Genomic DNA, 216,540 nt, shown 5'->3' on the forward strand with positions numbered 1-216,540 from the left:
ATGGAAGATGGTTTACGGTTTGCAATTCGTGAAGGTGGTCGTACCGTAGGTGCGGGCGTCGTTGCGAAAATTACTGAGTAATGACAATGACAACGACAGCAGCAGTTAAAAATCAGCGCATTAGAATTCGGTTAAAGGCATTTGATCATCGTTTGATCGATGTCTCTACCAAAGAAATTGTTGATACGGCAAAAAGAACGGGTGCTCGAATCAAGGGCCCAATTCCTTTGCCTACTGATTTGGAGAAATTCACGATTCTTATTTCTCCATTCAAGCACAAAGATGCGCGTGATCAGTACGAAATTCGTACGCATAAGCGCTTAATCGATATCATCGATCCAACAGATAAGACTGTCGATGCATTGATGAAGCTAGATTTGGCAGCTGGTGTCGATGTTGAGATCAGCGTTGATTAAGAGGTTATAACAATGGCAGTTGGTATTGTCGGAAAAAAAGTAGGTATGACTCGCTGCTTTACAGAAGAAGGCGGAGCAGTTCCTGTAACTGTAGTCTATGTAGAGCCAAATCGAGTTACGCAAGTAAAGACGGTGGAAACCGACGGCTATAACGGCATTCAGGTTGTGGCGGGTTTGCGACGTGCGAATCTTGTCAGTAAGCCTAAAGCTGGGCATTTTGCTAAAGCGGGTGTAGAGCCTGGTGATATGCTGTGTGAATTTCGTATTCACGAAGGAGAAACTTCCTCCCTGAACGTGGGTGATCAGGTTAAAGTGGATCACTTTAGTGCAGGTCAGATGGTCGATATTCGGGGTACCTCAAAAGGTAAAGGTTATGCAGGTGTTATCAAACGTTATAATTTTAAACAACAGCCTGTAAGTCATGGTAACTCCCTAACCACACGTGCTCCCGGATCAATTGGTCAAAACCAAACCCCTGGTAAAGTATATAAAGGTCGTAAAATGGCAGGTCATATGGGTAATGCCCGCGTGACTGTGCAAGGGCATAAAGTTTTTCGCGTTGATACCGCAACTAATGTGATTTTAATTAAGGGTTCAGTGCCTGGCGCACCTGGAAGTTACGTAGTGATTTTGCCTAGTGTAAAAGCCAAGAAGAAGGAGGCTAACTAATGGCCATTAATTTAAATCTTACTGGTGCATCAGGTAGTAAGTCAGTTGAACTGAATGAAGCTGTATTTGGTCAAGCTTATAACGAACCTCTTATTCATCAAGTGCTCACTGCTTATTTTGCAGGGGCACGTGCTGGTACTAAGGCACAAAAAACACGTGCTGAAGTGAGAGGCGGTGGTAAAAAACCTTGGAAACAAAAAGGTACAGGCCGTGCACGTGCTGGTTCATCTCGAAGCCCAATTTGGCGTTCAGGTGGTACAACTTTCGCTGCTAAGCCACGTGATTACAGTCAAAAAGTGAATCGTAAAATGTATCGTAGTGCGATTTGTTCGATTTTATCTGAGCTGGTTCGAAGTGAACGAATAATTGGTATTGAATCGTTATCATTAAATGCGCCAAAGACCAAAGAGTTGATGGGTAAATTAAAAGACCTCGATTGCAATCATGTTTTGATCGTAATTAATGATCATGATACCAATGTACTGTTGGCAGCTCGAAATCTACCGAATATTGATGTCTGTACAGCGGCCGATATTGATCCGGTCGGTTTGATTGCTTACGACAAAATTATTATGACTGTCGACGCCCTCAAACATATCGAGGAGAAATTACAATGATTGATGAACGCTCATATAAAGTATTGCTTGCTCCTCATATTTCTGAAAAAGCGTCAATTGTTGGTGATCGACATCGACAATATGTTTTTAAAGTGATAAAAGATGCTAATAAGCAAGAGATTAAAAAGGCCGTTGAACAGCTGTTCAAGGTTAATGTGGATCACGTTCGTATTGTGAACAAGAAACCAACCATAGTCCGCAATAAAATTGGCATTGGGCGACGAAGCGGTTGGAAGAAGGCCTATGTGAAAGTCGCAGCAGGTCAGTCAATTGATTTTTCCGGCTTGGTATAGGAGTTGAGTGAAGATGGCTATTAAAAAAGCTAAACCAACATCACCGGGACGCCGTTTTGTTGTTGCACCTTCGAAAGAGGGATTGCATAAAGGACGTCCTTTAGCAGCATTAACTGTTGCGAAGGGTTCTTTAAAACCCGGCAAACGAGGCGATGGCCGCAATAACCAAGGCCGCATTACGACTCGTCATCGCGGTGGTGGTCATAAGCAGTTATATAGAATTATAGATTTTAAGCGAGATAAAGACGGTATTACTGGACTTATTGAACGAGTTGAGTATGATCCTAACCGTAGCGCAAGTATTGCATTAATACTCTATGGTGATGGTGAGCGTCGATACATAGTCGCTCCTAAAGGCATGGCTCAAGGTGATAAAGTGATTTCTGGTCCTAACTCACCCATTGCAGTAGGTAATTGTTTGCCCTTGGCGAATATTCCAGTGGGTTCTACGGTTCATTGCGTAGAGATGAAACCCGCTAAAGGGGCGCAGATTGCACGTAGTGCTGGAACTTCGGTTCAATTTGTTGCGAAAGAAGGCGAGTTTGCTTCTATCAGAATGCGTTCTGGTGAATTGCGTCGTGTGCCTATTCAATGTCGTGCGACAATGGGTGAGGTATCCAATTCTGAGCATAACTTACGCTCTTTAGGTAAAGCCGGTGCGAAACGATGGCGCGGTATTCGACCTACAGTGCGTGGTGTGGCGATGAACCCAGTTGATCACCCACATGGTGGTGGTGAAGGTCGTACCTCAGGTGGTCGTCATCCAGTTAGTCCTACGGGTAAACCGACTAAAGGGGCTAAGACGCGTAAGAATAAGCGTACGAATAAGAATATCATCCGTGGCCGTGGTCGCGGACGTGGTAGTAAAGGTTAGGAGGATAGTAAGTGGCAGTACGTTCGAGTAAAAAAGGTCCGTTTGTAGACTACCATCTGCTAGCGAAAGTGGTTAAAGCGACCAAAAGTAATGATCGTAAACCGATTAAAACATGGTCACGTCGATCAACAATCATACCTGAAATGATTGGTGTGAATGTGGCTATCCATAATGGTCGCCAACATGTCCCTGTGTATATCACAGAAAACATGGTTGGGCATAAGCTCGGTGAATTTGCGCCTACTCGTACATTTAAGGGGCATTCAGCGGATAAAAAAGTTAAGGGTAAAGAGGATTAATCGTGGAAGTTGCAGCAATATATCGTTATGCACGTAGCTCAGCCCAAAAGGTTCGGCTCGTTGCTGATCAGATTCGTAATAAGCCCGTTGCTCGAGCGCTAGAAATTCTGGCATTCAGCAAGAAAGGCGCCGCTGAAATGGTTAAGAAAACTTTGGATTCAGCGATAGCTAACGCCGAAAATAATAAGGGTGCAGATATCGATGAACTGAAAGTTTCTGCGATCTTTGTTGATGATGGCCCAACGTTGAAACGTGTTAAACCACGTGCTCGTGGTCGTGCGGACCGTGTTTTAAAACGGATGTGTCATATCACTGTAAAAGTGTCAGATGAATAAGAGAGTGAGAATTTAGTATGGGACAAAAAGTTAACCCAATTGGTATGCGTCTTGGTATCACTCAAGAGTGGACCTCTACTTGGTATGCTGACCGTGGCAATTACGCTGCTTTTCTGCATGAAGACATTGCTACACGGAAGTATCTTCGCAAAGAACTTGCTCAAGCTGCAGTAAGTCGTATCGATATCGAACGTCCTGCAAAAACTGCGCGAGTCACTATTCATACGGCACGACCTGGTGTGATTATTGGTAAAAAAGGCGGTGATGTTGAGCGTCTACGGGTTAAAGTTAGTGAAATTATGGGCATACCCGCTCACGTGAATATTAAAGAAATTAAAAAGCCTGAATTGGATGCAACATTAGTAGCTGAAAGTATTGCGCAGCAATTAGAACGTCGTGTGATGTTTCGTCGTGCGATGAAGCGTGCAGTGCAAAATGCATTGCGTGCTGGTGCAGAGGGTATTCGAGTTGCGGTTGCTGGGCGATTGGGTGGAGCAGAAATTGCACGTACCGAATGGTATCGTGAAGGCCGTGTGCCTCTTCATACCTTGCGAGCCGATATTGATTACGGTACAGCAAGAGCAAACACCACATATGGTGTTATTGGTGTGAAAGTGTGGATTTTCAAAGGCGAAGTGTTTGAAGGCAAAGCCGCGAACACAGAAGCTGCTGAAGAACAACGAGATAAAAATTAAGGGGTAATGGCTATGATGCAGCCGAAGCGACAAAAATACCGAAAGATGCATAAAGGGCGTAATCGTGGATGCGCTACTGTAGGCAATCGTGTATCCTTCGGAGAATATGGACTCAAGTGTGTTGGGCGTGGGCGACTGACTCAGCGTCAGCTTGAGGCAGCTCGTCGAGTTATAGCTCGTATCACGAAGCGTGCTGGTAAAATGTGGGTTAGAGTATTTCCTGATAAACCGATTACGCAAAAGCCTCTTGAAGTTCGTATGGGTAAAGGTAAAGGTAATGTGGAATACTTTGTTGCTCTCATGCAGCCAGGCCGCATGGTGTTTGAATTAGATGGTGTTACCGAAGAAGTTGCGCGAGATGCTTTCGAGAAAGCAGCTGCTAAACTCGGTCTCCCTATGGTCTTTGTAAAACGAACGGTGATGTAATGAACGCGAAAGATTTACGATCGAAATCGACTCAGGAACTGCTAGACGAAATTAAGTCACTATTACGTGAGCAGTTTAATTTACGGATGCAGAAAGGATTGAGCGAAGGACTGAAAACGCATCAGTTCAAACTAGTCCGACGAGCTGTAGCTCGTGTGAAAACAATTTTAGCAGAGAGAGAGCGTGAAAATGGTTGAAGTAACAAAGACAGCGCGGTCACTGATTGGAGTGGTCACGAGTGATAAGATGAATAAATCAATCATTGTGACTGTTGTAAATCACGTTAAGCACCCTCTTTATGGTAAGTATCTTAGACGTGAAAAGAAAATGGTTGCACATGATGAACAGAATTCATGTAAAGTTGGCGATACTGTTCAGATTAGAGAGACCCGCCCGATCTCTAAAACAAAAAGTTGGGTTTTAGACAAGATAATTGAGCGGGCCGCTTAATTTTTGGAGTATTAGTAGGATGATTCAAACACAAACAATGCTGACTGTCGCGGACAACAGCGGCGCACGAAGAGTGATGTGTATCAAGGTGCTTGGGGGATCACATCGTCGTTACGCCAATATTGGTGATGTCATTAAAGTGACCATCAAAGAAGCGATTCCGCGCGGTAAAGTGAAGAAAGGCGATGTTATGTTTGCATTGGTGGTTCGTACGAAGCATGGTGTACGTCGTGATGACGGATCCGTTATTCGTTTTGACAGTAATGCAGCGGTATTGCTCAACGCTAATAAACAACCGATTGGCACACGGATTTTTGGGCCAGTAACGCGTGAATTGCGATCTGAGCAGTTTATGAAGATTGTATCATTAGCACCTGAAGTGCTGTAAGTGAATAGGTGATTGCGATGGGACAGAAGATTAAAACAGGTGATCAAGTGAAAGTGCTAGCAGGGCGCGATAGAGGTCGCACGGGCACTGTATTACGTATGGTAAGCGATGATTATGTCTTAGTTGAAGGCATCAATATTGTGAAAAAGCATACGCGTGGAAATCCACAGGCTGGTACACAGGGTGGCATTATTGAAAGAGAGGCAAAGATCCACAGATCTAATTTGTCACTCATTCATCCTGTAACCAATAAAGCAGGTCGGATTGGGTTTAAAACGCTTGAGAATGGACGTAAAGTACGAGTCTTTAAGTCCGATGGCGAAGTGCTGGAAGAATAGGTGTATAAACAATGACTAGTCGATTTCAACAACGTTATCGTGAAAAGATGGTTCCAGAGCTTAAAGTAAAGCTTGGATGTAAATCTGTGATGGAAGTTCCAAGGTTATTAAAAATTACCTTGAACATGGGTGTAGGCGAAGCTATTGCTGACAAGAAAATTGTCGATAATGCTATTCGTGATTTGACTCAGATTGCTGGTCAGAAGGCGGTTAAAACAATCGCTCGAAAATCAATCGCAGGTTTTAAAATTCGAGAAGGTATGCCGATTGGTGCGCGTGTCACACTTCGTGGCAGCCGCATGTATGATTTCTTAGAGCGATTGGTATGTATTACAATCCCTCGAATTCGCGATTTTCGTGGTGTTAACGCGAAGTTTGATGGGCGTGGCAATTTCAATATGGGTATTCGTGAACAAATCGTGTTTCCCGAAATTGAGTACGATAAAATAGATGCAATCCGTGGGTTAGATATTGCAATCACAACAAGTGCAACGACCAACGAACAAGGTCGAGCGTTGTTGGATGCATTTAATTTCCCATTTAAGGATAAGGAGTAGGGCGCATGGCAAAAGTATGTATGGTGAACCGTGATAAATATAGAGCGCAACTCAGTGCTAAAGCTAAAGTTGGTCGTGAAGCTCTTAAAAAAGTGATCAAAGATCCTGATGTTGATTATGATGAGAAAATTACGGCGATTAATAAACTGACACAACGGCCTCGTGACGAAAGTCCATGCCGACTTCGTCTACGATGTAAGTGTTGCGGACGTCCACGTGGTGTGTTGCGTAAATTTAAAATGTGCAGAATTTGTTTGCGAAACTTGGCAATGACTGGGAATGTTCCTGGTATTGTTAAGTCGAGCTGGTAAAGCGATTTATTGATAGGATAGAAACTATGACTATGCAAGACCCAATTGCTGATATGTTGACAAGAATTCGAAACGGCCAAGCTCGTTCGAAGCCTACTGTCACCATACCACATTCAAAATTGAAAGAAGCGATAGCTAAGGTGCTACAAGATTCTGGTTTCATTACCAAAGTCGATGTTCTTGAAGGCGCGAAAAAGTCCTTAGCGGTCACATTAAAATATCACCGTGGTGAAGGTGTCATTACGAGCATTGATCGTAAAAGTCGACCCGGTTTACGTGTTTATCGAGGTAAAGATAAGTTACCGCAAGTGATGAGCGGTTTAGGTATTGCCATTTTATCAACTCCACAAGGCGTGATGACTGAAAAGCAGGCGCGTGTGAAAGGAGTGGGTGGTGAATTATTGTGTACAGTGTGCTAGGAGTCGGTAATGTCTAGAGTAGCAAAAAATCCAATTCCAGTACCGGCTAATGTTCAAGTGAATATTAGTAAGGATCAAGTGCATGTGAAAGGCCCCAAGGGTGAGCAGTTTCTAACTCTTCATCGAAGTGTGGGTGTTGTACAAGAAGCTGGCGTGTTAAATATCATCGTGAAAGACGTAGAAGATGGTGGTGATGCACAGGGCGGCACTGCACGCGCTATTTTGAATAATATGGTCACTGGTGTGAGCAATGAGTTTGTTAAACAGTTAGAGTTAGTGGGGGTCGGTTATCGGGCCCAAATGCAAGGTGTTAACTTGAAACTGAACTTAGGCTTTTCTCATGACATTATTTTTCCAGTGCCTGCCGGAATTCACATCGAGACACCAAGCCTAACGGAAATTACTGTTCGAGGTGTTAGTAAGCATTTAGTGGGCCAGGTGGCTGCTAATATTCGCAATTATAGACCACCTGAGCCTTATAAAGGCAAAGGTATTCGCTATAAAGGCGAAGTGATTATTAAGAAAGAGGGTAAGAAGCAATGATAAATAAACGAACTGCGCGACAACGACGTGCGAAACCATTGCGAGCAATATCTAAACGATTGTTAAAGACACGTTTGAGTGTTCATCGTACTCCTCAACATATATATGCTCAAATTATTTTACCTGACGGTAAGGTGGTAACAGCGGCATCAACTGTTGAAAAAGAGTTGCGTGCGCAGTGTAAAAACGGTGGAAATGTAGAAGCAGCAAAATTAATAGGTAAAGCTGTGGCTGAGCGAGCTTTGAAAGCGAATGTGAAAACCGTCGCTTTTGATCGTTCTGGATTCGCCTATCATGGGCGCATCAAGGCACTTGCCGATGCGGCGCGTGAAGCTGGATTAGAGTTTTAACGACGAAGGGTTTTGAAATGGTCGAAAATGAATTAGCCTCCGATGGTTATATTGAAAAGATGGTCTACGTTGGACGAGTGTCCAAAACTACCAGTGGTGGCCGCAAGATGAGCTTTGTTGCTCTGATTGTAGTTGGCGATGGAAAAGGCAAAGTGGGTTATGGTTTGGGTAAAGCTGCTGAAGTTCCGGCTGCTATGAAGAAAGCCAGTGCTGAAGGCCGTCGTAGCATGCGTAGTATCGACCTAAATGGTAAAACGATATGGCATGAAATTAACCAACGTTTCGGCGCTACAAAAGTATTTATGAAACCAGCTTCTCCAGGTACTGGCGTTATTGCGGGTCATGCGATGAAGGCGGTGTTCACCGTGATTGGGATTGAAGATGTGCTTTCAAAAGTGGTAAATGCCTCAAACCCGATTAATGTAGTGCGTGCAACAATTAATGCGTTGACTGGAATGCGGTCACCTGAATTGATTGCTTCACGTCGTGGTAAAACAGTTAAAGCTGTGGTGGAGGGTTAATATGGCTACTTCAAAAGAACTCAAAATCACGTTGATTCGAAGCCTGTGCAAGCGATTAAAGAAACATCAAGCTTGTGTTAGAGGCCTCGGTCTGAAAAAGATGCATCAAACGATTGTGGTTCAGGATACACCTGAAAATCGTGGCATGATTAATAAAGTTGCTTATATGTTGAATGTTGAGGAAAGTTAATTATGACCATGCGATTAAATACATTAAAGCCAGCCCCAGGCGCTAAACGTGAAGGTGTTCGTCTTGGACGCGGTATAGGATCTGGAAAAGGTAAAACGGGTGGTCGAGGACACAAAGGGCAGACTTCGCGTACGGGTTCTTCTATACCTGTAGGATTCGAGGGTGGTCAGATGCCTATCGCTCGACGTATGCCTAAATTTGGTTTCTCATCAAAAATCGGTCGTGCAACGGCTGAAGTTCGTTTGAATGAGTTAAATAAAATTGAAGGCGATACCGTTAATTTAGAAACGCTTCTTGCCGCAGACGTTATTAAAGCCGGTATTACCCGCGTTAAAATCTTTCTGAGTGGCGAACTGAAAAAAGCAGTGACCGTGAAAGGTGTTGGTGTTACTAAAGGTGCAAAAGCTGCTATAGAGAAAGCTGGCGGAAAGGTTGAAGTGTAGATGGCAACTCCGAATCTAGGTAGCGCATTATCCCAAGGAGGATTGGCTGAGCTTAAGAGGCGATTGCTATTTGTATTAATGGCTATTATCGTTTTTCGCATCGGCTCGCATGTTCCTGTACCTGGTCTTGATCCAGAACGATTGGCGCATTTATTTAGCCAAAGCCAAGGCGGCATATTCGGCATGTTCAATATGTTTTCTGGCGGCGCTTTTCAACGAGCAACTGTATTAGCTTTGGGGGTTATGCCTTATATTTCGTCCTCCATTATTATGCAATTATTTACAGCAGTTGTGCCAAAACTTGAACAGCTGAAAAAAGAAGGTGAATCTGGACGGCGAGTAATTAATCAATATACTCGATATGGCACAGTGATTTTATCATTCTTCCAAGCAGTGGGAATGAGCAAGTGGTTAGCAAGTAATGGAATTCCTTTAGAACTCGGATTTAGTTTTTATTTTATTGCGACTATTAGTATGGTAACTGGTACTATGTTCTTGATGTGGCTCGGCGAGCAGATGACGGAACGTGGTGTAGGTAATGGTATTTCTTTGTTGATTTTTGCTGGTATTGTGTCACGCTTTCCTGAAGCGATTGCTCAAGTGTTTACACAAGTGAAGCAAGGGCAAATGCAAGGAATCAGTTTGTTGCTATTGCTAGTTTTGGTGCTTTTAGTAACGGGATTTGTGGTTTTTGTTGAGCGTGCTCAACGACGTATTACGGTGAATTATGCGAAACGTCAGCAAGGCCGCCGTGTATATGCTGCTCAAAAGAGCCATTTACCGTTTAAGATTAATATGGCAGGGGTTATCCCACCGATTTTTGCATCAAGTTTGATATTTTTCCCGTCGACAATTGCGGGATTTTTCGCGGATATGCCGAGCATGCATTGGCTGCAAAGTGTGAGTATAGCATTGAGTCCTGGGCAACCACTGTATTTAGCTGCGTTTACCGCTGCGATATTTTTCTTCTGTTTCTTTTATACGGCGATGGTTTTTAATCCGAATGAAACAGCTGAGAATTTGAAAAAATCGGGTGCATTTATTCCGGGAATTCGACCGGGGGAGCAAACAGCTCGTTATATTGATTCTGTAATGACGCGATTGACTTTTGTAGGGGCTATTTATTTAACAGCCGTTGCGTTAATGCCAGAATTTTTGATTTTGAAATGGCACGTGCCTTTTCATTTTGGAGGTACTTCATTGTTAATTACAGTGGTTGTACTGATGGATTTTTGGGCGCAATTACAAGCGCATTTAATGTCGCACCAATACGAATCGTTGATGAAAAAGGCGAATCTAAAGGGTGGTCATTTTGGCTTGTCGCGTTGAAAGCGGAGAGTAAGTTATGAAAGTGCGCGCGTCAGTAAAACGAATTTGTCGTAATTGCAAAGTTGTTCGACGTAATGGCGGGGTTAGAGTTATCTGTAAAGATGCCAGACATAAGCAGCGTCAAGGCTAGCTTTGGTGTCGGGATACTTAAATCCTAATTATAAAGTGCGGAATTGATTGATTGTTCGATTGTTTCGCGCTATGATATTCGACTTTTTGGAGAATAGTGAATGGCTCGTATAGCCGGTGTACACATACCAGACGATAAACACGTACGTATTGCTCTACGTAGCATTTATGGAATCGGTCCTACTCGCTCAGAAAAAATTTGCGCATTAGCGAAAGTGGCGCCTGAGTCCAAAGTGAGGGACCTCACTGAGGTTGATTTAGATAAGCTTCGTACTGAAGTTGATAAATTCACGACAGAGGGTGATTTACGACGAGAAGTTAGTACGAACATTAAACGATTGAAAGATATAGGCAGTTATCGTGGGATACGACATCGACGTGGGTTGCCTGTACGTGGTCAACGTACGAATACTAATGCTCGTACGCGCAAAGGCCCTAAAAAACCAATTCGTAAATAGGAAAGTGAGAGATTATGGCAAAAGCTAAAGCAACAACACGTGTACGTAAGAAAGTAAAACGTACGGTGTCACAAGGGATCGCTCATATTCGAGCCTCCTTTAATAACACGATTATTACAATTACCGATATGCAAGGTAATTCATTGGCGAGTGATAGTTCTGGACGTAAAGGGTTTAAGGGTTCTCGAAAAAGTACACCTTTTGCTGCCCAGGTTGCTTCAGAAGCTGTTGGTAAGTTAGTGAAAGAAATGGGACTTAGAGATGTTCACGTCCGAGTCCGAGGTGTGGGGTCAGGACGTGAGTCTGCGATTCGAGCACTCCATTCGGCGGGTTTAAATATTAGATCAATTTCAGATGTGACACCCATTCCACACAACGGTTGCCGTCCGCCTAAAAAGCGACGAATTTAGGAGTTAGCAGAGATGGCTAGATATACAGGTCCAAAATGTAAATTAATGCGTCGTGAAGGCACTGACATTGGTCTGAAGAGCTCATTACGTGATATCGATACCAAATGTAATATGAAACAGGTCCCTGGTCAGCATGGGGCTCGTCGAAGTCGATTAACAGACTTCGGTGTTCAGATGCGTATGAAGCAAATGATTCGTCGTTATTATGGATTGCTGGAAAAGCAATTTCGTCGATATTACGAAATGGCGGATCGTCAAAAGGGTTCAACCGGTGACAACTTATTACTCTTTTTAGAAAGTCGTTTAGATAACGTCGTTTATCGAATGGGTTTTGCAAGTACACGTGCCGAAGCGCGACAGTTAGTCAATCATAGTTCAGTTTTGTTGAATGATGAGGTATGTAATATTCCATCACGATTGTTGGTTCCAGGTGATGTGGTTGAAATTCGTGAACGATGTAAAGGTCAGTTACGTATTAAAGCTGCTCTAGAATTAGCTCAACAATCACCCCAGCACGACTGGCTTGATGTTGATGCAACAAAAATGATGGGAACGTATAAGGCACAGCCTAAAGTGGCGGATTTGCCTCCAGAATTTAAGGTTAATTTGGTTGTAGAGTTGTACTCGAAATAGAGGTGATTAGTATTATGTTGCAGGATATTTACTCCAGTTTTTTAACTCCACAGAATATTAGGGTGGAAAGTATTACACCTACGCATTCTCGTATTACGCTTGAGCCTCTGGAAAGGGGTTTTGGCTATACCTTAGGAAATGCGATGCGTCGTATTTTACTATCATCCATGTCTGGTGCTGCCATTATTTCTGTTGAATTTGATGGTGGTGTAGTACTCCATGAATTCAGCACAATTGATGGTGTGCAAGAAGACGTGATCGATATTTTATTGAACTTAAAAGGCGTTGCATTAAAAATGCATGGTCGTGATGAAGTCAATTTGAAACTTGTTAAGAAAGGTAAAGGTCCTGTAACAGCTGCTGATATTCAGTTAGAGCATGATGTTGAAGTAGTTAATCCTAACCATGTAATTGCTAATCTTACAAAGAATACAGAGCTCAAAATGACGCTAACGGTAAAAACTGGGCGTGGTTATTTGCCTGCGGCTCAGCGATTTACGGGTGAAGAAGCTCGATCAGTGGGCGTGTTGCATCTTGATGCATCATTTAGTCCAGTACGTCGAGTGGCCTATGAAGTTGAAAATGCGCGGGTTGAAAAGCGCACAGACCTTGATAAGCTCGTCATTGATATAGAGACGAATGGTACGTTGAATCCTGAAGAAGCGATTCGTAGAACGGCTACTATTTTGCAACATCAATTAGCGGCTTTTGTTGATTTACAAGCAGAGCCTGCTCAAAAAATACAATCTTTAGGTTCGGAAGTGAACCCAATGTTGTTACGTCCTGTAGATGATTTAGAGCTCACCGTGCGTGCTGCAAACTGTTTGAAAGCAGAAAACATTTTTTATATTGGTGACCTAGTTCAGCGCACAGAAAATGATTTGCTCAAAACACCTAATCTCGGTAAGAAATCGTTGACTGAGATCAAGAGTGTGTTGAGTTCACGTGGATTATCTCTGGGTATGGCAATTGATAATTGGCCGCCTAAAGAATTAGCAGATAAATAGGAAAAGTCATGAGACATCGTCATAGTGGTAGAAAATTAAACCGTAATAGCTCTCATCGCAAAGCGATGTTTAAGAATATGGCGGCTTCGCTCATCGAACATGAGCTCATTAAAACAACGCTCGCAAAAGCCAAAGAATTGCGTGGTATTGTAGAACCCATGATCACAGCAGCTAAATCAGATAGCGTTGCTGGTCGTCGGTTAGCATTTAGTCGCTTACGTGATCAAGCTGCTGTGGGTAAATTATTCACGGTTCTAGGTCCGCGTTATAAAGAGCGTCCAGGTGGCTATTTACGCATCATCAAATGTGGCTATCGTAACGGAGATTGTGCTCCAGTCGCTCTCGTCGAATTAGTGGATCGTGAAGGCGCCCCTGCTGAATAAGTTATAGAGTTCCAGTGTGGAAGGGGGGCAATTTATTGCCCCTTTTTTTTTGGGCCAAATAATAGTTAAAAGGTAGGCCCTCTAACCGCCATTAGCAAAGACTATTCCTCCTTGTATTTTATGCTTAAATATGGTATAAAATGGGATTATGCAACTAAGAAAGAATAATCCTAAGATAGATAGAGCGCTATGATCAATATTACACAATTGCTGGATAAATGCTGTAGCGAAAATAGGCGGTTTGTGCTGCCGAGTATTCGAAGGCACAGCGAGGTCAAGTTACAGGACCTTGTTTGCACTATGCTCCCCTATATTGGCCAGATGGTCCTGTTCGAGGGAGAGCCTGTTAAGTTATCATGGGAACATATTCATTCTTATTTACATTTACGTAGTCTAAATAGCAATGCATTTTGCAGTGATTTGTATATGCAACTATTGGCAGTTTTTAAGAAGATATCAACTGTACGGAAGTTGGCTGCGAATAATTTGTTGGTATTCAAATTCAAAGACCACCAAACAGCAATCGCTTTTTTCGATTTTACCTATGCAATTTTACCCATCAGAAATACGGAATATCCCAAAATCAACAACAATGAATGTATTCTGACGGATGATCAATATTCTTGTTGTCAATTTTATGCTGCGCAAAGAAGTGGGGAGCTTTCCCCAGAAATGCTTGGTGATCAATATTTTTTGAAAACGTTAAGAGCCGATACGCTTGATTATAGTTATGCCTTTATTTTGGGGATTATGCCAGGTAATGCTGAGACTAAACGACAAAATCTGCGCTTTGTGAATCGTGGTCACTTTACTGTTGATCCTAAGGGTAATGCGACGACTAGAATTAATAAAAATCCCATGTATACTCCCGAGCAGAAAAAAGGATTTTCTCAAATTCAGTCATGCACATTCATTGATAGTAAAATAATCAGTCCCGCTTTTGGTTTTACGAAAGAACGAAATCGTAAGTTATATGGCTTGATGACTCATTGGAATGATGCGCGAGTCAATCGTATGCTGGTTGATGATGGGGGAACTGTCGGACATGTTTTTGACGCCACTGATAGTATTGAAGCACGACGCAACCGGTTTTCTGCTTATGAAATTACTGAGGAAAAAAACGGCTCGTTGACTCAGAAAAAAAGGTCCAAGAAAAGATGTTACTCTCCGGTTGAGCTGAATGAATTTAAAGCACACAATCTCGAAGCAAGGCCCGATAATTGGAAAACAAATGAATGCTTGGTGCGCTTGCGTTTTAATCCTTACCGAAGCGTTGTGAGCATTTGTTCTGATACCTTAGAATCTCGATTATTAGCTTATGATTTCGCGCAAGAGCTATTAGAATATTACGCAGATTATGCTAAAAAAAATGGCCTCGAATTAAACAAGAATTTTAGAATCCCTATAGTTTTTTATTTGAGAAAAACGCCTACTTTTATGGGTGTATCTGCACATGAAAATTTCACAGTGGGGCATTTTAAGCACGATTTGCGATTTTATACTGAAGATATGCACCTAGAAGATCAAAAGAAAGCATGTGCAATTTATAATGATTCAGCGCAGAGGCATTCTCATTTTCTAGCGAATGATTATGAATTTTTGTTGGGGTTAGAGACAATCACGCCCGAGATGTTATTAGAAGAAGATGGTTATGGAATTCCGTTAGCCTGCGCCATGATAAGAACGGGTTATGTGCGTATGTTGGGGCGATTATTGAGAAAAGATAACGAAAAGAAAAATCTACTTGTGGTAGTGCTTGCAGAGCTAATAAAGCGGAATTTTTTCGTTAAGAATGATCGCATGATTTCTCAACTCATTATGGCTGAAGCATTTAATATCGCTGAAATTCTTATTCAAGAGACGAATTCTGAAAAGTATGCATTACTTGTTGGCGATAAGAAATTATCAACACATCTCATCAATTACGGTAACCCGCGACAATTAAATTACATGGGATTTGATAAGATTTTGATAATGGCCGCTGAAAGAGGTGCGTGGGTTACTATTGTGCTGTGCGTCAAAGAATATCCTAATATGGATAAGGGATTATTAGGGCAATTATTGTGTTATGCGTGTCAACGCAGCCAATATAAAGAAGCTGAATTATTATTGAAAATGGGCGCGTATAGGTCCTCAGAAGTTTCAGGATTAAGAGCGATTCAGCACACTGTGGAGAATAAAGATTGGGCCATGGTGGGAATATTTTCTCAGTTTCCTGCAGATGAACATGATTTGTCCTATTATGGTTTTGCTTTATTAAAGGCGCTCCAACATCAGCAGCGAGGAATTGCTAAATTATTATTGTTAGCGGGTGCAAAACCTTATTGGCGGAGTTACATTAAAAACCATGAAATGGAGTCTACGTTGTACTATGCTGTGGAGCATGATTATAATGAATTATTGCCAGATTTAATTAAGCATGAAGCCCAGTGTCAAGGTTCTCTTGCTACATCTCGCCAATGGCTTGCCGCAGATCTTGCCGTTCTGAAAAAAAATGAGTGGGCTATAGAGCTGCTTTCTGAATTTCGTATTTCAGATTCTTTTTTTATGAATCAACCCGATTTAGTCTGTCGTTTAGTTGTGGAAGCATTAGCCATTGGGAGTCGGGAGATGGCTATTTACCGCTTAAAAAAATATTTAAACACTAGCGATTTAGAATCTGTTGATGGTGATATTATCATGAACGGTTTTCGAATCATAAAAGATTCTCTACAGTGGTCATGTTCCTATTTTCCATTGCACTATAAAAAGGTTGTGTTAAAAAATATTATTGAAATTCTGTTGGCAAATAAAGAGTTGTTGTTGCTGACGAACTTAGTTGCTCATTTTAGATCGCAAAAAGATTATAGCACACACATTGATGAGCTTTTTTTTGAGGTCATATCAAGGAAGGTATCTTCTCATAACCTCGGTTTCATTAAGGATTTAATTAAGGAAATGGTGAGGAACGCAGCGCAACAACAGTGCTGGCAGTTGGCCATTAATGAGGCGCTGTATGACTCTGTGAAGAGCGCTGCGATGCATATGCCTTATTTGTTATTGGAGCTCGGTGCTGAGCCGGATTATAATGTAGGAGGTGGACGCGCAATTGTTGAAAAGGTCGCCTATCTTGATAATGAAATCCTTCTTAAGCATTTATTAGAGAACTATAGCTTTAGTCTATCAATTAAGATGCAGTTATTAACTGCAGCAATCAATATTAGAGGATTGAAATGGCTAGTTTTTGAGTTAATTGAAAAATATAAAACAGAAATACATCCTAAACATATTGAGCTGTCAGCGAGGATATCCGGAGAGGATGTATTGTTACCATTGCTCGACGCTGTTGATAAAAATCATTATTACGATCATTCGTTTCGATTTGCTTTCTTTAGTGCTTGGATCTATGGTAGCAAAGCAAAAAGTAATGATGTATGTAAAAAATTAATGGCCATGTTAAGGCCTGCTTATATAAAGCATTTAACATTGCAATATCTCTTGGTCGCATATAGGGTATCGCTATCTGATTGGGAGTTGACGCGTTATCTATTTCCTAATTTAAATGTGATATTAAATTCAGAGTATCTCTCTGTGGTTGAAAAGAATCTTCCTAAGATAAAGTTGAGTGCTTTTCACGAAACTAATCTTCGTATGCTCAATAATTATTTTCACCAAATTCATTCGCTGCCAACGGACGATGTAATACTCAGCACCTATGAAACAATGTTGAGTCAATTTAAACAAGTTACTCCTAAAACAAGTTCTGGTTTTTTTAGTGATGTTTTTGATAGTGCTGGTTTCGAAAGTTCGATGTATAGCTATTTGGTGAGGGTCGACTTGAATTTAGCTAAGTTTGTACCTGAACCTGCTCTAAAGTTGTCTAAATCTAGCTCTAACACTAACTCTCTTTTATAAGAGCAGATATTGCTGGCCAAAAAAGCATTAGACATCTCGAATTACGCTAAAAAATTATTGGTGTCAGTGTGGGAATTAGCTATAATTGTAGTTGGAGTAGTAATATGACACATAAAACGTTACCTGGCAGGTTGGTTAAAGCGTCTGCTGTAGAAAATCAAACCTACAAGGTTTTTCCCAACGATTTGAATTCGATGGGGAAGGTCTTTGGTGGTTTGATCATGTCAATTATTGATCGCACAGCTTTAGTAGTCGCTGAGCGGCATAGCGGATCACCTTGTGTGACGGTTTCTGTCGATTCAATTCATTTTTTAGCGCCGGCAACGCGCGGAGATACCTTGCTGTTTAGTGCGTCAGTAAATCGCAGCTGGACTAGTTCGATGGAAATAGGGGTTCGTGTTACTATCGAAAATTATCGAACGCGCGAGACCCATCATATTTTGTCAGCCTATCTGACATTTGTGGCGCTGGACGATGATGGAAAACCGACACGCGTTCCACCGGTGATTCCCGAATCTTTTATCGAAAAAAGGCGATATGCTGAAGCAGATGAGCGACGAAAACTTCGTCGTGAAGAAATGGAAAAAAGACGTAACGATCGTGAAAAAAATTGAATGTGAGTTAGAAGATAAAGAGTTAGAGATACAGTGTAATATCTGAAGGGTCAGGTTGTATGTGAGTTTCTGGGTTATTGTTGCTGGGACTTTGGTTGAAGATTTGGTCTGTTTCGCTCACTATTTTGTAAAAGTCAGAAATAATATCTTTTTCTTCCTGCTTCCTAAAAAAGCTTAGTGAGGAGCGGGATATTGTGCTTTCAAAATGTGCTAGTAGATTTTTATAGATGTTGAGTAATAATTGCTCGCAGGGAAGTGACTCAATTGTTGTGAGTGCAGATAAATAATCGTCAAGAAGTTTTAGTACAGTTTCAAACATGATTGATGAATTATTGTAAGATGCTATAGTTTGGCTTTTAAGGTCATTAATGATTTTTCTCGTTGGCTCAGAGTCAAGTGGTTTGTTGAGATAGAAGTATGACGAGAATATGTGTTGATTTTCAAAGAGTTTACAAAGCACTAAGATGATATAGAGCAATGAATAGTGTCTGGTGCGAAGTGGGCCAAGTTTGCAGGCGAGGGCATCGGATTGTTCTTTTGGACGTAAAATCATGTCAAATTTAAATATTCTCCATAGTTCATAGTATTCCCAAAAGTTATCTGGATTCTGAATATCACACTCATCAATTGATTCTAGTAATGGAATTATTTGCCATTGATTTTTGTGATAGAGTGCAAGTTGGATGTGCTTTGCCTTCACTTTAATCGGGTGATCTTCCAGAAGTTGTCGAAGGTATTGTGAGTGAAGATGTAGAGAGCGGATTGATGGCGATTTGACAATATTTTCAATCATATAATTTAGTGTTTCGTTGTATGATTTTTCGATGATGAACGGAGTAGATAATATCGCATGAAGCGTTTTAAAGTGATTGGTTTTATAGGCAAGGAGTAGTGCGATATTAACTTCATTTTTTATATCAATAAATGATCGAATGTCATCGTCAATATAGGTGGTTTTATAGCTATTAATACAGTCTAATGCGAAGATGAAAAGCTCAAATAATTCTTCAAGTTCGAGCGTGTTGTAATCAATCAAAGCATGGTGAAATTTAATGGTGTATTTCTCATCGATTATTTTAGTTAATGTTTCAGTCAATGCTAATAGCCAGATATGTAAATGATTAGATTGTGAGATGACTCTTTTTAGCGGCTTTATAAACATTGGGAAATTAGAGCTAATTGGGTTAAGAGAATCTATCAGTTTAGTAGCAATCGCTTTTTCAGTGGGAAGGTCAGCTGGCTTTAGTCTGGAATTAATGAGTTCTCGAAGTGATAGATATAGATCGGTATCTTTATAGTATAGAAAAATTTCAGCGGCCAATTTATGTGCATGATTACTAGAATCAAAATGAAGAAAGGGTAGTGCTCTTTCAAATGAGGTTAGGAGTAATTTGAATCCATAAGTGAATTTTTTATCGCCATCATTGGGTATGATATTAATTTCACGGCCGTAATGGAATAGTCGCCATTCGGCAAGTTTTTTTTCACCTAAAATATAGGCTTCAAATACTAGTATGCAAACACTTTTGATCGGATCTTGAGGGTCTATGAAAGGGTTTGAGCTCACTTTATCTTGAAGTGAGATAATGCCGTCATTATTTGCAGTTCTTGGTTTTTCAAGTAGGATAGTTTCGCTGTGTTGACCTTGTTTGAATGCTTCTAAGAATAGGTATTCTAATAAGATACTATCAATTTCTTTAATCTCTTTAAGGCAAAGCCGAATAGTAACCCAGTATTTTTTCACTGCAGCCATTGTCAACATCTCGCTGAGGCCCATAAACTTGATTTGACGAGGATTGCCTTTTTCTGCTAGATAATCGACTAAGTCGAAGATTCGAAATTTTAATTTATTTTTCTCCGAATTAGTTGCTTTTATGAGTATATCGGCCAATTCAAAGGCTTCTATCCTGATAAGCTCAGCAATAATAGGGTCATTTTTTTGAATAAGATTTCTATCTAGAAGATTTTTAAATATTATATGAAGTAAATTTGGATCTGTGTATTCCAGTTTTTTAAGTCGCAAGGGCCTCAAAACACGCACTAACGCACGAGCATAACCCTTCTGTAACATATAAAGAGCTAGTGGAGTGCCTTCAACTTCTTCTAGAAAAATATTTAGAGTTAATTTGTTGAGCCCTAGGAGGAAATCAAAATTATGTTTTTTATAGTCATTGAGCCTTTTTGTTTTGTCATTAAAGATACTATCGCACTGTTGAAGATCTCTTATACGCATTTCTGAAGTATATAAAGAAATCTCATGTTGTTTATTGGGTGCGTTAAACCTATCTAAAAATGATTTAGATTTTTCTGCGGGCTTATTGTAAAAAACAACTGGAAGTTTGAAACTCTGATTGAGTAAAACGCCGTTGTTTTGTTCAACAGATTCTAAAAGTTCTTGTGCAAAATCATAAGCTAGTAAACGAGAACTTAGAGTGTTTGAGCATATTGCCACAAAGCTTTTATGTGGATTGAACCTCATTCGGGCTAAAACTTCATTAGTTTTAGAATCTATTAATCTTTCATTGACAACAGCACGCTTAAATTCGGATAATTGATTTTCAGAGAAGTGGCGGTCTTTTTGATTTAATAGTCTGAGTTGCTGACCAGCAGTGAATGGGCTATCGGTTTCAAAAGGTCTGCCGATAGTGCCGCCATCTGTTTTTAGAAGACGACTAATTCTTACATCGCTGTGATGTGTCACAAGTCCGTATAATGTATCCCTGCGTAAATGTCCGAAGGCAGGGCTTAAGAGCCAGTCATCAATGAGCGTTAAGGATTGAATTTGCGTGAATCCATTCTTATTCACTCCATTGTTCGATACTCTCTTATGTCTATGTAGAAGAGTGCCATCAGGATGAATAATGTAGGCACCTCGATTGACTGGTCGTAAATTTTGAAGTGCTCGATTATCTTTATGGGTATTAAAAAGAGTTGTCAAAAATGTGCTTGTAAAATCCATTGTATCTGCTCGCAGTGTTTTTAAAAAGCAATCTTTGAAAAACTCTGCGGGTAAAGACTCTGCTCTAAGCATTGACAACCTATTTATAAAATGAAATTGATCAGAAGTGATAGTTAGTTGTTTTTCTTTTAATCTAGGGAAGTCGGGATTTTTTATGGGTAATATATGAAGTAAAAATTGATTATATGCGCGAGCATGTTGTGGAGCATCAAAAAAGATTAGGGCATGAGCACTACGATGCTGAATATTTCTGACATGTCGATACAGTGTAACTACGATGTGAGTGTGCAAAAAATCGTGTAATGGGCCAGCCTTTGATATAGTTGAATCTATGTATTTTTCTAAATGGGGCCAATCTAAGGAAATAGTATTGTCATTTAAAAGTACTTCATGGCCAATTAAAGGAGTTGTCTTTTCAATAAGCGTGCGCAACTGATCAAGCGAAATAGTAATTTTAAGGCCGCCTTCATTTTCTGGGATTCCCAGGCAATCATTCCAGATGTTTATTATGTCAGCCATAGTTAATTCTCTCTCAGTTTGCAGAAATTCTTTGATAATTGAATCTTTCTTCTATTTCTACACGAGTGTAGTCTATCTCATCAGTGGTTAATTGATAAGGTTCAACGTTGTTTTGTCTAATTAAGATGTCGATATTTTGTAAATAGTGATAAGTTTCATAATTAAAAAGACCTCTTTTTGATCGATTAAAGAAGGGGATGCGCGGTGCAGGAGGGAGGGCTTGCTGTAAGATCTCCATTACTTCTTGATAGGTATCATTGATGAGGACTTCATCAGGTATTTTGTCAGTGCTGCCAAAATAGTCATTGAGAGTTTTAAGAAGTTTTGGATGATGATCGCAGTTTTCTAGTGTGATTTTAGATTTATCATTATAAATAAGAGTCTCATCAGTCCCTTTCTTTACTCGCTCACAGCACAGAAGACTCTGGAGATTCGGCCAAAAAGAGCCCATGTAGGCTTTATAGCGATTGTTAAAAAGAACGACAAGTGTTATCAGTGTAAAATGTCTTATTATGTGAGGTTCTAATAAAGGTAACCATAATTTTCGATTGTCCGTTGACTTTCCCTCGTAATAATCGTCATAAACGGTGCTAATTTGCCATAAATTAAAGTAATCCCACGCAGAAAATTTATTCTTATATTTTTCTTTTTGTAACTCTTGAAGGATAAGGATTATTTTATAATAAGAATGCGGCGATGATTTCAAAGATAAATGTTTGTGTGTTAGGGTGAAATTGTAATGACTCATTAGATAAAGAAAATAACGTGATTCTGAATAAGATATCGCTACTGTAAATAGCTTTTCTCTTTGTGATTCTGATAGTGACATATCTTGCAATATTATACCTGTTAGTATAGTGTTTTTTGAGCATATAGCATGTTCGAATACATCTTCGAGCATTTGGTCGTCTAACTTGAGATTTGAATCGTGCTGTCTGATAGTAAGAATGAGTGTATAAATTAAAGCCGAATTTTTACCGTAAAGTCGATATTTCATCGAAAACTTTTGAATTTTATCAAGTATGTGGGGATGCCATAGATCAAGTCTTGTCGAAGTAAAGATCATCGACTGTATTATTTCAATATTATTGGGAGATATTTTCTTCAGTGATGATGTTATAATAATTTCTTCGGTTTTTATTATACTGATTCCCAGTTTATTCAGCAATATTATTTGTACTGTTCTTAGAAAAGAAATATCTTTATATTTGAAGCTTAATTCGACTAGACTTTCAAAAAATGCATTAACATAAGTTGGGTCAGAATGATAAAGTAGGAAGCCGAAGTGTGTCAGCGTCGCTTCAGTATCATCTAAAAATAGATGCATTGTGGTAATAGTATTTCTGTGGTTGGCTGGTAGTAATTGGTATTGATGTCCGTAGTGATTTAGTCTGTACTCAGCAATAGCTGACTGGTTTGCGAATAACGCTTCAAAAATTAAATAGCAGATGCTTAGCTTGGTGTTGTTTGGGTCAATGAGACTGCGTGTTGAGTCAGCAGCACTGAGAGCAGTGAGTGCCTGAGAGTTTTTTCGTATTCGAGCTAAATCTACTGCGAGCCAAAACCGGGTTTCCGTATACCCGTCAAGATGTTCGCGCTCAAGCTCCCATAATTGTGGTATAAGAGCGTTATAGTCATGCTGAATACCAAAAAATAAAGCTGACGTTAAAAAGTATTTTTGACCATATAAAAATCGCCATCCAGGGTCCATGTGTTTGCTTAATATTAAATTGGCGAGTTTATGTTGTTTGTTTCGAAGAGCTTCTATTAAGACTATGCTCAATTCAAAAATTTCGATATTTTGATAATGAGTAATGAGTAGTTCAATGATACCCCATCGTTTTTTAGTTAAGGCATTTTGAAATACCTCTTTGGCATGTTTAGCACTGATACTTTTTCTTCTTAGTAAAAAAACAATATCGGAGTCATCGCTTGAGTCGTGTCTTTGGTTGCAGGCTGTAGAGAATAGACTATGTATGGTCTCTTGGCTAATTTGTGGAAATTCTTTAAGGCAGAGTCTTACAGTTACCCAATAGTGATGTTGAGCGGCCTTTTTGAGTGTTTCATCGAGTCCTAAATACTCAAAATGCCTGGGGTTGCCTTTTCTAATAATGTAGATAGTTAACCTGTACGTTAATATTTTTCCATTTGATTCTTCTTTTATCTCGAGGTCATCAATTCTTGATTCAGTTGCATCAATGACTTTAGTGGCAAGCTCAAATGCTTCTGCGACGATCAGATGTGAAATGATGGAGTCATTCTTTTTAAAATAGCGTTCGGAGATAAGTGAGTTGAATACGAGATCAGTCAGTGGTTGAGTGTCTGTAGATGGGCAAATAAGATGTTGTCTTCCTGGTCGCAGTAACCGTAATAGCATTCGTATGTGATTTGTTCTTATTATTTCCATGGCTAATGGTGTGTCAAAACGAATTGGCTCTAATAGTACTTCGGCTGTTATACTTTTTAATCCTAAAAGAAATTCAAAATTCATCGCTGCTACTTTTTCATTTTTAGCATCTTTACTGTTGCTTATTTCATCAGATTGAGATAAATCATTTTTTCTCATTTCACGGGTATAAATAAATATGTTATGTAGAGGGTTTTCGGCAACTAAATTCGTTACTCTTTTTGTATAAACCCATGTGGTATTTTTTAAGTAGAAAATTATGGGTATTCTAAATTTTTGATTAAGTGTCCAGCCATTTCTTTTTGCATACTCGGCGTAATGTTCCAAGGTTTCTTCTGCAAAGTCAAAGGCGAGCAGTCGTGCTTCTAGATTATCTGCGCAGATACATATCATGCTTCTGAAAGGATCAAAACGTATCCTGGCTAGTACCTCATTAGTCTTATCTCTAAAATACAGCTGTTTGATTTTAGCCTTTTTAAATTGTTCTAATTCTTCGGGTGAATATAATCGTCCGTAATGTGGATTTCTCATTTCAGTAGATAGATTTGTAGCTGCTTTTTCCGTGTCAGAATCAAAGGGCCTACATACTGTTCCACCATCTGTAAGTAATAAACGATTGGGTTTTACATCCTTTCTATAGGACAATATTCCGTAGAGTTTAGGATTACGATCTCTATCAAAACCAAAAGCGGGCGTTAGTGCTTTAGAGTCTAGGAGAGTACAAGATTGAATTTGACTAAAGCTTTTTTTATCTGTGACTATCGATGTCGCCTTTTCTATTCTTGATTCAACAGCCCCGTTGCCCGCAACGGTAAATTTCAAACGGTTTAAAGACCGTAAATTTTGTAACCTTCGAGTATCATTGGGGCCTGGAATTATACCTTTTATAAATCGATCGCTGTAATCGAATTCATCAGCTCTCAGAGTCTTTAAATAATAATCTGATAAAGTATCGGCTGAAAGTAGTCCTGTTTTTAGCTTTGCTGCGCGTCGGCAGAAAAAAAGCTGCTCTTCAGTTAAAATAATCTCTATATTGTCGATTTTAGGATATTCTGAATTAATTACTGGAAATGTATGTTGAGTAAAAGCAAGAAATGCTTGGGCTGATTGGGTATTCTTAAAGGTTAGTTTAGTCAGGTCTGAATCAAGAGATTCTTCAGATTTTTCCAAATCTTGAAAGTGGGCAAATATGATTGCATGCAGATTATCAAAACGTTCGTCATCCTTAGGAATTTTAGAGGCTAAATAGGATTCGAAGTGATCCCACGATACTTCAGTCCCAATCCTGGTTATTGTGATCTGAATGAGGCTATTGAGGGTGTCTTGGTCCATGCTGCCCTTTATAGTCTCATCAAGATGTAGTGTGTAGTCTTTAGCCATCTCTACTCGCTGTTTTTACTGTGTATTTGTACGATATATTATCGTAATAATCTATAAATTAATTAAAAAATCAGAGGGTTTTATGCGCTCCTGAGACATCGGTATCTGGCTCTACACTTTTATCGTGTAGCTGAGTGTTGTCAGGCTCAGGTTGTATGATCAATTGATGAATATCTTTTACTTGTTGGTATAATTTTGATATTTCTTTAAGTTTCGTTGAGCTAAAAAAATTGAATGAGGAACTACGTTCAAATTGTTGTGATTCATATAATTCTATTACAGCCTCCACTGATCTTGATGTCGAATCAGGATTGATCACATTGCTCAAATAGCGTGCCTTATTCTGATTAATTTGCTCAAGAACAAAGAGAACGATTTCTAAAAGACCGATCATTAGATCTAGTTCATTATTTTTTCTGCTCTCACGCAAAGCACTAAAGACCTCTTTTGATGTCAATGTATCTAACCAGCGGTCTAAGTGATTTGAATTTTTAATAAACGCCATTAGAGCCTGTCTTTTTTCTAGCGGTGTTGCTAGTATTAGAGTACCGGCAATGTTTCTTTCGGCACAGCACGAACACACTTTTATTGTAGAAAATGATTTTTCACGCATAATTATGCATGGTGTAGCATTGCCATAGTATAGAAATACATTTTCAATACACTTAAAGGGTTCATTTTCAGATGAATAAGGTAGATAGGGTAAAGCTCTTTCATAGGCACTTAATAATATTGTTAATCCTTCAGTGATGTTGGTGCAACCAGGCGCAATAAATCCAAATTGATGACCATAATGAAATAATCGCCATTCCGCCAATGCTCTTTCACCTATAAAATACGCTTCAAAGACTAATAGACAAACACTTTTAAGAGGGTCTGTTAGATCTAATAGTGGATTTTGAGCAACTTTGGGTTCTAAGTAGTCTATAGCAGATTTATGTTTTAACAATTTAGCGAGATCCAGAGCGAGTCTTAGTCGTCTTTTAGAGTTGTCATGATAACTGATAATTTCGTGTTGGTAAGAAACTTCCATTAGATCTTTTAACTGGTATTTCACGACATAAAATATTGTCGATAGTAATTGATACTCATGGCCTATTTCTCGCCATTTGTCTGATTTAACGACAGGAAATAACTTGCGAGCTAATCCGATTTCTCTGTCACGCATTGCAAGTAGAAGAGCGCAACCGAATTGTGAATAATTTTCAGGATTTTGGATAGACGAGAGATAGGATGATATCGTGTCCCATTTAGGGGGTTTTTCTCTTACAGCACACCACAATTCATGGTTTATTGCCTTGCTAAATGCCCTCGGCTTCCAGTGGAGTCTAAGCTCGTCTCTTAGAGAGGGTTCAATTCCTACTGATAAGAGCGTTTTTATTGTCTCCAGATAAATTTCATCGGATTCTGAGAGGTAAAATCTTACACCACTCCAATTTTTTGTTTCGGCGGCTTTAACAACCCTTTCATTAACAAAATCATTAATATTGCGAGAGTAGAGTTTTTTAAATCGTAAAAATGTAGCTCTTTCAATTTCTACGCTTTGTTCACCTGCTAATAATAAAACTCCATGAAACATCTCCGAATCAATCTTTTCAATTTCTGAGAGATAAAGCTGAGCTAAATCCCATTTTTTAGCGAATAAGACTCTGTCTAATCTATTTTCAAGATATCTAGTGATATTCTCATCGTCGGTATCTCCGTAATCTACAAGTTCTGAATATAAATCATTTTCTTTTATATCGATAATAATAGTGAATAAAATATCGGTGGCTTTATAGGATACATATTTAGGATAAAAGAAATTTTTGATTAGTTCTCTTTTCCAGTAGCCTATATAATTTGAAGATAGAACTAACGCACGAATACTACTTATATTACTTTCCGATAGTTTTGATAGAGCTAATTTAATTATTAATTGTTCTGTTTTGCTTTCGGTAATATTGAGGTTTTTGAAAAATAACTGTTGTAAGTGTCTGACAGTTGAAATATTGTAATCTGGCAGACATAAATCGAGAAGGCTTCCAAAAAATGCATTAATATATGAGTCGTTGTGCTCAGATACAAAATCATTAAACAGTAATAAAGCGGTTTCAAATTCATCTGAGTAAGCTTCTAGGGCTGCTACAGTCGTTAAGCTTGCACTCGTTGAAAGCCTGAATTGCGCAACCTCGGGTTGATTTGCAAAAAGAGCTTCGAAAACCCTATAACAGCTACTTAGTTTAATATTGTAAGGATCAATCTGTGTAGGGTTTTTGTAGTCCACATGTAAAATATCAAGAGCTGAGTTGTTATCTCGAACTCGAGCCAAATCTACCGCGAGCCAATAACGTGCTTCAGTGTATTGATCAGGATACTTGTTTTCGTACTCAACTAGCTGTGAAAGAAGGTCATTAAACCCGTATCGAATCCCATATAATAAAGTCGAAGTTAATGCATAGGGTAAAGATAAAGCTGGTCTAGGGTGTGTATGGATGCCTATTCGTAAAATTAATAAAGCAGGTTTAGATTCCGCAATTTTAAGGGCTGCTAACAATAAGAAATAGGTTTCAAAGTTTTTAATGATAAGTTCTAAGAGCTCATGATCAGCTTTCTGCAAAGCACGTTCCAATACTTTTTGAATTGCAACGATACTAACCTTTTTCTGTTTGAGTAAAAAAATTATATCTGTATCATTTGCACTATCTTTTTTATCACAGGCAGCGATTAAGAGATGGTCAAGTGTTTCTTGTGTGATGCCAGAGTACTCCTTCAAGAAAAATCTCACGGTAGTCCAGTGGCCATAATCTGCAGCCGATTTTACCTTTTTTTCAATCCCAATAGAGCCAAAATCTTGAGTAATTTCTCTAACAATAGTTGTATCTGAATTGTCTTGACTGCACTTTAAGTTTTCATGATAGGTTAAGATGATTTCTGAGAGCTTGAAATCTGATTTATCTAAAGTGTTTTTCAACGCTAGTTTAATGGTTTTAAGGCTAACTTTTCTCTTTTTCAGTAAAAAAACGATATCTGGTGTACTTGATCCTCTTTTATTGTTGCATGCTAAAATAAAAAGATAGTCGACTGTTTCTTGGCTAATGTTTAAATATTCTTTTAAGCAGAGACGAACTATGACCCAATGACCAAGTTCTGCAGCTAGCCTTAAATTTTTTTCAAGTCCAAAATAATTAAGGTGTCTAGGATTGACGGCCCCAAAATGTTGGACAGCGGGAAATAAGACTAATTGTAAATTTGTTGAGTTAATTATTTTTGTGGCTACATCAAAAGCTTCTGCTCGTATAAGATATGAGACGAGAATGTGGTTGTTTAGCAAGCTTCTATTTTTTTTGATCAATGTGTCGAATACTGTTGTACTCAATGTACTTTGCTCATGTGGAACTTGTCCGTGTGTTTGTCTGGAGGGCCTGATTAATCGCAATAACATGCGGACATGGCCACATTGCATCATATTAATCGCTAATGGAGTGCGGTCCAGACGTGAAGTTGAATCAGTTAGCATTTTAGCCGTAATATTTTCTAAGCCTAATAAAAACTCAAAGTTATTACTGCTAATAAGCTCAGTTCTAGACACTCTACTATCGTAAATTTGCGTTGCAGTTTTTCTGTCATGGAATCGCATTAATCTTGTATAAAGATGAATGCGATGCTGTGGCTCGTTATTATGTTCATTACACTTTGGATTTTGAGTGTAAAAAATAACGCGGAGTTTAAATTTTGGGTTGAGCTTAATACCGTTACTTCTAGCATAGTCAGAGAAAGCTTCGAGGATTTCTTCTGCGAAATCATTTGCTAGAAGTCTAGCTTCTAGGTTATCTGCACAAATACAAATCATGGCTCTAAAAACATTAAATCTTAATCTGGCGAGTACTTCATTGGTATTATTTTGGTGTTTTCTAATCTTGGCATTTTCTGAAATGAAGCTAGTAAATTCTTGTGGGGCATAGAGTTTTATATTATTGTTACTTTTTAGACTTTTAGCTTTGTATTCAGCGGCTACTTTAGATGTGGCATCAAAGGGCCTAGCAATCGTTCCCCCATCGTTAATTAACAAACGATTGATTTTTAAGTCATTTCTGTGAGTGAGTATTCCATAGAGTTTTGCTTCTCGGCTTTTATCAAATCCAAAAGCTGGGGTTAAAGCATCAGCTCCTAAGTATGTGCAAGATTGATTCTGCGTAAAGTTTTTATGGTCAGGTTTTTCTAAAATGGCGTGGGCTTCTCTAGATCGAACAGATCCATCTCCCAATATAGTGAAATTATGACGTTCGATTGGGCGTAGATTTTGCAAGCGACGAGTACCCTCTGGGGTTGGGATTATTCCTTTTATAAATTTATCGCTGTAGTCATCTATATCAGCTCGCAGTGTTTTAAGAAAGTAGTCTGTTAATGTATCGGATGGTAAATCACCGCAATGAAGTTTGGCTCTTAGACGACAGAAGAAGAGTTGATCATCCGTCAAGAGTATCTCGTTATTATTGATTTTAGGGAATTCTGAATTAATGATGGGAAAAGTATGTTGGGTGAAAGCGAAGAATGCCTGTGCTGTTTGTGAGTCAGTGAATGTCAATTGGCATAAACCATTATCCAACGACTCTTTTGAGGTTTCAGATTCCTGAAAGGCTGAAAATATCAGTGCGTCTAAATTGTCGAATAATGCATCTTCGGCAGGAATTTTTGAGGCTAAATAAGCTTCAAAGTGGTCCCACGTCACTTCTGGGCCAATACTCGCAATGCTTATTTGGATGAGTTGGTTAAGCGTTTCTTCACATAAGCTACCCTTAAAGGACTCATCAAGTTGTAATGTATAATCTTTAGTCATATGTGCTCGCTATTTTAACCTAAATCAAAGATAAAGTACGATATCTGCAGGATCAGGTTCTTTTGTGGGCTTTTGAGTATTGCTGTCCTCAATTTTGATAAGTAATTCATTGGCTTCAGATAGTAACTTATGAAGCTCAGAGGTCAACTCTTTTCCTTTCCACAGTTTAAAGAAATCAAAGGAGAAAGTGAGGGTGACACTATTTAAAACCCAAAGTAAATTGTTGTATGTGGAAACTAACGTTTTCTCATTGGTTAAAGTATCAAAACCTGAAAAATGAGAAAAATAATTGTCTAGAATTGTTAGTACCCTTTTTTGTATAGCCCAATACCTTTCATCGATGGTATCGCAGAAAACTACTGTAGTTTTAATATTATCTGTAATGGTTCTAAAAGGATAGGAGATATTTAAGCGCGAAAGATCTTGGAATGACCATGGGCCAGGAAACTGTTTAAAAGTACTTTCGAGTATTATCACAATATAAAGCAGGGTATAGTGCGCGTTGAGATTAGGGCCTAACCTTTTTATCAGGGTCTCGACGCAATTATTTGGATTGGCCAATATAGTTAACCTCGTTGCTAGCCAAATTTCAAAGAAATCCCAAAAATTCTCTGGGTTTTGTGTCTCTTTATCATCCATGGCGTTGAGTAATGGTGTGATTTTCCAATATTGCCCTTCTTTGATTGCGAGTTGAACATGTCCTTTCTTTACAGAGAAAGAGTATTTCTTTATAAAATGATTAAATTCTTTATATCCAAATCCATTTGATTGAATAGGTTTTTCAATCATGGTGCTTAATAAAACATTGCCTATATTATTAATTAATATTGAATTCGATAATATCGCGTGAATTGCTTTTTGATGTTTTAACTCGAAGACTATTTTAAAAATTGAGCATATCGAGTTATAATGTGAGCTATTCAGACTGATTATATCAAGAATGTAAATAATAAGCTCTATATGGGCATCGATTCGTAGTTTTTCATTTTCGCGATCTAAGGTGGATTTGTAATATTCTTGTGGAAATATTCTCCCTAATGTTCGAGATAGATTAAAAAGCCAGGTTGATAAATTAGTCGATTCTTTGATGATATCTTTTAAGCCCTGTAGTTGATCGAGTGAAAACTCATCCAGTAATTTTAGTGAAAGTACTGATTCAGTATCATTTCCATTAGTTTCGATGGAGGTTTCTGTAATTTGTCGTAGTGATTTATATAGCTCGTGATTGTAGTAATACAAGTAGATATTTGCGATGCATAGAAATGGGTCAGTGACTAATTTGTTCTTGCAAATAGTGGGTAGTACTTTACCATATGAAACTAATAGGACCTTTAATCCCTCCAAGACATCATGGCAACCTTCAGGTAAAACATTATACTGATGGCCGTAATAGAAAAGACGCCATTCAGCTAGTTCTTTCTCACCTAAAAAATAGGCTTCAAAAACCAACCTACATACCCTGGTTGACATATTTTTTGGGTCTATCAATGTTACAGAGGTCATTTTTGTTTGCAGAAACTCAATAGCGGTGATGTTGTTTAGAGCTCTGGCTAGGTCAAAGGCCAGCCAGAGTCGTGTTGTGGACTCATCGTCTTCATGGCTCATTTCATGTTGATATGATTGCTCAAGAAGATCATTTAGACTGAATTTTACGACATAAAATAATGTCGATTGAAATTGGTATTTTTCCCTGCCGAATTCTCTCCAATTTTGAGACCTGACAATTTTGAATAATTCACGTGCCAGTTTGAATTTCTTATTACGAAGCGCTAGAATGAGCGCCCGGCCAAATTCAGGAACATTTTCAGAATATTTGTAGTATCTGATAAATAATTCAATCAAAAGCCAGTCTATTTTTTTCATTGTCGTATTAAAAATCGCTGAATTTACTATCGCATCGTTTCCAGCTCCTCGTTTTAAGAGAAGAACAATTTCGTTGTATTGACCTTGCTGTATGGCTTTTGATAGTAGCTCGTCTAGAATTGATTTATCTATTTGTTTGATTTCTTTAAGGCAGAGCCTCACTGTAATCCAATGTTTATTTGAAGCTGCTTCAAGAAGAAGATCGTTAAGACCCACAAAGATTATTTGACGTGGGTTTCCATTTTTTATTAGAAAATCTTTGAGAGAGACTTCTCGGAATTCTAATTCCATTATTTTTGTATTCGTAGCATCAATAAGTTTTTTGGCTAGTTCGAAGGCCTCTATCCTGATTAGCTCAGAGATGATTTTGTCATTTTTAACGATGAGTCCTTGTTGTAGTAATTTGTCAAAAACAATATTAGATAAATTAGGGTCAGTGGAAGACATATTTTTTAGTCGAGCTGGTCTTAATAGTCGCATAAGCATTCGCGCATAGCCTGTTTCTAACATAAAAAGTGCAAGCGGATAGCAATCAATTCTGTCAAGGAAAACTTCGGGGATTAGTTCGTCGAGTCCCAAGAGAAATTCAAAATCATGTTTTTTATAGTGTTCGTACCGTTTGGCTTTATCTTTGTATAGTCTATGGCAGTGGTCATGGTCTTGTTGACGCATCTCTTTGGAGTATAGCGATAGTTCATGTCCTTCCTTAATAGGGAGGACTTTCTTGTATAGTTGCTTTTTTGTCGGATCTGGTTTCAGGTATATTACAATAGGCAGTGTAAATTTCTGATTAACAACGTGACCTTTATCTAACATAGAAGTCGTAAAACGTTCTAAAAGCTCCTCAGCAAAGTCAAATGCTAATAATCTTGAGTTAAGGCTATTGGCGCAAATACTCACATAACTTCTGTGGGGATTAAATCTTAATCGAGCTAATACCTCGTTTGTTCTTGAATCTAGAGCTCTTGCGAGCATGTTAGCTTTTTCGAATTCATCCAGCTGATCTGCATGAAATTGGTTTCTGATACCAATAAACTTCTTAAAGTTTATTGCTTGTCTATGTGCTGATGCAAGATCATCAGTTTCAAAAGGTCTGGAAATGGTTCCGGCGTCATATTTCAAGAAGCGTTGAACTATCATATCTTCTTGGTGAGTCATAAGACCATATAGTTTTTCTCTACGACTATACCCAAATGCTGAGCTTAAGTGCATATCATCAATGAAGGTTACCGATTGAATCTGAGTGAACCCTTGTTTACGCTCGATGTGATTTGGTTTTTTCTCGAGTCTTGAAATAATCTTTCCCTCTGCGTCTATGATATAGGCGCCACGATTTTTGGGTCTTAAGTTTTGAAGAGCTCGCTGTTCCTCATCAGCATTGAATAGAGTCGTTAAAAAAGTGCTAGTGAAATCAAACGTATCAGCTCGTAATGTCTTAAGATAGAAATTTCGTGAGAAACCCGATGTTAGTCCATTTCTTCCAAGCACGAGGGTTCTCGTTATAAAAAAATGCTGATCTAAATTGACTGATATTGTCTGATCCTTAATTGAAGGGTAATCGGGGTATTTGATAGGTAAAATGTGTTGTAAAAAATAATACAACGCTAAAGTGGATTGAGGGCAATCTAATGTAATTTTGACCTCACTTGGATATTTTGTTTCGTTTTTTGCATGTTGAATTAATGCGATTAAAATATGAGGGTGTACAAAATCGTTTAAGGGATCTGCGAGGTCTAGCTTAGATAATACGTAGTCCTCAAAATGACCCCAGTCTAATGTGACAGTTTCTCCGTTCGCTAAAATTTTTTGGCCGATGAACTGAATTGTTTGATCAGCGAGTTCTCTTACATGATCCGAGTTTATGTTAACTGTAGATGAATGCACGACTTCTTGTGAGCCTAGGCAATTGTTCCAATGTTCTATAATGTCGATCATCGTTTGGTGCTCTTGTTCATCGTATGGATATTTTTTGATCAGAGAATATAACGTCAATATTTCTATGAAGCGCTTGTCTATCTGCTGAATCATGTTTTAGTGGAACGGTTTGTTGCTGAGTAAGAAAATCATCAACTCCTTTTAAGTAGCAATAGAGAGCACCAGTGAATCCAGCATAAATAGGGCTTGGGAAAAAATACGAAAGCCACGGTTTAGTAATGGCTGTTTTTAAAATCCCTAGAACTAGTTGATACGTCTGGTTTACAATATCGCATTCTGGAATTTTATCTGTGCCATCAAAATAGTTATTGAAAGTATCAAGTAGTGCTTGATGATAATCCATGTTTTTTTCTTCGTTAGACCATATGCCTTCTCCACTAATGTGTTTAACAAAAACTTTTACGGATTTATTATCTAAAATAGCTTGAATATTCGGCCAAGAATCAGTGAGATAAATCTCTCTATAGCGATTTGTGAAGTATGCCAACAGGGTTAATAAAGTAAAATGTCTGATTACATTATGATCTAGAATGAGTGCAAATAGCTTACGAGAGGACTTGAAATCAGAGTTCAATAGTTCCGTAGAAGAGCATTCAGCCCACAACGAAAAATAATCCCAGTGTGAAAATGTGTTGTTATACTTATTTTTAGTGAGTTCTTGTAGTGTGACAATCGCCTTCCAGTATGATCGATTTTGGATATTGGATAAAGTTATTTGCTCTTGATTTATAGTGAATTGATAATTTTTCATGAGGTAACTGAAGAATCTTGTAGAAGAATATTGAAATGCAATCGAAAATAATTCGTCTTTCAACAAAACAGTAAGCTTGGTGTCATTTAAAAGATAGTGGGTCAGTGTGGTATTGGTTGTGCCTACAGCGTGTTTGAATGCTGTCCTTAATATTGTGGTATCTAATAAGCAGACATTACGCATTTTTTGAATCGCAAGAATGAGGTGTAGTAATAAAGCTGAATGTTCATTATAGTCATGCTTGCTGACATGTGTGGCTGTTGCGGACTTAAACTTTTCAAGAATAGTGTCTTTCCATTCATCAGGAAAAATTGAAGTTTGAATGAGTGATAGGATTGTTTCAATATATTTTGATGATATTATTTTAAGTGATGATTCGATAATAATCCTCTCAATCTCTTCTTTATCGATGCCAAAGTTTTCATGTATTATTGTTTGTAAGGTTCTTAATAAGAAGATGTTATGATATTTTAAACTCAATTTGACTACACAATCGAAGAATGAATTTATGTAGTTAATTCTTTTAAAATGATGGCCACCGACCGAATAGGGTACAAAATAATTGATTAAATCTTTGAAATTATTAAGTGCAGGCTGAAATGATTCAGAAAAGAACGTCAATGTTTGTATAATGTTTTTAAAGTTAGCAATAGAGAGGTCACATTGTTTCATGAGGCTTTTTAATCGATATTCGGCAATTTCAGGTTGATTTGCAAAAAACGCTTCAAAAATATAATGACAGATACTGAGATTGACATCGTTAAGTAAAATGAATTCATCTGGTTTTCTACTGTTATGAAAAAGGTCTATGGCGACGTTGTTCTTCTTAATGGTAGCCATATCTATGGCAAGAGCTCGCCGTGCATCGGTATATTGGTCTTGATAACTTTCTTCATAATCGATTAATTGTTGAAGAATATCATCGAATTCATATTCGATTGCATAAAGAACAGCTGAATTAAGGTAATAATTTTTACCCTCTGTTTTACGCCAAATATTAGTAGGTTCCTTTGTTAATATTAATGCGGCAAGCTTTGGTTTTTTTTGTTGCACTGCTAAAAATAGGCCCATTCCAAAATCAATTTGATGACTTAGCTCATCGTAATACGTAATGATCAGTTCTATTAGGGTCCATTTATTTGTCATAATCGCTTTTTTAAGTTCAGCTTCAATGCAATTAATACTTACATTTTTTCTTTTCAGCAGAAATACAATATCGGGTTCATTAAAATCTGAATATTGTCCTTTACAGGCTTCGGAAAATAATAAATCTATTGTTGCGCTGCTAATATTGTCGAATTCCTTGAGGCACAGTCTTATAGCGACCCAATTTTTGGCCCTTACGGCCTTGCTTAGCATGAAATCAAGGCCCAGGTAGTGAAAATGCCGAGGATTTCCTCTGGCTAAAACATAATCAATTAGTGAGATATTATCGTATTTAAGATCCTCTACCTTTAATTTTGTGGCATTAAGTAGTTTATCTGCCAGTTTGAATGCTTCAGCTAGAATCAGTTGGGGAATGATTTCGTCATTTTTTGTGAAAGCTCTTTTGGCTAACAGTGAGTCGAACAAAATTTCAGAAAAAGTGGCTGAGCCATGTATAGATTTTGGAGTTTGCTTTCTGGTTGGACGGACTAATCGTAATAACATACGGGTGTAGCCTTTTTCCATCATTTCTGCGGCTAATGGAATATTGTTTTCTGTATTTTCTAAAAGTAATTCCAGTGTTATTGTTTCTAGTCCAAGAAGGAATTCATAATCATTGTTTCTGTATTTTTCCATTCGATTAAAATTAAAATTATTGAAAACATTTGCTAGGTACAAATCACCGCGACGCATTTTAAGAGTCTGTTTGAAAATCTTGTGTATGGCCTCATTCCCAGTAAGCTTCTTTTTAATATTTGATGCAAAGTTTGTTTCGGGATGTTTTAAATAAAAAATAATAGGTAATTTGAATCTTGGATTGATTTGACCGCCAGTATTTTTTGCATGCTCGGTGTAATATTCAAGAATTTCCTCTGAAAAATCATATGAAAGTAATCGTGCTTCAAGATCATCAGCGCAAATACAAATCATGCTTCTAAAAATATTAAATCGTATTCTTGCCAAAGTTTCATTAGTCTTTTGTTTTTTTCTTCTTGCTTTAATGTTTTCTGTTTTAAAATCCTCGTATTCATTGGGATGAAATAGGTGTGGTTTATTTCGATTTCTAAATTGTGATGCTCGTTGTTCCCCGGGTTGAGTTGCTTCTGCTTCAAAAGGGCGACATACTGTTCCCCCGTCGTTAAGTAACAATCGACTCATTATTAAATCATTACGATGAGTGAGTATGCCATAGAGTTTAGGATTTCTTTCTTTGTCAAACCCAAAAGCAGGAGTCAGTCCTTTAGCGTCTAATAGGGTGCAAGATTGAATTTGGGTAAAACCCTCTTTAAAGGCAGTCTTGGATGCGGCTCTGGATGTTCTTGAAATAACGCTTCCATCACCAGCAATTGTATAGGGTAATCTTCTGAAAGGACGTAAATTTTGAAGTTGTCGTGAGCCATTAGAGCTTGGTATTAAACCTTTAATAAAGCGGTCACTGAAATCATGTTCATCAGCCCGTAACGTTTTTAAAAAATGCTCTGATAAAAAATCCGAGGGTAAGTCGCCTGTCTTCAGTTTGGCTCCACGTCTGCAGAAAAATAATTGGTCCTCCGTTAAAAGTGTTTCTGTGTTATCAATTTTGGGATATTCTGAGTTTATGATAGGAAACACGTGTTGAGTAAAATCGAAAAATGCTTGGGCTGTTTGTGGATTATTGAATGTCAATTTAACGAAATTGTTACCATGCATCTCTTGAGATATTTCTGATTCTTGGAAGACAGAAAAAATATAAGCCTGTAAGTTATCAAATAATTCATCGTCAGCAGGAATTTTGGATGCTAAATAAGCTTCGAAGTGATCCCACGTCACTTCGGGTCCAACGCTCTCAATCGTTATCAGTATTGTTTGGATCAGTGTTTTCTCACATACGCTACCAATAAAGAGCTCATCGAGTTGTTGTGTATAGTCTTTAGTCATTTTTCATCCTGTGAGTTATCGTTGATTTATACCATAAATAGGTGTAATAATCAATCTTTTGCTACTTTTGATGAAATAGCCCGCCATCTTAGGTCATATTTTTGGCCTATAAACTATTTAAATTTAATGAGTTTTTGATGACTAATAAAGAGAATATTCCTTTAGCCCTTTATATCCATTTGCCCTGGTGTGTTCGCAAATGTCCGTACTGTGACTTTAACTCACATGAGTTGAAACAGGATTTGCCTGAGGTCGCCTATGTTGAAAGGCTCCTCAAAGATCTCAGTCAGGATGTAGCTTTAGTCCAAGGCAGGGTTTTGTCATCGATTTTCATTGGCGGGGGTACTCCGAGCTTATTTTCCCCAAGTGCCATAGAGCGTTTGTTGGGTGGGGTAGAGCAGCTCATTCCTTGGGCTTCTAACATTGAGATCACGATGGAGGCCAATCCGGGTACGGTTGAGCAAGGAAGATTTACGGGATTTCGCGGAGCAGGCGTTAATCGTTTATCGATTGGAGTTCAAAGCTTTAATGATCGTCAATTGGAGCGTTTGGGTCGAATTCATGACAGTGCGACCGCTGAACGTGCGATTGATTCAGCGCGGGCGTCTGGGTTTGATAATTTCAACATCGATTTAATGTTTGGCTTGCCAGAACAAACTCAGGAAGAGGCTTTATCTGATATTGCTCGTGCTATTGAACATCAGCCCAAGCATGTGTCGTGGTATCAATTGACAATTGAGCCTAATACTGTGTTTCATCATCGGCCTCCTACATTGCCTGTTGACGAAGCAATTTGGAGTATGCAAGAGTCTGGGCAAGCTCTGTTATCTGAAAACGGCTATATTCAGTATGAGATTTCGGCGTATAGCCAACCTGATTTTCAATGTAGGCACAATCGAAATTATTGGGAATTTGGAGATTATTTAGGCATTGGTGCAGGTGCGCACGCGAAAATTACAGATTTTAAAACGGGAGATGTCGCACGATTATGGAAAACGCGACATCCTAAAGCCTATTTAGATTCGAGTATAGATTTTATTCAGGGTCGCCAAGTGCTGAATAAAAATGATTTAATCGTTGAGTTTATGTTGAATGCGCTGCGATTATACGAGTCCACCGATTTGAAATTATTGAGTGAAAGAACAGGGATCTCAGCGAGTGACATTGGTCACTTACTGGTGAAAGCACAAGAAAAAGGTTTGTTGAAAATCACCGATAATACAATTGAAACGACTTTATTAGGAAAACACCATCTGAATGAGTTGTTACTGATATTTAGTTGATGTTATGAATGGGATATATTCATCATGGCAAATTACATTTTAATTCATGGTGCTTGGCACGGAAGTTGGTGCTGGAAAAAAGTTTCAACCATTTTATCCGAGCAAGGCCATCGAGTTTTTTCGCCCGATTTACCTGGGCATGGCGAAAATAAAAAGCCTCATTCTGAAGTGAGATTCGAAGATTATCTTGAATGTATAATGAATGTAGTTTCGAATTGTGATGAACCACCCATTTTGGTGGGGCACAGTTTCGCAGGAATTATCCTCACTCAACTCGCAGCAAATTTTCCAGGTCAATTTAAAAAGTTAATTTATGTTGCAGGGTATGTGCCTGTTTCCGGAGATTCATTATTAAGTATGTCGAATCAATTTAGTGTTACCGGTTTATCACCAGAGCTGGTCGTTGATAAAAAAAGTGGCAATATCGTTTTAAAAACAACACGTTTACCCGAATTATTATATCATTGTGCAACGCCTGAAGATCAAATTTTGGCCATGAATAATATTGCTCCAGAACCATTAATGCCCTTAGCAACACCTGTGAATTACTCCGGTTTTAATTACGCCGACATTGAGAGCCTGTATATTTATTGTGAGGGAGATAGAGCAATAACATTGCCTGATCAAAAATGGATGAGCGAAAGAGCTCAAGGAGAAACGGTGAGTATTCAGTCCGATCATTCTCCGTTTCTTGGGATGCCCAATGAATTAGCTTCATTTCTCGTGTAATGTTCATTAATATTCAGGATAATGTGTATTTTGAGGAGGCGTATATGAAAAGTTATAAGGTTTCACCTAGTATGCTTTCAGGGTGTATTACTGCGTCTCCGTCCAAATCTCAAACCATGAGAGCCGTATTATTTGCGAGCATGGCTACCGAAAAGAGCATCATTCGAAATGGTTTAGCATCACCTGATGTTGATGCCATGATCGAAGCGTGTAGAAAATTAGGTGCTGAAATTACGCGATCAGAAAATATTCTCGAAATTAGTGGGGTTTCTGGAAAGCCCAAAATTCCAGATGATGTCATTGATGCAGGAAATTCAGGACAAGTGCTTCGTTTTGTGGGGGCCATTGCAGCCTTAACAGCCGGCTATACCGTTATCACGGGTGATCACTCGGTACGATTTAACCGTCCCGTAAAACCACTGATGGAAGGATTAAGTCATTTAGGTGCTGAATGTTTTAGTACAAAATGTGATGATCATGCGCCTATTATTATTAAAGGACCTATTAGTGCCGGCTCTACGTATTTGGATGGCGCTGATTCTCAACCTGTCTCTGCGCTGTTAATGGCTGCAGTATTTATGCCGGGAATAACAGAAATAATAGTAAAAAATCCGGGTGAAAAACCGTGGGTAAATTTAACGCTGAATTGGCTTGATCGATTGGGTGTTCATTACTCGAATGAAAATTATGAACGATTAATAGTGACAGGGAATCCGACAATTTTAGGATTTGAATATACGGTTCCGGGAGATTTTAGCTCCGTGGCGTATCCTATTGTTGCAGCATTGATTACTGGATCTGAAATAACAATCAATAATATTGATATGAACGATGTGCAAGGAGATAAAAAAGTTATTGAGGCATTATGTAAGATGGGTGCAGTAATTGAAGTGTTTGAAAATACCATTATAGTGAAAGGTGAGGGAAGATTGCTTGGTTGCGACTTCGATGTGAATGATTATATCGATGCAGTAACGATATTGGCTGTGGCCGGATGTTATGCCGAAGGCACTACAACATTAACTAACGCGTTTATTGCACGAAAAAAGGAAAGCGATCGTTTATCGACTATTACTCGTGAATTGAAAAAGATGGGGGCGGATATTATAGAGACTGAAGATAGCTTAATTGTGCGAGGAAGTAAAATTAAGGGGGCACATTGCATTTCGCATAATGACCATCGAATAGCAATGTCCTGTGCGGTGGCAGCCTTAGGTGCTGAAGGTGAGTCAATCATTTCAGAGATTGATTGTGTGAGAAAAAGTTATCCGAGTTTTCTAAATGACATGAATATTCTAGGGTGCAATATCGAGGTATCTTCATGAATATCGTATTGTGCGGATATCAATGTTGCGGAAAAACTACTGTAGGTGAAGCATTTTCTAAAGCCTATGATTTTACATTCATCGATACAGATAATCTTATAAGCGAAGAAATGGCTTCAAAACAAAAGATTCAATATACGGTAAGAGAAATTCATCGGCTTCTGGGAGAAGAAAAGTTTAGGCAGCTTGAAAAAGAAGTGGTTAGATCTATTCAGTGTGATGATAATACGGTCATTGCGACGGGGGGCGGTGTTTTTTTGAATGCTGAAAATGTGAGCTATCTAAAAACGATAGCAAAGATTGTCTATTTAAAAGTAGATCCTTCAGTATTATATGAGCGCATGATGCAGCAAAAAACGCTGCCAATTTTTATTGGTGAATCGTCGGTTCAAGAAGATTTTGATCGTTATATTCAGAGTAGAAATCAACTTTATGAATCCTGCGCTGATAAAACGCTGGAAATGGCAGGGTTGTCAATTTTAGAATGTGTACAATTACTTAATCGATATAGGTGTGAAAATGGCCAGTAATTCTTTTGGAAATATTTTTAGAATAACAACCTGGGGGGAGTCTCATGGCAAAGCAGTTGGGGTAGTGATTGATGGTTGTCCTGCGGGTGTGGAGCTTAATGAGTCGGATATTAATACTGCTTTAGCGCTGCGGGCTCCGGGAAATAATGCCTATACATCGCCACGAAAAGAACCCGATATCGCTGAAATCTATTCGGGGATTTTTGAAGGAAAAACAACAGGAACGCCGATTTCAATTATCATCATGAACAAAGATGCTGATTCGAGTAAATACGAACCCATTAAACATTTATTGCGGCCTGGTCATGCCAATTATACGTACACTGAAAAATATGGTTGTTTCGATTATCGAGGTGGCGGAAGAGCGTCTGCTCGAGAAACGGCTTGTAGAGTTGCTGCTGGTGCAGTCGCTTCAAAAATATTACAGCAACATAATATTCAAGTGATTTCCTACATCAAAAGCATTGGTGATATTGAAATGTCTTTGGACACGATTAATGTTGATACTTTAAAGCATGATGCTCAAAAAAGCCCTTTGTTTTGTCCCGATATTATTTGTGAAAAAAATATGATGGAGGCTATTGAATCTGCAAAAATCGTTGGGGATTCGTTAGGTGGTGTGGTGGAATTTGTGGTGCTCAATATGCCGGTAGGTTTAGGGGATCCAATCTATGAAAAACTTGAAGCCAATTTAGCGAAAGCAATGATGTCATTACCTGCAAGCAAAGGTATTGAGCTTGGCGAAGGTTTTCAGTCAACGCGGATGAAGGGATCTGAACACAATGATGAATTTTCCTCGGGAGATTCTATTACTAGCACAAACCATGCGGGGGGAACATTAGCAGGAATTTCAACAGGTATGCCGCTTGTTGGAAGAGTAGCGTTCAAACCGACGTCGAGTATCAAGAAACCTCAAAATACGATTGATTCTGAAGGTGTTGAACAAAAATTTGTACTACCAGAAGGTTCTCGACACGATCCGTGTGTTGCGATACGTGCGGTTCCTATTGTTGAGGCGATGTGTGCATTAGTATTAATGGATGCACTGTTGATGAATAAAGGAAGCAGAATATAAGATGTCAAACACGTGTCCTATTTATATCAACAATGATTTGTTAATCAGTGAACATTTAATTGATTGCTGTTTGAAAGAGGCTAAACAGCTGGCTATTATCACAGATGACAATGTGCGCTCATTGTATGCCCTGTCATTAATTCAACAATTTAAGAATTTTAATATTCATCCTCCTCTCATATCAATTCCTGCTGGAGAATTATCAAAAACACGAGAGATGGCCACCTTTATTCAAGATCAATTATTTGAATTAGGTTTTGGTCGAGATACTTGTATTATTGCTTTAGGTGGAGGGGTTGTTACCGATTTAGCAGGTTATGTCGCGGCGACGTATTGTAGAGGAATCCCCGTAATATATTTGCCGACGACACTGATGGCGATGGTCGATGCCTCAGTCGGCGGGAAAACGGGCGTTAACACGCCATTCGGAAAAAACTTAGTTGGCGTTTTTTCGCAACCAAAAGCTATTTTTTCCGATATTAAAACCTTAGATTCATTGCCTGAATCCGAATACATCAGTGCTTTTTCAGAAGTCATTAAGCACGCGTTAATTTATGATGCGGGGTTTTTTGAATTTTTATTTGAAAATGCGGAGAAATTAAAAAAACGAGAAACTTCACTTCTGAAGACTGTGATAGAAAAAAGCTGTTCTATTAAATCAGCAATCGTTAATCAAGATGAAAAAGAATCGGGACTTCGAGCGATCTGTAATTTTGGGCATACCATTGGACATGCTTTGGAGAAAGTGTCAGATTATTCATTATCTCACGGAAATGCCATTGCGATTGGATTGCTGGTTGAATCTTATCTTTCTGTAAATTTGGGGATACTAACCATTTCCGATTTCAAAAAGAGTCGAGATATCTTGGAGCGCTTTGGTCTCCCTCTAAAATTACCGGATTTTTTAGAGGTTAGCGATATTAAAAATGCTTTGATTCTCGATAAGAAATCGCGAAATAAAACACCGATGTTTGTCGCTTTAAAACGTATTGGGGAGACAGTTTCTCACGATTCAAAATACACGATCAAAATTGAGGATGCTATTTTAGATAAAGGATTGGCTTATTTGATCGAAGAATTTGTGGAGTAAGGTATGCTCGTATCAGTTGTTTCTGAAAAAAATACTGATGATGTCATTCGTCGAGTGAGTGGAATCAGTCCAGACAGCGATAGTATTGAAGTCGGCTTTGATAAGTTTCATTCTATCGATATTGATGCTATCAAATTAATGCGAGAAAAAATTAATCGCCCAGTTATTTTTACACTTCGCTCTGCAAATCAAGGAGGCGTGTATCAGGGGGAAGAAGCAAAGAGATTGAGTGAATTAATGGAATTGGGTAGCGCGAATCCGGATTATATAGATTTTGAATATACGATAGACGATAGCTTTATTAAAGATTTTCACGCTAAATACCCCAACGTAAAAATTATTCGTTCTTATCATGATTTTGAGTGTACGCCCTTCAATTTGAAGGCGATTTTATCAGTGATGATACACCCAGATTGTACATACTATAAAATTGTCACGATGGCTACGAGTAGTGTTGATAATTTACGCATGTTGCATTTTGTCAATGAAACAGCAAAATCGCAAAAAATTATCGGACATTGTATGGGAGAGTTGGGTATTCCTTCGCGAATTTCTGCGCCTATTCTTGGAAGTAATTTTCAATATGTCAGTTTGAGTGAGTCTGAAACGCCAGCTCCAGGAATTTTATCGCTGCAGACCTCTGTTGAGATTTATCGTGCCAAAGAAAATAACGCGCATACCAAAATTTACGCTGTACTCGGTGATCCCATTGCTCAAAGCCAAGGACATTTATTTCATAATGTTTATTTCAGAAAGCACGGTATAAATGCGGTCTATGTGAAATTTAAAATAACAAAAGAAGAGCTCGCCGCATTTTTTGAGAATCTAAAAGGCCTGCCTTTTCACGGTTTTAGCGTCACTATGCCACTAAAAAAAGACGTTCTACAATTTGTAAATCATTTTGAAGGCTCATCTGACAAGATCGGCGCGATTAATACACTTCGTAGAGATGAATCAAGTTTTTCAGGTTTAAATACTGATGGAATCGGTGCGCTAGAAGCTGTTGAAAAAATAGAATCTGTCAACGGAAAAAAAGTACTAATACTCGGAGCAGGAGGTTCTGCGCGAGCCATTGCTTTCGAAGCCAAGAAGCGTGGAGCTGCTGCTATAACAGTCATCAATCGAACTTTAAGAAGTTGTGACGATCTTATTAGCGAATTAAATTGTGACTGTTATGATTTTAATTCCGCTGAAAATGCGACTGAAGCGTTTTTTGATTTCGCATTTAATACTCTTCCAGCCAATGCTGAACTTAACGAATCATTGATAGCAACCATTAAAACATTTTTGAGTGCTCAAACGGTTGTGATGGATATTAATTATCATTCGTCTCAAAGCCACCTGATAAGTGCAGCCAAGCAATGTGAATCACAGGTGATTGATGGTTATGACATGTTTGTTGAACAAGCCTTGATGCAGCAAAACTATTGGTTAGCCTGAGTATTGCATACCCAGTTTAAAGCCCGCAATTGCATTTTCAAGTAAAGTAGCTATAGTGGTATCCTTAGTTTAAGTCAGATGGCGGTGTTTTTGGATGGCGCTGCTTAAATTAAAAGTCGTTTGTGTTCTCCTTCATTAGGAAAACACAAAAACACTATTAAATCCTTTATTGCGAGGTTTCTATGTTGAAAACAAAAATTTTATCCGGTCTTAAAACCATTCTTCCAGTTGCTGTGATTACTTTGTCTGGCTGCGCTACCGTATTTACCGGCACGACACAAAGTATTCAAGTACAAGCTGTGGATAGTGGCACTCATAACTTAATTTCTGGAGCACGATGTACTGTGATTGATGGTCAAGGTGCGGAGTTTGTAGTGGGTACTAATCCAGGCTCTGTTATTTTAACCAAAGGTAAAGGTGCATTAAATGTACGTTGTGTTAGACCTGGTTATGTCCAAAAGCAAGTTGGTGTTGGTCAAAGTTTCAACGCATGGACCATCGTTAACGTTCTATTCTGGCCGGGCGTTCTTGTTGACGCAGTAACGGGTGCAATTCAACAATACCCATCGCACATCACTGTGTTAATGGAACCTGCTCATCGTAAACACTAAGATAAAGATTTAGAAGATATAAAAAAGGCGCCTAGTTAACTCAGGCGCCTTTTTTTATTAAAGCGATTTTTAAAAAGGAATATCGTCGTCGAATTGACCAGCACCGATAGTTTCGAGAGGTGGAGAAATCGGCGCATTTGCTGAACCTTGAGTTACTGTAACCGCACCTTCATCACTGAAATTTCCACGTTCCTGACCACCGCTTCGGCTATCAAGAATATGCATTTCATTTGCGATGATTTCTGTTGTGTATCGATCGATACCATTTTTATCTTGCCACTTGCGAGTTCGCAGTGTGCCTTCAATATAAATCTTTGAACCTTTACGTAAGTATTCACCAACAATTTCTGCTAAGCGATTAAAAAATACAACTCGATGCCATTCGGTGCGATCTTGTAATTCGCCTGTTTGCTTATCACGCCAAGTTTCACTGGTTGCCAAATTTACGTTAGCTACTGCGCTACCGCTGGGGGTATATCGTACCTCTGGGTCGTTACCTAAGTTACCTATTAAAATAACTTTATTTACACCTCTAGCCATTGTTTCGTCTCCTCTCTATCCAATCAGTTGTAATATTCTGTCCACTTACCATATCCTCCGAACAACAACACAGATTGTTGTTAATCTCGAATGAAAGCCCGCATCGTATTCATGAGCAGAGGCTTGTCCAGTATTGTATTGTCTACTTTGAGATATGCAATACCGTGTTCTAGTAAAATTGTAACCTCAACGACCCCCGGAATTATATTTAATTTTTGGGAGAGATCCTTTACCTCTGCGGGTTTTAAGCCTTTTAGCGGGATAAGTTCCGTTTTTAGGTGCAAAGGCTTACACATAAATAGTGCAATGAGTAACCAAGAAGCAGTCAATATCGCACAATAAATGAACATGGTATCAGCTTGCCAAATGCTTTGTACTATGCCCGCGGTCGTTCCTCCGAAAAATATGCCCAGAAATTGGCTGGAGGAATAAATGCCGAGAGCAGCGCCTTTGCTATGCGTGGGGGCTAGTTTAGATACGAGAGAGGGCAGCATGGCTTCGAGTAATGAAAAGGCGATGAAAAAAGCAATCAAAGCCGTAGTGAAGTGCCATAGTTGCATGTGCCAGAAATAAAGTGAGCATTGGCTCATTAAAAGAGTGGCGATGGCGAACAGTAAAATGGGCTTTTGTTGTTGATAACGGTCGGCGACGATCATAAAGGGGACCATGCCGAAAAATGCAACGATGAGGATTGGCAAGTAGAATTGCCATTGATGGGTCAATTCCATTCCTGCGGCCTGTAACATTGAGGGTAGCACCGCAAACTGCGCGGTGAGTAAGGCGTGATTGATGAAAATACCGTAATCTAAACGAAGTAGTTCTTTATTGCGTAAGGTTGTCTGAAGTTGATGGAGCAAAGATTTGGGTGGCTGAAAACTCTGATGGCGGGGTAGTGTGGGTATTGCAACTAAGACGATAATAATGCCTAGAAGAGCCAAGGCAGCGGTAAGATAGAAAATTCCCGAAAGCCCTATGACCTGATAAAACACTGGACCGCTAACTAGGGCAAGACTCAAGGAAATGCCAATGGTCATGCCGATTGTCGCCATGGCTTTTGTTCGGTTTTCGACTTTGGTCAGGTCTGAAAGCGTGGCCATAATAGTGCTGCCAATGGCTCCTGAGCCCTGTAAAACACGGCCAATTATGAGGCCGTAAAGACTACTAGCAAGGCCTCCTATGATGCTCCCAAGCGCAAATAACGTTAGCCCAGCGATAAGGATAGGCTTTCGACCCAATCGGTCTGAAAGTACGCCGAAAGGGATTTGTAGTGTGGCTTGTGATAAGCCGTATGCCCCTAAGGCAAACCCAATCAGGCGCGGAGAAGCTCCGGTATAGCCCTGCGCTGCGATCGCGAAAATCGGCAAAATCATAAATAATCCGAGCATGCGAAAAGCGAAAATCGACGCTAAGGATAATGTAGATCGTAGTTCATGTTGTAATGGATGTTTTTGCATGGTGTGATGCTAGCATTATTAGGCATTTTTAAACAGAGTTACTCGATACTTTAGCTATGTTCTTTACATGACTACACATTTTTTACTTTGTGGTTCAAGTTTCTCTAAAAGGGGTTGTAGTTGCGTATTATTTTGACAAATTTGATGCAAGCACCGCTGTAGTGCCCCATTGGATTCTAGCTCCTTTCTTAAGGCGCCGACCCCTTTTGGTTCATGTTGAGTTTTTTCATCGAAAGCATGTGTGAAAATTTTTAGAAAAAAATGTGAATCATTAGAAACGGCTTGAGTAAGTAATGCGTAGATTTCTTGCTCTGTTTTATTACCGTTTGGAAATGCTAATTGTAAAAGAAGATTATGACAGGAAATTAGCTTGATGATTGATTTCTTTCTGCTCTTTTCAGCTGCCAGACGTGTATTATCTTCAGAAAACTCACAAAACTTAAGAAATGCAGCGTGTGTTGCAATTTTATACTCACCACCCCAAATGCTGTAGTGGAGCATATTGAAATTATACGATGTGTCATATACAAGTTCTTTTTCGTCTGAGACACTTTTATGATGGAATTCAATCATTTTTTTTTGGTTTTGATAGAATGCGAAAAGATAGGGTATTGCTCCTGATTTATTTGGTCTGCATAAGGAATCGTAGTCTTTAATTTTTGAAGCACAGGCGAAAAAAAAATCGGCGTCTCCGGCTAAACAGAAAAAGAATGAGATTGAATTATTATAAGTATCTAGGACATTGTAATGAGTGACTATAGTTTCAATAACTACATCGTTGTAGGCAGGTTTTGATTCATATTCAGTTTGGCTGAGTATTCCCGTTTTAAAAGATAATAAAATAAATATATGTATGGGGTGCGTAATTTCAAGCTCAATTGCGCCATAGTTAATCATTGTAAGAACAATATAGAGACGTTTAACTAGGAAAGGATCGAGTATTGCTGTATCGAGTAATTCTGTACTGAGATTGAAATCTTTAACTAATTTGTATCGCCAAAAAGTTTGATCTGGTGCGATGTTCCATTGTCTGCAGACGAGGAAGCTATTGAGTAATTCCACTCCTGTTAGATTACTTAATATCAAATTAACAACAGGCCTGGGGAACGGGCCTGATGATACATCAGGTTGGATCGAGTTATTTGCTGGAGTGCTTATAGCGCGTGTTTTAGTACCCTGAAAAAACTTTTTCATAGATGACCTATAGGGTGTCGGTGAGTTTAGTTGGTTTCGCTAAAATTTGGGAGATAATAACACAAGACTGTACTATAATCAATAGTATAAGTTGTTTGGAGGTGGGTTATGAGAAAGACCGAGGTTCCCATACATAAAGGTATGGGGGGGTATGAGCGTTGCCCTCCAAGCGAGCTTTGGCGTTTAGAACTCGATCGTAATCGCCAAATAGGTGTCAATCCAACACCCAGTAGACTGGTTAAGCCTAATACATTTGATCAGCGGGATGCGGGATATTTGCGGGGCTGTTTTAGTGGGTTTGAATTTGTACTAACAGCCATCCAACAAGAAGAACCATTAAAACTTGGTAGTGCATTTCTGCAGAATCTTCATAAAGCGTGTGTCTCAGGTGTCACTCGAGATGTTGCTGTTGAGATTGAAGGCTCGATGACAGTTCAAGCTGTACCCATTAACTCTGAATTTAGATCAGTCACAGGCAGTGGATATTCCATATTACTTGATCCAAGCAAAATAGATCAAAATGCGACAGAAGAAGGGGTCAGAGAACTCATTGAAGAGTTTCGTCGAACTCCATTAAATTCATTTGTGCAAGTAGAGAAGGTCTTCGATGAAAAACAAGGGCGAGAAGTGCCCAAAGTCTTAGAATTAAGGACTTATGAAGATATAATTGCTACGATTCAATCGGGGAAAGCGGTCGCAATTCAATCTCGAGAGCGAAAGGGGGAATCACCCCAATCAATACGAAAAGAGGTAACCCAAAGTATTGATGAATTATTCCATCGATATGGAGTGCATATTAAACAGGCAGATAATGATCCTGATAAAATTTTGCACGCAATTGCGACATTGATTAGAGATATTGAAGTTATACATCCGTTTGAAGATGGAAATTGTCGAGTGTTGAATAAGCTCATGAATATATTGTTGATCAAAAATCATCTTCACCCCGCAGTATTAACTAACCCTAATCGAATAGATGGATTTTCAGCTAATCAATTGGTAGGTGAAATTAAACAAGGTATGAAAAATTTCGATAATATTTGTAATGGTCAAAGTGATAATGAGATTCAAGGCAAAGCTCAGCCTTATTCAAGAGTCGATGAAGAGGTGTTTAACATGCGTTGCTGTTATGTTCAGAATAATCCTAATGTAACGATGGTGGTAGCGATAAATATTGTAAAATCTGCCATGAGTACTGTAATGATACCACCACAAGAGCGTAAGAAGGTCTTCAATCAACATTTGGAAGAAACAATGCAGTTGTTGAGAGGGAAACCTGTGTTTACGGGAAAAGAACTTCGTTACATACAGTCTGATCTATTGGCAAAATTACAGAGTGCTACTCAGCGAAGTGTCGTTCTTCCTCGTTGGGTTGAAAAGGATGGGGCTGATAAAACGTCTAATATGACAGCAAGTATCGCTGGTTCTCAGTCTAAAAAATAAAAAATATTTTTAATAACTTTTTTTTGAAAATTGTGGAATTTCTGTATCGACTGGCGTTTTTGATAATGAATTTTTTTTAGATTTTGAAGAGATGATACACGAAGGAATAATTGGTTTACATAAAACAGAAAATTTTCTTTTGAGTTTATTTAATTCCAAAGATGACCAGCTATCTTGTTCTGAGAGTACAGAGGTTAGATAATTCAGGAGCTTTTCTTGTTTTTTTCTTGGTGCCTTTTTAAAGCCCTCAATCTCATTAAGGATAAATTTAGACACGATGCCGCATAATGTTGGTTTTTTCCCTATAGGGCAAGATTTGATACTAAGGAAGGAATTATTAATTAATGAATAGTCGCTATTGTTTTCGGTGATTTGATTTTTAATATTAGAATAAATCAGAAAGCCCTGTTGAATTTCGTGGACTAATTCCTCTAGTGAAAATCCGTCAATTCGATCATTATTAGATATAACACTTGGAGGGAGATGATTTATTGCTAGTAAATATTGCCTTAGTAGGTTCATGGTTCGACAATTTGCGTCCTTGAATGGATGGAAAACTTCGAGAGTTCGAATTGTTTTAGCTATGGCATAGAGCTTTTGTTCTTCTGTTTCTTTTGGTAAACGATGATGTTCTTCGAATACAAGGTTTACATAACTTATAACTGATTGTCGAATTTCGTCAGGTGTTAAATTTGGAAGGGGCCTAGACTCAATGCTAACAATATGTCCATTTTCTAGAGCTGTTAATACCTCTTCAGTAGTTGATAGTTCCATTTTTTTACCATCAATTCTAACAAATCTACTGTATCCATTTTTAAATTCATTTATTAATTCATTGATCCCAGCAGGAGTTGCATTTTGACCTGGGTTATTAGGGTCGATATTAATTTTAAAACCCGCGCCTGTAATGTTCCTATAATTTTGGTCCAGCGGGATAAACTTGGTATCCAGTTCATTCTCAATGGGCACTTCTTCAAACACATTTGCTGTGGTGTGGGAATGAAGGGCAAGTAAAAAATCAGCATCAAGTATTGTTGGCTCAGAAGAAGACAGGCTTTGGAGAATGAACTCAAGACCTGAAAATGCGCCTTGAAGGTAGCCTGGTTCTAGTATGTCCTGACTTAAAGGGCCTTTCGCGCTTATATTTTTTGAAACACCTGCCTGTCGATTTCGCGATACCAAGCATCGCCATAATTCACAAGGTGGGCATTCTGAGAAGGATTCAATGCCGTATGCTATTTTCTCATCAATAATTTGCATGTGTCACCACTTAAATAGTATATATATTTAAATGTATCATGTATTTAATTAAAAATAAAGCAAAAATTTTTGGCTTTCTTATGGTTCTAAGGTTCTGATAGGCGTTGCCCAAAATTTCCAGACATATTATGTGCTATCCATTGGAGGATTGGTAAAATAGCTAGCTAAATAGTGGTAAGACGGATAAAATGCCCCATTTGGTGGTCGTTTAGGTTGGATGATGGACAAAATTACGATTCGTGGTGCGCGTACACATAATTTAAAAAATATTGATCTCACTCTTCCTCGGGATCAGTTGATAGTGATTACTGGTCTTTCTGGATCTGGGAAATCATCGTTAGCATTCGACACTTTGTATGCTGAAGGTCAGCGACGCTATGTTGAATCTTTATCAGCGTATGCACGACAATTTTTATCAATGATGCAAAAACCAGATGTTGATCATATTGAGGGTTTATCTCCCGCAATTTCTATTGAACAAAAAGCAACTTCACATAATCCACGTTCAACAGTGGGCACCATAACCGAAATTTATGATTATCTACGATTGTTATTTGCACGTGCAGGGCAAGCACAATGTCCGGAACACGGTACAATTTTAGAAGCACAGACAATTAGTCAAATGGTAGATACGGTATTGTCTCTTCCTGAAGAAACAAAGGTGATGTTATTGGCGCCTGTTGTTAAAGATCGAAAAGGTGTGCATCAAAATATTATAGCTGATTTACGACGTAAAGGATTCGTTCGAGCTCGAATCAATGGTGAAATTGTCGATTTGGATAAAGCACCAGAATTATCGTTAAGAAAAAAACATACAATTGAAATTGTTGTTGATCGACTAAAAGTGCGTGCTGATTTAACTCAACGATTGGCTGAATCTTTTGAAACAGCAATAGATCTTACTGGTGGTATAGCGAGTATTGCTTTTATCGATGAAAAACGTCCTGATGTTCAGTTTTCTGCAAAGATGGCATGTTCACAATGTGGATACAGTCTTACAGAATTGGAGCCCCGTTTATTTTCTTTTAATAATCCTGTCGGAGCTTGTCCAACCTGTAATGGTTTGGGTGTGAATCAAACGTTTGATCCAGAAAAAATTATTTCCGATGAAGAAATAAGTTTGGCAGGTGGCGCGATTAGGGGCTGGGATAGACGCAACTTTTATTATTTTCAAATGTTGCAATCATTGGCCAAGCATTTCCGTTTTGATGTGGAAGCTCCTTTCAACAAACTTTCAAAGAAAATTCAAGATATTTTGTTGTATGGCAGTGGTGATGAAGAAATTATATTTCGGTTTATGTCGGCGCGCGGAAAAGTATTTGAAAAAACACATCCTTTCGAGGGTGTTTTAATGAACATGGAACGCCGATATTCTGAAACTGAATCTATGGCTGTTCGGGAAGATTTGGCGAAATTTTTAACAACGAGTCCGTGCAAAACCTGTGAAGGTCAGCGATTACGGCTAGAGGCACGCCATGTTTTTGTGCAAGATCACTCGATACCTCATATCGTCAATATGCCTATAGGAAAAGCACAGGAGTTTTTTGAAAAAGTTTCTCTGCCAGGAAAAAGAGGCGAAATAGCCAAGAAAATATTAATTGAGATCACAGCGCGTCTTGGATTTTTAGTCAGTGTTGGCTTAAATTATTTGACTTTATCTCGAAGCGCAGAAACACTTTCGGGTGGAGAGGCTCAACGTATTCGTTTAGCAAGCCAAATTGGATCAGGATTAGTGGGGGTCATGTATATTCTTGATGAGCCCTCAATAGGATTGCATCAACGTGATAACGATCGATTACTCAAGACACTAAAACACTTACGTGATTTAGGCAATACGGTTATCGTTGTTGAGCATGATGAAGATGCTATTCGTGCGGCTGATCATGTAGTGGATATAGGTCCTGGTGCGGGTGTGCATGGTGGGTACGTAATGGCTGAAGGAACACCTGCTGATATTGAAGCTCACGATAAATCGTTGACGGGAAAATATCTTTCGGGAAAATTAAAAGTGTGGGCTGCTGCAGTCCGAATTCAACGCAATCCTAAGCAATTGTTACATATTCAAGGTGCATCATTAAATAATTTAAAAAATATTGATGTCACAATTCCTGTTGGATTAATTACCTGTATAACGGGTGTTTCTGGTTCAGGAAAATCAAGTTTAATTAACGACACGCTTTATCCAATCGCTGCAAAAGAATTTAATGGTGCAACATTAGTGACGCCCGGTCCGTATAAATCAATCGCAGGATTAGGTCATTTTGACAAAGTGGTAGGAATTGATCAAAGTCCAATAGGACGTACTCCACGTTCAAATCCCGCAACATACACTGGGTTATTCACGCCGATTCGCGATTTATTTGCAGGGATTCCTGAATCAAGAGCGCGCGGTTATCAGGCGGGTAGGTTCAGCTTTAATGTGAAAGGTGGGCGGTGTGAAGCGTGCGAAGGTGATGGTGTTATTAAAGTTGAAATGCATTTTTTAGCCGATGTTTATGTAGAGTGCGATGTATGTAAAGGAAAACGCTATAATCGTGAGACTCTAGAAGTTCGTTACAAAGGAAAAAATATACACGAAATTTTAGAGATGAATGTTGAAGATGCGCGTGAATTTTTTGATGCTGTTCCGGTGCTAGCGAAAAAACTACAAACTTTAATTGATGTGGGCTTGTCGTATATTCACTTGGGACAAAGTGCAACGACATTATCAGGCGGAGAAGCGCAGCGAGTTAAATTGGCGAAAGAACTATCAAAGCGAGATACCGCTAAAACGCTTTATATTCTAGATGAACCTACAACCGGTTTGCATTTTCACGACATTAAACAATTATTAGAAGTTTTGCATCGCTTGCGTGATAAAGGAAATACGATTATCGTGATCGAGCACAATTTAGATGTCATTTGGGCAGCTGATTGGGTAATCGATTTGGGCCCAGAAGGCGGGGATGGGGGTGGCCGTGTTGTGGCTACTGGTACACCGGAAGAAGTGATGAATATTTCCGCTTCTTATACTGGTCAATATTTATTGAAGCATGTGAGGCGCAATGAGTAGTTTATATCAGAACAAAACGTTTGGTGGGATTTTGTTGGTTGCGGGAACATCCATTGGAGCTGGAATGTTGGCATTGCCAATTACTACCGGAGTGGGTGGATTTTATTCAGCTATCGGATTGTTTTTGATTTGTTTTGCGTACATGTTGATGACTTTATTTTTATTATTAGAATCGAATCTTTATGAGCCCAGCATGGAAGCTAATATTATTTCAATGGCGCGCCGACGTTTAGGTGTGCTTGGACAAATAGCTAGCTGGACATCATTTTTGTTGTTGTATTATGCTGTTGCTGCTGCTTATATGTCTGCTGGCGGTTCTTTAATTGGAAATTTATTGGCTTCTGGCGGTGAATTATCTCTTATAAAAACAAACATGACAATTATTGGATTTGCAGCAGTGGGTGGCTTGTTGGTATTTTTTGGCGCCTGGTTGGTGGATCACATTAATCGATTTTTTATGTACGGTTTGATTTTATCGTATTTCGCTCTTGTTTTTTTTGTGACGCCCCATGTGAAAATGGTTACATTGAACGCTGGCGATTCTAAATATTTATTGGTCGCAATTCCCATTGTGATTCTATCCTTTACTTCTCATGTGATTGTTCCCAGCTTACGTATGTATATGCAGAATAATGTGAATCAATTAAAAAAATCTCTCCTTTTTGGATCTTTAGTCCCATTGATTTTCTATATTGTATGGGAATTTTTAATTGTCGGCGTTCTTCCCTCTACAGGTGAATATAGTTTAACAGCGATTGCTGCACGGCCTCATCCTGTTGCAGGTGTTACTCAAGCTTTGCATTCCTATTTGGGATTGAGTTGGATTGCGGCTGCTGTGGGTGTTTTTTCTTTTTGCGCATTAGTAACTTCCTTTTTAGCCGTAATTTTAAGCCTCATCGATTTCTTATCCGATGGTTTTCAAATTAAAAAAGACGTGTGGGGTCGTTTGAGATTATTGTTTTTCACTCTAGTTCCGCCTTTATTATTTGCGCTGTATTTTCCTTCTGGATTTGTATTGGCGCTGAGTTATGCGGGCGTCTTTGTTGCTATTTTATACGGTATATTACCCCCGCTCATGATTTGGAAAGCTCGATATCATGAGAATTTAGATTGTGGATTTAGAGTTATTGGCGGTAAACCCCTTTTGGTGTTTTGTATCATTGGCGCTATCCTTGTTATTTTATTTCAAGTGTTGAGTACGTTGAATCTTCTCCCGGTGCCTCAATAAACAAGGCTAGATTTCTGTCGATTAAATTCAGCTGATAACAGTGAAGGCGTCTCTTGTCGAGCCGCTTCCTGTTTGAGTTTCCAGGCTCCCATTTACGATTGGGCACCCACCTACTTCCCCTTGGTTTACACTTGGGCTCCTTACATCGCAAGAATTTGCGTCGCATTTGCGTCGCATTTGCGACGCAAATTTATTGACATTTCTACTGGTTACTACTAGAATGTGCCCTATGAGTGCTATAACCGACATATCTTTGATCCTGAGTGAAGGCGAAAGCTACAAGGTTGAGTTTAAGGAGCAGAAAGCAAAACTCGATCGTGAAATTGTTGCGTTTGCCAATGCATCTGGTGGCTCCATCTATTTGGGGGTAAACGACCAATCCGAAGTCGTAGGGATTGAAATATCAAATAAATTGATGAGTGAGATTCATGATATCGCGCGTAACTGCGATCCCAGCATTCGTATTAGTTTAGTACAGCATAAAGCTAAGGTTTTAGAAGTACAGGTTGAGGAAGGAATTGATAAGCCTTATCGATGTCACGATGGCTTCTTTTTACGTGTTGGCCCTAGTGCCCAAAAGCTTCGAAGAGATGAGATAGTTGAGCTACTTAACAATTCAGGCAAAATTCGTTTTGATGAAAGTATTAATACAAAATTTGACTATAAAAATGATTTCTCGAAAAATCGATTAAAAGAATATCTAAAAATCTGCGAAGTCAAAACAAGTGCAAAAACAAAAGATATATTACAAAGTTTCAGTGTCGCTGAATATAAAAAAAATGAACTGAAATTTACGAACGCTTGTGTTTTGTTTTTTTCACTGAACCCACAACGATTTTTCCCTGAGAGTTATATTACTTGTGTCCGCTATCAATCGAATGATCGATTTTCAATAATAGATAAAGCTGAGATACTTGGTTCTCCAATAGAGCAAATCGAGGAGGCCATGCTGTTTATTCTTCGCAATATTTCGGTAAAAACTGTTGTGAGCTCAAAAATAAAACCACTAATAGGGCAAAGTACTAAAGTTTATGACTATCCTATAAATGCTTTACGTGAAGCTGTTGTAAATGCAGTAACACACCGAGATTATGGTTATGATAGTTCTCACGTATATATTCATATTTACCCAGATCATATTGACATAGAGAATCCGGGTGGGTTATATCATGGCCTCACAATTGATAATTTAGGAAAACGCAGTGTCCGCAGGAACAGATTGATTGCAGATCTTTTATATCGAGCTAACTATATTGAAAAAGCAGGAACAGGTTTTGACAGGATGCATGAAGCACTCAAGAACAACAACAATCCACCACTTGATGTAAGTGTGACTAATTTTTTTAATATACGTTTCTATAAAAGAGTAGAATCTGAGAATGAGCTCAACTTAACTGCTCGACAACAGTTGCTTTATGCTATGTTGAAAGAAAAGATAGTGATTAAAAAACAAGAAGCTGCGCTCTATCTAGGTATCAGCAATGATACCGCTCTACGAGAGCTCAAAGTACTGGAAAAACAAAAATTAATTGTCCGAACTGGAACAGGGAAATCAACCGCTTACAGGATCAAAATAAGTTGAATTGAAGTCGAAAGTTAGAGCTTATCGAAGATTGCAATCAGATATTGCAGTCAGTTTTTCGTAATTAAGTCTCGTTTGAAATCAATATGAAGCTAGGTTATCTCGTATCAATAAAATTTTTTGCACTCTGAATAAAAATTTCATGAGCTTCGTCTTCACTATGGCAAACCCAATTGTCATCGGGTATTTCATTAAGTGGCAGTTTTATTACATTAATATCCTCTCCTGTAATATAGGTAATGAATCCATTAGGGCTAAAAGTACCCGGAGGATCTCTTAACGTTCTAGGCGATGATCCTATCTTATATCCTTTGTAGATAATTTCTTTCTTAGACACGGCATCTCTCCTTACTTAACTTTGATTTCAATTAGTATCAATTATAGCTCATTTTTCGTGTGTGAGCCTGTCAGTGTTGAATTCTGGATGAGAAGTGTTAGAGAAGTATGAGCTACCAAGCCAATCGTCACTGCGAACCTGAAAGTGTTTGTTAATCATAACGATTCTTCTTGTTGATTTTGGATAAATTTTTCTAGTTCCACATAATACGAGTTGTTATCTGTTTCAGTGCGCCGCTCGGTAATAAATAGCTTGAATACCTGATAATAGAACTTAATTGATGGTCCTGATAGTAACTTTAAGTCATCCTGTCCAATGGCATTATTATTAGCAAAAAATGAGATGGTTTCTAGACATTCTAGAAAATTCATTAAATAAATGAAATCTCTCATTTCATATTTCTTTGTGCTTGTTCTCATCAAAGCGACTTTTCTTGCAGTTTCGGTTATTCTATATTGTCTCGAAATTGAGTCTGGCCCAATTTCCCGGTATATTTTATGTATTATCGCTCTTGCTTTAATTGATTGTAGGCTTGAGTACTGTTGATCAATCCTCATTATGAAGTCATTCTTAGAGATTTTATTGGCATTATAAATTTGACGCCAACTTCCAAGGAGAATTGCAATTGTCAAAATAAGAATTACCGCAGCATGAAATTTTACGGGATCTTTACTGTCAGGGCTGTGTTTATAATCTAATAGATTATTGACTAGATCAAAATCAAAAAAAATGTCAATAACTACAGCTAAACAGAAGAAAACCATAGTAATCGACAAAATAAAGAGAATGATCTCAAATAATTGACTTTTCATGCTGATAAATTTTTTTATCAGAGGTCTGAATAGAATCATAAAACACCACCTTGCTAATTTTCCTTAATATATTTTCATTTAAGTTAATAGATAAAACAATATATTGATGAGTCTATGTAAAATGTAAAGCTAACATCAGATTGTTTTAATATGTTAAAACTCAGTGTCATAACTTGAATTACTTCTTGGTTGTGTGTTTGGTTGATTACTCCTAGAATCAGATCCATAGTTTGGGTTTGCTTTAGAACCTTCTTGCCCAGTATAAGGATTTACGTTTGGTTTTGTGGACCAGTTATCATTGAAATTTCCATTTGGGTCTGATCTATAATGTGGTGCAACGTATGTGCCATCAGACTTTGTATATCCACGGACAGAAACATCTCCCATTGATGATGTTATCCAAACTAGTAATACGCAACCAAGTATATATTTAGCCATGATTATTCCTCCAGTTACTCACGTATTAAGTATAGTGCAGAACGAGCATTTTTTCCGGTTGATAGGCTGCGACCCTTAAAACCCAGGGGTTAAAATACGTTCATTGGCATACTTGAAGATCCAAATGTCAGAAGGGATTTGAGTAAAGGAAGGCCAATATTTGCTGTAAAGAAAGAGCATACTGCCCGAGTTCTAGTGCATAAGCCTATGACCCCGGGCAATAGATGAAAATTATTTAACTTCAATTCGTAATGGTTGAGCGATTGATTGTTTAGGAACACGAATATCCAAAACACCATTTTCATAAGTTGCGGTCATTTTTTCGCAATCAACTATATCAGGGAAGCTGAAATTGCGACAAAATGAACCGCTGCTGCGTTCAATGCTTTTAAATTTATTTTCATTTTCTTGCTTTATGGTTTCGCGCTGGCCCTTAATTGTTAATCGTCCTTGATGAAATGAAATTTCAATATTTTCTTTCTCAAAACCAGGCAAATCCATGTGTATATTATAAGAATCATCATTTTCAATAACATCTGCTGGTGTTAATAATGTTGAAGTATTAGCCTTTTTTAAACGCTGTGCTTGCACAAGAGGATGCTCAAATAATGATAAAATATCTGTAAATTGTTCATAGGGGGAAGCTGTTAATAAAGTCATAATAGTCTCCTTTAATTTAAATGTTGAACGTATTTCCAAGATAGGGACATTCAAAAAATTTCAAGGGTGCGAATCTAACTTGATTATTAATGTGACTAAAAGAAGTGTGCCCACCATATGGTTTTTTGCAACGACACAGTAGGATAGGGAAAGCACTATTAAGCGAAGACTTGACCCGGACTCTTTTGCTACGTACAGTGGGGAAGCTTGCACTTCCCAAGGGAATGGTTTTTTTAAGCGTTAAACAGGAGGTTTTATGTCTTTAGGTACTATATTGATTGTTGTGCTGCTGCTTATGTTGGTGGGAGCAATCCCTACTTGGCCTCATAGTAGAAGCTGGGGTTACCGCCCAACAGGAATCTTAGGAACTATACTGATTATTGTATTAGTTTTATTCTTGCTCGGTAGAATATAAAGCAAACATCAAGGAAAAAGTTATGACACTCATTACAGTTGTTCTTGTTCTAATTGTTATCGGTATTTTACTCGGGTTAATCAATCGATTCATTCCAATGGCGAGCTCCATCAAAAGCATCATTAATGCAGTGGTTGTTATCGCTGTGATTTTGTGGCTCTTGACTGTCTTTGGTGTTATTCACGGCGGAGATTATCTTAGATTGAGCTAACTTTTCCATTATTGTCACTTCGCGAAGGTTCATAGTTGAACCTTCGCGCATGTTGATGCAAATCTTTTTACTTTCTTCCGACAACCACCAAAACAAGACCCGCCACAATGCATAATCCGCCCAAAATCGGTGGAAAATAAACTGTTTTTGGATGTTCAGCAGTTATAGTGACGTCTCCAATCTGAGCCACTTTCTCTTGTTTAGTATAGGTAAAGCCTTGGTAGGTCAGCGTTACGATGCCAGCAAGGAGCAAAACAACTCCTAAAATACTGAGAATGCCTTTCATAAATAGATCCCTCTTTAAATAGACTCCATCGAGAAAATAGCATGGATGACAGTAAGAGTATAGTCAATGTGCTCAAACGATTAAAACTTCTTTTGATAAATATGGCAGTAGGGTAATTCGCCTTTTTTTTCGTAGTATTTTTGGTGATGGGTATCTTGTTCAGGATAAAAAATAGTGAGGGGAAGAATTTCAGTGGCGACATTAATACCTTGATTTATGAGAATATCACGATATTTTTCTGCAATGATTTTTTGATCCGTAGAATTATAAAAAATAGCAGAACGGTATTGGTGACCAATATCAGGTCCTTGTCCGTTTCGCTGGCTGGGATCGTGAGTTTCAAAAAATAATTTAACAAGATCTTCGTAATTGGTTGTTTTAGGATTAAATATCACGCGAATAGATTCAGCATGTCCAGTATCGCCAGCGCAGACTTGTCGGTAAGTCGGATTTTCGATATTACCACCCGCATAACCTACGCGTGTTGAAATGACACCTTCTGCTTTATTAAACCAATATTCAGTTCCCCAAAAACACCCCGAAGCAAAAACAGCAGAGTCATAATCTTCTTGAAATTGTTTTTGTGGGATAAATTTTAATGATAATGAATTGACGCAATGACGAGAATTTTTGGGAGTATAGTGTTCGCCTGTAAATACATGCCCTAGATGACCATTACAATTTGCACACAAGATTTCTGTTCGAGGGTCGTTGGTGTGATAAACACGAAGTACGTTGCCCGGTATTTCGATGTCAAAGCTAGGCCACCCACAATGAGCTGAGAATTTTGAGCGGGATTCATATAGGGGGTTAAGGCATTGTCTGCAGACGTAAACTCCTGATTCCGTATGGTCATTATATTCACCGCTAAAAGGGGGCTCTGTGCCTTTATCCAACAGAATATAGGCTTCTTCAGGGGTCAATTTGCTGTATTTACTCATCATCCACCTCTTTTTTCAAAATGAGCTATACTTAAACTAAGTACAATAAGGCTCACGGATATGTTAGCACATTGTATGAGATTTCTTTGCGATACATAGCCTTTTATGTATCTATTTTTTGTGTCAGCTGTAAGGAGACCCTTGTATGAAAACTTTATTAACCAGTGTTATTGGACTTTCAATGATTTTAGCATTAAATGGTTGCGCTGTTGGTGGACATTTTGGTCATCATCATCGACACCATCAACAACATCACAAAGTTCATGGTGTAACACATGAACGTCATCATGTTGTACGTCATCATGATGGCAAGGTAGTTAAAGAAGTGAAAGTTGAAAAAACTGAAAAAGTTGAAAAAGCAAATTAAGATTTTAAAAGAATCCACTAGGAAATTTAAATCTTTGTATATTATTGCAACTAGTAGAAAGTAGGTTATTTCCTACTTTCTACTTTAGTTAGGGAATAATTAGTTGTATATGAATGGAGGTACCATCATGAATAAATTACTTATGAGCGCATTAGGAATATTGATGACATTATCATTAATGGGATGTGTTGTAGATCCTTATGGCTATAGTGTTTATGATTACGACACCCCTGCTGTAAGTACAGTTGGTGTCTATTACGATAATGATTATTATTACCCAGGTTATTATCCATCCTTATACTATTATGGAAATTATGGTTACGGTGGAAATAATTGGCGTTGGCACGATCATCATGGTTGGGGCGGCGGTCATGGTGGCCATGGCTGGAGCGGCGGTCACGGCGGTGGTCATGGTTGGGGCGGCGGTCACAGCGGTGGTCATGGTTGGGGCGGCGGACACGGTGGTCAAGGAGGTCATGGTGGACGCGGACATCACTAGACTTTAGAAAAAATCAAAAGGTGAGCCATTATAGCTCACCTTTTTTTTATGCAGTTGCATTATCGATTTGAATATCTCTTGAAAAACTTCTTTTGCGTCTTTTTGATAGTTGTAAAAATATTTTTACTCTATGGATTATAGGTTGTTCTAAAAATAAAAATAAAGGTATAGACACCATATAAGTGATTACGATTAGATATAACCCATATTTAAAATAGGATTCAGGTGTTACATTTTGATGAGTCGAAAAATAAATCATAAAGCCAAATATCATCACAAATGGATGCATCATATAAGTGCTATACGATAATCTTCCCATAGGACGTAATAAAGTAGATTTAAGTACTGTAATGAGTGATTTCATGATAATTCCCTTTGGGCTGTCTGCTAACAGAATAATCAGAGCAATAATCAGTGCAAAAATATTGCGTTGAATGAGAATGACCCAATAGGTGCTGGTTTGCCACACTGTGTGTGATTGGTTAAAAAACCAAACAGGATCATTCATCAGCACAAAGCATAGTAATCCCAGCAAGGTTAAGGAAATGAGATTGGAGACAGATGTGGGCAATCGTTGTATAATTTTGTGAAGTTGATCACGATGATAGATGAAAATATACGCGGTAATAATACCATATAAGATTGAGTCAGTTCGCACATAGAGCTTGTCAATTCCGATATTAAAATATAACCACGCTTCTGGTGTTGTGAGATAATACGAATTTTGAGTGATGTGGTAATAATGGTGCGAGTGAATAACATAAGGAATTATTATAAATGGTGCTGTTAGAAATATTGCTGCTAATGCAACACAGGTTTTTTTCCCTATGATTCTTTTTGTTAATAACCACATAATGAGTGCAAAAATCACGTAGAATTGGAAGTCAATGGCAATTGACCACGTCCAAACGGCAAATTGATCTGGCATGGCAAGAAAATTATTGACTTGCAATATATTTGCCCAGATATTTTGTAAGTTCATAGGTAGAAACAAAGCACATGTTATCATGACAAATAAATATAAGGGGAAAATACGAGCACCGCGTCGAATAAAAAAATCGTATAAATCAATTTTCCCAGTGCGCTTATAGGCTTTGATTAAAGAGTGGCCAATGACAAATCCACTGATCACAAAGAAAACATCCAAAGATACACTTGGGGCTAATGCATATTTAAAAAAAGGATGCTCAAGAATTTTGAGATATTGTGAAGGCGCCCAAAAAAATGCACCAAATAATGCTAAGTGATGGACCATGACTCGCAATGCAGCAAGGGCTCTCAGACCCTCAATATGACCGTATTGATCAGAGTCTTGTCTGTATAATTTATAAAGATATTTTGGTTTTTCCAAAAACGTCCATCCTGGGTTTCTGAGTTGACTAGGCCATGAAAACCAAATGTTAGCTCTTTGTCAAGAGAGATGGGTTCAGCAGCAATGAATATATAGTAATGAGTGAGCTAAACAACTAAAATCTCTTAATCGGGAGATGCTGGGACTTTGCCTTGAGGTTTGGTACCATGTTGTTCATCAGGGGTTGTCCCCTCTCTATAGAAGGTTGAGATATGCGTGATCATCGATTATTGAAAGCATTAAGGCGTGAGCCAGTTGATAGGACCCCTGTTTGGCTAATGAGGCAAGCAGGACGATATTTGCCGGAATATCGTGCTTTGAGAGAAAATATAAAAGACTTTATGACATGCTGTAAAACACCAGATATCGCTTGTGAAATTACCTTGCAACCATTAAAACGTTTTAATTTAGATGCGGCGATATTATTTTCAGATATTTTGACAATCCCCGATGCAATGGGCTTGGGGTTATATTTTGATAAAGGAGAGGGGCCGCGTTTTGAGCGCCCTATACAGTCTCGCGAAGCATTTGAAAAACTGGTTTTGCCAGACGTAGAAGAAAAGCTTGGTTATGTGATGGATGCCATTCGTTTAGTTTCTCGAGAATTATCGGGTACATTACCTTTGCTCGGTTTTAGTGGTAGCCCTTGGACATTGGCAACTTATATGGTTGAGGGTGGTTCCACAAAAAATTTCTCGAAAATAAAAAAAATGATGTTTACCGACCCGGCATTGTTGAAATCGTTGCTCGATCTGTTAACCGAATCAGTTATTGAATATTTAAAAGCACAAATTGCTGCTGGAGTTTCAGCTGTGATGATTTTTGATACGTGGGGTGGGGTGCTGTCCACACGAGAATATCACGAATATTCTTTATCGAATTTGCAAAAAATAGTCAGTGCATTAAAAAAATCTCCGATTACTTCTAGTACTCCGGTCATTTTATTTACTAAGAATGGCGGTGCATGGTTGGAAAATATTGCGGCTACGGGTTGTGATGCTGTTGGCGTTGATTGGAGTGTCAATATGGGTGATGCTCGATCTCGAATTGGTAAAGCGGTTGCTTTGCAAGGTAACATGGATCCTGGTGTATTATATGCTTCTCCACAATTTATTCGTGATGAGGTCGCATCAATTTTATCGCAATTTGGTCACGGTGAAGGTCATATTTTTAATTTAGGTCATGGTATATTTCCAGATGTACCTCCTGAGCATGTCGGTGTTTTTGTTGATGCGGTTCACGAATTGAGTGAGCAATATCACAAATAACAGCGAAAATTATTATTAGAGGAATATATGAACGGTGGTTTGGTCATTATTGGTTCTGGTTTAGCAGGGTACATGGTCGCCAAAGAATGGCGAAAACATGATACAACGACACCATTAACAATTATTACTCAAGGTAAGGGGGATTTTTATTCAAAACCTCTTTTATCGACTGCATTAACGCATAAACGCACACCAGAAGTTTTGCCCACTTCATCGGCAACTCAAATGGCAGAACAATTAAATGCAAATATTATTACTCAGACGCAAGTGAATGCAATTCAACCTGAGAATAAAACAATCATTTATAATGACGAAAAATTAACCTACGACAAATTGGTATTAGCTGTAGGTGCTGATACGATTAAGCCTGTTATTATGGGTAATGCTGCAGACAAGTTAATTTCTGTTAACAGCTTAGAAGAGTATTCGGTATTTAGAAATAAATTACATTCAGATGCGCGCATTACCATTTTGGGAGCTGGTTTAGTAGGGTGTGAGTTTGCAAATGATTTAGCTAATGTAGGACATCCTGTTGATGTTGTTGCATTATGTCCGTATCCATTAGATCGATTAGTGACTCCTGAGATGGGAGAGGTTGTTAAAGCTTCGTTAGAACAAAGTGGAATTAGTTGGCATTTGTCTCAATCAGTAGAACGTATAGATCAGGATGGTGATTCATTTGTATTGACGCTTAATAATGGTAAGCATTTAAACTCTGATGTCGTTTTATCAGCAGTGGGATTACGACCTCATATCGATTTAGCTAAAGCAGCGGGCTTACGTGTAGACCGGGGAATTTTAGTCGATAAATTTTTAGCAACCAGTGCTGAATCAGTCTACGCCTTAGGTGATTGTGCTGAAGTATGTGGTTGTATCTTACAGTATGTAGCCCCATTATTAGCGTGTTCTCGCGCATTAGCTAAAACCTTGGCGGGTGAGCCAACAGAAGTGATTTATCCTGCCATGCCTGTAGTATTGAAAACGCCAGCCTGTCCTTTAGTCGTGTCTCCACCCCCTCAAGATGTAGAAGGCGAGTGGATAATGAGTGGAACACAATTTGACCGCCGTGCGTTATTTTATGATACTGATCAGCAGTTAAGAGGATTTGCATTAACGGGGACGATGGTAAAAGAGAGAGCAGAATTGCAAAAGTTGCTTCCTCCTATTTTTTCCTGAATTGAGGATTGATAATGACATTTTACAAAGCAGCGTTAACACTGATTCTAGTTATGGATCCGCTTGGAAATATTCCAGTAGTGATATCTTTGTTGAAAGGACTTAGTCCTCAACGATTTACACTTGTGATTGTTCGAGAGACATTTATTGCGAGTTTAGTTTTAGCGGTATTTTTATACTTTGGCGCATCTTTGTTGGAAGGGTTTAATATCTCTCAACCGGCTTTGCAAATTGGGGGAGGTATTATTCTTTTTCTTATTGCGATTAAGATGATATTTCCTGAAAAAGATTCTCGTGCTGTTGATGATATAGAAGGTGAGCCCTTTGTTGTTCCTTTGGCGATCCCCTTAATCGCAGGGCCTTCTGCATTAGCCACGGTTATTTTGTTTTCAACAGCTAAGCCCGAAATGATGCCTACATGGTTGTTAGCAGTATTTGTAGCGTCTTTTGTGTGCTTGATAATATTATTATGTGCACGCTTTTTGATTGGTTTGTTTGGGCCTCGTGGTGTGATAGCGATTGAAAGACTTATGGGTATGATACTAACGACTATTTCAGTGCAAATGTTTTTGGATGGCGCAAAATTGTTTTTCTCGAGTTAAACGGGTAACTTTCCCCATTTACGAATCATGTGACTAATTTGTTCTTGTCGAAAAGGTTTGAGTAAAACATCGTTCATTCCAGCAGTAATAAAACTATGTAATTCATCTTCAAAAGAATAGGCTGTGGTAGCGATAATCGGCGTATATATTCCTGCCTCGCGAAGTTTTTGTGTCACTTCTATGCCATTGAGATCTGGAAGTTGAATATCCATAAAAATAAGATCATAAGTGTTTTTTTGTGCAAGTTCTAAAGCTGAGGCGCCGGTATTAGCAGAATCATATCGACATCCAAGGTTGTCCAACATAAATTGAACCACTTTTTGATTAATGGGTTCATCTTCAACAAGAAGTATATTTAATGTGGGTTCCATATCAGCCATATCCTATAGTCCTTATACATTCGAAAGATGTCTCATTATAACAGATCTTGAGGAATTTTTCACCCCTAATCTTCAGCAGCTTTCGCTTAAGCACTAATTCCTTCTTTATTATTGAAACTGAATGGAAAAAAGAGTATATGTTTAAAAAGTATATGATATGTGAGAGTGGGGTGAGTAATGACTAATATTTCTACGATTTCTAAAACAAACATTAATCAGCCATTGGCGGCAAGACTTCGACCTGAAAACATCGCGGAGTACGTGGGGCAATCTCATCTTTTGGGATCTGGTAAGCCCTTGCGGCAGGTTGTAGATAAAAAAGCCATTCACTCTATGATTTTTTGGGGGCCTCCAGGAAGCGGAAAAACAACTTTAGCTCGATTATTAGCGATCAATGCAGATGCTCTTGTCGAACAATTATCTGCAGTTTTGGCTGGTGTTAAAGAAATACGAGAAGTCGTTGCTAAAGCGGCTCTTCATACTCAACGAACGGTACTTTTTGTTGACGAAGTTCATCGGTTTAATAAAGCTCAACAAGATGCATTTCTGCCTTTTGTAGAAGATGGAACTATAACATTAATTGGAGCTACGACTGAAAATCCCTCATTTGCTCTCAATAATGCTTTGTTGTCTCGTTGTCGAGTGTATGTACTAAAACCGTTACAAACAAAAGAAATAATTGAAATTTTAACGCATGCGTTGAGTGACCGTGAAAGAGGATTAGGTAAATTTAATTTACACGTTTCTGCCGATATTTTAAATCAAATAGCAGAATATTCAGATGGAGATGCGCGTCAAGCTCTCACTTATTTAGAAATTGCCTCAGATTTTGCTCAAGAAAAAGAAGGTCATTTCGAAATTACCCATGATATTTTAACATCGCTTTTACAGGGTAGACCGCAACGATTTGATAATCATGGTGAAGCCTTTTACGATCAAATTTCTGCTTTGCATAAATCGGTTCGAGGTTCAGATCCCGATGCATCATTGTATTGGTTGTCGAGGATGTTAATTGGTGGCTGCGATCCACATTATATTGCGCGTCGAATAGTGCGTATGGCGAGTGAAGATATTGGTAATGCTGACCCGCGTGCGTTAGAGTTAGCATTAAATGCGTGGCAAGTTTATGAACGAGTGGGAAGTCCAGAAGGAGAAATCGCATTTGCACAAGCTATTGTCTATATGGCTTGCTGCGCAAAAAGCAATGCGATTTATACTGCATTTAACGCTGCTTGGGATGATGCAACGTCTTATGGTAGTTTAGATGTGCCTCTTCATTTACGTAATGCTCCAACGCGATTGATGAAAGAATTAGGCTACGGAAAAAATTATCGTTATGCTCACGATGAGGCGAATGCTTTTGCAACGGGAGAAAATTATTTTCCAGAAGGTATGCCTAAAAAGATCTATTATCAACCTGTTGATCGAGGTCTTGAAATTAAAATCGCTGAAAAGTTGAGGCATCTTCGTGAAGCAAAAACCGTAATCAATGAATAATGTATATCGCACAGATTTATTGCTAATAAATAGCAAATCATGGTAAGTTTTTGTTCTTCTGTGTTGTGTTGCTTTATTTCCGCTTGTTTATGGCGTGGTTAATCTAGGCTTAACTGGGCGATAATTCATTTGTTGACTATACTGATAGTTACGGAAGTGAAAGGAATCTAGGATCCTTCTATCTTAGTATTATTAGGGAGAAGTTAGCATGCAAAATCCAGTGGAAACACCAACCAAGGAAGAGCAACCAAAATTTGAAATGGAAGTTTCACGTCAACTTCCAGATTGGTTGGTTGAGCAAAAATGTAGTTTATTATTTACAACGTATCAAGCGGGTAAATTATTTTTAATTGGTGTTCAAAAAGATAAAAAATTATCTGTTTATGAGCGTACATTTCCACGTTGTATGGGATTGTGTGTTGACGGAAAAAGTTTGTACATGAGTTCGCTTTACCAAATCTGGCGATTTGAAGATGCTTTATTAGATAATCAAGCCTATCAAAATTATGATGCGGTTTATGTTCCAAAAATGTGTTATGTCACTGGCGATTTGGATGTGCATGATGTAGCTGTAAATAAAAAGGGTGAAGTCATATTTGTTAATACATTATTTAGTTGTTTATCCAAAGTAAGTTCTACGCATAGTTTTAAACCTTTTTGGAAGCCTCCATTTATTAGTAAACTTGCAGCAGAAGATCGCTGTCATTTAAACGGATTGGCCATGGAAAAAGGTGAGCCTCGTTATGTTACTTGCGTAGCTCAGGCTGATGTACATGAAGGATGGCGTGAACATCGCACTGATGGTGGTTCCGTAATCGATGTGAAGACAAATGAAATTGTGTGCGCTGGGTTATCGATGCCGCATTCGCCAAGATTGTATCAAGGAAAATTATGGTTATTAGAATCAGGTACTGGCTATTTAGGGTATGTCGATTTGAAAAAAGGAAAATTTGAGCGAGTGACATTTATTCCTGGATATACTCGCGGATTAAGTTTTGTTAATGATTTTGCTGTCGTGGGCACGTCAAAATGTCGACAAAATGGCACTTTTTCCGGACTCGAACTTGATAAATCATTAGATGAGAAAAAAGTCGAAGCGCGATCAGGGTTACATATTATTGATTTGCGAACAGGTGATATCGTTCACTATTTGCGCATGGAAGGTGTAGTTGAAGAACTCTACGATGTCGTGGTACTAGAAAACCATATATTGCCTATGGCAATTGGGTTCAAGACAGATGAAATTCGTCGCATGATTTCTGTTGAAGATAATCCAGATTTAAAATGAAGAGCTTCCTTTCGCGATGAGGGGTTTTAGTCCCCCTCTCTCCTGGCTGACAGTCTCCCATACCTAGTGTATTATACAGACCAAATTAAGTGGGGTTTTAGAGATTGTTAGACGTTAGGGGGATAGAACATGGCAGGTCATAGTAAATGGGCCAACATTAAACATCGCAAATCCAAACAGGACGCAGCGAAAGCGAAGCATTTTACTAAGCATATCCGCGAGATTACGACAGCCGCAAAAATGGGTGGAGGGGACGTTGCTGCTAACCCTCGATTGAGATTGGCAGTTGAAAAGGCGCGCGGGGATGATATGCCCAATGACACGATCAAACGGGCGATTGCGCGTGGTGCTGGTGGTGGGGATACAGAACAACTCGATGAAATTGTCTACGAAGGCTATGGTCCGAACGGTGTTGCAGTGATGGTGAAATGTTTGACAGACAATCGAAATCGAACGGTGGCTGAAGTGAGACATGCGTTTACCAAAACGGGTGGTAATTTAGGGACAAGTGGTTCAGTAGGTTACTTGTTCAAAGAACAAGGGTTGATACTATTTCCTTCTGGCTTAGATGAAAATAAAATTTTAGAAATCGCAATGGAATCGGGTGCCGAGGACATTATTACCTGTGATGATTCTTCAATCGAAGTGTATTCGTCCCCTGAAAATTTCCAGCAGATTAAAGATGCTATGGAAAAAGCAAATTTACAACCTAGCAGTGCCGAAGTAACAATGATTGCAGCTAATTCAGTAAAAGTTGAAGGAGAAGAAGCAGAGAAAATGATGAAGCTGATAGATATGCTGGAAGATCTTGATGATGTACAAAACGTTCATTCCAATGCAGAATTTTCAGATGAATTTTTAAATTCTTTGTCATAGCGACATGAAAAAAACAATTATTTTAGGAATCGATCCCGGTAGTCGAACGACAGGATATGGTGTGATTACAACAACAGGTAGTCGTCATACCTACTTAACGTGCGGAATTATTAAAACGACGGGTGATGATATGGCTGTACGATTACATCAAATTTATCAGGGTCTTTGTGAGATCATTAAGACCTATCAACCCGATGAAGCAAGTATTGAGCAAGTATTTATGAAAAAAAATGTAAGTTCTGCTTTGAAATTAGGTCAAGCACGAGGTGCGGCTTTGGTTGCTTTGGCGAGCTTTGGAATTTCGGTCGCTGAATATTCAGCGCGACACATTAAACAGGCCATTGTTGGTTATGGTGGGGCAGAAAAAAGGCAAGTACAGCATATGATCAAAGTGTTACTGAATTTAGATAAAGCACCTCAAACTGATGCGGCTGATGCTCTGGGAATTGCATTATGTCATGCAAATTCTCGTGGTAGTATTTCACGGTTAAAACTGTTGGAGTCTGAAAATGATTGGTAGTTTGCGAGGAAAAATTCTAAAAAAAAATCCACCTCAAATTTTAGTTGAAGTTAATGGCATCGGTTATGAAATAGAAACGCCAATGTCAACATTTTATCATTTGCCCGCTGATGAAAAAGAAATTTTTCTTTATACTCATTTAGTAGTTCGTGAAGATGCTCATTTATTATTTGGTTTTTATCAAGAACGAGATCGAGTTTTATTTCGTCATTTAATTAAAGTGAGTGGAATCGGTCCTAAAGTGGCATTAGCTATTTTATCCGGCATGGATTCAGATAGTTTCATGCGATCTATATTAGATAATGATACGGGAAGTTTGACACGAATACCGGGAGTAGGCAAAAAGACGGCCGAACGATTGGTCATCGAAATGCGTGATAAATTAGCCGCTTTTGGAGAAATAAACTTATCGACTGGAATTTTACTTAACAATGGAGAGCCTGCGGGTAGCGAAATCGCAGACGCTATCAGCGCTTTAGTCTCTTTGGGATACAAGCCTGAGCAAGCCAGGCGGGCAGTAACTAATGCACCCGCTGGTTGTGTATCGAGCGAAGCAATTATAAGATATGCCTTGAAAGCGATGGCCTAATATTCACTTGGGAATAACGATGATAACAGAAGATAGGATAATAGACCCCACAACCAAAGGTGATGATGAATCCTTTGACAGAGCCATTCGGCCTAAAACATTAACGGATTATATTGGTCAGCCTGCTGTGCGTGAGCAAATGGAAATCTTTATTAGTGCAGCACGTGCACGAAACGAAGCCCTGGATCATGTTTTATTATTCGGGCCTCCAGGTTTAGGTAAAACAACATTAGCGAATATTATTGCGACAGAAATGGGCGTGAATTTACGTCAAACATCAGGTCCTGTTATTGATAAGGCTGGTGATTTGGCCGCATTATTAACGAATTTAGAGCCTCATGACGTTCTTTTTATTGATGAAATACATCGTTTAAGTCCCGCTATTGAGGAAGTATTGTATCCAGCAATGGAAGATTATCAGCTGGATATCATGATTGGTGAGGGGCCTTCTGCGCGATCCATCAAAGTGGACCTGCCTCCCTTTACTTTATTGGGGGCAACAACGCGCGCTGGTCTTCTTACTTCACCTTTGAGAGATCGTTTTGGGATTGTGCAACGGTTAGAATTTTACAACGTTGATGATTTGACGAAAATTGTGACACGTTCTGCACGATTACTACGTGTAGCAATAGATCCTGCAGGTGCAGTCGAAATTGCACGCCGAGCACGAGGAACGCCTCGAATTGTGAATCGATTACTTCGTAGAGCACGTGATTTTGCTCAAATAAAAGGTAATGGTGAAATCAGTGAGGACATTGCGCATAAAGCATTAAATTTACTGGAAGTCGATGATCGTGGTTTTGATATGATGGATAGAAAATTATTGTTAGCTGTGATAGAGAAATTTCAAGGAGGTCCTGTTGGATTAGATAGTTTGGCTGCAGCAATTGGAGAAGAACGAGGCACAATTGAAGATATTTTAGAGCCCTATTTAATACAGCAGGGTTTTTTACATCGAACATCACGTGGGCGTGTGGCAACCCGTTTTGCTTATGAACATTTTGGAATGACTTATCTTCAAACAGAAGATATTTTGTAATTTTATCGACTAGGAGTTTTTTTATGAGTGAAAATGCGAGTTTATTAACATTTATTTTTGACGCAGGTCCATTAGTAAAATTTGTGATGATGATATTAATTTTGGCATCGATAGTCTCATGGGCATTTATCATTCAGCGTGCGTTTTTTTTCAGAGACACGCGTCGACAGTCACAACATTTTGAAGATCAGTTTTGGTCGGGTGGTGATTTAAATGAGTTATTTGAAAAACTAAAACGACATCCACAAGAATTATCAGGATTACAAGGATTGTTTTTTGCCGGTTTTGAAGCATTTTTACGTATCCGACAAAAAACTAATGTTTCTCCTCAGGCAATTATGGAGGGCGTGCAACGTGCCATGCGAATTGCAGATGCGCGTGAGCAAGATAAATTAGAGAAACATTTACCTTTTTTAGCGACAGTAGGATCTACAAGTCCTTATGTGGGATTATTTGGGACTGTCTGGGGAATTATGACTTCATTCCAAGCATTGGCTGGACAATCTCAGCAAGCCACTATTGCAATGGTCGCTCCAGGAATTTCAGAAGCCTTGATTGCTACGGCAATGGGCTTATTTGCAGCTATTCCTGCAGTAATTGCGTATAATCGATTCAACAGTGATTTTGAGCGGATCAGTAATACTTATAATACTTTTCAGGAAGAATTTATTGCATTGCTGAGTCGACAAATTTCTCATTAACCGGTATTTCGAATTTATTTTGTGAGGATGGAAAATGCGTAAACGTCGTGGCCGAATGGCAGAAATTAATGTAGTTCCGTACATTGACGTTATGTTAGTGTTGCTCGTTATTTTTATGATAACCGCGCCACTGTTGAATCAAGGGGTGCAAGTTGAATTACCCAAGGCTGCATCGCAACCTTTAACGTCAGCTGAAAAAGAACCCTTAATCGTGAGTGTGAATTCACAAGGTCAATATTTTTTAAATATTTCAAGCGCCCCCAGTTCACCTATTACTGAAGATGATTTGATGCGAGATGTGGCTGCAGAATTAGCTAAGGCAAAGCAAGAAAATCGAGAACAACAAGTGTTTGTGAAAGGTGATCATCATGTTAATTATGGCAGTGTGGTGCATGCGATGGTCATTCTACAAAAAGCGGGTGCACCTCGGGTTGGGTTGTTGACTCAGCCTAGTTTGGATTAACCTGGATATTGCATATGGCGGATTCAAATCAACAATCGACATTACCTTGGCGTTATCTACTAACGTCTTTGGCGCTGCACATCTTGTTGTTTTTGGGGTTAATTGTTACTTTGCCTAGCTCGCAGGTTCAGTTGGCCCAGTCTTCAGTCAAAATAGTTCAAGCTGTTGCAATAGATGAAAGAACGCTTCCTACGCAAATTAATCAGATTCCTGAGTCTCCTGGCGCTGAAACCGAGCCTGTACAGACTAAGCCGACTGAAGAAGTCGCTGTTAATCAAGTTGAACCTGCGCCTGTCCCTGTGCAAGAAAATATCGAAAAAGATAGAATTAAAGAACAGAAAGTAAAAGAGCAGCAAAAAGAGTTGGAGAAAATTCGTGCTGAAGCAGACAAGGAAAGAGTAGAAAAAAAACAGCAGGAAGCAGAAAAGCTTCATCAGGAAAAATTATTAGCTGATGCAGAAAAGAAACATGAAGAAGATTTAAAAGCAATAGCTGAAAAACAACAGCTTGAAAAAGCACTTGCTGAAACTGAAAAAAAACACCAAGAAGAGCTTCGTGTTGAAGAAGAAAAGCAACAGGCAAAGCAATTAAAAATGGCAGAAGCAAAAAAGAAAAAAGAACTCGCTAAATTAGCCAAGCAACGTGAAACTGAAATGGCTAAAGCTTTAGATGAACAACTCAAAAAAGAACAGCAACAGCTTCAGGCACAATCGCAAGACAAAAAAGCGTTGGAGAAAAAACGAGCTTTAGCGAAATTGGCCAAAGAGAAACAGCTAGCGATGGCAAAAGCATTAAATGATCAATTACAAGACGAGCAACAGCAATTGGCTAATGATGAAAACACGCGCGCGATGCAGGGCGAATTAGATAAATATAAAGCTGCGATTCTAAGTTCAATTGGTCATCATTGGCTTGTGCCACCCGGTAGCAATAAAGAAGCGTCTTGTCAGTTGCTCATTCATTTGGCGCCGGGTGGCGTAGTTTTAGATGTGACCACAGTAAAATCCAGTGGCGATGAAGCGTTAGATCATTCAGCGCAAACAGCTGTTATGAAAGCTTCTCCTTTGCCGGTTCCTAGTGAGCCAACAAAATTTAATCATTTCCGGGAATTGCGATTGACAGTAAGACCCGAGCAAGTCACAGTAAGGTAGGGCCTTTATCCCATGCCCCCTGCAACAAGAGAGGAAAAGCCAATGAAAAAATTGATTATGATTGCTAGTGTTGCGACGACGATATTTGCAACGCTTTCATCGTTTGGAGCCCTAGATTTAGAATTGACTCAAGGCTTCGATGGCGCCATTCCGATTGCTATCGTTCCTTTTGCGGGTGATTCCAATGATGAAAATGCCCTATCTAATGTGATTATTTCTGATTTGTCGTATTGTGGTCGTTTTAGAGTCATGCAAAAAGATAAAATGACACAATTACCTCATGCAGTTGAGTCAGTGAATAAATCGTCATGGCAGCAATTAGGAATGGATAATATTGTTGTTGGTAAAGTCGAACGAAATGGAAATAAAATTCATGTGGTTTATCAACTGATCGATATCTATGGTAAAGAAGGTGTGTTGCTTGATCGCACTTTTGCTGCGGAAGAAAAAAATCAACGTTCGCTAGCACATCATATTAGTGATCAAATCTACGAACAATTAATTGGAAAAAAAGGAGTTTTCTCTACACACATCGCGTACGTCCTAATTCAAGACGACGGAGGCTCACTCAAACGTTATAATCTCGTTGTAGCGGATGCTGATGGATATAATCCTCAAAAACTTTTAGTTTCGAAAGAACCTATCATGTCGCCTCGATGGTCTTCGGATGGCAAACAAATTGCGTATGTTTCATTTGAAGGACAAAAAGCCTCAATTTATGTTCAAAATGTGACTACAGGTGCGCGTCATATTGTTGCAGCATTTCCTGGGATTAATGGTGCACCTGCTTGGTCTCCGGATAATTCAAAATTAGCGATGGTTCTTTCAAAAAGCGGAGTCCCTAAAATTTATGTGATGAATTTAGCGACTAATCAGCTGACTCAAGTGACTGATGGATTTTCGATTGATACAGAGCCACGGTGGTCACCTGATGGAAAATCACTCATTTTTACCTCTAATCGTAGTGGTAGCGGACCTCAAATTTATCAAGTGAGCGCATTGGGCGGTGCCATTAAGCGTTTAACATTTAATGGAAACTACAATGCGAGCGGTAATTTTACACCGGATGGAAAATCCATTGTCTTATTGCATCAAGAAGATGGCGTGTTCTCAATTGGACGAATTGATTTAGCGAATAATCATTTTGAAAGGCTGACGGATACGACGCGAGATCAATCACCTAGTGTTGCGCCCAACGGTGATATGTTGCTTTACGCAACTCGACATAATGGACGGCAGGTCTTGGGAATGGTTTCTATTGATGGTAGAATACAATTACGCTTACCAGCACAAGAAGGTGATGTGCGAGAGCCAGCGTGGTCAACCCTATAGACGGGGAAACGTTGGGCAATGTTAATTTAATTTAAGGAGAACGTTATGAGAAAAGGTCATTGGCTAGTTATTGGGATGGTGGCAGGTGCATTGGTGTTAAGTGCCTGTTCAACCACTAAGAAAAAGGGCCCTGGTGTAGACGATCAAGTGTTTAGTCAAGAAGAAGGGCGTACAGGTCGTATGGCAGGTGATACCAGCATCGAAATTGGCAGTCCTGAATGGCTGAAATTACGCAAACAGGCTGAAAGAAATAAGTGCGAAATGATTGCCGCAGTCGGTGGTGTTCAGCAACATATCTTCTTTGAATTCGATAAAAGTGATGTGCCCGATGAATCGCTGGAAGGCATTCATGCTCAGTCACAATATTTACTCTCGCATGCTGGTACAAAAGTACGGGTCGAAGGTAATGCCGATGATCGCGGAAGCCGAGAATATAATGTGGCTCTAGGTATGCGTCGTGCCAATACGGTTGTCGCTATATTAAAAGAAGATGGTGTACCTGCTCGTCAAATTGAAGCGTTAAGTTATGGCGCTGAAAAACCAATGACTAAGGGTGATGAAGAATCATCATATCGATGCAACCGACGTGTTGATATCGTATTTTTAAAGTAGGATGAGATGATGAAAAAATGTTTGATTTCTGTTGGATTGGCTTTAGTATTGAATCCATTGGTATCATTAGCTGTTGCGCAGGTCGAAGATTACAGTGAATCCGCGACTGATACACAAGAAGAGGGCATTTCTTTTTCAAGACCCTCATCTGTGAGCGCTTCTAGATCTTTGCCGGATCGATTGCGAGTTTTAGAATCGAAGGTGGATAATTTATCTCAAGCCAATCTCACTGCGCGCATTGAAGAATTGCAACAAACAATTGCAGAGCTTCGCGGGCAGTTGGAAAAGCAATCACATGAATTGGAGCAATTAACGACCAATCAGAAATCATTCTATCAAGATATCAATAGTCGTCTTGGACAATCTTCTACAGCACCAGCAGCTTCTGCCTCAACAGCGGATGCTGCTGCGCCTGTTGCAGCAGATGTGCCACCAGCAAAACCGGCTATTGAAAATACTTCAATATCTGCACGTATAAAAGCCAGCTCTTTAGGAAATGTTAAAACGACTTCTTCAGCAAATCCTGAAGTGGCTGATGCCAGTGATCGACCTTCTGTTGCAAAGTCTTCTATAACAGATGTTCCTGTTGCAAAAGCGTCGGCTACTATTTCCAAAGCGAGTGATACTCCTGTCACAGGAGAGCAAGGGCTTTATCAGCAAGCGTTTGGTTTGTTGAAAAGCAAACAATACGATCGTGCATTAACACAATTTAAAGAGTATGTGACTAAATATCCTAAAGGAAATTACGCAGTTAATGCGCATTTCTGGATGGGTGAAATTAGTTATTTGCAAGGTAAGCATTCTGCAGCAAAAAAATCTTTTGAAACAGTGGTGAAAAATTATCCCAAAGATAAAAAAATTCCTGATGCGATGTTGAAATTAGCAGTTATTGCAACGGATACAGGGCATAAATCGCAAGCAGAAGAAATGTTAGCTCAAATTCAAAAACAATACCCTGGCACTACAGCGGCTCGTTTAGCAATGATTCGTGCTCAGGAGTTGCGTCTCTCTACACATTAGATCATTGATAATTATGCCTCGGTTACGAATTACAGAAATATTTTATTCCTTACAAGGTGAAACAAAAACCGTTGGGTTGCCAACGGTTTTTGTGCGTTTAACAGGTTGTCCTTTACGTTGCCAATATTGTGATTCAGCGTATGCATTTACCGGCGGAACTTATTTCACTGTGCCTGAAATTTTGGATCAAGTTGCTCAGTATCAAGCTCAATATGTCACAGTAACTGGCGGCGAACCGCTGGCACAAAAAGAGTGTCATGACCTACTGACGGCATTATGTAATGAAGGTTATGAAGTGTCTTTGGAAACCAGTGGTCATATACCTTTAGATGGTGTGGACCATCGTGTTGTCAAAGTGATGGATATCAAAACGCCTGGATCAAATGAGTGTGATAGAAATCATTGGATGAATTTAAATTATTTGCAATCACACGATCAAATTAAATTTGTGATTTGTCATCGTGAAGATTATGAGTGGGCAAAACAGATTTTGTCACAGCATCAATTAAACGACACCTGCGAAGTTTTATTTTCGCCTAGTTATGGTCAGCAAGATCAGCAAGTGCTCGCTAATTGGATTTTAGAAGATCGATTGCCGGTGCGATTTCAAATTCAGTTGCATAAAACATTGTGGGGCGATGTGCCTGGGAAGTAGATGAGGGAGCAATGAAATCAAATTGGACAATAAAAAATCATGTGGCACTTCTCGGTGTATTGATTTTTTGTTTGCTGAATTCATCTATTTACGCAAGTTCTCAAGAATCGCTTCATAGACAACTTTTACCCGTAATAGAACATGTGATGCCTAGAGCAGCGATAGGTATTACTGTGGCTGATGCCACCACAGGCCACATCCTCTATGAATATAATGGTTTTCAAGCTTTTAATCCCGCCAGTTGTGCGAAATTATTTTCGACATCGGCTGCATTATATGGTTTAGGGCCGGATTTTCGATTTAAGACCCAAACTTTGTACGACAAATTTCAATTAGAAAATGGCACATTGAAAGGAAATTTATGGTTGCATTTTTCAGGTGATCCTTCGCTCAGTCTGGATAAACTGAAAAAGTTAGTGAGTGGAATTCGGGCTGCGGGTGTAAATCACATTTCAGGTAATTTAGTGCTCGATAATACGGCATTTGAATCACCCTGGTATGGTCCCGGTTGGGGGCAAGATGATTTAAATTGGTATTTTGCTGCGCCCATTACCAGTATTGTTTTGCATGATAATGCGGTTGGTGTGAATATCATATCTAATACTTCTTTAAATAAACCTGCTTCATTAAGCCTGGAAGAAGGGCCGTTAAAACCTTATTTTCAGCTAAATCATCAGGTGAATACAGTTACCTACGAAGAGTCAATGAAAGCCTGTGAAATAGTTTTGGATGTGGACTCAGATAATCATATTTCTTTTAAGGGTTGTTGGCCTTTTTCGTCTAATTCTGAGCGGCTCAATGTAGCGATTAAAAATCCCGAATTACTTGCCAAAACTGTGTTAGCGCAGTATTTAATAGAACAAAATATACAGTTAGACGGAAATATTGTGATAGGGAAAGCTCCCGAAAAACTTTCTGCGTTAACATCTATAGAATCTTCTCCGCTTAAATCATTAATTACTGTCGTATTGAAAGATTCTAATAATGTTTATGCTGAATGTATTACTAAAGCACTCGGTCGTCAGCTTTATCATCAAGGAACATTTTTAGCGGGCAGTCGAGCCATCAAGACTATTCTGAAAAAACAAGCCGATATTAATTTTGATCAAGCTGTGTTGGTGGATGGTTCAGGGCAATCACGTTATGATTTAATTACACCCCGACAATTCGTACGATTACTGTATGTTATGAGAAATGATAAAGTCTTATCTGATATTTTTATCAACGCACTGCCAGAGTCGGGCACCGATGGCACCTTGAAAAATCGATTTCAATCTTCTGATCTTGTTCATCATATTCACGCCAAAACAGGAACACTTCAAGGTGTATCAACATTATCCGGTTATATGACAACCAAAAGTGGAAAACCTTTGATTTTTTCTATTCTGCTAAATCATGTCGTCGGTGATACAAAGCAATCACATGATTTACAATCTCAAATTACACAAATACTCTATAGCTCATTATAATTTTCGAATAGGCTGTAACCCTTTCCCTTATTGGCTTTCAGGCCATATTGGGCTAGATATGCTATAATTAAAAAGACTAATAGATGAGAAGGAGGGAGTATGGCTGACGATGATATTGTACGGAATGCCTCAGGTGCAAAGCAGGTAATATGGGATAAAAAAAAATCGATAAGAGAGAACATCGAGGACAATCTTAATTTGATTTCAGAGGGTGAGATATTACCCGCAGGATTTTCAAAAGGAACACGTTCATCTGCAGTAGAAGGATTGATGCAACTAAGACAGGCACTCAACGAACAGAAGGATGAGGTAAGATTTAATACTTATTCTCTCTCGGGTGATGACAGTGTGGTGCAAAAACTCTTAGATGATCTTCCGAGTCATTATAAGGGTTCTCCTTCATATTTATATGCCGTATTAGTGAGGGCCCAGCAAGAATATACTGAACAAGAAGAAAATAAAAAAAATTCAGCATCTTCAGCATATAGCTCAACCCAGGAAAAAATAGAAAAAGAAAGAAAAGAATTAGAAGATAAAATCGAAGTCCGTAAAAAAGAGTTTTCTGAGACTATATTGTCACTAAGAACGACAAATGATGAGACTGAAAGTCAGTTAACACAGTTGAAAAATGAAGATCTTCAATTAAATAAAGAAATAAGAAAAAAGGAAAGAGAAATATTGTCCGAAAAAAAAGACATTAGATTGTTGAATGGTGAAATGGGTAGGCTAGACAGCGCCATAAAAGTTGTTGAAAAAAATATCGCTTCAGGGCAAAAGCGTAATAAACAATATCAAGAGATGAAAGGTCTAAGTGGTTCTTCAGATACAAAACAGCTTAGGCAACATAGTCGTTCTTTCCGCGAAAAGTTTTCTAAAATGCTTGATGATCTCCTAAGCCGCACAAATGAACAGGTTGTTTCACTGTCGAGTCATTATACTAATACAGTAAGGCCGATGGTCGTTGAAGAAGACAAACGAAGTAAAAAATTACAACAAACCGCAACTGAAATGCAAAGACTAATAGGCTCTATTAAGGAACTACAAAAAAATAAGAGTGAGAAAAATGAGGGAGTTCGAACTGTAGCTCTTAATCGGAGTAGTCTCAGCACTAAATCAGTCATTCGAGAACCTGAACATGTGGCAGTCATCAGAAGAGTGTCGACTGCTGGAGATCCGAAGGAATTTGAATGGCATGATCATCTAAACGTTTGCACGAATATGGAGCGGTTACTGAATAACTATATCAATTCCCCAGGGCATTCTCCTGGAAGAGTCAAATCTGCTAAGGCCGTATTAGTAAAAGTGCGAGAGTTAGTAAATGGTGAAGTAGAAGATGCTGATCGTCAGCTATTAAATTATATTCGCGATCAAAATATTTCATCTCGTGGTTTTAATAAAGAAAAATCTTTACTTCATGCAATCTATCGCGAATCAGAAAGAGCCTACAGATCGTCCGTAGTTCAGGATAGAATGCGCATGGAACGAGATCAAGTGCGTCTGGAAAAGCAATGGGTAAAAACTAAAGAGAAGTTAGCACTAGAGATGGACGCACCTGATCCAGAACTGGACGCTGAAAGTCGGAGAAGTGAAGATTTATCTGAAAGGCATGATCGATTGAAAGGTAAAATTAGCCGCGATCGTTCTAGACTGGAAAAGCTAGAGAAAGAAAAAGAAAAGCTATCTGCAGAAAAAGAAGCATTACAACATGTGATAGTGGCACAGAAATTAGACCTAAAAGAGAAATCCGAAGCATTATTACGGGTTCGTAAAGATACTATTACTCTAGGTATGGAAGCTCATTCAAGCCATCAAATGGAAGACAGGCAAGTAGAGGAAAGATTTGTTCACGATCATGTCGCTGTAATTGATGCTGTAGGTGCAATGGATTTAAGAATAGAAGAGTTGCATGAGACCTCCGATCTAGAAGAAAAGAAAGTGCAGGAAATGAAAGCAGAGAGTGATGGGCAAGAATTGAGTGTTCGCGATGCTTTTCTCAGAATTGCAAGTAAGAATCGAGAGATGGGATATGTTCCAGAGAGAATTGCAACGGCTAGCGTAGATTCTTTGCTGGGCAGGGTGGCGCGTTTTGAAGAAAAACTCCGTACCGGAGAGGTTCAGTCTACTCCCGCATCAGAAGCAACAAAAAGTACGCCTCATGCGCCTCAAAAAGAAAGTGATCATGATGAGGTGGATCACCCAGAAGAGCGAAGTGGGCCTAAAAACAATTAGATCATTTCGAATTAAGAATTATCTTGTGGCCGCATATGCGGAAACAAAATCACATCTCGAATTGAGGGTGAGTCGGTAAAGAGCATCACCAACCGATCAATACCGATACCTTCACCTGCAGTAGGCGGTAAACCATACTCCAGTGCTTGAATATAATCTGCATCGTAAGGCATGGCTTCAAGATCGCCCGCTTGCATTTCGCGCACTTGTTGTTCAAAACGTTCGGCTTGATCTTCGGGGTCATTTAATTCTGAAAATCCATTAGCGACTTCTTGTCCTGCAACGTAAAATTCAAACCGATCTGTAATAAAAGGATTCGTATCATTTTTTCGTGCGAGCGGTGACACTTCAGTGGGGTATTCTGTAATAAATGTGGGTTGAATTAATTTTTTCTCGACGGTTTTGTCAAAAATTTCCAATTGAATTTTACCGAGGCCGTGATTTTCTTGAACAGAAATATCCAAACGGGCAGCGATTTTTTTAGCTGATTCATAATCCGTAATTTCAGCCAAAGAAATATCAGGATTATAACGCAATATTGCATCTTGCATTGTCAAACGTTCGAACGGTTTGTTGAGATCAAATTCATGACCTTGATAGCTCAAGGATGTTTTAGATAATATTTTTTGTGCGAGGGTACGTATCAAATTTTCAGTGAGGTCCATTAAATCAGAATAGACAGCGTAGGCTTGATAAAATTCCACCATCGTGAATTCAGGATTGTGTCGAGTTGATAAGCCTTCGTTTCTAAAGTTACGATTTAATTCAAATACTTTCTCAAATCCACCGACCACAAGCCGTTTTAAATATAATTCAGGTGCAATACGTAAGACCATATCCATGTCTAATGAATTATGGTGAGTATAAAAAGGCCGTGCTGCAGCGCCGCCTGCTTGAGTTTGCAACATAGGTGTCTCAACTTCAATATAACCTTGCGCCATTAGAAATTCACGTATACCGGCCACAACTTGTGAGCGAATTTCAAAAACACGTCGAGTGGGCAGATTCACCATCAAATCTAAATAGCGTTGTCTGTAACGTGTTTCGTGATCAGTGAGTCCGTGAAATTTATCAGGAAGAGGTCGTAGTGCTTTAGACAATAATGTAATGTGAGTCACTTTAAGCGTGAGCTCGTTCGTTTTGGTTTTAAATAATGTGCCTTCTGCGCCAACAATATCACCCAGGTCCCAATTTTTGAACGCATCGTAAGTTTCTTCAGAAACATCTTCACGGCGTAAATACAATTGTATTCGTGAACTCATGTCTTGTAATGTAATAAAGCTTGCTTTGCCCATAAGACGTCGAGTCATCATTCTACCAGCAATAGTCGCCTGTATATTTTGGCTTTCAAGAGCGTCGTGATCCAATTTTTCATATTGAGCGTGTAAATCACTCGCTAAATCTTTTCGTTTAAAAGTATTGGGGTAGGCGAGGCCTTGTTGGCGCCATTCTTTTAATTTTTGTTTGCGCTGTGCAATTAATTCATTTTCATCAACGATTGGTTCGATTTGTTCATCGGTCATTTCAATAGCGCTCATTTTACACCCCCTCTTTAAGGCTTGCTTCAATAAAAAAATCCAATTCGCCATCTAAAACGGCTTGCGTGTTTCGAGTCTCTACGCCAGTGCGTAAATCTTTCACACGCGAATCATCTAAAATATACGATCTAATTTGACTTCCCCATGTAATGTCGGCTTTGTTTTCTTCCATTTTTTGTTGGTCGGCTGTTTGTTTTTGCATTTCAAATTCGTACAATTTTGCGCGTAATTGTTTCATCGCTTGTGCACGGTTTTTGTGCTGTGAGCGGTCATTTTGACACTGTACCACGATTCCCGTCGGAATGTGAGTGATTCGAATCGCCGAATCCGTGGTATTCACGTGTTGTCCGCCTGCGCCACTCGAGCGATAAGTGTCCGTTCGGATATCGGCCGGATTAATGTCGATGTCTATATTGTCATCGATTTCCGGGGATACGAAAACCGAAGCAAAAGAGGTATGTCGACGATTTCCTGAATCAAAGGGTGATTTACGCACTAATCGATGTACGCCGATTTCAGTTCGAAGCCACCCGAAGGCATATTCACCTTCATAACGCACAGTGGCTGATTTGATACCAGCCACTTCACCAGGCATAACGTTCAGGATCTCAGTTTTAAAGCCTTTTTTGTCGCCCCAACGCAAATACATCCGCAGTAACATGTTTGCCCAGTCTTGCGCTTCTGTACCGCCTGAGCCAGATTGGATGTCCACATAGGCATTGTTAGGGTCCATTTTGTTGGTGAACATGCGTTGAAATTCGAGTCTATCAACCCTATGGCTGTATTTTTCCACGTCCTGGGTAATATCATTTAGGGCTTCTGTATCATTTTCGCTCACGGCGATTTCAACGAGCTCTTCGCAGTCAGCAAGTGCGGTTGTCAGTTCATGAAATTGATTGACGAGTTTTTCGAGATTAGTGCGTTCTCGACCTAGGTCTTGAGCGCGTTGTTGATCAGACCAAATTGTGGGGTCTTCTAGGGTGATGACGACTTCTTTGAGGCGCTCTTCTTTACTTTCAAGGTCAAAGATACCCCCGGAGCGTAGCGACGCGTTCACGAAGCTCGGAGATCGTGTGTTTAAGGGTGTTGATTTCTTCCATTGCAGTACTCGTTATAACCGTCTAAAAGGCTCAAAATACGTACAAATCAGCTAATTGTCAAATAATATGGGGTAAAGTGCGAGCAGTCAGTGCCCCCTTTCTTCCCATTTTCTTTTTTCCCCGTGTTAGATCATACACCTTAACGTTATGCGTACTTATTTTATTGGCAACTTGGAATTAGGCTATAAAGTGATTTGACTTGACTTTTGTAAGAAATAGTGCTACTTTTTATTACAAGGAGAACCCTATGTCTGTTCCTATTGCACTGAAGAAAAAAATTGCCCAAATGAGCGTTGGCGCTGTATTCTGCGCAAACGACTTTTTTGATTTAGCTAATAGAGGAACCATTGATGTGGTATTACACCGCCTCGCTAAATCAGGGGTTATTCGCAGGCTTGGTGTTGGTCTTTATGACAAGCCCCGGAAGAGCGCTCTCTTAGGAAACTTAACTCCCGATGTTGTACATATTATAAAAGCCTATGCGAGAAGAACTGGCCAAACGATTACTCTGGATCCAAATAGCGCTGCAAATGCTCTGGGCCTAACAACACAAGTTCCTGCTCAGATAGTATTTCTTACAGATGGAAAATCCCATGTCATCCAGGTTAGTGGGGTATCTATTAGACTCATTCACGCATCGCCTAAAAAACTAGCTGGGGCAAATACCTCTGTCGGTATAATAATCCAGGCATTACGTTATTATGGTGCAGATAAGATGCCGATACGGTATTTAAAAACTCTTGCAAATAGTTTATCTAGAAAAGATATTCATACTTTAAAGGCATTGCGAAATAAAACGCTGAGACAACTTACACCTCAAATTGATAAGGTATTATCTTATGCAGCAATTCACTAGTTTTTTTAATGGGGTCAGGCATGCAAGTTTGCATGTTTTGATTACTATCAGTGTATACTGCAAGAGGAATTGTTTATATTGTTCTTAAAGATGAAAAAAAGAATAATCTGATTTGTAGCTATACCATTGAGTGTTAGATTGCTGATTTAGATTGACTAAAGAATAGAAAATTCTAGTGGGTAGAATGCAGATATGCATGCTTGACCCCAAATTCCCCTCAGGTGGTTTCTTAGTTCTAAATCAACCCGGACATAATCCGGACATTCCGTGCTTTAGATATCATGATCCTAGAATGTCTTAGCCTGGATATTGTATGAATAATCGTAGTGAGAAGCGCTCTTGTCCGCTGTAGTAGGTTCTTTATGCAGTATTCTGGCTAGGCTTCAACAAGCTAGCTGATCGCTTGTTCGGTATTTTTGGTATGAGATGGGAGCATGGGTGCAATGTGGATTTATAGGCGGTAATCGAAACGCAGGAGGTGGCAATGCTGCTGATTCCCTATCATTGTTTTTTCTTCTCAATTGCGAGTTCTAGTTTTGGATCATGCGTTGTGTTAAATATTTGAGCGGCGTAGTGTGCGTAATTTCCAGCATCCTCGAACCGACAAAACTGAAGCACTCAATAGAGCAAGAAACATGAGTATCCATCCGACGTTTGTGTTTTGTACACCACTTACAATTGCCCCTACCTTAATAGCAAGTTCTAGAGAAAACCATATAGCGACGATGATTGATGCCCATAATGGTTGCCGTACCCAAATACGCCATGTAAGAAACGCGGCAAACATGATTGTAATAACAGCTGCAATTAGCAATGTAGTTGGCCCCGGATTGCCAAATGTATCTTTGCCGGTTCCGTAGATAAAGGCGACTTGGATAACATAACTTAACGTGATATAAATACCTACGACAACTCCAGATTTAGCTGCGTCGAGAGCTTCTTTTTCTCCGTCAAGCTTCTGGAATGGGTTCCAGTTTTTACTTTTTTTTACAGTTTTTACCTCATTGGTGTTAATGTTTTCGCTCAACCCTTGATTTTTGCCCGCTCCACTTTTTTTCATTGTCAAATCTCCATATCTCCAACGTTAAACTATGTAACAATTCCAAAATTATCACCTTAATGAAATAATTTGGTGATAATTATTAATTGGGAAAATATTTTATTTTTTCCCAACTTATGAATAGTATCCACCTATTGTGATCAATAAAAATAAGTTTAAGAAAACCCAAACTGTAATAAATGAAAAAGTTTGTTTATCCTTACCTAATTTTCTTCTAATTATGGTGGAGATAAAATTATAAATAACGGCCAAAATAATTGAGCCAAAGAAAGGAACTATTGCTCCTCCGAGAATTACAAATATAGTTGAAGTATTAAAATTTCTAGTTAGTTCAAGTATCCCACCTTCAGGGCGAGCTGTGCTCAGAATACCCATTATAATCGAAACGAAAAAGATCAAGAAAAGATTTAGTGAATTAGCTTGTTTTACATTCATAACATAGTCCTTAACTTGATTTTAAGTTACCCAACCTTGCTAAAAAATATTTTAGTAAGTCTTTTGCACCACGCAGCTCTACCTTCGAATCTAGTTCGTTAGCGTAGAAATTTCGTGATTTATTTAACACTTTGTCTCTGACAAGTATAGCACATCTTTGAGGTTGTCAAGAACGTTGGAATTCGATTAGATGAAAACTGATAATCACTCGTTTATGCTATAATAAAAACAACCGTATTGACGATATAGGGGGTGTGGTATGCATAAGATTATTGAAACAGATAATTTTAATGACGGTTATAAAAAGCTCGTTAATGAGGTAATTAATAAAGGTAGTTTTGTAATTTCAAGAGGCGCTGCGACTTTGGAGCTCGTTAATTACACTATTGTTCTAACGAACATCGAAAAGTGTCGATTAGATTTTACTCGAACTGAAGGATATGATAGGCAGAAGAAATATGATGATTATGCAAAAAATGAAATTGAATGGTATGAATCTGGATGTCTCGTTGCATCACATGCTCCGTCTAAAAAGTGGAAAAATATAGCTAATCTTGATGGTGTAATACAATCAAATTATGGGTATATAATTCTCAAGAAAAAACTTCCATATTCAAATCCATTTATTACGTCATACAATAATGTGCTGAGATTGCTGAAAGCAGACAAATTTTCAAGACAAGCTATTCTTCACTATAACTTGCCTGAAAATTATGACTCTGATACTCAAGATATCCCATGTACAGTCTCAGTTCAGGTTTTGATCCGAGATGGTAAAATTCATTTTATTGTTTTTCAGAGATCTTCAGATTTATTCTATGGATTACCATATGATATCCTTTGGCATTGTCATTTAATGAAGAAAATGATTTTGGATTTGCATTCTGATGAGATTCAAGTTGAGCCTGGATCAATTAGTATTGTGATGGGTAGTGTGCACATTTATAATAAAGATGTAGATTGGTTTAAGTCTAAATTTCTAATGGACAGAGATTATGAAGCTGATAAAAAATAAAATATATACTAGCCAATATCTTAAAGATATGTACGGCGGAAACTTTAGATGCTCTATGCCGCTTGTCAATGGAATAGTTGAGTATTGTAAGTTTGATCCTAAAATAAATCTGAATTTTCCCGCTGAGGCATGGATAGAAGTTGGGCCTCTCAGGAGAAAATCAGCGGTATCACTTTTAAGAAGTAAAATTAAAATACCAATATTTGAAAAAATATCTACAAATCAATGGAAATTCATTGGTAAGGCGAGAATCTCTGATGGTACAACTAATGAAGCTTTAAAGTATATAAATAAAAATCCGCCACGTGAAGAAGTGCAATTTATTCTAAAGTTTTCAATTTAAATAGAATTTTTTTAAGAAAAATAGGCTAGCTCTCTATTGGTGATTTTATCTTTTGGCTTCTTGACAGTGTGTTTTGCAACAGCTCATCATGATGAATTATTCTGCACCAAAGTTATGATATTGAATTTAGTGAATCGCTACTAGTATTCCAGACCTTCTGATTATCGTGTTAAATTGGCAGTCGAAATTCGCAATATCAATATCCACGATTTCAGGAGGGGTAATGGAAGAAAATACGACTATTCCTGCTAGCTACGCTGACGTGCATAATAGCATTGTTAAACTTATTGAAGCGGCTCGTTATACAGCCGCACGCAATGTGAATGCACTGATGACTGCCAGTTATTGGGAGATTGGTCGATATATTGTTGAGTTTGAGCAAAAGGGTGAAGAACGCGCGTTTTATGGGGCCGAACTGATTAAGGGTCTTTCAATTGATCTCACAGCACGTTTCGGGCGAGGTTTTTCTCAACGTAACCTTGAGCAAATGAGGCTTTTTTATCAATGCTGGCCATTTCCGCAGACATTGTCTGCGGAATCTTCCGCCTATCCTAGTGGCAGTGAGTCGCTAAGCTTTTCTGGTACAACTGATCTCATGGCATTGGGTAGTCGTTTTCCCCTGCCTTGGTCAGCCTATGTTCGTCTTCTCTCTGTAAAGAATTCTGCGGGCAGGAATTTTTATGAAACTGAAGCCGTACATTGCGGGTGGTCTGTCCGTCAACTAGATAGACAAATAAATAGCCAGCTCTATGAATGAATAGTGCTCTCAAAAAACAAGGTCTCTATGTTGTCTCAAAATGAACAGGCGCACTCAGAAGACACCATGACCTTCGAGGAAGTTATTAGAGATCCTTTTATCCTCGAGTTTCTTAATCTGAAAGACCAATATTCCGAATCTGACTTAGAAGAAGCATTAATAGAAAATCTTGCAGATTTTTTACTGGAGTTAGGAGATGATTTTGCATTTGTAGGCCGTCAACGTCGTTTACGGTTAGATGATAAATGGTTTCGTATTGACTTATTGTTTTTCCATCGTCAACTTAAATGCCTTCTGATCATCGATCTAAAAATCGGTAAGTTCAGCTACGAAGATGCAGGTCAGATGCATCTCTACCTTAACTATGCTCGTGAGCACTGGATAAAACCTGGTGAAAATCCTCCTGTCGGTCTGATTCTTTGCACAAACAAAGGAAAGGCAGAGGCACATTACGCATTAGATAATTTGCCTAATAAGGTATTGGCAGCTGAATACCAAACAGTTCTTCCAAATGAGAGTTTACTGGTGAAGGAATTAGAACGATCAAGAAGGAACTTGGAACACAGACAATTAAGTTCAGGGAGAACTTTAAAAAAAGCTTAAGATGTAGAAACATGCAATATCTAGGATAGGCTTAAGAATAAGGAAGACTGACATATTTTTTCTGAATATTGTATTCGGAGTGTAGGGAAACATTATAGTTCACGTTGTGAGAATATGAAGTGGATGGCTTGAAATCACGATGATATTTTGTGGGCCGTGTGCGAATCGAACGCACGACCAAAGGATTAAAAGTCCTCTGCTCTACCGGCTGAGCTAACGGCCCAAAGCGGGTTAATATACCGCATCTGGGGGAAATATCAACTGTCACAGGTGGACTCAGTAGTATATTTCCACAGAAAGACTAATTCGCTAAAGTAGCCAAATCGGGTTTAAAGATGCAAATTTGGCGATTTATGGTCAATAAAGTAGCCAAATCTGCATTTTTTACTGACATTTGGCTGGTTATCGGGGGTAAAGTAGCCAAATCTGCCTCGGTGATATTCATTTGAGATTGAAGGAATTTATTTTTAGAGCTCAGAATCCTGGTCGAATTCATTGGTAAAATTGGTTGATAGAGGTACCGCTGTGCCGTCTATTGTGACCGTTTTTTCATCTGAGGGGTCTTGTTTTAATACTGCGAGTAGTAGCGTTGTGTTATTAGGTAGAGTGATGGAGTTGACGATATTTCCAATCAATTGTTGATGATTGTCAAAGATTTCTGCGTTGGGAGAAAAATTTTGTGCTGTTGTCGTTGATGCCCAAAATAAACCACCTTTTTGTTTTCCAAGGTATTGTGTGCGTGCGACGATTTCCTGACCTAAATAACAGCCCTTTGTAAAGCTGACAGCGTTGAGTCTAATTAACCCTAATTTGTGTGCAGTGAATTCCCCAGACGTGGTTACGGTTAAATTAGGGATTCCTGCAAGAATATTGTGAGCTTCCCAATTTTCTGCAGAGTGTGGTGGGGTAGGTGATTCTCTATTGTGTTTTAAAATTTCCCAGCGCGGCTGTGCGCCAGGAATTCTGATAATTGTTTGCCCATTTTGTGTGATCACTTCATCGATATTTTCAGGAAAATGCCCAGATTGCTTTTCCATTACGCCAATATGAGCAGAAAATGGATTGGCTTTATCAAGCGTCACGCGAGAAAAAACAGCGTATTTACCGAGAATTTTTGCGGTTTTATCAACTAAATTTTTATTGAGAATGAGATGGTATTTATTGTCGATTTGAATAATGCGAAATACAGCAATGACTCGGCCTTTGATATCGCAATAAGCGCCGAGTCTAGATTGAGTAGGTGTAATTTCGTCGAGATTACAGGTGAGCTGACCTTGCAGAAACTTTTTTGCTTCATCACCTGTGACAGTGATGATGCCATAATCTGAAAGATCAAAAAACTCTTTACTGTAAAGCATTCGATGAAATATTTATTCGGTTTCTTTTGCTTCTTTAACTTTGGCTTCTTTAGGCGATTTATCTTTAGGTTCTGCCTTCACGCCTGAAAGTTTTTCTTTGATTCTTGCTTTCTTACCAGAGAGATCACGTAGGTAGTAAATTTTCGCGCGACGTACATCACCGCGACGAACTAAAGTGATACTTTCAATTTGTGGGCTGTAGAGTTGGAATGCTCGTTCAACACCTTCACCATGAGAAATTTTTCGAACGGTAAATGCGGAATTCATGCCACGATTACGTCGAGCAATAACTACACCTTCGTAAGCCTGTACACGTGTGCGAGTACCTTCTTTAACGAAGACGTTAACGATAACAGTATCGCCTGTTTTGAATGCTGGATGCTTTTTATCGCCTATTTGTTCAGCTTCAATTGCGTGAATTAATTTCTTCATTGTCAGTACCTCTTTTAGCCTCAACTTCCTCAATAAATTCAGCCAATAACTGTTGTTCGGCTGGCGTAAGCTGGCGTTTTGCCAGTAAATCCGGTCGGCGCAACCAGGTGCGGCCAAGGGATTGTTTCAATCGCCATTGATGTATAGCGAAATGATCCCCCTTCAATAACATATCTGGTACTTGGAGTCCAGCAATTTCTTCGGGTCGAGTGTAATGGGGATAGTCCAAAAGCCCTTCGGCAAAGGAGTCTTCGGCGGCTGAGTCCTCATGTCCGAGTACGCCTGGGATTAATCGAGCAATGGAATCAATCACAGCCATGGCAGGAATCTCACCGCCAGAAAGGACATAATCACCGATCGACCACTCTTCATCAATCGCGGTTTCAATAATTCTTTCGTCAATTCCTTCATAGCGACCTGCCACTAAAATAAGATGCTCTAGATCGACGCTTTCTTTTGCTTTATCTGAAGAAAAGGGTTCGCCTTGAGGACTTAAATAGACTACTTTAGATTTTCCATGATGAGAATTTCGGACATGACTAATTGCTGCGATTAGCGGCTCTACCTTCATCACCATGCCTGGACCGCCTCCGTAGGGTCTGTCATCTACGGTGTGATGTTTATCGGTTGTGAATTCGCGTAATTGCCAATGTTTGAGGGTGAGGAGATTTTTGTCTACGGCGCGTTGTGGGATTCCAAAAGTTAGTGCTGCAAACATATCCGGAAAAACGCTGATGGTACTGATATGAATCAATCGAGCGGTTCCCAATCAACAGTGATTTGATTGGCTTCTAAATCAACTTTGAGTACGGTCTCTTTTGTATAAGGCACTAAATGTTCTGTAGCACCTTTAACCACCAAAACGTCATTGGCGCCTGTTTCAAGGATTTCGATGACCTCGCCGAGTGATGCCCCTTTTTGGTCAACGACATTTAAGCCTATAAGCTGAGACCAATAAAATTCTTCGGACTCTAATTTTGGGAGAGCTTCGATGGGAACGGCGATTTCTTCATTTGTGTGAAGTTTTGCGATATCACGATCATCCCAGCCCTGGATATGAACAATGATGCTATGATCATTGGCTTTGTTCGATGTGATCGTTAAAGGTTGCCATGAGCCTTTTTTCAAGGTGAGCCAGGGTTGATAATTGAGGATATTGGATGGAGGTTCGGTGAATGAGATGACATAAATGTCACCTCGAACCCCATGTGCTCGGCCGAATCGGCCTACTACAACTTGTTTTGACATCGAAGAGGCTTATTTGCCTGATTCGGTGTCTGATGATGTGGTCTCAGAAGTAGCGGCTTTGATTTCTTCTGCTTTAGGTGCTTCTGCGGCTGTTTCAGCTGGTTTGCTTTCAGATTTTGCAGGTGTCGCTTCTGGAGCTTTCTTAGCTGCAGCAGGAGCTTTTGCAGGTTTCTTTGATTTGCCAAGGCCTTGTTCAGCAGCGCCGACAGACTTGATTTTTCCGCTTGTGAACGCTTTTATAAGGTGAGCTACACGATCGGATGGCTGTGCGCCTTTTTGAGTCCAATACTCAATGCGGTCTACTTGAAGAAGTAATGGTATTTCTTTACCGGTAGCGATCGGGTTATAGTACCCTAAACGCTCAATATAGCGTCCGTCACGTGCTCTACGGCTATCTGCCGCCACGATGTGATAGAAAGGTCGCTTCTTCGCGCCGCCGCGAGTTAATCGTATTACTACTGCCATTGCTGTCCTCTTATAATGCTAGCAAACGCGTGATTGTATAGGGTTTCTTGGTCCTTGTGAAGGGGTAAGCCCAACTAAATTCATGCATTATACGGGCGAGAGGGGTAGAATAGAACGCTTATGTGGTTTGAAGGGGTACTTAATGAGAATTCTCTTAACAATGGTTTTTTGTATAATCAGCTGCACTACGTTTGCTAACATTCACAATACTATCTATGTTTATTCTGACCACGGCGTTAGTTCTGAATCCTTGACTCATACATTACATACGCTGCACGGACTTTTTGATTCGAAATATTCTATTAAAAAACTTAAAGCGCAGGATGTCATGCGCGGTGATTGGCGCAAAAATGCAGCGCTATTTATTATGCCTGGTGGTGCAGATCTTCCGTATGTTAAAGCACTTAATGGAAAAGGAAATCAACAAATCAGAGATTATGTTGAGCGAGGTGGGAAATATTTAGGAATTTGTGCGGGTGGGTATTACGCTAGTCGTGAAGTTCAATTTGCAGTAGGGACGCCACTCGAAGTTGTTGGGCCGCGTGAATTAGCATTTTTTCCCGGTGTTGCAAAAGGTCCTGCATTAGCGCCATATTATTATCACAGCAATCGAGGTGCGCGTGCGGCGCGAATTAAAATCTCAAATGATAAACTGCAACATGCAACGGTTTTTTTTAATGGAGGTGGAGAATTTATTCCAGATCAAAATCAAAAAAATTTCGACGTTATTGCGCGTTACGAAGATTTACCTCAGCACCCTGCTGCTATTGTTAAAATAAAAATAGGATCGGGGACTGCAATTTTGACTGGTGTTCATTTCGAATATGATCCCGCTCTTTTAGATTCATCAGATGCATATCTATCGCCGATTATTTCAGCATTAAATAAACATCAACGAGAGCGCATGGAGCTGCTGAAGAAAATATTTGGAGACGGAATCGGAATACTTACTTCTTAACAGCGGCTCGCGTCTTGAGTCCTGAAGACTTTAGAGGATTTCACAATAATTCGTGATTAATTTGTATGAGTCTACAACACCTGGTGCGACTTTGGGAATTCTGAATCTACTTTTAACGACACTGATGTAACAGTTTACACGCCAGCGACAAAAGAGATAAAATCCCAAGTCCGATAAGTGCGATTCAAATTTTAGGGTCAAGCACTAACCTAGGCGTGAAGTCACAGGTTTTAATCACTTCACGCAATGCAATACTCATCTAAGATGCTAAAGGCTTCCGATAATCATAAATAGAATCCCCACGCCAATGAGCACACCACCTGCGGTGGGTGAAAGATAAACAGATTTTTTCAGACTTGCTGTTACTTTCAGATCACCTACCTGTGCAATTTTTTCATCTTTCTTATAGGTAAACCCGTGGTAAGCTATAATCAAAGCGCCTGCTACAATTGCAATGATTCCGAGTGTGATAAACATATTCAATCTCCTTGTGTAAAATTTACTAAAAAACAGAGCGATAAGAGAAACTATCAGTAGTGCTAAGAAAATAAAGGAAATAATTTTTGCTATAACTGAGGTACCAATTCTTAATCACAATATCAAGCCTAGCATAATTTAGTGCCTCCTATTGTCGGAGAATATAAGCTCGTATTGCAATTATAGCACATTTTGACGATTTAAGACGCGACATCGTTGCATTTGATATTAAATTGATGATTACTCTACCGTAGGTAGTTTGAAATAAAATAAACCACAATTAATATGCTTACAGGAACTCCAAGCAACCACGCAAGAATATATCTATTACGAACCCCAGCCAAATAAGCGATAATGTATTTCTTCATTGCACTCTCCCTAATGTACGAATTTACATTATAAATTATTCTTACTGAAATGTCACTCTAAAAGAAAAAGAGATTAGGTCTAGGATTGGTATCTGCTTAAGGTAGAAAAAGTAGCAATCGCGGGCTCGATACCTTTTACCTAATATCATAAAAATTCTTAGCATCTTGAAGCAGAATATCGAATTTCTCAAAGCCATTCATTTTGTAGAAAGACCAAATATTTCTCGATACTAAATAGCTGTGCCGAGTAGATAAAAAGGTGCTATCCATATAAAAACAATGCATAGAAGTAGCAGCGAAATATGTTTCATCATTGCCAGTAGTGCTATAGCGATGCCAGGAAGAATGATCGCCAAAAGCATAATGAGGATAAACAGAGGTATGTGAAAAAAATCATTAGAAGAAGCTAGCAATCTTAGACTTGACCCTTTAGTTAAATGATACTCGGCGCACTTTGCCTTTATTTTCATCACTTGCATTGATATTAGGTGTCTCAAGAATGCAATCGCGAGGATCTCTCGCTCGTTTGTTTGTCTCTGGATCAACTAAACACACTTTGGGGTCGGAGCGCTTTTTAGCTAAAAAGAATCGAGGCGCAGCTGCTGGCCGAGGTGTGCTTTGACTACGATCAAGTGGAAAATCATCGCCAAAAAGTTTCTTTCTCATCAACTTTGTTTTAGTGGCAACAGGAATTAACGAAATTTCGTTCCAATTAGCAGAGAACGCACGATCAATTTCACAAAGTGTTGATATATTGGATTTTAAAAACGTCAACAATGGTAATTGCGCTGGTGCGGTCAATAAAGTAAAGAGATCACTACTGCTATATTCTCTAACTAATAATTTTACAGCACGTAAATATTCAGGTTTAACGCCTCGCGTTACTGTACTGAGATTATAACTAAATTGACTCAGTTGCTGTTTAACCTCAGGGTTTGAATTAATCCAGCTGTGAAAGCATTGACGTATTTTTTGAGCCTTATCGGAATCTGCGACAGGCTGCAGGGGTTTTGTATTTTCGGCCAGAAGAAGTAAGCGCCGTATACTAAAAAATTGTGCAATCATATCACCACTATTAGCGGCGCAAGCTAATAATTGTTCAGCATACGTTTTCGTATAGCGTTCTATCCCAATGATTTTTTTTACTACTTGATGCATTTTATCGGTTATCGAAAATAAAGGTGATTTGTTATTGAGTAAACGATAGATCAATAATGCTTGTTCACGTTGACAAACGGCTTTGATTTCTGGGTTGTCAGTGTAATGAATTGCTAATGACAACATATCCCAGGTTTTTTTTATTAACCCTAGAACATGCAGATCAAGTTGATATTGCTGTTGACGTTCTTGAATTTCATCTATCGGGTCGTCACCAAACTTTCCTAAAACAGGAGTTGCAGGCGCTTCTTGTTCAAAAACGGGATAGATTAATTGTACGGCGGCATTAAGTAATTGTTCAGGATTAGTCTGATCAATTAAATCACTTTCTTCCATAAGTTGACGAATCGTTTCTGCTTCCAATCTCATAAGCCTCTCCTTGATTGTCGTATCTAGTACGTATCAAACAATATTGCTTCAATAAAGTCAATCTAAGGCTAGAGAAGGAGAGGGGGGGTAAATCTAAGACTTGACCCCATACCCGTCGTTAACGAGGAGGCATCATGCCCTGCATGCGTCGCATCATTTGAGACATGCCACCGCCTTTAAGTTTTTTCATCATTCTTTGCATTTCCATGTGCTTTTTGAGGAGGCGATTGATGTCGGGAACTTCGGTGCCGGAGCCTTGGGCGATTCGGCGTTTGTGAGAACCTTTGATGATAGCGGGGAAGCGTCGCTCTTTCTTGGTCATGGAGTTAATTATGGCTTCCATTTTGATGAAGGTTTTATCATCGATGGCACTTTTGGCCGCATTCACGTTGGCCATGCCAGGTAATTTAGCGAGGAGTGAGGTGATGCCGCCCATTTTTCGCATTTCTCGAAGCTGGTTGGCGAAATCTTCAAGGTCAAAGCCGTGGCCTTTTTTAATTTTCTTGGCGACTTTCTCCACTTCTTTTTGATCAATTTTACGATGAGCTTCTTCGACGAGCGAGAGAATATCGCCCATACCGAGGATACGGGAGGCGATTCGATCGGGATGGAAGGCTTCAAGCGCATCTATTTTTTCACCGATACCAATGAATTTGATTGGTTTGCCCGTAATGCTACGTACGGATAGTGCAGCACCGCCACGTGAGTCACCGTCCGTCTTGGTTAGAATGATTCCGGTTAGAGGTAAGGCATCATTGAAGGCTTTGGCAGTATTGGCCGCATCTTGCCCGGTCATACTGTCAACAACAAATAAAGTTTCAACAGGTTTAGCCGCTGCATGGATAGCCTTAATTTCGGCCATCATTTCAGCGTCGATGTGAAGTCGACCAGCGGTATCGATGATAACGACATCGGCAGCACTGCGTTTGGCTTCGGCTATGGCATTTTGAGCGATTGTGACAGGGTTTTGATCGCTGGAGCTAGGGAAGTAGAGGGCGCCGATACTTTCGGCCAGTGTTTTTAATTGTTCGATAGCGGCAGGTCTGTAAATGTCTGCACTGGTCAACAGCACTTTCTTTTGATGGTGGTCTTTGAGGAGTTTGGCTAGTTTTGCCGCCGTTGTGGTTTTACCAGAGCCTTGTAGTCCCGCCATCAGTATGACCGCAGGAGGTGTGGCTGCAAGGTTCAGAGACGCATTCATTTGGCCCATTACATCGACCAGCTCGTCATACACAATTTTAACCAGCAGATCACCCGGCTTAAGGCTTTCGAGTACGTCTTGACCCAGAGCTTTACCTCGAACGTCATCAATGAAACGAGTCACAACGGGTAAAGCGACGTCGGCATCTATGAGCGCTTTACGGACCTCGTCAAGGGTCTCTTGGATATTGGCTTCAGTCAGACGGCCACGGCCGGTGAGGTTTTTAATCGTCTTATTCAAACGTGAGGATAAGCTTTCAAACATAAATTGGGTTCCGTATCTCGAGTAATCAAGTTATACTATATCATTCGAATAGTGGTGACAATCCTGAGTGGAGAGGCTATGCCTACTGGGCTTTTGCATATTTTTTTAGCGGTCCTGACAACAGCTGTTTTTGCCTTTGCTGGAGTACAAGCGCTATTGCTTGCTCTGCAAGATCGTCAACTACATCAAAAAATGCAGATCAATTGGCTTGATAAATTACCTCCTTTAGAAAGAATGGAGGCATTATTATTTCAAATGATTTGGGGCGGATTTTTACTGCTGACAGCATTACTGATCAGTAGTATTTATTATTATCATGATTCCGTTTGGTCCCATTTTTTTTCTAAGACAATTTTAGCCTGCGTATCCTGGATTATTTTTGTCATTTTAATTTTAGGGCGAAAACTTTTAGGGTGGCGCGGAAGAAAAGCCCTATATTGTACCGCGATGGGTATCGGGCTAGTTTTATTGTTATATTTCGGCGCTTATTTATCTCGATTCTGAGGTTCAGTTTTTAATTTATATGGAAATTCTCATTGATGTTTTGGTATTTCGTTATCTTAGTTATATTATTGCTATTAGCAGCATTTTTTTCAGCAGCAGAAACCAGCATGATGTCAATTAATCGTTATCGATTAAGACACCGAGCTGTTGCCGGAGACATAGTTGCCCAGCGCGTTTTTAATTTGTTAAAAAGGCCGGATCGTTTATTGGGCGTGATACTGATAGGCGCTACATTTACGAACGTATTTATTTCTTCCATCGCTGCAGTGATAGCCGTGAGTTATTTTGGTGATATCGGCGTTGCTGTTGGTGGCGTGATCATTGCATTTATTATTTTGATTTACGGTGAAGTTATGCCTAAAACGTTGGCGGCACTTCGTCCTGAATTTGTTTCATACCGACTCTCATTACTGTTGAAATGCTTGTTAACAGCACTTTATCCTTTTGTTTGGGGAGCGAATACAATTGCCAATGCGACCTTAGGATTATTTAATATTACAGTCAAAGGTAAACCCATTGAAAATTTAACGCACGAAGAATTACGTACATTAATTGGGGAAGCTATAGGAAAATCTGCGCACGATTATCAAGGAATGCTGTTGGGGATTCTGGATTTAGGTGATGTGACCGTTGAAGATATTATGGTGCCTCGTAGCGAAATTGTAGGCATTGACTTAGAACAACCGTGGGAAGTGATTCTCAAGCAATTAGAATCGAGTGAGCATACACGATTGGTTTTGTATAAAGACTCTATCGATAATTCATTAGGGCTTTTGCACGTGCGCAAAGCGCTTCATTTATTTGCAAAAGAAACGATCAATGTAGAAACATTAACGCAAGTTGCAGAAGAAATTTATTTTATCCCAGAAGCAACGCCACTGATTAATTTATTAGTGAGCTTTAGAAAGCAAAAATGTCGCATTGGATTAGTGGTTGATGAATACGGCGATATTTTAGGATTGGCAACACTTGAAGATATTTTAGAAGAAATTGTTGGGGAATTTACAACGGATTTTGCTAAGACGATTCCTGACGTTTGGCCACAAAAAGATGGCAGTTTCATTATTGATGGTAGTGCGAGTATTCGTGAATTAAATCGAAGTTTTGGTTGGAGCTTGCCTGTTGAAGGTCCTAAAACAATCAGCGGACTTATAGTAGAGCAATTAGAATTTATTCCAGAAACTTGTTTGTGTTTGCGAATTGCAGGCTATCCCATTGAAGTGATCAAAATCGAATCGAATATGATAGATCAGGTGCGGATATTGCCTGAGCTCTATAGAAAGCCCGATTAATAAATAATTCGTGTGGCGAAGTTATTTTTTTCCGGGTGGTTCAGGGGCTTGTCTTCCTTTTATGCTTAAAGCTTGCTGGCATTGTTTTTCTAATTTTGTTAGTTCTGCGCTGATAACTGACGTAGATTCGGGTTTGTTTAAAATGCCGCTCTCTTCTAAGAATTGCTCGTATTTATTAATCTTGTCCAATAGCTTTTCATTCCCTTCTGCAGCTACTTTCATTTTGTCAATTCGTTCTTGGAATTCTTCCTTTTTTACTTCGAGAGTGTGTCTTCTAAACATTGGGGGTTCATTTGCTTCCTGCAAGACTTGTGCAAATAAATCAGAATCATGGTCGCTTAGTGTATAATCATGAGCATAGGTTGAGTCCCGTCTTTCATTTGATTGGCTAGACACACGCTCATTTCTTAGTCCATGTTGATCTGACGGACTGTTTATTTGCATTGCTACCTTGGCAAGCGTACCAGCAAACATTCGGTTTGCGACAGCTAGTTGCTCTAAGCTCATATTGTTTTCATTTTGGATGATTTTTTTTCCTAGGCTGATCTTACTTTCTAATACATTTAGATGCTGAGTTTTAGCTGTATTTTTGAGTTTTTCTAGTTCGGCAAGCATAGTGTTAATGCCAGATATTAAGTCAATGCGTTGACGTTTTTCTTTTCTTTCGATTAATACTTGGCTGAGGTTCTCATCATGTTTCGATTTTTTGGGTGTTCGTTTTAAACTAATAGGAAAACTGCGTTTCTTTGTGGTCTCCTTTGCCTTTTCTACTGGTGTGCTATCGTCAGAGGCCTCGATTTTTTTTCCTTTAATTAGAATGTCATCTAAATGATCATGGATAAAACCACTTTTTGGGGATGTTACCTCTTTTGCTTTTGCGCCGGTACCGCTAATGAATGCTATGGCGTCATCAAGGTCTGATCTAGTGAATCCATTCTCTTTTTCAAATTTGATATATAAATTCGTATTTGAACCGTCATTTTCTATTTTTCCTTGGACAATGATTCTCACCCCTTTCTCTGTTGTTATGCTTTGCTGATAATTTCCACTAGCCCATCTCCAGTCTTTTCTAAATTTATCACTTAAAGTCATTGGGCCATTTTCCAGGTTAATTACTAAAAGATTCGTTGCATTTTTTCTGGATTTACGCATTTAATTACTCCTTCTTACTGACTTACACTGTAATTATAGCAGGTCAAATGAAATCCGTTGGACATAGGCCTGAGGAGTCACTGAAAACCATTAATCGCTTGGGTTTGGGTGGGGGCTTTTTATCGCGTAGTTGGCAGTGGATTTGAGGTTATCGGCTAATTCATGACGGGCAGTGCTTATAAATCCGGCAATATATTTTGTGCCGTCATTGTCAGCTTCGACTTGTAATTTATCAAAGCCAAGCCCGAGTATTTCACCTAGGGGGCCTTGCATTACTGTACCTGTACCTAATGAAGTACGAGTTGACCCAAGATAATCAACTCTAAGTCCCATCGTAATTTCTTTTAATGCATTAATTTGATTTTGAACTTTGTTGCCGCCATCTGATTTTAGATTTTTTTGATTTGACTCAAGCTGTTTAATTATTTTTTCAACTCCCGTATGCACTTGTTCAGGGTTAGAAGGGTCTTTGATGTTTGTAATAGATTCGTTCAAAGATTGAGTTAAGGCTAATTTTTTGTTTTTTTCTAATTCAGGTATTTGATCCAACTGTGTGGTGACTACAGCGACAATGCTTGAAGCTTCTAGTGCTCGTTTTGCAATATTGATTTTGTGGAGTCTTTCTCGTAATTCCTCATTATAACGATCAATTTTATCGATAAAATGATCTTCATCTCTTTTATTGAGCTCAAGTAAAAATTCTGCTAATGCTTCTTCTGATATTCGTCCGTATTCGTAATCTTCAAGCGCTTCTTGAATTTTCTGGTGAACAGTGTGGGCATTCCACTGATCCAGTGGAGTGATATTATCAGGGCCTCGTAGTGGTGAGTTAGGATCGCTCATGATGTTGGTCCTGTTGCTTCTGGGTAAAAAATGTAAACCATGAATAAAAGTTTAGATCATGAATACAACCTGTCAAGTTGACATCATTTGGACGAATATTTCTATTTATTATTGTTTCCATCATCGCCTCGGCTATATTTAGGGGTTGGAGGAGGTGGTGATTCAGGATCTTTTGCGGCCGGTCTTTTTTCCCCTGCTTTTTCTTCTGAAGAGACACTATCAGCAACGTTATCGCTTTTTTCGTTTCCGGATATTTCACCTGGTTGTGGTGCTGTAGTCTGATCTGAAGGAGTTGGCTCTTTTAGCGAAGAGAAAAGACTTGCGGTACTTTGACTGTTATTCGAGACTTCTTGAGGCTCTAGTTTAGGGGTTGGAGTAGTGCTTCGTAAGGCTCTGAGTTCGTTTTCCAATTGTTCAATTCGTTCTCGTTGAGCTCTTTCCAACTGAAATTGAGACCGACGAATAAGGCTATCCGTTGGAACCGTTTGCTGTGGTATTGAGGCGGGTTGAGGGGCTGGTCTATTTTGTAATTCGTTGTTGAGTTCTTTTGCTTTGGCCGTTGCTTTTTGAGTAAGATCAGTGGTCTCGTTCGTTTCTTTGTTAAAGCTCTTCGAGTAACTTCTTGTGTATCGTTGGACGAGATAGGCTATTGTAAAACCTACCACTGCACTAGCAAGTGCCGCAATGAGAATAATTAATCCTACTCCTGAAGTAGCAATGCCAACACCTACAAATGCAGCGATACCCGTAACGATACCAAATCCAGTTAAGCTACCAGAGAAAGCATAGAAAAGATCTTGCAAGTAAGTAAAGGGTCTAAAAAATACCGACGAATAGTCAGCATCGAATTCTTTTTTTGCTTTTAAAAGATTTTCCATCAACATCGGTTTCTTTTCTAATGCGGCTTTTGTGTTGGGGTGATTTAAGGCTATTTCTTTGAACTTAGTTGCGGATCTTTCAAATGGGCTTGTATTAAAGATTGCGTCTAACTTTTGGTCATAATCATCACCCTCGATTAGCAATAACATTTTTTTGAATTCTTTAGTTAATCTTATCATTTCAAGATTTTCAGGTGTTATATCCCTGCTCTTCAATAGGACGATTTGCATATAAGTGTTTTCAGCCATTTTTTTTATGACTCTATTGAGATGTCGTATATTTTCGAATTTTACAGGTATTTCATTCAATAAAAAGGGTTCTTTTTCTTTGATCTTCTTGATGAGTTCGTCCATGTTTGTGCTATATTTTGGGTCAACACTATAGAGAGATGCTATCTTTTCTTTAAGATTATCGCCAGGAAGCTCGATAATTGTTTCGATAAATTGGCTGATTTTTGCTCTGTTGTATTCGAACTTTTCTTTACCTTCGGAATCTACTTTTCTTCGATTTAAAATCAACGCTAACTCTTTTTTTACTTTTTGAATGTGCTCATTATAAATGATATTCGTTCTCGTAATATTATCGATAATGCCATCGGGTACATTTCTCCATTCTGTTTTATTTCCGGTTAGAAGCTCTATTATTTTGACTCCAAGCAAGTGTTGTGGTGTAGGGAGGCCTTGTGGAACTTGAAATTTTCCGCCCATACTGTCCATGGAGCGGTTGTATTCAACGTCAAAGAGGTTGCAGAGTTTTTCTGTTATATTCTCTCCCTCAATACCATGTAATACAAATAAAAGCTCTCCCAGTTTGTTTTGGTCTAGCTTGTTTGCATTTGAGATAAGTTTGGCAAGTTCCAATTTTAATTGATGATCTTTGCCGGTTTCGTTTTCTGAGCCAACGATTTCTTTAAGTTTTTCGGTATTTCTCGAATGTTCATTGGCTAAGCCCATAATTCCGACAGTAATAGCTACTAGACCTACAAAGCCTCCTACAATACCGACAATTAAGGACCCTGTTGTTGTAAGAGCAGTGGTCGTACCAATGGCAACTGCAGTCGCTAAACCAGCTAGACGAACCGCTGTTCGACCAGCATCTAGTCCTATGCTCACCGAGCTTATCATGTGATAGGGTAAAGTAATAAGATGTCTTATAAACGAGACTTTTTTCAGGGTGCGAAGTCTTTTAAAACTGACCATGTAATTTCCCCATAATCACAAAATTTATCCTAAAATCCTACATAGCTTAATTATAGCTGCTAACTGCTGGATTTTCCTGTGGTCACGGGAAAATAAAGTCAGGATAAAGGGCGAGGTCAAGGTTGTGCGTTGTCCACAAGTATGCAGAACGGTAGTTGTCACTGTGAGTGTAAGGAAGCAATCCAGGCAAAGGGAGAGTTTTCTGTATTCATTTTTAGATCTGACCCCCTTATGTTTTTAAGGTCTCAATGAAAGCGCTGAATCGTTCAACCATATGATCAAAATCAGGATTGTAGCTGAGTCGTTGCATCGTATAGTGCAGTAAATTGTTTGCTGTGATGGCGCCAATGCGGACCACTTTGTTTTCTTGTTTTTGCTTATGGTAGTGTGAGAAATCCAGTAATTTACCATGTTCACCGAGGTAAGGATTGTTGGGCGAAATAGCGAGACAGGTATGTGAGAAATCAATAATATTTCGTTCGGGATAAATACTGGTACGCTGTTCTATATTGTTTGAATCTCCGATGGAAGGATTTTTGCAGTAATTAATCATGGCATTGTGCGGATTGGATTGTTGTTTAAAATACTCGATAACGAAATCAGTGTCGATAGTTTCATCGTCTTCTGAGGCTACAAAAAATAGTGGAATATTAATTTTAATTTTTGAAGCCGCTTTCATTATTTCAGAAGCTTGGTAAGAGGGATTGTATGAATGCGAATTATATTTGGTATAGTTGATTTGATTCGAGATTTGATACCATTTGGCTTTTTTTGAAATCCAAGTAAAAAGACGTATTATTTTTAAAAATTGCGCTTTACGGTTTCGCGGTTTTAATCCTGGTGCTATCAGCATCATTGCGCGACAATTTTTCGCCAGTTGATGTAATAATAAACTTAAAGCACCGCCCATCGAATAGCCGCAGATATAAAAATCGTCAACAATTTGAGACGTTGAATTAATGGCGTTTGCGACAGTATCGAGCCAGTCTTTTCGATGAATGGTTAACAAATCGCCGGGAACGGTCCCGTGACCAGGTAGTAAAACGGCGCGTACCAAGTAGCCTTGCTTAAGAAAATGCGCCCCGATATCGCGAACACTGAAAGGACTGTCGTATAGCCCATGAATTAGTAATATTCCACGTTCGTAGCGCTCACTTGGATACGGTCTCCATTCGAAGGGAGCATTGGCTTCTATTATCTTTGACGCTTGATCGCTGTCTAAATCCGCTCGATGCTCGGTGATTAGCTTTCGAGCCTCATCAATGTACTTGTCGAAGGGTGTATTAGATTTCAGCAGATTGTGTTCCGCCCCGGTTGGTTCGTGAATACGTCCGATCATAGTCCTTTTCCACTTGTTTCTGCCAGTGGAATCACTATAATCGAAATTTGTTGCTAAATCACACGGTTTTTTGAGATATGAAACGAGCTTTATATTTTTTTACCTGTTTATGGTTTTCTTGCTGTAATGAGAGTGTTTTTGCAGCGGGGCGGCCAGGTCCTAGTTATGGTGAAATTGCTGATAATATGTTGGGTCCTCTTACAGGAATAATATCCATTGTTAGAGCTATTAGTATCATCGCGGGTATCTGTTTAATATTATCATGCTTCGTGAAATTTGGTGATTATCGTCGTAATCATCATGAGATTTCTCTCGCAGTAGTTATTACTCAATTAATTGCAGGAGTGTGTCTAGTTATCGTCGGATTCATTCCATTCAGGGGTCTCTAGCATTCAATAGAAAAAAGTGAGTAATCAATTTATGGTGAAACGAATTATTTTACTGGGTGCTCCAGGATCAGGTAAGGGCACACAAGCGCAAAAGCTTTGTAAGCACTATCACATCGTGCAAGTTTCTTCTGGAGATATGCTGCGTGCAGCAGTGAAGGCCAGCGAAAATCCAGAATCAAATTCTACGTTGGCTCAGTTGGGTCACAAAGTAAAAGCTGTTATGGCATCAGGAGAATTAGTCGCTGATGATATTATAATCGATCTCGTGAAAGAACGATTAAATCACCCCGATTGTCAAAACGGTTTTATTCTTGATGGATTTCCACGCACACTCGATCAAGCTAAAGCATTGCTTGATGCAGGGATTAAAATTGATTACGTTGTTGAGATTGCAGTAGATGATGAAGAAATCGTTCATCGATTGAGTGGTCGTCGCGTACATCAAAGTTCGGGTAGAGTTTATCATATCGACTACAATCCACCAAAAATACCAGATGTCGATGATATTACTGGTGAAGAGTTAATTCAGCGAGGTGATGATAAAGAAGAGACCGTTCGTAATCGATTAAAGGTGTATCATGACCAGACTAAGCCGCTCATTAACTTCTACCAGACTTTAGCGCAAACAAATAGTGACGGTCCTCATTATCATGCTGTTACTGGTATTGGTTCTATTGATGAGATTTATGAGCGAATTCGTGCGGCTACTGCCTGATTCAGTCTACACTAAGGAGAATATATGTCATCTGTCGTTGAAGTTACTAGTCAGAATTTTGATCAGTTGGTTTCAGAGAATAAATTAATCATATTGGATTTTTGGGCGGAGTGGTGTGGTCCGTGTAAGAATTTCAGCCCTGTATTTACAGAGCAAGCACAACAACATCCTGAGATTTTATTTGGTTCAGTGAACGTAGAAGAACAGAGTGAATTGGCTCAAGAGTTTGATATTCGTTCAATTCCGTTTTTAATGATTCTAAAAGAGAACACCCTGATCTATGGAGAGGCTGGTGCGTTATCGGGTGTGGCATTTGAAGAGTTGATTCAAAAAGCGCTTTCAGTTGATGTAAATCAATAGTAGTCAAGTAAAGATCTTATCTAGAGATTTTAGTTCCCAAAAACAAAACCGCCGACTCTTGGTCGGCGGTCTTTATCAAAGCTAATAAATTACTTAGCTTTACGTGGACGTCCACGTTTACCAGCTTTTTTAGCAGGTGCTTTTTTAGCAGCTACTTTTTTAGCAGGTCTACCAGCTTTTTTAACTGCTTTTTTCGCAGCTGCTGGTTTAGCTTTACGGCCTCGCTTCTTAGCAGCAGGTCTTCCAGCTTTGCTAGCCTTGCTAACTTTCTTAGCTTTTTTAGGCTTCTTAGCAGTTTTTGCTTTCTTAGATTTAGAAGTCACTTTTTTAGTGGCTTTTACTTTCTTAGCAGTAGCTTTTTTAGCAGCTTTTGCTTTCTTAGCAGTCGCTTTTTTCGCAGCCTTTGCTTTCTTAGCAGCTTTGAGTTTAGCGATGCGTTCATTTGCTTTCTTCTTAGCAGCTTCTTTAGCAGCCGCTATCTTAGCTTTGGCTACAGCCTTAGCTTTTGCAAGTTTCTTCGCAGCAGCAGCTAGTTTTTTCTCTAACGCTTTGCTAGAAACCGATCCTTTACCTGCAGATGAACTTGTCACCTTCTTTCGACCAGGTTTTCTTCCTCTAGGCATTTCAAATCTCCTTGAAAATTGCAATCAATTAAAGTTAAGCAACTAACAAATGTTAGTCAACAATGTAAAAATAGAATAAAAATATCAACTTGTCAAATATTATTTCAGTAGTTCGTATTAAATCGCAGTCAGTTATGACTGAATAATTCGTTTTATAGCATTTTCTAAGGGGTAAATTTTATCCTTTGGAAAGGAATATCCTAACTTCGTTCGTCGCCATAAAATGTCTTCAGCAGTTCTTGCCCATTCATTTTTAACGAGGTAATCCACTTCAATATGATAAAGGTCGAAGCCATAGTTTTCCCCTAGAATTATAGGGTTATTTGTGTTTTTCAGTAATGAATGAATCCGAGTGCCAAATTGATGAGCGTATCGCGAAATAAGATTTTGATCAAAGTTAGAATACTCTTCATAAAGGTTTTGGACAAAGTTTTCAAAGTCATTATTCAGGATATCACCACCAGGCAATGGAAAGTTTTCAGTCCATGATTTTTTTATCCATGGAAAGTATTTTTTAAGTTTGGTCAATGCCTGTTCTGCCAATACTCTATGGGTTGTGATTTTTCCTCCGAAAACGGAAAGAATAGGTAATCTACCGAAATTATCACTGATTTGGAGGGTGAAATCTCGCGTCAAAGTAGCCAATTTATCGTTGTTTATACTAGCTAAAGCTCGCACTCCTGCATATGAATGTATGATGTCTGTTGTGTGCAATGGTGTTTTAAGATAGCGATTCACACTGTCTAATAGATATGAAATTTCAAAATCATCGATTTGAACATTTCTGAGATCACTGTGATATTCGACGTCAGTGGTGCCTATTAAACTATATTGATTGAGATAGGGAATGATAAAGATAATGCGCTTATCGGTGTTTTGAAGTATGAAAGCATTCTGAGTGGTGCTGATTTGAGGAACAATGATATGGCTACCTTTTACCCAAGTAATATGGCGTTCTTGAGTTATCGCGAGTGAATTATTTAAGATTTCATCAACCCATGGTCCGGCTGCATTAACGATTGCTTTGCTTGTAACGATTTGATCCACATTAGTATCAGTGTTGGTTAACGTTATCTTCCAACGATCATTTTTTTGGATTCCTGAACTAAATAGCGTGCGTGTTTTAATGATGGCGCCTTTTTCATGTGCGCATATTGCGTTGAGAACCACAAGGCGTGCATCATCAGTCCAGCAATCTGAATATCCGAAAGCAGTAGAAAACTCGTTTTTGAATAGGGCTCCGCCTTCAAATTCTTTCAAATTGATGGTATTTGATCCAGACAATTTTCGTCGAGCACCTAAATGATCATATAAAAATAAGCCTAGACGAATGAGCCAAGGCGATCGAATGGAAGCATCATTTGGCATGACGAAGTGCAATGGTCTTATGTTATGAGGTGCTTTTTTTAAAAGAATTTCCCTTTCATTTAATGCTTCACGTACTAATTGAAATTGGAATTGTTCAAGATAACGCAAGCCCCCATGAATTAATTTGCTACTGGCGGAAGAAGTTCCGCAAGCAAGATCATTCGCTTCACATAATAATACGCTTAAACCACGCCCTGCAGCATCAGCAGCGATCGCTGTGCCGTTAATGCCGCCACCGATAACGACAATGTCATAATCTTCACTCATTTTTTGGCCTTGATGATATTTACTAGCCTGAATATTGCATAAACAATAGATAAATTTATTATAGTCGATAAGGCATTGAGTGACAAAAAACACCCAAAATCCTTAATCGGGAGATGCTGTGCTAAGTGATAGAAGTCTGGATAGATGATCGAAACTGATTTATACTGACCCGATATTCTATATGGTGATTGAACATGGCCGCTAACGAAATTGTCTTAACACTGTTTTTTATTTTTGCAGGCGCTGCAGTGCTTTCTACAGTTGCATTGTTTACGCGGCAATCTTTGTTAGTTGCTTACATGTTGTTAGGTGTCTTATTAGGTCCTTGGGGACTTGGTGCTTGGGGTTTGAGTCCAGTCGGTGATCAAGAGGCTGTTCAAAAAGTTGGTGAAGTTGGTATTGTCTTTTTAATGTTTTTGTTGGGACTCCATTTACAGCCTCAAAATCTATACCATATGTTGAAAAAAACCTTGTGGGTATCATTAGTAAGCTCGGTCGTTTTTCTAGCAATCGGTTATGCGGTCGGACAATTATTTGGTTATAATATGATGGAGAGTCTTGTCATAGGATTATCTATGATGTTCTCGAGTACTATTATAGGACTAAAATTATTACCAACGACAGTGTTGCATCATCAACATACCGGTGAGGTAATGATTAGTGTGCTTTTGATGCAAGATTTGATCGCCATCTTGGTATTATTATTGATGCATGGTGCGAGTGCTGGTACTTTTAGATGGCATGATTTGACTATTACTGCATTGGCTTTGCCCGCGTTTGTGATATTTGGGTTTCTTTTTGAGCGTTTTATTCTAATTAGATTATTTGCAAAATTTGATCGTGTTCGTGAGTATATGTTTTTAGTATCACTTGCGTGGTGTCTGGGTATGGCTGAACTTGCCAATATGATCGGGTTATCCTATGAAATAGGTGCATTTATCGCTGGCGTATCAATCGCATCAAGTCCAATTTCTCAATATATTGCTGAAAGTTTGAAGCCATTACGTGATTTCTTCTTGGTGATGTTCTTTTTTTCTGTGGGAGCAAGTTTCAATCTAGATTATGTAAAAATGATTTATATTCCAGCGGCTCTTTTGGCAGTGTTATTGCTGATATTAAAACCTCTAACCTATCGTATTTTGTTGGGATCTGTAAGTGAAACGAATCAGGTGGCATGGGAAGTTGGTGTCAGATTAGGTCAGTCTAGTGAATTTTCATTATTGGTTGGTTACTTAGCATTAAGTTCAGAAATTATTGGTCAATCAGCTTCTAATCTTATACAGGCTGCGACAATGTTTACTTTTGTTGTTTCGTCTTATTTTATTGTATTGCGATATCCAACTCCGATGGGTACTACAGATCTTATGCGGCGAGATTAGTGAATGTCGATTCATTGCATTGATAATGGATTATTACAGCACATAGATTATCACCCATCGCCTAATTGTGATGATCGTCCAACCTGCATGGATATTAATTTATTGGTGGTCCATAATATTAGTTTGCCACCTGCTGATTTCACATCTGATGCAGTAATAGAGTTCTTTTGTAATAGCCTTGATCATTCTGCTCACCCTTATTATGAAAGCGTCAAAAACCTAAAAGTATCTTCGCATCTCTTTATTCGTCGAACGGGAAAAATCATTCAATTTGTGCCTTTTCATCGAAGAGCATGGCATGCTGGAGAGTCCAATTTTGCTGGGCGAACTCGTTGTAATGATTTTTCAATTGGTATAGAACTGGAAGGAACTGATAATTTAGCCTATACTAGCGTACAGTATCAGCAGTTAGTAGATGTTACTCGCTGTTTGATGCAGTGTTATCCAGGGATCACACCCCAAAGGATAGTAGGTCATTCAGATATTGCTCCGGCTCGCAAAACCGATCCGGGACAGTCATTTGATTGGGCTTATTATCGAGGGTTATTAACAAGGGAATGACATTATGAAACTGTTAGTTGTCTTGATTTGTATAGGAATACAAAGATTTCTCAATATTCGTTTTTCATTATCAGAGTTGGATTGGTTTAAACCCTATCGTGCTTTAATACAAAAAACGTTGGGTCAATCCTTGATGAAGGGTTACGTTGGGTTAGCGATAGTCGTATTACCTGTTGCTGTTTTAGTTTGGATTCTTGATGCAATTTTGGGTGGTAATCCTATTTTTGGATTAGTGATTGGAGTTGCCGTCGTATTTTTCTGCCTTGATTCACGTGATATTTCAAAGCAAATCTCAAATTATTTGAGTGGTGGGAAAGCAGAAAAAGGAAAATCGTCTGATGAGGAATTAAAAGACTTATTAAAGGAATCTGTGCCAACTTCTCCCGCTGAGCGAGCGAGAGCGGTTAGTTCGAAAGTTGTGATTATATCATTACATCATGTGTTCAGTGTTTTATTTTGGTATATGCTTTTTGGATTATTTGGTGTGGTCGTTTACTTTTTAGTACACCGATTAACGCATGAGGGAGCAAAACCTGGTTCTGATGCTGCCGATTATTTAGAGGCTGCAAAATTAGTACAAGGTATTATGGCTTGGGTACCTGTTCGGTTGGTTGGACTGAGCTTTGGTGCTGTTGGTAATTTTGGTGCAGCATTAAACCAATTGATGAAAAACTTGGTGGGCGGTTTGGATGTCGAACAGAAGTTGCCTGTTACTTTAGGTTTAGCAGCTGCTAATGCAGATATTGAAAACGCGAGTAATGCAACTGTAGAAGAAAACAAAAGTATTTTGGATATTGTGTTCAAAGCTGAAATAGTCTGGATAGTCGCAATTGCGGTTTTGACCTTGATCAGTTTGATCTAATCCTTCTGTAACGATAATCTAAGGGGTGATGACGTGAGCATCGCCCCTTTTTTTTAGCCCTGACCATTATCCCTTGCTTCCTCTTTCATGTTCCCCCAAATATCAGTATCATAACCCCTTTTCAAAGAATGAAGAGTGTTTAGACTATGACAGATTCACCCATGATGGTTGATAATGATCCCTTAGAAACGCAAGATTGGCTTGAGGCATTGGCGTCCGTGATGAGAGTCGAAGGCGCAGAGCGTGCGCGCTTCTTAGTAAGTTTATTGGCCTCACAAGTGAATATAACAGCAGGTCAAGGCGCTATTAATACACCTTATGTGAACACAATCAAAGTGTCAGATGAAGTAAAACTGCCAGATGATGGGCAGCTAGCTGAGAGTCTACAGGCGCTGATTCGCTGGAATGCAAAAGCCATAGTGCTTCGTGGAGGTAAGCGAGCTTCTGAACTGGGTGGTCATATCGCAACCTATGCCTCTGCATCAACATTATATGAAGTGGGATTCAATCATTTTTTCCGTGCTCGGCAGTCTGATTTTTTGGGCGACCTGCTGTTTATTCAAGGTCATTCCTCTCCTGGAATTTATGCTCGTGCTTATTTAGAAGGTCGTATTAGTGCTGAACAACTGGATCAGTTTCGACAAGAAGTTGCAGGGAAAGGTCTTTCGTCGTATCCCCATCCGTGGTTGATGCCGAAATTTTGGCAATTTCCTACAGTTTCTATGGGGCTGGGGCCTCTTCAAGCGATATATCAAGCTCGTTTTCTGAAGTACTTAGGCAATCGGGGTTTAGTTGATAATAAAAATCGTCATGTATGGGTTTTTTGCGGTGATGGTGAAATGGATGAGCCCGAATCAATGGGTGCGTTATCCATTGCGGCGCGTGAAAAATTAAATAACCTCATTTTTGTCATTAATTGTAATTTGCAACGACTTGATGGCCCTGTTCGAGGAAATAGCAAAGTAGTACAAGAATTTGAAGGTATTTTTAGAGGTGCGGGTTGGCATGTCATTAAAGTGTTATGGGGAAGTCAGTGGGATAAAGTATTTGCCAAAGATACTCAAGGTATTTTAGAGCAGCGTATGGTGAATTGTGTTGATGGTGAAATGCAAAATTATGTTGTGAATGACGGCGCTTATTTTCGTGAACATTTTTTTAATACACCAGAACTAAAAGCGCTGGTTGCCGATTTAAGTGATGAAGAGTTATTGCAATTAAATCGCGGTGGTCACGATTTACAAAAAGTCTATGCCGCTTATCATGCTGCAATGTCTTATCAGGAAGGGCCAGTTGTTATTCTCGCCCAAACCGTTAAGGGATATGGCATGGGGACGGCAGGTGAGGGATTAAATATTACGCACCAACAAAAAAAGATGTCGACAGAAGATTTGATCGCATTTAAACAACGATTTAAAATTCCAGTTACAGAAGAAGATGTTGCTAAATTATCCTATATCAAACCGAATGATGATGCACCTGAAATGCGATATTTACATCAACGTCGTAAAGAGCTGGGTGGATTTCTTCCTGCTCGATCTAAAGAATGTCCAAAATTAGAAGTGCCAGGACTCGAAAAGTTTTCTGCTTTACTAGAAGATTCTGGGGATCGTCATATTTCAACGACGATGGCATTTGTGCGTATTTTGAGTGTGTTACTTAAAGAAGCAAATATTAAACAAAATATAGTACCAATTGTTCCTGATGAGTCTAGAACCTTTGGTATGGAAGGATTATTTAGGCAAATCGGAATATATTCTCCGAGTGGTCAATTGTATGAACCCGTTGATAAAGATCAAGTGATGTCTTATCGAGAGAAAAAAGACGGACAATATATGCAAGAAGGTATTTGCGAAGCGGGTGGATTTGCCACATGGATGGCTGCTGCGACATCGTATAGTACGAATGGTGTCCCGATGATTCCTTTTTATATTTATTATTCTATGTTTGGGTTTCAGCGAGTTATGGATTTAGCGTGGGCCGCTGGCGATATGCGTGCTCGAGGATTTTTGATGGGAGCAACCGCTGGTCGCACAACATTAGCGGGAGAAGGTTTGCAACACACTGATGGTCATAGTCATGTGTTGTCTGCGTTAATTCCAAATTGTGTTAGTTATGATCCAACGTATTCCTATGAATTAGCTGTTATTATTCGTGATGGAATGCGACGAATGGTCACTGAACAAGAAGATGTTTTTTATTACATCACTGTAATGAATGAAAATTACGCGCACCCTGCTATGCCAGCAGGAGTTGAAGAAAACATTATTAAAGGTCTCTATTTATTGCGTGCGGCGAGTGGAAATAAATCTCATCAAGTGAATGTATTATCCTGTGGCGCGATTTTGCGTGAAGCAGAGGAAGCAGCAAAATTACTGAGTGAAGAAAATATTGATGCGAATGTGTGGAGTGTCACGAGTTTTACAGAACTTGCGCGAGAAGCATTACATCATGAGCGTGAAAATCGTCTACATCCTGAAAAAGAACCAACGCTGAGTTTTGTCACAAAAACATTGGCGGAGCATCCTGGTCCTGTGATAGCGGCTACAGATTATGTGCGTAGTTTTGTTGATCAAATTCGTGCATTTGTGCCATTTGATTATACGGTATTGGGTACAGACGGTTATGGTCGAAGTGATACACGTGTCAATCTCCGTCATTTCTTTGAAGTCGATGCAAAAGCGATCGCTGCTGCAGCAATGAGCGCGTTATGTCGCGAAGGTAAAATTGATGCTGCCACAGTGCAGCGTGCGATGACGAAGTGGGGTGTTGATCCCACCAAACAAAATCCAGCAACAATGTAATCGGAAGGGTGGAGTAAGCGTAATGATAAAGGAAATAACCATACCCGATATTGGTGGGGCAACAAATGTTGACGTCATTGAAGTTTCTGTCAAACCGGGTGATGTCGTTGCAAAAGAAGATGCATTGATTACGCTAGAAGGTGATAAAGCGACGATGGAAATTCCATCGCCTTTTGCTGGAAAAATTGTGAGCTTGCAAGTGAAGGTGGGTGATAAACTCAGTGAAGGAAATTTAATTGCAACAATTGAAGTAAGTGAAACGGAAGAAGCGAAAAAAACGGGTAGCGCTTCATCAGCTGCATCAAATGAATCAGAAGAAAAAAAAGCATCTCCGCAAACAGTAGTAATCCCTGATATTGGTGGGGCATCGAATGTTAATGTAATTCAAATTCATGTCGCTGTAGGGAGTGAAGTAATAAAAGAAGATCCTTTAATTACTTTAGAAGGTGAAAAAGCGACGATGGATATTCCCTCGCCTTTTTCAGGAAAAGTGACTGAAATTTTGGTGACTGTTGGAGCGAAAGTTTCAGAAGGAGATTCTATTGCGGTTCTTCTGGCCGTAGCGGAGGGTGTGCCTACTAAAAAAGAATCGGTTGCTCAGGGTTCAGTCTCGCAATCCTCTGCAAATATTCCTAAATCTGCACCAGCCATTTCCCCCATCCCAGTTTCTGCTCGAGACATTTTGTCTGTTACGCCAGCTGGTGCCAATGTTCATGCTAGTCCTAGTGTTCGAAGAATCGCTCGCGAATTTGGGGTGGATTTACGTTTAGTAAAAGGATCAGGTGCTAAAGGGCGCATTCTCAAAGAAGATGTGCAAGCTTTTGTGCGAGGTGAATTGGCAAAGCCACGTGGTGGAATGGGTCTTGAATTAATTCCTGCACAAAAAGTAGATTTTGCAAAATTTGGTGCAATTGAAATTCAGCCACTGAATAAAATTAAAAAATTAACGGGCGCAAACGTACACCGATCGTGGGTAACTATTCCGCACGTGACTCAATTTGGCGAAGCTGATATCACAGCAATAGAAAAATTGCGAAAAGAGCAGGCAGGAAAAGCGGCTGAAAAAGGCGTGAAATTAACACCGCTTGTTTATGTTATGAAAGCGGTAGTCGCAAGTTTAAAAGCATATCCGACTTTTAATAGTTCACTGGATGAATCGGGTGAAAATTTAGTGATGAAAAAATATTTTCATTTGGGAATTGCGGTCGATACCCCTAACGGATTAGTTGTGCCAGTGATTCGTGATGTTGATCAAAAAGATGTTTTTACTTTAGCGGATGAACTCGCAAAAATCAGTGCAAAAGCCAGAGAAAAAGGATTAACGCCTGTGGAAATGGCAGGTAGTTGTTTTACGATTTCAAGTTTAGGTGGCATCGGGGGTACTGCGTTTACGCCAATAGTAAAAGCGCCTGATGTTGCAATTTTAGGGGTTTCACGTTCGTCGATGAAGCCCGTTTATGAAAATGGTGAATTTGTGCCTCGTCTCATGTTGCCATTATCTTTATCTTATGATCATCGTGTCATTGATGGTGCTGATGGAGCGCGATTTATGGTTGATATAGTGAATCGTTTGTCTGAACAAAATTGGGAGTAATAATATGCCTGCAAGTAACACAATAAATGCTGATCTCGTTGTATTAGGTGCTGGACCGGGAGGTTATTCAGCAGCCTATCGTGCTGCAGATTTATTTAAAGAAGAAGGATCTGGAAAAACTGTTGTCATGATCGATGATGGTGAAGCATTAGGTGGTGTTTGTTTAAATGTTGGCTGTATACCTTCGAAAGCCTATCTGCATATCGCAAAAGTATTAACAGAAACGCAAGAAATGGCTGCGCATGGAATTGATTTTGGTAAGCCAAAAATTGATGCTGACAAGTTAAGAGCCTGGAAAAACAGTGTTGTTAAGCGATTAACTGGCGGGCTTGATATGCTCGCAAAAAAACGAAAGGTCACTGTTGTTCAAGGGACGGGTAAATTTATTAGCCCCACTGAAATTGAAGTCATTAAAGGTTCAGAGAAAACTATTGTAAAATTTTCACAATGCATTATTGCGGCGGGTTCACGGCCGATTAATTTACCTTTTATGCCTCAAGATAAGCGAGTTATTGACTCAACGGGTGCGCTCGAATTACCTGAATTGAATTGCAAGTTGTTAATTTTGGGCGGTGGAATTATCGGATTAGAAATGGGTACTGTGTATGAAGCATTGGGTGCTGAAGTGCATGTTGTAGAATTAATGGATCAATTAATGCCCGGTGCAGATAAAGATCTTGTAGCACCTTTACACAAACGCATGGAAAAACGCTTCAAGAGCATAATGCTCGAAACCAAAGTAACTGCAGTTGAAGCGAAAAAAGATGGATTGTATGTAACATTTGAAGGTAAAAACGCTCCGGATCAACCGCAAAAATTCGATTATATTTTACAATCAGTTGGGCGTCGTCCTAATAGCGATCAATTATCACTGGATAAAGCAGGCGTTTCTGTTGATCAGCGAGGATTTATCACCGTTGATAATCAACAGCGCACGAACGTCGCCAATATTTTTGCTATCGGTGATATCGTTGGTAATCCGATGCTCGCACATAAAGCGGTGCCCGAAGGACATCTTGCTGCTGAAGTCATCGCCGGCAAAAAACATATTTTCGATCCAAAAACTATTCCTTCCGTTGCGTACACTGATCCCGAAGTGGCGTGGGCAGGACTAACTGAAACTGAAGCAAAAGCTAAAGGCATTAAATATGCTAAAGGTGTATTCCCTTGGCTTGCGAATGGTCGCTCACTCAGTATGGGGCGTAGCGAAGGGCTTACTAAATTATTATTTGATCCAGATACCAAACGTATTTTGGGTGGTGGCATAACGGGTACTAATGCAGGTGATTTGATTTGTGAAGTTGCTCTTGCCATTGAAATGGGTTGTGATGCTGAAGATATTGCGCTCACTATTCATCCTCATCCAACGCTGGGTGAAACAATAATGTTAGCAGCAGAAGTTTTTGAAGGTACTGTGACCGATTTGTAATGTAATTTTTAATTATCATTATGAGTTAAAATAGCAGTGATTGAAAAGCATCGCTTATGACCGCGTGTGCTAGGGAATATAATTCACACTGAGTTGAGGTAATATTTTATAAATCTAAGCGAGGTCCAAATGAAGTACAAACCGCTTACCGATGAAGAGTTTGAAGAGCTTCAGAGACAACCCCAGATACCTAGCGATATTGTTGCGGGTGATTTCTTTGATAGTGGTCCCGCGCCTTACAATGGTTTAGTCGAATCCGTTGCTAATGAAGATCCTCAGACATATTCAGAAGTTAATGATAATGTTATCGCTGAAATCGTATATGACTACAAGAGATCCGTTGGGCGAATCTTTACAGAAAGCATTTCGAATCTTGGCACGGGATTTTTAATAAATTCAGTTGCAATTCTCGTTTCAAAGCATGCCATTATTGACGTAGTAGATTTAGAAACCGGAGAATTTGCTGAACCCGTATATATTGTCTTTCCTACTGAGGATGGTCTAGAAAAATCCGTGAAGATCATTGGCTGTTTAGAAGATGGGTCTATACCCAGTGACGGAGTACCTGCTTTCGACTATGCGATATTAAAGTTATCTGAACCAGTTGAAGCACCAGTACTGCCACTAATACATCACGATGCACCTGACGCAGACAAGCAGCCTTTTGGCAATTTATGGACATTGCATTATCCTGATGGCGAAGACCTCCAAAGGCTTTCCATTGGTGAGAGTGGTGGTGGCGAGCAACATAAATTAATAGCAGATTATGTAATGGCGACATCACATTGTAGTAGTGGTGCTCCTATAATAGATATTAATGGCTTTGTTCTTGGGCTTCACAGGGGTGTAATGAATTTCCAAGGTTATCGATTTGGCGAACTTTTACACACAATATACGCAGACAACACCTCATCGATACTCAAAGAAATATCGATAAATCCCTTATTAGAGCTAAAACAGTTTCCCCCGGTTCGTATTTCTCCATGCTTGCCACCGTTACGTGATGATGAAACCCTGCACGGTTTCTTTCATGACCCAAATGATCCATCAAAACTCTATCATGTAGGACGTCATATAGGCAGTAAGGACTTTGTTGGAATCGAAATGGACGAAGCAAAAAAATTGAACGAAAAACAAACCAGGGATGCAAGCTTCGTTGTCGGTGTTGATAAACATTTAGTCAAAGAATACAACGGCGTTCATGTCACTAATCCGATACCAATGAAAACGAATGGCACTCAAAAGATAAGACTTGATAATGCTTGGCTCGATAGGTGTCATCGTATATCCGCAGAAGATATTCAGGAAAATATTTGCGAAGCAATAAATGTTGAAAACAAAGAAAATTTGTGTGACTTTGCTGAACTCCTATATCAGTCTGATGAAAACGCAGAAGCGAAGGCCGAGTGTGATACTGCCATAGAACTTATAAAAACGATGTTTGAATTGCAAGATGAAGAAAAATGGATTGATAGAACAAAAGCAGCGAATGAGCTTTACAAGCACATGTTTCGCGCCAATTATAATCTTTCATTCGGCCATAAATCTACGAACAGTGGCATCGGTCAGCAGTTAGATTTAAATTTCCAATATGATTCTGAAGATGAAAGTTATAAGCTCACTCCTCGGAGTCGTCGCATCTCTGAAAACGCACATAAATTTAAATTTACAGCGCCGAAAATTGTAGGTGATGAAGTGTATTCGTCGCATGTAATTGATGCTCATGCACCTAACAAACACGATTTCAAGAATCCAGATAAGGGGAGCCATCGTACTATTCAGTTAGAAGAGATAGAAGAGAATGATCGAGAATTGATTGCCAAAATATAATAACAGCAGCATATTAATAGTCAGGCTGGATCAATTTTAGGGTTGACAACATTACCAAGCCTCGAACATGACCCAAAAATTCGATTTGTGTACAAATAATATATAGATTATTTTCTTGTTGGGTATAGTATTCAGGCAAAGAATCTTGTTTGTATGGCAGTACCAAGATATTGCTTTTCTTCTCGGGATAAACTATAATATGACCATATTAGGTGACCACTTTGGAGATTATGATGTTAAATACGGCCCATGAGATTTCTGCAACGGAATTCAAAGCAACCTGCTTAAAGGTGATGGATCAAGTTCATGATAAACATATAGAGTATGTTATTACAAAACATGGTAAGCCTATTGCTATGATTATACCCGTGCCTGAGAGTGAAACTGCAGAGATATTCGGTTGTATGGCAAATACAGCCACCATTCATGGAGATATAATATCTCCAATCAAAGATGAGTGGGAAGCGAATGAATAATCTATTATTAGATACACATATTTGGTTATGGTTAGTACTGGGTGACAAGCAATTAAAAAAGTCATCCATTTCATCAATTAAAAAGGCATCTAAAAATCACACAATTTATGTGTCAGCAATATCGATGTGGGAAATTGCCATGTTGGAACATAACAAACGGATATCGCTGGGTTGTCCTATTGATGAATGGCTTCACCGAGCTCTAAGTGCTCCAGGAATTAGTTTAGCTTCATTGTCTCCTGAGATAGTTATGGATAGTGTAAAAATGCCTAATCATTTTCACAAAGACCCAGCAGATAGAATTATTGTTGCAACAGCACGTGTGATGAACTTGACCTTACTAACTCGGGATGAGCGTATTTTAAAGTACAGTAATCAAGGTTACGTTAACACTATTAATGGTTAAATTACTCATTGCTATATCATGGTGTGTAAAATGAAATTAGATCAAGTACATGTACTTAAACAGCGTAAATATTCAAAAACAACCTATGATCAAGCGGCGATTGTGCAGCGTGAAATTTTTAATCGTTTGATTGAACGATTGGAATATATGTTGATAAAACCAGAAGATGTACTTAATTTGGGTGCGGCGTCAAAATATGGTGAGGAATTGTTGCAAGAGCTTTACCCACACGCCAAAATTATTACTATTGATATTCTTGAATATTTGTCTTCTGAAAATAGTGTTTTGCCATTACCAGATCATTCTCAACAGCTCATTGTCTGTAATTTATTATTTCATTGGGTGAATGATCCGCAAAAATTATTACAAGAAATTGCACGTGTTTTAGATCCTAAAGGTGTCCTGTTGTTGACCTCTATGGGTGTTGATACTTTGAAGGAATGTCGCGAAGCTTTTGCACAGGTTGATAATTTCCCTCATGTTCATGATTTTCCTGATATGCATGATGTGGGTGACTTAATGTTACAGACAGGATTCGTGGATCCCGTTGTGGATGTGCAAACGCTGACTGTTAATTATAAAAGTGTGCAGCAATTATTTCAGGATCTGCGGGATACGGGATCAACCAATGCTCATTGTGATCGTCCTCGAGGGCTAATGGGAAAAAATCAATGGAATAAAATGCTTGCTGCTTACGAAACAATGAAAAATGAAAATTCGTATCCAGGGACCTACGAAATTATTTACGGACATGCATGGGGAGTGCGTACTCAACAAAAACAAAATGGAGAGACGAGTATTTCACTATCTGCGATCGAAAAAATGCTGGGTTCTGACTAACCAAAGCACAGTCCAAAAAAAAGGTGCTATCATTTTGGCTAATGTATTAGCCTGTAATTGATGGCGATGCACAATGTGGAGGTTCTAAGTCCCATGCTTTTGAAACATCCAAGATCGCTTTAGCGGCTTCTGGATTAGCGTCGGACGATTTCGTGATTTCAGGCAATATAATTCCGCCAACTGAGATTGAGAGTAAGCCAAAAACAAATGCTATAAAGCCAGCGGAGTAGACTGCACTAGCGGTGTTTATTGACGCGGTTACACCAATCATTGTACAGACGCTTAGAGCAAAACCAGGCACTGTTGCACAAGCTACAAGTCCGCCTAGTAGGGTAAGACCGGCAACTGCTAACAGTGTCCCTAAAATAATAAAGAACATGCCATTTATTCCATCATTCTCTAATAATTTTCCGAGTTCTGCGAGTTTACGAGTGATTTCATCTTTTGAAAGTGGTTTTGTCGACTTCTCTGCTTTAGCATTTGCTAAATGTGCATTAAGTGCGCCAGTAAGAAGATCCATCACTTCAATTGCCACGAGTGCATTTTTACGAGTAATGTTATTTGGCATTTTGAGTTTTTGTGGTAATTGATGCAGAGCTTTTAAAAGTTCTTGGTTTGTAGTTTCTAGGGTTGGATTGAGAGATTGTAATTGATGTTTAACGAGTATGTCTCTAGATTGTGATATAAGAATATCATTGAATTTGCTAAATTGTTCTGTGCCCTCTTCTAAATCGTTTTGTTCAGTGAACAGCGCAGCCAATTCTTTAGATGCTTCGTATTCGCGTTTATTTCTTTCTTCTACTGATTCCCATTGGTTTGTAATTGGATTTACTCTGCAAGCAGTAGAAGTAGGCAATGCAGTGCTGAGAGTTGTTTTATCTTCAGGCGCTAGATTGGCGACCAAACTTTGAAGCGCAGACAGTTTTTGATCGTATTCTTTTTTTAAGTCATCATTAGATTTTTTACTGTCAAAAAAAGCACCGGAATATTCTGTTGTTTTATACATTATTAATAACCTCATATTTTACGTAGTCTAACTATTTTCTTATAGCAGGGATACTACCTTCTGTACCTCATCAAGTCAAGCAAATATGCTAGATTTTTAGGGTAAAGCTCACTGAATTTGCCTGTTGGCGCCACTCACATTAGACCCTGGCTGCACACCAAACACTCACCCTTTCCACCCCATTCGCCTTAAAAATGTGAGCCAGGCCGCCTACTGTAGCTCCTGTGGTCATCACATCATCGATGATTGCAACATGCTGAGCTTCAATCGGTTTGTTGATGCTGAAAGCATCTACAATATTTGACCGTCGAAATTCAGCAGACGTTTTGCTTTGAGGGGTTGTATAACGAATCCGTTTGCAGAGATTTATGTCTATCGGTATTTGTATGAGATTAGAAATATGTTCTGCGATCAAAGTGGCTTGATTATAGCCTCGTTGACGTAAACGTTTTGGATGAAGTGGAACAGGAATCAGCAGTGTCGGTAAGTCATATGAAGAATGCTGAGCAATAACTCGTTCAGCAATTAACTCAGCGAATAAACGTGTGGCAGAAAGATTATTATAGAACTTCATTTTTGTGATCAAGCTGATAATTTCCCCTTGATATATTAAAGGGGCAAGAGTGGTATCATAACTCGGTGGGCGCTTCAGACATTCTCCACAATACAACGGCTCATTGTGTGCAATATTCAGTGGTTTTGCGCATTGATAACAGCTAGCCAATAGCCAAGGTAAAGTAGTCCAACAATGCTCACAAATATCTTTTCCCGTGTCGCTTTTTTTATTGCACAGCAAACAATGGTTGGGAAATACACTGTTGAATAAGGATTTTAATAAATGATTTATCATGGTGCAGTTATAGCAGAACTGCGTCAGTCAAAAAATACCGTATTTTTAATTTTGGCCTCGCGTTCCTGTATAGCGCTCAAAATACCTTCGGCATTTAATCCGCAATTGGCGAGAAGGAGATCAGGATCACCGTGTTCGATGAATGTATCGGGTAGTCCTAGATTTAAAATAGAAATTTTCATATTTTCCGCAGCGAGAAATTCATTAATTGCACTGCCCGCACCGCCCATGACGGCATTTTCTTCGACAGTCACAATTAAAGAATGGGTTTTGGCAATTTGCAGAATAGTTTCTTCATCAAGAGGTTTTACAAAACGCATATTCACTACCGTAGCGTTGAGTTCTTTTCCTGCAGTCAGAGAAGGCGTTACCATGCTGCCAAATGCCAGTATCGCAATTTTTTCACCGTGTAAAAGCGTTTCTGATTTGCCTACTTCTAACATTGTCATGGTAAATTGGATGGGTGCACCAGTACCGCTGCCACGAGGATAGCGCACAGCTGCGGGCCCTGGATATTGATAAGCAGTGTAGAGCATTTGTCGGCATTCATTTTCGTTGCTCGGTGCCATAATGATCATATTAGGAATGCATCGTAAAAAACTTAAATCAAAACTACCGGCATGAGTAGGGCCATCTGGGCCGACTAAGCCTGCACGATCAATTGCAAATGTCACATCCAAATTTTGCAGCGCTACATCATGTATTAATTGATCGTAAGCGCGCTGCAAAAAAGTGGAATAAATTGCAACCACAGGTTTTAATCCTTCACAGGCTAATCCTGCAGCCAATGTAACTGAATGTTGTTCAGCAATTCCTACATCGCAATATTGTTCGGGAAAACGTTGATGAAATTCAACCATGCCTGAGCCTTCCCTCATTGCCGGTGTGATGGCATACAAGCGTTTATCATCATGGGCGATGTCACATAAAAATTGTCCGAAAATATCTGAATAAGTGAAACGTTTATTCGTCAGATTTTCAACGGGAATTGTAGAAGAAAAATTAGTTGATAATGTGGATTCTTTTAATTGATCATCTGCTTTGTTTTCTGTTTTGTGAAAACCAGGTTTTACAGCGTGATATTTTATAGGATCTGTTTCCGCAGCTTCGTACCCTTTTCCTTTTGTTGTGACAACATGCAACAAACGAGGTCCAGTCAGCTCATGTATATTTCGTAAGGTAGGAATTAAACTGTCTAAATCATGTCCGTCAATAGGACCAAAATAGTGAATGCCTAATTCTTCAAATAATGTACCTGGTGTTATCATACCTTTTAAATGCGTTTCAGTGCGTTTCACTAATGTTTTCATTGGTGGCATCATATTCAGTACTTTCTTGCTGTTTTCTCTGAAAGAGGTGTACGTTTTTCCGGTTAAGATTCGAGTGAGATAATTTGTGAGCGCACCAACATTATGAGAAATGGACATGTCGTTGTCATTGAGAATGATTAATAAATTGGCGTCTACACTTCCTGCGTGATTCAACGCTTCAAATGCCATGCCACCTGTCAGGCCTCCGTCACCGATGATAGCAACACCTTGATTAGGGCTTCCGGCAATTTTTGAAGCAATCGCCATACCCAAAGCAGCGCTAATGGATGTGCTGGAATGTCCTACGCCGAACGTGTCATATTCGCTTTCTGAACGTTTAGGGAAAGGGGAAAGGCCTTGGTATTGTTTGATCGTGTTAAGGCGATCACGACGCCCGGTGAGTACTTTATGTCCATATGCCTGGTGACCCACATCCCAGACCAATTTGTCATCGGGGGTATTAAATACATAATGTAGGGCAATGGTTAGTTCGACTGTTCCAAGACTGCCCGCGAAATGTCCCCCGCATTGATTAAGCGAGTTAATGAGGTACAAACGCAGTTCATCCGCCAGAGCGGGGAGATCCTCCACTGGCAGAGTGCGTAAATCGTGGGGGGTGTCCACCCGCGATAATATCGGATACAGTGCATTATTGTCGTTCATGGCCGTATAATCCACTTTTAGGGCGAATCTTGCAAGTTTTGGATCATCCTCGATTCAGTGCATTAGGACCTCGTAGTAGGTTCCAACTGCAGAATCTAGGATTATATGTAGAGCCAGGTTTTAGAGGTGAACCAATCTAGATTGTTTTGCTGTATCAAGTCTGGATAAAGCCGGTGCATTTCTTTATAATCACATTTTTTAGGAACAAGGTCACTACTATGATACAACACTCCGCCATCACCTTTGATGATGTTCTATTAATCCCCGCTTACAACCACTATGAATCTCGACGTTTAGTCGATATTTCGATGAAAGATAGAACTGGAAAGCTCACGCTTAAATTGCCAGTAATTACTTCTAATATGGACACCATCACCGAAGATAAAATGGCTAATTTTATGGGATCTAAAGGAGGGATGGGAGCATTGCATCGATTTATGTCTGTCGATGACAACATTAAAGTATTTAAGGCCTGTGAATTTCCGACCTTTGTTTCAATCGGTTGTACAAAGGCAGATTTGGACCGTGCGGCCGCTTTAAGAGATGTGGGAGCGGAGTACTTTTGTATAGACGTTGCACATGCTCATGCAAAATATGTAGGGCAAACCTTGAAAAATTTGCGCAGCCTGTTGCCTAATGGATGTTTAATGGCAGGTAATGTGGCCACTTATGCGGGTGCTGATTATTTAGCCTCTTGTGGCGCGGATTTGATTAAGGTTGGCATAGGTGGTGGTTCAGTGTGTTCAACTCGCATTAAAACAGGCTTTGGTGTGCCCATGCTTTCTTGTATTCAAGATTGTGCGCGTACAGATCGGTCGATTGTTGCAGATGGTGGAATTAGAACCGCCGGTGATATTGTAAAAGCATTGGCTTTTGGTGCCGATTTTGTGATGTTAGGGGGGCTATTTGCGGGAACTCGACCTACTCCAGGGTCTGTTATAGAAAAATCAGATGGCAAAAAAGTAAAACAATATCGAGGTATGGCATCGCGAGAAGCTCAAGAAGATTTTATGGGCGAAATGAATGATTGGAAAACAGCGGAAGGAGTTGCCACCGAAGTTCCGTATCGTGAGGATGAAGATGCCATTATTGCCGATATTGTTGGTGGATTACGTTCTGGTCTCACCTATGGCGGTTCTAATACAATTTCTGAATTACAACGTAAACTCAATTATATGGTGGTGAGTCAGGCTTCACGCATCGAAAGTTTGCCTCATAAAACATTGAACACCGAGAAATAATTTGCCTCGGATAGAATTCTTTGCCCTATTATTTTCCATAGTAGGCCATGAAGACGTTAAATGTCACTGAGAGTGCGCAAAAGATTAGAGAAACTATACTGTACCTACCCATAGTAGAGAAGCGTTGTGGTCGATAATATTATAGAAGTGCTGAATGGGTGCCTAAGCCAAATAGTGGGGGCAAAAGCTGCCGATTCCGACAAAGTAGGTATCATTCGCAGACTCATCAGTAAATCAATAGAATATATTGGCACGGATGTCATTTTTGATGGTGAGCAAGTCACTTTAATGTGGTGTCATGTCATCCCCTATCTGAGCACACACACTCCTGAGGGCGACCATTTATACTCCCATATTACCACTATTTTTTCGGCAAATTCTGTTCGTCATTTCGGCTCTGGTGATCTTGTTTGCAAAGTCGTATTTAAAGAACAATGTGATTATTCAAGTGCATTTTTTGATTTTCTCAATCATATTCTGCCACTGCAAGAGACAACATACCCTCAATTGTTCTTTGATGAAGTGCTGCTGACGACTGAGCAGTATTTTTTTTGGAATCAGTATACAATGGATTCAACTGGAAAATTATCTAGTTGGTGTATTGAAGATTCTTTATTAAAAACATTGCGGGCGGATGAATTTGATTTTAGCTATCAATTTATCTTGGGAATTATACCAGGTGAGAATGAAAGTAGACGTCTTCATAATCTTCGCCCTAATAATCGACAGCCCTACACGATCACTCCTGAAGGTTGTGTCATCCCGAGAGTTCATAAAAAACCATTGTATCAGCCTGAAGAGAAAAAATGTTTTTCGCAAGCGCAGTCTTGTACGCTTATTGATGATGATGGGTTAAGCTCCGCTTTCGGTTTTTCTAAAAGTAGAAATACAAAACTTTATGGGATAATAACAAGTCCTCAAGATGCTTTGATTACACGGCTAATGCTTGAAGATTCTGGGACTGTGGTGCGACTCTTTGACCATGAAGATGAGAAATCCGCAATGTCTAGTCGAGCGTATAATGCGTATGTAAAAAATGAATTTTATCCAATACAAAAACTGGCTGAATTTAAGGCTAGAAACAAAATTGCGAGGTTGAGTAGTAGCAAAACAAATGAAGTTCTCGCTCGCTTACGGTTCAACCCTTACCGCACTGTAGTGAGCATTTGTTCTGAATCACTAGAAGCTAGATTATTAGCCTGCAATTTTGCGCAGGAATTATTAGATCACTATAAAGCCTATGCAGTAAAGAAAGGCGTTAAGGTAAATCCTCATTTTAAAATACCTATTATTTTTTATATTCCAAAATCAAAAAACAATGATATTGATACAGAGAAGCGCCCTAAATATCAAGTAAAATTGTATACCGATGAAATGCGAAAAAAAGATCGAGAACAAGCGTTACAAAGATATCAAGATATTCGTTTTAGCCAAGGTTTTAAGTCTCAGGACTACGAGCTTCTCTTGGAATTGCCAGAAGATGCCATAAGTTCGTTATTTTTGGAAGAGTGTGTGATATTGCCTCTTCAAATGATAAATAAGGGCTATGTGCGTATGTTGTCACGCTTATTGCGAGTTACACGCAACAGCAGTGTTAATATAAATGATTCTGAAAAACTGAGTGTATGCGATGAGATGGTCCGTCTTCTAGTAAAAAAAGATCTAGTTAAAAAAAATGATCCGGTGATTTCAAAATTGATATGTGCTGAAGAATTTGATCTGGCTGAGCGGTTTATCGCTGCCACAAACTCGGACAAAATGTCCTTGCAACTCAATAATGCTGATTTAGCTCAGATTGTAATAAAGACGGGTAATCCTCGACATTTAAGCTACTTCGGTCTTGATACTTTTCTACTTTATGCAGCTAATTTTGGTTCATGGGTAGTCGTTAATCTTTGCCTAAAAGAGTACCCAGTGCTGAGTCCGGTCCTATTAGGAAGCTTATTGGTCATCGCATGTCGATCGGGAGAGTTAGTTACTGCTAAGTATTTACTAAAGATGGGCGCAGATACCGCTCGAAAAGATGGAGGCTCTCCCATTATGTTTGCCGTAAATCATGAATTGGTGATGCTTTTCACGGATTATCCTACCGATGCAGAGGATAAATCTGATTACGGGTACGCACTGTTGCAAGCACTGAGCCAGGGGGACTTTGGAGTTGCGAAATTATTATTACAAGCCGGTGCAAAGCCAAATTGGCGCAGGCATTATAAGAAATCATATGCGCTGCACTCTACACTCTGGTATGTCATAGAAAGAGACGATAATACTTTGTTGCCCCAATTGATCGAGCATGAAAAAAGCTATCACGATCAGTTTTCATTTGCGCGATACGCACTTGCTCTAACTCTTGCGCATGAAAAAGGCAATCAGGAGGCTGTATTATTACTCGAAGCAAATTTTCCTGATGTTACGTTGATTGATCCTGCGAATATAGCAGTGAGCGTCTGCCGACGGGTGTTGGAGCTCTTGGTGGTTGGTAAAAATCAAATGGCTGAGAAAATCTTGCTCAAATATTGTTACGAGTACCAATTGCTTGCACAGCCAATCGATCAGAAAAGCTCTTCAACTAGATTAATGATGGGTTTATTTAATTACAGACCATTAGCTAAAAATCATGATGATTTCACCGCTGCCTTACTGATCATAATGCCATATTTTATCGAGATCGCACAATCGCTTTCCTTTGCATATAAGGCTATTTTTCCGCCGATTGTTAAGTGGCTGTTGGAGTGTAGAGAGCCATCTTTGTTTCGCTATATCACGGATTTATCTGGTTTTGATCTGAGCGAAGATTCTCTATATAGCCAGGATGATTTTATTGTTAATCATATCCTGCAAGATTTGACTTTAAGTACCAGACGTCTTATCTATAATGGTAATATTAGAGATAGTGTGTTCAAAATGATTTTTGATAAACTATCATGCGATACTGTTTCTTTAGTTCAAGAAATCGTTAGGCTTAATTTTACTATGCCTGATACTACAATGTTTGAGAGTAGGCCAACTCACATGATAGACTTTTTTATGAACCGCCTTGAATGGGTGGTGGCATGGAAAAATGCGTTAGATAAAGAATTCAGTTGCGCATTGAGTGTAGAAAGTCCTTCTAAATCACTATTACTGTATGAGCTTGGGCCCACCGTATCTGAGGAATTGGTGGTACCATTATTCAAGCATGCATTTTCAAATAAGCGTATGGATATCGTTCTTAATTTGGTCAATAACCCTTCATATGATCAGCAAGTTAAAGAAAAAATCGCTCTTGCTGCATTAGAATCGTGCCAATCAGATACAGAAATTCTCGCAATGATGGAAAATAATATAGAGCTGACAGCGGAACATGTGAGAAAAGCGGCTATCATTTCCAGGAAAAACCTCCTGTTAGAATTTCTCGATAGAATTGATAAAAACAAATATGCTACTCCTGAGTATCATTGGAGCTTTTATACGGCGTTTCACTTCTATGCTTTTGGGGATTTAGTCGTCGAAAAAAAATTAATTGGCTGCCTAGGCACTACCTTGATAAGGCATTTTACACTCATTTGCTTGTTAATTGCGTTGCAAGCAACGGCTACTTTTCAGAGCAATAAAGAAAGATGGCCTAATGTCGCCAGTTTTTTTGATGAAAATAAATTGAGCCGATACATAATTTCCCTTTTCGACAGTCATGATAAAGTGAGCGAATATCATGAAAAGTTGCTCAGTGTTCTCAATGATTATTTCGTTGATGTGGCTACTGTGCCTAAAGCAGAGATTACCCTGAACACCTATAAAAAAATACTAGGGATTGTTAAAGGCGAATTGGGTATAGATGCGATTCGTTTTAAGGTCGGTTCGCCACTTCAGTTCCAAGTGCCCAATCGAGTTTATCGCACGATGAAGCGACTTGATCAGCTGCTGAGCAAAAGCGAGCTGCCTCCGATAAATATGGAAGTGGAAATGGCAAGGGCGTCGCGTTTTGAGTTGTGAGAGGATTCTCAAAATTGATATTAGGTGAATAGACACTCTAATTCAGGCTTAAAGTTGTGTTTAGCTCCATTATTCAAACGGGACTATGTTGTTAATCGCCTTCCCACCAGCTGAAGGTAAAGTCTTTAAATCTTTTTCCTGCAATCGTTAAATTACCTCTGAGGATAATCTGATCAGCATCTAGGGTATTGTTAGTCTGAATCATCGAAAGCTTCTTAATATCCAGCGTGCCTTTGAAGGTCACGCGCCCAACTTGCTTGTTCATTCCACTGAAAGTTATCGTATTGCCTTTGATGCTGTAGGTGGAGGGCAGAACACGGGGCTGGTTGGAGTACGCTTCGCCTATTTCGGTCTGAATCCGTTTGCTGCTTAAATCCTCAAAAATAAACATTACTGGCGCATAAGTTGTAGAGCGGTTCTTGCCGGATTCCCATGATTTGAGCTCATGCAAATCTCCTACGCTGAGATTGTGGAGCTGGAACTTGCCGATCTTAATCTTCTGTTTGGGGAGGTAGTATCCTGAAATATCAACTGTGTTGTCGTGACTGAAATCACGGAACGCTGAAACAATTGGAGTTTGTGGCTGGGCAGCAAAGGTTGCAGTCGTAACTACAACGAGAGTAACCGCCAATAAAAATGCGAAAAGATTTATTTTTGAAAACATACGACACCTTTAGTTTTTTCGATTAGTGATGGTGAGAAAAATCGCTTCTAATTCTGGCATTGAAGGAATCAGTGAAGATAGATGACTGTGAATTATTTCGTTAAGATCTTTTAGTAAATGATGAGCTTTTTCAAGGCCAAGTGAGGAAACAAAGCAAGGTTGATTTGTTTCCGTATTTTCCTCTCGATAGTCAAAGATATCATCCTGAATCTGATACGCTAATCCAAGATGTTCCGCAAATTCGGAGAGTTGATTAAATAATGATGGGTCGCATTCTGGTGAAGAGAGTGCGCCCAACTGAATGCTCGCTACAATTAAAGCGCCGGTTTTTAAGTGATGAATATTTTTTATTTCATCATGAGATAATGTTTTATTGATAGCAATTAAATCTAAACTTTGTCCGCCCACCATGCCACGAGATCCGGAGGCTTTTGCTAAAACTTGAATCATTTTTAATTGATGTGGTCCATTGCTTTCACTCAGAATTTCAAAGGCCAAACTTTGCAAGGCATCACCCACTAAAATTGCAGTGGCTTCATCGAAAGCTTTGTGACAACTGGGTTGGCCACGGCGCATATCGTCGTTATCCATCGCAGGAAGGTCGTCGTGCACCAGTGAGTAAGCGTGAATTAATTCTACCGCACACGCAGCAAGATCAAGTTGTGTTAGCGGAGCGTTTAATCCATCACCTGTTGCATAAACGAGAAGTGGCCGAATGCGTTTCCCACCCAATTGTGTTGCGTAACGCATGGCGCGATGTAGGTGTTGTGGATTTTCATCGACTGCAGGGAGAATTTCATCGAGTCGTTTATTGATTCGTTCGATTCGATTTTGGCTGAAATTAGTGTGCTGCATGGATGTGATCAATCGTCATTTTTTTGTTCGTACGGTTCTAGAGATTCTTTACCATTTTTTTCGGTGAGTACACTAATTTTTTGTTCAGCTTCTTGTAAGGCTTGTTGACATTGACGAGTCAGTTGAATGCCTCGTTCAAAATGTTTGAGAGCATCTTCAAGGCTGACATCGCCTGATTCCATTTTGTTGACCAGTTGATTCAGCTCGTCGAGAGCATCTTCGAATTTAAAAGGTTTATCTGATTTTGCCATAGAATTTCCGCCAGTTATCATGATATTAGATCTTAACATCTAGCCTAACTGAGTCAAGTGGACTGTCACCTAGTGGTACATAATAAATAGCCCACACTTTATGATCATAGTATCAAAACACGGGATCAATTTTTTGATGGTCAACAATCTGGTTAATTAGATATTCACCATTTAATTATTTAATTGTGAATATTATTGCTTAATTTTGATATCGATCTAGAGAGGTCTATCACAACTCAAGACGCGACGCCGTCGCTGTTGGAGGGGCATCCATGCTAGAATCATCAGCGGATGCTTGTTGACGGTGGTATTCATCGTACAGAGTTTTGGCTGCTGGGAAGTTATTTTCGACCAGGTATTCTTTCACTTTTTCCTGCAATGGCTCTGGTAAATCAGCAAACATGTTTTATCCCCGTGTTATTTTTCAGTCTATACAATCCCGCTAACGGTTTAATTTTACCAAATTTTATGGGCAAAGGCTGTCGGACTTAGCTCATAAGTTTGTAGGAAATTGTCCATACCTGTTAGGGAGTGAGCTGGATAATCGTTTTTTGCATGATCTGGGCGACTTCATCAATTTGATCGGAAGTTATGATTAGGGGGGGAGCGAGTCGAACCACGGTTTCATGGGTTTCTTTGCTGAGGAGCCCATTTTCCAAGAGCGCAAGACAGACATCGCGTGCTGCATGATATTTTGGATCTATTTCAATCCCAATTAATAGTCCTTTTCCGCGAATATCTTTAATGATTGGAGAGTTGATTTGCTTTAAATGTTGCATTAATCGATCGCCCATTGCTGCCGAATTTTCTGAAAATTTTTCTTCTACAATAATATTCAGCGCGGTCAGACCAATATTCGCTGAGAGTTCGTTGCCACCAAAAGTACTGCCATGATCGCCCGGATTGAAAACGTCAAGAATATTTTTGTTGGCTAAAAATAATGAGACGGGCAACATTCCGCCACCCAGTGCTTTGCCTAAAAGTATTCCATCAGGTTGAACATTTTCATGCTGACAAGCTAGCAATTTACCTGTGCGCCCAAGTCCGGTTTGTATTTCATCGCAAATCATGAGCACGTTGTTTTCACGACAAATTTTTGCGCATTCTGCGAGATAGCCTGCAGGCGGAACAATAATTCCTGCTTCGCCTTGAATAGGCTCAACGAGAAAAGCCGCAGTATTTTTGTTAATCGCTTTTTCAAGCGATTTTGGATCACCATAAGGAATTAATTTAAATCCCGGAGTGAGTGGGCCAAAGTGTTCGTAATATTGTGGTTCTGAAGAGAAACTAATGATGGTGGTTGTTCGGCCGTGAAAATTATTGTTACAGACAATGATTTCAGCTTTATTGTCAGGAACACCTTTTACAGTATAAGCCCATTTTCGTACTGCTTTAATCGCAACTTCGACCGCTTCTGCGCCTGAATTAAGTGGGCATCCACCAAAATAGTTCGTAAGTTCGCAGGCTCGCTGCAAAAATTTTCCTAAAGTGGGTGAATAAAACGCGCGTGAAGTAAGTGTTAATTGTTCTACTTGCTGTTGAATTTTTTCAACCAATTTTGGATGGCAGTGGCCATGTGATAATGCGGAATAAGCACTCATACAATCGATATATTTTTTTCCCTCTTCATCCCAAACGTGAATACCTTTTCCTTTTGTAATAACAACAGGTAGTGGTTTATAATAATTCGCTCCGTAATGTTTTTCTTTGTTGATTGTTTCGTTTGTGCTCATGATTTTCTGCTCCTTAATTAAATAAAATACTATGTCTTCGAAAATAGTGTTTCAATAAGATCAAAAATAATTTCTTCTGTTTGATGATTCTTGTCGAGTGTAGGATTAAATTCTGCAATTTCTAGTCCTATTAATGATGGATGATTATTACAAGATTTTAATGCATTAAAAAGTGGCTTTGATGATAATCCCTTTGGCTCAGGAGTTCCTACTCCCGGTGCTTCAATTGGATCGAGCGCATCAAGATCAAAACTAATCCCGTATCCTGCAGTTCCTGTTGAGGCAATTGTCAGTGCTTCGCTTAAAACAATCTCGATTCCGCGTTCATTTATTTCTTCCATGTAAAAAATGCGGACATTGAGATGCTCGAGTAATTTTTTTTCTTCAGCTTCATAAGAGCGCACGCCGATGAGGCAAAGATGTTCTGGTTTAATTTTAGGGGTTGATGTACGCACGGAAGTGAGTGAAGGATCGCCATACCCTAATAATGTAGCGAGCGGCATGCCGTGAATATTGTCTGAAGGTGTTGTTTCTGGTGTGTGACTATCCATGTGTGCGTCGAACCAAATTAATCCCAGATCTCCATGTTTTGCTACTCCTGAAGAAGCGCCGCTCCAAGTTCCTATAGCTGAGCTGTGGTCACCACCTAATGTGACAAAATATTTGCCTGCACGCGATAAATTTTCAGTAGTTGTTGCAAGTCGTACATTGATGTCGTGTAGAAAAGGAAGTGCCTCTATGCCGCGAGCGCGCCCTGTTGGATAAAAACATTCATAATCGCTGATTAAATTGTTGAGACGAGGCATAGACTCAGAGTTAATAATCTGTTCGGGACCTTTCTTGGCGCCTGCTTGAGAAGTGCCAAGGTCACATGCATACCCGAGCAGGGTAATTTTTCCATTTTTTGATTGAGGCATTTTGGGCTCCGTTTCACTTTGTGCTCCCTAGGGGAATCGAACCCCTGTTTACGCCGTGAGAGGGCGACGTCCTAACCGCTAGACGAAGGGAGCAAACGGCCATTATATGCAATTCAGGTTGTTGGGGATAGAGGGCCTGCCCCCTTACCGATTTACCCCTTCCCCTATCTGAGCAAAATGGGTATTATCCTAGTTTTTATGAACGTTGTAGCGAATGAAGAAAGTTTGGCACACAATTAAAGCCCGTGTAAGTAAGCCTCGGCGGGCGGTATCATCCACGAATGTTTCGGCACATGCTGAGATTATTCCAAGTACATCTCACAATATTTCTCAGCATAATATCAGTTCCGCGTCTTTGAAAGTGTTGCATCGTCTAAACGATGCTGGCTTTTCCGCCTACCTCGTTGGTGGTGGTGTGCGTGATTTATTGTTAGCGCTAAAACCCAAAGATTTTGATGTTGCGACAAATGCATCGCCCGAACAAATTCGTCGTTTATTCAGTAACAGTCGAATTATTGGTCGTCGTTTTCGATTGGTGCATATTCGATATGGTCGAGAAATTGTCGAAGTTGCAACGTTTAGAGGAAAAGGTGGAAATGTTCCTGATGAGGAATTGGAAAATAATTTAGACAAAATTGAAGAGAATGAAGCTATTTTTTCAGAAGATTTTGAAAAAGAAAATTCTGTAGAACCCGAATCGAAGAAAAAACGATCCCGTACCCCCGCGGGAATTTTAGAGCACGATAATGTTTATGGTACAATGGAAGAGGATGCTTTTAGGCGCGATTTTACAGTCAATGCTTTATTTTATGGAGTAGAAGATTCTTCAGTAATTGATTTTTGTCATGGCATGCAAGATTTAGAAAACAAAAAAATCCGCGTAATTGGAGATCCGGAGAAGCGTTATCGAGAAGATCCTGTGCGCATGTTGCGAGCAATTCGTTTTGCTGCAAAATTGGGTTTTACTATTGAACAGCAATCTGCAGTACCTATTCAAAAATTAGCAGATTTATTATCGCATGTTCCTCCTGCGAGAATGTATGATGAATTTATCAAATTAATTGTGAGCGGCTTTTCTGTCCAAACGTTTGCATTTTTGATGCAGTACGGATTGTTTAAATATATTTTCCCTCATACTTATCGTAGTATGAAGGGACCTGATGGTGAGTCAGTTTCAAAATTTATTGAAGTTGCATTGCAAGAAACGGACGCTAGGATAGCTGCAGGAAAAACAATTAATCCAGCATTTATGTTAGCCGTTTTGTTATGGCATCCTTTGCAAGAACGCCGACATTTTTACGAGCAAGAGGGTCATAATCTTTATGTGGCAAATCAATTAGCTCAAAACGATGTGATCAAAGAACAGGTATCTCGCATTGCTTCACCACGGCGTACTACAACAACATTACGCGATATTTGGATGTTGCAAAATCATCTAGCTCAAACGCGAAAAATGCGCATTTTAAGAGCTTTTCATCATCAGCATTTTCGAGCAGGATACGATTTTTTATTGTTGCGTGCTCGTGTAGGGGATTCAGTTCAATCATTAGTTGATTGGTGGACTCGTTTTCAGCAGGTTGATGAGGAATCGCAAGAAAATTTAATGAATGAGCTTCAGTCAATGCATGGTTCAAAAAAACGAGGTTCTCGTCGACGACGACCACCTACAAAAAGATAAAATAACCATTTTTGTCCAGGTTGGGCTAAATATGGACGTTTCCATCCTGTGGTGAAAAGTTAAGAGGATTTTATGTCTCAGGTAATTGCGTATATTGGATTGTCAAGTAATCTGTCAGATCCGGTTCAGCAGGTTCACCGGGCATTTGATGAGCTCGCTGAACTCCGTCAAACTCAGTTAATAACAAAATCCAAGTTGTATCTTAATCCACCCATGGGGCCGCAAGATCAGCCGGATTATATTAATGCGGTGGTTCAATTGTCGACAAAATTGCAGGCCGAAGAATTAATGGAAGAGCTGCAAGCTCTCGAACGGCTCCATCAACGTGAGCGCATCATTCACTGGGGTCCGCGAACATTAGATCTGGATATGCTATTATATGGACATGAAGAAATTTCATCAGAGCGTCTAAAAGTGCCGCACCCTGGTTTAAAACAACGCATATTTGTAGTGCAGCCTTTGTTAGAAATCGCTCCAGAGCTGATATTGCCCGATGGCACCAAATTGGCCTCCTTGATGAAAGAGTTAGGTCCTGAAATGACAGGAATAACAATTTAGGCGGGGGGTGCCGCTGAATAGATAATGTTGAAAGACGAGGTGTCATGATGAATTCCGTTGTCGTTTATACCGGTACTTTTGATCCCATTACGTTGGGGCATGTGGATATTATTGCTCGGGCATCAAAGCACTTTGAGCAAGTGATCGTCGGCATGGGGGTTAATCAGATAAAGCAACCATTGTTGAGTGAATCGCAGCGTTTAGAGTTGGTTCAACAAGCTGTCAAAGTTTTCGATAATGTGAAAGTCACGACCTTCTCAGGACTGGCTGTTGATTTTGCTAAACAGCACGGCGCCAGGCTGATATTACGCGGATTTCGGTCGGCCTCGGATATTGATTATGAATTGCAGATGGCGACTATGAACAGAGCTATGAGTTCTGATATTGAGACGATTTTTATACCCACTGATCCTCAATACGCGTTTATTTCTTCACAATTAGTGCGGGAAATTGCAAGAAACGGTGGCGATCTGTCGTCATTTGTTCCGGAATTTGTTATAAAAGTATTGAATGGGTTGGGAGGTAATTAATGGCATTGATGATCACTGACGAGTGCATCAATTGTGATGTGTGCGAGCCTGAATGCCCTAACGACGCTATTTATCAAGGTGCGCAGATCTATGAGATTGATCCCAACAAATGCACTGAATGTGTTGGTCATTTTGATGAGCCTCAATGCCAGCAAGTGTGTCCTGTTGATTGCATTCCCATTAATCCCGAAGTTCAGGAAAGTCGTGATGAATTGATGAATAAGTATAAGAGATTAATAACACGTAAATCGGGTTCTTGATCACCCTATTAATACTGCCTTTTAAGGGTCGATTGGCATCCCTCTGCACTTCTGACCTTGAACCTAGATTCTGCAGTTGGAATCTACTACGAGGCCCTAATGCACTGAATCTAAAGACTTTTTGAAGCATTTTTTATTTCACCGTACAGTTGAGTGCGCCATCAATAAAAAACACCTCAAAAAGTGTTTATCTTCAGCACATTAGAACCTCTCGCTACGATCCCAACTGCAGAATCTAGGTTGAATTAGTAGCTAGTATAGTCCTCATGCTTTAGAGTATCTTTTTTATCGCTTACGCGGTACAATGGCTTGTTATCTAAACGGAGACGTACCATGATACATAGCTTAGTTTCTCTATCATTTTGGGGTAATGTAATTGTTACACTTATCCTAACTCACATCACTGTATTAGGTGTGACCATCTATTTGCATCGCTGTCAGGCACACCGAGCTTTGGATTTACATCCCGCACTATCACACTTTTTTAGAATGTGGTTGTGGTTATCGACAAGTATGAGTACGCGCGCTTGGGTAGCAATCCACCGTAAACATCACACCTTCGTGGAAACAGAAGACGATCCACACAGTCCGGTAGTTATGGGGTTGCCAAGAGTATTTTTTGGTGGCGTCATTTTGTATCGTAATGAAAGTAAAGTGAAAGAGACTCAGGAACGATTTGGTCGCGGAACGCCCGAAGATTGGCTTGAAACAAAGCTTTATGCTCCTCGTCCACTGACAGGTGTAATTACACTATTAATTCTGGAGCTGATGATATTTGGTTGGCCTGCCTTGATTATGTGGGTTGTTCAAATGCTTTGGATTCCATTCTGGGCAGCTGGAGTTATCAATGGTATTGGGCATTGGTGGGGCTACCGAAATTTTGGAAGTCCTGATGCTTCGACAAATATTGTGCCGTGGGGAATAATTGCTGGTGGGGAAGAGCTACACAATAACCACCATGCATTTGGTACCTCAGCTAAACTCTCCGTTAAATGGTATGAGTTTGATATTGGTTGGTTCTATATTCGGCTATTCGAAATCCTTGGATTAGCAAAAGTGCATCGGTCTATACCTAAAATCATCTCTGATCCTAAAAAGAATGTGGTTGATAGCGAGACATTGGGTGCTTTGTTAGGGAATCGTTTTCAAGTGCTCGATCAATACTGGCGTAGAGTTTTTCGACCGGTGATACGTGAGCTAAAACAACGGGCTTCTAAACCTCAGCAAGGGCTTTTACGTGGCGCGCGTCGATTATTGAACAAAGACGAAGCGCAGAGAAATCCGGCAGAACAGGCTCAGTTACAAGAGATTTTGGCTCAAGGCTCAACGTTAAAAACAATTTATGATTTGCGTAACGAGCTTCAAGAAATTTGGCATCGTACAACAGCCAACCAAGTGGAGATGTTGGAACGCTTGCAAAATTGGTGCCAAGAGGCTGAAGCTACTGGGATTCAGGCTTTGAAAGATTTCGTAGCGCTTCTGAAGACTTACACGTTGCAACAGCAACGAGCTCGTGTGAAGTCAAACGGACAGTAACAAACGTACTGTCTTTGAGGTAGGATTGATATTAATTAGGAACGGCGAGAATAAGCTTGCTTGCTGGTTTGAACTCTGCTATAAATCGCTGTTCTTTGTGTTGGAGATAAGTCATGGCAAAAGTATGTATAGTGACGGGCAAAAAACCCATGTCTGGGCATAATGTTTCGCACTCAAATCGAAAAACGAAAAGACGGTTTTTACCGAATTTGCAAACACGACGTTTTTGGGTTGATAGTTTGAAGAAGTGGATCACACTGCGTGTTTCTACTAAAGCGATACGTACTATCGACAAAAAAGGGATCGACGCAGTTCTCAAAGATATTGAGAGCCGTAAGTAAATATTGAGAGGATTAAAGAATGGCAGCTAATCGTGAAAAGATTAAATTAGTTTCTACTGCTGGGACTGGTCATTATTACACTACTACGAAAAACAAGCGCACCAAGCCTGAAAAAATCGTATTGAAAAAATATGATCCTAAAGTTCGTAAGCATGTCGATTATAAAGAAGACAAGATTAAATAATTTATTATTCATCTGATAAAAGGGCGCGGTTTGACCGTTGCCCTTTTTTGCTTTTAAAGGGGGCAGATTTAAGCGTGATGTACTCTCAAACCAAACGGGTTGGAGAGTACATCAAGCTTAGACTCTGCCCTTTCTTTACTTAAGTGATCAGTCTTTCTTCTGCAAATGAAAATGCATTCGAATTCCCAATGATAATGTGATCTTTCACGACTAAATCCAGTGGTGAAAGCGCTTTGATAAATTCCTGAGTTAGATTTTTGTCCGCTTGGCTTGGGTATGGGTCACCGGAAGGGTGATTGTGTGCAAAAATCAGCCCAACGGTAGGGTGAGCAAGTGCTCGCTCGATGATGATACGAAGATGTATAGTGGCTGAATTAACCGTTCCATAAAATAATTCTTCATAAGCAATTAATCGATTGTGACTATCAAGGAATAAAACAGCGAAAGTTTCATTTTTGAGATGACGCATTTTTCTGATTAGAAATTGTTTGGTGGCGATCGTCGTTGAGAGTGTAGGGCCACGTTGCAGTGGTTCTTGAAGGTAGCGAAGAGTGAGTTCAAGCCCCGCGCGAAGCTGACAAAATTTTGCACTACCTAGTCCAGAGGTTTTGCGTAATGAGGCAAAGTCTGCGTTGAGTAAGTTGTTGAGTCCGCCGAATTGTTCGAGTAGTTCATGGGCGAGTGCAATGGATGAGGTGCCTCTGCGACCCGTGCGTAAAAAAATGGCAAGCAATTCAGCATCGGTTAGAGCTTCAGGGCCATAGGCGATTAATCGTTCTCGAGGACGTTCATTGAGAGGAATATCGGATATTTTCATTTTTATTTCCTTATGTTATTGGATCAGTTTTGAAAATGGCTCAAATCATGAAGCCTGATGTTCCTTTTTCTGGATATTAGGGTCAATACCGTATCGAGTGGGAAAGCAGAGGTTAGCCTTGATTTAAGAAAACTAAATCAGTACATTGTTAGTAGTGCTTGATTCTGTCTGGAAGATGTTATCTGGTGAATGTGAATACAGGGCATTATTGAGCAAAATATCTAGAATCATTAACTGGGGGATACTGTGCAAAAGACCATTCAATTGAAAATTCTCGACGATCGTATTGGTACTGAACAATTTCCACTACCAGAATATGCTACGACAGGATCTGCTGGCTTAGATTTAAGAGCCTGTGTTGATGAGCCCTTAGAAATTGCACCCGGTGAAGTGAAATTAATCCCTACCGGTTTAGCAATCCACATTAATGATCCTGGGTATGCTGCGACTATATTGCCACGATCAGGATTGGGCCATAAACATGGTGTAGTGTTGGGCAATTTAGTGGGATTAATTGATTCAGATTATCAAGGTCCTCTGATGCTTTCTTGCTGGAATCGTAGTGATAAATCCTACACAATTCAACCTGCAGAACGTATCGCACAATTGGTTGTTATGCCAGTGAGTCGAGTGACATTTGATATTGTCGATGAATTTAAAAATAGCGAAAGAGGAGAAGGTGGATTTGGATCTACAGGTAAATGATAAGTTGCAGCAATATCAAATAATTAATGATATTCCAGAAACCATTTTTCGAGCATACGATATTCGAGGAATTGTTAATGAAAATCTTACGGCAGATATTGTTTATACAATAGGATTAGCCATTGGTGCTGAAGCAAAATCGCGCGGTGAAAATTTTGTCGCTGTGGGTCGTGATGGTCGTCATTCTTCTCCAGAATTATCTCAAGCATTACAAACAGGATTGACTCACGCTGGAGTCACTGCAGTAGATTTACTGCAAGTCCCAACGCCAGTTTTGTATTTTTTTCTGCATAATGATGAAAAAATTACTTCTGGTGTGATGGTAACTGGTAGTCATAATCCTAGTCAGTATAATGGTTTGAAAATAGTATTGGGAAGAAAAACACTCTTTGGTGAAGCTATTAGTGCGCTACGACAGCGAATTATAGAAGGTGTTTCTGCTGAGAATAATAATATTCCGTCTTATTTTGTTTCAAATGCAGTGGAAAATTACCAAACATTTATTGTGGATAAAATAAAATTAGATAGGTCACTCAATATCGTGATTGATGCTGGAAATGGTGTGACCGGTTCTGTGGCGCCTTCTTTGTTTCGTCGATTAGGTTGTACTGTTCATGAATTATTTTGTGAAGTCGACGGTGATTTTCCCAACCACCACCCAGATCCTTCACGTCCTGAAAATTTGGATGCTTTAATCGAAAAAGTACAAGAAACAGGTGCTGATCTTGGATTAGCCTTTGATGGGGATGGCGATCGATTAGGTGTTGTGACTGCAAAAGGAAAAATAATCTGGCCTGATCGTCAGTTAATGCTATTTTCTCAAGATATTTTGTCACGCAATCCAGGGGCATCAATTATTTATGATGTTAAATGTTCGCGCCATTTAGGCGATGTGATCGATGCTGCCGGTGGTAAACCGCTGATGTGGAAAACAGGGCACTCTTACATAAAAAGTAAAATGCTCGAAACAGGTGCTTTATTGGCCGGAGAAATGAGCGGTCATATATTTTTCAAGGAACGTTGGTTTGGTTTCGATGATGCCTTGTATGCTGCTGTTCGATTATTAGAAATTGTAAGCCATAATGAGCTTTCAGTTGATGAGATTTTTTCTGCATTGCCTGATAGTTTAGCGACACCTGAATTGCAATTAAAAATTGAGGATGAACGTAAATTTCTTTTTATGGATAAACTGGCGGAATCCGCTCATTTTCCGAATGCGAAAATATGCACGATTGATGGGGTCAGGGTAGATTTTGCTGATTCGTGGGGGTTGGTGCGCGCATCCAATACTACGCCTTCGATCGTGTTTCGGTTTGAGGCTGATAACGAAACCGCATTAGAAAGCGTAAAATCGAAATTCAGGCAATGGCTTCATTCATTAGATTCTAATTTGAAATTACCGTTTTAACCTAGATTCCAACTGCAGAATCTAGGTTTAATATCTGGGATATAGTGAGAGAATATTATGTTAAAAGTTGTTTCAGCGAATTTAAATGGCATTCGATCTGCTCAGAGAAAAGGTTTTTTTGAATGGCTGCTGGCGGAGCAACCAGATGTTATATGCGTTCAAGAAGTTAGAGCTCATATGATTCATTTGAAGGATCAACATTTTTATCCAGAAGGTTATCATCATTACTTCGTGGATGCTGAAAAAAAAGGCTATAGTGGTGTCGGTATATATTCTAAAAAGAAACCTGATCACGTTATTACTCAACTGGGTTGGGATGTTTCTGATACAGAAGGGCGTTATATTCAGCTCGATTTTGGTAAATTAAGTATTGCCTCACTGTACTTACCCTCAGGTACCAGTGGTGAAGGTCGGCAAGATGTCAAGTATGATTTTTTAGATCAATATGAAAAGGTATTGCGTAAGCAGCGTCATGATGGTCGTCATTATATTTTATGTGGCGATTGGAATATTGCACACAAAGCGATCGATCTCAAAAATTGGAAAACCAATCAAAAAAATTCGGGTTTTTTACCCGAAGAGAGAGCTTGGTTAGATAAATTATTTGATGAAATTGGTTTTGTTGATGCTTTTAGAGTGCTCAATCAAGAGCCTGATCAATACACCTGGTGGTCTCATCGCGGACAAGCGTATGCAAAGAATGTAGGGTGGCGTATCGATTATCAAATTGTCAGCCCCGAATTAAAAAAGAAAATTCAAAATGTCAGTATTTATAAAGATCAGAAATTTTCTGATCACGCGCCACTCATTATTGATTATGATTTAAAGGTCTGATTTATTTGATTTATAAAATAAATCATGCTTGATTCTGATATGGCATCTCCTGAAAAACAAGGCTGATTTTTAGGTTTTGCAGCATCTGCTATAGATTAATAGTGAGCAATTAATGAAAGGGTGCTCAATAAGTGTAATCGATTTCTTGCGCCTGTTTTATGTCTAAGATTTTTTAAGTGAAATTCTACCGTTCTCTGAGATATCTCTAATGCCGCTGCAGTTTGTTTAGCAGATTTTCCAATGCTAAGGTAGTAGAGGCACTCAAGTTCCCTTCTCGTTATTTGGAAAGACTGATTTTTAAGAATAATCATCTTTAAATTTTCAATTTCAAAGCAGTTCATTTCTAAACTTCCTATCAGAGTAATAAGATAATTATCCGCTATAAACGGTTTTATAAAATCCGTAATGTTACCCAAAATAATAAATTGATTTATGTTTTATGAAAAATAAAAACCTAGTAAAAATCACAGCTATATTTCACCTATTTAATTTCCGTATATTGTGATTAGGAAATGTTCATTCGATGGATATTAGATTATATGGATTAACTTTAGGAGCTAGTTAAAATGCAAAAAATAGTTTTAAGCGTCGATTTCCCTAGAAACTTGATTTGCCCAATCTCGCATAATCTGATGCGAGAGCCTGTGTATATTTTATCAGATGAAGGTATAAAATATGAGTTTGATCGTGAAAATATCGATCGGTGGCTTGATAAACACGATACAAATCCTTTAACAGGAATGAAATTGAAAAATAAGACTATCTATCCTAATCCTGATAAAAAAGTTGAGGTCGTGAGATTCTTAGAATCATATTCGGTTATTAATGCACATGAGAATGAAAATGAATCAGATGGCGATTCAAAAATATCTTTAATTGATTTGTCTGATGCTAGTTTAACTATGAAGGAGATTGATATGAGTCAAGAATTAAAAGGTTCAGAGTATGTTGCTGATATGCCTGAATGTTCTGAAAAACTATTATTAGGTGTTGTGTCTAATTTAAAGTATTGTTTTCAGTCGGGTGAAATACCAAATTCTAAAGTGCATGAAACTATCGTCACCAAGTTATATGAGTTATGTGGACAACAATATTATAAAGTATTAGATGAAATGAAGGCGTCATTAGCAAGGTCTGATTGGAAATGTCTAAACGAGCAATCAGAATCACTTCTAAAAGAAATTAGACCTTTTGATATAAAAGAATTAGTCGCTTTAGTTGGTAAAGCAAAAGAAGCGGCGATATCAATTAAGGATCAAGATATTATTTTACTTCTTGGAAGGACTGGTTCGGGAAAATCAACTACTACGCATTTTTTGTGTGGATCAACCATGGAAAAGACTGTGGTCAAAGGTTTAGAGCATATACAAGCAAGTGGGGTAAAAACTGATATATTAAGAGAGGTCAAAACAAGTCCAGAAAAAAAATCTGAGACGCGCTATATTAAAGCCATTCCTGTTAGTTTTGAGTCGATAGGCTATGAACGTGATGGCGGTATTGTGATTTGTGATACTCCGGGTTTTGAAGATACACAAGGAGCTGAGGTTGATATTGCAAATGCTATCGGTGTTGTAGAGGCTGTACGAGGTGCAAAAACGGTACGTCCAGTTGTATTGATCAGTAACAAAAGTATCGGTGATCGTTGTGAATTACTAAAAGAATTGGCTCACCTACTGGTAAGAACCGTTGCCAATATTAAAGATCACCTCGATGCATTTACCTTTCTTTTTACGAAGTATAGTTCAGATGAGTTGTCTCAAGTTTATGCTGAGTTGAAGAATCTAAAATCGCATCTGAGTTCTGAAGATAAGTCCGATAAATCGCTAATGGCGTTGTTTGAGTCGATGCTTTTTTCCACTGAAGATGGTGCATTGGGATTAGATCCAATAAACGACAAGCCAAAAATATTTCATAGAAAACTAATGGGTAAGACAGCAATTAGACATCCAGAAGAGGTGTTTCAGTTTTCAATCACAGATAAATCAAAAGGTATATTAAAAGACCAGGTTATGAAGCATCAGCTATCAATATATCAAGCAGCTAAACAAGGCAATTACGGTGTCGTTCAATATAAGCTAGATGAGCTTAAAACTTTGATGTCGATTCTTAATCAGGATTTTATTAAACAGATTTATGATGAATGTAAGCGACATTTAATAGCCCATTTACGTGAAAAGTATCAGGCGGCTCTACAGAATTTTGATAAAACCTTAGACGATAATAACAATTTAACAGAAGCTGATATAATTCAATATAAGGCAAGCATCTCCAATATCAAAAATGCTGAATTAATACGAGAAAAACACCTCACGAATGATGCGATTCAATCAGCTGCTTTATTGCAAAATCTGACCATAAAAGTCAAGGAGCTCTCAAATAATGTAGGGGTTTATTCACTAGACAATGTTGGTTTTAGGCAAAGATTGGACAAAATTAAACTTCTTTGTCAGCATTTTCCAAGTTTTAACGAATTCTATTCTAAACACCTTGATGAGCTATCGAAGAAGCTTGAAGAAATATCAACTATAATGAGTCTCAACATTGAAGAGTGTAACTGGACGGAATTAACTAAATCTTTATCACTGATAAAAAAAATAGGTAAGGAATTATCAGGGCACGTTGAGAGTTCTAAGATCAATAGCATTTATAAGTCTTTTTGTGAGAAAGCTTTATTGAGAATAAAATCTATATCTGAAAATGCTCGATCTCTACTCAATAAAGATAGACGATTAACTAAATCCGATATCAAAGTTCTTATTCGATCAATTTCCCAGCTTAATGAGTCTAAATCAACTGTTGGATTTGATAGCCACATAGAACCTAAGGAGCTTGAGAAATCAGTAATGTCTCTGTTTGCTGATTTAATGGGATTTTTTACAAATTTAAAAGAGAAGATACAAAATACATTTACAAGGTTACGAGGAGATGCTTTTGAAGAATTAGAGGTGTTGATGGAGGAAATGAATTCTATACATGAAATGCAGGGTATGCAGTCTATGACCTCAGAGATTTTTTATCAAACTATTGAGACATTGGCTGGCTATATTAAAGAAATGCGTCGTGAATCTGAGCATCAATTGAAGCTGTTTCTGGATAGTAATGGGCAGGATTGTAAGAAATTCTCAAGGAGCCTGGTAACGCTTAAAAAGGCTGGGTGGCTCGAAAGGTATAAGCCTGGCATCACAGATGAAACAATGCTAGAGATTCGGGAAGAAATCCTTTCCCGAGCAGAGGTAGCTAAACATCGTGCTCAGTCATTGAATCTACGTTTAGAAGATTATAGCAATATCAAAGAGCTGGGTGAAATCATTTCAAATTTCCAAACAATGATTCCTTTGGAAGCTGGGTTGCCTGCGTTGACTGCAGTTCGGGAAAGCCTCATGGAAGGTCTTCTCCTTCGTTTTAAAGACAATTTTAAATTAATCAGTCTTATGTATGGCCTTGACACTATTTCTCTCACGAATCTCGAAAGCATCAGAAGAGATTATGTGATTATGCTAGAAGAAGGTGATTCGGCTCTATTAATGAAGTTAGCGGGTAAGTTGCAATCTAACGGCTTCAAGAATTTAGATGATCTTAATCGTCAGATTGAAGAAATTAAAGGTGAAAAGGAGGGGTTGTTAAAGAAAATTGAGTCTCATGAAAAGGATAAAGCATTAGAACTGGATAGATATACAGACTTGAAAAGAATAAAAGTCGGCTATGATAAAATCATTGGTGTAGAGAATAAAAAATCACGTACGGATAGTTTAGAATATCTAAAGCAAAGAGGTTATAAATCCTACGATGACTTTTCGGATGACCTAGAAGATTCAGAGCGAGCGCTTAACAATAGAGAGTCATTTTTGAGAAAATGTTGTGAAGAGAAATCAAAAATCCTCGGAGACCTAGAAAGATACACTGCCCTTAGAAACGAGATAGAATCAATTAAATTGGATGAAATTTCGAAAAATAGAAAAAAAAGTCAAGAATGGATAGCTCAGAGAGGATGCTTGAATATCGAGAGTCTTGATGAGAATATCTCTAGAATGAAAGAAAAGGTATGTAGAATCGATGATAGCAGAAGCAAGCCGTTAACAACATTAGCGGAATTAGATGTCGAGAAAGCTGAAATTGTGTGTTGTTATTTGAAGGCATGTAATCAATTCGGAATTATGAGGGATGAATTGCATGTTGTAGAAAATCAATTCTATACCACAATCAGAAGTTATGTAGAGTATTTTAATAGTATCTTGACTGAGGATTTAAGGAAAGCAATATCACCTAGCGCTGATTCCTCTGATAAAATTATAACTCAAAATGCACAAAATTTATTGTCTAAGTTAAGACATTTAACTCATATCATGAACAAACAACCTAATATATTCATGATGTTTCCAGAAAGGATATTAGATAGTTACAAGGAACTACTTGAACAGAATCGCAATGAGTTATCAGAAGAAATGATGAAGTTGCAAACCGCTAAAAATAATCAACGATTAAAGTCTAAGCTGTCTCTTGCTAGGGCTCTTAGTCGATTTGACTATATGATTGAAGGTGAGAAATACAATGATCTATATATAAAATACAGAGACCTTTTTTATGCAGAAGCTAAAATTACACCAGACATTTTGACAGCCATCAAAGATTTGAATTTTATTACTATAGCGTCACATATGAGTCGTTTCACCGAATTAGAAGATCCAGCAACGCTTAGTGCTGCCGAGCAACTTCGAGATACACTTTCAAGAGCACTGGTTGACCTGGTCTCGGAAACACGTACAAAAGTTATTATGCTAGGCAGTTCCGTAGATTCGCAAACCGTCAGTGATATTCAATCAATTGTCGTAAATCTTAACAAGATAAAAGATGCGCAACAACTCTTGCTTAAATACTTAGAAGAGAATGTTAGAGTGGAATTAGTTGATTGCACATTGTTTGTTAAAAACACTATCTCTGACCGTATTATTCGCTTCTTAGATTCAATTGCGGCTTCTATTGATTCAAATAATTTTAATGAATCTAATGTAAGAATGGACATTGTGTCGACTATTCGTAATTTACTTGGTACATATTGTACCCAAGATATTGTTGTTAAATTAGATGAACTAACTAAGCGTATTGAACGTGTACTTGACGAGGTCGTTCTAAAGTATATCGACAATGAATTGAAGGACTATCCTGCTTATCCACCTAAAGAAATATTTGAAAAGTTTCAAGAAGTAGCTACTAAAGACCGTAAATATACCCATGCTCTTGCTAAAATTAAGTCAGGTATATTAGAGCGCTGCAGGAAAGTATTAGAGGCCGCAAGAGAATGTGCATTACCTGCAGAGCGAAACCCTCATATCCGTCAGGTAACTGTCGCACTAAAATTCTTACCAGATGATCTAAGAAAAGCATTAGAGGTAGAGCTTGATGCAGCTAAGGAAGAGATAAAAGGTTTGGTTGATGAGCATGAAAGCCGAGTTAAAGATCTCATTGAAACTGGTAATGTAGAGGGTTTGCAGGATTACCTGGGGTCTAGTGAAAGTCATGCAGAATCTAAAAAACATCTGAGAGAGCATGTGCTAAAGGCAATTAAAGACTCGAAAGTTCGGATCGACTCGTGTTTAGATCAAGATGATATTGTGGGCATGATTCCAGATCTGAAGAAGGTTTATGACTATCGAGTGCGCCTGGGAGATAGTATTCCGTTATTAAATAATTACTATGCCCAAATTAAAGCAAGACTCGGCAGCTCGATGGAGCAGTTTCTAAGAGTCATCAATGATAATTTATCCGAAACAGATGACGACAGTATTAATGCCTCTCTAAATATCAAGATTATGGAAAAAGCCTTGGAAAACTTGACCATAATCATAGGGTTCAAAGATGAGTTGCGACGAATTTCTCTAGGTTCTAATGCAGTGAATAATCAGCCTGTTACATTCAGGGGGCAAAGTGTAATTCCTTTAAATATAGATTTTGACGAGGAGTGCTTGGACATTTATCCTGACAATTTTATGTCAAACATAGAAAAATTGAATAAAAAAATGATTAAATACTTCGAGTCTTATAACAAGGATTATATTAAAGCAGTTGAATTTATGCAGTGCGATCTTTTGATTAAAATTATGGCGAGGGCTGAAGCATGGGATCCGCTATTGAAAAAGATCAAGCGTTATATCTCTACTGTAGGTGTTAAATATAGTCCTCATTACCAAAACAGCGATGATCAAAAAAATTCAAGTGCTACTACTTTTTCAAGTTTAGATTCAATACTATCTAAGATTAAATATTCAGACATAGTTTCCTGTGTAATTTTTGAAATAAACAAATACGCCGATTATTTTGCTAAGCTTCGGATATTTAATGACTTAACGTTGTGTTCCGAAATATCTAGGAAGCAATTTTATGAAGAGTTAAATCGTAACATTAATGTGCTTTTATCTGTATCATTATTGAAGCAGCATTTAAATATAAAGTCGATCGATCTCGATAAAATATCCTCAGAAGCGTTTTCTGGTCTAAAGATCAAGTTTGAGGCACTATTTGCTGAATCTATGAAGATAATATCTAAATCAACTCTGAATAAAACAGATTATAATGCTTTCGATCGTTACTACGCTGCTCTAACCATGATGAGCAAAGAAGTGCCTTCCCTTGTTAAAACGGGTGTTCGTGTTAGCGAATTTTTACAGAAGCTGGATGTTGTTATCGGTGATAAGCTAAGTACTCTTGAAAGCAAGGTTAGTTCAGCATCTGAGCTAGTAGATATAGCTGATGGAATAATTGCAATTAAACAAATATCCGAATGTATTACAAGGTTCAAGGAAAGAATTGATTTAAGAATAGATGTTTTGCTACATGATTTTAAACGGCAAAAGGGGGGTGCTCAGGCCTTGGCAAAACTTGCCACCATGCTCAATACCGAGCAATCGGGCATCGGCCAAATTATTTTAGAAGAACATAAGTGTTTTGTCGGCTATCAGCATCATGTCTGGTCTGTAAGAACTCAGACACATGGTATTGAGTATATTCTTGATCACATCGATGGAGATGATTTAGATAGGCAAAAACTGCGTTCAAGATATAATGAATTTGATGGAAGATACAAACAGTTAGTCACAAAAAACCTTTCAAAACATATAGATTTTGCCTCGATTGTCTCATCACTGAAAGTTAATTTACTGAAAGTTCGTTCCAATGATGTTGAAATTCGTTGGACTGGTGCCATTCGAGATCTAATTCCAGAAATACTCGCTCATGTATTCGCTATATGGACTCTAAAAAACGCATCGCATTATTTTGATGCCGAGGGAGCAGATGAGCGTGAGAGCTACTTATTAAGACCTCATGCTGCACAAATTATTTCGATATTACGAATGTTGGGTATTGATGATGGTACAGCCTCTTTAAAAAATAATTTAGTTCAAATAGGTACCGGAGAGGGAAAATCGGTAACACTAGCGGCTACGGCCTCCGTCTTAGCTTTGCTCGGTTTTGATGTAAGTTGCGCGTGCTATAGTGATTATTTAAGTGTCAGGGACTATAACTCTTTCAAAGATTTATTTGATACTCTGGGTGTTTTGGAAAATATTCATTATGGTACCTTTAATAAGTTGTGTGAAGCTGTGATTAATGAAAACGGTAATGTTCGAGAGATTGTTAAGTCGTTGGTTTCAAATGAGCTAAACCCAGTAAACTCAGCCAAGATTCTTTCAAATCGCCCAAAAATATTATTAATTGATGAGGTCGATGTTTTCTTTAGCAAAGAATTTTACGGAAAAACGTATACGCCATCAGCGACATTATCAGATCCCACGATTGCAGGTCTAACGGATTTGATTTGGAAGGAGCGAGATTCTATTACCATTAGGAAATTAAAGGCAACGTCACAGTTTAAAGCCTGTTGTGATAAATATAAAAATTGGGAGTTTTTAATTGAGGAAGCCTGTAAAGATATGCTCAATGATGTCAAATCATTCATTTCTCATGATTACCTGGTAATTGGCGACAAGATTGGGTACAAAGTTCAGGATACGATTGTTTTCAATATGCTCGAGGGATATAAAACACTATTTGCCTATTATTATGAAAAAGATAAGGGGACTATTAGTGAACAAAGCTTAAATGAAAATATCTGCATATCTATAAATTGTGGTAATTTTTCTTACGCAGAAATTCCGCACCTATTTCGCCAAATCATGGGAGTGACAGGGACTCTTAAAACGTTGAGTAAACCTGAACAGGCTATTGTACGAAATATTTATGGAATCTGTAAAAACACATACGCCCCCTCAGTTTATGGGGCTAATAACTTAATTTTTCGCGAAGATGCCGATATTAAAATTGAAAATAGGTCAGATTTTTTCAACGTAATCAAGCGTGAAATAGATGACAGAATTAAGGGTTCTACAACAGGTACAAAAAGGGCAGTTTTAGTCTTCTTCGATTCTAAAGAAAAATTGTTGAGTTTTTATAACTCGCCATCGCTAGCAAGTTCAAAGGATGGGTATAATGTCATCACTGAAGAGCTTGAAACTCCAGATAAAATAAAGCGAATTAAGCAAGCTACAACATCAGGCCAAGTAACATTGTTAACTAAATCTTTTGGCAGAGGTACAGACTTTGTTTGTCGAGACCAATCAGTGTCATCAAATGGTGGTACGCACGTAATTCAAACATTCTTGTCAGCAGAAATATCTGAGGAAACTCAAATAAAAGGTCGAACGGCTAGACAGGGTGATCATGGTTCATACAGTATGGTGTTGCTAGAGGACTCTTTGAGCTCTTTCTTGGTAGATAATGACGTCATCGTAAAAATGAAAGCTTCAGGGGTTTATTATTCAGTCTTAAACAAGAAAAGAACCGAATATTTTGAAATGCAATATGGCGAAGATACTAAGTTTGTCGATGAAGCTAAAAAAGAACATGAGATAGCATTGAAATTTCTCGAAAGGCTACAAAACAAAGACATGAAGTTTTTGGCTCAATATTTAGGTGAAGCTAATAAGGGGTCGGATAACAATAAACGTTCAAGGACAGTTTGTCTTATGGATGCTACTGGCTCAATGAGTCACCTTCTACAAAAAGCCAAAAACACAGTTGGGATTATGTTTGAACGAGCTGCTGAGATATTAAAAGACAATGGTTTTGCTCCTGATGCCTTTGAATTGCAGTTCTCAGTTTATCGGAATTACAGTTCTGGCAATGATTTATTGTTACAGACTTCTACCTGGGAAACAAAACCAAGTAATCTACGTGCATTCATGGATAGGATTCAGCCTGAGGGCGGGCAAGGTAATGAAGCTATTGAAATCGGGCTATGGCATGCCAGTGAAGAGGCAAGAAATGGTGAAATCACTCAGGTAATACTCATTGGTGATGCTAATCCTAACACAGCACAGGATGTAACAATTAAGCGCGGCGGTAAAGGTGAGGCATATTGGAGGCAGACTAAATTTGCCGCGCCTACTTTCTATATGAATGAGTTGCAAGTGCTGAAAGCGAATGAAATTCCAGTCCACTCATTCTATGTCGCCCGGTCTGCGGAGTCTTCATTCCGTCAAATTGCTCAGGAGACGGGCGGTCGAAGCGAGTTTTTAGATGTAAATTCACCTGATGGTGCAGCTATGCTAACGAATTTGGTTACTGAGGAAATTCTTCGAAGTGTAGGTGGGGATAATCGTGGAGATGACTTAGTGCAAGCTTATAGAGCGAAATTTGCACGGTCATATAAATAAAATGTTTTTATCTAAAACTCATTTTAAGAGGGCCAATCAACTCTTTATACAGAGTGATTATTTAGGGGCAATAGAGGAATATAATAAAGCTATTGCCCTAAATCCTCGATACATTATTGCGAACATCAATAAAGGCAATGCTTGTTATAAACTTACTGATTATAATGGGGCTATAGAATGCTACTCAAAAGCAATATCTATAGCTCCGAATAATACACAGCCTTATTATAATCGAGCAATTGTTTATGGATTGGTTCATCAATATTATGAATCTTTAGAGGACTATAATAAGGTCATTCTATTGGATTCTAATTATGCAGATGCGTATGTGAATCGAGGACGCCTCAAGTTAAAAATGTGCGCTTACGAAGAGGCATTAAATGATTTCTATAGAGCTACGCGTATATCGTCTAACTTTTACGAAGCCTATTTTAATTGTGGTGTGGCGTACGAAAAGCTTGGTTTTACTGTAATGGCTCAAGAATATTTTAAGAAAGCACAGTATCATAAGAATATTGATGCAATAATTATAAAAAATAAATCTAGCTTTTTTAGATGAAAATACGAATTAATGAATTGTCCAGAAATTTTGAGGATATAATAAATCCTATAACGCCAGAGCATTATATTGCGAGATTTAATTCAGTGGTGCATCATAAAGAAAAAGATAAGTTACACGATGAAATCTTTGAATTCTACTTGTTCGCACAGGACTTCATATATAATATTGGAATGAATTATCAATTTAATCAATATCTAATAACGCTCAATATAATAAAAAAATATTCAATACTTGACCATTATCTTTCAGATCGATTATTCGGTAGGCTATATCGTTTCAGTTATGAGAGATTTTACTTATTGACGGAGGAGGTTGTTAAACTGGCGCTGGAAGATATTGTCAGCATAAAATACTTACAAGGCGTTAATGATGAGCATGTTGAAACACGCTATAATTTTGTAAAATCTATAATAATGAGAAAGTTTTATAGTGATGTACAAGTAATAGAAGTGGATCTGACATTACTCGATTATAAAAATGCCAATAAAATGATTTGTAGAATTTTGAAGAATCTGAAAAAATTAGATTTTGAATTGGATTCATGCAAGAAAATAATTGAGATAAATATTAATGATAGCTTTAGTTATTTCGAATTTTTGAAAAAAGCACTTTTAACAATAAATAAATTTATTATAGAAAAAACAGAATTTGCTATAAATCTTTTTGAGATTAATAATATTACATTGTCAAAACAGTATTTTGAAGATTGTATTATACTAAGAGAATTGATTCTAGCTATAAATCCTGTATGGTATGATTCAGAAGTGGGGCGGCTTATGCTAAGGCTTCAAGCAAAATTTGATTTAGGTCAACCAGAAGTAATGGCGCCGAGAAAGTCTTATAGAGTAAGATTTTTTGAGAAAAAAGAATTTCCAGCTAATAATATTGAGTCAATTATCAGCAGTTTAATTCGTATGCCTACCATGAATGATATAGAGAATTTATCAAATTTAGAGCGTCTTTATGGTATTAACAATGAGGATATAATTAAATGCCTTGCGGATCGTCATGAGGAGCAGAAAGCTTTTTTACTTGAAAACCTGATATTTGTAAAAAATAGACCTTTACTTAAGACTTTGATTTTAAACTAAAGAGTGGATTGATTTCAACTGTGCTAGCCGTGTTACCGGCTATGCTCGAAACAGAGAATATCATGCGCCTGAATCTTTACGGGTTCAATATTTGTATTCTTGATGTGGATTCATCGTTTCATGACTACTTGTTTCATTTTTTAAGCTATTCACTCTGTGGTTTTTATTTCTAAAGAATGCGTATCTACTTTTTTCTGATTTCTGTTCAATTAGATTTTGGTTTATTCTACTCAATTTTAAGGCAGATTCAAAGTTGGTGTTTTTCAGGCAAAGAGATGTGCTTGTTGTAGCGGATGACTCATTTAATTCCCAGTTATTTTTCTTGCATTGCCATTTTTCGAATTGCTTAAGATGGTTTTTTAAAACTATAGCACTGTCATCGGCTTCAAAATATGCAAAAATTGGTCTGATCAAAGTTGGAATGTCCTGTAAATGATTGAAAGTATTAAATTCCCATAATATAACTGTATCATAAGATATAGTACCAATAATGGTTTCATCCTTACTCATGAAAGGATAGCCACCCTCTAGTGAGACAAGTTCTTTCGGTTCAGTTAGTTCACATATTTTTGTCATACTGTCATAGCTATCAGTAAATATTAAATAGTGCTCATTTTTTGAAAAAAAGAGACTTGATTCGACATAACTGCAGAATTGGTCTGCTTGAGTAAAGATACACTCAAATTTATTATCTTTGAAATTCCAAATGTAAATTGACATGCCCGCCGAATAAAACTCTGCTAAAATAGCGCATTTTTCCTCAGATTTACTTATTTTTATCGATTGAATTCTGAAATCCTTCGTCATAGGTATAGAACAGTCAATATTGTCACCTGGCATAGGTTCTGAGGTGTAGGATTCTATAATACTTTGTATTTTGGCTTGTGATTTTTCAAATTCGGTGAGGTATTCTATTTTTTTTAGAACTTTTTTTGATTTATAGTCATAAAGATATGCGGAACTTTCATCAAAAATAATCGAGTGATTTTCGATAGCCTCTGAATCACTATATTTGATATTCTTTTCTTCTAAAAAAGATGGCAGTTTTTCTTTGTCATTTTTTCTGTCTTTGATAGTACTATGATCAAAATTACTATTCAAAACACTTGGGTATATTTCAGATTGACTTGGTTCGATTATGGTAATTTTTGCAGTAGATAAATTGCTAAGTCGTGCGCGGCACCCATGTCCTGCAGTCGCTAGTAATTTTCCGTTGTGGTTTAGTGCTACAGACTTTATTTCTGTTCCGATTTTGATGTATTGCTGTATTGTAAATGTTGTTTGTGAATCCGATTTAGTTAGTTTTTTGGACTTTTTAAGTATTCTAACCTCGCCGTACCTTTCATTAACAACTTGTGCAATAATTTTACCATTACCAGAACATGCAGAAATAAATCTTGAAAATGATAATGGTGCACTATTTATCCTCTCATTACTAGTAACTCGGGCTGGGCAATCATAAGTCCTGACGTCTAATTTGTAGATATTATTATCTTTTCCTTCAATCAATAGTGAATATTCATTGTCAGAAAACTTTAGTGCTGCGATGTTTTCTGGAATCTCAATATAAGGAACCTCGCCAAAGTCTATTTTTTTTAGTGACGCATTTTCGAAGGTGGATTTATAAAGGTAGCTTTCTTTAAAGCTAACATTACGTAATATTGATCCTTTGAAAGATACTTTAAACAAGATTCCATTATCCAATATGGCATCTGAAATGTTGATTTTTTCAAAGCAATTTTTGATGAATTTAACCTGAGCTGAGTTAAGTAACGTGATTGCAATTCCACCAATTTTTCTAAGTTTCTTATTCCCTCGGGTGCTATCTATAATATTAAATAAACATTTATTTAGGCGATCTTCTTGCTTGAAAACGTCTAGCCAAAAGCGAACTAAGGATCTGTTTTTTAATAGTATCGCAGGATATAATCCATGTGAATTAAACCATTTTTTCAGATGCTTAGGATTTTCTTGAGATAAAATTTGATCTGCTATCGCCTCAATTACAAAAAATTCCTGGATAGAGCTGTGCACGAATCGGTAAGTGTTATTTTCTTTGATAAGTAATAACGATTTAATTTCCCTGATTTTCTCGGTATTGAGTTCATTTTCTCCATTAAACGTATTTAGAAGGTGATCCCATTGATCTGATTCTTTCGGTTTATAGTCATGTACTGTTTTGCCTTCTTTAAACATTAGCAGTGCAATTTTTCGCGCTTTATCTCGTAATCTCTCCTCATATGGTGGTTGAGTTACAACGCAACCTTCTTTAGTGTATGTTAGTTTGTTTTTCTGATGCTTCAAGTAGGAGTCTATGAGCTCCATGTAGATTTTATATCGTGATATAGAACCTTCTTTTGATAATAAAATCAAAGGATTCTTTCTAAATATTTTTGCGATAAATTCTAGAATTAGTGGGTTTTTGCAGAGCTCATAGAGTTCTGGGTATCTGCGAATGGTTTCATAGTAATGACTCGCGATGATTTCTGATTTTGTTTTTATTTTTAGTAAATTATTCATTTGATGGTCAGAAAATGGCTGCAATTCAATCTCTTCGAATATTTTTTGGGTATCTTCATTTAAATCTTTATATCTCATAGTCGATGTTTCAGTGCGTAGGGTGAATATACTTTTTAGGAAATTACTTTTATTTAATTGTTCAATAATGGCGTAATAATTGACTTCTTTTTTGCTTTTTATTTCGTCAAGTCCTTCTAATATCAGCACGGAAATTTCACATAAAGACTTTTTGTTAAATTCCTCTACCTTATCACTTATTTTTTGTGATAAGGAATCACTGCTAATGTCTTGATTCAATTTAATGATAGCAACAGGAACGCCTAATTCAACTAAGGTGTCATATATTCTTTCAGATGAATATGTTTTACCCATTCCCGAGTCACCCAGAATTGATAGCGCTTTCTTTTCTGAGTCATGTAAAAATATTGAAGTGACTTCCGATAGTTTTTTTAGGCTCTGTGCTTCATTATATTCATCGATACTTGTAATTTTAATATTTGGTAATATGAAGTCATTTTTCTCTGATAACATTTTTTCAAATAAATGCAGTTTATTTGTAGCGTAGTCGAAGATAATTTGTGATCTGATTTTTTTTGCTAATAGAGGATTTTTCATGATTGAAAAATGGTCTCCATCAATGATATTATCTTCAAGTTTATCCATATCACGAATGCATTTTTTAGGCCAATAATGGGTTTTGGCTTGATCTTGATCTAATATTCCATTTAGCAGATAGTTTTTAGCCTTAAAAAGCCTGAATGATGGTAAGTGTTCTCGAATGATGTAGTTGTGTTCGGCAATACGAATGATTTTTGCGGTTTTAAGAATATTTTTGTGGATTTCATTGGCTCGTTGAATTAAATAATCAAAACAGTTAATGATGCGATCTCGCGGTTTTTGTACTTTAATCAGTTCTGTAGATAATGCTAGAGCGTCTATTTTTAATCCAACTGCACTGCTTAATTTTTGTGCCAGTAAGATTAATTCTCGCGTATGTTCTTCCTCTGTAAAATGATGGAACGGGAATGGGGCAATACTATCACACACATAAGCATAAGCTGGGATATTATATTTAGCCAGGGCATTCACAATTTCCGGACTTAGGGTGCCACCTGAAGACCAACCCAGAACAAAAATCGGAATATCTTTTTTGTTGTGTTTTTCAATCCAGTATTTGATTGTTAATGCATAGTCTTGAGCCATGCTGTACAGCGTTGTTGGCATCAGAGAAGGATCAGTGAGTCCTCGGGCTTTTAGTCCGTAAATCTGAAAGCGCTCGTCGAAATACGATTTTTTGAAGTCCTGATCACACTGTGAGAAGAACTCAGAATAATCTTGTTCAGGGTCGCCCAAAATCGAAGGGGGGCAAAAAATAATATAGGGTGCGTCCGAGTTTTGTTTTTTCTTGAGATCCGTCAGTTCGATAGGATGTAGTAAGCTGTAGAGGCGTTTTGTCTGGCTTAAAAGCGTTTTGCATTCTAAAGCGAGAGCGTTATTAATCTCTTCTTTTATTTCAGGGAAAGCTAAACGTATCACCTGAATAAGTGGGCTGATATCGATGGATCGACCGCCAATGAGAAAAAAATCATCTTCTAACGATAGTTCAGTTTTGCACAGAACTTCTTTCCAGCAATTCTGTAGTTTTAATAGGATAACATTTTCATCAGAGCTGATTTTGCAATCTACAGAAGATGCATCATGAGTTTTTTGGGTATGAGTCTCAAAATACGATTTATTCAGTTCAACGAGATTAATTTTAGTTTGCGTAGTTGGAAAGTCTTTTTTCCAGATGATATGCAGCGGTGATTGTTTATCAATGTTCTTTTCAGTATTGATAATAAAATCTCGAATCACAGCATCATCCAATTTTTGATGTTCTTTTTCTACTAAAAAAACCAGCAAAGTGGTGAGGTTTTTATCTTCCAGAGAATTACCCACGGCAGTGACAGCCACATGCATTTTTTCCAATTGAAAATGCTCACAGAGATTGGCTTCGATGCTGGGGAGTTCAATGCGTTTTCCGCTGATTTTGACCATACGAGAATAGCGGCCTTGGTGTTCTAATCGGCCATCGGCTCGAAGAATAGCCCTATCACCGGATTTGTAATAGCGCTCATCATCAATTTTCTCAAAGCGCCACGCATTGTTTTGCATGGCGTCGCCTCGGTAGCGGCGCGTCAGTGAGATACCGCCGAACCAAGGTTCGCCCGCTTGGTCAACGACTGACAGAGGAGATTTTGGGTTTTGATAGGTGGTTTCAGTTCCGTAATCTTTTTCAATCTCAGGATTATTAACGTCAATATTCGTTGGGACTTTAATCAGGATTTTAGTACCTACAATTGCTTTGCCTATACTCAGCGGTTTTCCGACTTCATCCATGTCCAGATTTTCAAGCGTGGCACAAATCGTAGTTTCAGTGAGTCCATAGCCATTCACAATTTGCAGTTGATCCGTTTTCCATTTTTTTACGAGCTCCCAATCGAAAGATTCCCCGACAATGAAAAGAGCTTTCCATAAAGGGAAATTTTCAGGTCCACCTAATTTATTGAGAAAAGCCGGTGTGAAAATGACGACATTAATTTTATGGTCTCGGTAATATTGTGCACAGCGTTTTTCATCAAGTCGAATTTCACTTGGAACAATCGCTAAAGTTCCACCGATACCTAGAATAAGAGTTTCAGCAACCCAGGCATCGAAATCACAGGTGGCGTATTGAGCCATGATCGAATCGCGTGTGAGATCCACGCATTCTCGATGAGCTTCTAAACAGGGCATAAACCCCCGATGAGCAATTTCAACACCTTTGGGTTTACCCGAAGAGCCGGAGGTATACAGAATGTAAGCGAGATCCTCTGGATCGATTTTGATAGTGGTATTTTCCGTAGGAAACAACTTGATGGCTTCTTCGCAATCATCCAGGCAGAGACAGAAAAAGCCATGTTTATCAGGTTTAGGTAATAAATATTGGTGATCAGAATGCGTTAAAATAAAAGCCGGTTTTCCATCCGCTAAGGTCTGAGCAAATTTATCAAAATAATCGTCGATGGCATCCGGTGAATTACCGATCGCCGTAGGATCAATGGCAATGAAAGCACCCCCTGCTTTCCAAATAGCCAAAATGGCGATAATCCATTGAGGTTCCCGGGGTAGAAATGTGCCTACGATAAATTCTTGCCCAGGATCTAGCCCCCGCACTTTTTTTTGTTCGAGTAATAAATAAGCCATTTGATTAGCTCGAGCATTGAGTTGAGCGTAAGTGAGCATTTGATCTTTGAAAAGAAGGGCGGGTTGATTGGGATAATATTTAGCATAAGCTTCAAAGCGATGTAAGAAAACAAAGTGATTTAAGTCGTGAATTTTCGTAAGATCTTTATTCTGAGAAAGTTGGGCGAGAGAGGCTTTTATGTATTTATCAACGGCAATACGTCGTTTTGGCGGTATTAGAGAGCCATTTTTCCACTGTTCAAGATCCGCTATCTTGATGCGGTCATTCAAAATAATGGACCTATAGGGCTCTTCTTTGACAAGCTCGTGTTGCTTAGAAAGATTATCACAGAGAAGATTGGAGATAGATTCGTATAAACCGGTTTTTAAGTTGCCTGCACGATATTCGAGCATCAGGGTCATCGGGAATAGATCACTATCTGCAAGTTCTTCAATCAATGTCTTACGCATGGTTGCTCTCCACTAATTTATTAATCATTTACGCTGGTTAGTTGATTAGTTCAATAGTCGCAGTCAAGATTACTAATACAGTATCATATCTAATGAAATTGTAGCAATTAATCATCTATGACTGCGTATTAGACAAAGGATAGTGTAATAAATTCTATCCTGGTTCAGTAATATTACCGAAAATCATCACATCTTCAATAAAATTTTGAGCTTTGGTTTTGTTCTCTATCCTCATGAGTATCTTGCTTTTTTTCATCTTTTTCTATCTCAGAATACACTGCAGTTTGAGCTGAAGATTGAGGTAGCTTATCCTTCAAAAGTTTTTCGACCAATTCGGGAATATGAGAGATAACACTTTTTATGGCATCTATTTCATTGCGGCTCACCAGAGATGAATTGATTTTATGTTCCAGGCTTCCAGTAGAGGACAGTATTTTTTTGCATTTCTTTTTCAGTTGATATAAATCAGGGAGCAATACTTTTTCGATAGGATAAGGCATTATCAAATCGATTTCTCTATTTTTAAATTTTAAGATAATTTCTGAAGTTATTGAAGATATTGTATCCATTGATTGATCTGTTAGAAGTTCGTTAAATAGATTTATCTGAATTGTTTCTTTAAATAGGCCTCTAAGATAATTCGTTAGATGATGATCGAGTTGGTTATTTTTGAAATCATCGATCATTCCTGTGATTGTTAGATCAGTTATTTGACGATGACTGCATATAGGCAAGTTGATTTTTTCTAGAATAGAAATTAAAGCGTCTTCAATTTCCTCTGAGATTACAATAGAGACTAGATTGGACTTCCAATCTTTTATTAATCCTGTAAATGATAAAATATTTATTTTTTCTCGTATAAAATCCGTTGGGAATCTCAGGAAGCGTTCATGTAATTCACTTTCGAGAGCCTCACAAAAATTCGATTCAAATTTGGATTTTTTGTAAAATTTGACTGCTTGATGAAAAAACTTTAATTTGTACGTTGCTTTTAATAGGCCGTGAATTGAACTATTGGTGTCATTGTTAATTATTTCATTCAATTTTCTATTAATATGTAGATTAAGTCGACTATTTTCCTTCGAAGGTAACTTATTATATAGCCATTTTTCTGATTTTAGTTTTACCCATTGATTGATATACTCAGTTATGGTTGAAAGAGATTGATAGCTTTCATTTCTGTTTACCATCCAAAACTGGGCCAATCTTCTTGAGGCTTCATAATCGAGTCGTTGTTTAAGACCAGTATTCGCGAGCGTATTTGACCCCCAAGCTGATATTAAAATCTTTATGCCCTGATGAAGTAAGATTGTAGTTTGTCTGTCTTTCAATCGCTCTGGATCGAATAATTCATCATAATCTGTAATGGCTCTGTTTGAGCGAAGTCTTAATAGTGAGGCGGAATTGAGTTTATCCAGAACTGTTAAAACAGTTAGGCCGGAATAGTCATCCCCTTTGGATATAGATGCTTCAATAGATGGTATGTTTCCTTCCTCTATTAGCTTGTAAAATTTCATTGGTTCCTCACACAGTAAATATTAATCAAAGGTACTGTTAGTACACATAAGAGCTACATGATCGAATATAGTGGAGGATTGACAGGGAGGGAACGGTAAAATTACGTTATTTATCGATAACCATTGTATTGATTGGGATCAACTGCGTCAAAAGCTCAAGTTTGGTTTTAACACAAGCTTTTTGTTTTATATTTTCGATGTGAGTTTCCACGGTGCGTGGTGATATAAAAAGAATTTTACCTGTTTCTTTGGCTGAATGACCAAGACGTAGATGATATAAACAATCAGCTTCTCTTTTGGAAAGTGGTACGGTTATATTGTTTACTCGAATGCAATTGACGTTTTTAATAGCTGGTTGAACTTGATTGTGGTCTATGTCGATGGAAATAGATTGAAGTTTTGCCTCATTGTGTAAGATATCATTGAGTGATACTCCGCCTGGCAATAAGGTTGGTGAATTTTTATTACTGGACTGGACTAAGGTATACCATTGTTCCGGGCTAATTTTTTCTCCAACACCTGCAATTGCTATGGCTTCCCCTAATTTATTGCAGATTAAAATACTCCAGTCTCTGAGGTAATGTACATTACCGTCAGGCGATCCAATCCTGAAAAACATATGATTGTTACCATCATTGATGGTTAAATTGTTCAATCTGCTGGAAATTGTTTGATTAATAGTTGAAGAGTCTATTGGTAGTAAATAATTATTCCAAGATTCTGGGTGTTCATAGAGTTTGGATGCTGGATCACCGAAAATGGTTTCGAAATTTGGACTAATGTAGAGCTGTCTTTTATAGTCGAGGCTCCTCATCCAGCAGATAGTATTTGACTGATTTGCTAATTGAGCAAACATTCTATTGAATGATTCTAGTTCAGCCGCAATAAGTTTTTTTGGCATGGCAAGCCTCAAGGGTAAGTGCCAAATGTACCAAAATAATGACACAAATGCAATTTACCCAAGGGCTGGCCAATATATGCGGGCCAACAAATATATTTGCTAACTTTTATCCTTTTAATGTTTGTTTCACTGCTGAAAGCGAGGGGAATTCAGTCGTATCAGTCAAGGATTTCGAGAACAAACCACACGATTTATAGTTTGTTGAGAAAGCTTTTCGAGTGACATTACTGACTTTCGTAACAACTGGGGCTGCTAGTTTGAAGGCCCTTGTTGAGTACAATAAATCAGCAATATTAAATCGTGCTTTTTCTCGAGCCAGCTCCATGGGCTGTAACTTGGCTCCACTTCTGGCACAACGCTTATAAAGAAGTTCTTTGAAATTGTATTGATAGAGTAATTTTATAGCGGCCTCACTCATAGCAATAGGTTGTGTAGAGCTTGCGATCAAATGTAAAGCGTTATAGCCTTTATCAGAGGTCGTCCAATCTTTGTTGACTTTATTTTCTGAGAAAAGGCTTTGAAGTGTTTCTAGGTCACAATGTGTTACAGCGAAAAAAAATCTCTCTTTGACAACTTCACGTAACTGGATAATTGATTTTACTTCATTGATATGTGGGTTTTTTGATGCCTCATTAGTAAATTGATTAATAAGGCCTTGCATTTTTACAGCAGTGGCAAATTTTTTAGTATACTTTCCTGATCTATCATGTATGAAAAAATTATTGCCTAGATCTATTTTGTGTAGCCCTCTGTTATTCTCTATCCCTTTGAATAATAGCTCAACCAATGGGTAATTAACATATGACTCTTGTAGGCCTAGTATCTTAATAGAGCTATTGACGGTGAGCATGTGTGATAGATGTTCGTAAACTGATGTAAAGTCCTCTCCATTCCTATAATCATGAGTGTTTTTCAAAAAAACCTTGTCTACAATATCATTTTTAGTAAGTGCATCTAATAGCGCGTGGTGTCCTTCAATACCAAAACGATTATTTTCAAGGTGCAATGTTGTAATATTTTCAGGATTTTTACTGATATATTCAGCAATAATATTGATGGAATCACTATTTAAACCAGCATTCTGAAAGTGTATTTTTGTGAAGAAAGGAAAGATATTGCTGAGATATTTTATATCGATTGTAGATAGTTTTGTGTCGTAAAATTGAAACATAATTTTCTGAAGATTCCTACAGCGAAAATCTAATCGATTGCAGAATGATGCAATAGAATCAGATGAAAAAATAACATTGGTGAAAGTTATTTTTTTTAATTGATCATTGAAGTTTAGTTTATCCGCAATTAGCTCAGCTATTTGTGCATTAAACGTTTCATCTTCGATGACAATTTCGTCTTTAAAGATATGAATAGACATGTTAATCTCCTTTCAAGTTAATTAAAAAAACCTGAGAAGAGATTAAAATTTTGAGTATTCTTATGGATCAGCAGAAGTACTCGATAATATACTTAAAAATAAGCTAATATTTGGTGATTATAGGTATCGGATATTCAAATAATTCAGGCCAAAGTTAATAAAAGCCCTATTTAAAATAGTCTTAAATAAAGTTCATGAAAATAGCAAATTATTATTCTATTATTTCACCGTAATATTACGGAATCGCTGAAAATCGTTATGTTTAGTGCTAATCGAGCAAAAATATCACGTTAAATATCTTGAATTAACTTCCCGTAATCTTACTGATGATCTACTAATTGAAGTGATACTAGAATTAAAACAGTAGTAATTTTAATTGGGGGAAATAATGGAAAAATTAAACATAACGTTGCCGAAATTATTGTCGGAACTGGTCAACGATATCAAAAAATGCTTTGACAATTCAACGGTTTCTCAAAAAACGATGGAAGATATATCAGGCATTTTGTATCGATTTGGTCAAGAAAAATTTATTGCTTGTTTAAAAGAGATAAATTGTGATAAAGGTTATTTGGAAAAAATAGCATGTAACTCGTATCTGCATGAAAATGGGTTCTACAAGATTAATCTATATACCTCTAATGATTTTACAATTCGATTTCATATTTGGGAGCATAGTGTTGAAATAAAAGAAACGCTTCATGACCATCGATGGTTTTTTGCCTCAACGGTCCTTAATGGTAGCTTGAAAAGTGAAATTTGGCAATATTCTCCTTCTGCTCAAGCTTCAGAATATGATGAATACCTATATATAGATAAAAATACCAATCCGATTCGCATAGGTTCGTCTCGAGTAGAATATGTAAAGACTGTAGTAAGAAATGCAGGTGAAAAATATACGCTTTCTCCTGATGTTTTGCACAGAATAATTTCCTCAGGTAGTGAAATGACAGCTACATTATTTTGTAGATCAACCGTCATCAAGAGCACTGCAAGGAATATTATCGTTAATGATAAAGTTCCTAATGTAATCCCGCAATATTTTACATTAGAAAAGCTTTCTTCAATCATCGACGAATATGTAATTGAATCTCAAAACAACCTTCATAGGAGAATAGTATGAATTTTGATGAATATTTCACTAAGATGGCTTTGGAGTGTGAAGAGTCTTTGCTATCTGCACCGTTACTCAATAGTATAGATACGCTGACTACCAACCAATTGCATTATTTATTCTCGCAGTTATATTATTTCATTGAGCAATTTCCAGGGTATCTTGGTGCCTTGCTGTTAAAATCAACAGATAAGTCTATACTTTTCGTCGTATCGCAAAATCTAGTCGATGAGTGCGGAGGCATCGATAAGCTTGATGCAAATATTTATACTTCCTCACACAGTGCGCTATTGAAAGATTTTATTACAAAGTCGATCGGAAAGCCGCTAGCTGAGATGGATATTTATACGAGAATATTAATAGAATCTTTTCGTAAATTATTCACAAATTCTACATTAATCGAGTCCTTATCGGCGATGACGATTATGGAGTCAATTTCGAATAAATGGTTCAGTCTCGTTTATGATCGTCTGTTAAAAAGAAACGAGTTTTCGGAATTAGAGCTATATTTCTTTAAAATACACATCTCACTTGATGAGGTTCATGGTAATGCTTTGAAAAATGTTTTGCAGTCTCTGATTACTGATTATAATTCTTCCATTTTATTCAGGCATGGCGCGTTATCAGCAATGTCATACTGGGATAACTTTTATACGGGACTCTATGGCTATCTAGGTGGCTTATCTTTGGATAAGGTGAAGTAACATGAGTAATATTTATAAAATAGCTCAACTGCTTGCATTTGTTCAAGATAATGAAAGAAATTCATTGAAAAAAATTCACCTTATACCTAGTGAAAATACTCTTTCACCCTTATCAAGACTGCCATTGTTATTAGATATATATTCTAGATATTATTTGAATGATTTCAAAAGGTTTGGAGCTTGGTGTTTTCCGAGTGGACAGCCTATAGATTTATTAGAAAATGAATTTTTATATCCCATCTTGAGGGAATTATCCGGAGCAATATATATAAATACGAAGCCTATTTCAGGAATGAATTGCATGACCATAGCTCTTGCAGGATTAGCTGATTTAGGAGATTCAGTGTTAACTATTCCAGTCGAGAATGGTGGGCATGTTAGTACTACTATCGTCGCTGAAAGGTTGGGTTTGAGTTTGAATTTTATACCCTTTAAAAATACATTTGAGATAGATTATTGTAAGCTCGAAGACTTACTTAAAAAAATAAAACCAAAATTAATTTATCTCGATCATGCTACGTTCTTGTTCCCTCTTGATACATCGGCAATTAGGGCGCTTATTAATAGAGTTACACCTGATACTATTTTATATTATGATACAAGTCATACTAACGGCCTAATCTTATGTCAAGCTTATCCCAATCCATTAGAGCACGGAGTTGATATTTACGGAGGCTCTACCCATAAAACATTACCCGGGCCTCATAAAGCATTTTTAGCCACTAATAGAAAGGATTTGGCTGACAAAATCGAATCTAAATCAAATCATTTTGTTAGTCATAATCATCCCAGCAGCTCGCTGTCACTCGCAATTACTCTCATGGAGATGAAGTACTGTGGTGGAAGGGACTATGCAAATCGAATAATAACAAACGCAAAACTATTTGCAAATATCCTCTCTGAACGTGGCTTTATGGTATCTTCAAATAATCACAATTACACAGAAACACATCAAGTATGGGCCTATCCTGAAAAAAACATTGAAGAGTACACAAACTTGCTATCGAATCTGGGTATAGTTATTAATAAATTTAGCAGTTTGCCTGGTATTAATAGACAATCATATAGGCTTTCTGTGTCTGAAATAACAAGGATGGGTGCTCAGGAAACAGAAATAACGGAACTGGCTCATTTAATGGGTGATCTGCTGAATGAAAATAACGTAAATCGTTCATTAATAGATCGTTTCTCTTTACTGCAAAAAAAATTATCAGTGCCTCAGTATTGTTATAGATTTAATGATATTGAATCTGTAATCGAAGATTCTAAGCTTGGGTCTATCATTAGAGAATTATTACTATATTCTAATTGTCTTACTAAAGTTACTGATTAACATATTTTAATGGAGTTTAAATAAAATGATTACTATCGGAATTGTTGGTAATAAAGGATCTGGGAAAACAACTTTTATTACAAGGTTAATATCTAACCTACCTGCTTCTCAATTAGTCTTAAGTATAGACCATAGTCAAATAAATGATTTGAAAGACAGTATTTCTAATCAAGAATCATTGATACTAATTGAAATCGATACACTGGCATTTGATCAGTCAATAAGAGATAAGCTGCATATGATAATATTTATCGATCTCCCACTAGATATTTGTCTATGTCGACTTATTCTTCGAGAGAGGGATTTAGGCGCGCGGTATAACGAAAATATAATAAAAACCCATTTAGCGTTAGATCGATCGAATCTCAATTCAAGACTTTCCGAATTAAAGTGTATTTCAGATATCATCATCGATAATAATAAATTAATTTCTGATGTTGATATTACAGAAGTCTTAGATTTTATAAGCGAGTCAAGATCACTACCTCTATCTCATCGATTGAAGCTAGAATGTGTAAACCCAACGTTTGATGCATCATTAAAGCCAATCAAGAAAGGAACATTATATGTGGTTTCTGGTCCATCAGGAGTTGGAAAAACAACGATTATCAAAAAAGTTGTTGAACAAATTATTGATTTAGAGAGGCTCGTGCCCTACACAACGAGGAAAATGAGGGATAATGAATCAGAGGGTAACCCTTATAGATTTGTAGATAAGGAGATGTTTGAAAAAGTTGTTCCAAAAGATGATATGCTACAACGATTTACAGATTACGGTGAGGAATATGGTATAGCGGCTTCAGAAGTTTTAACTAAGTTAAATTCCGGAATATCACTTATTATTGATGTATCTTCCAAGGTTTTAGAGCAAGTTCGCTCAATAGTCCCTGATTTAAAGTCTATTTATATATGTCCTCGAAAGATGGTAGATATCATGGAGCGTCTCACTAAAAGAGATGGCGATCAGGCTTCTACACAACAACGCTACAAGAAGTCAGTTGCTGAACTCGAATGCGCTAGCTACAAAAGGTATGACTACCTTATAATCAATGCTGACATAGACACAGCCATTTTAGAGCTCAAATCGATAATAACCACGAATAACTTACAGATTACAAAGCAATTATTGCAAAATGCCAAGATACTTGAGACCTTCAATACACATTTAAAATTAGAAAGAATAACTAGGGGGCTTAGTATCGGACTTGATCTCTCTAACTATGAGGCTCGTCCCTTATCCTCGCTGAATAATCGATCATATCAGATAGTTGATCGCGCTTCTCAAAATAGCTATTTCCTGCGAATTGCTGGGCAGGGTGATGATCCATATCGACTCTCTGCTTCCGAAGAATTAGCTGCTCTAACTAAAGCTGCTGCTCTCGGAATCTACCCCAAGCTAATCCGGTATGATGAAGAAAATCTGACATATATCGTTCCATTTTTATCATATTATAGAAGATTATCGGTACATGAGCTAGAGTCTGAAAAATTCTTGGTGTTGGCATTATCTGCCTTAAAAAACCTGCATTCTTCAGAAAAATATACGGTTGACTACTTGCCTATCAAATACGATGAGGGTGTGCTGTATAAAATGAAACGAATGGGTATACCCTTTTCAGACGATATGGATAAGATTAGTATAATATGTCATAGGGTCTCTGATGTTTTAGAAAAAACGTGTCATGTAAAAGTGCCTTGCAATAATGATGTTTCTATTTATAACATTCTCTATTGTGCTGATGATGATGTCCTTGTGATTTCGGATTGGGAATGTTCGGGTAACAATGATCCCTTGTGGGATCTCGCTAAGCTTTCAGTGGAATCTAGTTTTAATGAAGAAAATGATAAAAAAATGCTTGAGCACTATTATGGATCACCCGTAAGTGCATTAAATTACTCACGATTGATATTACAGAAACTACTTGTTGAATATCACTTAGCTATATGGGCTAGATTACAATCTGTTACTAATGATTATTCTGTCTCTAAATATCAATTTGAATTAATTTATGCTAAGCGTTTGGATAATTGTCGAAAATACCTCGCTTTTAATCAATTTGAACATCATCTATTAGTGGTTAACGCTGCAGCTAAACAACTACATCCAGATGACTATGTTCATGTCCCTGCTTCAAGGATGAATATCGGTTTTTTCCATAGGCCGAGCAGTCTACTTAAATTCTGTAAAAAATCTGAATTGGATACTTCTGTAGAAAAAAAACTTCAGAATGAGGATAACCTAACATTATTTATCATAAAGCCAGATATTCCTTGTCGTAATAAAATAGGGGAGGTTATTTCATTTGTTGAGAAACAAGGATTCAAGGTCGTAACTTTTAAATTTAAGAAATTAACTACAGACGATGTTGATGCCTTATACCCTCATATGAAACAGGAAAGATTCGATGTCCTTGATTTATTTACCTCAGGTGAAAGTGTATTGGTGGTACTTAAAACTACAGATGCTGCGAAAAAACTAAGAGCATTAAAAGGTTCGACTGATCCCGCTAACGCTCAAAAAGACACTTTAAGAGGACTATTTGGCTCATCAATAAAGTGGAATGCAGTTCATTGTTCAGATGACGCATCAGCTGCAATCAGAGAGATAGCTCTATTCTTTAGCAGAGCTGAGATTCAAGAGACAGCTCAATTAACAGTTACAGATATTGATCCACGATGAGTCATTTCAAGATCATTGGATTTACCTGGCGAGCCTGAGCTATAATGAATTAATAAACTCTAATTACATTGTCATGCTTCATTTGATTTTCAACTTCAGCACGGCATTTTTCATAACTCGCAGAGCCATTAAAATATCGATATCGACGAGAAAGTTCTTCCCAAATTTGTCGAACATATTGTTCGTCATTATTATTAGAACTAAAAACATTCTGTGGTCGAGTCGCTTTTCTCGCCCTTAAATAATTATCATCTCTGATATCACTTCCATAATTAATATGAATACCTTTTGTTGGATCGTAATCTACTCTGAATGAATAATGTCCACAACGTAAACCAATTACATAGCCGAGATTATCCATATTCTTAGTATGTTTTGTTCCCCAATAAGGTTCCCACTGAATCTCATGATTATCAGACAATTTAGTCTCACTACGAATTCGTTGTTCTAATAGTGCTTTAACTTCTCGTATTGCGGTATAAAGATTTTCATTGACGTCATTGTCAACGACTTCTCGAACCACTGTTTTGCCATCAACTTCATTAGCCTTTTTATCAAAAAATCTCATGATTAATCTCCTCTCAAGTGAATACATAAAACCTGAGAGCAGGATAAAAATTTGCGCTTCTGGGCAGATCAGCATAAGTACGTGAAGTAAAAAGGGTGTTAATATTAAAATATGATAAAAAATCGAAAGAGTATTTTTTGATTCGTGGCGTATTTGCTATTTAATGCTTTAAAATAAGACATAAAATGAAATTTACTAATCTAGCATTTATTGTATGTGCCTGATCTCTGTATTATTACGGATGAAAGCAATTTCACAAAAAATGGGGGCATAGATCTGGATTTATCGCTGTAGTAATACTATTTTGGCCAATGATGAAGTAAATTATTTCAATGATAAATTTCAAGGTGTAAAAGTTACATTTTGCAGAACTCAGTAACAGTAGCGTCTTCGTTAGATTCTTTTGATGCGTCTTGATCTGCGAGAGTAAGAGCTGTAACGTCAATATTATCTTCACTAGATGATTTTTCATTAAACGAATCTATTGTCACCCCAGCAAGATCACCATTTGATTCGTTCTCTGATGAATTCCCATTAGTCGATGAATCAGTGATTTGAGTGTCAGTAGTTGGCTTATTATCAAAAGCGGTGCCTTGACTGAAAAATCGAACTCGATGGTCATCACGGATTTGTGAGTGTTTTCTGATCAATTTAGGTGATGACTGAGAGTCAGGGATCTTTGCTGAGGAAATCATTGATTCAAAATGCTTTTGGGTAAGTTTATCAAAATCATCAAGAACTGCAGTGGGGTTTTGGGTATGACTTATGGGTTTTGTTGTTGTATCGAATCCACCTCGCTGAATAATTAATGCTTGATTTTGATTTGATAAATCTTTTGACCCTATAAATTCAGATCCGGCTAAATTGATAGATTGATTTGTATTTGAGGACCACCTTAGTCTCCAATCGGTAGGTTTATCATCAAAGCTGTCCCATACTTGAATAGAGGTACTATAGTTAACAATAAGGGTGTTTGTCCTTTCATTCAACGAAATTGCAATTACTCCCTCCGCTGATGAAATCACAGCTAATTGTAACCCTGATACAGCATCCCACATACGCACAGTTCCGTCCCAACTTCCGGAAAAAACTCTCGTCTTGTTTAGGCTAATATGGACACAGCTCACTTCTTTTTCATGTCCACTCAAGATTATTGATTGGCTGTTAGATACATCCCAAATGCGCACAGTTTTATCCCAGCTTCCAGAGACAACAGTCTGTCCGTCTTTACTTAGATACACACTGGACACAACATGCCTGTGTCCTTCTAAAACTAATGAGTTACCGCTCTCTACTTCCCACATTCGTACTGTAAAATCCTGGCTGCCACTGACGACGATCCGGCCATCTTCACTTAAATGACAGCTTGTTACTGGGAGTGCATGCCCTTCGAGTATTTTCGTTATACCATTCTCGAGATTCAATACCTCCACTGTTTTGGCATTTCTGTCTGAAGCTGAAGCAATTATTTGTCTATTTTTACTTATGTGTTCATTTAGAATTAAGCTTTTAGGTTTACCTAACTCAATAGATTGAAATCGTGGCATTAAACATAAGGCGACTTTAAAAGGCACACTGAAGTTTTCATCTCGCTTATCATTACCTAGAGGTTTGCTCTGAACGGAATGCAAAAGTATCGGTCGATTAGATGTGCAATCATTTATACTTACGGTATCATCCCAACTTCCCAATACAAAAGTACGATTGTTATTATCGGTACGAATATGACATGCCACCGATTGATTAGTAGATAAATCCCATCTACGTACGGTCTTATCTCTAAAGCCTGCCGAAGCCAGGGTTAGACCATCGTCACTTAAGCGGACACTTACCACGCTATCCCTGTGTCCAGAGAGTACGATAGATGCTCCGGTAGATGCCTCCCATATTCTCACTGTAAAATCATCACTCCCAGAAACAACTTTTCGTCCATCATCGCTTAAATAAATACTCGTAATTTGAAACTTATGTCCCTTGAGTACCTTTGACCGGCCAGTAGCAATCTCCCATAAACGTATGGTCTTATCTAAACTTCCGGAAGCAACTGTGCTTCCATCGCCGCTCAGATGTACGCATGTCACTTCACGCTCGTGACCACGCAATATTGCTATCAGTTGAGCCTTGGCTACATTCCAAACTCGTATAGTTTTATCATCACTGCCAGAAGCAAGACGACTACTATCAGCGCTCAAGTGTACACTGGTCACTGTGTCATCATGTTTGCCAAGCACTGTATCTTGATTGTTCATTAGATCCCAAACTCGCACCGTGCGATCTCTACTTCCTGAGGCTACTTTGCTTGCATCTCTGCTTAAATAAACACTCACCACGGCAGCATTATGCCCATTTAGCTCTATTATCTCTCGACTTATTAAATTCAAAACCCGCACTGTATTATCGAATCCAACCAGTGCCACTTTTTTCCCATCATCACTCATGCTAACACGGTCAATACATTTCATAGGTGTTTTGAATTCCTCAATGCATTGAACTAATTCGACATCCCAAATATAAACGATATTTTTACTAGCCGTTACTAATCGATTAATTTCAGGTCTAAAATCCATACTCCAAACTGCATCATTATGTTTGAAATATGGATATTCACCAAAACTCACTCCATTTAGCTGGCAATTATTCAGTCGGGTGTTCCTTAGCCAGGCTCTAAAAAAATTAACGTCAGTAAGATCGGAGCCTGTGAAATCTGCGCAATCAAAATAACCGCCGCTCAAGACAGCTTGTGGAACTCGTATATCTCTAAGATTGGTTCCATTGAAAAATTCACCCGCCATGTTGAGTAAGGTGATTGCGATTCCCCCTAATGTTTTAATTTTTTCATTATTACGTGTCTCAGTAATAATTTTATCTAACGTAGTTTTGATTGTCGGATATTGCCGATAGCCCTCAGCCCAGAATTTTACTATACCTTGATTGCTAACTAATTTTTTTGGTAGAAGCTTGCTTTCTATAAACCAAGTTTGAAGTTCATTGTAGTCAACATTTTCCTCTCTAAGTGTTGTAATTAAGGTTTCTGCGGCAAAATACTCGAGCACTGATCTATGAATAAACTGATGGATATTGTTTTTGGAGCACAGAGGTGACGCTTTGAGTAACTGTTTATATTGGGAATCGAATAAATTATCTAGGGGACTGGATATTTTTTTTGAAGCGCTTAGTAGACTTTTGCTTTTCTTTACTTCATAGCTCGTGAATCCTTCCGAGAAGAAGGCAAGAGCAATTCTCTGACAGTGTAATCGACACGTTAGTTGAAAATCTTGATCATGTTCTATTCCTGTTTGGCCTTTGATTTTTTTTTCTCCTCGTTCAAAATAATCTTGGTTGAATACTTCGTAGATTTTAAAAGGTGTTAATTTTTCTGGTGATTTCAGGAGTATAGGAAGTGATTTTAAGACGAACTTCAAGAGCAAAGGATTTTTCACGAGTTCGATTAATTCAGCATGTGATTTAATTTCTAGGTACAATTTTTCAAGGTCATGACTATTAGGTTCCATGGTATTTTTTTTCAAATAAATACTCATTAAATCTTTTATCTGCTCCTCATTAAATGCCTGGAGCTTGATGTTGTCGAGCGCCTCTATTTCTCGAGGGATAAAATTAGTGAGATAGCCTGGTTTAAGTGTTTCTGATTGACATGTGAATATAACTTTAAGATTTTCGTAGTCCGAAAGTCCATTGGTATCATAGTAATTAAAATCCGTTGCACCTTGTTTTTCATCATAACTTTCTAATATCAGTACCCTGACTTCGAATGATTTAGTGTCCCAGACATTGCCCGATTCTTTGAGATCTTCTCTAATACTTCTTTTCAATTCCTTGCTCGTGTATCGGTTCATCATTATTTTTTTAGTGGGAGTCCCGATTGCCTCTAAAGATTTTTCTAGGTGTTCGGCAGCTATGGACTTTCCGAGCCCAGATTCTCCTTGCAATAAGAGTACTTTTTTTTGTGGGCTAGCTAAGAAATTAGTGATGGCATCAGAAAAAAGAATCTTCAGTCTAGTTTCTTCTTCCTTCTCAAGGACGTTAGTTTCAATGATTTCTATGAAGGGAACCACATAATTTGCTTGATTTTCCAAAATCTTTTTGAGTTTTTTAAGTTTGTGATAGGTAAAATCCTGAGTGATTTGAGCTGTAATTTTTTGTGCGAGGCTACGTTGTTGTATCATTTCAAAATGATTACCTTCGACTATGTTATCTTCAATTTCATCGAGACCCAGGATACAGTTTTTAGGCCAGTAGTGTGCTTTGTCCTCAGTTAAGATACCTTCGAGTAAATAGTGTTTGGCTTTGTATAATCTAATAGGCTGTAAGGGTTCTCGAATAATATAATTATGTTCTGCAAGTCTAATGATCTTCGCAGTCATGAGGATATTGAGGTAGTTTTTTTTTGATTTTTGAATTAGATAATCAAAACAGTGGGTGATGCGATTTCGCGGTTTTTGTAATCTGCTGAGTTCGGTCTTGAGATCTTGGGTGTCTATTTTTAATCCAATCGCTTGACTTAATTTGCTCGCAAGTAAAAGTAGTTCTAGGGTCTGTTCTTCATGACTGAGGTGATGAAAGGGAAACGGCGCGATGCTATCACAGACATAAGCATAAGCTGTGATATTATATTTAGCCAGGGCATTCACAATTTCAGGACTTAGGGTGCCACCTGAAGACCAACCCAGAATAAAAATCGGAATATCTTTTTTGTTGTGTTTTTCAATCCAGTATTTGATTGTTAATGCATAGTCTTGAGCCATGCTGTACAGCGTTGTTGGCATCAGAGAAGGATCAGTGAGTCCTCGGGCTTTTAGTCCGTAAATCTGAAAGCGCTCGTCGAAATACGATTTTTTGAAGTCCTGATCACACTGTGAGAAGAACTCAGAATAATCTTGTTCAGGGTCGCCCAAAATCGAAGGGGGGCAAAAAATAATATAGGGTGCGTCCGAGTTTTGTTTTTTCTTGAGATCCGTCAGTTCGATAGGATGTAGTAAGCTGTAGAGGCGTTTTGTCTGGCTTAAAAGCGTTTTGCATTCTAAAGCGAGAGCGTTATTAATCTCTTCTTTTATTTCAGGGAAAGCTAAACGTATCACCTGAATAAGTGGGCTGATATCGATGGATCGACCGCCAATGAGAAAAAAATCATCTTCTAACGATAGTTCAGTTTTGCACAGAACTTCTTTCCAGCAATTCTGTAGTTTTAATAGGATAACATTTTCATCAGAGCTGATTTTGCAATCTACAGAAGATGCATCATGAGTTTTTTGGGTATGAGTCTCAAAATACGATTTATTCAGTTCAACGAGATTAATTTTAGTTTGCGTAGTTGGAAAGTCTTTTTTCCAGATGATATGCAGCGGTGATTGTTTATCAATGTTCTTTTCAGTATTGATAATAAAATCTCGAATCACAGCATCATCCAATTTTTGATGTTCTTTTTCTACTAAAAAAACCAGCAAAGTGGTGAGGTTTTTATCTTCCAGAGAATTACCCACGGCAGTGACAGCCACATGCATTTTTTCCAATTGAAAATGCTCACAGAGATTGGCTTCGATGCTGGGGAGTTCAATGCGTTTTCCGCTGATTTTGACCATACGAGAATAGCGGCCTTGGTGTTCTAATCGGCCATCGGCTCGAAGAATAGCCCTATCACCGGATTTGTAATAGCGCTCATCATCAATTTTCTCAAAGCGCCACGCATTGTTTTGCATGGCGTCGCCTCGGTAGCGGCGCGTCAGTGAGATACCGCCGAACCAAGGTTCGCCCGCTTGGTCAACGACTGACAGAGGAGATTTTGGGTTTTGATAGGTGGTTTCAGTTCCGTAATCTTTTTCAATCTCAGGATTATTAACGTCAATATTCGTTGGGACTTTAATCAGGATTTTAGTACCTACAATTGCTTTGCCTATACTCAGCGGTTTTCCGACTTCATCCATGTCCAGATTTTCAAGCGTGGCACAAATCGTAGTTTCAGTGAGTCCATAGCCATTCACAATTTGCAGTTGATCCGTTTTCCATTTTTTTACGAGCTCCCAATCGAAAGATTCCCCGACAATGAAAAGAGCTTTCCATAAAGGGAAATTTTCAGGTCCACCTAATTTATTGAGAAAAGCCGGTGTGAAAATGACGACATTAATTTTATGGTCTCGGTAATATTGTGCACAGCGTTTTTCATCAAGTCGAATTTCACTTGGAACAATCGCTAAAGTTCCACCGATACCTAGAATAAGAGTTTCAGCAACCCAGGCGTCGAAATCGCAGGTGGCGTATTGAGCCATGATCGAATCGCATGTGAGATCCACGCATTCTCGATGAGCTTCTATACAGGGCATAAATCCACGATGAGCAATTTCAACACCTTTGGGTTTGCCTGAAGAGCCCGAGGTGTAAAGAATGTAAGCCAGATCCTCTGGATCGATTTTGATATCGGTGTTTTCTGTAGGAAAAAAATTGATTGCTTTTTCGCAATCATCCAAGCAGAGACAGAAAAAGCCATGTTTATCAGGTTTAGGTAATAAATATTGGTGATCAGAATGCGTTAAAATAAAGGTGGGTTTTCCATCCGCTAAGGTCTGAGCAAATTTATCAAAATAATCGTCGATGGCATCCGGTGAATTACCAATCGCGGTAGGATCAATGGCGATGAAAGCACCGCCTGCTTTCCAAATAGCTAGAATAGCGATAATCCATTCGGGTTCGCGGGGTAGGAATGTACCAACGATAAATTCATGTTCAGTGTCTATCCCGCGCTCTTTTTTTTGTTCGAGTAAAAAGTGAGCCATTTGATTAGCTCGAGCATTGAGTTGAGCGTAGGTGAGGATTTGATCGTTGAAAACAAGGGCAGGCTGATCAGGATAATATTTTGCATAAGCTTCAAAGCGGTGTAGGAACACAAATTGGTTCAATTCGTGAATTTTCGTAAGATCTCTATTGTCAGAGAGTTCTGCGAGACAGGCTTTAATATACTGATCAACGGCAATGCGCCGTTTTGGTGGTGATAGAGTGCCATTTTTCCACTGTTCGAGATCGGTAGTCTCGATTTGGTTATTCAAAATAATGGATCTATAGGGTTCATCTTTGACAAGTTCTGTCTGCTTGTTCAAATTCTCCTCTAGAATTCTTGTTATTATCTCTGTTAGGCGAGTATCTAATTGATCAGTTCTATATTCTAGCATCAGTGTCATTGGGAAGAGTTGTAGCTTCGTAAGCCCATCAATCACTGTTTTTTGCATAATAATTCTCCTGTTAGTTTGTTAGAATACTACAGATAATATAATCAATACATAATTTAATTGAAAAAATCTACTGCACATTGTTAGTTTCCTAATTCAAAGTGTATAATTTTGCTCATTAGTTCTAATTTTGTTTTGCAGCCCGTCTTGTTTTTGATATTTTCTAAATGCGTTTCAACAGTGCGTTGCGATAGAAAAATTTCCCTACCCGTCTCTTTTGCAGTTTTCCCCTGTTTTAGATGATCTAAGACTTGAGCTTCACGGTGAGTTAGTCTTACTCGGATATTATTGATTTTGAGTCCGGTCAATTTATTGGATTTATTTTTGTGTTCTGAAGGGAATAATTTACAATTTTCTTCATTCAGAATTTTAATTAGATCAATTTTATCCGATAACGCTGCTGTTTTAGGGATGTTATTCTCTTTCTCTGTAATTCTATGCCAAAATTCACTAGATAGCTCTTCACCGTAACCTGCTATTGCAAGAGGTTTGTTATCATCATTTAATATGGTAAAACTGATATCTCTGATATATTTAATTTGACCATCCGCTGAGAGGATTCTGAAAAAAATGATGCTGTTATCTTCTTCAAGGGGCATTTTAATCCTTGAATAAATTATCGGTTTAATATTGTTGATATCATTAGATAATATGTAATTCCACCAAGAGCTAGGATTTTCGCTCAAGCTACTGCATGAGCCACCAAATACCAATTCAAATTGTGGGCTTATAAACAACTGCTTGTTATAATCAACACTTCGTATCCAGCACACGGTTTTTGGTTGATTAGCTAATTGTAAAAATAAACTGTTAAAAGTATGAATGCTCGTAACCAGTTTTTGGTCCATTTCCTGCTGCTCCTTTGTAAAATGAGAAGTCCATAATAGTGGGCATTTGAGTAGATATCCTCGGTAAACTTACGCGATCTTTTGGTAGTGATAGTAGGGTATTGAATTGACGTGAGTTAGCCTCTAAAGTCTGTATTATTTGCAACATTAAGTAAACGTTGGGTGTATGGAAAAGAAACGAATGATAAAGAAAGACAATATTAAGAAATTTTTTGATATTTATTAGTATTAAGGCGCAGTGGTCGTTCTGTAATATTACTGATTTTTTTTTTCACAGTAGTGCTAACCTAAGGACCTTCTAAACGTATTGGAGAGGCTAATGAATAAACAGTCAATGGAAGTAGTTATAAGTGAATCATCTCGAAAGAGATTGGTCTATTCGTACTCTGTGCGATATCTACTAGCTCGAGCAGTTCATATGGCCGCAGAATTTAATCTAGGTAAAATAATTGGCGCTAAGCCTAAAGGTTTTGATTCTATTTACCAAGCGATTATAAGTCAAATAGCATCAGTTGACAGAGATTACTTATTAAGGTTGCTTAAATTTTTGGCCCGCCACAATGTTATTGATATAAATAATAGAGAAGAATTCAGTGCATCATTAATAACGCCATTTTTAAATGATGAACATCCAGAACTTATCGTCAGTCAAGGAGACTGGTGTCGCTCTGCAAATTTATTAGAGTATTTGGCTGGTCAAAATGATGAATTTGATCAGTTAGTGTCAATTAGTTTGAGTGCAAATTTAAAAGACTTACAATTGATTCTTGAATCTAGTCCTAAAGATATGGTGCTATTGTTTTCAAAATTTCATTTAATTTCTCGGGCACTACATACCATAGCTCAAATCAATCTAATTAGTTATATGAAATCCGATAGAATATTAGATGTTGAATTGATATTGGCTTCATTAAAAATTAGTTTCAAACAATTTGACCGCCTAATGAAAATTCTTGAGTTACTCAAGCTTTCTAAAAAATCACAAGATATTTACAAATTATCTAAGATACTCGTATCTGTTCTTGGTGATGCACCTCAAACGATACAGCCAGCTTTTTGTATGGTTGATAATGCTTGGTGGAATTCAGTGAGTGAACTTAAGCATTCTATATTAACTCGTCAATCTGCTTTTCAAAAAGCTAATAATATGAATTTTTTCCAATATCTCGATGTAAATCCTGATCAACGACGAAAATTTGATATTGGATTAGGCTGCTTTTCTAAAAATGACGATGAAATAGTTGCTGAAAAGTTCGATTTTTCAACTTATAAAAGTATTGTAGATGTGGCAGGAGGGTATGGTAGTTTACTCTGGGAGATATATTCTCGCGACACTAATTTTCACCATGAGTTGACTTTGTATGATACAGAGCAGGTGATGAACAATATTCATAATCAGCTACGCAAGTTAGACAAAACGGTATTTATTTCATGTCCAGGGAACTTTTTCGAATCGTCAGATAACGCTCAGATACCAAGAGGTAAAGACCTTTATATCATTAAAGGTGTTTTACATGACTTTACTGATGCTCAGTGTGTTACTGTTCTAAAAAACATTAATGATGCGATGTCAGAAAATAGCCGATTACTAGTTATTGAGAGATCATTATCTTCAGGTGAAGGTATAGATTCCAATTATTTTTCGGATATGTTGATGCTGGTGCTATTAGATGGTCGTGAAAGAAGTTTAGAAGAATGGTTGGCACTCTATAAAATGTGTGGATTTTTATGCGACAATGCAGCTTCTCCTTCTGTGGTGGGGGACTTTAGTATGATGCTATGCAGAAAATATACATTTTTTTCAAGAGCAACTTCTCAATCAGGCGAGATTCTTGAAGAGAAATCCACAGTTGATGCCGGGCTATTTAGTTCCAAATAATCGATCGCCAGCATCACCTAATCCAGGTACCATGTACGCATCATCATTCAAATATTCATCTAATGCAGCCACATAAATCGGAATGTCACTAAACATTTTATTAAATACCGTTATGCCTTCGGGTACCGCAATAAGTGCTAAAAAGCGTATATTTTTGCGATCTATTCCTTGCTCTAATAATATTTCAAGGGCTCGTACAGCAGAGTAGCCAGTTGCTAACATAGGATCGAGGACTATAAACATTTGATTTTTATTTGAGGGAAGTTTTACAAAATATTCAATTGGGAGATGAGATATTGGGTCACGATAAAGTCCAATGTGGCCTTCATTTGCTGTAGGCATAAGTTCTCTGAGTGCATCAGCCATTCCGAGGCCAGCTCTTAAAATGGGTATAATTGAAACATCATGATCATCGAAGATAAGACCCGTTGTCTCAATGATAGGAGTTTTGATGGTGACGGCTTTAGTAGGGAAATCCTTTGTTAATTCGTAACCCATGAGAAAAGTGATTTCTCGGAGTAATTGGCGAAATTGCCCGGACTTGGTTTCTTCCATCCTCATCAGAGTTAACTTATGTTGGATGAGTGGATGATTAATAATGTGTAGATTAGGAAAGGTTCGGTTCATGATTACTCCATTCTTATGCTATTTGAAATTGTACGAAAATTGCGCTAGCCATGATTAGAAAACCGCCAATGAATTGCAGTGTGGTGACAGATTCATGAAGCAGGATGATTCCAACAATAACTGTAACGAGTGGCTCTAATACTGAAATTATAGAGGCTCTTGTGGCGCTCATATGTTGTAATCCGTTCATCATTAATTGAATAGGTAAGGCAGTTACTAATATACCGAGCGTGAGCAGGGAGATCCATGATCTACCACTTTGAGGAAGAATGAAATTACTCGATGTCAGCGATAAAATTAAAAATAAGCTTGCGCTTCCAAAACACACAATCATCGTGAGTAAGTTCGAATTAATATCAGCGGTGGCGAATTTTTTGCTGCCAATAATGTAGAGTGCATAACTTAGAGCAGCTAGAACTCCCATGAATAATCCATTGAGACTCAGTGTGTGCCCGGAAAAATCGTGTAATAAGATTAATCCCACAAACATAAGTAAGAGAGTGAAAAAAGTTAGAAGACTCATTTTATGTCTGTGTACAATCCAAGAATATAACGCAATTGCAATGGGATAAGAAAAGAATATGACCATGGCAAGTCCAGTACCTATAGATTGGCTGGAAACAAAATAAAATCCGCTTGATCCAGAGTAGCCTGCTGCACTGAGTAAAAACATGATAATGATAATTTTAGGATTAAACGAAATATTTTCACTTCGGATAATATCTTTTATGACGAAAATCATCATCCAAACGCCCGCAATCAAAAATCGCCAAAAAAGCATACATGAGATAGACATATTATCGTTGATGATGTAAGTGCCGAGATACCCCATAAATCCGTATAAGGCTGCTGAAAGTGCGATCATTAACCACGCATGTGTCATTGTTGTTGAATTGAGTTGTTGAGCCATAATCGCTACCTAAAGAGTGTAAATTTGTCATTATTGGTCATTATACACCATCAGAAGGCTTTTTAACATAGATATTAGTAATTTACAGGGGTTCCCGGCTAAGGAAAATCACTTGCAATCAAAGGGTTAAAAGATTTGAGTGGCCTATATTGGTACTTGTCGCCCAATTTCGACGACTTGATCGCTAGGTAAGCAGAAATAATCTCTCAGATGAGCTTGGTTTCGTTCAAGTATATCGTATACTTCTTCTTGCCAAGGTGGTAACCCTTTTCCATCAGTTCGATTCATAATCGAGTTACGTCCAATATAATATGTCACATCATCAGTATTAATTTTATATCCTAATACCTCGCAATCTTTTAATATTGCAGGAATATCCGGTCTTTCCATGAATCCATATCGCACTTCAGCGCGCCAACATTTTTTTGAAATTTCATTGACTGAAATTCGGTCGGAAGATTGTACCCACGGTATTTGCAATATTTCGGTATGTAAAATAAAAATTTCTTTATGGAGTGAGCGATTTTGCCTAAGATGCCACACCATCACAGGTGGTGTATCCTTTTTGGATCGGGTTAAAAAGACTGCCATACCCGGAACTCGAGGGATATGCTTGTCCTCAAGCGATGATAGAAAATCATTTAATGGTATAAGTTTTTGATGTAATTGCGCTGTAACAGCGCGAGCACCTCGGTGCCAAATCCACATAATTAAGTAAACAAAGACTGCAATCATTAAGGGGATATAACCACCCTCTTTGATTTTTGCAAGATTGGCAATAGTGAATGCACTATCAATCATGAAGAAAATAGATGCGATACCGCCCGCAATAAAAATATTCCATTTCCAAATATAGCGCATTGCGATGAAAAGAAGGGTGGTGGTCATCAGCATCGTCATAGAAACGGCTATACCATATGCAGAGGCTAAATTTGTTGATTTACCAAATCCAATCGTTAATCCTATTGTTAAGAACATCAGTAAATAATTAATTACACCAATATAAATTTGTCCGTAACCCATTGATGAAGTATGTTTAATCCACATGCGTGGTAACCAACCTAGTAATATAGCCTGGCGAGTCATTGAAAAAGCCCCAGTGATAACGGCTTGGCTTGCAATGATAGTTGCGATAGTGGCAAGAATTACCATGGGAATTAATAACGACTCTGGACAAAGGCTATAAAATATATTGCTTTCAGATGAAGTACCATCAAGCACTGTTCCTGCTTGCCCCGCATAGTTCAAAAGTAAACTCGGAAATACGATTGAAAACCAAGCATATTTAATGGGTGTTCTACCAAAATGTCCCATGTCTGCATATAAAGCTTCTGCGCCCGTGACGCAGAGAAAAACACCACCGAGTAAAAAAAATCCAGAAAGTCCATTGCTCAGAAGAAAACTGAATGCATAATATGGATTCAGTGCTGCAATTACGCTCGGGTGTTGTAATATTCCACGAATTCCAAGCACAGCAATGATGACAAACCAAATTAACATAACAGGTCCAAACAGTTTACCAATTCGTGCTGTACCTTTAGACTGAATTGAAAAAAGAAGCACTAAAATTAATACCGATGCCGGAACAATATATGGTTTGAAACTTGTGCTTACCTCATTCATACCTTCAAGTGCAGAAAGAACAGAAATAGCAGGAGTAATTGCGCCGTCACCATAAATTAATGCAGCACCAAATAATCCCACTGCAATAATGGCAGGACGCTGTACTTTTTTCATGCCTAATAATGACAAGAGCGCCATAATTCCGCCTTCACCATCATTATCGAATCGCAGCGCAAATAAAACATACTTAAGGGTCGTGATTAGGAATAAGGTCCAGATGATTAGAGATAGAGTGCCCAAAATGATACTGGAGTCTGGAAAATGAGATGTTCTGCTTAATATTGTTTGAAAGGTATAAAGAGGGCTGGTTCCGATGTCCCCAAACACAATGCCCAGTGCCGCAAAGCTTAGGAAAGGTACATTTGTACTAGACGCTTTTTCACTCGGTCGCACTGTTACATCCCTGTAAAAGATCTATCTAGAGATTATAGCCTATTATAAGCTTTCGGTATTATTTAGGTGTTAATCAGTAGAAATTCTATTTACTGCTTTTAGCCAACCTTCATACAATGTGTCTCGCTGATTTTGAGACAGTGTAGGTTCAAAACGACGGTCTAGAGTCCAAATATCGGTGAGCGAAGAAAGATCTTTGAATACTCCGGTTGATAATCCTGCAAGATAAGCAACGCCCATGGCAGTTGTTTCAGTGTATTTTGGCCTTTCGACAGTTAAGCCAGTAAGGTCGGCTAAGCGTTGACAAAACCAGTTATTATTTACCATGCCTCCATCGACTTTTATTCTTTGTGGATGTCCTAAGTTTGCATCGTGCATGTCTCGCGCTATAGCGTTGAGTAAATCACGCGTTTGAAAGCAAACAGCATCGAGTGCCGCTTTGGCGATTTCAGCCGTGCCTGTATCGCGAGTGAGTCCTAAAATAGCGCCACGCGCATTTGGATCCCAATAGGGCGCACCTAATCCTGTAAAGGCAGGAACAAAATACAGGCCTTCAATGGGTTTTGCTGTGGTTGCTAAAGATTCAATTTCAGCGGCCGTTGAAATGAGTCCCAAAGCATCGCGTACCCATTGAACGACTGCGCCTGCAATAAAAATACTACCTTCAATCGCATAGGTTGTCTGATTGTTAATACGATATGCACAGGTTGATAATAATTTATTTTTAGAAGTTGAAATTGAAGAGCCTGTGTTCACTAACATAAAACAACCAGTGCCATAAGTAGATTTGACATCTCCAGCTTCGAAACATGTTTGTCCGAACAAAGCAGCTTGCTGATCACCTGCAACGCTGCGGATAGGGATAGGTACTCCGAAATAATTCGGAAGTGATTCTCCAAAATTATCGGCGCTTTCAAGTATTTCAGGGAGGCATTGTGCAGGAATGTTAAATAATTTTAGGAGTGATTCACTCCATTTTAGAGAATGTAAATTCATTAACATTGTTCGTGAAGCGTTCGTAACATCTGTTGCGTGAATTTTTCCACCCGTTAATTTGAAAATTAGATAGGAATCTATAGTGCCTAATGCAAGTTCTCCTTTTTCTGCACGTGTACGTGATCCTGGAATATGATCGAACAACCATTCTGCTTTTGTCGCAGAAAAATACGGATCCAATAATAATCCTGACTCGTTAGAAATTATTTTTTCGTAACCGGCATCTTTGAGTTCGCGGCATCGATCGGCAGTGCGACGATCTTGCCAAACGATGGCGTTATGTAATGGAGCGCCTGTAGAACGATCCCAAAGAACAGTGGTTTCACGTTGATTGGTAATTCCAATAGCTACGATTTGGTTTGCTGGAATGCGTTTCGTCATTGCTTGACAACATTTTAATGTGGCTTCCCAAATTTCGTTGGGATCGTGTTCGACCCATCCATTAGCGGGGTAAATTTGTTTTAATTCTATTTCATGTTTATCAATTGGAATTCCATTAGCATCAAAGAGTATGGCTCGCGTTGATGTGGTGCCCTGATCAATTGATAAGATATATTTGTCCAACTCGTAGTTCCTTAATTGATATCCCTGAGATCATGGAAAAATATGGAGTGGGTAGTTTCTAAACTATCTCAATATTCCATCGCGTTGGGTTACATTGCAAAACGGAACATTGGTAATCCCACATTGCAGTTTGAATTTTTCATTTTCACTTACAAAGACAGCTTCTTTGCGTCCATTGAGCAATTGTTTTGCAAGATCACCGGAAAATCCAGAACGAGCAGTTGTTATCTCGCAAGAATGTTTTCCACATTGAATGCTGAGCTCGGGAGTAGAGATAGAAGTATCGCCAAAGTTTTTTTTAAATCCTTCTGCATCAGTGCCATTAATTGTTGTAATTTTTTTAATGCTCACAATAGTGTGAGTATCGGCTAGACTTGAAAAACTGAAAATGCTCAATGAAATGAGTGCTAGTAGTTGAAGTGATTTTGTCAATTGCATAAGAGCTCCTTAGTGTGAATACAGTTTTAATTGTACTTTTTGGAAATTATCTAGACAAGTGATCATATTAACCTATAAGATGAGAATGATTATTATCTCATTCTAGTTTAAAGCCCGATTGGGCCTTTAATGGTTCATCTGATTGCAACCAGACTAGTCGTCATAAAATGACTGCTAAATAGACACTTAGAGATTATTGATGAGTATTAACGATATAAAAGAAAATGATTCTAGAGACTGTCCGTGCGGTTCCGGAAAAACATACGGAACTTGTTGTAAGTTATTTCATCAAGGTTTGAAGTTGCCGCAAACAGCTGAAGAATTAATGCGTTCCAGATATTCTGCTTATGCTTTAGATAATTTAAACTACATAAAAAATACAATGCAGGGAAAAGCGGCTCAAGGATTTTCAGATCAAGAATCAGATAAACAACAATCACATCGATTGTTAGGTCTTGAAGTAATGCGCCATTTTGCAGATAAAAAAAATTCTAGTCATGCCTTTGTAGAATTTAGAGCGCTGCATCAGTATCAGGGAAAATGTACAGTAATCCAAGAGCTCAGTGAATTTTTTAAGATTGATGGAAAATGGTTTTATGTTGATGGTAAAATAGAAAAAAGCAGTCGAAACGATTCATGTCCTTGCCGCAGCGGAAAAAAGTTTAAAAAATGTCATGGTATCAATGAGGGTTAATGTTCGATAACAACGTCGATTTGTCTATTTGTCAAGATTTGACCCCTTCCCTCCCTTCCCTCTCCCTTCCTTTGGCCGCGAAATTATTACTATTTAGGGCCAATAACACTATAAATACATCGTTATTGGCCATAAATTAACTATACATTCGGGCCAATTATGGCTATAATTGTCTATTATTGGCCCTACAACATAGTGAGACTAAGATATGAGCATTAAACTAGATCAATTATTTCCAGTAAATACGCACTTCGTTGGGCGTGATTTTGAGCGGGAGGGCTTACTTGATGCGGCTAAATCTGATGAGGCGATTATCATCGTGGTCTATGGTCGAAGACGAATTGGGAAAACAGAACTTGTGGAGCAGACTTTTAGGGAGCGTAATTTGCTCAAACTTGAAGGTGTTGAAGGTGGCGATACTCAAGCTCAAATAAAAAGAGTGCTTTTTCAATTGTCTAAAGCATTGGATCAGCGTTTTATAGAACATCTTAATTTCACAACCTGGTATCAGGTGTTTGATTATATTTCAGAAATCGTTAAAGAAGGGGTTTGGACACTTTATTTTGAAGAACTTCAATGGCTTGCTGAATATAAAAATGAATTCGTTTCTGATTTAAAGCTTGCTTGGGATAATCATCTGCGTAAAAACCCGAAATTAATTGTAGTGCTTTGTGGGTCTGCACCTTCTTTTATGATTAATCAAGTAATACATTCTAAATCGCTTTACAACCGTTCGATGTATGAGATTCATCTTAATGAATTTAAATTAAATGAAATTAGACAATATTTGGCAAATAGATCTGAGCGAGAAATCATGGATGCCTATTTAAGCGTAGGTGGAGTGCCTGAATATCTGAAAAGAATCAATAAGGGCTCTTCTATACAGATTGGAATTTGTGAGAACAGCTTCAAGAAAAATAGTTATTTTAGTAGGGAACATGACAAAATTTTTATTAGTAGCTTTGCTGAAAATGTTCATTATAAAGCAATTGTGGAGTATTTAAGCCATAGGAAATTTTCAACTCGTGGTGAAATCGAAAAAGAACTTAACATATCGAGCGGAGGCAACTTTACTAATGTCTTGAATGACCTACAGTTATGTGGATTTATTGAAAAATACACTCCCTATAATGCCGATGAAAAAAGCAAGTTAGCACGATTTTGTATCGCCGATAATTATCTGCGTTTTTATTATAAATTTATTCGCCCGATAATAAATGACATCAATCAGGCTAATTTTAATCACTCACCAACCCAGGCGTTAAATACAGAATCTTATATGAAATGGTTGGGTTACGCTTTTGAGCGTTTTTGTAGAAAAAACCATAAAATCATCTCCACGATCTTAGGTTTCTCAGCAGTCCGTTATGAGAGTGGCGTTTATTATAATCGAGGCACGGATAAAAAAAGTCGAGGTTACCAAATTGACTTAATATTCGATCGAGCAGATCATGTATTTACTATTTGTGAGATAAGATATACACAAAGTGCTGTGGGTATAGATGTGATTGATGATTTCGAGAAAAAGATAAAACTACTTGATAATCCAAAATCTAAAACCATTGAAAAAGTATTGATCTCGTTAAGTGGTGCAACTGAAAGCTTGAAAAATAGGCACTATTTTGATCGGATAATTACGTTGGAAAATATTTTTGAGGTGAGTGAGAAGTTGTACAGGTAAGGAGGTAAGGGGTCTCAAAGTCGGCGTGAGAATCCGACTGTCTTTCCGGGAATTGCTCGCTCGGATCCCCCTCGCTGCGCTTTATATCCCTCCAAGAATAAGATGGGGTCAGGTCTATCATTGAAACTTTAGACTAAAGTGTCAATGTTAGACCTGACCCCATCGATTATGATAGGCAAAATAAAGCCATCTATGATGAACTTGATCGCGATGAGTGTACTATTTTGTAATAGTTATTTCTGGGTAAAACGCAAGCGATTTCATTGCTATCAACGATCATATTGCGCACTGGATTAGCAATTTTTGGATAATATGTAATTAATAGTGCTTAGCTTTTGATGATGGCCTGAGATCAAGGTCGCAATGAAGAGTCAATGGAGCTCTTAGTATTGATACATCCTCATGTTAAAAGTCAAAAGAATGTATCAATCTTAGATCTGACCCGTTCCACTCCTAAATGGCTAAAAGGTGCCCGTTACAAGAATTTTTTTAGTGTCGTACACAACTAAATTTGATAAGATCTCGCCATCGGGTTTTTAGATCTAGCGAATTTGGTGAAATTCTGTCGTTTAAGCTCTAGCCACCAGGATCTGATGATTACGTCATAGGATTCATATTTTAGTTGGTTTGAGCATCCTACTCATTATTGACAGTTTCCCAGTTTAAGTTAAAAAAATCCACCAAATTTCGCCATTGTTCATTGGTAACTATGAGTTCGATCCAAATTTACAAGGAGAAGACAGTTTTGAAATTTATATCTCTTTTCAGTGGTGCAATGGGTTTAGACTTAGGTTTAGAGATGGCTGGCTTTGAGTGTGCCACTTGCGTCGAAAACGATAAAGACGCAGTTAACACAATCAAATACAATAAACCAAATCTTCCAGTTTTTGATTGCTCTATAACTGAGGTTACTGGAAACGAACTTAAGAAAGCTGGAAAATTCGGAAGCTCAATTGTGCCCCTTGTTGTCGGAGGGCCACCATGCCAAGCTTTTAGCGTTTTCGGTAATAGGCTTGGTATTGAAGACGCAAGAGGACAATTAGTTTTTGAGTTTCTGCGCATCGTTGAAGAAACCAATCCTGCAACATTTCTAATGGAGAATGTTCGAGGCTTGCTATCCATGTCAATTGCACCTAACAAAAAAGAACTCATAGACAACAAAGATATTCCGAAAGAATATTTTGAAAAAGGTTCACTGCTACGAAAAATTTTTAATGGGTTTAATGAACTTGGCTATCATGTAGATTGCTTTGTAGTTAACTCGGTTAACTATGGCGCACCCCAAATAAGAGAGCGTATATTACTTATTGGAAATCGATTCGGGCATTCTGTAGACTTCCCTCCACCTCAGTACAGCAATAGACCAAAAGATCATTTACCTCCTTTTAAAACTCTTGGCGAAACAATTTCCCCTCAATCTGGGTTTGTAGATCTTTTCCCAGAGGCAATGAACTTTAGTCCTAGAAAGCTCAAATACCTTTCTATGGTTCCCGAAGGGGGGAATTGGAGAAGTCTGCCCGAAAATATTCAACAAGAATCTATGGGTAGAAGCTGGTATTTGAAAGGTGGCAGAAGCGCTTATTGGAGAAAATTATCTTATGCCTTTCCAAGCCCGACTGTTGTAACAATGCCGAATCATGCTGGCACTAGCATGTGCCACCCTAAAGAGCTGAGGGCAATTTCAGTAGGGGAAGCAGCAGCTATTCAAGAATTTCCAGCTAAGTGGAAGTTTCAAGGCACTACAACAGCAAAATTTCGACAAGTTGGCAATGCAGTTCCTCCGCGCCTTGGCAGGGTAGCAGGAGAGGTTATCAAGGGGCTATTAGAGAAAATAAAGATTGAAGGGAAAGCTAATAATCCACGATGTGGTCACACAATTAGCCACTTAAGACCCCACGTGAGGACTAGAACCTTTTGGAAAGATGGAGAATCTTTCTCGGGAGACAAGTGCTACTACGATAGAGAGTCTGAGCAAGAAAAAAAGTTAGTTTTACTTGAGACTGAGTGAGAGGCTGTAATTAGAAGTCCTGCAACCCAGATATGCATTATCCATTTATTTTTGACAGAAGTTTCTTCCAATCCATAATTCCATTGACTCTTACATCAGCTTCATATTTCTCAACAACACTAGTCTTGAACTGTTCAAGAAGCTTGGCAGATGTCTCATGAATTTTTTCTTCGTTGAGAGCCTCACAAATGCCTTTTAGTACCCACTCCTGCGTTTCTTCTGCTCCACCACTTAACCATGTCCAAAATTCACGACCAGAATAGATATGAACGCGATGGGTCAGGTCATGAACGTTGTGCACAGCACCTCTGTTGATACCTCGTAAAATATCGTATTTATCGGTCAAATCTTCTTTATTTCCATAAAACACTCCAACGACAATATTGTCAGCTATGTCAGGATACTTTTCAGTAATTTCCTTAAACGCCACATTTAACTGGACGGCCATTGTTAATTGAATAGTCCACCTGCCAGCCTTTAACGACAGCAGTTCAATCTTTCCATCCTCTCTGGTTATTATATGATCAATCTCATCAAAACATGGCTGCCCAAATGGTGCAGTTTGCCTACGAAACTTGACATCCAGCTTCTGCGCACCAAAAACTTTTGTAACAATCTTTTCATCTACCAGCTTACCAAAGCTTGTATTATGCCCAGTCATCAAATGGCTAGCGATAATCAAATCAACCAAATCTTCAAAACTACCTAAGTGGTGGTAACTGAACAAAAAGGGCATTAAAAAGGGGTTAATTGACATGGTTTCATTCAGCTTTTCCTCGAGCTTTTTTCTACGTTGAGCAATCCACCATTTAGCCCAGTATTTTACACCGTTAACGACATCTACTTCATTTTTCATTTGACTTCCTTGATAACTATAAAATCCTCAGTTTAGTAAAACTTTGCATACACTGACAGTGGAAAAACCCGAAACACGCTGATTCAGATTAAAGATAACCGTGCAACAGAGGGATTTCTATATTAGTCTGAAGAAGAAGAGGAAGCCATTGGTTTTAGCTACAATTTGTGTTAGAATATCCAATATAAATCTAATGTTAATTATGAAATCCCTAAGAAAATGATGAGTATTTAATGAAAAAATTGAACTTTGGTATAGCAAAGTTAGCGGCACCCCTTATATTATCCAACTTGACCGTTCCCTTATTGGGGTTTACTAATATCTGCATTGCTGGTCATCTTCACCATCACGCTACTGTAGCTGCGATCGGTTTGGGCGTTATGGTCTTTAATTTACTGTTTTTGGGCTTTGCATTTTTAAGAATGGGAACGACAGGATTAGTGGCACAGGCCTATGGCAAAGGCGGGGAAGAAAATACGTGGCAGACGATTGCACACAGTTTAATATTATCGTTCAGCATAGGTCTTATTATTATCTTATTCAAAAATCCCATCGGAAATCTGCTTTTCGGATTAATTCAAGGTGATGGTGCAGTTAAAGCGGCGGCATTACAATATTATTCTTTGCGTGTTTTTGCAGCACCAGCAACTTTAATAAATTATGTTTTAGTAGGTGCGTTTATCGGGTTGCAGATGGTTCGAATGCCACTTCTATTGATGCTCATTGTGAATGGTCTTGCTGTTATTTTAGGTCTTGAGTTATCGGTGGTACATCATCTTTCTATTAGAGGAATAGCAATTGCGGATATTATTGCACAGTATACAGGCGCTTTAGTCGGAATAGTTTATTTATATAAGCGATTATCTGGGGCTATACATTTGAATAATTGGCGTTTCAATATTGATTTTTTTCGTAAAATTACATTTATTAATAGTAATATCTTTCTTAGAACTATTTTTCTAATAAGTACATACAGTTTTTTTACTCTTCAAAGTTTAAAATTAGGGCCTGTTTATTTAGCGGCTAATACTGTTTTAATGAGCTTTATGACGCTCACCAGTTTTGCTCAAGATGGTTTTGCGAATGTTGCAGAAGTGCTTGTGGGTAAAAATGTAGGCCGTGGTGATTACGCGGCTTCAAATCAAGCGATTTTTGATGCGGGTCGATGGGCCTTAGTGATAGGTATCACTTTCTCCATTATTTATCTTATATTTGGACGTCAGCTAATTAATGTAATGACTTCATTTCCTGAAGTTCGACAAATTGCAAAACATCAGTTAATTTTTATCATATTTCTTCCCTTAATTTCTATGGCATCATTTTTCCTCGATGGAGTATTTATTGGCGCGACAAAATTTAGAGAAATGCGGAACACAATGTTCTTTTCTTTTTCGGGTTTTCTCATAGTGTGGTGGTCATTACATAATTTTGGCAATATTGGACTCTGGATTGCATTGCTAAGCTTTTTTGTATTCCGAGGACTCTCGATGGGTGGTTTCTTTTGGTTGAGTCACAGAAATAATGTTTTTTATTTCATGAATAACAAATCGCAACAACTAGCTAATTAAATATGGTATTGACGATTGTTAGTTAATATGTATAATTATCGCTTAATTCAGGTAAAAAACAATGAAACAACGCAAAGAATCTTCTGAGCATATAAAACCCCAGCTAGAAGGGGGTGATTCTATTACAGCCGAAAATCGGGTAACTATCGAAGGCTATCTGAAAATTGCTTTGGCTGATTTAGAAGAAGACTGTGATCAGGCTCAAAGAGTACAAGCCATCGCTCATATCCTAATGCCGGAAAAATACGCACTTGAACATGATAATAAAGGCTATCGTGAAGAAGTAAGTTCTATTAAAGAAAATTATCACAATCCTGCTGACATGATAAATTTTTTAAAAAAACGACAAATTTATACAAGAGATGATCAACAGCTTGGACATGAGATTCGTTCAATACAAAGCACTATTTTAATTCAAGAATTAAAAAAATTGGATCCGAATCATCCTCTTTTATTAGAGTTTGATCAGTCGCAGTTTGCTGTAAAACAGGAGAATCCTGAATCAAGCACTGTTCCAATTCTGAATGATTCGGAAGATGAATCTCACGTAGAATCGACGGCTCAGGTTGAAATTTCCACTGATGCAGTTTCTGCAGATGATATTCTTAAACGACAGGAAGGGTTTTTACCCGAAGTCGAAGAATTTATGCCCATCATTTGGCTACAGTATCCCATTGGCTCACCTAGAATGCTGTATATCTATCTTAAAATGCTTAGGATTTTTAGTGAATTCAACTTACCTAGTTATAAAATACTGGATCAGGAATATAATGAACTTAGTGGACTACGTGGGAAATTCGATAATATCTTTATTTATTTGACACCTCATCTATCTTTGGAACAAGTTTTGCTGTTAATGGCAGTCTTAGGGAAGCCGAAAACAAGAAGTGAAGAAGTTTTTTTACATAATATTGACTTTCACTTCCGATGGTATCGTTTTACAGAGGTTGGTAATTATAGGCAGAATATTGACGCGGCATTATCAAAAGTTCAGGAGTTAAAGAATCACAGTTTGTCTTTAAGTTATCCTTATTTATTCGCAATGAATTGTTTATTAAGACATGATTTGAAATCTTGGAATGATGGCGATGTTCACTTAGCCAATAGACTTATTACTGAATTTGACCGCGACGAGATGAATGGCAGAGAAGATGGTCGTGGTAAATTAAGATTACCTTCTGCTGAGTTAGATTTGCGTATTGCAAAATATTATGAAAGCAAAGATAGATTGAAAGAAGCTCGAGAGTATTATTATAGCGCAAATTTAAGACTAGTAAAAATTGCTACAGTGCATATTGATGGTTTTAATTTCGATCCTTTTGATAGAGACAACTTTAAGTTGACTGTTCCTCCGCCAATGTCTGCAAAACGTCTATCTGCACTAATAAGATGTTTAGATAATTTGATTATTGTTGCGCTAAGATTAGGTGATTCGGTTAATACGATTAATGACCACATTCGTTCCTTAAATGGCTATATTGATAAACTTCAACAGACTGAGCCATTAACCGTGTTGACAATTTCCAAACGGGAAGAAATCCCAGTATTGATCACGTCCCAAGAAAATTCTAAAGAGATCTTAAAGGCTGTAAAGCCAATGCAGAAATTTCCAAAATCTGCTTTTTTTACTCAACAAATTCAAGAGGGTTTTGAGTTTAATCTAATGGCTTTATTAAAATTGATGAATTTTCCGAGTTCTAAAATTAAACATATTAAAAAAAATCTGGTATCCGGAGTTGAAATTTATTGTGAAAATCTGGAAGATGGTATTTTGCTCTATAATATCCTATTAAAGATTATGGCTGATGGTGAAGAAAAGAAATATGGTGGGCACTTGTCTTATGATAAATCTGAATGTTGTGTAGAAATTACCTTTAAAGCTTATCATGCTTTCATAAGATGTCTAGAAATCATTGAGAGTATCTCTGTTGAATCCGTCACTGAAACTCAGCAGAGCACTGATGCTATTTCTCCTGAAACATTGAGAAGAATACTTCAAACATTGTCTGCTGACAAAACATCAGGCCAGTTAACCACATGTACTTCGGATAGTGATTTATACGGAAATAATTCTAGTTCATCAGATGAAGCTTCATTCGAAATCAAGTAGAATGTCCATTAATGAATTCAATAGGGAAGGAGTATAGAGAATGGGTGAAATTACTTATGATGAATTTGAACGTGTTGAATTACGTTCTGGGACGATTGTGAAAGTAGAAGAATTTCCTCGTGCAAAGAAACCTGCATACAAAGTATGGGCGGATTTTGGGGCTGATATTGGAATTTTACAAACGTCAGCACAAGTGACAGCTCATTATACGCCTGAAAAATTAATGGGTAGACAAATTGTGGGTTGCGTTAATTTAGGTGAAAAAAATATTGCAGGATTTGTTTCACAGTTTTTACTCGTAGGATTTTCTGATGAAAACGGCGGTATTTGTTTAGCAACCGTTGAACCTAATGTTCCTAACGGGAAGAAATTGCACTGATGTCTGTTAGGGGTGTCACCCTGTTACGCAGCTTCAGTGACCCAGCCCAAAGCTTCTTTTTGCAATTTAAACAACTGCTGAATTCCATGATTGCCCAACTCAAGTAATTGATTGAGTTCTTGCTGAGAAAAAGCTCTTTGTTCACCAGTACCTTGGACTTCAATAAATTCTCCGCGATCAGTCATCACGATATTCATGTCGACTTCTGCTTTGGAATCTTCTTTGTAATCAAGATCCAAAACAGGGACGTTGTTAAAAATTCCAACAGAAACTGCACTCACAAGTCCACGAATCGGATCTTTGGTAATCATTCTTTTTTGTTGCATAAAACGTACAGCGTCAATTAATGCAACGCATGCACCGGTAATCGCTGCAGTACGAGTTCCACCGTCGGCTTGAATGACATCGCAGTCAATTGTAATGGTGTAATCGCGAATGGCATCTGTGTTGATCATGGCTCTCAAAGATCGACCAATGAGACGCTGAATTTCAAAGGTGCGGCCTCCTTGAGTCCCCCGGGTGGCTTCACGTTGTGTACGTTCATGAGTTGCACGAGGAAGCATACCGTATTCAGCAGTTACCCAACCTTTGTTGCTGTCACGTAAAAAACGAGGAACACCTTGAGCAACGCTTGCGGTACAAATGACTTTGGTTTCGCCAAATTCTACCAGTGCTGAGCCTTCAGCGTGAATAGTAAAATCGCGAGTTATTCGGATTTGACGCATTTCGTTAGGTTGGCGTTGACTGGGTCTCATGGAGCCTCTCCTCGGTAAATTTTGTAACAAATTGAAAATGGTATTTCTTTGATCATTATAGCCAATACAAATTGATTATGATAGTGTAAGACGATCTCGATTTGTGCAAATATTCAGTGATATTAGACTTAAGAGGTTAATATGATCAGTAGTATGACGGCCTTCTCACGAATGCAAGACAGTGGCGACTGGGGTTCGGCAGTGTGGGAATTACGTAGCGTAAATCACCGCTATCTAGAAATTAATGTAAGGTTACCCGATTCACTAAAAGAATTAGAGCAACAAGTTCGTGAAACCATCAGTAAATTTTTATCGCGCGGGAAAGTGGATGTGACCTTAAAATACGTTGCGAGTGCAGCGATGTCTGGACACGTAAATTTGAATAAGTCAATGTTGTCACAACTTCGCACTGCTATGAGCGAATTAGAAACGGAAATCGGTAGAGCAATTCATTGTGATGCGACGCGATTATTATCGTGGCCAGGTGTGCTAGAAGAGCAATCTCCAGATATGGCCCCCGTTCATCAAGCGGTTTTAGCATTATTAAAAAAAGCATTAGATTCAATGGTTGAAATGCGTGTCCGCGAAGGAAAAGCGACCAGTGAAATAATTTCTTCTCGATTATTGTCGGTTGAAGAGCAAGTCAAATCGTTGCGCAGTATTTTACCTGAATTATTAAAGTCACAGCGCGAACAATTGCTCGCAAAATTAAGTGATTTAAAGGTTGAGTATGATCAAGATCGTTTTGAGCACGAGTTAGTTTATTTAGCGCAAAAAGCTGATGTAGAGGAAGAGCTTGATAGATTAGAAACACATGTTGTTGAAGTGAAACGGAGTTTAACTCAGAATGATGCAATGGGACGTCGATTAGATTTTCTGATGCAAGAATTAAATCGCGAAGCAAATACGTTGGGATCAAAGGCTTCCGACACGCGCGTAACGATGACAGCAGTTGAGCTTAAAGTGTTGATTGAACAGATGCGCGAACAAGTGCAGAATATTGAATAGTATAAAACGGACAAGGGATCAGGCATGACGATCGGAACTTTGTTTATCATAGCAGCACCTTCAGGGGCTGGAAAAACGACTTTAGTTCGGGCCATTACTCGTCGAATTCCTAATATTCGAGTGTCGGTCTCACACACAACACGACCGCAACGTTCTCGAGAAGAGGATGGTGTTAATTATCATTTTGTGGACGATGAGTCCTTTCAGCGTATGGTTAATAATCAGGCATTTCTTGAGCATGCCGAAGTTTTTGGTTATCACTACGGAACTTCAGCGGGTTGGGTAGAAGAACAATTGGCTGCAGGAACGGATGTCATTCTTGAAATCGATTGGCAAGGTGCGCAGCAAATTAAAAAGCTGAACCAAAATATTGTGAGCATATTCATACTTCCTCCTTCGATCGATGCTTTGAAGGAAAGATTGACTCGTCGAAATCAAGATGAGCACGATGTCATCGCGCGCCGACTTGCTGAGGCAAAAATAGAAATGTCACATTGTCACGAATTTGACTATGTTGTAGTGAATCAGTATTTCCAGCATGCCGTCCGTGATTTAACGACAGTAATTCGTGCTGCTCGAATGTCGTATAGAGTACAATCTCAGGTCCATTATCGGCTTCTGCAAGGCCTCTTGAGTTAGTTATTGACCAGCTCTACAGTCCTTCACCTGGATATGCTGCACTTGTAATACCGGTAATTTTCTGCTAAAACAGAAGATTATAGAGCAATTCTGCTTACTATTTGTCTTTTTGGAGTTAATCATGGCGCGAGTGACTGTACAAGATTGTTTAAATCACGTTGATAATCGTTTTGAATTAGTGCTGTTAGCTGCAACTAGAGCACGTCAGTTAGAAAGAGGGGTCATGGAACCTCATGTAGCCTGGGAAAACGATAAACCAACCGTAGTGGCATTGCGTGAGATAGAAGCAGGTTTTACAGATTTCAGTCGGGCTAAAGCGGCGAAAGAAGAATTCGACTTATTCGCTGGAACTGAAGACCAGCAGTAAGCAGATCGGTTCAGGGGAGGAAACAGAGCGTGCGAGTCATTAAACAACTGGTTCGCAAACTGGATTACCTTCCTAAAGACCAGATAGATGAAGTTTACCAAGCCTACCATTTAGCTAATGACGCGCACGTCGGGCAGCGACGGGCAACTGGCGAACCCTATATAACTCATCCCATCGCAGTAGCCACCATTTTAGCTGAAATTCGCATGGATAAAGAAAGCATTATCGCGGGTTTATTGCATGATGTGGTTGAAGATACTCACGTTACAAAAGTGGAAGTTGCACGACAATTTGGCGATACTGTTGCTGAAATCGTAGAAGGCGTCACCAAACTTAGTAAAATAGAATTCAAAAGTCGCACAGAAGCCCAAGCTGAAAATTTTAGTAAAATGGTACTGGCGATGTCTAAAGATATTCGCGTGATCATCGTAAAACTCGCTGATCGTTTACATAATATGCGCACCATCGATTCATTACCCATTCCAAAACGTCGACGTATTGCAAAAGAAACACTTGAAATTTATGCACCTATTGCCAATCGACTCGGTATGCATAGTTTTTATTTAGAGCTTGAGGATTTAGGATTTAAAGCAAGTTATCCTCGACGTTTTAGAATATTGCAAAAATCTGTTGATAAGGCGACTGGAAATCGACAAGAAATTTTTGATGTTATTTTTAAATCCATTAAAAATGGGCTTAATAATAGCGTGGTTGATAAATATGAAATTAAAGGTCGTGAAAAACATTTATTTGGCATCTATAAAAAAATGATCAGAAAACGTTTGGCATTTGATGAGATCATGGATGTATATGGTTTTCGAGTTATTGTGACTTCAGTTGATTTGTGTTATCGAGTGCTAGGAATTATGCACGGACTTTATAAGCCTGTACCGGGACGATTTAAAGATTATATTTCTCTGCCTAAAGCGAATGGTTATCAGTCGATACACACAACATTAGTAGGGCCCTACGGAGTACCCATTGAAGTTCAAATTCGAACGTTTGAAATGGATGAACAAGCGAATAACGGAGTTGCGGCTCATTGGTTGTACAAATCAGGAGGTCAACAAGCTGAGATATCTGAAATAAAAGAACAGCGATGGCTCAAAAATTTATTGGATATGCAACAACGAACAGGTAGCTCTGAAGAATTTATTGAAAATGCAAAAGTGGATTTATTCCCTGATGAAGTTTATGTGTTTACACCTAATGGAAATATTATTCAGCTTCCGGCGGGTGCAACCCCGGTAGATTTTGCGTACGCTATTCACACTGATATTGGAAATTTTTGTGTGGCAGCAAAAATCGACAGACAGTTAGCGCCCTTATCGAAACGATTGTCGAATGGACAAACAGTAGAGGTTATTACTTCACGATCAGCAAGACCAAATCCTAATTGGCTTGATTTTGTTGTGACAGGGAAAGCACGATCCAGTCTTCGTAATTACTTAAAAATGCAAAAACGTGCTGAATCGGTTTCATTGGGTAAACGATTACTTGATAAAGCTTTAGCGAGTTTTTCACTGTCTTCCAAGAAAATTTCTGCAGAAAAATTCGATGCTCTTTTAGCCGAAACAAAATTGGAAACCCGAGAAGATCTTTATGCTGATATAGGAATGGGAAATCGTGTTCCGATGTTAGTTGCTCATCGATTAGCAGATGCATCGACGGCACATTCACCTGAAGAAAATGCTACAGAGTCATCGACCTCGCCATTAATGATACATGGAACTGAAGGCTTAGTGATACAAATGGCAGAATGTTGTTATCCGCTGCCAGGTGATCCCATAGTGGGTATTATTAGTTCAGGTCAAGGTGTGATTGTGCACAGTGAATTTTGTCATCATATTGCAAAATTACGCTTAGATTCTGACGTATGCTTGCCACTCCGTTGGGAACCTCATATTAAAGGTGAATTTACCACACTCATTGAAGTAGATGTCATTAATCGACGTGGGGTGCTAGGTGAAATGGCGAATGCGGTTTCTGCAGCTGCGGCCAATATTGATGATATTCATGTTTACGAACGCGACGATCATCGTTACACCGTTTCTTTCAGTCTTATTGTTGATGATCGAGCTCATTTAGCGAATGTGATCCGAAACATTCGAAAATTAAAATCTGTAGTGCATGTGCGTCGAGTATAAACAGCATCTCCCGGTTAAGGATTTTGTATGTTTTAGTCACTCAATGCCCTCTATTAATTGTTGTTGATTTTTAAACCGGGAGATGCTTCCTTTTATATAATTAGGGGAGAGAATCACGATTCTCTCCCCTAAAACCCCTCATCGCGAAAGGAATGCTGGGAATTGCTATAACTATAGAATACACACTTCCGGGGTTAATTCTATTGAGAATTTATTTTTGACATCCGCTTGAATTGCTTTCGCTAAATTACAAATATCGTCACCTGAGCCATGATCATAATTAATAATAACCAAGGCTTGATTTTCATGAACGCCAACACGACCGGAGCGTTTACCCCGCCATCCACATTGCTCGATTAACCATGCTGCTGGAATTTTTTTCATATTATTTTTTTCAGGATAATATTTAATGTCAGGATGTTTATTGAGTAGTGATTCGAAAAGTTCTTGAGTAATAATGGGGTTTTTGAAAAAGCTCCCTGCATTGGGCAACTGAGAGGGATCTGGTAATTTACTTCGTCGAATCTTGATCACGGCTTCACTGATTGTTTTAATAGAAGGTGTTGTGACTCCCATTTCATTAAGCACATCACGAATTTGGCCGTAATCCAAATGAAATTGGGGTTTTTTGTTGAGACGTAGCGTAACGTCGGTAATGTAAAATTGATTGGCGCATTCTGTTTTAAATAGGCTAAATCGATACCCAAATGCACAATCTGAATGATCAAATCGAGTTGTTTTTCCCGATTTTAGATCAAAGGCTGTTAGCTCAACAAATACTGACTCGAATTCTACGCCGTACGCTCCAATATTTTGAATGGGTGCTGCGCCTACAGTTCCAGGAATCAGTGAAAGATTTTCTATTCCAGCATATTCCTGAGCAATGCAAAATTGCACTAACTCGTGCCAGTTTTCTCCGGCACCCACTTTCAACCAAATATGGTCTGATGATTCTTTTGCTAACTCTATGCCTTGAATCCCGTTGAATAGTATGAGGCCAGAAAAATCTCGCTGGAAAAGAGTATTACTGCCAGCGCCTAAGATGAGTAATGGATTATCGTGCCACATAGGTGTTTCTCGCAATGCCGTCAGATCTTTGATGTGCACGACGTTCGCTGCATAGCGGGCTTTAGCATCGGTGGCAAAAGTATGATGGTCTCTTAATGGGACATTATTTTCGATAGTGGGCATATTAGTCGCTAATCCAAGTCCAGGAAATAGCTATTATCATCAAATGGTCTGAGTTTTACAAGCATCTCCCAGTTAAGGATTTCGAGTGTTTTGGTCACATCTGATATTTGTCAATCCTTACAGAACAAAGTAAGATTAGGGTATTGAGAGGAGATTGTTGTGGAACGAGAAAGTAGATCAGCAAAAAAACGTGAGGTGGAGGCACTTCAAAAATTAGCATTGTCAATTGCAAAGCTCTCTGAAAAACAAATTGAGCGACTCAACTTGCCAGAAGAATTATATACTGCAGTAATGACGTACAAGAAATTGAATTCCAATGGCGCTTTACGAAGACAAGCACAATATTTAGGTGTACTAATGCGAGAAGCAGATCCTGATGTAATTCAGGCTCTCATGAAACAATTACAGAATTTTAAATGATGAAATTTTCAAACTCAATTTTTGTTACTTGTCCCAAGGGAATCGAAGGATTATTACTAGAAGAAATTATTCAACTTGGAGCCACTTCCTGTAAGGAAACAGTAGGTGGTGTATTTTGTGAAGTATCACTTGAAAACATGTATCAAATATGTTTGTGGTCACGATTAGCGAATCGTGTATATCTTCCTCTTATTAAAGGCCCTGTCTATAACACCCAAGATTGTTATGATTTATGTTCACGATATGATTGGTCTAAACTTTTTAAGTTAGACAGCACATTGATGATTAGTTTTTCAGGTCGTTCAGATTTTATTCGAAATACTGTTTTCGGTGCGCAATTAATTAAAGACGCAATTGTCGATAATTTAAGAAAAAAATTACAACGTCGTTGTGATATTGATACAAAAAATCCAGACTGTCGTGTGCATGCTCGATTGCATCACGGTGTGCTCTCTTTTTTTTATGATTTAAGTGGGCACAGCCTTCATCAACGAGGCTATCGCAAAAAAGGCGGGGAAGCACCGATTAAAGAAAATCTTGCGTGTGCATTATTGATGCGAGCAGGTTGGCCTGCAATGTCAAAGAATTGTCAGCCGCTCATTGATCCTGTTTGCGGCTCAAGCACATTTTTAATTGAAGCTGCTATGATGGCAACTGATAAGGCACCTGGACTGGATCGATTTGATTATGGATTTCTCAATTGGCAAGGACATGATTCAGAACTATGGAAAAAGCTACAAAAAGAAGCGCTCTCTAGACATGAGCAAGCGATGGAAGAACCAATACCACTATTTTTTGGATTCGATAAAGATCAAGACGTCTTAAAAATTGCCGAACGAAATATTCACGCGGCAGGATTTTCTGGGATGATTCAACTTCAACATAAATTGCTGCATGAATTTGAGCTGCCAACAGAATGCAAAGGAAAAACAGGATTAATTATTGCAAATCCGCCTTACGGAGAAAGATTAGAAGAATCCGCAGACCTCATTCCACTTTATCAAGAATTAGGATCAGCACTTAGTCGGCATGCGCTGGATTGGAAAGCCGCAATTTTTACTTCAGATCCACTGCTTGCCAGATCAATAGGTTTACGGTCACATAAAAGTTATTCATTTTTAAACGGCACAATTCCTTGCAAACTCTATTTATTCGATTTGAATAAATATAATCGATTGAAAGATAATGGCGTCGCGTCTTGAGTTGTGAGGGGTTTTGCCTTTTTGATGGAATTAGTTCGTAAAAGAAACATGGTTTTCATAATCTCAGGATGAAAGTTAGATTATTTAAAAGTCACAAATTTTACCAAAATAATTATTTGCTGTTTAATTATTTAATGTTAAGCATTATTGTGTAATTTTTAGACCGATTTGCGAGAACCTATCACGACTCAAGAGGCGACTTTTTTTAAGTTATTAAGCTAAGTTAACGATTACCTAAAATTAAAATCTCGATCCCATAAATTCTGTCTTCTTCAATGGCTTTACAGGATCTAGCCTTTTCGCGAATTCTGGTTTTATTTACTATAATAGACTATATTCATTTAATTAATGGAGTATTGATAATGAATGATAAAGCGAAGCCCGTTTCTACTGAAAATGAGGTGCAACAACTTGCATTACAGTGGCTTAGCGCCAAATGGCCAGATGAAAATCGAGTATGTGAGATCTGTAACTCAAAGAATTGGAATATTGCGCAAGATTTGGTAACGCCGATCAGGTTTAAAAACGGAACTATATTTCTTGATGGTCCGTCATATCCACAGATAGTGGTAGTTTGTAACAATTGTGGGAATACAAAATATTTCAATGCGATGATTGCCGGTATGATTAAAATGAATGATATTGATTCTGGAGAACAGAATGTCAAATAGTTCACAGAATAGAGATGAATCATTACACGTAGGGAATTCTGATGGTATATCTGTGAAAATATTAGTAAGAAACATGGAATTTATTAGCGTAAATATTCAAGAGCTAGAAGACATTAAAGACGATATCAGAAATGGAATACGTATAAGTTGGGGATTATGGCTATCTTCAAGTATTTTCTGTCTGCTCGCGGGAAAGATATTAGATGCTTTCTTAACTAAAAAAAATTTCATATTCACAGATTATTTCACAAGCCTTCCTTCAACTATTAAAATAATATTATTTTCGTCATTAATTTCTACATTAATTCTCTCTGCTATGGGGATAAATTTTTCATTGCGATCAAATAGAATTGATCGCATAGTTAACCAGGCAAAAGATCAGTCATAGCGATGAGAAATAAAGAGAAGTATAGTGTGTTGAGTTGTGATAGGTTTTGGCAAATCGGTCTAAAAGATAAATAACAACGTTTAATTGTTTTTGGTCCGCCACGAGACATCTTGAATGTTGGGTGCAAGAGCGCAATAATCAATTAAGATTAGCACGTTTGTCTTGAATAAAGCCTCCGGAAGGAAAAATATCAGTCTTAAAGTTTAGTCATGACAATCTTATTAATGCGTTCCATCACTGTCTGTACTCGTTGTAAAGTAATAGGACCATCACTAATATGTCCAGGCAAAGCCTGCTCAAATTGAGCATCTTTCAAAATATCACTGAAGGTCAATTTCAAATGTGCTTTTAATTCAGCACTTGAAGAAGCTACTTCTTCAGCAATATTAACGCGCCCAGCAATCACTGTGATAATGTCTTCAAAATCATGGCTAGCCAAGAAATCATTATTACCTCTAGTTTGAAATGCTTCTATTTTGGTGGCTAGAAAATAGGGAGCTGCTACAGATTTTATTATTAGATCATCCGAGATCTGGTGGGTAATAGCATACTCCAAAGCTTCTTTATACCAGCGATTACCAAAACCGAGAATTTTTTCCTCAGCAGGCATTACATCTAGAATAATATCGTCATAGTGCCAACGGCAAATAACATCATCCAACATAGACTTTTTAAATCCGACTTTACTCAATTCATTTTCAAATTTGTAGTATTGTCCTAATGATATGACATCGATAATGCAATCCACATCTACTGTAGGACGGACATCAAGGGATAAAGGATCATTAATGAATAATGCTGTGGCACATCCACCTAAATACACAACCTTATTATTAAGCGTGCCTAGTTTTCTTGCCACTAGCTCCAGCATTGCCAGATTGGATGTTGCTCGAAGATGTTTTTTGTTCATAATTTAATCTCTCTTTTAAGAATTTGATGGCCATGTTTCGCTCTCTCGCACGTCCAGAGCGAATGGTATCTATTAACACCAGTAACTCGTAAAAAAACGGGTCAGGATACTGTGTAAGTGAATTTGGAATGGATCGGTAAAGTGGTTCTAATGCCAGTCCCCGATGCTCACCTTCTGCGTAGGGCCATACCGGAATAGGGTCGTTGCCTATCAGGATATGTTTTTCAAATAATGGAGCAGCATAACTGGTTGCTATTCCGCGGGTATATACGCCGAGTTGAACAGGGATAAAATATTTTACTCCTGAAATCAAGCATTCCTCGCAAGCTGCTTTTATTGGCAAAAATATGACTTTATTAATCATGCCCTGTCCTCGATTGACGGGTCCCAATAATCCCGACAATACCAATCGCTTAATACCGGCATTTACTTCCGATGCACTCATACATAGATGGGTTGCGAGTGTATTCTGCGACAATAGGTCATCAGTATTGCCCCCCGATGAGGCCAAATTGGACAGTATTTTCAAAAGTATCACTATATCTTGCGGCTTTAGCATAATTGCCCCCTCTAAGCACTATATAGACATAGTATAGCTCATCTATTCGGAATTCGCAATTCGCGAATCACGAATGATGGGCGGATTGTTGCAAATTTCGTACTAGAAGTAGATTATTGACATGGAAGGGACTAGACCGGTTCTTCAATCAAACGTAAAACTTTATAGGCACCAACGTGATTAAATTCTGTTATTTGAGGGCTTGATTGAAAACTTGATGAACTACCGTGGCATTTGCCTAGCATAGTATCTAAATTGGATACGTAATGATTTGTGATACCAGGCGTGTGTCCATGAATATAGTGTATTGAATAGTCATAAAGTCTTTCTTGTCTGGAAATATCTGTAAGCATTGATGGATCTAAAGTCAATTCTGTATTTCTATTCCATAAAAATAAGCGCAAAGGATCTCTTCCTAACAAGATTGAAACACACGATTCTGCGATGTATTCAGAGATTTTGAGTTGTATGGAATCGATCGAATTCATCAAGTCATGAAGTGAGTTATCGTTATAATCGTTGTTGAAATAATTTACCGCATCCTTGATTAGATGTAAATCACACGGAGCATGTGTTCTGATAAAGATACTTTTGTTCTGGAGATCTGCATCATAGGAAATTAATCTGAGAGTGCTTTTATAGATATTGTCGACAAATGCGGAGACGTCATCGAGAAGACTAAGATCAGGAAAACGCTCGATAAGATTTCTCAGAGCATAGATTGATCCCGATTGAAAAGGCATAATCTCGAATGATTTCCTGTTGAGGAAATCCCCTGATTCATACGCATAAATGAACTCTAAACCATGATTAGAGATATTGATTTCCAATTTAACACGAGCTTCATGTAATCGTTTTAGGAGCAAAAGAGTGAAGTAGTCATTGCTCCCACGATCAGCAAATTCATCACCAATCAAACAAACTTTAATCGTATTATTTACTGAGCTCTTTTTCACAATTGAGCGCATGGCTTTGATGTCTTGAATGGTAATCTCATCAATACTTTTGCAATAAATCTCAACAAACTCAGCGTATTGATTTGGATCAGCTAAGGACAGCACTCCTTCGCGAATTAGAAAATACAGCAACTTCAATGCGTTTCCGTGAAGATCGCCAATCGTAACCGAGCTGACCGCTTCCACCATCTTCGATGGCTCAGGGTGATCTCGCAAATCAACAACTTCTTCAATGAGAACGGGTTGCATAATACACCTTTTATCTAGTGTGAAAACGTATTTCCCATACCATACTGTTCATCTGGAACTTCTGATTACAAATGATATCACATTAAAAGTTTGATTAGGGCCACTTGAGTATTTGATAAGAAAGAGAACGGCGTCGTGTCTTGAGTTTACAGTTAACACGAGTATTTTTTTCTAATTAGCTAAGAGAGAATATGTGCTCAATCGGGAGGCAAGATTAACTTGACTTTGTCTATATTTGAACTATAATTAGCATATAGTACATTTTTGGAGTGCGCCATGCATAGACTAAAAGCCAATATTCAAAAGGAACGCCACAGCTTGTCAGCGCCTGCATTGCGTACTTTTTTTAGGATTGCTGAGGCCTGGGGATTAACAACTGCGCAACAAATGAACTTGCTGGGACTTAGCTCACGATCTACATTTTTTAAGTGGAAAAAAGATCAAGACGGTTTAGTCCAGAAAGACACTTTGGAACGTCTCTCATACATTTTTGGGATTTACAAAGCGCTGCAAATTTTATTACCTAACCCTGCAGCAGCTGATTCGTGGATAAAAAAACCAAACGCTGCGCCACTCTTTCAAAATCAATCAGCGCTGGATCGCATGTTATCAGGTCATGTGAGTGATCTTTATCTTGTAAGACAATATCTCGATGCACAACGTGGGGGTTAAAATTGAGCATTCAGAAAATCAAATTGACACACATTCAATGGGAACCCATTTGGCGGATTATTCCTAGCGTTTATCCAACCATTGATTTATTTGAACGTGTTGCAGATCCAGAAGATTATGAGGCAATTTATGAAATTGAAAATAAGACAAACGATCGACTACGTGACAATAATGGTGATATTAAATTAGTCTCCCCTGAACAAAAAGTCACAGGTCCTGGTAGTTCATACATCATGGCAGCTTTTACTCATCTTAAACCTGAAGGCAGTCGTTTTAGTGATGGATCGTATGGGGTTTTTTATGGCGCCAATGAATATTCAACTGCTATCGCTGAATCGAAATACCACAGAGCAAAATTTCTGAGCGATACTCAACAGGATCCCATTGAGCTTCATATGCGAGTCTTGAAAGCGAAACTTAATGCATACTTACATGATATCAGAGGTCAGCAAAAAAAATATGTTGGCGTCTATGATCTAAATGATTACTCTCAATCAAAACATTTTGCAGGCCAATTACGAAGCAAAGGCGCTTCTGGTATAACTTACAGCAGCACAAGATGCGAAAATCACGGTGAATGCGCAGCAATATTTCATACGAACACTTTATCGAATTGCCGAGAAGATCATCACCTCTTTTATTCTTGGAATGGCAAAGAGATCGTAGATGTATATAAGAAAATATCTATTGAGGATAAATAGGGGCAGGTCTAACTAGTTTTACTCGATATCAATCAGTCTCCAATACCATGAGACCACCAAAAAGAGCTATTTTCAATGTTAGAGCTGGCTTCCTCTCACTCTTAGAAAACTTTGCTATAATGTTTTAGTACATGTTGACTATTTATAAGATGACTTTTTTCTCTTTAAAGGAGGGTTTATCATGATTAGGAAGCGGTATGTCGTTTATCACATTGAATGGTTACGTCTAGGATTTTATGAAAGATACAAGGAAGAGTTTGATGATAAAGAAAATGCAATGAATTACATTGAGAACAATAATCCAATGGGTCAATTTGTTCTTGTAGATTTCGGAGAGTCCAGTAACGAGACGGGGAAAGCAATTTATATCACACCCTAAAGAGTTAGTTTCAATGTTAGATCCGCCCTCATTTTGACCCAATGAACGTGAACACTGATTGAAAGGAGAGTAAGTGATGATCTCTGAAGAATATTAGAAAGTGCTATATCACCAATTTAACTTCAATTATTTGTAACGCAATAGTTCACACAGAGAAAAGAAAGGGGGCATATCTAAGTTTGATGTATTCTCACAGAATCCATCAAACTTAGATATGACCCCTGGTTTTCTCAGGTGTCGGGTCTGTCGTTGGCTATAGAGCAAATTAGGCAACTAGCCAACGGTAGACTCAACATCTCGATCTTTTTTCATAATTGACATTTAGGCAACTGTAAAAGATTGTTAACAAGTATGCCATCAGCTTCTGTTCTGAGATACTCATTACCATTTTCGCTTTTTTGGATAAAAACATTAACATAGTGATCTTTTATTTTTACATGAAATGATAATCTTCCAGTTTTTATTCCATCAATAGCTTGCTGTATTGTAATTACTCGCTTTACACCGCCCATATCTACATAACCAATATTTAATATATGTTCATGGGGATAAGTATGGTGGGGGATTTTATCAACGCATACAATTTCACACCTTGAATTCATTCCTTACTCTCCTCGTTATGTGAATCCGGTAATCAAATTACGACATTCAGTACCATATGCCCTACCTGCTCAATTTTATGAATTCTTAAGCTGATAAGGATAATCTTTACTCAGTCACATTAAGTTTAGTATAGTCTCTGTATAATACAATGTGAGAATGGCGTCGCGTCTTTAGTTGTGATAGGTTTTGCATTTTTGATGAATTTAGTTCGTAAAAGAATCATGCTTTTCATATTATCAGAATGAAAGTTATGTTTTGTAATAGTCAAAATCTTATCAAGATATTATTCTTTAAATGATATTATATATTTTCGTGTAATTTTTAGACTGATTTTTAAAACCTATCACAACTCAAGACGCGACGCTTTAGATTTAGATTAAATGTTCTTAAAGAGCAATATTAAAAAAAATACGGATGCTAATGCTAATAATATGAGTTTTGTGTTGAATAAGAAATTCGTTGGATCGTTCATCCCTTCACGTTCAATAAGTTGTGATTTCTTCGTAACTTTGTTGTTGTCTATTTGATGATCATAATCTTTTGCTAAATCTCGATATGCATTACTCTGGTAAAAGTACTGAGCGGCATCAAAGATAAAAAAGAGCAGTAAAAGAAGTAATATAGTGACTACGTAACAAGAGTAGTACGTGTAACAAGGATTTGATTTTCCAAATATAGATATGCTCCCGAGGCCTAGGGCTAATTGCCTGCAGGTACTAGAAAGTATTGTGGTATCGCGTCGAAAAATCATCCAGTAATTGTCTTTTACGTATTGGTATAAGTCTTCTTTCAATTTGTCTTTGTTGTCCTTATCTTTATTGCTCATTGTATACGCTCTCCTTTTCATTGGGCTTTGAATGCTTGGCCACCACCGCCGCCAGGTTTCTTAGCCGGTTTTTTACGTACCGGATTGCCGCCTCTGGGCGGTTTTCTAGATGTTTTGCCTTTTTTAGAACTTTTTGCGGTGCCGCTTTTAGGTCCCTTCTTTCCTGACGCCATAGTGTCTTCCTTGAAAATATGAGATTGATATGAATTACGATTATATCTGGTGCTAAAAGCACATGCAATGATTGTCTAATTAACATATTAGATAGTTTAGAAATAAAGTAAATCGTCGTTTTGGAGGCGTGAGAGCTTTCGTCATTTTTGATAATTAATAGAAATTATGTTTGTAAGCACATAAAATTATATTATGCTTGTATCGATATAAATCGAATTTATGTCTTTACTGATATTAAGTCTATATATAAGGATCACTTCTATGGAACAGCTGGTAACAACTTCAGAGGCGCTTGGCCATGCTTTGAAACGAGCTCGTAGGCTAAGAGGTCTAAATCAAACAGACGCAGGGCAGCCTTTCAACCTCTCTCAAAGAACTGTATCGACGCTTGAGCAGGGGGCGCCAGGGACACGGCTCGAGACGTTATTCAGGATGCTTGCTGCTCTAGATCTCGAAATAGTGGTTTGCACAAAACCCCCGCGTGACAATCTCAGTAATGAGAATTGGTGATAAGAAGATCAATAAAACTCATTGCGTACTGATTAAAGATGGTGTTAGAGTAAAAGTGAAAGGTGAGTTTGACTAAAAATAACATGAGACAATATCGCCCGCTTAATCAAGAGTGCGTCTAAATCTTCTCATGCCCATTAATATAATAACTACTGTGAATAGCATGATATCGACAATTTGAGGCCAGATTAATAGGAAAGAATTTCCCTTTAAAATAATTCCACGAACAATAATTAAATAATGTGTGAGAGGTAATGCTGAAGAAATCCATTGTATTATATAAGGCATTCCTGCAACAGGAAACATAAAGCCGGATAATAATATTGACGGTAAAAAGAAAAAGATATTCATTTGCACAGCTTGAAGTTGATTAGTGGCAAAAGTGGATATTGTAATACCAACGGATAAATTTGCTGAAATAAAAGGGAGTGTGGCTATCAGCAATAAAGGCAAGCTGCCTTCAAAAGGAATCTTAAAAATGGTATGAGAGGCTATAATAATCAGCAGCATTTGGATATAGCCTACAATAATATAGGGAAAAACCTTGCCGGCCATCACTTCCAATGGTGTCACGGGTGTAGAGAGTAAATTTTCATAGGTACCTTTTTCGCGTTCTAGAGTGATAGCGAGCGCAGTGATCATAACTAATGTCATTGTGAGCACCACTCCCATTAAAGCGGGAACGATATTATATTGAGTAATTGCTTCGGGATTATATTTGGCATGAATAATGACATTCGCAGGTGCATTATTAGTCAATAAATAAGAGAGACCATGTTGTAGATCATAATTGAAAACATTTCGAGTCAAATTACTGATAGAAGTAACTGCATTAACTGAGGCGATTGGATCAGTCGCATCAACTGTAATAAGTATTTCAGGTTGATTTCCCCTCACTAGATCTCGTGAGAAATTGGGGGGAAATTGTACGACGAAATTAACGTCTCCACGAGCTAACATTTCATCGCTCTTTTTTTCAGATGCATTATTATCAATTACATAAAAGTATTCAGAATTTTGCATCGCTGCTACAAAAGTGCGGGTGAAAGGACTAATATCTCCATTCACGACAGCAGTGGGTAAGTGTTTTGGATTTGTATTGATCGCAAAACCAAAAAGGGTTAGTTGTATAATTGGGATGCCAATCAACATTGCAAAAGTTACACGGTCTCTGCGCATTTGTGTGAACTCTTTATAGAACATCGCAACAAATCTTGGCCAGTAGAAAATATTATTCATCTTTAGTCCCCATAGGTTTGAGGTGTGAATTTAATGAATATATCTTCAATCGTCGGTGTAACTTGCGTCCATGTATAAGGCGGGTGATCGTATTTTTTGAGTATATGTTTTATAGATTCGATTTTAGTCGTTCCTACATGGATTGATTGACCAAAATTTGTCACTTGATCAATAAATTCTTCTTTTCTCAGTTTATCTGCGAGCTCATCTAAGTCCGGGCCTTGTACTTGCCAGGTTTTGAGCTGGGATTCTTCAATAATTTGGTCAATTGTTCCATGAGTTAGTACTTGACCTTTTGAAATATACGCAAGACGATGGCAACGTGCGGCTTCATCCATATAATGTGTACTGACTAAGGTTGTTATACCCTTTTGAGAAAGACGGTGAATTTCATCCCAGAATTCTCTTCTCGCTTTAGGATCAACTCCGGCAGTAGGTTCATCTAATAAAAGAAGTTTGGGTTGATGTAATACTGCTGCTGCGAGTGAAAGTCGTTGTTTCCATCCACCTGATAGAGTACCTGCTAATCGATCTTTTTGAGTATTCGGCAAGCCGAAAAATTCTAGCGCTTCTTGAATTTTTTTTTCACGATCACCTAAGTTGTACATGCGAGCAATAAATTCGAAATTTTCATAAATTGATAGTTCTTCGTAAAGACTGAATTTTTGTGTCATATATCCAATTTGTGATTTAATTTCTCTGGCTTGAGTAATGATATCGTAACCAAGACAGGTTCCTGATCCACTGTCCGGTGTTAATAATCCACAAATCATCCTAAAAGTAGTGGTTTTTCCGCCGCCATTGGGGCCTAGAAACCCGAAAATTTCACCTTTTTTTACTTGAAGGGAGACTCCATTCACAGCATTAATGGAGCCAAAACGTTTGTGTAAATCTTTTACGTTTATTGCAAATGAAGTATTCATTTGACGGAGCTCGGCAAGAAAATATCAATCGGTTGTCCAGGATGTGGCCAAGATCTATTTTCAAAAAGAATTTTGGCTTCAACTCGATACACCAGTTTGCTGCGTGCGGAATTACTGTAAATAACGGGAGGAGTATATTCTGATTGTTGAGAAATAAATTTAATCACGCCTTGATACGGAGTTTTACAGCTATCGCAATTGATACTAATTTTTTGATCTAAATGAATGGTTGCTAGCTGATTTTCTGGTACGAAAAATACCGCAATAATATCGCGAGGTAAGAGTAAGGATAAGATAGGACGATTAGCGGGTATTCGTTCACCTACTTTGTAATAAGTGTCGAATACTTCCGCATCATCAACAGCATTTACCGTCTTTTCAGTGAGTGCCCATTTGGCTTTATCATATAGGGCTTGTGTAGATGAAAGAGTTGCTTCTGCTGCTTTAATAGCATCGGTTCGTGCAGGTAATTTTGCTGTGCTTAAGTTAGCTTCCATTTGTTTTAGTTGAGCATGGGCTACGGCGAGATTTTGCACAGTCTGATCATATCGTTCACGATCAATAGCAGATTTTTCGACGAGAATTTTATAACGTTGTTGTTCTATGCTCAGATAGATTATTCTGGCCTTCACTTCTTTTATTTGAGACTCAATGGCTTCAATTTCAGGAGGACGTTTTCCGTAAAGAAGATCTTTAAGGTTTGCTTTCGCTTGGTTTATTATGGCTGTTGCTGAATTTAATTCAGCCGATTCAGGTAATGACTCGAGTGAAAATAGCAGATCGCCTTTTTTGACTTGCATTCCACGTCCGACGTTCAATTGATCTAGGCGTCCATCAGTAGGCGATGATAGGTAGGTGAGTTGCCCTTCAACATATCCATTGAGTTGGTTGTCATTCCAATTACAGCTCGAAAGAAGCACTAGGCAAACAAGCGCCCATACACATTTTGAGAAATTCCATGCTCTCATCACTTTCTCTCTCTTCCTCGAGTCTGCTTCAATAGTACTCCTACACTGAAATTATAGCGTTTTCTCAAGGAATAGCCATTGTCCTACGTGAAGAAACATACGCTGATCTGGAGTGTACTTACATATCGCCGTATAAATGATAGAGGCATCCTAAAACTGTTCTCCTGTGTCGAGTAGGCGAAGAATCCGGACTTTCTTGGAAGCAAATAAAGCGCAGCGAGGGGGAGCCGAGCGAGCCATTGCCGGAAAGACAGTCGGATTCTCACGCCGACTTTGCGTGTTCTATGAATTAATACGAAACATTAGTGGGAAACGTGAGAAACTAGGAATTCTGTCAGATCTAAAATTGATTTTGCACTAGATATCATGACACCCTCATTAATGGCGTATTTTAAATAATAGAAATAATTAATATACTCAAGAATAGAAGTGATGCTAATACTAATAGAGCTATCTTCGTGATAAATAAAAAATTTGAAAGGCGGTTCATATTTTTTTCTTCTTCAAGTTGAGAAATATCTGTTGCTTCACCTTTTTCAATCTCTGAGTCATATCTTTGAGCAAGTGCTTTAAATCTGAGTGAAGAATTAAGATATTGCGCGCCATCCGCAATAAAAAATAATACGACGATACATATCAGAGCAGCAAACAAATAATTATGATGTCTAATAATATCTAAGTGACCAAAGATTGAAACGCTACCAATACCCAAGGCTAGTTGTCTACAGGTGCTGGATAAAATCGCGGTATCGCGCTGGAAAATCATCCAATATCGTTTGTTTACATACTCGTGTAAAATTTCTTTATTGCTTTTTTTTGAAGATGTCATGCTAAACCCCCATTTGAATTATAGTTTACCCACGAGAGAACGGCTAGTTAAAAGGAAGGCTTATTGGTCATTAGATAAAAAACAATGATAAGGCTGATAAAAGCAGGCCAACCCAGCCAAAACCAACGCCGATAATACTGGTAAAATAGGGGAGGAAGCGGTGTATGAGTCTCATGTGCTTTATTGGCGAGATCTCGCATTCTGATTTGAAAGTAAACGACAGGAAACCAGCATAAGGCAGCAATAAGGTAACCGATGATTGATCCTAAAATCCAAAGAGAGCTTAAAGGGTAACCAGCTATAAATACCATCCAAAGGCCCGTTAAGGCTTGTACGAATCCTGATGACCCTGTAAAGACCCAATCAGCGGCGACGACATAGCGAGTTGTGGCTGAAATGATGGCCACATCTTTTGTTTTATGAGCTAAAAAAAGATTATAGGCTGTGCCAATGCCAGTTCCAAATAAAATGGTTGAGCTAACAACGTGGATAAATTTAAGCCAAAGGTAAAGCATTATCGATCAGACTCCATAGCAAGAAACACGAGTGTAGCAATGATTAACGGAAT

The 216,540-nt window shown here is 38.5% G+C and carries 194 protein-coding genes, 2 tRNA genes and 1 pseudogene; 123 read left to right on the forward strand and 74 right to left on the reverse strand.

Features of this window, described 5'->3' with window-relative positions; all coding sequences use genetic code 11:
- The 31 genes from K2X50_00215 to K2X50_00365 form a co-directional block, all read left to right on the forward strand.
- A partial coding sequence (locus K2X50_00215) for an elongation factor Tu (protein ID MBX9585656.1) occupies positions 1–81 on the forward strand: 81 nt, incomplete at its 5' end.
- A gap of 5 nt (positions 82–86) precedes the next feature.
- A complete protein-coding gene (gene rpsJ / locus K2X50_00220; GenBank protein MBX9585657.1) occupies positions 87–416 on the forward strand; it encodes a 30S ribosomal protein S10 in 330 nt (109 codons plus the stop codon).
- Between the two features lie 12 nt (positions 417–428).
- Positions 429–1,085: a 50S ribosomal protein L3 gene (gene rplC, locus K2X50_00225; protein ID MBX9585658.1), complete on the forward strand. Its 657-nt coding sequence runs from the start codon at positions 429–431 to the stop codon at positions 1,083–1,085.
- A gap of 5 nt (positions 1,086–1,090) precedes the next feature.
- Positions 1,091–1,702 (forward strand): 50S ribosomal protein L4, encoded by a 612-nt coding sequence (rplD, locus tag K2X50_00230; protein ID MBX9585659.1) that lies wholly within the window; start codon positions 1,091–1,093, stop codon positions 1,700–1,702.
- On the forward strand, positions 1,699–1,995 hold the full coding sequence (rplW, locus tag K2X50_00235) for a 50S ribosomal protein L23 (GenBank protein ID MBX9585660.1): 297 nt from the start codon (positions 1,699–1,701) through the stop codon (positions 1,993–1,995). The genes rplD and rplW overlap by 4 nt, the downstream gene beginning before the upstream one ends.
- Positions 1,996–2,008: 13 nt before the next feature.
- Entirely contained in the window at positions 2,009–2,869 is an 861-nt protein-coding gene (rplB, locus tag K2X50_00240) for a 50S ribosomal protein L2 (protein ID MBX9585661.1), read from the forward strand.
- A gap of 11 nt (positions 2,870–2,880) precedes the next feature.
- Complete coding sequence (gene rpsS / locus K2X50_00245; protein MBX9585662.1) at positions 2,881–3,168, forward strand: 30S ribosomal protein S19; 288 nt, start codon at positions 2,881–2,883, stop codon at positions 3,166–3,168.
- A gap of 2 nt (positions 3,169–3,170) precedes the next feature.
- Complete coding sequence (rplV, locus tag K2X50_00250) at positions 3,171–3,503, forward strand: 50S ribosomal protein L22 (protein MBX9585663.1); 333 nt, start codon at positions 3,171–3,173, stop codon at positions 3,501–3,503.
- A gap of 17 nt (positions 3,504–3,520) precedes the next feature.
- Positions 3,521–4,198 (forward strand): 30S ribosomal protein S3, encoded by a 678-nt coding sequence (gene rpsC / locus K2X50_00255; protein MBX9585664.1) that lies wholly within the window; start codon positions 3,521–3,523, stop codon positions 4,196–4,198.
- 12 nt (positions 4,199–4,210) lie between these two features.
- A complete protein-coding gene (rplP, locus tag K2X50_00260) occupies positions 4,211–4,624 on the forward strand; it encodes a 50S ribosomal protein L16 (protein ID MBX9585665.1) in 414 nt (137 codons plus the stop codon).
- Complete coding sequence (gene rpmC / locus K2X50_00265) at positions 4,624–4,821, forward strand: 50S ribosomal protein L29 (GenBank protein MBX9585666.1); 198 nt, start codon at positions 4,624–4,626, stop codon at positions 4,819–4,821. Before rplP ends, rpmC begins: the two co-directional genes overlap by 1 nt.
- Positions 4,814–5,074, forward strand: coding sequence for a 30S ribosomal protein S17 (gene rpsQ, locus K2X50_00270; protein MBX9585667.1), 261 nt, complete (start codon positions 4,814–4,816; stop codon positions 5,072–5,074). Before rpmC ends, rpsQ begins: the two co-directional genes overlap by 8 nt.
- A gap of 19 nt (positions 5,075–5,093) precedes the next feature.
- The gene (gene rplN, locus K2X50_00275; GenBank protein ID MBX9585668.1) at positions 5,094–5,462 is read left to right on the forward strand and encodes a 50S ribosomal protein L14; all 369 of its coding nucleotides are present in this window, start codon (positions 5,094–5,096) and stop codon (positions 5,460–5,462) included.
- Positions 5,463–5,479: 17 nt separating this feature from the next.
- The gene (gene rplX / locus K2X50_00280) at positions 5,480–5,800 is read left to right on the forward strand and encodes a 50S ribosomal protein L24 (protein ID MBX9585669.1); all 321 of its coding nucleotides are present in this window, start codon (positions 5,480–5,482) and stop codon (positions 5,798–5,800) included.
- Positions 5,801–5,811: 11 nt separating this feature from the next.
- Positions 5,812–6,357, forward strand: a complete 546-nt coding sequence (rplE, locus tag K2X50_00285) for a 50S ribosomal protein L5 (GenBank protein MBX9585670.1) — start codon at positions 5,812–5,814, stop codon at positions 6,355–6,357.
- Positions 6,358–6,362: 5 nt separating this feature from the next.
- Positions 6,363–6,668 (forward strand): 30S ribosomal protein S14, encoded by a 306-nt coding sequence (gene rpsN / locus K2X50_00290; protein MBX9585671.1) that lies wholly within the window; start codon positions 6,363–6,365, stop codon positions 6,666–6,668.
- 26 nt (positions 6,669–6,694) lie between these two features.
- On the forward strand, positions 6,695–7,087 hold the full coding sequence (rpsH, locus tag K2X50_00295; protein ID MBX9585672.1) for a 30S ribosomal protein S8: 393 nt from the start codon (positions 6,695–6,697) through the stop codon (positions 7,085–7,087).
- Between the two features lie 9 nt (positions 7,088–7,096).
- Positions 7,097–7,630, forward strand: a complete 534-nt coding sequence (gene rplF, locus K2X50_00300; GenBank protein ID MBX9585673.1) for a 50S ribosomal protein L6 — start codon at positions 7,097–7,099, stop codon at positions 7,628–7,630.
- Positions 7,627–7,980: a 50S ribosomal protein L18 gene (rplR, locus tag K2X50_00305; protein MBX9585674.1), complete on the forward strand. Its 354-nt coding sequence runs from the start codon at positions 7,627–7,629 to the stop codon at positions 7,978–7,980. The genes rplF and rplR overlap by 4 nt, the downstream gene beginning before the upstream one ends.
- A gap of 17 nt (positions 7,981–7,997) precedes the next feature.
- Positions 7,998–8,501 (forward strand): 30S ribosomal protein S5, encoded by a 504-nt coding sequence (gene rpsE / locus K2X50_00310; GenBank protein MBX9585675.1) that lies wholly within the window; start codon positions 7,998–8,000, stop codon positions 8,499–8,501.
- A 1-nt stretch (position 8,502) separates the two neighbouring features.
- A complete protein-coding gene (rpmD, locus tag K2X50_00315) occupies positions 8,503–8,691 on the forward strand; it encodes a 50S ribosomal protein L30 (protein MBX9585676.1) in 189 nt (62 codons plus the stop codon).
- 8 nt (positions 8,692–8,699) lie between these two features.
- On the forward strand, positions 8,700–9,134 hold the full coding sequence (rplO, locus tag K2X50_00320) for a 50S ribosomal protein L15 (GenBank protein ID MBX9585677.1): 435 nt from the start codon (positions 8,700–8,702) through the stop codon (positions 9,132–9,134).
- On the forward strand, positions 9,135–10,463 hold the full coding sequence (gene secY / locus K2X50_00325; GenBank protein MBX9585678.1) for a preprotein translocase subunit SecY: 1,329 nt from the start codon (positions 9,135–9,137) through the stop codon (positions 10,461–10,463).
- Between the two features lie 16 nt (positions 10,464–10,479).
- Complete coding sequence (gene rpmJ / locus K2X50_00330) at positions 10,480–10,593, forward strand: 50S ribosomal protein L36 (protein MBX9585679.1); 114 nt, start codon at positions 10,480–10,482, stop codon at positions 10,591–10,593.
- Between the two features lie 100 nt (positions 10,594–10,693).
- A complete protein-coding gene (rpsM, locus tag K2X50_00335; GenBank protein ID MBX9585680.1) occupies positions 10,694–11,050 on the forward strand; it encodes a 30S ribosomal protein S13 in 357 nt (118 codons plus the stop codon).
- 14 nt (positions 11,051–11,064) lie between these two features.
- Positions 11,065–11,460, forward strand: coding sequence for a 30S ribosomal protein S11 (rpsK, locus tag K2X50_00340; GenBank protein ID MBX9585681.1), 396 nt, complete (start codon positions 11,065–11,067; stop codon positions 11,458–11,460).
- A 12-nt stretch (positions 11,461–11,472) separates the two neighbouring features.
- Positions 11,473–12,093 carry a 30S ribosomal protein S4 gene (gene rpsD, locus K2X50_00345; protein ID MBX9585682.1) on the forward strand — a complete coding sequence of 207 codons (621 nt, stop codon included), beginning with the start codon at positions 11,473–11,475 and terminating at the stop codon, positions 12,091–12,093.
- Positions 12,094–12,110: 17 nt separating this feature from the next.
- Positions 12,111–13,100, forward strand: coding sequence for a DNA-directed RNA polymerase subunit alpha (gene rpoA, locus K2X50_00350; protein MBX9585683.1), 990 nt, complete (start codon positions 12,111–12,113; stop codon positions 13,098–13,100).
- Between the two features lie 8 nt (positions 13,101–13,108).
- Positions 13,109–13,483 (forward strand): 50S ribosomal protein L17, encoded by a 375-nt coding sequence (gene rplQ, locus K2X50_00355; protein MBX9585684.1) that lies wholly within the window; start codon positions 13,109–13,111, stop codon positions 13,481–13,483.
- A 426-nt stretch (positions 13,484–13,909) separates the two neighbouring features.
- Positions 13,910–17,377: a hypothetical protein gene (locus K2X50_00360; GenBank protein MBX9585685.1), complete on the forward strand. Its 3,468-nt coding sequence runs from the start codon at positions 13,910–13,912 to the stop codon at positions 17,375–17,377.
- 104 nt (positions 17,378–17,481) lie between these two features.
- Positions 17,482–17,991, forward strand: coding sequence for an acyl-CoA thioesterase (locus tag K2X50_00365; protein MBX9585686.1), 510 nt, complete (start codon positions 17,482–17,484; stop codon positions 17,989–17,991).
- Positions 17,992–18,013: 22 nt separating this feature from the next.
- On the opposite strand, the gene K2X50_00370 is transcribed toward K2X50_00365, so the two are convergent.
- From K2X50_00370 to K2X50_00390, 5 genes are all read right to left on the reverse strand, one after another.
- Positions 18,014–21,469, reverse strand: a complete 3,456-nt coding sequence (locus K2X50_00370; GenBank protein ID MBX9585687.1) for a hypothetical protein — start codon at positions 21,467–21,469, stop codon at positions 18,014–18,016.
- Between the two features lie 13 nt (positions 21,470–21,482).
- On the reverse strand, positions 21,483–25,256 hold the full coding sequence (locus tag K2X50_00375; GenBank protein MBX9585688.1) for a hypothetical protein: 3,774 nt from the start codon (positions 25,254–25,256) through the stop codon (positions 21,483–21,485).
- 70 nt (positions 25,257–25,326) lie between these two features.
- Positions 25,327–30,075 (reverse strand): hypothetical protein, encoded by a 4,749-nt coding sequence (locus tag K2X50_00380; protein ID MBX9585689.1) that lies wholly within the window; start codon positions 30,073–30,075, stop codon positions 25,327–25,329.
- A gap of 24 nt (positions 30,076–30,099) precedes the next feature.
- On the reverse strand, positions 30,100–33,873 hold the full coding sequence (locus K2X50_00385; protein ID MBX9585690.1) for a hypothetical protein: 3,774 nt from the start codon (positions 33,871–33,873) through the stop codon (positions 30,100–30,102).
- Between the two features lie 16 nt (positions 33,874–33,889).
- On the reverse strand, positions 33,890–37,687 hold the full coding sequence (locus K2X50_00390) for a hypothetical protein (protein ID MBX9585691.1): 3,798 nt from the start codon (positions 37,685–37,687) through the stop codon (positions 33,890–33,892).
- 137 nt (positions 37,688–37,824) lie between these two features.
- Between K2X50_00390 and hemW the strand changes: the two genes are divergently transcribed.
- The 8 genes from hemW (at position 37,825) to K2X50_00430 (ending at position 45,770) form a co-directional block, all read left to right on the forward strand.
- Positions 37,825–38,970, forward strand: a complete 1,146-nt coding sequence (gene hemW, locus K2X50_00395; GenBank protein MBX9585692.1) for a radical SAM family heme chaperone HemW — start codon at positions 37,825–37,827, stop codon at positions 38,968–38,970.
- Positions 38,971–38,994: 24 nt separating this feature from the next.
- Positions 38,995–39,699 (forward strand): alpha/beta fold hydrolase, encoded by a 705-nt coding sequence (locus tag K2X50_00400; protein ID MBX9585693.1) that lies wholly within the window; start codon positions 38,995–38,997, stop codon positions 39,697–39,699.
- Positions 39,700–39,743: 44 nt separating this feature from the next.
- Positions 39,744–41,024 (forward strand): 3-phosphoshikimate 1-carboxyvinyltransferase, encoded by a 1,281-nt coding sequence (aroA, locus tag K2X50_00405; protein MBX9585694.1) that lies wholly within the window; start codon positions 39,744–39,746, stop codon positions 41,022–41,024.
- The gene (locus tag K2X50_00410) at positions 41,021–41,554 is read left to right on the forward strand and encodes a shikimate kinase (GenBank protein MBX9585695.1); all 534 of its coding nucleotides are present in this window, start codon (positions 41,021–41,023) and stop codon (positions 41,552–41,554) included. The genes aroA and K2X50_00410 overlap by 4 nt, the downstream gene beginning before the upstream one ends.
- Positions 41,544–42,629, forward strand: coding sequence for a chorismate synthase (gene aroC, locus K2X50_00415; GenBank protein MBX9585696.1), 1,086 nt, complete (start codon positions 41,544–41,546; stop codon positions 42,627–42,629). Before K2X50_00410 ends, aroC begins: the two co-directional genes overlap by 11 nt.
- A gap of 1 nt (position 42,630) precedes the next feature.
- Positions 42,631–43,719, forward strand: coding sequence for a 3-dehydroquinate synthase (gene aroB / locus K2X50_00420; GenBank protein MBX9585697.1), 1,089 nt, complete (start codon positions 42,631–42,633; stop codon positions 43,717–43,719).
- A gap of 3 nt (positions 43,720–43,722) precedes the next feature.
- Positions 43,723–45,159 (forward strand): shikimate dehydrogenase, encoded by a 1,437-nt coding sequence (gene aroE, locus K2X50_00425; protein ID MBX9585698.1) that lies wholly within the window; start codon positions 43,723–43,725, stop codon positions 45,157–45,159.
- A 182-nt stretch (positions 45,160–45,341) separates the two neighbouring features.
- A complete protein-coding gene (locus K2X50_00430) occupies positions 45,342–45,770 on the forward strand; it encodes a hypothetical protein (protein MBX9585699.1) in 429 nt (142 codons plus the stop codon).
- A 69-nt stretch (positions 45,771–45,839) separates the two neighbouring features.
- On the opposite strand, the gene ssb is transcribed toward K2X50_00430, so the two are convergent.
- The 3 genes from ssb to K2X50_00445 all read right to left on the reverse strand — a co-directional run bounded on the left by ssb (position 45,840) and on the right by K2X50_00445 (position 48,958).
- Entirely contained in the window at positions 45,840–46,310 is a 471-nt protein-coding gene (ssb, locus tag K2X50_00435) for a single-stranded DNA-binding protein (protein MBX9585700.1), read from the reverse strand.
- 80 nt (positions 46,311–46,390) lie between these two features.
- Complete coding sequence (locus K2X50_00440) at positions 46,391–47,680, reverse strand: MFS transporter (GenBank protein ID MBX9585701.1); 1,290 nt, start codon at positions 47,678–47,680, stop codon at positions 46,391–46,393.
- Between the two features lie 147 nt (positions 47,681–47,827).
- Entirely contained in the window at positions 47,828–48,958 is a 1,131-nt protein-coding gene (locus tag K2X50_00445) for an F-box protein (GenBank protein ID MBX9585702.1), read from the reverse strand.
- A 108-nt stretch (positions 48,959–49,066) separates the two neighbouring features.
- On the opposite strand from K2X50_00445, the gene K2X50_00450 reads away from it, so the two are divergent.
- Entirely contained in the window at positions 49,067–50,401 is a 1,335-nt protein-coding gene (locus K2X50_00450; GenBank protein MBX9585703.1) for a Fic family protein, read from the forward strand.
- 9 nt (positions 50,402–50,410) lie between these two features.
- Here the strand turns inward: K2X50_00450 and K2X50_00455 are convergent, their stop codons facing one another.
- A complete protein-coding gene (locus K2X50_00455) occupies positions 50,411–51,661 on the reverse strand; it encodes a hypothetical protein (GenBank protein MBX9585704.1) in 1,251 nt (416 codons plus the stop codon).
- Between the two features lie 220 nt (positions 51,662–51,881).
- On the opposite strand from K2X50_00455, the gene uvrA reads away from it, so the two are divergent.
- The 3 genes from uvrA to K2X50_00470 all read left to right on the forward strand — a co-directional run bounded on the left by uvrA (position 51,882) and on the right by K2X50_00470 (position 57,523).
- Positions 51,882–54,713, forward strand: a complete 2,832-nt coding sequence (uvrA, locus tag K2X50_00460) for an excinuclease ABC subunit UvrA (GenBank protein ID MBX9585705.1) — start codon at positions 51,882–51,884, stop codon at positions 54,711–54,713.
- The gene (locus K2X50_00465) at positions 54,706–55,941 is read left to right on the forward strand and encodes a hypothetical protein (GenBank protein ID MBX9585706.1); all 1,236 of its coding nucleotides are present in this window, start codon (positions 54,706–54,708) and stop codon (positions 55,939–55,941) included. The genes uvrA and K2X50_00465 overlap by 8 nt, the downstream gene beginning before the upstream one ends.
- A gap of 229 nt (positions 55,942–56,170) precedes the next feature.
- The gene (locus K2X50_00470; GenBank protein ID MBX9585707.1) at positions 56,171–57,523 is read left to right on the forward strand and encodes a putative DNA binding domain-containing protein; all 1,353 of its coding nucleotides are present in this window, start codon (positions 56,171–56,173) and stop codon (positions 57,521–57,523) included.
- Between the two features lie 97 nt (positions 57,524–57,620).
- Here the strand turns inward: K2X50_00470 and K2X50_00475 are convergent, their stop codons facing one another.
- From K2X50_00475 to K2X50_00490, 4 genes are all read right to left on the reverse strand, one after another.
- Complete coding sequence (locus tag K2X50_00475; GenBank protein MBX9585708.1) at positions 57,621–57,860, reverse strand: hypothetical protein; 240 nt, start codon at positions 57,858–57,860, stop codon at positions 57,621–57,623.
- A 155-nt stretch (positions 57,861–58,015) separates the two neighbouring features.
- A complete protein-coding gene (locus tag K2X50_00480; GenBank protein MBX9585709.1) occupies positions 58,016–58,711 on the reverse strand; it encodes a hypothetical protein in 696 nt (231 codons plus the stop codon).
- Positions 58,712–58,825: 114 nt separating this feature from the next.
- On the reverse strand, positions 58,826–59,110 hold the full coding sequence (locus K2X50_00485) for a hypothetical protein (protein ID MBX9585710.1): 285 nt from the start codon (positions 59,108–59,110) through the stop codon (positions 58,826–58,828).
- A 231-nt stretch (positions 59,111–59,341) separates the two neighbouring features.
- Positions 59,342–59,770 carry an Hsp20/alpha crystallin family protein gene (locus K2X50_00490; protein ID MBX9585711.1) on the reverse strand — a complete coding sequence of 143 codons (429 nt, stop codon included), beginning with the start codon at positions 59,768–59,770 and terminating at the stop codon, positions 59,342–59,344.
- A 256-nt stretch (positions 59,771–60,026) separates the two neighbouring features.
- On the opposite strand from K2X50_00490, the gene K2X50_00495 reads away from it, so the two are divergent.
- Positions 60,027–60,185 carry a DUF3309 domain-containing protein gene (locus tag K2X50_00495; GenBank protein MBX9585712.1) on the forward strand — a complete coding sequence of 53 codons (159 nt, stop codon included), beginning with the start codon at positions 60,027–60,029 and terminating at the stop codon, positions 60,183–60,185.
- Positions 60,186–60,207: 22 nt separating this feature from the next.
- Entirely contained in the window at positions 60,208–60,396 is a 189-nt protein-coding gene (locus K2X50_00500) for a hypothetical protein (protein ID MBX9585713.1), read from the forward strand.
- A gap of 67 nt (positions 60,397–60,463) precedes the next feature.
- Here the strand turns inward: K2X50_00500 and K2X50_00505 are convergent, their stop codons facing one another.
- On the reverse strand, positions 60,464–60,682 hold the full coding sequence (locus tag K2X50_00505) for a DUF3185 domain-containing protein (GenBank protein MBX9585714.1): 219 nt from the start codon (positions 60,680–60,682) through the stop codon (positions 60,464–60,466).
- Positions 60,683–60,762: 80 nt separating this feature from the next.
- Positions 60,763–61,623, reverse strand: coding sequence for a bifunctional methionine sulfoxide reductase B/A protein (locus tag K2X50_00510; GenBank protein MBX9585715.1), 861 nt, complete (start codon positions 61,621–61,623; stop codon positions 60,763–60,765).
- Between the two features lie 145 nt (positions 61,624–61,768).
- Between K2X50_00510 and K2X50_00515 the strand changes: the two genes are divergently transcribed.
- Both K2X50_00515 and K2X50_00520 read left to right on the forward strand, forming a co-directional pair.
- Positions 61,769–61,990 (forward strand): hypothetical protein, encoded by a 222-nt coding sequence (locus K2X50_00515; protein ID MBX9585716.1) that lies wholly within the window; start codon positions 61,769–61,771, stop codon positions 61,988–61,990.
- A 127-nt stretch (positions 61,991–62,117) separates the two neighbouring features.
- A complete protein-coding gene (locus tag K2X50_00520; protein MBX9585717.1) occupies positions 62,118–62,489 on the forward strand; it encodes a hypothetical protein in 372 nt (123 codons plus the stop codon).
- 46 nt (positions 62,490–62,535) lie between these two features.
- On the opposite strand, the gene K2X50_00525 is transcribed toward K2X50_00520, so the two are convergent.
- Positions 62,536–63,840: an acyltransferase gene (locus tag K2X50_00525; protein MBX9585718.1), complete on the reverse strand. Its 1,305-nt coding sequence runs from the start codon at positions 63,838–63,840 to the stop codon at positions 62,536–62,538.
- A 212-nt stretch (positions 63,841–64,052) separates the two neighbouring features.
- Here K2X50_00525 and hemE point away from each other — a divergent pair, with 212 nt between their 5' ends.
- Genes hemE through K2X50_00540 form a run of 3 tightly spaced genes read left to right on the forward strand, consistent with a single transcriptional unit; the run spans position 64,053 to position 66,886 of the window.
- On the forward strand, positions 64,053–65,108 hold the full coding sequence (gene hemE / locus K2X50_00530; GenBank protein MBX9585719.1) for a uroporphyrinogen decarboxylase: 1,056 nt from the start codon (positions 64,053–64,055) through the stop codon (positions 65,106–65,108).
- Positions 65,109–65,135: 27 nt separating this feature from the next.
- Positions 65,136–66,284, forward strand: coding sequence for an FAD-dependent oxidoreductase (locus K2X50_00535; protein ID MBX9585720.1), 1,149 nt, complete (start codon positions 65,136–65,138; stop codon positions 66,282–66,284).
- A 14-nt stretch (positions 66,285–66,298) separates the two neighbouring features.
- Positions 66,299–66,886 carry a MarC family protein gene (locus K2X50_00540; GenBank protein MBX9585721.1) on the forward strand — a complete coding sequence of 196 codons (588 nt, stop codon included), beginning with the start codon at positions 66,299–66,301 and terminating at the stop codon, positions 66,884–66,886.
- Here the strand turns inward: K2X50_00540 and K2X50_00545 are convergent.
- Positions 66,883–67,266, reverse strand: coding sequence for a response regulator (locus tag K2X50_00545; protein ID MBX9585722.1), 384 nt, complete (start codon positions 67,264–67,266; stop codon positions 66,883–66,885). The two genes, K2X50_00540 and K2X50_00545, sit on opposite strands and share 4 nt — an antisense overlap.
- A 177-nt stretch (positions 67,267–67,443) precedes the next feature.
- On the opposite strand from K2X50_00545, the gene K2X50_00550 reads away from it, so the two are divergent.
- The 15 genes from K2X50_00550 (at position 67,444) to K2X50_00620 (ending at position 82,707) form a co-directional block, all read left to right on the forward strand.
- On the forward strand, positions 67,444–68,763 hold the full coding sequence (locus K2X50_00550) for a replication-associated recombination protein A (protein ID MBX9585723.1): 1,320 nt from the start codon (positions 67,444–67,446) through the stop codon (positions 68,761–68,763).
- 208 nt (positions 68,764–68,971) lie between these two features.
- A complete protein-coding gene (locus K2X50_00555; GenBank protein MBX9585724.1) occupies positions 68,972–70,051 on the forward strand; it encodes a TIGR03032 family protein in 1,080 nt (359 codons plus the stop codon).
- A gap of 129 nt (positions 70,052–70,180) precedes the next feature.
- Positions 70,181–70,927: a YebC/PmpR family DNA-binding transcriptional regulator gene (locus tag K2X50_00560; protein ID MBX9585725.1), complete on the forward strand. Its 747-nt coding sequence runs from the start codon at positions 70,181–70,183 to the stop codon at positions 70,925–70,927.
- Between the two features lie 4 nt (positions 70,928–70,931).
- Complete coding sequence (gene ruvC / locus K2X50_00565; GenBank protein MBX9585726.1) at positions 70,932–71,447, forward strand: crossover junction endodeoxyribonuclease RuvC; 516 nt, start codon at positions 70,932–70,934, stop codon at positions 71,445–71,447.
- A complete protein-coding gene (gene ruvA, locus K2X50_00570; GenBank protein MBX9585727.1) occupies positions 71,437–72,036 on the forward strand; it encodes a Holliday junction branch migration protein RuvA in 600 nt (199 codons plus the stop codon). Before ruvC ends, ruvA begins: the two co-directional genes overlap by 11 nt.
- A 19-nt stretch (positions 72,037–72,055) precedes the next feature.
- A complete protein-coding gene (gene ruvB, locus K2X50_00575) occupies positions 72,056–73,075 on the forward strand; it encodes a Holliday junction branch migration DNA helicase RuvB (GenBank protein ID MBX9585728.1) in 1,020 nt (339 codons plus the stop codon).
- A 23-nt stretch (positions 73,076–73,098) separates the two neighbouring features.
- Positions 73,099–73,776 carry a protein TolQ gene (tolQ, locus tag K2X50_00580; GenBank protein MBX9585729.1) on the forward strand — a complete coding sequence of 226 codons (678 nt, stop codon included), beginning with the start codon at positions 73,099–73,101 and terminating at the stop codon, positions 73,774–73,776.
- A 34-nt stretch (positions 73,777–73,810) separates the two neighbouring features.
- The gene (tolR, locus tag K2X50_00585; GenBank protein MBX9585730.1) at positions 73,811–74,239 is read left to right on the forward strand and encodes a protein TolR; all 429 of its coding nucleotides are present in this window, start codon (positions 73,811–73,813) and stop codon (positions 74,237–74,239) included.
- A 14-nt stretch (positions 74,240–74,253) separates the two neighbouring features.
- The gene (gene tolA, locus K2X50_00590) at positions 74,254–75,390 is read left to right on the forward strand and encodes a cell envelope integrity protein TolA (protein MBX9585731.1); all 1,137 of its coding nucleotides are present in this window, start codon (positions 74,254–74,256) and stop codon (positions 75,388–75,390) included.
- Positions 75,391–75,447: 57 nt separating this feature from the next.
- Positions 75,448–76,722, forward strand: a complete 1,275-nt coding sequence (gene tolB / locus K2X50_00595) for a Tol-Pal system beta propeller repeat protein TolB (protein MBX9585732.1) — start codon at positions 75,448–75,450, stop codon at positions 76,720–76,722.
- 45 nt (positions 76,723–76,767) lie between these two features.
- Positions 76,768–77,334, forward strand: a complete 567-nt coding sequence (locus tag K2X50_00600; GenBank protein ID MBX9585733.1) for an OmpA family protein — start codon at positions 76,768–76,770, stop codon at positions 77,332–77,334.
- 9 nt (positions 77,335–77,343) lie between these two features.
- The gene (ybgF, locus tag K2X50_00605; protein ID MBX9585734.1) at positions 77,344–78,354 is read left to right on the forward strand and encodes a tol-pal system protein YbgF; all 1,011 of its coding nucleotides are present in this window, start codon (positions 77,344–77,346) and stop codon (positions 78,352–78,354) included.
- Positions 78,355–78,367: 13 nt separating this feature from the next.
- Entirely contained in the window at positions 78,368–79,009 is a 642-nt protein-coding gene (gene queE, locus K2X50_00610) for a 7-carboxy-7-deazaguanine synthase QueE (protein ID MBX9585735.1), read from the forward strand.
- Between the two features lie 11 nt (positions 79,010–79,020).
- Positions 79,021–80,478, forward strand: a complete 1,458-nt coding sequence (gene dacB, locus K2X50_00615) for a D-alanyl-D-alanine carboxypeptidase/D-alanyl-D-alanine-endopeptidase (GenBank protein MBX9585736.1) — start codon at positions 79,021–79,023, stop codon at positions 80,476–80,478.
- A 99-nt stretch (positions 80,479–80,577) separates the two neighbouring features.
- Positions 80,578–82,707 (forward strand): hypothetical protein, encoded by a 2,130-nt coding sequence (locus K2X50_00620; protein MBX9585737.1) that lies wholly within the window; start codon positions 80,578–80,580, stop codon positions 82,705–82,707.
- Positions 82,708–82,718: 11 nt separating this feature from the next.
- On the opposite strand, the gene lysS is transcribed toward K2X50_00620, so the two are convergent.
- On the reverse strand, positions 82,719–84,230 hold the full coding sequence (lysS, locus tag K2X50_00625) for a lysine--tRNA ligase (GenBank protein MBX9585738.1): 1,512 nt from the start codon (positions 84,228–84,230) through the stop codon (positions 82,719–82,721).
- Positions 84,231–84,246: 16 nt separating this feature from the next.
- Positions 84,247–85,345 (reverse strand): peptide chain release factor 2 gene (prfB, locus tag K2X50_00630; protein MBX9585739.1). Its coding sequence is split into 2 segments (ribosomal slippage): positions 84,247–85,269 and positions 85,271–85,345, totalling 1,098 coding nucleotides; the frame shifts between segments, so codons are not numbered across the junction.
- A gap of 247 nt (positions 85,346–85,592) precedes the next feature.
- On the opposite strand from prfB, the gene K2X50_00635 reads away from it, so the two are divergent.
- Positions 85,593–86,201, forward strand: a complete 609-nt coding sequence (locus K2X50_00635; GenBank protein ID MBX9585740.1) for a hypothetical protein — start codon at positions 85,593–85,595, stop codon at positions 86,199–86,201.
- Positions 86,202–86,754: 553 nt separating this feature from the next.
- Here the strand turns inward: K2X50_00635 and K2X50_00640 are convergent.
- Both K2X50_00640 and K2X50_00645 read right to left on the reverse strand, forming a co-directional pair.
- Positions 86,755–87,261, reverse strand: coding sequence for a hypothetical protein (locus tag K2X50_00640; protein ID MBX9585741.1), 507 nt, complete (start codon positions 87,259–87,261; stop codon positions 86,755–86,757).
- A 114-nt stretch (positions 87,262–87,375) separates the two neighbouring features.
- Positions 87,376–87,696, reverse strand: coding sequence for a hypothetical protein (locus tag K2X50_00645; GenBank protein ID MBX9585742.1), 321 nt, complete (start codon positions 87,694–87,696; stop codon positions 87,376–87,378).
- A gap of 259 nt (positions 87,697–87,955) precedes the next feature.
- Between K2X50_00645 and K2X50_00650 the strand changes: the two genes are divergently transcribed.
- From K2X50_00650 to K2X50_00660, 3 genes and pseudogenes are all read left to right on the forward strand, one after another.
- Positions 87,956–88,711: a thymidylate synthase gene (locus K2X50_00650; GenBank protein ID MBX9585743.1), complete on the forward strand. Its 756-nt coding sequence runs from the start codon at positions 87,956–87,958 to the stop codon at positions 88,709–88,711.
- Positions 88,692–89,054 carry a hypothetical protein gene (locus tag K2X50_00655; GenBank protein ID MBX9585744.1) on the forward strand — a complete coding sequence of 121 codons (363 nt, stop codon included), beginning with the start codon at positions 88,692–88,694 and terminating at the stop codon, positions 89,052–89,054. The genes K2X50_00650 and K2X50_00655 overlap by 20 nt, the downstream gene beginning before the upstream one ends.
- A 223-nt stretch (positions 89,055–89,277) precedes the next feature.
- Positions 89,278–90,414, forward strand: a pseudogene (locus K2X50_00660) (PDDEXK nuclease domain-containing protein).
- 150 nt (positions 90,415–90,564) lie between these two features.
- Here the strand turns inward: K2X50_00660 and K2X50_00665 are convergent.
- From K2X50_00665 to rpsP, 6 genes are all read right to left on the reverse strand, one after another.
- Positions 90,565–90,637 (reverse strand) — tRNA-Lys (locus K2X50_00665).
- A gap of 244 nt (positions 90,638–90,881) precedes the next feature.
- The gene (locus K2X50_00670; GenBank protein MBX9585745.1) at positions 90,882–91,772 is read right to left on the reverse strand and encodes a hypothetical protein; all 891 of its coding nucleotides are present in this window, start codon (positions 91,770–91,772) and stop codon (positions 90,882–90,884) included.
- Between the two features lie 12 nt (positions 91,773–91,784).
- Positions 91,785–92,204 (reverse strand): 50S ribosomal protein L19, encoded by a 420-nt coding sequence (gene rplS, locus K2X50_00675; GenBank protein ID MBX9585746.1) that lies wholly within the window; start codon positions 92,202–92,204, stop codon positions 91,785–91,787.
- Positions 92,179–92,955 (reverse strand): tRNA (guanosine(37)-N1)-methyltransferase TrmD, encoded by a 777-nt coding sequence (gene trmD, locus K2X50_00680; GenBank protein MBX9585747.1) that lies wholly within the window; start codon positions 92,953–92,955, stop codon positions 92,179–92,181. The genes rplS and trmD overlap by 26 nt, the downstream gene beginning before the upstream one ends.
- On the reverse strand, positions 92,955–93,452 hold the full coding sequence (gene rimM / locus K2X50_00685) for a ribosome maturation factor RimM (GenBank protein ID MBX9585748.1): 498 nt from the start codon (positions 93,450–93,452) through the stop codon (positions 92,955–92,957). Before rimM ends, trmD begins: the two co-directional genes overlap by 1 nt.
- 9 nt (positions 93,453–93,461) lie before the next feature.
- The gene (rpsP, locus tag K2X50_00690; GenBank protein MBX9585749.1) at positions 93,462–93,917 is read right to left on the reverse strand and encodes a 30S ribosomal protein S16; all 456 of its coding nucleotides are present in this window, start codon (positions 93,915–93,917) and stop codon (positions 93,462–93,464) included.
- A gap of 142 nt (positions 93,918–94,059) precedes the next feature.
- On the opposite strand from rpsP, the gene K2X50_00695 reads away from it, so the two are divergent.
- On the forward strand, positions 94,060–94,875 hold the full coding sequence (locus K2X50_00695; GenBank protein MBX9585750.1) for a biofilm PGA synthesis protein PgaB: 816 nt from the start codon (positions 94,060–94,062) through the stop codon (positions 94,873–94,875).
- 267 nt (positions 94,876–95,142) lie between these two features.
- On the opposite strand, the gene K2X50_00700 is transcribed toward K2X50_00695, so the two are convergent.
- The 3 genes from K2X50_00700 to ffh form a co-directional block, all read right to left on the reverse strand.
- Positions 95,143–95,352, reverse strand: a complete 210-nt coding sequence (locus K2X50_00700; protein MBX9585751.1) for a hypothetical protein — start codon at positions 95,350–95,352, stop codon at positions 95,143–95,145.
- A 797-nt stretch (positions 95,353–96,149) separates the two neighbouring features.
- On the reverse strand, positions 96,150–97,247 hold the full coding sequence (locus K2X50_00705) for a hypothetical protein (GenBank protein MBX9585752.1): 1,098 nt from the start codon (positions 97,245–97,247) through the stop codon (positions 96,150–96,152).
- Between the two features lie 118 nt (positions 97,248–97,365).
- The gene (ffh, locus tag K2X50_00710) at positions 97,366–98,712 is read right to left on the reverse strand and encodes a signal recognition particle protein (GenBank protein MBX9585753.1); all 1,347 of its coding nucleotides are present in this window, start codon (positions 98,710–98,712) and stop codon (positions 97,366–97,368) included.
- Positions 98,713–98,790: 78 nt separating this feature from the next.
- On the opposite strand from ffh, the gene ccsA reads away from it, so the two are divergent.
- Together ccsA and K2X50_00720 are read left to right on the forward strand one after the other, a co-directional pair.
- Positions 98,791–99,216 (forward strand): cytochrome c biogenesis protein CcsA, encoded by a 426-nt coding sequence (ccsA, locus tag K2X50_00715; GenBank protein MBX9585754.1) that lies wholly within the window; start codon positions 98,791–98,793, stop codon positions 99,214–99,216.
- Positions 99,217–99,251: 35 nt separating this feature from the next.
- A complete protein-coding gene (locus tag K2X50_00720) occupies positions 99,252–100,508 on the forward strand; it encodes an HlyC/CorC family transporter (protein MBX9585755.1) in 1,257 nt (418 codons plus the stop codon).
- Between the two features lie 21 nt (positions 100,509–100,529).
- Here the strand turns inward: K2X50_00720 and K2X50_00725 are convergent, their stop codons facing one another.
- From K2X50_00725 to K2X50_00740, 4 genes are all read right to left on the reverse strand, one after another.
- Entirely contained in the window at positions 100,530–101,660 is a 1,131-nt protein-coding gene (locus K2X50_00725) for a hypothetical protein (GenBank protein MBX9585756.1), read from the reverse strand.
- Between the two features lie 90 nt (positions 101,661–101,750).
- Positions 101,751–102,503, reverse strand: a complete 753-nt coding sequence (locus K2X50_00730) for a hypothetical protein (protein MBX9585757.1) — start codon at positions 102,501–102,503, stop codon at positions 101,751–101,753.
- Between the two features lie 101 nt (positions 102,504–102,604).
- Positions 102,605–104,494 carry a hypothetical protein gene (locus K2X50_00735; GenBank protein ID MBX9585758.1) on the reverse strand — a complete coding sequence of 630 codons (1,890 nt, stop codon included), beginning with the start codon at positions 104,492–104,494 and terminating at the stop codon, positions 102,605–102,607.
- Positions 104,495–104,810: 316 nt separating this feature from the next.
- Complete coding sequence (locus tag K2X50_00740; protein ID MBX9585759.1) at positions 104,811–105,920, reverse strand: alpha/beta fold hydrolase; 1,110 nt, start codon at positions 105,918–105,920, stop codon at positions 104,811–104,813.
- A gap of 77 nt (positions 105,921–105,997) precedes the next feature.
- Between K2X50_00740 and K2X50_00745 the strand changes: the two genes are divergently transcribed.
- From K2X50_00745 to K2X50_00755, 3 genes are read left to right on the forward strand one after another with little or no spacing between them, the layout of a single operon-like run.
- Positions 105,998–106,309 (forward strand): hypothetical protein, encoded by a 312-nt coding sequence (locus K2X50_00745; GenBank protein ID MBX9585760.1) that lies wholly within the window; start codon positions 105,998–106,000, stop codon positions 106,307–106,309.
- A gap of 31 nt (positions 106,310–106,340) precedes the next feature.
- Entirely contained in the window at positions 106,341–107,024 is a 684-nt protein-coding gene (gene adk / locus K2X50_00750; GenBank protein ID MBX9585761.1) for an adenylate kinase, read from the forward strand.
- Positions 107,025–107,048: 24 nt separating this feature from the next.
- The gene (locus tag K2X50_00755; GenBank protein MBX9585762.1) at positions 107,049–107,384 is read left to right on the forward strand and encodes a thioredoxin family protein; all 336 of its coding nucleotides are present in this window, start codon (positions 107,049–107,051) and stop codon (positions 107,382–107,384) included.
- Positions 107,385–107,473: 89 nt separating this feature from the next.
- Here the strand turns inward: K2X50_00755 and K2X50_00760 are convergent, their stop codons facing one another.
- On the reverse strand, positions 107,474–108,007 hold the full coding sequence (locus tag K2X50_00760) for a hypothetical protein (protein ID MBX9585763.1): 534 nt from the start codon (positions 108,005–108,007) through the stop codon (positions 107,474–107,476).
- Positions 108,008–108,139: 132 nt separating this feature from the next.
- Positions 108,140–109,735 (reverse strand): glycerol-3-phosphate dehydrogenase, encoded by a 1,596-nt coding sequence (glpD, locus tag K2X50_00765; protein ID MBX9585764.1) that lies wholly within the window; start codon positions 109,733–109,735, stop codon positions 108,140–108,142.
- A 101-nt stretch (positions 109,736–109,836) separates the two neighbouring features.
- Here glpD and K2X50_00770 point away from each other — a divergent pair, with 101 nt between their 5' ends.
- The 10 genes from K2X50_00770 (at position 109,837) to K2X50_00815 (ending at position 121,820) form a co-directional block, all read left to right on the forward strand.
- Positions 109,837–111,021: a cation:proton antiporter gene (locus K2X50_00770; protein ID MBX9585765.1), complete on the forward strand. Its 1,185-nt coding sequence runs from the start codon at positions 109,837–109,839 to the stop codon at positions 111,019–111,021.
- A gap of 3 nt (positions 111,022–111,024) precedes the next feature.
- Positions 111,025–111,582, forward strand: coding sequence for a 1,6-anhydro-N-acetylmuramyl-L-alanine amidase AmpD (gene ampD / locus K2X50_00775; GenBank protein MBX9585766.1), 558 nt, complete (start codon positions 111,025–111,027; stop codon positions 111,580–111,582).
- A gap of 4 nt (positions 111,583–111,586) precedes the next feature.
- On the forward strand, positions 111,587–112,444 hold the full coding sequence (gene ampE / locus K2X50_00780) for a regulatory signaling modulator protein AmpE (protein ID MBX9585767.1): 858 nt from the start codon (positions 111,587–111,589) through the stop codon (positions 112,442–112,444).
- A 146-nt stretch (positions 112,445–112,590) separates the two neighbouring features.
- The gene (gene aceE, locus K2X50_00785; protein ID MBX9585768.1) at positions 112,591–115,245 is read left to right on the forward strand and encodes a pyruvate dehydrogenase (acetyl-transferring), homodimeric type; all 2,655 of its coding nucleotides are present in this window, start codon (positions 112,591–112,593) and stop codon (positions 115,243–115,245) included.
- 22 nt (positions 115,246–115,267) lie between these two features.
- Positions 115,268–116,839: a dihydrolipoyllysine-residue acetyltransferase gene (locus tag K2X50_00790; GenBank protein ID MBX9585769.1), complete on the forward strand. Its 1,572-nt coding sequence runs from the start codon at positions 115,268–115,270 to the stop codon at positions 116,837–116,839.
- A 4-nt stretch (positions 116,840–116,843) separates the two neighbouring features.
- Entirely contained in the window at positions 116,844–118,268 is a 1,425-nt protein-coding gene (gene lpdA / locus K2X50_00795; GenBank protein MBX9585770.1) for a dihydrolipoyl dehydrogenase, read from the forward strand.
- Positions 118,269–118,397: 129 nt separating this feature from the next.
- Entirely contained in the window at positions 118,398–120,098 is a 1,701-nt protein-coding gene (locus tag K2X50_00800) for a serine protease (protein ID MBX9585771.1), read from the forward strand.
- Between the two features lie 233 nt (positions 120,099–120,331).
- Positions 120,332–120,574, forward strand: coding sequence for a type II toxin-antitoxin system Phd/YefM family antitoxin (locus tag K2X50_00805; GenBank protein ID MBX9585772.1), 243 nt, complete (start codon positions 120,332–120,334; stop codon positions 120,572–120,574).
- Positions 120,567–120,980, forward strand: coding sequence for a type II toxin-antitoxin system VapC family toxin (locus K2X50_00810; protein ID MBX9585773.1), 414 nt, complete (start codon positions 120,567–120,569; stop codon positions 120,978–120,980). The genes K2X50_00805 and K2X50_00810 overlap by 8 nt, the downstream gene beginning before the upstream one ends.
- A gap of 30 nt (positions 120,981–121,010) precedes the next feature.
- On the forward strand, positions 121,011–121,820 hold the full coding sequence (locus K2X50_00815; protein MBX9585774.1) for a methyltransferase domain-containing protein: 810 nt from the start codon (positions 121,011–121,013) through the stop codon (positions 121,818–121,820).
- A gap of 46 nt (positions 121,821–121,866) precedes the next feature.
- On the opposite strand, the gene K2X50_00820 is transcribed toward K2X50_00815, so the two are convergent.
- The 3 genes from K2X50_00820 to dxs form a co-directional block, all read right to left on the reverse strand.
- Entirely contained in the window at positions 121,867–122,826 is a 960-nt protein-coding gene (locus tag K2X50_00820; protein MBX9585775.1) for a hypothetical protein, read from the reverse strand.
- A 139-nt stretch (positions 122,827–122,965) separates the two neighbouring features.
- Positions 122,966–123,676, reverse strand: coding sequence for a ComF family protein (locus K2X50_00825; GenBank protein MBX9585776.1), 711 nt, complete (start codon positions 123,674–123,676; stop codon positions 122,966–122,968).
- Between the two features lie 23 nt (positions 123,677–123,699).
- On the reverse strand, positions 123,700–125,649 hold the full coding sequence (gene dxs, locus K2X50_00830; GenBank protein ID MBX9585777.1) for a 1-deoxy-D-xylulose-5-phosphate synthase: 1,950 nt from the start codon (positions 125,647–125,649) through the stop codon (positions 123,700–123,702).
- A 221-nt stretch (positions 125,650–125,870) separates the two neighbouring features.
- Here dxs and K2X50_00835 point away from each other — a divergent pair, with 221 nt between their 5' ends.
- Together K2X50_00835 and K2X50_00840 are read left to right on the forward strand one after the other, a co-directional pair.
- On the forward strand, positions 125,871–126,890 hold the full coding sequence (locus K2X50_00835) for a guanosine monophosphate reductase (GenBank protein ID MBX9585778.1): 1,020 nt from the start codon (positions 125,871–125,873) through the stop codon (positions 126,888–126,890).
- A gap of 126 nt (positions 126,891–127,016) precedes the next feature.
- Positions 127,017–130,862, forward strand: coding sequence for an ankyrin repeat domain-containing protein (locus K2X50_00840; protein MBX9585779.1), 3,846 nt, complete (start codon positions 127,017–127,019; stop codon positions 130,860–130,862).
- 91 nt (positions 130,863–130,953) lie between these two features.
- Here K2X50_00840 and K2X50_00845 read toward each other — a convergent pair whose 3' ends face one another.
- The 7 genes from K2X50_00845 to K2X50_00875 form a co-directional block, all read right to left on the reverse strand.
- Positions 130,954–131,526, reverse strand: a complete 573-nt coding sequence (locus K2X50_00845) for a hypothetical protein (protein ID MBX9585780.1) — start codon at positions 131,524–131,526, stop codon at positions 130,954–130,956.
- Positions 131,527–131,535: 9 nt separating this feature from the next.
- Positions 131,536–132,381 (reverse strand): polyprenyl synthetase family protein, encoded by an 846-nt coding sequence (locus tag K2X50_00850; GenBank protein ID MBX9585781.1) that lies wholly within the window; start codon positions 132,379–132,381, stop codon positions 131,536–131,538.
- Positions 132,382–132,389: 8 nt separating this feature from the next.
- A complete protein-coding gene (locus tag K2X50_00855; protein ID MBX9585782.1) occupies positions 132,390–132,632 on the reverse strand; it encodes an exodeoxyribonuclease VII small subunit in 243 nt (80 codons plus the stop codon).
- 229 nt (positions 132,633–132,861) lie between these two features.
- The gene (locus K2X50_00860) at positions 132,862–133,035 is read right to left on the reverse strand and encodes a hypothetical protein (protein ID MBX9585783.1); all 174 of its coding nucleotides are present in this window, start codon (positions 133,033–133,035) and stop codon (positions 132,862–132,864) included.
- 121 nt (positions 133,036–133,156) lie between these two features.
- Positions 133,157–134,365 carry an ornithine--oxo-acid transaminase gene (gene rocD, locus K2X50_00865; protein ID MBX9585784.1) on the reverse strand — a complete coding sequence of 403 codons (1,209 nt, stop codon included), beginning with the start codon at positions 134,363–134,365 and terminating at the stop codon, positions 133,157–133,159.
- Between the two features lie 29 nt (positions 134,366–134,394).
- A complete protein-coding gene (locus K2X50_00870; GenBank protein MBX9585785.1) occupies positions 134,395–135,282 on the reverse strand; it encodes an arginase in 888 nt (295 codons plus the stop codon).
- A gap of 21 nt (positions 135,283–135,303) precedes the next feature.
- Positions 135,304–135,375: transfer RNA gene (locus K2X50_00875), tRNA-Glu, on the reverse strand.
- Between the two features lie 121 nt (positions 135,376–135,496).
- Here K2X50_00875 and pcnB point away from each other — a divergent pair.
- The 7 genes from pcnB to rpmG all read left to right on the forward strand — a co-directional run bounded on the left by pcnB (position 135,497) and on the right by rpmG (position 140,369).
- Positions 135,497–136,960 carry a polynucleotide adenylyltransferase PcnB gene (gene pcnB / locus K2X50_00880; protein ID MBX9585786.1) on the forward strand — a complete coding sequence of 488 codons (1,464 nt, stop codon included), beginning with the start codon at positions 135,497–135,499 and terminating at the stop codon, positions 136,958–136,960.
- A 72-nt stretch (positions 136,961–137,032) separates the two neighbouring features.
- A complete protein-coding gene (gene folK / locus K2X50_00885; GenBank protein MBX9585787.1) occupies positions 137,033–137,518 on the forward strand; it encodes a 2-amino-4-hydroxy-6-hydroxymethyldihydropteridine diphosphokinase in 486 nt (161 codons plus the stop codon).
- A 47-nt stretch (positions 137,519–137,565) separates the two neighbouring features.
- Positions 137,566–138,048 (forward strand): pantetheine-phosphate adenylyltransferase, encoded by a 483-nt coding sequence (gene coaD, locus K2X50_00890; protein ID MBX9585788.1) that lies wholly within the window; start codon positions 137,566–137,568, stop codon positions 138,046–138,048.
- Complete coding sequence (locus K2X50_00895) at positions 138,048–138,308, forward strand: YfhL family 4Fe-4S dicluster ferredoxin (protein MBX9585789.1); 261 nt, start codon at positions 138,048–138,050, stop codon at positions 138,306–138,308. Before coaD ends, K2X50_00895 begins: the two co-directional genes overlap by 1 nt.
- 333 nt (positions 138,309–138,641) lie before the next feature.
- Complete coding sequence (locus K2X50_00900; GenBank protein ID MBX9585790.1) at positions 138,642–139,844, forward strand: fatty acid desaturase; 1,203 nt, start codon at positions 138,642–138,644, stop codon at positions 139,842–139,844.
- A 113-nt stretch (positions 139,845–139,957) separates the two neighbouring features.
- Positions 139,958–140,185, forward strand: coding sequence for a 50S ribosomal protein L28 (gene rpmB / locus K2X50_00905; protein ID MBX9585791.1), 228 nt, complete (start codon positions 139,958–139,960; stop codon positions 140,183–140,185).
- Between the two features lie 19 nt (positions 140,186–140,204).
- Positions 140,205–140,369, forward strand: coding sequence for a 50S ribosomal protein L33 (gene rpmG / locus K2X50_00910; GenBank protein MBX9585792.1), 165 nt, complete (start codon positions 140,205–140,207; stop codon positions 140,367–140,369).
- Positions 140,370–140,508: 139 nt separating this feature from the next.
- Here the strand turns inward: rpmG and radC are convergent, their stop codons facing one another.
- Positions 140,509–141,186: a DNA repair protein RadC gene (gene radC / locus K2X50_00915; GenBank protein MBX9585793.1), complete on the reverse strand. Its 678-nt coding sequence runs from the start codon at positions 141,184–141,186 to the stop codon at positions 140,509–140,511.
- A gap of 246 nt (positions 141,187–141,432) precedes the next feature.
- Between radC and dut the strand changes: the two genes are divergently transcribed.
- From dut to xth, 3 genes are read left to right on the forward strand one after another with little or no spacing between them, the layout of a single operon-like run.
- On the forward strand, positions 141,433–141,891 hold the full coding sequence (gene dut / locus K2X50_00920) for a dUTP diphosphatase (GenBank protein ID MBX9585794.1): 459 nt from the start codon (positions 141,433–141,435) through the stop codon (positions 141,889–141,891).
- Positions 141,836–143,299 (forward strand): phosphomannomutase/phosphoglucomutase, encoded by a 1,464-nt coding sequence (locus K2X50_00925; protein MBX9585795.1) that lies wholly within the window; start codon positions 141,836–141,838, stop codon positions 143,297–143,299. Before dut ends, K2X50_00925 begins: the two co-directional genes overlap by 56 nt.
- Positions 143,300–143,356: 57 nt before the next feature.
- Positions 143,357–144,133, forward strand: coding sequence for an exodeoxyribonuclease III (xth, locus tag K2X50_00930; protein ID MBX9585796.1), 777 nt, complete (start codon positions 143,357–143,359; stop codon positions 144,131–144,133).
- Positions 144,134–144,228: 95 nt separating this feature from the next.
- Here the strand turns inward: xth and K2X50_00935 are convergent, their stop codons facing one another.
- Positions 144,229–144,474, reverse strand: a complete 246-nt coding sequence (locus K2X50_00935; GenBank protein MBX9585797.1) for a helix-turn-helix transcriptional regulator — start codon at positions 144,472–144,474, stop codon at positions 144,229–144,231.
- A gap of 225 nt (positions 144,475–144,699) precedes the next feature.
- Here K2X50_00935 and K2X50_00940 point away from each other — a divergent pair, with 225 nt between their 5' ends.
- The 3 genes from K2X50_00940 to K2X50_00950 are packed head-to-tail and all read left to right on the forward strand — an operon-like array spanning position 144,700 to position 155,493.
- Entirely contained in the window at positions 144,700–153,840 is a 9,141-nt protein-coding gene (locus K2X50_00940) for a hypothetical protein (GenBank protein MBX9585798.1), read from the forward strand.
- A complete protein-coding gene (locus tag K2X50_00945; protein ID MBX9585799.1) occupies positions 153,821–154,399 on the forward strand; it encodes a tetratricopeptide repeat protein in 579 nt (192 codons plus the stop codon). Before K2X50_00940 ends, K2X50_00945 begins: the two co-directional genes overlap by 20 nt.
- On the forward strand, positions 154,396–155,493 hold the full coding sequence (locus K2X50_00950) for a hypothetical protein (protein MBX9585800.1): 1,098 nt from the start codon (positions 154,396–154,398) through the stop codon (positions 155,491–155,493). The genes K2X50_00945 and K2X50_00950 overlap by 4 nt, the downstream gene beginning before the upstream one ends.
- An 84-nt stretch (positions 155,494–155,577) precedes the next feature.
- Here the strand turns inward: K2X50_00950 and K2X50_00955 are convergent, their stop codons facing one another.
- The 4 genes from K2X50_00955 to K2X50_00970 form a co-directional block, all read right to left on the reverse strand.
- Positions 155,578–161,688: an AMP-binding protein gene (locus K2X50_00955; GenBank protein MBX9585801.1), complete on the reverse strand. Its 6,111-nt coding sequence runs from the start codon at positions 161,686–161,688 to the stop codon at positions 155,578–155,580.
- 194 nt (positions 161,689–161,882) lie between these two features.
- Positions 161,883–163,205, reverse strand: coding sequence for a hypothetical protein (locus K2X50_00960; protein ID MBX9585802.1), 1,323 nt, complete (start codon positions 163,203–163,205; stop codon positions 161,883–161,885).
- A 106-nt stretch (positions 163,206–163,311) separates the two neighbouring features.
- Positions 163,312–164,106: a LuxR C-terminal-related transcriptional regulator gene (locus tag K2X50_00965; GenBank protein MBX9585803.1), complete on the reverse strand. Its 795-nt coding sequence runs from the start codon at positions 164,104–164,106 to the stop codon at positions 163,312–163,314.
- Positions 164,107–164,212: 106 nt separating this feature from the next.
- The gene (locus tag K2X50_00970) at positions 164,213–165,478 is read right to left on the reverse strand and encodes a hypothetical protein (GenBank protein ID MBX9585804.1); all 1,266 of its coding nucleotides are present in this window, start codon (positions 165,476–165,478) and stop codon (positions 164,213–164,215) included.
- A 388-nt stretch (positions 165,479–165,866) separates the two neighbouring features.
- On the opposite strand from K2X50_00970, the gene K2X50_00975 reads away from it, so the two are divergent.
- The 4 genes from K2X50_00975 to K2X50_00990 are packed head-to-tail and all read left to right on the forward strand — an operon-like array spanning position 165,867 to position 171,309.
- Entirely contained in the window at positions 165,867–166,601 is a 735-nt protein-coding gene (locus K2X50_00975) for a hypothetical protein (GenBank protein ID MBX9585805.1), read from the forward strand.
- The gene (locus K2X50_00980; GenBank protein ID MBX9585806.1) at positions 166,598–167,296 is read left to right on the forward strand and encodes an iron-containing redox enzyme family protein; all 699 of its coding nucleotides are present in this window, start codon (positions 166,598–166,600) and stop codon (positions 167,294–167,296) included. The genes K2X50_00975 and K2X50_00980 overlap by 4 nt, the downstream gene beginning before the upstream one ends.
- 1 nt (position 167,297) lies before the next feature.
- Entirely contained in the window at positions 167,298–168,629 is a 1,332-nt protein-coding gene (locus K2X50_00985) for a hypothetical protein (protein MBX9585807.1), read from the forward strand.
- 25 nt (positions 168,630–168,654) lie between these two features.
- Entirely contained in the window at positions 168,655–171,309 is a 2,655-nt protein-coding gene (locus tag K2X50_00990; GenBank protein ID MBX9585808.1) for a phosphotransferase, read from the forward strand.
- Positions 171,310–171,358: 49 nt separating this feature from the next.
- Here the strand turns inward: K2X50_00990 and K2X50_00995 are convergent, their stop codons facing one another.
- The 3 genes from K2X50_00995 to K2X50_01005 all read right to left on the reverse strand — a co-directional run bounded on the left by K2X50_00995 (position 171,359) and on the right by K2X50_01005 (position 179,960).
- Positions 171,359–171,877 (reverse strand): hypothetical protein, encoded by a 519-nt coding sequence (locus K2X50_00995; GenBank protein ID MBX9585809.1) that lies wholly within the window; start codon positions 171,875–171,877, stop codon positions 171,359–171,361.
- A gap of 356 nt (positions 171,878–172,233) precedes the next feature.
- Positions 172,234–179,112 (reverse strand): AMP-binding protein, encoded by a 6,879-nt coding sequence (locus K2X50_01000; protein ID MBX9585810.1) that lies wholly within the window; start codon positions 179,110–179,112, stop codon positions 172,234–172,236.
- 83 nt (positions 179,113–179,195) lie between these two features.
- Positions 179,196–179,960, reverse strand: a complete 765-nt coding sequence (locus K2X50_01005; protein ID MBX9585811.1) for a LuxR C-terminal-related transcriptional regulator — start codon at positions 179,958–179,960, stop codon at positions 179,196–179,198.
- 418 nt (positions 179,961–180,378) lie between these two features.
- Here K2X50_01005 and K2X50_01010 point away from each other — a divergent pair, with 418 nt between their 5' ends.
- Positions 180,379–181,839 carry a hypothetical protein gene (locus tag K2X50_01010; protein MBX9585812.1) on the forward strand — a complete coding sequence of 487 codons (1,461 nt, stop codon included), beginning with the start codon at positions 180,379–180,381 and terminating at the stop codon, positions 181,837–181,839.
- Here K2X50_01010 and upp read toward each other — a convergent pair.
- The 5 genes from upp to K2X50_01035 all read right to left on the reverse strand — a co-directional run bounded on the left by upp (position 181,822) and on the right by K2X50_01035 (position 187,390).
- A complete protein-coding gene (gene upp, locus K2X50_01015; protein ID MBX9585813.1) occupies positions 181,822–182,466 on the reverse strand; it encodes a uracil phosphoribosyltransferase in 645 nt (214 codons plus the stop codon). The two genes, K2X50_01010 and upp, sit on opposite strands and share 18 nt — an antisense overlap.
- Before the next feature lie 13 nt (positions 182,467–182,479).
- Positions 182,480–183,376: a DMT family transporter gene (locus tag K2X50_01020; protein MBX9585814.1), complete on the reverse strand. Its 897-nt coding sequence runs from the start codon at positions 183,374–183,376 to the stop codon at positions 182,480–182,482.
- 144 nt (positions 183,377–183,520) lie between these two features.
- On the reverse strand, positions 183,521–185,392 hold the full coding sequence (locus tag K2X50_01025; GenBank protein MBX9585815.1) for a KUP/HAK/KT family potassium transporter: 1,872 nt from the start codon (positions 185,390–185,392) through the stop codon (positions 183,521–183,523).
- A 69-nt stretch (positions 185,393–185,461) separates the two neighbouring features.
- Positions 185,462–186,952 carry a glycerol kinase GlpK gene (gene glpK / locus K2X50_01030; GenBank protein ID MBX9585816.1) on the reverse strand — a complete coding sequence of 497 codons (1,491 nt, stop codon included), beginning with the start codon at positions 186,950–186,952 and terminating at the stop codon, positions 185,462–185,464.
- Between the two features lie 63 nt (positions 186,953–187,015).
- Positions 187,016–187,390 carry a hypothetical protein gene (locus K2X50_01035; protein ID MBX9585817.1) on the reverse strand — a complete coding sequence of 125 codons (375 nt, stop codon included), beginning with the start codon at positions 187,388–187,390 and terminating at the stop codon, positions 187,016–187,018.
- 199 nt (positions 187,391–187,589) lie between these two features.
- Between K2X50_01035 and K2X50_01040 the strand changes: the two genes are divergently transcribed.
- The 3 genes from K2X50_01040 to K2X50_01050 all read left to right on the forward strand — a co-directional run bounded on the left by K2X50_01040 (position 187,590) and on the right by K2X50_01050 (position 191,773).
- Complete coding sequence (locus K2X50_01040; protein ID MBX9585818.1) at positions 187,590–188,084, forward strand: YchJ family protein; 495 nt, start codon at positions 187,590–187,592, stop codon at positions 188,082–188,084.
- A gap of 208 nt (positions 188,085–188,292) precedes the next feature.
- Positions 188,293–189,765, forward strand: coding sequence for an ATP-binding protein (locus K2X50_01045; GenBank protein ID MBX9585819.1), 1,473 nt, complete (start codon positions 188,293–188,295; stop codon positions 189,763–189,765).
- 709 nt (positions 189,766–190,474) lie between these two features.
- The gene (locus K2X50_01050) at positions 190,475–191,773 is read left to right on the forward strand and encodes a DNA cytosine methyltransferase (protein MBX9585820.1); all 1,299 of its coding nucleotides are present in this window, start codon (positions 190,475–190,477) and stop codon (positions 191,771–191,773) included.
- A gap of 37 nt (positions 191,774–191,810) precedes the next feature.
- Here the strand turns inward: K2X50_01050 and K2X50_01055 are convergent, their stop codons facing one another.
- Positions 191,811–192,530: a restriction endonuclease gene (locus K2X50_01055; protein ID MBX9585821.1), complete on the reverse strand. Its 720-nt coding sequence runs from the start codon at positions 192,528–192,530 to the stop codon at positions 191,811–191,813.
- Between the two features lie 332 nt (positions 192,531–192,862).
- Here K2X50_01055 and K2X50_01060 point away from each other — a divergent pair, with 332 nt between their 5' ends.
- The 3 genes from K2X50_01060 to K2X50_01070 all read left to right on the forward strand — a co-directional run bounded on the left by K2X50_01060 (position 192,863) and on the right by K2X50_01070 (position 196,686).
- Positions 192,863–194,197 carry an MATE family efflux transporter gene (locus K2X50_01060; protein ID MBX9585822.1) on the forward strand — a complete coding sequence of 445 codons (1,335 nt, stop codon included), beginning with the start codon at positions 192,863–192,865 and terminating at the stop codon, positions 194,195–194,197.
- A 61-nt stretch (positions 194,198–194,258) separates the two neighbouring features.
- Positions 194,259–196,307, forward strand: coding sequence for a hypothetical protein (locus K2X50_01065; GenBank protein MBX9585823.1), 2,049 nt, complete (start codon positions 194,259–194,261; stop codon positions 196,305–196,307).
- A gap of 40 nt (positions 196,308–196,347) precedes the next feature.
- Positions 196,348–196,686 (forward strand): tRNA-binding protein, encoded by a 339-nt coding sequence (locus tag K2X50_01070; GenBank protein MBX9585824.1) that lies wholly within the window; start codon positions 196,348–196,350, stop codon positions 196,684–196,686.
- Positions 196,687–196,709: 23 nt separating this feature from the next.
- Here K2X50_01070 and rph read toward each other — a convergent pair whose 3' ends face one another.
- On the reverse strand, positions 196,710–197,441 hold the full coding sequence (rph, locus tag K2X50_01075) for a ribonuclease PH (protein ID MBX9585825.1): 732 nt from the start codon (positions 197,439–197,441) through the stop codon (positions 196,710–196,712).
- Positions 197,442–197,582: 141 nt separating this feature from the next.
- Here rph and K2X50_01080 point away from each other — a divergent pair, with 141 nt between their 5' ends.
- The 4 genes from K2X50_01080 (at position 197,583) to K2X50_01095 (ending at position 201,602) form a co-directional block, all read left to right on the forward strand.
- The gene (locus K2X50_01080) at positions 197,583–198,449 is read left to right on the forward strand and encodes a YicC family protein (protein MBX9585826.1); all 867 of its coding nucleotides are present in this window, start codon (positions 197,583–197,585) and stop codon (positions 198,447–198,449) included.
- A 24-nt stretch (positions 198,450–198,473) separates the two neighbouring features.
- On the forward strand, positions 198,474–199,088 hold the full coding sequence (gmk, locus tag K2X50_01085; protein MBX9585827.1) for a guanylate kinase: 615 nt from the start codon (positions 198,474–198,476) through the stop codon (positions 199,086–199,088).
- 121 nt (positions 199,089–199,209) lie between these two features.
- Complete coding sequence (gene rpoZ, locus K2X50_01090) at positions 199,210–199,455, forward strand: DNA-directed RNA polymerase subunit omega (protein ID MBX9585828.1); 246 nt, start codon at positions 199,210–199,212, stop codon at positions 199,453–199,455.
- Positions 199,456–199,484: 29 nt separating this feature from the next.
- Positions 199,485–201,602, forward strand: a complete 2,118-nt coding sequence (locus K2X50_01095) for a RelA/SpoT family protein (GenBank protein MBX9585829.1) — start codon at positions 199,485–199,487, stop codon at positions 201,600–201,602.
- Between the two features lie 171 nt (positions 201,603–201,773).
- Here K2X50_01095 and murB read toward each other — a convergent pair whose 3' ends face one another.
- Positions 201,774–202,793, reverse strand: coding sequence for a UDP-N-acetylmuramate dehydrogenase (gene murB, locus K2X50_01100; GenBank protein MBX9585830.1), 1,020 nt, complete (start codon positions 202,791–202,793; stop codon positions 201,774–201,776).
- Between the two features lie 159 nt (positions 202,794–202,952).
- Here murB and K2X50_01105 point away from each other — a divergent pair, with 159 nt between their 5' ends.
- The 4 genes from K2X50_01105 (at position 202,953) to K2X50_01120 (ending at position 205,474) form a co-directional block, all read left to right on the forward strand.
- Positions 202,953–203,213 carry a DUF615 domain-containing protein gene (locus K2X50_01105; GenBank protein ID MBX9585831.1) on the forward strand — a complete coding sequence of 87 codons (261 nt, stop codon included), beginning with the start codon at positions 202,953–202,955 and terminating at the stop codon, positions 203,211–203,213.
- Positions 203,210–204,415, forward strand: coding sequence for a hypothetical protein (locus tag K2X50_01110; GenBank protein ID MBX9585832.1), 1,206 nt, complete (start codon positions 203,210–203,212; stop codon positions 204,413–204,415). Before K2X50_01105 ends, K2X50_01110 begins: the two co-directional genes overlap by 4 nt.
- A 362-nt stretch (positions 204,416–204,777) precedes the next feature.
- On the forward strand, positions 204,778–205,086 hold the full coding sequence (locus K2X50_01115) for a hypothetical protein (GenBank protein MBX9585833.1): 309 nt from the start codon (positions 204,778–204,780) through the stop codon (positions 205,084–205,086).
- Positions 205,076–205,474, forward strand: a complete 399-nt coding sequence (locus K2X50_01120) for a hypothetical protein (protein MBX9585834.1) — start codon at positions 205,076–205,078, stop codon at positions 205,472–205,474. The genes K2X50_01115 and K2X50_01120 overlap by 11 nt, the downstream gene beginning before the upstream one ends.
- Before the next feature lie 196 nt (positions 205,475–205,670).
- On the opposite strand, the gene K2X50_01125 is transcribed toward K2X50_01120, so the two are convergent.
- The 3 genes from K2X50_01125 to K2X50_01135 all read right to left on the reverse strand — a co-directional run bounded on the left by K2X50_01125 (position 205,671) and on the right by K2X50_01135 (position 208,148).
- Positions 205,671–206,345 carry a hypothetical protein gene (locus tag K2X50_01125; protein MBX9585835.1) on the reverse strand — a complete coding sequence of 225 codons (675 nt, stop codon included), beginning with the start codon at positions 206,343–206,345 and terminating at the stop codon, positions 205,671–205,673.
- A complete protein-coding gene (locus tag K2X50_01130) occupies positions 206,308–206,943 on the reverse strand; it encodes a helix-turn-helix domain-containing protein (protein MBX9585836.1) in 636 nt (211 codons plus the stop codon). The genes K2X50_01125 and K2X50_01130 overlap by 38 nt, the downstream gene beginning before the upstream one ends.
- Positions 206,944–207,074: 131 nt before the next feature.
- Positions 207,075–208,148, reverse strand: coding sequence for a hypothetical protein (locus tag K2X50_01135; protein MBX9585837.1), 1,074 nt, complete (start codon positions 208,146–208,148; stop codon positions 207,075–207,077).
- Positions 208,149–208,424: 276 nt separating this feature from the next.
- On the opposite strand from K2X50_01135, the gene K2X50_01140 reads away from it, so the two are divergent.
- The 3 genes from K2X50_01140 to K2X50_01150 all read left to right on the forward strand — a co-directional run bounded on the left by K2X50_01140 (position 208,425) and on the right by K2X50_01150 (position 209,900).
- The gene (locus K2X50_01140; GenBank protein ID MBX9585838.1) at positions 208,425–208,820 is read left to right on the forward strand and encodes an MbcA/ParS/Xre antitoxin family protein; all 396 of its coding nucleotides are present in this window, start codon (positions 208,425–208,427) and stop codon (positions 208,818–208,820) included.
- Positions 208,821–208,828: 8 nt separating this feature from the next.
- Positions 208,829–209,521 (forward strand): RES family NAD+ phosphorylase, encoded by a 693-nt coding sequence (locus tag K2X50_01145; protein ID MBX9585839.1) that lies wholly within the window; start codon positions 208,829–208,831, stop codon positions 209,519–209,521.
- Between the two features lie 181 nt (positions 209,522–209,702).
- The gene (locus K2X50_01150) at positions 209,703–209,900 is read left to right on the forward strand and encodes a hypothetical protein (protein MBX9585840.1); all 198 of its coding nucleotides are present in this window, start codon (positions 209,703–209,705) and stop codon (positions 209,898–209,900) included.
- A 308-nt stretch (positions 209,901–210,208) separates the two neighbouring features.
- Here the strand turns inward: K2X50_01150 and K2X50_01155 are convergent, their stop codons facing one another.
- From K2X50_01155 to K2X50_01165, 3 genes are all read right to left on the reverse strand, one after another.
- Positions 210,209–210,502, reverse strand: coding sequence for a DUF3892 domain-containing protein (locus tag K2X50_01155; GenBank protein MBX9585841.1), 294 nt, complete (start codon positions 210,500–210,502; stop codon positions 210,209–210,211).
- Positions 210,503–210,879: 377 nt separating this feature from the next.
- Positions 210,880–211,329: a hypothetical protein gene (locus tag K2X50_01160; protein MBX9585842.1), complete on the reverse strand. Its 450-nt coding sequence runs from the start codon at positions 211,327–211,329 to the stop codon at positions 210,880–210,882.
- Positions 211,330–211,346: 17 nt separating this feature from the next.
- Positions 211,347–211,502 carry a hypothetical protein gene (locus tag K2X50_01165; GenBank protein ID MBX9585843.1) on the reverse strand — a complete coding sequence of 52 codons (156 nt, stop codon included), beginning with the start codon at positions 211,500–211,502 and terminating at the stop codon, positions 211,347–211,349.
- 262 nt (positions 211,503–211,764) lie between these two features.
- Here K2X50_01165 and K2X50_01170 point away from each other — a divergent pair, with 262 nt between their 5' ends.
- Entirely contained in the window at positions 211,765–212,013 is a 249-nt protein-coding gene (locus K2X50_01170) for a helix-turn-helix domain-containing protein (GenBank protein MBX9585844.1), read from the forward strand.
- A gap of 102 nt (positions 212,014–212,115) precedes the next feature.
- Here K2X50_01170 and K2X50_01175 read toward each other — a convergent pair whose 3' ends face one another.
- The 5 genes from K2X50_01175 to K2X50_01195 all read right to left on the reverse strand — a co-directional run bounded on the left by K2X50_01175 (position 212,116) and on the right by K2X50_01195 (position 216,487).
- Positions 212,116–213,252, reverse strand: coding sequence for an ABC transporter permease (locus K2X50_01175; GenBank protein ID MBX9585845.1), 1,137 nt, complete (start codon positions 213,250–213,252; stop codon positions 212,116–212,118).
- A 2-nt stretch (positions 213,253–213,254) separates the two neighbouring features.
- On the reverse strand, positions 213,255–214,175 hold the full coding sequence (locus K2X50_01180; protein ID MBX9585846.1) for an ABC transporter ATP-binding protein: 921 nt from the start codon (positions 214,173–214,175) through the stop codon (positions 213,255–213,257).
- On the reverse strand, positions 214,172–215,146 hold the full coding sequence (locus tag K2X50_01185) for an HlyD family efflux transporter periplasmic adaptor subunit (protein MBX9585847.1): 975 nt from the start codon (positions 215,144–215,146) through the stop codon (positions 214,172–214,174). Before K2X50_01185 ends, K2X50_01180 begins: the two co-directional genes overlap by 4 nt.
- A 388-nt stretch (positions 215,147–215,534) precedes the next feature.
- Complete coding sequence (locus K2X50_01190) at positions 215,535–215,972, reverse strand: hypothetical protein (protein MBX9585848.1); 438 nt, start codon at positions 215,970–215,972, stop codon at positions 215,535–215,537.
- Between the two features lie 47 nt (positions 215,973–216,019).
- A complete protein-coding gene (locus K2X50_01195; protein ID MBX9585849.1) occupies positions 216,020–216,487 on the reverse strand; it encodes a DUF2269 domain-containing protein in 468 nt (155 codons plus the stop codon).
- Between the last annotated feature and the right edge of the window lie 53 nt (positions 216,488–216,540).

It is taken from the genome of Gammaproteobacteria bacterium (genome assembly GCA_019748175.1).
GTDB lineage: Bacteria > Pseudomonadota > Gammaproteobacteria > JAIEPX01 > JAIEPX01 > JAIEPX01.

Coding starts and splice junctions, on each gene's coding strand:
- ampD (MBX9585766.1), top strand. CDS start 111,025: ATGTCGATTCATTGCATTGATAATGGATTATTACAGCACATAGATTAT.
- K2X50_00820 (MBX9585775.1), bottom strand. CDS start 122,826: ATGTATAAAACAACAGAATATTCCGGTGCTTTTTTTGACAGTAAAAAA.
- tolA (MBX9585731.1), top strand. CDS start 74,254: ATGGCGGATTCAAATCAACAATCGACATTACCTTGGCGTTATCTACTA.
- aceE (MBX9585768.1), top strand. CDS start 112,591: ATGACAGATTCACCCATGATGGTTGATAATGATCCCTTAGAAACGCAA.
- K2X50_00895 (MBX9585789.1), top strand. CDS start 138,048: ATGGCATTGATGATCACTGACGAGTGCATCAATTGTGATGTGTGCGAG.
- K2X50_00505 (MBX9585714.1), bottom strand. CDS start 60,682: ATGAAAGGCATTCTCAGTATTTTAGGAGTTGTTTTGCTCCTTGCTGGC.
- rimM (MBX9585748.1), bottom strand. CDS start 93,452: ATGTCAAAACAAGTTGTAGTAGGCCGATTCGGCCGAGCACATGGGGTT.
- K2X50_00720 (MBX9585755.1), top strand. CDS start 99,252: ATGTTTTGGTATTTCGTTATCTTAGTTATATTATTGCTATTAGCAGCA.
- K2X50_00455 (MBX9585704.1), bottom strand. CDS start 51,661: ATGCAAATTATTGATGAGAAAATAGCATACGGCATTGAATCCTTCTCA.
- K2X50_00640 (MBX9585741.1), bottom strand. CDS start 87,261: ATGAAAAAAAGTGGAGCGGGCAAAAATCAAGGGTTGAGCGAAAACATT.
- rplO (MBX9585677.1), top strand. CDS start 8,700: ATGCGATTAAATACATTAAAGCCAGCCCCAGGCGCTAAACGTGAAGGT.
- K2X50_00760 (MBX9585763.1), bottom strand. CDS start 108,007: ATGCCTAGAGGAAGAAAACCTGGTCGAAAGAAGGTGACAAGTTCATCT.
- K2X50_00635 (MBX9585740.1), top strand. CDS start 85,593: ATGTCTGTTCCTATTGCACTGAAGAAAAAAATTGCCCAAATGAGCGTT.
- K2X50_01175 (MBX9585845.1), bottom strand. CDS start 213,252: ATGAATAATATTTTCTACTGGCCAAGATTTGTTGCGATGTTCTATAAA.
- gmk (MBX9585827.1), top strand. CDS start 198,474: ATGACGATCGGAACTTTGTTTATCATAGCAGCACCTTCAGGGGCTGGA.
- K2X50_00800 (MBX9585771.1), top strand. CDS start 118,398: ATGAAGTACAAACCGCTTACCGATGAAGAGTTTGAAGAGCTTCAGAGA.
- rpsC (MBX9585664.1), top strand. CDS start 3,521: ATGGGACAAAAAGTTAACCCAATTGGTATGCGTCTTGGTATCACTCAA.
- K2X50_00670 (MBX9585745.1), bottom strand. CDS start 91,772: ATGCTTTACAGTAAAGAGTTTTTTGATCTTTCAGATTATGGCATCATC.
- rpsH (MBX9585672.1), top strand. CDS start 6,695: ATGACTATGCAAGACCCAATTGCTGATATGTTGACAAGAATTCGAAAC.
- K2X50_00705 (MBX9585752.1), bottom strand. CDS start 97,247: ATGAGATTGGAAGCAGAAACGATTCGTCAACTTATGGAAGAAAGTGAT.
- K2X50_01050 (MBX9585820.1), top strand. CDS start 190,475: ATGAGTTCGATCCAAATTTACAAGGAGAAGACAGTTTTGAAATTTATA.
- rplC (MBX9585658.1), top strand. CDS start 429: ATGGCAGTTGGTATTGTCGGAAAAAAAGTAGGTATGACTCGCTGCTTT.
- tolR (MBX9585730.1), top strand. CDS start 73,811: ATGCGTAAACGTCGTGGCCGAATGGCAGAAATTAATGTAGTTCCGTAC.
- K2X50_00925 (MBX9585795.1), top strand. CDS start 141,836: ATGAATTTAAAAATAGCGAAAGAGGAGAAGGTGGATTTGGATCTACAG.
- K2X50_00990 (MBX9585808.1), top strand. CDS start 168,655: ATGATTACTATCGGAATTGTTGGTAATAAAGGATCTGGGAAAACAACT.
- K2X50_00370 (MBX9585687.1), bottom strand. CDS start 21,469: ATGGCTGACATAATAAACATCTGGAATGATTGCCTGGGAATCCCAGAA.
- K2X50_01170 (MBX9585844.1), top strand. CDS start 211,765: ATGGAACAGCTGGTAACAACTTCAGAGGCGCTTGGCCATGCTTTGAAA.
- rpmD (MBX9585676.1), top strand. CDS start 8,503: ATGGCTACTTCAAAAGAACTCAAAATCACGTTGATTCGAAGCCTGTGC.
- K2X50_00645 (MBX9585742.1), bottom strand. CDS start 87,696: ATGAATGTAAAACAAGCTAATTCACTAAATCTTTTCTTGATCTTTTTC.
- K2X50_00790 (MBX9585769.1), top strand. CDS start 115,268: ATGATAAAGGAAATAACCATACCCGATATTGGTGGGGCAACAAATGTT.
- rplQ (MBX9585684.1), top strand. CDS start 13,109: ATGAGACATCGTCATAGTGGTAGAAAATTAAACCGTAATAGCTCTCAT.
- K2X50_00555 (MBX9585724.1), top strand. CDS start 68,972: ATGCAAAATCCAGTGGAAACACCAACCAAGGAAGAGCAACCAAAATTT.
- K2X50_01180 (MBX9585846.1), bottom strand. CDS start 214,175: ATGAATACTTCATTTGCAATAAACGTAAAAGATTTACACAAACGTTTT.
- K2X50_00365 (MBX9585686.1), top strand. CDS start 17,482: ATGACACATAAAACGTTACCTGGCAGGTTGGTTAAAGCGTCTGCTGTA.
- K2X50_00870 (MBX9585785.1), bottom strand. CDS start 135,282: ATGCCTCAATCAAAAAATGGAAAAATTACCCTGCTCGGGTATGCATGT.
- rplW (MBX9585660.1), top strand. CDS start 1,699: ATGATTGATGAACGCTCATATAAAGTATTGCTTGCTCCTCATATTTCT.
- K2X50_00510 (MBX9585715.1), bottom strand. CDS start 61,623: ATGAGTAAATACAGCAAATTGACCCCTGAAGAAGCCTATATTCTGTTG.
- K2X50_00440 (MBX9585701.1), bottom strand. CDS start 47,680: ATGATTTTGCCGATTTTCGCGATCGCAGCGCAGGGCTATACCGGAGCT.
- K2X50_01040 (MBX9585818.1), top strand. CDS start 187,590: ATGAGTATTAACGATATAAAAGAAAATGATTCTAGAGACTGTCCGTGC.
- K2X50_00400 (MBX9585693.1), top strand. CDS start 38,995: ATGGCAAATTACATTTTAATTCATGGTGCTTGGCACGGAAGTTGGTGC.
- xth (MBX9585796.1), top strand. CDS start 143,357: ATGTTAAAAGTTGTTTCAGCGAATTTAAATGGCATTCGATCTGCTCAG.
- rpsM (MBX9585680.1), top strand. CDS start 10,694: ATGGCTCGTATAGCCGGTGTACACATACCAGACGATAAACACGTACGT.
- K2X50_01150 (MBX9585840.1), top strand. CDS start 209,703: ATGATTAGGAAGCGGTATGTCGTTTATCACATTGAATGGTTACGTCTA.
- aroE (MBX9585698.1), top strand. CDS start 43,723: ATGCTCGTATCAGTTGTTTCTGAAAAAAATACTGATGATGTCATTCGT.
- K2X50_01110 (MBX9585832.1), top strand. CDS start 203,210: ATGATGAAATTTTCAAACTCAATTTTTGTTACTTGTCCCAAGGGAATC.
- aroA (MBX9585694.1), top strand. CDS start 39,744: ATGAAAAGTTATAAGGTTTCACCTAGTATGCTTTCAGGGTGTATTACT.
- K2X50_00490 (MBX9585711.1), bottom strand. CDS start 59,770: ATGACTTTATTAACAGCTTCCCCCTATGAACAATTTACAGATATTTTA.
- K2X50_01065 (MBX9585823.1), top strand. CDS start 194,259: ATGAAACAACGCAAAGAATCTTCTGAGCATATAAAACCCCAGCTAGAA.
- K2X50_01115 (MBX9585833.1), top strand. CDS start 204,778: ATGAATGATAAAGCGAAGCCCGTTTCTACTGAAAATGAGGTGCAACAA.
- K2X50_00985 (MBX9585807.1), top strand. CDS start 167,298: ATGAGTAATATTTATAAAATAGCTCAACTGCTTGCATTTGTTCAAGAT.
- secY (MBX9585678.1), top strand. CDS start 9,135: ATGGCAACTCCGAATCTAGGTAGCGCATTATCCCAAGGAGGATTGGCT.
- K2X50_00995 (MBX9585809.1), bottom strand. CDS start 171,877: ATGAGATTTTTTGATAAAAAGGCTAATGAAGTTGATGGCAAAACAGTG.
- K2X50_00740 (MBX9585759.1), bottom strand. CDS start 105,920: ATGATCGGACGTATTCACGAACCAACCGGGGCGGAACACAATCTGCTG.
- K2X50_01010 (MBX9585812.1), top strand. CDS start 180,379: ATGGCCGCAGAATTTAATCTAGGTAAAATAATTGGCGCTAAGCCTAAA.
- K2X50_00445 (MBX9585702.1), bottom strand. CDS start 48,958: ATGAAAAAGTTTTTTCAGGGTACTAAAACACGCGCTATAAGCACTCCA.
- rpmC (MBX9585666.1), top strand. CDS start 4,624: ATGAACGCGAAAGATTTACGATCGAAATCGACTCAGGAACTGCTAGAC.
- K2X50_01060 (MBX9585822.1), top strand. CDS start 192,863: ATGAAAAAATTGAACTTTGGTATAGCAAAGTTAGCGGCACCCCTTATA.
- K2X50_00960 (MBX9585802.1), bottom strand. CDS start 163,205: ATGAAATTTTACAAGCTAATAGAGGAAGGAAACATACCATCTATTGAA.
- rplX (MBX9585669.1), top strand. CDS start 5,480: ATGGGACAGAAGATTAAAACAGGTGATCAAGTGAAAGTGCTAGCAGGG.
- K2X50_01055 (MBX9585821.1), bottom strand. CDS start 192,530: ATGTCAATTAACCCCTTTTTAATGCCCTTTTTGTTCAGTTACCACCAC.
- K2X50_01140 (MBX9585838.1), top strand. CDS start 208,425: ATGCATAGACTAAAAGCCAATATTCAAAAGGAACGCCACAGCTTGTCA.
- K2X50_00620 (MBX9585737.1), top strand. CDS start 80,578: ATGGCTGACGATGATATTGTACGGAATGCCTCAGGTGCAAAGCAGGTA.
- K2X50_00825 (MBX9585776.1), bottom strand. CDS start 123,676: ATGATAAATCATTTATTAAAATCCTTATTCAACAGTGTATTTCCCAAC.
- K2X50_00545 (MBX9585722.1), bottom strand. CDS start 67,266: ATGGCTGATATGGAACCCACATTAAATATACTTCTTGTTGAAGATGAA.
- K2X50_00410 (MBX9585695.1), top strand. CDS start 41,021: ATGAATATCGTATTGTGCGGATATCAATGTTGCGGAAAAACTACTGTA.
- uvrA (MBX9585705.1), top strand. CDS start 51,882: ATGGACAAAATTACGATTCGTGGTGCGCGTACACATAATTTAAAAAAT.
- rocD (MBX9585784.1), bottom strand. CDS start 134,365: ATGAGCACAAACGAAACAATCAACAAAGAAAAACATTACGGAGCGAAT.
- K2X50_00950 (MBX9585800.1), top strand. CDS start 154,396: ATGAAAATACGAATTAATGAATTGTCCAGAAATTTTGAGGATATAATA.
- K2X50_00855 (MBX9585782.1), bottom strand. CDS start 132,632: ATGGCAAAATCAGATAAACCTTTTAAATTCGAAGATGCTCTCGACGAG.
- ybgF (MBX9585734.1), top strand. CDS start 77,344: ATGAAAAAATGTTTGATTTCTGTTGGATTGGCTTTAGTATTGAATCCA.
- K2X50_01130 (MBX9585836.1), bottom strand. CDS start 206,943: ATGCTAAAGCCGCAAGATATAGTGATACTTTTGAAAATACTGTCCAAT.
- K2X50_00970 (MBX9585804.1), bottom strand. CDS start 165,478: ATGTCTATTCATATCTTTAAAGACGAAATTGTCATCGAAGATGAAACG.
- lysS (MBX9585738.1), bottom strand. CDS start 84,230: ATGACCGATGAACAAATCGAACCAATCGTTGATGAAAATGAATTAATT.
- rpmJ (MBX9585679.1), top strand. CDS start 10,480: ATGAAAGTGCGCGCGTCAGTAAAACGAATTTGTCGTAATTGCAAAGTT.
- radC (MBX9585793.1), bottom strand. CDS start 141,186: ATGAAAATATCCGATATTCCTCTCAATGAACGTCCTCGAGAACGATTA.
- K2X50_00935 (MBX9585797.1), bottom strand. CDS start 144,474: ATGAACTGCTTTGAAATTGAAAATTTAAAGATGATTATTCTTAAAAAT.
- rplN (MBX9585668.1), top strand. CDS start 5,094: ATGATTCAAACACAAACAATGCTGACTGTCGCGGACAACAGCGGCGCA.
- ccsA (MBX9585754.1), top strand. CDS start 98,791: ATGCCTACTGGGCTTTTGCATATTTTTTTAGCGGTCCTGACAACAGCT.
- K2X50_00965 (MBX9585803.1), bottom strand. CDS start 164,106: ATGCCAAAAAAACTTATTGCGGCTGAACTAGAATCATTCAATAGAATG.
- K2X50_00850 (MBX9585781.1), bottom strand. CDS start 132,381: ATGCAGCACACTAATTTCAGCCAAAATCGAATCGAACGAATCAATAAA.
- K2X50_00695 (MBX9585750.1), top strand. CDS start 94,060: ATGAGAATTCTCTTAACAATGGTTTTTTGTATAATCAGCTGCACTACG.
- K2X50_00815 (MBX9585774.1), top strand. CDS start 121,011: ATGAAATTAGATCAAGTACATGTACTTAAACAGCGTAAATATTCAAAA.
- K2X50_00480 (MBX9585709.1), bottom strand. CDS start 58,711: ATGATTCTATTCAGACCTCTGATAAAAAAATTTATCAGCATGAAAAGT.
- rpsE (MBX9585675.1), top strand. CDS start 7,998: ATGGTCGAAAATGAATTAGCCTCCGATGGTTATATTGAAAAGATGGTC.
- dxs (MBX9585777.1), bottom strand. CDS start 125,649: ATGAACGACAATAATGCACTGTATCCGATATTATCGCGGGTGGACACC.
- folK (MBX9585787.1), top strand. CDS start 137,033: ATGTCTCAGGTAATTGCGTATATTGGATTGTCAAGTAATCTGTCAGAT.
- rpmB (MBX9585791.1), top strand. CDS start 139,958: ATGGCAAAAGTATGTATAGTGACGGGCAAAAAACCCATGTCTGGGCAT.
- K2X50_00520 (MBX9585717.1), top strand. CDS start 62,118: ATGAATAAATTACTTATGAGCGCATTAGGAATATTGATGACATTATCA.
- K2X50_00535 (MBX9585720.1), top strand. CDS start 65,136: ATGAACGGTGGTTTGGTCATTATTGGTTCTGGTTTAGCAGGGTACATG.
- K2X50_00745 (MBX9585760.1), top strand. CDS start 105,998: ATGAAACGAGCTTTATATTTTTTTACCTGTTTATGGTTTTCTTGCTGT.
- aroC (MBX9585696.1), top strand. CDS start 41,544: ATGGCCAGTAATTCTTTTGGAAATATTTTTAGAATAACAACCTGGGGG.
- murB (MBX9585830.1), bottom strand. CDS start 202,793: ATGCCCACTATCGAAAATAATGTCCCATTAAGAGACCATCATACTTTT.
- K2X50_01020 (MBX9585814.1), bottom strand. CDS start 183,376: ATGGCTCAACAACTCAATTCAACAACAATGACACATGCGTGGTTAATG.
- rpsJ (MBX9585657.1), top strand. CDS start 87: ATGACAACGACAGCAGCAGTTAAAAATCAGCGCATTAGAATTCGGTTA.
- K2X50_00465 (MBX9585706.1), top strand. CDS start 54,706: ATGAGTAGTTTATATCAGAACAAAACGTTTGGTGGGATTTTGTTGGTT.
- queE (MBX9585735.1), top strand. CDS start 78,368: ATGCCTCGGTTACGAATTACAGAAATATTTTATTCCTTACAAGGTGAA.
- ssb (MBX9585700.1), bottom strand. CDS start 46,310: ATGGCTAGAGGTGTAAATAAAGTTATTTTAATAGGTAACTTAGGTAAC.
- K2X50_01135 (MBX9585837.1), bottom strand. CDS start 208,148: ATGCAACCCGTTCTCATTGAAGAAGTTGTTGATTTGCGAGATCACCCT.
- K2X50_00700 (MBX9585751.1), bottom strand. CDS start 95,352: ATGTTTATCACACTCGGAATCATTGCAATTGTAGCAGGCGCTTTGATT.
- K2X50_01190 (MBX9585848.1), bottom strand. CDS start 215,972: ATGACATCTTCAAAAAAAAGCAATAAAGAAATTTTACACGAGTATGTA.
- ampE (MBX9585767.1), top strand. CDS start 111,587: ATGAAACTGTTAGTTGTCTTGATTTGTATAGGAATACAAAGATTTCTC.
- rpsQ (MBX9585667.1), top strand. CDS start 4,814: ATGGTTGAAGTAACAAAGACAGCGCGGTCACTGATTGGAGTGGTCACG.
- K2X50_00975 (MBX9585805.1), top strand. CDS start 165,867: ATGGAAAAATTAAACATAACGTTGCCGAAATTATTGTCGGAACTGGTC.
- K2X50_01005 (MBX9585811.1), bottom strand. CDS start 179,960: ATGGACCAAAAACTGGTTACGAGCATTCATACTTTTAACAGTTTATTT.
- K2X50_00955 (MBX9585801.1), bottom strand. CDS start 161,688: ATGCGTAAGACATTGATTGAAGAACTTGCAGATAGTGATCTATTCCCG.
- K2X50_00550 (MBX9585723.1), top strand. CDS start 67,444: ATGACTAATATTTCTACGATTTCTAAAACAAACATTAATCAGCCATTG.
- ruvC (MBX9585726.1), top strand. CDS start 70,932: ATGAAAAAAACAATTATTTTAGGAATCGATCCCGGTAGTCGAACGACA.
- hemE (MBX9585719.1), top strand. CDS start 64,053: ATGCGTGATCATCGATTATTGAAAGCATTAAGGCGTGAGCCAGTTGAT.
- adk (MBX9585761.1), top strand. CDS start 106,341: ATGGTGAAACGAATTATTTTACTGGGTGCTCCAGGATCAGGTAAGGGC.
- rplR (MBX9585674.1), top strand. CDS start 7,627: ATGATAAATAAACGAACTGCGCGACAACGACGTGCGAAACCATTGCGA.
- K2X50_00900 (MBX9585790.1), top strand. CDS start 138,642: ATGATACATAGCTTAGTTTCTCTATCATTTTGGGGTAATGTAATTGTT.
- K2X50_00470 (MBX9585707.1), top strand. CDS start 56,171: ATGAGTGCTATAACCGACATATCTTTGATCCTGAGTGAAGGCGAAAGC.
- K2X50_00515 (MBX9585716.1), top strand. CDS start 61,769: ATGAAAACTTTATTAACCAGTGTTATTGGACTTTCAATGATTTTAGCA.
- K2X50_00560 (MBX9585725.1), top strand. CDS start 70,181: ATGGCAGGTCATAGTAAATGGGCCAACATTAAACATCGCAAATCCAAA.
- K2X50_00810 (MBX9585773.1), top strand. CDS start 120,567: ATGAATAATCTATTATTAGATACACATATTTGGTTATGGTTAGTACTG.
- dacB (MBX9585736.1), top strand. CDS start 79,021: ATGAAATCAAATTGGACAATAAAAAATCATGTGGCACTTCTCGGTGTA.
- K2X50_01045 (MBX9585819.1), top strand. CDS start 188,293: ATGAGCATTAAACTAGATCAATTATTTCCAGTAAATACGCACTTCGTT.
- rpsK (MBX9585681.1), top strand. CDS start 11,065: ATGGCAAAAGCTAAAGCAACAACACGTGTACGTAAGAAAGTAAAACGT.
- hemW (MBX9585692.1), top strand. CDS start 37,825: ATGACTAATAAAGAGAATATTCCTTTAGCCCTTTATATCCATTTGCCC.
- rplB (MBX9585661.1), top strand. CDS start 2,009: ATGGCTATTAAAAAAGCTAAACCAACATCACCGGGACGCCGTTTTGTT.
- rplF (MBX9585673.1), top strand. CDS start 7,097: ATGTCTAGAGTAGCAAAAAATCCAATTCCAGTACCGGCTAATGTTCAA.
- K2X50_00845 (MBX9585780.1), bottom strand. CDS start 131,526: ATGTTTTCAAAAATAAATCTTTTCGCATTTTTATTGGCGGTTACTCTC.
- rpoZ (MBX9585828.1), top strand. CDS start 199,210: ATGGCGCGAGTGACTGTACAAGATTGTTTAAATCACGTTGATAATCGT.
- K2X50_01035 (MBX9585817.1), bottom strand. CDS start 187,390: ATGCAATTGACAAAATCACTTCAACTACTAGCACTCATTTCATTGAGC.
- pcnB (MBX9585786.1), top strand. CDS start 135,497: ATGAAGAAAGTTTGGCACACAATTAAAGCCCGTGTAAGTAAGCCTCGG.
- K2X50_00940 (MBX9585798.1), top strand. CDS start 144,700: ATGCAAAAAATAGTTTTAAGCGTCGATTTCCCTAGAAACTTGATTTGC.
- K2X50_01080 (MBX9585826.1), top strand. CDS start 197,583: ATGATCAGTAGTATGACGGCCTTCTCACGAATGCAAGACAGTGGCGAC.
- ffh (MBX9585753.1), bottom strand. CDS start 98,712: ATGTTTGAAAGCTTATCCTCACGTTTGAATAAGACGATTAAAAACCTC.
- ruvA (MBX9585727.1), top strand. CDS start 71,437: ATGATTGGTAGTTTGCGAGGAAAAATTCTAAAAAAAAATCCACCTCAA.
- aroB (MBX9585697.1), top strand. CDS start 42,631: ATGTCAAACACGTGTCCTATTTATATCAACAATGATTTGTTAATCAGT.
- K2X50_00805 (MBX9585772.1), top strand. CDS start 120,332: ATGTTAAATACGGCCCATGAGATTTCTGCAACGGAATTCAAAGCAACC.
- K2X50_01165 (MBX9585843.1), bottom strand. CDS start 211,502: ATGGCGTCAGGAAAGAAGGGACCTAAAAGCGGCACCGCAAAAAGTTCT.
- K2X50_00770 (MBX9585765.1), top strand. CDS start 109,837: ATGGCCGCTAACGAAATTGTCTTAACACTGTTTTTTATTTTTGCAGGC.
- K2X50_00755 (MBX9585762.1), top strand. CDS start 107,049: ATGTCATCTGTCGTTGAAGTTACTAGTCAGAATTTTGATCAGTTGGTT.
- K2X50_00600 (MBX9585733.1), top strand. CDS start 76,768: ATGAGAAAAGGTCATTGGCTAGTTATTGGGATGGTGGCAGGTGCATTG.
- upp (MBX9585813.1), bottom strand. CDS start 182,466: ATGAACCGAACCTTTCCTAATCTACACATTATTAATCATCCACTCATC.
- K2X50_00485 (MBX9585710.1), bottom strand. CDS start 59,110: ATGGCTAAATATATACTTGGTTGCGTATTACTAGTTTGGATAACATCA.
- ruvB (MBX9585728.1), top strand. CDS start 72,056: ATGATAACAGAAGATAGGATAATAGACCCCACAACCAAAGGTGATGAT.
- K2X50_00725 (MBX9585756.1), bottom strand. CDS start 101,660: ATGCGTAAATCCAGAAAAAATGCAACGAATCTTTTAGTAATTAACCTG.
- K2X50_00980 (MBX9585806.1), top strand. CDS start 166,598: ATGAATTTTGATGAATATTTCACTAAGATGGCTTTGGAGTGTGAAGAG.
- K2X50_01120 (MBX9585834.1), top strand. CDS start 205,076: ATGTCAAATAGTTCACAGAATAGAGATGAATCATTACACGTAGGGAAT.
- K2X50_00430 (MBX9585699.1), top strand. CDS start 45,342: ATGTTGAAAACAAAAATTTTATCCGGTCTTAAAACCATTCTTCCAGTT.
- K2X50_01070 (MBX9585824.1), top strand. CDS start 196,348: ATGGGTGAAATTACTTATGATGAATTTGAACGTGTTGAATTACGTTCT.
- rpsP (MBX9585749.1), bottom strand. CDS start 93,917: ATGGCAGTAGTAATACGATTAACTCGCGGCGGCGCGAAGAAGCGACCT.
- tolB (MBX9585732.1), top strand. CDS start 75,448: ATGATTGCTAGTGTTGCGACGACGATATTTGCAACGCTTTCATCGTTT.
- rplE (MBX9585670.1), top strand. CDS start 5,812: ATGACTAGTCGATTTCAACAACGTTATCGTGAAAAGATGGTTCCAGAG.
- coaD (MBX9585788.1), top strand. CDS start 137,566: ATGAATTCCGTTGTCGTTTATACCGGTACTTTTGATCCCATTACGTTG.
- lpdA (MBX9585770.1), top strand. CDS start 116,844: ATGCCTGCAAGTAACACAATAAATGCTGATCTCGTTGTATTAGGTGCT.
- rpmG (MBX9585792.1), top strand. CDS start 140,205: ATGGCAGCTAATCGTGAAAAGATTAAATTAGTTTCTACTGCTGGGACT.
- rpsD (MBX9585682.1), top strand. CDS start 11,473: ATGGCTAGATATACAGGTCCAAAATGTAAATTAATGCGTCGTGAAGGC.
- K2X50_01155 (MBX9585841.1), bottom strand. CDS start 210,502: ATGAATTCAAGGTGTGAAATTGTATGCGTTGATAAAATCCCCCACCAT.
- K2X50_01160 (MBX9585842.1), bottom strand. CDS start 211,329: ATGAGCAATAAAGATAAGGACAACAAAGACAAATTGAAAGAAGACTTA.
- K2X50_00540 (MBX9585721.1), top strand. CDS start 66,299: ATGACATTTTACAAAGCAGCGTTAACACTGATTCTAGTTATGGATCCG.
- rpsN (MBX9585671.1), top strand. CDS start 6,363: ATGGCAAAAGTATGTATGGTGAACCGTGATAAATATAGAGCGCAACTC.
- K2X50_00450 (MBX9585703.1), top strand. CDS start 49,067: ATGAGAAAGACCGAGGTTCCCATACATAAAGGTATGGGGGGGTATGAG.
- rph (MBX9585825.1), bottom strand. CDS start 197,441: ATGAGACCCAGTCAACGCCAACCTAACGAAATGCGTCAAATCCGAATA.
- K2X50_00650 (MBX9585743.1), top strand. CDS start 87,956: ATGCATAAGATTATTGAAACAGATAATTTTAATGACGGTTATAAAAAG.
- K2X50_00375 (MBX9585688.1), bottom strand. CDS start 25,256: ATGGCTAAAGACTACACACTACATCTTGATGAGACTATAAAGGGCAGC.
- rplP (MBX9585665.1), top strand. CDS start 4,211: ATGATGCAGCCGAAGCGACAAAAATACCGAAAGATGCATAAAGGGCGT.
- K2X50_00360 (MBX9585685.1), top strand. CDS start 13,910: ATGCAACTATTGGCAGTTTTTAAGAAGATATCAACTGTACGGAAGTTG.
- K2X50_01000 (MBX9585810.1), bottom strand. CDS start 179,112: ATGCAAAAAACAGTGATTGATGGGCTTACGAAGCTACAACTCTTCCCA.
- K2X50_01125 (MBX9585835.1), bottom strand. CDS start 206,345: ATGCTGGAGCTAGTGGCAAGAAAACTAGGCACGCTTAATAATAAGGTT.
- K2X50_01195 (MBX9585849.1), bottom strand. CDS start 216,487: ATGCTTTACCTTTGGCTTAAATTTATCCACGTTGTTAGCTCAACCATT.
- K2X50_00495 (MBX9585712.1), top strand. CDS start 60,027: ATGTCTTTAGGTACTATATTGATTGTTGTGCTGCTGCTTATGTTGGTG.
- rplS (MBX9585746.1), bottom strand. CDS start 92,204: ATGAAGAAATTAATTCACGCAATTGAAGCTGAACAAATAGGCGATAAA.
- K2X50_00385 (MBX9585690.1), bottom strand. CDS start 33,873: ATGATCGACATTATAGAACATTGGAACAATTGCCTAGGCTCACAAGAA.
- K2X50_00655 (MBX9585744.1), top strand. CDS start 88,692: ATGAAGCTGATAAAAAATAAAATATATACTAGCCAATATCTTAAAGAT.
- K2X50_00380 (MBX9585689.1), bottom strand. CDS start 30,075: ATGACTAAAGATTATACATTACAACTTGATGAGTCCTTTAAGGGTAGC.
- K2X50_00390 (MBX9585691.1), bottom strand. CDS start 37,687: ATGACTAAAGACTATACACAACAACTCGATGAGCTCTTTATTGGTAGC.
- K2X50_00860 (MBX9585783.1), bottom strand. CDS start 133,035: ATGTTTGCTGATTTACCAGAGCCATTGCAGGAAAAAGTGAAAGAATAC.
- K2X50_00730 (MBX9585757.1), bottom strand. CDS start 102,503: ATGAGCGATCCTAACTCACCACTACGAGGCCCTGATAATATCACTCCA.
- tolQ (MBX9585729.1), top strand. CDS start 73,099: ATGAGTGAAAATGCGAGTTTATTAACATTTATTTTTGACGCAGGTCCA.
- K2X50_00500 (MBX9585713.1), top strand. CDS start 60,208: ATGACACTCATTACAGTTGTTCTTGTTCTAATTGTTATCGGTATTTTA.